We start from the raw sequence: 228,050 nt of genomic DNA on the forward strand, positions 1-228,050 counted from the left end.
GGTCGGAGTCCGGATCCCGGTCGGGGTCCGGATCCCGGTCGGGGTCCGGATCCCGGTCGGAGTCCGGATCCCGGTCGGAGTCCGGATCCCGGTCGGGGTCCGGATCCCGGTCGGGGTCCGGATCCCGGTCGGAGTCCGGATCCCGGTCGGAGTCCGGATCCCGGTCGGAGTCCGGATCCCGGTCGGAGTCCGGATCCCGGTCGGAGTCCCGGGGGTCCTGCGTCCCGGGCGTGGTCCGCTTTCCCGTTCCGGTTCACAGGTCCGGCGTCCCCTGTCCGCGGATCGGCGGATCGCGCCGGATCAACCGTCCCTGCGGGCCGTGCCGTTCCACCTGCGGAGACGGCGACTGCTCATGTTCTCTCTCCCGAGGCGAGCGCCAGGTAAACGGCGGCGAAATCTGTGATGGCGAGAAGTTCGGCGGCCGCTTCGAGTGCGCTGCCGCCCGAGGGTTCGAGCTCGCTCACCGGGGTGTCGTGGCCCAGGGCCAGTTCGCGGGCGGCCGGCGTCGGCGAGTGCCTGCCGAGTTCGGCACTCTCGCGGAGCAGCACCACGCGCGCGTGCAACGCCTGCGGCTCCTCGACCCGGTCGCGGAAGAAGTCGTCGGGGTCGGCCGCCGCGGCGAACGCACCGGCTAGCAGCGTGCCGTGGGCGCTCAGCGCGTCGGGCAACTCGGCGGCGAGGGCGGGGCGCCCGGCGACGACGGCCATGGCGTGGGCGAAGTGGCGGGCGGCGACACCCGCCACCGGACCCTCGCTCCACAGCAGCGGCAGCGCGTCGGCGAGCTCGGCGGCGAGGGTCTTCGCCGGGTTGGTGTACGTGGCGATGGCGGGGCCGCAGCGCTCCGCCGTCTTGTCCAGCCGGTCGGCCACGGACTGGATCGCGGGCTGGTTCGCCGGGAACAGGCCGATCTTGTCCATGAGGACGAGCAGCGGCGTGAGCAGGGCCCACAGCGTCCCGGGAGGTTCGGAACCCGGCGCGGGGCGCAGCCCGGGCTCCGGCAGCGGCTGGTCCTCGGGCACCTCCTCGTACGGTGCGGGGGCCAGCGGCACCACCAGACCGTGCCGGCCGCCCGCGTCCTCCATGAGCGGGGAACGGGGCGGGGTCACGGTCACCACGGCGCAGCCACGGCGGTAGGCCTGCTCGATGAGTGCGGTGAGGCCGGGCTCGGTGCCGTCGGTGGTGAGGACGAGAAGCAGGTCCAGGGGGCCGACCCAGCCGGGCAGCGTCCACAGCAGAGCGCCCGGGTCGGGGAGCGCGCCTACGGGGCGGATCACGCTGACCGGGGTGTTGCCCCCGGCGAGGCCGAACAGCAGGTCGGCGATGCACCCGGTGGTCGGGCCGGAACCGGCCACGAGCAGGGCGCGCGGCCGGCCGTCCGGCTTGAGATCGGCGAGCCCCGACTCGGCGGCGGCGCGGGCGGCCGTACGGACTCGGGCTCCGGATTCGGCCACGCCGCGCAGCAGACCCCGGGTGTCGGAACGGGCCAGCGCCTCGGGGGCGTCGAGCAACGACTCGTCGAGCATCTGGTGAGCCTCCGATCGCCGGTGTGGCGGTGGTTTCCGCGGGCCCGGCGGGTCCCGGCGGATCCCTGCAGGTCCGGTGGTCCTGCTCGGGCCGGTCCCCGCTCGGGCCCGTCCCCGCTGAGGCGGTTCCTCCTGGGACCGGCCGGTCGAGCCGTCCCGGGCGGACGGCCTGCCCAGGTGGATCCCGCGCGGGCGGTGCCTGCTCAGGCCGGGCGGCGGGCCTCGTCGACCAGCAGGACGGGGATCCCGTCACGGATGGGATACGCCAGGCCGCAGTCGGCTCCCGTGCACACCAGCTCGTCCGTGCCGGACTCCGCGTCGGAGGCGGCCTGGGCCTCACGGAGCGGGGCGTGGCACGCCGGGCAGGCGAGGATCTCCAGGAGACCGGCTTCGAGCGGCATGGTTGTCCCTTCGGATGGGCCCTCCCGCCCGGAGGTGAGCGAGGGGTTTCGGCCAGGCCAGCGTACCGCCGGGCCGCAGCGCGGGGGCAGATCGGTCCGGTGGTACGGGCCGGTCGCACGGCTTGGTCGTACGGGCTGGTGGTACGGGCCGGTCGCACGGCTTGGTCGTACGAGCTTTGGTCGTACGAGCTGATGCGCGCACGGCAACCGGGCACCGATGCGGGCGGGGGCCGCCGCCGAGGCGTCGTACGGACGCCGCGGCGACCGCACCGGCGCTCCCGGGCGCGGTGGCGCGCGTACACGCGGTACGCGCACCCCGGGGAGCGCCGCGTTCGGCTAGGGCTGATGCATCGGTGCGCACCCGCACGCGTCAGGCGCGGACGATCGCCAGGACCTCGTCGCGGACCTTCTCCGCCGTGGCCGCGTCCCGCGCCTCGACGTTGAGACGCAGCAGCGGCTCGGTGTTGGAGGGCCGGAGGTTGAACCACCAGTCGGTCGTGGAGACCGTCAGGCCGTCCAGCTCGTCGAGCTCCGCTCCCGGCCGCCCCTCGTACGCGGCCTTCACCGCGGCCGCGCGGCCCGCCTGGTCGTGGACCGTGCTGTTGATCTCGCCGGAGGAGGCGTAACGGTCGTACTGGTCGACCAGCGACGACAGCGGGCCGTCCTGGCCGCCGAGCGCGGCGAGCACGTGCAGGGCGGCCAGCATGCCGGTGTCGGCGTTCCAGAAGTCGCGGAAGTAGTAGTGCGCGGAGTGCTCGCCGCCGAAGATCGCACCGGTCCGGGCCATCTCGGCCTTGATGAACGAGTGCCCCACGCGGGTGCGCACCGGGGTGCCGCCCCGCTCCTTGACCACCTCGGGGACGGACCAGGAGGTGATGCAGTTGTGGATGACCGTGCCGCCGCCGTGCTTGGCCAGTTCGCGCGAGGCGACGAGCGCGGTGATCGCCGAGGGGCTGACCGGGCTGCCGGACTCGTCCACGACGAAGCAGCGGTCGGCGTCGCCGTCGAAGGCGAGCCCGATGTCGGCGCCGGTCTCGCGGACCTTGGCCTGGAGGTCGGTGATGTTCTTCGGATCGAGGGGATTGGCCTCGTGGTTGGGGAAGGTGCCGTCCAGCTCGAAGTACATCGGCACCAGGTCGATCGGCAGCCCTTCGAAGACGGTGGGCACGGTGTGGCCGCCCATCCCGTTGCCCGCGTCCACGACGACCTTCAGGTGCCGGATGGAGGTCAGGTCGACCAGCGAGCGGAGGTGGGCGGCGTAGTCGGTGAGGACGTCCCGCTGGGTGATCGCGCCGGGGGCGGCGGCCGGTTCGGGCGCTCCCGATGCGGCCCAGCCCTCGACGAGGGAACGGATGTCGGCGAGACCGGTGTCCTGGCCCACGGGGGCGGCCCCGGCGCGGCACATCTTGATGCCGTTGTACTGGGCGGGGTTGTGACTTGCCGTGAACATCGCGCCGGGCAGGCCGAGTTGGCCGCTGGCGAAGTACAACTGGTCGGTCGAGCACAGCCCGATCTCGGTCACGTCCACGCCGCGGGCGGCCGCACCTCGCGCGAACGCGTGCGAAAGGCCGGGCGAGGAGGGCCGCATGTCATGGCCGACGACGATCGCGTCGGCGTCGGTCACCTGCGCGAACGCGGCGCCGAACAGCTCGGCGAGCGACTCGTCCCACTGGTCCGGAACCACACCGCGTACGTCGTAAGCCTTTACGATCTGCGACAAGTCGGGCACGGTGCACGCCTCCTGGAGTTCGGTGGGTTCCCGATGTCTGTTTCCCCGGCAGCACAGTACCCGTCGGCGGTGACAGACCGTGGAGGACGGCGTCGCGGTTCGGAACCGTGATCACCGGCCCTGATCGCACCCGTCGCCGGAGCCGCCCGCCGCTCCCGCGACCCAACCGGGATCACAGCCCGTGATCACCAACCCGTGATCACCAGCCCGTGATCACAACGTGATCGCAAACCGCCGCCGCGGCCGTGACCGGAAGCGCCCGACGGCCGTTGACGCGCCAGGACAGCAGAGAAACAGCGGGAAGTGGCCGCGGACTCCGGCGCGTTGAGGCCTACGTGACCCGGTACGGTCGCGGTCGGAGCCTTCGAAACGGCGGCGCCCGATCAGGGCTCGGGCGAGCGCAGCACGCGCAGATGCCCGCGGCGGGCGACCTCCATCGGGTCGGCCTCGCGCGCGCGCCCTCCGCCGCCCGCGCCGGCGGCGCGCTCCTGCGGACGGGCCGCTTCTCGCACGGCGTTGGCGAGTGCTTCGAGGTCGTCGCCCGTCGGGTGGGCAGGTCCCGGATCGACGGCGAGGCGTACGACATCCCACCCACGGGGGGCGGTCAGGCGCTCCGAGTGCTCGGCGCACAGGTCGTAACAGTGCGGCTCCGCATACGTCGCGAGCGGTCCGAGGACCGCTGTCGAGTCCGCGTAGACGTACGTCAGCGTCGCGACGGCGGGGCGGCCGCACGCGGTGCGCGAACAGCGACGTACAGGGCTCACGACGTTGGACGGTACCGCACTCTTGAGCGGGCCGCGACGACTCTCCCGGAGCTCACACCGCCGTGTCGTTCCGCCCTCCGCAACCCGTCTGACCTGCGGACAACCAGGCTGACCTGGGCGGAGCCGAGGCCCCTCACCGGGTCCCGACGATGAATGCGGTCACCACTCGATCCGAAAGGTTCCATTCGTCGTGAGATGACCGGTCAAGAGTGCGCCCAGAACCGGGCGCAACTATGGCTGAAATGTTCATCTACCGACATGGCGCGCACTGCCCCGGCCTGCGTCTCCTCAAGGGGCCCGGACGGTTACCCTCGGAGGTGATGGACAACCGCCTGCCACCCCACCCGCCCGAGCCGCGGCCCCGACGACGTGACCGCCATGGACGCGGTATGCGGGGCCCGGTCGCCCCTCCCCAAGTACCGCTCGCGGTGAGCCGGGCCGAGGCGTTCATCGATCTCGTCCACGACTCGGTCGACCGGCTGGAACGGCGCTGGCCGCAACTCTCCGACGTGGACTTCATCGTCCGCGAGGTGCCCCCGCCCGCCGGTGCCGATCCCGACGGCGAGAGCTCCTGGGAGGCCGGGACGGTGCCGCTCGGGCGGCTGGTCACGGCCCAGGGCGGCCGCAACGCACGCATCGTGATCTACCGGCGCCCCGTCGAGATCCGTACCAAGAGCCGGGACGAGCGGGCCCTGCTCGTCCACGAGGTCGTGGTGGAACAGGTGGCCGAACTGCTGGGCCTGGCACCGGAGTCGGTCGACCCGCGGTACGGGCAGGACTGACACGCGGTACGGGCAGTCCTGACCGCACCGCCCCCTGCCGATGCTCACGGACCGGCCGCCGCCCGGCGGTCGTTCGGGTGCGCCCGGCGGTCGTTCAGGTGGGCCGGGCAGCCGTTCACGTGCGCAGCCGCCCGCCCGCTCCGGTTCCCCGGTGCTCGGCCGATCAGTCGTTCAGCAGCGACAGGTCTTCCGACGTGTGCGGAACGGCGACCGTCCCCCGGTCGTCCGGAAGCGTCTGGACCGTGAACATCGGCACGCCACGCCCCGGGAGTTCCAGCATCCGGGACGCGTGCACGGCACCGCCCGACGTCCGGACGACCGTCACCGCGTAACTGCCCTTGACGCCCGACGGGACCGGCGGCGCGACGGACATGCTGCTGCCGCCCTTGACCCGGTACGTCTTGCTCGCGGCAGTGCCGCCACGGCTCCCCGCCGAGGAGATGACCTTCACCGTCGCCGTCCCGCCCGGCGCCACCAGGGACAGGACCGAGCCCTTGGCGCGGTTGTCGGCCGCCGTGGCGCGCTTCTCGATCGCCGTGGTGGCGGGGATGAAGGCCGTCTCGCGCTTGTCGCCCTTGCCGCGTGTGACGCGCAGCGCCGCGACGAACGGGGCCGCGGAGCTTCCGTCGTTCGGGCTGAGCACAAGTGAGCCCGGCTCCCCCTTCGTGACGTCGCCCAGGTCCACGGACGCCGTCATGCCGCTCTTCACGGTGAGCGTCTCGTGGCCGGCCGGGGTGATCGGCCGGGACGGTGTGGCCAGGCGCACCTTCAGGTCCGCGTCCTCGTCACCCGTCGCCAGCGCCACCAGCTCCACGGACGTGGCGTCCGAGGGGATGCCGGGCAGCACGGCGGAGCCGGACGGATCGGCGGCGGCCGGGAGCCAGTCGCCCCCGAGCTTGTCGTCGGTGGACTGCACGGAGGCACCGACCCGGCCCGCCCGCGCGACCACGTGCAACGCGGCCCCGTCGGTCCGTTCGTCGGTGACGGTGGAGAGCAGGACCGGAACGCTGGACCTGGGCGGGATCCTGATGTCATCCCCCGCCGTGCTCTTCAACGCGCCCTTCTTGCCGTACATCTCGAGGTCCACGACGGCCGCCGTGTCGTCGGGGTTGGTCAGGTGGACGTAGTCCTGGCGCTCCCTGGCGGTGGAGACGCCCGGGAACCAGAAGTCGGAGTCCGGAGCAGTGCAGGCCGCGCCGGACACGGAACGGCCGCTGCCCGAACCGATCACCGTGGTCTGCTGCGTGCTCCAGCCGGGCGCGAGCGATCCGTCGGCCGTGCCGATCAGCGCGGGGGCCTCCGGGTCGGACGTGGTGGCCGTCACCGGCGCACCGGGCTTCTTCAGCGCCACGACCGGCTTCCGCTCACCGCCCTTGCCCTTGCCCTCGTCCTTGCGGTCCTTCGGGTCCTTCTCGTTCGGCTCGCCGTCCGTCGCCTTGTCCGCGGCCAGGAGATCCGCGGCGGCCCGGGCCGAACCGCCGTCCTCCCCCTTCGGCGTGTAGGAGGTGTACGTCGTCTCGGCGAGATCGGACGTTGACGGCGCGGGGCACAGCAGCGCCGACCGCTCGACAGGCAGCCGGGCGGCGCCGGAGCCGGAGCCGTCCGATGGGGCGTCGGGGGCGGTGAGCGCGGCGACACCGGTGACGGCGGCGAGGGCCGTGGCGGCGGAGATCAGGGACACGGTCGTGCGGTTCACTGCTGGTCGCTCCCGTCGCGGCGGGGGCCGGGCTCGGTGCCGTCCCCGTACGTCCTGTCGCCGTACGTCCTGTCGCCGTACGACGGATCGCCGTAGGCCGGATCGCGATAGGCCGGATCGCGGAACTCCGGGCCGCCGTAAGCCGGGTCGCCGTAAGCCGGGTCGCCGTAGCCGGGATCACCGACGCCCGGATCGGCCTGGTACCCATGGACCTGGTTTCCCTGGGCCGGGTCCCCCTGCTGGGGATAGGTGCCGTCCGCGTAGGGCTGCTGGGCGGAGTAGCCGTACGGGTCGGCGTACTGACCGGTGCCGTACTGGCCGTACTGCCCGGCCTGCGGGTCGTACGTCCCGCTCCCGTAGGCGTCGGCAGGGTAGGGCGCGCCCTGGTACTGGTCCTGGTAACCCGCGGGGTACGGCGACGGCGCCTGGCCCGCGTAGCTCTGCGCGTCCCAGTCCCCGTACGGCGGCTGCTGCGGCACGGCGCCATACGGGTCCTGCTGCGGCGCGCTCCCCACCGGCTCCTGAACGGGCTGCTGCGTCGGCTCCTGAACCGGCTTCTGCATCGGCGCCCGCCCGGGAGCGGGCGGCTCGTCCGGCGGAACGGGACCCGCAGGCCGCGGGGGCTCCTGCGGTCGCGCAGCGTCCGGTGACGGAGCGGCGCCGTCGTGGCTCTGCTGTCCGGCGGAGGCGTCCGGTACGGCCCGGGCCGCCGGGTCCGCTTCCGCCGCGGCCCGCAGCCGTCGCGCCCGGCGCCCCTCGCCCTCGGCGGCCTGGGCAGGCACGGCGGCGACCGCCGCCTCCTGGTCGGGCATGTCGTCGTCGACGTCACGCCGCCGGCCGGGCAGGGCGAGCACCAGCACGACGAGCGCGAGGAAGCCCTGCGTCCACACCCACACGGTGCGCGTGAACGGTGTCTCGTACGTCAGGTCCAACCGGCCGCCGGACGCGGGCAGTTCGAAGCCCTGGGCCCAGCCGTCGAGGGTCGCCCCCGTGAGCGGCTTGCCGTCGAGCGTGGCCTGCCAGCCCGGCGCGGCCCGGTCCGCGATCCGCAGGATCCGGCCCTCCGGGCCTTCGGGGATGTCGGTGTGGGCCTCGACGGGCAGCGCCGCGACCGACCGCGGTTCGGCCGTTGGGGTGCTGCCGCCCTCCCGGCCGCCCTTGCCCGGAACGATCGTGATGCGCGCCACCTGCTCGTCCACGCGCCACAGCGCGCTGCCGTCCTGCTGGCTGAGCCGGGTCAGCCCCGGCGTGGAGTCCAGCACCCGGCTCATCTCGCGGGGCGCGCCGTCCCGTACGAGGACGTAACGCACCGCGTAGCCGCCGAGCTGGCGGGTCTGGTCGGCGCCGGAACCGGCGACGAGGTTGGCGACGATGCCGTCGAGGCGGTCGTCACCGCCTCCCGCCTCGGACAGTTCGGCGTCACCGAGGCGGGCGCCGGAACCGCGCACCAGCGCGTACGAGACGTCGGCCGCCTGCTCGCCGCCGATGACAAGGGTGCGGGGCTGGTCGCGAGTCCCGCTCTCCTCCGCCACGAAGGCCGGCACCTGCACCGGCTCGCTCCGCTCGACCGGGCCGTCGGCCCCGCTGAACATCCAGCCGAACGCGGCCAGCAGCGGCGCCGCGGCGGCGGCCAGCGCGATCAGTGCGGCGACCGGCTGCCGCCAGCCGAAGTCCTGGGCGGCGACGCGCTCGCGCGCGCCCTCCGCGCCGACCGTGGCCGCCGTGATGAGCGCGATGCCGTAGACGAGCGTGGCAGGACCGGCCCAGCCGGAGCCGTTGGCGAGCGCCGCGAAGAGCAGACCGGTCAGCGCGACGGCCCAGGCGGTACGGATGGTCCGCTGCCGCTCTCCGCGCAGCAGGGCGGCGAGTCCCGCCAGCACGAGGCCGATGAGCAGCAGCCCGCCCGTGGCCTTCGGGCCTCCGGGGCTGACGGCCAGCAGGTCGAGGGCGGTGGCGGAACCCGCGCCGTAGTCCAGTCCGGCCTCGCGGAGGAACGCCGAGGGGCTGGTGAGCAGGGACAGCGACCAGGGGGCGAGAACGAGCAGCGGGGTCAGCACGGCGGCGGCGAACCGCAGCCCGTACACCGTCAGGTTCTCCTGCTGCCGGGCGCGCAGCACCAGCAGGGCGATGCCGAGGACGACGGCGATCGGCCACACGATCGGGGTGAAGGCGGTGGTCAGGGTGAGCAGCAGTGCGTAGGCCCAGGCCGCGCGCCAGCTCGGGCGCGCGCTCCCGCCGCCCTGGCGGGGCAGCCGCAGCCCGCTCGCGGCGACCGCCGCACGCGCCATGAGCGGCAGCACGACGGCGAGGACCGCGGTGCCCAGCCTGCCGCCCGCGAGCGCGCCGGTGGCGGCGGGGAGGAAGGCGTACGCGACGCTGCCCCAAGCGCGCAGCAGCCGGGAGTCGGTGAGCGGCCGGGACACGAAGTACGCGGTGAGCCCGGCCAGTGGCACCGAGCACACCAGCAGCAGCGTGATCGCGAGGCCGGTGCTGCCGAACAGGACGGTCGCGAACGAGGCGACGACGGCGAGATAGGGCGGTGCGGCCTGGGTGCCGCCGACGCCGACCGCATGCCACCCCGCCACGTACTTCGCCCAGAGTTCGGACGCGTCGGCGGGGGCGGGCAGGAGGGCGCCGCCGGACAGCGCGCCGGGGCCCAGCAGCCCGCGGCAGGCGATGAGGGAGACGAGGAGCAGGACGAGGAAGAGGACCGGGGCGGGTTTGCGGGCGATCCGCTTCAGCCGCGCGAACTGCTCGATCTCCAGGAAGTCGGCGTCGTCGCCGCCGGGCCCGGACTCCACGGCCCCGTGCCGCCCGCCGGAGGCCAGTTCGGGCTCGGACCGGCCGGCGAAGTTCCCCGCGACCGACTCCACGGTGGCCCGCAGGGTCGCTCCGGCGGGCGGGAACAGCGACCGCAGCTCGCCCGGTTCGACCGCGGCGCGGCCGCGCCGTCTGCGGGCTGCGAGCACTCGGCCCGGCCGCAGCAGGACGGAGAGGAGACCGGTGACCTCGTCCACGGCCTGTCCGGGCACCTTGCCGACCAGGTAGGCGAGGGTGCGGAGCAGGGTGCCGAGGACGAGCCGCAGCATCACGTACGGCAGGAGGGCGCCGCGGCTGTTGACGAGCATCGTGTAGACCGCGCCCGCCTTGTCGACGCGGTGCGGGCCGACGACGGAGCGGCCGGCGCAGTCGATGGGGCGGCGCTCGCGCGCGGACGCCTCCGCATGCCGCAGCACGGCGTCGGGCGCGACGAGGACGCGGTGCCCGGCGGCCTGGGCGCGCCAGCACAGGTCGACGTCGTCGCGCATGAGGGGGATCCGCCGGTCGAAGCCGCCGAGCTCCTCCCATACGTCGCGCCGGATGAGCATGCCGGCGGACGAGACGGAGAGCACGGGCCTGACCTGGTCGTGCTGGCCCTGGTCCTGCTCGCGCCGGTCCAGCCCGGTCCAGCGGCGGCCGCTGTTGGCGATGGAGACGCCGACCTCGAGGAGCTGCCTCTTGTCGTACCAGCCGCGGAGCTTGGGTCCGACGATGACGGCGGACGGACTCGCGTCGACGACGCGCAGCAGTTCGGCGAGCGCGTCGGGCTCGGGGGCGCAGTCGTCGTGCAGCAGCCAGAGCCACTGGACCGGCTCGCCGTGCGGCAGCTCCGGCATGTCGTACGTCTCGTCCCGCCAGGTGCGCGTGACGGGGTCCCAGCCGCTGGGCCGCCTCAGATAGGGCAGCTCGTCGGGCGTGAGGACCCCGGCGGTGCGGACCGCTTCCTCGACGGCCGTGCCGAAGCTGCTGCGGCGGGCGAGGTGGAGCACGCGGTCGGGGCCCAGGGACTCGGCGAGCAGGGTCGCCGACGCGTCGGCGCTGCCGGTGTCGGCCGCGATGACGTTCTGGACCGGGCGCTCCTGGCCGAGGAGTCCGGAGAGCGCTCGGGGCAGCCAGCGGGCGCCGTCGTGCGAGACGAGCACGGCGGTGACGACGTGCCGCGGGAACTCGGGAGCGGCGGCCGCGTGGTGGGCCGTCGGATGGCTGTGCACGGACATCGAGGTACGGGCCCCTCCGGCCGGGGTACGGGGTCGCCCCCGGATGACGGCTGTGCTGGCTGCGGTCGACGCGCTCCACCCGCTGGGGTGTTGGCGCGTCTCGGACGGGCCCCCACACTAACGGCTCGTCCGGACCGGCCGACCGCCCCTGTGGACAACCACCCTGTGGACAGCAGTCCGCCTCCCGTGCGGATCGCGCGGGAGGCGGACGGGGTGAATTGCCGTGAATGACGGGACTGCCGGGATGATCCCTCGACCGGGGCCGCCCTTCCCTCGACTTCTTCCCTCAACCGCCCTGCGCCGCACGACGGTTGAGAGGCCCACCGGAGCAGGCACCCGCGACGTGGCGGGAGATCGCCGCCGGGGATCCGCGTACAGCCCCGTGCGGCGCACGCGATCGGGCGGCGACGTGGACGCGGGGCGGCCCGTCGGCATACACGCCTCGGCGGCGGCGTACGCGGCTCGCCGGCCGCTCCGTCAGGCCGCGGGCCTCAGCCGGTTCAGACCGCGGCCTTCTTCAGGCGTCGCCGCTCACGCTCGGACAGGCCGCCCCAGATACCGAACCGCTCGTCGTTGGCGAGGGCGTACTCGAGGCACTCGGACCGGACCTCGCAGGCAAGGCAGACTTTCTTCGCCTCACGCGTAGATCCACCCTTTTCCGGGAAGAACGACTCGGGATCGGTCTGGGCGCACAGTGCGCGCTCCTGCCACCCGAGCTCCTCGTCCGCCTCCTCGACCAGCAGTTGCTGGAACAGCTCGGTCATGTGCGCCCCTCGTCAGTCTTTGCTTCCCCGTGATGCCGCCGTTACCGATGACGGCCGAACGACACGAGTGAAATTACAAGTGCGTGGATCCAGGCCAGTCAAGCCGAGATCTGCTATTGGGGCCCTTATTCACTCTGCGGAACCAAGGCCATGCGGAAAGTGTTCAAATCGGCATAAACCATGACACCACCGCGAGCCCGGCATCCGCGGTCCCGTCCTCTCACAAGAGGACGCAACCTTCTCGGATCGCGTTGCAATCCGATCACGGAAACGAAGCGGATCACGGTGAGGTCACGAGACGACAACGGCGTTTCCCCGTAAGGGTGCTGAGCGGAGGTCGTGCCGTTGATGCGCGACCTCTCCTGCCCAGACTGTGAACAAACCTTTCAGCAGGGAGCGCAACCGGATGAGGTGAAACATTGCCCCCTGATCGGGCATCAAGTTGACACCGGGCGGTCGAACCGCTCCACTAATGGACATGCCAGTGACGCACGCGCCCTTCCGGACGCGGTCTCGCACGTCGTGCGACGCCGCGGTCCGCTGCGCTGTGCGGACTCACTGTCGCTGTTGCAGCTGTTGATGCCCCCGCGCTCCAGCCATCTGTGCCCAAGACCTTCACTCAGGGAAACCTCCGCACAATGAACAGCGACGTCCAGATCGCCGGCGACCCGCTCGCCGTCCCTCATCTCCTGCAGCCCGCCCCGGCCCACCCGGCCACGGTCGCCGACTTCGCCGGGCTCGCCCGCCGAATCGCCGCCGACCGCGCGAGCTGGGCGCATCTCGTCGAGTACGACGCGACCACCCGCTGGTACCACCGGCTGCGCACCGGGCCCGGTTACGAGGTCTGGCTGCTGAGCTGGGTGCCCGGCCAGGGCAGCGGCATGCACGATCACGGCCGCTCCTCCGGTGTACTCACGGTCCTGGAAGGGGAGTTGACCGAGCGCACCGCGCGCGGTGACCGTGCGCTGGGCTCCGGCGCGCAGCGCGTCTTCGCGCCCGGATATGTGCACGAGGTGGTCAACGACGCGCTGACGCCCGCCGTCAGCCTGCACATCTACTTCCCCGGCCTGACCGAGATGACGATGCACACCGCCCAGTGCCGCACCGGCGACGCCCTGGAGGGCGTGCCCGCCTGACGCCTCCGCTGACCGCATCGCGCAGCGGCCGCCCGCGGCGCCGCGACCGCCCGGATACGACCGGCCCGTGGCTGACACACTGTCCCCATGCGCATTGTGGTTCTGGCCGGCGGCATCGGCGGCGCCCGTTTTCTCCGCGGTCTCAAGTCGGCCGCTCCCGAGGCGGACATCACGGTCATCGGCAACACCGGTGACGACATCCATCTGTTCGGCCTCAAGGTCTGCCCCGACCTCGACACGGTGATGTACACGCTCGGCGGCGGCATCCACGAGGAACAGGGCTGGGGCCGGTCCGACGAGACCTTCGCCGTCAAGGAGGAACTGGCCGCCTACGGCGTCGGTCCCGAGTGGTTCGGGCTCGGGGACCGCGACTTCGCCACCCACATCGTCCGGACCCAGATGATCGGCGCGGGCTACCCGCTCAGCGCGGTGACCGAGGCGTTGTGCACGCGCTGGGAGCCGGGCGTTCGGCTGCTGCCGATGACGGACGACCGCGTCGAGACGCACGTCCTCATCGACACCGCGGACCTCGGTGAGGGCGACGGCGGTGAGGGCCGCAAGGCCGTGCACTTCCAGGAGTACTGGGTGCGGCTGCGCGCCTCCGTCCCCGCGCACGCCGTCGTACCGGTCGGGGCCGACCAGGCCAAGCCGGCGCCCGGCGTGCTGGACGCCATCGCCGAGGCGGACGTCGTCCTCTTCCCGCCGTCCAACCCGGTCGTCAGCATCGGAACGATCCTGGCCGTACCGGGAATGCGCGAGGCCATCGCCGACGCCGGTGTGCCGGTCGTCGGCCTCTCCCCCATCGTCGGGGACGCGCCCGTGCGCGGCATGGCCGACAAGGTGCTGGCCGCGGTGGGCGTCGAGTCGACCGCCACCGCCGTCGCCCAGCACTACGGCTCCGGGCTGCTCGACGGCTGGCTCGTCGACACGGTCGACGCGGGGGCGGTGGACGAGGTCGAGGCGGCGGGCATCCGCTGCAAGGCCGTGCCGCTGATGATGACCGACCTCGACGCCACCTCCCGCATGGCCTCCGAGGCGCTCGCGCTGGCCGAGGAGGTACGGGCGTGAGCGGCGGCGCGGCGGAGGTGCCGTCGTACCAAGTGTGGGCGCTGCCCGGCTTCCCCGAGGTGGCGGCCGGCGACGACCTCGCCAAGCTCATCGCCGACGCGGCCACCGTCAAGGGCCTGCCCGGGCTCGCGCACGGCGACGTCCTGCTCGTGACCTCGAAGATCGTCAGCAAGGCGGAGGGGCGGATCGTCGAGGCGCGCGACCGCGAGGCCGCGATCGACGCGGAGTCCGTACGGGTCGTGGCGCGCCGCGGGCCGCTGCGGATCGTGGAGACACGGCACGGCTTCGTCATGGCGGCGGCCGGCGTCGACGCGTCCAACACCCCTGCCGGGACCGTGCTGTTGCTGCCGGAGGAGCCGGACGCCTCGGCCCGCCGCATCCGGGAGGGCGTACGGGACGCGCTCGGCGTCGATGTCGGCGTCGTGGTGACCGACACCTTCGGGCGGCCGTGGCGCGACGGGCTGACGGATGTCGCGATCGGCGCCTCCGGCGTGCGGGTCCTGGACGATCTGCGCGGCGGGACCGACGCCCACGGCAATCCGCTGAGCGCGACGGTCGTCGCGACGGCCGACGAACTGGCCGCGGCCGGGGACCTGGTGAAGGGCAAGGCCGACGGCATGCCGGTCGCCGTCCTGCGCGGGCTGCCGCACCTGGTGGAGGAGGAGCACGGCCAGGGCGCGCGGGCCGTCGTGCGCTCCCCCGCGGACGACATGTTCCGGCTGGGGACGTCGGAGGCCGTACGCGAGGCGGTGACGCTGCGCCGTACGGTCCGGGAGTTCACCTCCGAGCCGGTCGACGGGGCCGCCGTGCGCCGTGCCGTCACGGCCGCGGTGACGGCACCGGCACCGCACCACACGACGCCGTGGCGCTTCGTGCTGCTGGAGTCGGCGGAGGCGCGGGAGCGGCTGCTCGACGCGATGCGGGACGCGTGGATCGCGGACCTGCGCGGGGACGGGTTCTCCGAGGAGAGCATCGCCAAGCGGGTGCGCCGCGGCGACGTGCTGCGCAACGCCCCGTACCTGATCGTGCCGTGCCTCGTCATGGACGGCTCGCACCCCTACCCCGACGACCGCAGGAACGCCGCCGAGCGCGAGATGTTCGTGGTCGCGGCCGGGGCTGCCGTGCAGAACCTGCTGGTGGCCCTGGCGGGAGAGCGGCTGGGCTCGGCCTGGATCTCGTCGACGATGTTCTGCCGCGACGTCGTACGGGAGGTGCTCGGGCTGCCCGGGGACTGGGACCCGATGGGCGCGGTGGCGGTCGGCCACGCCGCGGCACCGCCGAAGGACCGGCCCGCTCGGGACGCGTCGTCGTTCCTGGACGTGCGGTAGCGGGCGGCGGCGGGCTCAGATCGTGCTGATGTCCTTGGGGGCGAAGCGCGGCGCCCGGCGTGGCGGGGTACGGCCCGACAGAAGGATCAGCCGGCACGCGCGGTGACGCTGGCCGTCGCCCTGCTCCCCGTAGGGGGCGAGGAGTTCGAGCATGCGGGCGTCGTCCGTGCCGCGCTCGCCGGTGAGCGCATAGCCGACGATCTTCGGCACGTGCAGGTCGCCGACGGTGATCGCGTCGGCGGCGCCGTTGCTGCGCTGCAGCGTCTCGGCCGCCGTCCAGGGGCCGATGCCGGGGATGAGCTGAAGCCGGTGGAGGGCAGCGGGCAGGTCCATGGACACCGCCTCCTCCAGGCGGCTGGCGACGCGGGCCGCACGGACGATCGTCGCCGAGCGCTTGCCGTCGACGCCCGCGCGGTGGAACTCCCAGGACGGGAGCATCGCCCAGCCCCGCGCGTCCGGCATCACGAACAGGCGGTCCAGGGGGCCAGGGGCGGGCTCCCCATGGCGCTGGAGCAGCAGCCGCCACGCCCGGTACGCCTCGTCGCTGGTGACCTTCTGCTCCAGGACCGCCGGGACGAGGGATTCCAGGACCAGGCCCGTACGCATCAGGCGCAGGCCCGGCCGGCGGCGGTGCATCTCGTGGACCAGACGGTGGCGCGGGACGAACGGCGACGGGTCGTCGTCGTCCCCGAGGAGCGCAGGAAGCCCGTCGAGCAGCCAGTCGGCGCCCGGCCCCCAGCCCTCCGCCTCGACCTCGCCGCCGCGGACGGCCAGGCGCAGCGTGCCCGGCCCCGCGGGCGTACGGACGGCCCGCCAGACCGAGCCGTCCGAGGTCACGCGGAAGGACGGGTCGCCGGGGCCGCGGCGCAGGGGACCGATGGTCAGCCCGAGGTCGAGCGGGCCCCGCGGGGTCCAGCGGCGGGTCGCGGCAGCGGCGGGCTGCCGGGGCGCCGGGACGCGCAGGGCGCCGCCGCGCACGGTGGTGCGGGTGAGCCGCTCGCCGTCGGGTTCCACGGGTCCTTCCTCGGGTCGCTCTACGAGGCGAGCCTAGGGCGTGTCTTCTACTCGTCGGAGGAGAAGCGGATGGCTCGCTCGGGGATCCGGGCGTCGCACCACACGCGGACGCCGTCCCGCAGCTCGTTCTCCGGGCCGACCACCGCGCCGTCGCCGATGACCGCGCCCTCAAGGACCGTACGGGCGCCGATGCGGGAGCGGGCGCCGACCAGCGAGTCGTGGATCTGCGCGCCCGGTTCGACGACCGCGCCCTCCAGCACCGTGGAGCCGTGGATCCGCGCACCCTCGCCGACGACGGCGTCCGTGCCGATCACCGTGCCGCCGGTCAGCTTCGCGTCGGCGGCCACGCGCGCGCCCTCCAGCACCAGCCGCTCGCCGCAGCGCCCGGGGACGGCCGGGGACGGTGCCCGGCCGAGGACGAGGTCGGCCGAGCCGCGGACGAACGCCTGCGGGGTGCCGAGGTCGAGCCAGTAGGTCGAGTCGACCATGCCCTGGAGATGGGCTCCGGCGGCGAGCAGCCCGGGGAAGGTCTCGCGTTCGACGGAGACGGGGCGGTCGGCCGGGATCGAGTCGATCACGGAGCGGTTGAAGACGTACGCGCCCGCGTTGATCTGGTCGGTGACGATCTCCTCGGGGGTCTGCGGCTTCTCCAGGAAGGCCGTGACCCTGCCGCTCGCGTCGGTGGGGACGAGGCCGAACCTGCGCGGGTCCTCGACCCGCGTCAGGTGCAGCGAGACGTCCGCGCCGCATGTGGTGTGCGTGTTCACCAGGGCGGGGATGTCGAGCCCGGTGAGGATGTCGCCGTTGAAGATGAGCACGGGCTCGTCGGGGCCCGACTGCAGGCGCGAGGCCACGTTGCGGATCGCGCCGCCGGTGCCGAGCGGCTCCACCTCGGTGACGTACTCGAGGTGGAGGCCGAGCGCGGAGCCGTCACCGAAGTGGGGCTCGAACACCTCGGCGAGATAGGACGTGGCGAGCACGATGTGCTCCACGCCGGCCGCCCGGGCACGCGCCAACTGGTGGGTGAGGAACGGCACGCCGGCAGCCGGGACCATGGGCTTGGGCGTGTGCACCGTCAGCGGGCGCAGCCTCGTGCCCTTGCCGCCCACCAGGAGGATCGCTTCTGTCACCGTGTCGTCTCTGCTTCCTGCCGGGCCGGTCGGGGTCGATGCGCCAGTGTATGCAGACGGTGAACCGCGGGCGTGGACGGACGCACGTGAGGTACGCCGGAACGGCGACGGCCCGCCGGGGCACCGGGGGTTCCGGTGGGGCCGGCGGGCCGGTTCCGCGTTCCGGGGCGGATCAGCGTCCCTGGAGCTTGGCGGAGGTGGACCGGGTGGTGCCGAGCTTGCCGTAGAGCTTGGCCCCGGGGCACTCGGTGACGAAGCCGTCGCGGTGCCCGGAGATGACGTTCATCGAGACCGCGGCGCCCTTCTTGTACTTGTTGCTGCCGCCCGAGACGAGCGTGACCTTGCCGCGCGGGTTCGCCCCGAACAGGCCGAGCTTCCAGGCGGTGAGCTTGGAGACACCGTTGAGCGCGGCGACGGGCGGGGTGGAACCGGAGTACGTCCCCAGGACGGCGATGCCCATGGTGTTGGTGTTGAAGCCGAGCGTGTGCGCGCCCATGACGGGTCTGGCGACACCGCCGGCGCGCCCCTCGTAGATGGTGCCGCACTTGTCGACGACGAAGTTGTAGCCGAAGTCGCGCCAGCCGCTGCTCTTGACGTGGAAGCGGTAGATGCTGCGCAGGATCGCCGGTACCTGCTTGCACGTGTAGTTGTTGCCGGTCGCGCTGTGGTGGACGAAGGCGGCCTTCACGGTCTTGGTGTAGAGGAACTCGCGCTCGCGGAGCTTCTCGTCGGCGCCCCAGCCCGCGCGGGTGACGATGCCCGGGCGTGGACCGATGTACGGGCGGGCCGCGGCGGAGCCGCTCGCTCCGGTGACCTCGGCCGCCTCCTTCTCCGTCTCGTCCTTGTCCAGCGGAGCGATGTGCGTGGCTCCCATGGGGGCGAACTCGGCATTGACCGCGGAGCTGGCGGACTCCTCGGGCGTCAGGGAGGTGTTGCGCCCCTTGGGTGCCTCCGCGCCGCTCGCCGGCTCCTCGTCCTCCGGGTCGTCACCGGGGTCGACCAGTTCGATGCGCAGCCCGCCGGGGAGGCCGGACCGGCCCGTCGTGCCCTCGCCCAGAGCCCGTACCTGCACGCCGACGGAGTCGCCGACCCACAGCGGGGCGCTGCTGCCCCGGGCGCGGCCGGACGCGCGGTCCGGCGAGCCGTGGTCGGGCATGTCGTCGTTGTGGGTCTGGATGTCCTGCCAGCCCGACCACTTGTGCGTGGCCGCGTCCTGGGTACGCACCTGGGCCCGGCCGTGGAAGACGGACGTGGCGTCGTCCCAGACGATGCCGACGAGCGAGAACGGCTTGACGTCCCGGGCCACCAGCCCCGCCGCGGCGGCACTTTCGGGTACCGAGGCGCGGGCGCGGTCGGAGCTTCCCAGCGGGGAGAGCGGCAGCGACTGGGTGCTGCCGGGCACCCGGGAGGGTTCGGCGGTGTGTTGGGGGTGTGCGGCGGTCGCTCCCGCCGGCAGGGCGAACGGAAGGGCGAGTGCGGCCGTGCAGGCCACGCCGATCGAGGAAGCAAGTAGTGCACGCATAGTTCAGATCGTGTCCATGAACCGACAAATCTGTCTATTCGTAACATGACGGTCAGTCGGCAGAACCAGGGTGCCCGAGGCGTACGGCCGCCCGGCCCAACCGAACCGGTACGCGTACGCTTGCGCGGGTGAACGCCACCGATCGCACCCCTGCCGACCTGCTGCGATCCGCGCTCGCCGCGGACCCGGCCCGCCCGCTGGTCACCTTCTACGACGACGCCACCGGCGAACGCGTCGAACTGTCCGTGGCCACCTTCGCCAATTGGGTGGCGAAGACGGCCAACCTCCTGCAGGACGATCTCGGTGCGGAACCGGGCGACCGGCTGGCGTTGCTGCTGCCCGCTCACTGGCAGGCGGCCGTCTGGGTGATCGCCTGCTCCTCCACCGGCGTCGTCGCGGACGTCGGCGGCGACCCGGCGTCCGCGGATCTGGTGGTCAGCGGACCGGACACGCTGGAGGCGGCCCGCGCCTGTGGTGGCGAGCGTGTGGCGCTCAGCCTGCGCCCGCTCGGCGTGCGCTTCCCCGAGGCGCCGCAGGGGTTCTCCGACTACGCCGTGGAGGTGCCGAGCCAGGGCGACCGCTTCGCCCCGTACGCGCCGGTGGATCCGGACGCGCCGGCGCTGGCGTTCGGAGGCCGCGGCGAACTGACCGGCGCCGAGGTGGTGGAGCGGGCGCGGGGAGACGCGGCGGCCCGCGGCCTCACTCCGGTGTCCCGGCTCCTGTCAGGCCTCCCGTACGACACCTGGGACGGGCTGTCGGCCGGGCTGCTGGCGCCGCTGGCGGCCGGGGGCTCGGTGGTGCTCTGCCGGCACCTCGACGCGCTGGCCGCGGACGCGCTGGAGCAGCGCCGGGAGAGCGAGCGGGTCACGGTCACCGCCGTCTGACGCCCGCGCCGCGAGCGGGCGCCTAGGGCGAACGGGTCACCCTGGCCGCCGCCTGACGGGTCTTCGCCCTGCCGGGGGCGATGATGGGCGGCGTACGTACAACCATTGGCGTACGTACAACCATGCGAGGCGCTCGGCGGTCTCCTCCTGTGACCCGGGGGCCCGTGCGGCATTCATGCCGCCCCAAACGCCATAGAGATGGACGCAGACGTGACCGAGAGCGCTGGCACGCCCGACGGCTCGGAGGGTGAGGGTTCCGGGGGGACCGGCGAGAGGCGCCGACGGCGTCGCCTGCTGCGCTGGGGGGCGCTGGGCGCCTCGGTGATCGTGCTGGCGGCGGCCGGTGCGGGCTGGATGCTCTACCGGAAGCTCGAGGGCAACATCACCACGGACACGGGGACGGCCGCCGAGCTGAAGCGGTACGAACGGGAGCGCCCGGCCCCGAAGGTGCTCGACGCCCAGAACATCCTGCTCATCGGGTCCGACAGCCGCTCGGACAGGAATCAGAAGTACGGCCGCGACAGCGGTACCCAGCGCTCGGACACCACGATCCTGCTGCACCTGGCCGCCGACCGGAAGAGCGCGACGGCCGTCAGCGTCCCGCGCGACCTGATGGTGGACGTGCCGCGCTGCCGCGAACCGGGCGGGAAGGACGGCGAGGGGCGCTTCGACCAGTTCAACTCCGCCTTCGAACGGGGAGGCGCGGCCTGCACGATCCGCACGGTGGAGAACCTCACCGGAATCCGCGTCGACCACCACATGATCGTGGACTTCACCGGCTTCAAGCGGATAGTGGACGCGGTCGACGGCGTCGAGGTCTGCCTGAAGGAGCCGATGGACGACCGGGAGGCGCATCTGAAGCTCCCGGCGGGCCGCCAGAAGCTCAACGGTGAGCAGTCGCTGGGGTACGTACGGGCGCGCTACAGCCTGGGCAACGGCAGCGACACCGAGCGGATGGACCGGCAGCAGCAGTTCCTCGGTGCCCTGGTGAAGAAGGTGCAGAGCAACGGCGTCCTGCTCAACCCCACCCGGCTCTACCCGGTGCTGGACGCGGCGACGTCCTCGCTGACCACCGACTCCGGTCTGGACTCGCTGCGCGAGCTGTACGAGCTGGTGCGCAGCCTGCGCCATGTCCCGACCGAGCAGGTGCAGTTCCTGACGCTGCCGCGGCGGCCGTACTCGCTCAACGCAAATCGGGACGAACTCGTACAGCCCGATGCGGCACAGCTCTTCAATCTGTTGCGGAACGACCTGGACGTGAAAGTGTCCTCCCGGCCGGAGGACGCGCCAGGCCAGGAGCCCGGCGCGTCCGCGGACGAGCCGAGCGGTGAACCCGCCGGGACCGAACCCACGTACAAGGGGACGACAGCCGCGAACGGCATGTGCGGATAAGGGAACCCAAGGCCTCATCAACGACTCGAAAAGATTGCACTGATTGCCCAGTTGTAGGGGAGTGGAATTTGTCACCGGCGTCGCTGAACGCTGAACTGGGCGGATAGTGTGAGCGATCCCGTGGACAGCGACGGAGGATTCAAACAGCCGTGGACGCGCAAGGACGTGGGCGGGCGGGCGACATCGATCCCGCGGACCAGTGGGTGTTGAACCCTGACACCGGCGACTACGAACTGCGACTGAGTCCTCCCGCAGAGCACTCGGCGCCTCCCACGCAGCGCAGAGCCTCGACCCGAGCGGGCTCCCGTTCCGGCGCGCCGGCCACCGAGCCCTCGCGCCGCCGCCGTGACGTTCCTCCGCAGCGCAAGCGGAACGAGCCGCCGCCGAGCCGCCGCAAGCCCAGGCCGAAGGCCGAGGGCAAGAAGAAGGCGCTGTACTGGACGGGTGGCGTGATGGCCTTCGTCCTGGTCGCCGGAGGCGGCGGGGCGCTGTACTTCTACCAGCGCCTCAACAACAACATCAGCAAGATCGACGTGGGCGACGCGGGCAGCGGCAGCGCCACGAGCGACGGCGCGGTGAACATCCTCGTCATCGGCACCGACGTGCGGACCGGCAAGGGCAACGAGGGCTACGGCGACTCCGGCAGCGTCGGCCACGCCGACACCTCGATCCTCTTCCATGTCTCGAAGGACCGCACCAACGCCACGGCGCTGAGCATCCCCCGCGACCTCATCACCGACGTGCCCGCCTGCCCGACCAAGCAGAAGGACGGCTCGACCAAGAACATCCCGGGCACGCCGCAGACGCGCTTCAACAACAGCCTCGGCCAGGAGGGCCGCGACCCGGGCTGCACGATGCGCACGGTCAAGAAGATGACAGGCGTGTCGGTCGACCACTTCATGATGGCCGACTTCAACGCGGTCAAGACCCTGTCGTCGGCGGTGGGCGGCGTGGACGTCTGCCTGGGCAAGGACATAAACGACCCGGACTCGCATCTGAAGCTGTCCAAGGGCCACCACACCGTCGAGGGCGAGCAGGCCCTGGCCTTCGTACGGACCCGCCACTCCGTGGGTCTGGGCGGTGACTTGAGCCGGATCGAGATCCAGCAGCAGTTCCTCAGCTCGATGATCCGCAAGATGAAGTCCAGTGACACCCTGACCGACCCCACGAAGCTGTTCGACCTGGCCGAGGCGGCCACCAAGGCCCTGACCGTCGACACCGGGATAGGCAGCATCGACAAGCTGCGGCAACTCGCCCAGGACGTGGGCCGGGTCAACCCCAAGAACATCTCCTTCGCGACCATCCCGGTGCTCGACAACCCGGCCGAGAAGGTCCCGAGCACCGTCGTGCTCAACGAGAAGCCTTCGGAAGAACTTTTCTCGATGATCCGGAACGATGTCTCGCTCACCGAGGTCAAGAAGAAGGAGAAGGCGAAGGAGGCCGCGAAGCTCAAGGGACCGAAGGCCGATCCCTCCGAGGTTCGCGTCGAGGTGCTGAACGGCGGGGGGCCGTTCGGTGCCGCGCAGGACACCGTCGACTGGCTGCAGAACAGCGAGAACGTCCTGAAGTCCAGCAACGGTGGCAACGCAACGGGACCGAAGCAGAAGAAGACCACGCTGAAGTACGCGCCGAACCAGGCGGACCAGGCACGGCAGCTCGCCGACATGATGGGCCTGCCCGCCTCCGCCCTGAAGCCCGGCACCGAGGACGCCGAGCCGAGGGCGGACATGACCCTGACGCTCGGCGCGGACTTCAAGGGCGCGGGCACACCGCTGACCGGTCCGGCGAAGACGCCGGAAGAGGTCAAGAAGGTGAACGCGGCCAAGCAGGTCTGCGCCAAGTAGCCAGGCCCGCCCGGGCCTGCACCACGACCATTGAACGGGGGATGCCATGCGACAGGACAGCGTTCGCGTTCCGGGACCGCGCAGTGGCCCCGGAGCCGACGAGCTGGGCTGGGACGACAGCCTCTATCAACGGGACGGCGGAGGACGCGATCCTTCGCCACCCGGCAGGGGCCACCGTCGCGGTGGCCCCAAGAGCGGCGGCCCGAAGAAGGGCAAGCGGCGCGTCCTGCGCTGGTTCGCGATCACGGCCTCGCTGCTGATACTCGCGACGGCCGGGGCCGGCTACCTCTACTACGAGCACCTCAACGGCAATCTCGGCAAGGACGACCTCAACCTCGGGGACAGCAAGCTCGACAAGAGCGCGCCGAACGCCGCGGGACAGACCCCGCTCAACATCCTGCTGCTCGGCTCCGACAGCCGCAGCTCCAAGGAGAACGTCCGGCTCGGCGGGGCACGCGCCGAGCGGGGCCGCAAGCCGCTGGCCGATGTGCAGATGCTGTTGCACGTCTCGGCCGACCGCAGCAACATGTCGGTGATCAGCGTGCCGCGTGACACGCGGGTGACCATCCCCAAGTGCACCGACACCGACGACGGCAAGGTCTACCCGAAGACCACCGCGACGATCAACGCCAGCCTCCAGAACGGCGGTCCCGGCTGCACGGTGGCCACGTGGGAGGAGCTGACGGGCGTCCCGGTCGACCACTTCATGATGATCGACTTCTCGGGTGTGGTGGACATGGCCGACGCCGTCGGCGGCGTCCCGGTCTGCGTCGACAACAACGTGTACGACTCCAAGTCCGGACTCCGCCTCAAGAAGGGCGAGTCGGTCGTCAAGGGCGAGCAGGCCCTGCAGTGGCTGCGCACCCGGCACGGCTTCGAGGACGGCAGCGACATCGGCCGGGCCAAGGCCCAGCACATGTACATGAACTCGATGGTCCGGCAGCTCAAGGCGGGCACCAAGCTCACCGACCCCGGCAAGCTCCAGGGCCTCGCCGAGGCGGCCACGAAGGCGCTCACCGTCGACCGCGGGCTCGGCACGGTCAAGAAGCTCTACGACCTCGGCAACGACCTCAAGCGCGTACCGACGGGACGCATCACCATGGCGACCATGCCGTGGGTGCCGGACCCGCAGAACGCCGCGCACATCGTGCCCAAGCCCGACGACGCCGACCAGATCTTCTCCATGCTGCGCGACGACACCGCGCTCGACGGCAAGGACAAGAAGAAGGGCTCGAAGAAGAGCCCCGCCCCCAGCGACCCGGCGGCGCCGAAGGCCGAGATCCCCGTGACCGTCCAGAACGGCACCGGTACGGCCACCCAGGCCGCCGTCACAGGCCGAGCCGCGCTCATCGCCGACCGGCTCTCGCAGCTCGGCTTCACCCAGGCCACGGCGGACTCGACGCCCAAGTCCCGTGCGGACACCACGGTTTCGTACCGCAGCAGCTCGCAGCGCGGTGACGCGCTCGCGGTGGCGAAGGCGCTCGGGCTGCCCGCGGGCGCGGTCCGGCACTCCTCGTCCGTGCCGCAGATCACCGTGGTGCTCGGGGCGGACTGGCGCAGCGGGACGGCCTACCCGAAGTCGAACGGGTCGGGCGGCCGCGACGACAACAAGGCCCCGGAGAGTGCGGACGCGCTCAACGGCGACGACAAGTCGGCGTGCATGAAGGTGAACCCGGCGAACATCACGTAAGCCGTAGCCCGTGGCCCGCTCCCGGCGGGTACGGGGACGTCCGGCGGTGCGCCTCCCGCGAGGGAGGGCACCGCCGGACGTGTTTCCGTACGGATTCCCGCAGGGCGTCAGGCGGAGGTGACGACCGCGGGGCGGCGGCTGGCGATGACCTTCCGCGCCAGCGCGCGCGGGCTGGTGAGGAAGCCCCAGCCCCAGGACATGTGCATCGTGGCCAGGGCGACCGGGATGCGCAGCCGCGCCGCCGGCGACAGGCCGCGGCCGGCCGGGACCGACCCCGCGGCGATCGCCGCGAGATAGCCCGCCGGAACGGCGAGGCCCCACGCCAGGGCCGGAACGCCCGCGGCCGGGCCCACCACGCCCGCGACGCACCCCGCGGCGATGGCGGCCAGCGCGGTCGGCGGGGCGAGGTAGCGGAGGTTGATGGAGCCCTCGTGGTAACGGGCCACCACATGGCGCCAACGGCCGTAGTCCTTGTACTGCTTGGCCAGCGCGCGCACGCTCGGCCGGGGGCGGTACGAGACCTTCAGCTCCGGCGAGAACCAGATCAGGCCGCCCGCCTCACGGATCCGGAAGTTCAGCTCCCAGTCCTGGGCGCGGATGAACTCCTCGTTGTAGCCGCCCTGCTGCTCCAGCGCCTCACGCCGGAAGACGCCCAGGTACACGGTCTCGGCCGGACCCGCCGCGCCGCCCGTGTGGAAGGCCGCGTTCCCCACGCCGACCTTGGAGGTCATGGCGGCGGCGACGGCGCGCTCCCAGTCGTTCTCGCCCTCGGCGTGCATGATCCCGCCGACGTTCTGCGCGCCGGTCTCTTCCAGCAGCCGCACGGCGGTGGCGATGTAGTCCGGCGAGAGCATCCCGTGACCGTCGACCCGCACCACCACCGGGTGCCGGGACGCCTTGATCGCCGCGTTCAGCGCGGCGGGCGTACGGCCCGTGGGGTTGGGCACCGTGTGCACCCGGGGGTCTTCGCGCACCAGCTCGGCGGCGATCTCGTCCGTGCGGTCCGTGGACGGGCCGAGGGCGATCACCACCTCCATCGCACCGGCGTACTCCTGCTCCAGGATGTGGCGCACCGAATTGCGCAGGTGTCGTTCCTCGTTGAGCACCGGCATGATCACGGAGACGGCCGGAGCCTGGGATTCAGGGGATGCGTTCATCGTGCCTCACGTTACCGCGAACGGAGGACACGCCCGTACGCGGCCGAGTGCAGCACGGGCCTCCGGCGGCGTGGGACCTCGGCCGTGCCCACCGCACGGGCCTACCGTGACGCCGGTCACCCCTGCTCCGCCGAGGAGTCCTTCTCTTGACCGCACCGGTTCGCGCGCCCCGGTCGCAGCCCCGCACCCGCACCCGCATCCCCCGCCTCCCCGGGCCCCGCCGTCCCCGCTGGGGGCTGCGGCTGGCCACCGGCCTCTCCGCGCTGCTGCTGGTCGCCGGCGGCTGCGGGCACGCGTTGGTCTCCCGGCTGGACACGGCCATCGGCCGGATCGATCCCTTCGAGGGGCTGAACAACCGGCCCCGCGGCAGCGACGGCCAGAACTTCCTGCTGGTGGGCACCGACGGGCGGGACAAACTGACACAGGAGCAGCGACAGCGGTACCACCTCGGCGGCGCGCCCTGCCACTGCACCGACACGATCATGCTCGTGCATCTCTCCGGCGACCGACGCCGGGTCAGCGTCATCAGCATCCCGCGCGACTCCTACGTCCAGCTCCCCTCGCACACCGACAAGGCGACCGGGGAGCGGGTGCCCGCCCGCCCCGGCAAGATCAACGCGGCGTACGCGCAGGGCGGTCCCCAACTCACCGTCCGCACCGTCGAGGACATGACCAAGCTGCACATCGACCACTACCTCGAGGTCGACTTCACCAGCTTCATGGAGACCGTCGACGTCCTCGGCGGGGTCGAGATCTGCTCGGCGCGCCCGATGCACGACCGCTACTCGGGGCTGGACCTGCCCGTCGGCACCAGCAGACTGAACGGCGGCGAGGCCCTGCAGTACGTACGCTCCCGGCACATCGACGGCGCCGCGGACCTCGGCCGGATGCAGCGGCAGCAGCGCTTCCTCGCCGCGCTGGTGGCGAAGGTGACGGACGGCGGTGTGCTGATGAACCCGGCGAAGTTCCAGGAGGTCGCCGCCACCCTGCTCGGATCGGTCCGCGCGGACCGCGGCTTCGGCACGGACGAGATGGTCGACATCGGCCGGGCGATGCGGCACTTCCGGCCGTCCTCCTCGGAGTTCGTCTCGGTCCCCGTCGCGGATCCGAGCCACCCGGTGCCGGGCCTCGGGTCGACCGTGAAGTGGGACACGGAGAGGGCCGGGAAGATCTTCCGCGCATTGCGCGCCGACCGGCCGCTCGCCGACCGCGCCGCGGGCCGGCCGTCCCCGGCGCTGGTCGACGTGGCGCCCGAGCAGGTCCAGGTCCGGGTCGACAACGGCACCGGGCGCGAGGGCCTGGGTCACCGGGTGACCCGCGCGCTGCGCGCCACCGGCTTCGTGACCTCCGGGACCCCCGGCGACGCGGGCGGATCCACGCGCCGCACCGTCGTCACGTACGACCCGGCGTGGGACCGCTCGGTGCGTACGGTCGCGGCCGCGCTGCCGGGCGCGCGGCTCAGGCCCCGGTACGGGAACGGGCCGGTGATGAAGGTCACGGTCGGCGAGGACTTCCGGCGGGTGCGGACGGTGCGCGCGGAGGATCCGTCACCGCGGACCACGGGTCCGCACGGGGCGGACGTGACGGCGGTCACGGGCGACCAGGTGCTCTGCGACTAGGCCGTGTCTTCTGGATCAGCTCGGGCCCGCGACGCCTGGCACGGCACCTCGCCGCGTTGTCGGAGCATCCGAGTAGGCCCACTACGAGGACGCTCCTCCGCCTTGCGATGCACCGCACCATACGCCGCGGGCTGATCCGAACTGATCCAGAAGACACGCCCTAGCGAACGTCAGTCGCCGATGCCCTCGGCGATGCGCTTCGCGCGCAGCTCCTTGATGGCGCGGCGGCGGGCCAGCCGGTGCGTACGCCGGATCTGCGCCTCCTGGTAGCGGCGCTTGTCCCGTTCGGTCTCGGGGATCACGGCGGGCACGGTCCGGGGCTTGCCGTCGGCGTCGACCGCCGCGAACACCAGATAGGCGCTGCCGACCTGGGTGGCGGGGCTGGACTCGTTCCAGCGCTCGGCCAGGACGCGGACACCGATCTCCATGGAGGACCGGCCGGTCCAGTTGCACTGCGCCTTCACGTGCACGAGGTCGCCGACGTGCACGGGCTCGAGGAAGACCATCTCGTCCATGGAGGCGGTGACCGCGGGCCCGCCCGAGTGCCGGCCGGCCACGGCCCCCGCCACGTCGTCCACGAGTTTCATGATCACGCCGCCGTGGACGGTGCCGAGGAGATTGGCGTCGCCCGCCGTCATGATGTGACTGAGCGTGGTCCGGGAAGCGGAGGTGGGCTTGCCCGGAATCGCGTCTTCCGGGGCCGCTGCCTGTTCAGTCATGTCCACCACCTTAAGCGGCGAAAAACCGTGACCCCGCCTCCGTACCTTTGCATCAGGTCTGCTACAGGGGCGGTGCGATTCGCCACTCACCCTGTATGACAGTCGGCCCGAGAAGGCACACTGCCGGGTATGAACGAGTGGCCTCAGGGTTGGACCGGCGACAGCAGGGACGGTTACGGGCGCGGCAGCGCCGGCCGCCCGGAGTCCGCGCGCACCATGCGCAACGTCCAGGGCGGCGGAGGTGACGGTGGATACGGTGGATACGGCGGATACGGCGGAGGCCAGTACCGGCCTGAGCCGCCGATGCCGCCCGGCATGTCGCCCCACCGTCCGGGCGTCCCGGGCCAGCGCGGGTACGACTACGACGACTACGACGACGGCTACAACACGGGCCAGGTCTACGGCGGTGGCCGCGGCGGACGCGGTGGCGACGACTACGGCCGCCCGGCCCCGAACTGGCGCCGCCGCCTCAAGATAGGCACCCTGACGCTGCTCGTCGTCTTCCTCGGCGTGTCCATCGCCACCTACTTCTGGGCCGACTCCAAGCTCCAGCGCGAGGTGGATCTCAGCAAGGTCATCGAACGGCCGGAGGGCGGCTCGGGCACCAACTACCTGATCGTGGGCTCCGACTCCCGTGAGGGCATGACGGCCGAGGAGAAGAAGAGGCTCCACACCGGCTCCGCCGACGGCAAGCGCACCGACTCGATGATGATCCTGCACGTCGGCGACAACGGCAGCACCATGATCTCGCTGCCGCGCGACTCGGACGTGGAGATCCCCTCCTTCCGCGGCTCGGACTCCGGCAACATCTTCCCGAACGAGGGCCGGCGCACCAAGCTCAACGCGGCCTACGCGGAGGACGGCCCGGAGCTGCTGGTCCGTACCGTCGAGGCCAACACCGGCCTGAAGATCGACCATTACGCGGAGATCGGCTTCGGCGGCTTCGCCAAGATCGTGGACTCGGTCGGCGGCGTCGAGATGGACATCCCGAAGTCCTTCAAGGACGAGAAGTCCGGCGCCGACTTCAAGTCCGGCACGCAGACCCTCAACGGCGAGCAGGCGCTGGCCTTCGTCCGGACCCGTTACGCACTGCCGGGCAGTGACCTGGACCGTACGAAGAACCAGCAGAAGTTCCTCTCGGCCCTGGCCAGCCAGACCGCCACGCCCTCGACCGTGCTCAACCCGTTCAAGCTCTACCCGACCATGGGCGCGGGCCTGGACACCCTGATCGTCGACAAGGACATGGGCCTGTTCGACCTGGCCGAGATGTTCTGGGCCATGAAGGGCGTCACGAGCGGCGAGGGCACGTCCATGAACATGCCGATCTCGGGCAACGCCCCGAACGGCAACCTCCAGTGGGACCGGGCGAAGGTCAAGCAGCTCGTGGAGCAGCTCAAGAACGACGAGAAGGTCACGGTCACCAGCAACCGGTAGACACCGGCCGCACGTTGATACGCGAAGGCCCCGGACCGCGCGGTCCGGGGCCTTCGCCGTGAGCGGCCTGTCGGGGGCGTCCTACTTCGGCAGGTTGCGCGCCATGACGATGCGCTGGACCTGGTTGGTGCCCTCGTAGATCTGCGTGATCTTCGCATCGCGCATCATGCGCTCCAGCGGGTAGTCACGGGTGTAGCCGTAGCCGCCGAGGAGCTGGACCGCGTCGACGGTGACCTCCATCGCGACGTCCGAGGCGAAGCACTTGGCGGCCGCGCCCTGGAAGGTGAGGTCGCTGTCGCCGCGCTCGGACTTGGCGGCGGCCGCGTACGTGAGCTGGCGGGCGGCCTCGATCTTCATCGCCATGTCGGCGAGCATGAACTGGATGCCCTGGAAGTCGGCGATCGCCTTGCCGAACTGCTTGCGCTCCTGGACGTAGACCTTGGCGTAGTCCAGCGCGCCCTGCGCGATGCCCAGCGCCTGCGCGGCGATGGTGATGCGCGTGTGGTCGAGGGTCTTCATCGCGGTGGCGAAGCCGGTGCCCTCGGCGCCGATCATGCGGTCGGCGGGGATGCGGACGTTGTCGAGGTAGACCTCGCGGGTCGGCGAGCCCTTGATGCCGAGCTTCTTCTCCGGGGCTCCGAAGGAGACGCCCTCGTCGCCCTTCTCGACGACGAACGCGGATATGCCCTTGGAGCGCTTCTCCGGGTCGGTCACGGCCATGACCGTGTAGAACTCGCTGACGCCGGCGTTGGTGATCCACCGCTTCACGCCGTTGAGGACGTAGAAGTCGCCGTCGCGCACGGCGCGGGTCTTCATGCCCGCGGCGTCCGAGCCCGCGTCCGGCTCGGAGAGGCAGTACGAGAACATCGCGTCGCCCTTGGCGAGCGGGCCCAGGTACTTCTTCTTCAGCTCCTCGGAACCGGAGAGGACGACCGGGAGGGAGCCCAGCTTGTTGACCGCGGGGATCAGGGAGGAGGAGGCACAGACACGGGCGACCTCCTCGATGACGATCACCGTGGCCAGCGCGTCCGCGCCCGCGCCGCCGTACGACTCGGGTACGTGCACCGCGTGCAGGTCGTTGGTGACCAGCGCGTCGAGCGCCTCCTGCGGGAAGCGGCCCTCCTCGTCCACCTCGGTGGCGAAGGGTGCGATCTTCGCCTCGGCGAGCGAGCGCACCGACTCTCGGAGCATGTCGTGCTCCTCGGACGGCCGGTAGAGGTCGAAATCGGTCGAGCCCGCCAAGGTGTCCTCACTCCCCAGAACTGCTAACTACCGTTAAGTAACCCGATTCTAGGGGCGGGCCCGCGCCGGGCCTACGTGGGCTTCACGTGAGCTTGGTGACAGCTCGCTCCCTCTTACCGGCCACGTGCCCGCCGCCGGGCCCGACTATGCTCGGGCGCGCAGTCCAGCCCGACGCCCCGTGGAGCACGCATGGCCCCGAAGATCACCGTGATCGGCACCGGATACCTCGGTGCGACGCACGCCGCCGCCATGGCGGAGCTGGGCTTCGACGTGCTCGGGGTGGACATCGTCCCGGAGAAGGTCGGCATGCTCTCGTCGGGCCGGGTCCCGATGTACGAGCCGGGGCTGGAGGATCTGCTCGCCAAGCACGTCCAGGGCCTGGAGGGCTCCACGGGACGACTGCGCTTCACCACCTCCTACGAGGAGGCCGGTGCCTTCGGCGACATCCACTTCGTCTGCGTGAACACCCCCCAGAAGCACGGCGAGTACGCCTGCGACATGTCCTACGTCGACGCCGCCTTCGCGTCGCTCGCCCCGCAGCTCACCCGCCCCGCACTCGTCGTCGGCAAGTCCACGGTGCCGGTCGGCAGCGCGGCCCGGCTGGCCCGGCGACTTGCCGAGCTGGCCCCGGTCGGTGAGGAGGCGGAGCTGGCCTGGAACCCGGAGTTCCTGCGCGAGGGCTTCGCCGTGCAGGACACCCTCCACCCCGACCGGATCGTGGCCGGTGTCACGAGCGAGCGCGCGGAGAAGCAGCTGCGCGAGGTCTACGCGAAGCCGATCACCGAAGGCTCGCCGTTCGTCGTCACCGACTTCCCGACCGCCGAGCTGGTGAAGACGTCCGCCAACTCCTTCCTCTCCACCAAGATCTCCTTCATCAACGCCATGGCCGAGGTCTGCGAGGCAGCCGACGGCGACGTGGTGAAGCTCGCCGAGGCCATCGGCTACGACGACCGGATCGGGAAGAAGTTCCTCCGCGCCGGCATCGGCTTCGGCGGCGGCTGCCTGCCCAAGGACATCCGCGCCTTCATGGCACGGGCGGGCGAGCTGGGCGCCGACCAGGCGCTGACCTTCCTGCGCGAGGTCGACTCGATCAACATGCGCAGCCGCGCCCGGATGGTCGAGCTGGCCCGTGAGGTACTGGGCGGCGGCAGCTTCCTGGGCAAGCGGGTGGCGGTGCTCGGCGCGACCTTCAAGCCGGACTCGGACGACGTACGGGACTCCCCCGCGCTGAACGTCGCAGGGCAGATCCACCTCCAGGGCGGGCAGGTCACGGTCTACGACCCCAAGGGCATGGACAACGCCCGCCGCCTCTTCCCCACCCTGGGCTACGCCCCGACCGCGCTGGACGCGGCCCGCGGAGCGGACGTGGTGCTGCACCTCACCGAGTGGCGCGAGTTCCGCGACCTGGACCCGGCGGCGCTGGGCGAGGTCGTCGCGGAGCGGCGGATGCTCGACGGGCGCAACGCGCTGGACCCGGACGTGTGGCGCGAGGCGGGCTGGACGTACCGCGCCCTGGGCCGCCCCCGGGCCTGAACCGCGGGCAGCTCCCTGCCCCGGCCGCTGTCCGCGATCAGCCGTCCAGGCGCCCGATGGTGACGGTCGAGGGTGCCCGGCGGTGCTGGGTGGACCGGGCGGTGAACTCCGCGTCCCGCATCATCCGGAGGGTGTTCTGCCAGGTCAGCTTGGCCAGGTCGGCTTCGCTCCAGCCGCGCTCCAGCAGCTCGGCGATCAGCCGGGGATAGCCGGAGGCGTCGTCGAGACCCGCCGGGTGCGCGCTGCCGCCGGTGTCGTACGAGCCGCCGAGGCCGACGTGGTCCGGGCCGGCGACGGCCTTGATGTGGTCGAGGTGGTCGGCCACGTCGGAGACGGTCGCGGTCCCCGCCCCTTCCCCGCACACGTACTCCGACTCGAAGGTGACCTTGCAGACGCCGCCGCGTGCGGCCATGCGTTCCAGCACGTCGTCCGGGACGTTGGCGGGGTGGTCGCACACGGCGAGGGCCGCGGAACGGGAGAAGACGACCGGGGCCTTGCTGACGGCGATGGCCCGCCGCATGGTGGCGGGCGCGCTGCCGGAGAGGTCGATGAGCATCCCGATCCGGTTCATCTCCCGGACGACCTCCTCACCGAAGAGGGTGAGGCCGCCGGCGCGGGGCTCGTCGGCCGCCGCGTCCGCCCACGGGGTGTTCCGGCCCTCGGCCAGAGCCATCCGGCGTACGCCCAGCTTGTACAGCGACCGCAGCGCGCCCAGTGAGCTGTCGATGCACTGGCCGCCGCCCGCGGCGAGCAGGGAGGCGATACGGCCGCGCTTGCGGGCCTCGATCATGTCGTCCGAGGTGAGGGCGAGCCGGAGGGCGTCGGGGTAGGCCCGGATCAGGGCGTGCACGAACTCGATCTGCTCCAGCGCAACGCTGACCGCGCGGTCGCCGACCACCACGTCGGGCACGCCGACCGACCAGAACTGCGCGGCCACGTGTCCGGCCCGGAGCCGCGGGATGTCGGTACTGACCCCGCCCTCGCCGGTGTCCAGGTCGAAGCGGGTGGGCGTCAGCTCGTGGCCGGACCGCAGCCGCAGCTCCCAGGCGAGCCCGTTGAAGCCGTCCGCCACCGGATGCCGGGCCAGGAACGCCCGCGCCCGCCCCGCCGTATCAGGCGCCCCCGGGTCGGGCCGGGGCTCCACCTCGGCACCGGCCGGGGCGGCCGGTGCGGCTGAGGGTGCGGGCGCGTCCAGGAGGGCAGGGGCGAGGTCGGCCATGGCGCGGACTCCGTGCTCGGCGGTCGAGGTACGTCGTCACCTTCGCACGGAGGTCCTGGCCTTTCGCGGTGGAAGAGGCGTACGGGTGGCGGCGCCGTGACGGCCCCGGCGCGGGCCTCACCCCGCGGGCTGACAACCCCTCAGGTATCGAGCTCCTCGATGGTCGCGTTGGAGGGGGTGCGGCGCGGGTCGTCCTGGATCCCGCGCGCCACCTCCTCGGCGGAGCGCAGCACCCGTACGGCGTTGTGCCAGGTCAGCTTGGCGATGTCGGCCGGGGACCAGCGGCGGCGGAGCAGCTCGGCGACCAGGTTCGGGTAGCCGGAGACGTCGTCCAGGCCCGAGGGCGTGAAGGCCGTGCCGTCGTAGTCGCCGCCGATGCCGACGTGGTCGACGCCCGCGACCTCGCGCATGTGGTCGAGATGGTCGGCCACGGTGGCCGCGGTCGCGACCGGACGGGGATGGGCCTCCTCGTACGCGCGCTGGACCTTGAGGCCGGCCTCCGTCGTGTCGAGCGGGTGCAGGCCGTTGGCCCGCATGTTCGCGTCAGCGCCCTGGGTCCACTCGATGGCGGCGGGGAGGATGAACTTCGGGACGAAGGTGACCATGGCGACACCGCCGTTGCCCGGCAGGCGCTCCAGCACGTCGTCGGGGATGTTGCGCGGGTGGTTGCAGACGGCGCGGGACGAGGAGTGCGAGAAGATCACCGGGGCCTCGGTGATCCGCAGCGCGTCGCGCATGGTGGCGGCCGAGACGTGCGAGAGGTCGACGAGCATCCCGGCCCGGTTCATCTCGGCGACGACCTCCTCGCCGAAGCGGGTGAGGCCGTGCGCCCGCGGCTCGTCGGTCGCCGAGTCCGCCCACGGGATGTTGTCGTTGTGCGTGAGCGTCATGTACCGCACACCGAGGGCGTGGAGCGCGCGGAGCGTGGCCAGCGAGCAGTTGATGCTGTGGCCGCCCTCGGCCCCCATGAGGGAGGCGATCCGGCCTTCACCGCGGGCGGTCTCCAGGTCGTCGGCGGTCAGCGCGCGGCGCAGGTCGGCCGGGTAGCGCTCGATGAGCTGCCCGACGACGTCGATCTGTTCGAGAGTCGCGCTGACGGCGGCGTCCCCGGTCAGGTCCGTGCGGACGTACACCGACCAGAACTGCGCGCCCACGCCGCCCGCTCGCAGCCGCGGGATGTCGGTGTGCAGATGGGCGCTCTGGTCGGTGGCGATGTCGCGCCGGCCGAGGTCGTACCGGACCTGCTCGCGCAGGGCCCAGGGCAGGTCGTTGTGGCCGTCGACGACGGGGTGGGCGGCCAGGAGTTCGCGGGCGAAAGCGGCGTGGTCGGTCATCGTCCCCGCCCTCACTGACCGAAGCCGAAGCCGGCGCTGCCCTCGACCTTGGCGCGCAGGCGCTTGCCCTTCTGTGTCGCCTGCTCGCCGAGCTCCTCCTGGAACTTCCGCATACGGCTCTGCAGTTCGGGATCGTGGGCGGCGAGCATGCGGACCGCGAGAAGGCCCGCGTTCCGGGCGCCGGCGACGGAGACGGTGGCCACAGGGACCCCGGCCGGCATCTGCACGATGGAGAGCAGGCTGTCCATGCCGTCGAGGTACTTCAGCGGCACCGGGACGCCGATCACCGGCAGCGGGGTCACCGAGGCCAGCATGCCGGGCAGGTGGGCGGCGCCGCCCGCGCCGGCGATGACGGCCTTCAGGCCGCGGTCGGCGGCCTGTTCGCCGTAGGCGAGCATCTCGCGCGGCATGCGGTGCGCGGAGACGACGTCGACCTCGAACGGCACCTCGAACTCGTCGAGGGCCTTGGCCGCGGCCTCCATCACCGGCCAGTCCGAGTCGGATCCCATCACGATCCCGATGACGGGGGATGCCCCCCCGCGGTCCAACTCCGTCATTCCAGCAGTGTCCCTCGCAGATAGTCGGCGGCGTGCCGGGCGCGTTCGCGCACGTCGTCCAGATCGTCGCCGTAAGAGTTGACGTGGCCGACCTTACGGCCGGGCTTCACGTCCTTGCCATACATATGGATCTTGAGCTGCGGATCCCGGGCCATGCAGTGGAGGTACGCGGAGTACATGTCGGGGAAGTCGCCGCCGAGGACGTTGGCCATGACCGTCCAGCGCGCGCGGGGGCGCGGGTCGCCGAGCGGGAGGTCGAGCACGGCCCGTACGTGGTTGGCGAACTGCGAGGTGACGGCGCCGTCCTGGGACCAGTGGCCGGAGTTGTGCGGGCGCATCGCCAGCTCGTTGACGGCGATCCCATGGCTGCCGTCCGGCTCCACGGTCTCGAACAGCTCGACCGCCAGGTGCCCGACGACGTCCAGCTCCTTCGCGATCGTCAGCGCCAGCTCCTGCGCCCTGAGCGACAGTTCCTCGGACAGGCCGGGGGCGGGGGCGATCACCGTGTCGCAGACGCCGCCGACCTGGATCGACTCCACGACCGGGTAGGCGACGGCCTGGCCGTGCGGGGACCGTACGACGTTGGCGGCCAGCTCGCGGACGAAGTCGACCTTCTCCTCGGCGAGGACGGGCACTCCGGCCTTGAACGGGTCGCCCGCCTCCTCGGCGCCGTTCACGACCCAGACGCCCTTGCCGTCGTAGCCGCCGCGGACGGTCTTGAGGACGACGGGGAAGCCGTCGCCCTCCTCCGCGAAGCGCACCACGTCGGCCGGGTCCGTCACGATCCGGTGGCGCGGGCACGGGATGCCGATCGCGTCCAGCCGGGACCGCATGACGCCCTTGTCCTGGGCGTGGATCAGGGCCTCGATGCCGGGGCGGATGACGACCCCGTCGGCTTCCAGGGCGCGCAGGTGCTCGGTAGGCACATGCTCGTGATCGAAGGTGATCACATCGCAGCCCTGTGCGAAAGCACGAAGGGTGTCGAGGTCGCGGTAATCACCGACGACGACGTCGCTGACGACCTGCGCCGCAGAGTCCTGCGGACTGTCGCTGAGGAGCTTGAACTTCAGGCCGAGGGGGATGCCCGCCTCGTGGGTCATGCGGGCGAGCTGACCGCCGCCGACCATGCCGACTACCGGGAACGTCACTCACCCAGGGTATCCGCACTCCCGGACTGCCCCGCACGCCGGTTTGGACGATCCTCCAGCCGGGTCCATGTGAAGAAGTCCATATGAGACTCCTGGCCCTTCGCGGGTGTCGGCCGGACGCGGGAGAGGCCCCTGGTTAGCATGAGGAAGCCGGACAGATGCCGAATCCACGCCAACAATGGAGCCATACGATCACTATGAGTGAACGGCGCACAGGTCGTTCGCGGTTGCAGCAGCTCAAGCAGCTCGCCCGCGAACTCGCCAAGTTCGGGACCGTCGGCGCCGTCGGCTTCCTGGTCAATTTCGTGGTGTTCAACCTCTGCATGCACGTCATCGGCCTGGCCGTGGTGCGCTCCGGCGTGATCGCCACCTTCATCGCGATCTGCACGAACTACGTCGGCAACCGCTACTGGACGTACCGCGACACCGACAAGAGCCGCCGCAGCCGCGAACTCACGCTCTTCTTCCTCTTCAGCGGCGTCGGCCTGGTGATCGAGAACGGCGTCCTGGCGATCTCGCACTACGGTCTCGGCTTCACCTCGACCGTCGCGGACAACGTCGCCAAGAACGTGATCGGCCTCGGCATCGCGACGGTCTTCCGCTTCTGGTCGTACCGCACCTGGGTCTTCCGGTCCATGCCCGAACGCGACGCCGTCAGCACCGCCGAATCGTTCCTCGAGCAGGACTCCCTCAACCGGACGAAGTGACCTCGTCCTGGTCCTGCGCGCCCGACTCACGACTCAGGAACAGCGCGAAGACGGGCGGGTGCTGCTGCAGCAGCTCCAGCCGCCCGCCGTCGGCCTCCGCCAGGTCCCGGGCGACCGCCAGGCCGAGCCCGGTCGAGTTCCGACCGCTGACCGTGCGTTCGAAGACCCGGGAGCCCAGGTCCGGCGGGACGCCGCGGCCCTCGTCGGTGACCTCGACGACGACCTGGTTGCCGGTGACGCGGGTGCGGAGGGCGACCGGACCGGCCCCGTGCATCAGTGAGTTCTCGATCAGCGTCGCCAGCACCTGGGCGACCGCCCCCGGGGTGCCGACCGCCCGCATGCCCTTCTTGCCGGAGCGGACGATGATCCGCCCGGCGTTGCGGTAGGCCGGGCGCCACTCCTCGATCTGCTGCTTGACGACCTCGTCGAGGTCGAAGCCGACAGCCGATCCGGTGCGCGGGTCACGGGAGTTGGTCAGCAGCCGCTGGACGACGTCGGTGAGCCGCTCGACCTGCCCGAGGGCGATCGTCGCCTCGTCCTTCACGGTCGCCGGGTCGTCGGTGGCGGTGATCTCCTCCAGGCGCATGGTGAGCGCGGTCAGGGGCGTACGGAGCTGGTGGGACGCGTCGGCCGCCAGCCGCCGCTCGGCCGTCAGCATCCGCCCGATGCGCTCGGCGCTGGAGTCGAGCACGTCCGCGACCCGGTCCAGCTCCGGGACCCCGTACCGCCGGTGGCGCGGCCGCGGGTCACCGGAGCCGAGCCGCTCGGCGGTCTCGGCGAGGTCGGTGAGCGGGGCGGTGAGGCGGCGCGCCTGGCGTACGGCGAGCAGGACGGCGGCGATCACGGCGAGGAGGGCGACCGCGAGGATGATCAGCAGCGTCCGGCCGATCTCGCCGCTGACCGTGGACGCGGGCTCCTGGACGATGACCGTCTCGCCCTCCTCGCCGCGCTCCCTCGCCTCGATGACGTCGCCCGAGGGCCGCTTCCCGACCTCGACGGGCTTCTTGCCGGGCATCTCGATGCGGGCGTATCGGTTGGGCGTGATCTGGTTGCCCAGGACCCGGGCGCTGACCCGCTCGCCGCCCAGCAGGCGGCTGTCGACGATGCTGACCAGCCGTACGGCCTCGGAATCGACGCTCTCCTGGGCGCTGTTCTCGATCGTCCGGGTCTCGACGATCACCAGGGAGATGCCGAAGACGGCGATCACGACGAGCACCACGGCGAGCGTGGAGTTGATCAGTCGGCGGCGCACGGGGCCCTCCGGGCCTGCTGGGAGCGCACTAGCTCTTCTCGAACCGGAAGCCGACGCCGCGCACCGTGGCGATGTAGCGCGGGTTCGCGGCGTCGTCCCCGAGCTTCTTGCGGAGCCAGGAGATGTGCATGTCCAGGGTCTTGGTGGAGGACCACCACGTGGTGTCCCAGACCTCGCGCATCAGCTGGTCGCGGGTGACGACCCGCCCCGCGTCCCGTACGAGGACCCGCAGCAGGTCGAACTCCTTGGCGGTGAGCTGCAGCTCCTCCTCGCCCATCCAGGCCCGGTGCGACTCGACGTCGATCCGCACGCCGTGGGTGGCGGGCGGCTGGGTCTGGGTGTCGGCCGCGCCGCGGCGCAGCAGCGCCCGGACCCGCGCGAGGAGCTCGGCCAGCCGGAAGGGCTTGGTCACGTAGTCGTCGGCGCCGGCGTCCAGGCCGACGACGGTGTCCACCTCATCGGCCCGCGCGGTGAGGACGAGGACGGGGAATCCGTGGCCCTCGTTGCGGAGCCTGCGGCAGACCTCGAGACCGTCCATGCCGGGCAGGCCGAGGTCGAGGACGAGGAGGTCCACTCCCCCCTGCAGACCGGCGTCGAGCGCGGTCGGACCGTCTTCGCGCACCTCGACCTCGTAGCCCTCGCGGCGCAGGGCCCGGGCCAGCGGTTCCGAGATGGACGCGTCATCCTCGGCGAGCAGTACTCGGGTCATGGACCGATGGTAGTCCGCAGGGCCGCCGAGCTGGGCCTGTACGGCGAGGCCCCGGGGCCGGGGAGGCGGGAGGGTGGACTACCGTCGAGTGGGGCGCGTGGGTTCCGCGTTCGGCTGTGACATTGCTCTCAAGCCCTTCCATATGCGCGTATGACGTGACGTAAGGTTTACGCGCGTCCATCAGCACTATCAGGGGACCTTGGGCCGAGTTCGCAAGCCGAAGGTCTCCTTCGTCTGTGTGCAGAACCGCCATTTCCCCCCACACCCGGGCGCTTCACCAGACCGGAGCGTCCCGAACCCACAAGGATCGACCATGGCGTCCAGCCTGACGAAGGGATCAGCGCAGCAGGGGACCCCTGCCGGCGGCAAGACCTTCTTCGGCCACCCACGCGGACTGGCCACGCTCTTCATGACCGAGATGTGGGAGCGTTTCAGCTTCTACGGGATGCGGGCCCTGCTCGTCGTCTATCTGATCGCCGGCGGCCCCGACGCCAAGCCCGGCAGCCAGGGCGGCGGTCTCGGGATGTCCGAGGCCAACGCGGTGGCCATCTACTCCGTCTACCTGGCGATGGTCTACCTGCTGGCCATGCCCGGCGGCTGGTTCGGCGACCGTGTCTGGGGCCCGAGAAGGACGGTCGCGATCGCGAGCGCCGTCATCATCTCCGGTCACGTCGCGCTCGCCCTGCCCGGCCAGGCGGCGTTCTTCGCGGGCCTGGCGCTCGTGGCGCTCGGCTCCGGCCTGCTGAAGGCGAACATCTCCACGATGGTCGGCCACCTCTACGACGGTCCCCAGGACCCGCGTCGTGACGGCGGCTTCACCGTCTTCTACATGGGCATCAACCTCGGCGCCTTCGCCGCCCCGCTGGTCATCGGCACCGTCGGCCAGAAGGTCGGCTGGCACTACGGCTTCGCGCTCGCCGCGGTCGGCATGGGACTGGGTCTGCTGCAGTTCCTCATCGGCTCGCGCCACCTCAGCGAGAAGAGCAGCGTCGTGAACGCCCCGCTCTCGCCCGAGGAGCGCAACTCCACGCTGCGCAAGGGCCTGCTGTGGCTGGGGATCGCCGCCGTCTTCTACGGCGTCGTCTACTTCTCCGGCCGCTTCACCCTCAACTGGGCGCTGGTGCCGATCACTCTGCTCGGACTGATCATTCCGACCGCCGTCCTGGTCCGCATCAAGCGGGACAAGGAGCTGACGGCCACCGAGCAGACCAAGATGAGCGGCTACATCTGGTTCTTCGTCGCCGCGGCCGTCTTCTGGATGATCTACGACCAGGGCGGTTCGACGCTGGCCGCGTTCGCCGAGACCAAGACCTCGGACTCGCTCTTCGGCCTCAACTTCCCCTCGTCGTGGTTCCAGTCGTTGAACCCGCTGTTCATCATGGCGCTGGCCCCGGTCTTCGCCTGGCTGTGGCTGTCGCTGGCGCGGCGTGACCGCGAGCCGAGCACCACGAAGAAGTTCGGCGGCGCACTGGTGCTGGTCGGTGCCTCGTTCTTCGTCTTCGTCCTGCCGATGCTGATGGCCGAGGACGGCGCCAAGGTCAGCCCGATGTGGCTGGTGTCGATCTACATGATCCAGACGATCGGCGAGCTGTGCCTCTCCCCGGTCGGCCTGTCGGTCACCACGAAGATGGCGCCCGCCAAGTACGCCAGCCAGATGATGGGTGTGTGGTTCCTCGCCGTCACCGCGGGCGACTGCATCACCGGCCTCCTCTCGCTGGGCGGCGTCGACCTCAGCGGCTCCAAGGTGGTCGGGGTGGAGGCGGCCCTGGCGGTCATCGCCGGAGTCGCGATCTTCCAGTACCGCAAGAAGGTCGAGGCACTGATGGGCGACGTCCACTGACGTCCGTACCGTCCGCACCGCCTCGCCCGCACGAGGCGTGAAGGGCCCCGGCGCCGTCGAGCGCCGGGGCCCTCCGCCGTCGGCGTCGCCTGTTCACGACCGAGTCGGCGGTGTCGTACGCGGTGCGATTCTCAGCGGGTGCCGCGCAGCCTGCTCCACGGGGTGAACGTGAAGACCGCGCCGCCGAGCAGGATCACCGTGCCGGCGACGAGACCGAGGGCGCGCAGACCGCCGTTGTCGTTCGCGCCCGTCTCGGCGAGGCCGCCGCCCGACGAGGAGCCGCCCGCCGAACCACCCGACGCGCCGCCCGTGCCGGAACCGCCCGTGGACGAGCCGCCGGAGGCGCCGCCCGGCTGTTCGGAGGTGTCGAGTTCGAGCGAGACGCCCGGGTCCTTGGCCGGGGTGCAGGTGGTGGTCGTCCCGAGGGCCTTCACGGTCAGGACGCCCGGGGTGAGCGTGGCCTTGCCCGTGGCACCGGGCTTGTACGTGCCCTTGAGGTCCGGGATCTCGATGGGGTCACCGGACTTGATGGGCTCCTTGTTGGCCGGGCCCTCGACGTGGACGGTCCCCTTGTCGGCGCCGCCCAGCTTCACCTCCATGGACGGCTTGACCGAGTCCGCGGGGATGTCGGCCGGGCTGTCCATGACGGACTTGCTGAACTTCACGTTGAGATCGAAGTCGCCGCCGTTCTTCTTGGCGTCGATCCGCACGGGCGAGGTCGCCTCCTTGTCACCGATGGGGGTCTTGCACTTGTACGGGACCTCGACCTCCTTGCCCGGGTAGTCCGTGCCGTCCGGGTCCCCGCCGCCGCCCGTCGTCCCGCCGGACGTCGTACCGCCGGAGTCCGAACCGCCGTCCGTACCGCCGGAGTCACCGCCTGTGGAGCCCCCGGTCGTACCGCCGGAGTCGCCGCCCGTGGTCCCGCCGGAGTCACCGCCGGTCGAGCCGCCCGATGTGGTGCCGCCCGTCGTACCGCCGCCGTCGGTCACCTTGATCGTGGCGCCCGGCTTCACCTCCTCCTTCGCGGAGCACTTGGTGTCCGTGGAGATGGGCTTGTTGACGTTGATGTTGTAGAAGCCCGGTGCCAGCGTCACCTCACCGGCCTTCTCCAGCTTCAGCGAGCCCTTCATGGCGGACAGCACCATGGGGCTGTTCTTGGGGATCGGCGGGTTCTCCCGCGGCCCCTCGACCGCCAGTTCACCGGTCTGCGCCCCGGCGATCTTGATCTTTCCGGTCGGCTGGACGGTGTTCTTGTCCAGATCGAGGATGTCGGGGTTCTTGGACGCGGCCTTCACGGTCGTCCACACGACCTCGACCGTGTCGCCCACCTTCGCCGTCTCCGGGGCCTTGATGTCCACCGTGGTGGTGCCCTGCACCGGTGGCAGGCCGGAGATCGGGGGCGGGAGACACTCCGTGGCGTAACTGACCTCTGCCGCCTGTGCCGGGCTCGCGGCGATCAGGAGCCCCGCACCGCCGAGCATCAGCGCGACTCCGGCCGCGCTCACCCTCCGTTGCGTCTTCACGAGCTTCCTTTCGACGAGGAACGGTCTTCTGACGGTGCGGAGACTTGCTCCTCCCTGGACGGGAGGGTGTCGGGCGTGAACCAGGGCAGGGCGGCGGCGCCGTCGCCCGCACCGCCCCCGCCGGAGGAGGCGTCGCCCGCCCCCGGGGCGCGGGGGGCGTCCGGAGCGCGGGGGGCGTCCGGGCTGCCTTCCCCGTCGGGCCGGCCGCGGCCCCGCCCCGTACGGCCATGGCTCCCCGTGAGGCGGCCACCGCGCGTACGGGCTCGGGCCCTCGGGCGGGCGCGGCCTCGCGAACGGGCGGGCAGATGCGGGCGGACGCGGTCGACGACGGCCATGCCGGTCCGGAAGACCGCGGCGGGGACGACGACGCAGAGCAGGAGCCAGAACAGCGTGACGCCCCAGGGGCGTTCGACGCCCCAGGGCTGCTCGGTGAGGACCTTGTTCCCGTACTTCAGCGAGACGAGATAGTCGCCGTGCGCCCCCGCGGACAGTTCCACGGGCAGCTCGATCCGGGCCCTCTTCCCCGGCTCGACGGCCCCCCGCCACTGCTGCTGCTCCCACTGCGGGGCGAACACCCCGTGCGCCGTGCCCACGCGGAACACGGGGTTACGGGCGGGTGCCGAGCCGAGGTTGCCGACGGTCAGGACGAGGCGGCGCTGCGGCGGAGCACCGAACCAGGTCAGCAGCCCGCTCGATCCCTCAAGCCGCGCCGAGAGCACGGCGAGCCGCCCGGTGCCCTCCTCCGCGGGGAGCGGGGCGACCGGGTGCCCGGCGACCTTCAGCTCCGCGTCGGCCGACGCGGCCTCGCCCGTGACGGTGGCGACGTGCACGACACAGGGGCAGGGTTTGGGAGGTTCGGCGACCGGGAGCGTACGGCTGAAGCTGCCGTCGCGGCGGGTGGTGACGGCGCGGCCGTCGGCATTGGCGCAGGCGTTGGTGCCGCCGATCATGTTCTGGCCGCAGATGAGGAGGGTCAGCAGGGTGCGGGGGCGCCAGCCCTTGCCGGTGACGGTGATCGTCCCGCCCGCGCCCGCCTCCGCCTTCGAGAGCCGGACGCTCGGTCCGTCGTCGGCACTGCTGCGGGCGGTGGCGGCGGCGCTCGTGGCGGGGAGGAGGACGAGCGCCGCCAGCACGGACAGCACCGACAGCAGTGCGGCCGCGCGCCGTACGGGCACCAGTGCACCGGGCCCGGCGTCCCGCGGCACCGCGCTGCCTCGCGATGTCCCTGCGGCTCGCTGTGCCGCTCGGGCGGCTTGCCGTGCCGCTCCGGCTCGCCTCATCGTGCCGCCCCCGATCCCGCGTCGGCCAACTCCCGTGCGCCCGGCGCCTCGTGCGGCCCCTCGCGCCCCTCTTCGCGCCGCGCGCCGCCGGAGGCGGGCCCGGCTCGTGAGCGGCGCCGGCGCCGCAGGTACCAGCCGCCCGCCCCCGCGGCGAGGAGGCCGAGCAGCGCCGCCGCGGACGCCGCCCAGGGGAACGGGCTGTACGAGGCCGTGGCCGTGGCGCGGGCTCCGCCCGCCGCGGTGGCCGTCAGCGTGACGTCCGCCGTGTCCAGCCGGGGCGCCCCGGGCCACTGCTCGGTCAGCCGGACCCGCGCCCCTGGCAGCAGTTCCACGGGGAGGTCGCGGGCGGCGCGGCGCAGCGTCCCGCCGCCGAACAGGCCGTCGGCGCGGACCGCGAGGCGTGGCGCGAGCGCGGTGTTGCCCCGGTTGACGAGCGCGTAGTGGATCTCGGCCCCGCCCCCGGTGCGTACGACGGACACGTCCTCGACCGACAGGGCGGCCAACGTGGGCCCGGTGACCCGGAGATGGAGCCGTACGCCCGCGTCCCGTCCGCCGCCGGTCGCGACGATCGCGGCGGGGTGGTCGCCCGGTACGGCGTCGGGCGGGACGGTCACGGTGAAGGGGATGTCGGCCCGGGTGCGGGGCGGCACCTTCACCTTCGCGGAGGCGAGGGTGACCCAGGAGCCGGACGCGGTGCTCCGGCCCGGGCCCCGGACGGCGAAGGCCCCCGCGTCGCCGGTGTAGCCGTCGGCGCCGCGCAGCCGGACGATCCGCGCGTGCGGACCGGAGTTGGTGACGGTGACCGTGTCCTCCAGCACGGTGCCGGGCCGTCCCTCCAGGTAGAAGTACGGCCGCCCTCCGGTGCTCGGTCTGCTGCCGCCCCCGGAGGCCGGCGCCGCCGACCAGTCCGGCTTCGCGGCCGCCGGTGCGGATACGGACGCGGGCGGGGGCGCCGCCGGTACGGACACGGGCGCGGGCTCCGCGGGGACGGCCGCCCCGGCCGGGACGGCGGCACAGAGCGCCGCCACGACCGCCGGCACCGACGCGAGCGCCGTCGCTGCCCTGGGGGCCCTGCGTGCCGTGTGTGCCCTGCCGGTCCGGGACTGCATCGGCGGCTCCTCGAGTGCTCGCTCGCGGTCAACGCTGCGGATGGGGACGGGAGTTCGGCGGTACCCGCGGCGGGACTCCGCGGTGTCCGCCGTGTGCGCTGGGCTCGCGGTGTTTCGGGGTGGTCCGCGCCGTGCGCGGCGTACGCCGGGTGTGCCCGGAGCCCTCGGACGCTCTCCGGTGCTGTCGGTGCTCTCCGGTGCTGTCGGTGCTCTCCGGTGCTGTGGGTGCTCTCCGGTGCTCTCCGTGTCGCCGGTTCCCCGCCCGGCCCGGTGCGGCGGCCCGGGCCCGGACCCGGTGGGCGGCGGCCCCGGCGACCAGGGGTGCGGGCCCCGGTCGCGCAGCACCGCGTCGGGGACCTAGGCCGCGGGCCGGCCGCCCCGGCGGGTCAGCCAGAGCACTCCGGCCACCCCGGCGAGGAGAACGGTTCCGCCGAGCGTGCCGAGCGCGACCGCCGCGTCGGCCGGACCGGTCTGCGGCAGTTCGTCGCCACCGGCGTCCTCGCCGCCCGACGGCGCCGATCCCCCGCCGCCCGAGCCCTTCACGTCGAGGGTCAGCGACGGCTTGGGGTCGTTCTTGGGGGTGCAGGTCGTGGTGGTGCCCAGCGCCTTGATCGTCAGGGTCGACGCGGTGAAGGTGACCTTGCCGCTCCCCTTGGGCGTGTAGGTACCGGACAAGTCGGTGATCTTGATGGGGGTGTTGGCGGGGATGGCCTCGCTGTTCGGCGGGCCCGTGACGCGCAGGGTGCCGTTCTCGGCGCCGCCCAGCTTGATCAGCGCGCTCGGGTTCATCGCCCCCTTGCCCAGCTCCACGGGGCTGGAGGAGACACCCTTCTCGAAGGTCATGGTGAGCTTGTAGGAGCTGCCGCTCTTGACGCTCTTGATGTCGATGGGCGAGACCGCGCCCTTGTCTCCGATCGGCGTCTTGCACCGGTAGTCGACGTCCACCACATCGGCGTGGGCCAGGGGGGCGGCCAGCAGCACGGCTCCGGCCGCAACGGCCGTGGCCACTGCGAGCGTTCCCCTGCGAGCGGCCGGCCGGCTCTTCGTTCGGGACACCTCGGGATCCCCTCTCGTCGGTTGTCGCCGCGCGCGATTTACTGACGACACATCAGATTCGCGCGCCGACAGTACGCCGGGGACCTTGGAGAGGGAAGACAAAGAACACGCCGGATCGGCGTGTTCGCAAAGGGAATTGCGGGGCGGGCGGGCGCTAGGCGGGAGCGGCGAGCTCGGCCCACACGGTCTTGCCGACCCCGTCGGTGTTCCGCACGACCCCCCAGTCCAGGCACAGCCGCTGGACGATGAACATGCCGTGGCCACCGGGACGGCCCGCACGGTGCGGCGTACGGGGGGCGGGCGAGCCGGAGCCGAGATCCACGACCTCAAGGCGCAGCACCTTGCCCGCGCAGCCGACGCGCAGCTCCTCGGGACCGTCGGCGTGCAGACACGCGTTGGTGACGAGTTCGGAGACGACGAGCAGTACGTCCTCGGCCGCGGCACGCTGGTCGCCGGTCGCCGCGGGCAGCCAGCCCCAGTCGTAGAGGGCCTGGCGGGTGAAGTCGCGGGCGCTGGGAACGATGCCGCTGGCGCCCTTCAGATCGAGTCTGCGCACCTGACCGGTCGCGGGCACGGCAGGGGAAGCACCGCCCGCCTCCGGGCCACGATCACCCGGCGAGTACGGCCGCGTGGTGCTCATCAGCGCTTCACCTCACCGATTCGCCGATACACAGGTAACGGTTACCTGACAGATTCATCAGATTCAGCAGTCTCCTGCCCGACCTGTCGGCGGGAACACCCACTTCTTCGATACGGAACGTGTGACGCATATAACGCACGCATCACACGACAGAGCGGGCGGGCAGGGAGAGGAGTCAGTCGGCCGGCGAGTCGGCCAGAGCCTCGTCGAGTGTGTCGTGAACGGTGAAGACCGCTTCCGCGCCCGTGATCTCGAACACTCTCGCCACGACCGGGAGCATGCCCACCAGATGAACACCGCCACCCGCGGCCTCGGCCTTGAGCCGGGCACCGAGCAGCACGTTGAGCCCGGTGGAGTCGCAGAACTCGAGCCGTGAGCAGTCCACCACGAGGCGGGGTCGTCCCTGGTCGACGCAGCCCTCCAAGGGCTCGCGCAGCAGCTCGGCCGTGTGGTGATCGAGCTCACCCGCCGGCGTCACGACAGCGCTGGACCCCTGGTGCCGAACCTCGACCTGGAGCCGGCCCCTGCTGGTACTGCCGACCATCCCGCGGTCCATGCGCACCCCTTCTGGTTGCTTGCGACGGCGCACCCCGAACCCTACGCCTTCGATACGCGGTCCGGTAGACGAACATCCCCTCGAAAGGGACATAGCGCACCATCCCGACCTTGCTTTCCCCTGGCCGGACCGGGTAGGGCTAGTACGGACACGTTCGAGAACTGCCGGCTTCGGAGGCGCCGCACACCGCAGGAAGAGACATCGGCACCCGGCAGCCATATGCCGAGAATGATGGAGGAGACCATGTCACCCCGGCTCGACGAGCCGCGCACCGCTGATGATCGCCATGTGCGGCGGTCCGCTACGTCGACAACCTCCCCCACCCTCCGGCGGGAGGAAACCCTGATCGGGCAAAGGAATTCCGAAATCCCCGCGGCCCGCGAGGCCGACGAGGACCAGGACCTCGACGCCCAGGGGCGCGACGACGAGCTCTTCGCGGACCTCCCTGAGATCCCTCCGTACGACGAGGTCGCCCCGCTCGACGCGCGGGCCCTGTCCAAGACCCTCTTCGCGCGGCTGGAGTCGCTCGAGGAAGGCACCCACGAGTTCGCGTACGTACGGAACACGCTGGTCGAGCTCAACCTCGCGCTGGTGAAGTTCGCCGCCTCCCGGTTCCGCTCCCGCAGCGAGCCGATGGAGGACATCGTCCAGGTCGGCACCATCGGTCTGATCAAGGCGATCGACCGCTTCGAACTGAGCCGCGGAGTCGAGTTCCCCACCTTCGCGATGCCGACGATCATCGGTGAGATCAAGCGGTTCTTCCGCGACACGAGCTGGTCCGTGCGGGTCCCGCGGCGCCTCCAGGAGCTGCGGCTCGACCTGGCCAAGGCCGGCGACGAGCTGGCGCAGAAGCTCGACCGCGCCCCGTCGGTGGCCGAACTCGCCGAACGCCTCGGCCTCACCGAGCAGGAGGTCGTCGAGGGCATGGCCGCGAGCAACGCGTACACCGCGAGCTCGCTGGACGCCCAGCCCGAGGAGGACGACACCGAGGGCGCGCTCGCGGACCGCCTCGGCTACGAGGACCACGACCTCGAGGGCATCGAGTACGTGGAGTCGCTGAAGCCGCTGATCGCTCAGTTGCCGCCACGGGACCGCACGATCCTCTCGCTGCGCTTCGTGGCCAACATGACGCAGTCGGAGATCGGCGAGGAGCTCGGCATCTCGCAGATGCACGTCTCCCGTCTGCTGACGCGGACCCTGACCCGGCTCCGCAAGGGTCTGATGATCGAGGAGTGACGCGTCCGGCGCTTCCGGCGGCGCTGACGCACAGAACGACGACGAACGCCCCCGGGACCGGTTCAGCCGGTCCCGGGGGCGTTCGGGCGCGGTACGGCGAGGCTGTAGGCGCCGGCCACCGCCAGGACGCACCCGGCCACCGCCAGCAGCAGCACGGGCGCCCGTACGGCCTCGTGGAGCAGCCACGCGCCGAGCACGCCGCCCGCGAGCATGGCGCCCACCGTCGCCACTCTGCGGACCGTGTGCGCGGCGCCCGTGGGGATCCTCGTGTCGAGTCCGAGGAGGGAGCCGCCGAGGAGCGCGGTCATGGACCGGGTGAGGACGGTCGTCGACATATCGGGGACCGGCGCGCGCAGCATCGTCACGTTCCGCATCCCCATCGCCACGGACACGAAGGCGATCACCGCGTAGTGCCGGCCGGTGAGGGGCGTACCGAGGGGTTCCAGCTCCCAGGCCACCAGACCCGCCACCGCGAGCAGCACGGCCTCTGCGACGAGGGAGAGCACGTACCAGCGCCTCCCGCGCACATCCATGACGGACTCCAGGCGGGCCGCGATCACCGCGCCCGCGGCGAAGCCGCAGAGCGAGGCGACCGGCGGCCCGACGGTCATGCCGGGGGTCCCGCCGAGAGCGAAGGCCAGGAAGAGCGTGTTGCCGGTCTGGACGGCCGTGAACGCCGGGCCGAGGGCGATGAAGCTGACGGCCTCGATCACGCCGGTGGTCAGCGTGAGCGCGATCATGGCCACGGTCCTGGCGGGCTCGCGCTGGAGCGGCACGGGCGCGGCCCCGATCAGACCAGGTCGGTGACGAGGTCGCCGCGGCGCCAGACGGCCGCCGCGAGGGGCACACCGGGGCGGTAGGCGAGATGGACGTGCGAGGGGGCGTCCAGCAGCACCAGGTCGGCGCGGGCCCCGGGCGCGATGCGGCCCACGTCGCTGCGGCGCAGGGCCGCCGCTCCGCCCGCGGTCGCCGACCACACCGCCTCGTCCGGCGTCATCCCCATCTCCCGTACGGCGACGGCGACGCAGAACGCCATGGAGCTGGTGAAGGACGAGCCGGGGTTGCAGTCGGGGGAGAGCGCGACGGTGGCGCCCGCGGACAACAGGCGGCGCGCGTCGGGGTATTGGGCGCGGGTGGAGAACTCGCAGCCGGGCAGCAGGGTCGCGACGGTGTCGCTGTTCGCGAGGGCGTCGACGTCGGCGTCGGTGAGGTGGGTGCAGTGGTCGGCGGAGGCCGCGCCGAGTTCGACGGCGAGCTGGACGCCCGGGCCGTACGAGAGCTGGTTGGCGTGCACGCGCGGGATCAGGCCGCGGGCGGCGCCCGCGGTGAGGACGGCGCGGGCCTGGTCGCCGTCGAACGCGCCCTTCTCGCAGAAGACGTCGACCCAGCGGGCGTGCGGGGCGCAGGCGTCGAGCATGGGGCCGGTGACGAGGTCGACGTAGCCGGCCGGGTCGTCGGCGAACTCGGGCGCGACGATGTGCGCGCCGAGATAGGTGACCTCGTCGGTGTGGGCGGCGGCGATGGCCAGGGTGCGGGCCTCGTCCTCGACCGTGAGCCCGTAGCCGGACTTGATCTCCATCGTGGTGGTGCCCTGGCGCAGCGCCTCGTGTACGTAGCGGCCCGCGTTTGCGTGCAGCACGTTGCCGGAGGCGGCGCGGGTGGCGGCGACGGTGGTGCGGATGCCGCCCGCGGTGTACTGGCGGCCCGACATCCGGGCGTTGAACTCCTCGGTGCGGTCGCCCGCGAAGACGAGGTGGGAGTGGGAGTCGACGAAGCCGGGGATCACCGCCCGGCCCGCGGCGTCGATCCGGTTGTCGGTGGCGGGTGCTTGGCTGGTCTCACCGACCCAGGCGATGCGGTCGTCCTCGATGACGACGGCGGCGTCCTGGATCAGGCCGAGGGGGCCGGCGCCGGGGGCGCCGACGGCGGAGGCGAGGGAGGGGTCGTTGGTGACCAGGTTGGCGATGTGGGTGATGGCGGTGGCGGTGGCCATGGTGGCGCTCTTCTCCAGCCGTTGGGTGGGCGTCGGGGCGGCGGCGTCGGCGGGGGCCGCGGCGCGTGCCGGATCGGCGGCGCGCGCCGGGTCCGCGGCGGGCACGAGGACCGCCGCGGGGGTGAGGGCCGCAGTGGTTCCGTCCGCGCGGGTCGCCGCGCGGGTCGTGGCGTCGGGGCGGTGCGGTGGACCCGTCAGACCCTCAGGGCGTCGATCGCCTCGGCGAGCGACGCCGGGACGTGGGGCACGAGTTGGTGGACCCCGTCGCGGACGATGTGGCGCCCTCCGACCACGGTGTGCCGGACGTCCGCGTTGGTCGCGGCGAATATGGCGGTCTCGGTGGCCAGCCGGGGCAGTGTCCCCGCGGTGCGGACGGAGTCCAGCGCGATTGTCGTGAAGTCGGCGAGCGCGCCGCTCTCGATGCGGCCCGCGTCGTGCCAGCCGAGGGCGGCGTGCCCGTCGGCGGTCGCCGCGCGCATGAGCTGCGAGGCCGTCCAGTGTCCGCGGGTGCGCGTGCGGAGCCGTTCGTCGAGCTCCAGCGCGCGGGCCTCCTCGAGCAGGTCGATGACGGCGTGGCTGTCACTGCCGAGGCTCAGCGTGCTGCCCCGGTCGTTGAGCTGCTTGGCCGGGCCGATGCCGTCCGCGAGGTCCCGTTCGGTCGTGGGGCACATGCACACGCCGGTGGACGAGCCGCCGAGGAGGGCGATGTCCCCCGCGATGAGGTGGGTGGCGTGGACGGCGGTGGTACGCGGACCGAGGACCCCGTGGTCGGCGAGCAGCCGGGTGGGCGTGCAGCCGTGGGCCCGCCGGCAGGCGTCGTTCTCGGCGGTCTGCTCGGAGAGGTGGATGTGGAGAGGGGTCTCGTTGTCGTCGGCCCAGGCGACCACGGTCCCCAACTCCGCGGCGGGGACGGCGCGTACGGAGTGGATGGCGGCGCCGAGCCGCGCATGCGTGCCCAGCGCGTCCCGGGGGAAGGCCGAGACGCGCTCCGCCCACGCCTCGGCGGTGCCGTCGCTGAAGCGCAGCTGGTGGCGGTCCGGCGGGGCTCCGCTGCGGCCCGTCCCGAAGCCGGAGGCCAGGTAGCAGGTGTCGAGGAGGGTGATGCGGATGCCGGCGGCCGCCGCGGCCGCGACGAGGGCCTCGCCCATGGCGTTGGGGGCGGCGTAGCGCTCGCCCTCCGGGGCGTGGTGGAGATAGTGGAACTCGCCGACGGCGGTGATCCCGGCCAGGGCCATCTCCGCGTACACGCCCTTGGCCAGGTCGAAGTACGTCTCAGGGGTGAGCTTGGCGGCGAACTGGTACATGATCTCGCGCCAGGTCCAGAAGGTGCCGGAGCCGACCTGGACCGTGCCGCGGAGGGCGCGGTGGAAGGCGTGCGAGTGGGCGTTGGCCAGGCCGGGGACGGTCAGGCCGGGCAGGGCGACCGAGCCGGGCGGTGCGGTGGAGGTGTCCGCGCGCACCGTCGTGATCCGCCCGTCGGATCCTGTCTCGATCAGCACCTGCTGCTCGACCGTGCCGTTCAGCCATGCGTGTTCGGCCCAGTAGGTCTGCGGTGTCAGCGACACGCGAGCCCCTCCAGTACGTCGGCGAGTGCGGTGACACCGGCGACGCAGTCGTCCTCGGCGGCGCTCTCGGCAGGCGAGTGCGAGACGCCGGTGGGATTCCGTACGAACAGCATGGCGGTGGGCACCGAGGCCGACAAAATACCGGCATCGTGGCCCGCACCGGTGGGCAGCACGGGGACGGGCGCGCCGTCCGTCCCCAGCAGAGCGGCGAGTTTGTCACGCAGCCCGTGCTCGAATTCCACCACGGGGGTGAAGGACTCCCTGGTGACGCTCACCTCGACGCCGTCGCGCGCGGCCTGTCCGGCCGCCGCGCGTTCGATCTCGCCGACGACGGTGGCGAGCGTGTGCTCGTCGGCCGCGCGGGAGTCGAGCCAGCCGCGGACGAGGGAGGCGATGGCGTTGACGCCGTTCGGCTCCACGCCGACCTTGCCGAAGGTGGCCAGCGCACCGGCGCGCGCCGCCTTCTCCCGGGCGGCGAGCACGGTGGCCGCGTAGGTGAGCATCGGGTCGCGACGGTCCTCGATCCGCGTGGTCCCGGCGTGGTTGGCCTCACCGCGGAAGTCGAACCGCCACCGCCCGTGCGGCCAGATGGCGGACGCGACACCGACGGCGTGACCCGTACGGTCCAGGGCGCGGCCCTGCTCGACGTGCAGTTCGACGAACGCGCCGATGCGGGCGAGGCGTTCGGGGTCGGGCCCGATCGCCTCCGGGTCGTACCCGGCGCGTTCCATCGCCTGCGCGAGGGTCACGCCGTCGGCGTCGCGCAGGGCGTGCGCCTGCTCGGCGGTGAGCTGCCCGGCGGCCAGGCGGGATCCGACGCAGGCGAGGCCGAAGCGGGCGCCCTCCTCGTCACCGAAGTTGACGATCGCCAGCGGGCGGTCCGGCGCGGCCCCCCGCGCCCGCAGCGTGTCGAGGGCGGCGAAGGAGGACACGACACCGAGCGGGCCGTCGAACGCGCCGCCGTCCGGTACGGAGTCGAGGTGCGATCCGGTGACGACGGCGTCCCCGGCCTCCGGGTCGCCGTACCAGGCCCACTGGTTGCCGTTGCGGTCCAGCTCGTAGGTCAGGCCGCGGGACTCGGCCTGCGCCTGGAACCAGGCGCGGCAGTCGGCGTCGGCGGCGGTCCAGGCGTAGCGGCGGTAGCCGCCGGTGTCCGCGTGGCGGCCGATCGGCAGCAGGTCGGCCCACATCGTGTGGAACGAGGGCGGCGCCGGTGCCTCCCGGCGCCCGCCTTCCGTGCCGGTCATTCGCCCTCCCGCATGGGGATACGGACGCCGCGGTCCCGCGCGACGGCGTCGGCCGGTTCGTAGCCCGCGTCGACATGGCGGATCACGCCCATGCCCGGGTCGTTGGTGAGCACGCGGCGGATCTTCTCGCCGCTGAGGGGCGTGCCGTCGGCGACCGTCACCTGGCCGGCGTGGATCGAGCGGCCCATGCCCACGCCACCGCCGTGGTGGAGGGAGACCCAGGACGCGCCGGAGGCGACGTTGACCATGGCGTTGAGGAGCGGCCAGTCGGCGATCGCGTCGGAGCCGTCGAGCATCGCCTCGGTCTCGCGGTACGGGGAGGCGACCGAGCCGCAGTCGAGGTGGTCGCGGCCGATGGCCAGCGGCGCGCTCAGTTCGCCCGAGGCCACCATGTCGTTGAAGCGCTCTCCCGCGCGGTCCCGCTCGCCGTAGCCGAGCCAGCAGATACGGGCGGGGAGGCCCTGGAAGTGCACGCGCTCGCCGGCCATCCGGATCCAGCGGGCCAGGGACTCGTTCTCCGGGAAGAGGTCGAGGATCGCCCTGTCGGTCGCGGCGATGTCCTTGGGGTCGCCGGAGAGCGCGGCCCAGCGGAAGGGGCCCTTGCCCTCGCAGAACAGCGGGCGGATGTAGGCGGGGACGAAACCGGGGAACGCGAACGCCCGATCGTACCCGGCGAGTTGGGCCTCGCCGCGGATCGAGTTGCCGTAGTCGAAGACCTCGGCACCGGCGTCCATGAAGCCGACCATCGCCTCGACGTGCTGGGCCATGGACTCGCGGGCGCGCTGGGTGAAGTCGGCGGGCTTCTCGGCCGCGTAGGAGGCCATGTCGTCGAAGTCCACGCCGATCGGCAGATACGCGAGCGGGTCGTGCGCGGAGGTCTGGTCGGTGACGATGTCGATGGGGGCGTTCATCGCGAGCAGCTGCGGGAGGAGTTCGGCCGCGTTGCCCAGCACACCGATCGACAGAGGCTTGCGCTGGTCGCGCGCCTCGACGGCCAGCCGCAGCGCGTGGTCGAGCGAGTCGGCCTTCACGTCCAGGAAGCGGTGCTCGATCCGGCGGTCGATGGCGCGCGGGTCGCAGTCGATGCACAGGACGACGCCGTCGTTCATCGTGACCGCGAGCGGCTGCGCGCCGCCCATGCCGCCGAGACCGGCGGTGAGGGTGATGGTCCCGGCGAGCGTGCCGCCGAACCGCTTCTCGGCGACGGCGGCGAAGGTCTCGTAGGTGCCCTGGAGGATGCCCTGGGTGCCGATGTAGATCCATGAACCGGCCGTCATCTGGCCGTACATGGTGAGGCCCAGGGCCTCCAGGCGCCGGAACTCCTCCCAGTTGGCCCAGTCGCCGACGAGGTTGGAGTTGGCGATGAGCACGCGCGGCGCCCACTCGTGGGTCTGCATGACGCCGACCGGCCGGCCGGACTGGACGAGCATCGTCTCGTCCTGCTTCAGCGTCTGCAGGGTGCGGACCATGGCGTCGAAGGAGCGCCAGTCGCGGGCCGCCTTGCCCGTGCCGCCGTAGACGACGAGCTGGTCCGGATGCTCGGCGACCTCGGGGTCGAGGTTGTTCTGCAGCATCCGCAGGGCGGCTTCCTGCTGCCATCCCCGAGCGCTCAGTTCCGTACCACGCGGTGCTCGCACGGGTCGCGGTCCTGACATGAGCCCAGCCTCCCAGCCGTCGATTGGATTGAGCTATTCACATACTCCCGAGATGAATAGACGTAGTCAACAGGGCGCAGGGGCAGGACGGCGGCCGCCGGCCGGGCCGCGGTCTCCCCCGGAGGCCGCGGGCCGGACGTCCGGGCTACAGCGTGAACCCGGCGGGGAACGGGTCCCGCGGGTCGAGCAGGTACTGGCCCATGCCCGTGATCCATGCCCGCCCCGTCACCGTGGGCACGACCGCGTCCCGCTCCCCCACCCGCGCGGTCCCGGTCAGGCGCCCGGTGAACCGCGTCCCGATGAGGGACTCGTTGACGAAGTCCCGGCCGACCTGCAGCTCGCCGCGCGCATGGAGCTGCGCCATACGGGCGCTGGTGCCCGTGCCGCAGGGGGAACGGTCGAACCACCCGGGGTGGATCACCATCGCGTTGCGCGCGTCCGAGGCGGGCCCGCCGTCCGGCGCCGGGGCGCCGGGGGCAGTGAACTGGACATGGCGGCAGCCGGTGATCCCCGGGTCCTCCGGGTGGACCGGCGGCCGCTGCCGATCGATCTCGTCCATGATCGCCAGACCGGCGGCCATGATCCGGTCCTTGTGGTCGCGGGAGAACGGGATGCCGAGCCGGTCGAGCGGCGTGATCGCGTAGAAGTTGCCCCCGTACGCCATGTCGTAGCGGATCTCCCCGAGGCCCGGCACCTGCACCACGGCGTCGAGTTCATGGGCGTACGACGCCACGTTCCGCAGCGTGACGGCCTCCGCGCGGCCGTCGCGTACGGCGACCCGCGCCTCGACCAGGCCGGCCGGGGTGTCCAGCCGTACGGCCGTCTCCGGCTCGGTCACCTCGACCATGCCGGTCTCGACGAGGACCGTGGCCACCCCGATCGTGCCGTGCCCGCACATCGGCAGACAGCCGGAGACCTCGATGAACAGCACGCCCCAGTCGGCGTCCGGCCGGGTCGGCGGCTGGAGGATGGCCCCGCTCATGGCGGCGTGGCCGCGCGGCTCGTTCACCAGCAGGCGACGGACGGGGTCGAGGTGCCGGGCGAAGTGGAGGCGCCGCTCGGCCATGGTCGCGCCGGGGACGGGGCCGATGCCCCCGGTGACGACGCGCGTGGGCATGCCCTCGGTGTGGGAGTCGACGGCGTGGAAGCAGCGGGCGGCTCTCATCGGGCGGCCTCGTGCGCCGTGTGGTGCGGGTCGGTGTGGTGCGGGGCGGCGTCGCGCCGGCCCGCCTCGGGCAGGGTGGACGGCCCGCCGGCCGCCTCCAGGGCCTGCGTGGCGCGCTTCATGTCCGCGTCCACCTCGGCCAGTTGACCGGGCGAGAGGGGACCGCGCGGCGGCCGGCACGGACCGCCGTAGCGGCCCACCAGGTCCATGGCGCGCTTGATCGCCTGTACGAACTCGGTGCGGGAGTCCCACCGGAAGGCGGCGACCAGCGGCTCGTACAGCTCCCGCGCCTCGGCCAGACGGCCCGCGCGGGCCAGGGCGAAGAGGCGGGCGGACTCGGCCGGGAAGACGTTCGGGAACCCGGCGAACCAGCCCGTGGCGCCCATGAGCAGGGCCTCCAGGACGAGGTCGTCCGCACCGGCGACCACCGCGAGGTCCGGCGCCTGCTCCCGGAGGTGGAGCACGCGCCGCACGTCGCCGGAGAACTCCTTGACCGCCACGACGTTGTCGATGGCCGCGATCTCGCGGACGATCTCCGGGGTCAGGTCGACCTTGGTGTCGAGCGGGTTGTTGTACGCCATGACCGGCAGGCCCGCCTTCGCGACCTCCTCGAAGTGGTGCACGATCTCGGCGGTGTTGGCGCGGTAGAGGGTGGGCGGCAGGCAGAGCACGCCGTCGGCGCCGTCCTCGGCGGCGATCTCGGCGTGACGGCGCGCCTGGTGCGCACCGGCGCCGTGCACCCCGACGACGACGAGACCGTCCGGGCCGACCGCGTCGACGGCCGTACGGGCCACGGCGCGGCGCTCGGCGTCGGTGAGCGAGGAGTACTCGCCGAGCGAGCCGTTGGGGCCTACGCCGTCGCAGCCGTTGTCGATCAGCCAGCGGCAGTGGTCGGCGTAGGCGTCGAGGTCGGGGCGGAGACCCGCGGGGGCGTCGGGGTCCTCGGCGTAGGGCAGGGCGGTGGCGACGATGACCCCGGTGAGGCGGGCGGCGTGGGACTTGGGACCGGGCTGGGCGGGGGGCTGGGGCATGGAGTCCTCCAAGGGGTCGGGCGTCTACGGCAGTTGACGGTTCTCGCGCTCACGGGGCTGTGCGGACGGGTGGGGGCCTACGGGTCTGCCGTCACGGGCGGCTCACGGGCTCTGCGCTCACTCCGGGCCCGGACGGTCACGGCACCCCGGCGGGACCACGTCGTCCACATCGCCCAGGTCATCCGGCTCGCCCTGCTCGGACAGGTCACCGAAGCCGCCCGCCTCGCCCAGGTCGCCCAGCCGCACCGGCTGGGCGATCGGTCTGCGGTGGGACTCCGGGACGCCCGCCAGCTCGGCCGCGGCACGCCCGCAGACGCGCCCCTGGCAGGCGCCCAGCCCCGCGCGGCTGGTGAGTTTGAGGGCCCGCATCCCGTCCGCGCCGCGGTCCTCGACCGCCGCCCGCAGCTCCCCGTAGGAGACCTCCTCGCAGCGGCAGACGAGCGTGTCGTCCGTCAGCCAGCTCCGCCAGCCCGGACGGACCGGGTGGGCCGCGGCGAGCGCGGCGGCGAAGCGGCGTCCCGAACTGACGCGGGCCGCGGCACGGCGCGCGGATCGTCCGGGCGAGGCGGCGGGCGCCCCGACGGCGAGGCCGTGAGCCGCGGCCGCGCCCGCCACCTCCCCCTCCGCGGCGGCGAGTTCGGCTCCGCCGATGCCGGTGATCTCGCCCGCCGCGTACACCCCCGGTACGGAGGTGGCCTGGTGCGCGTCGACCGCCACGAACCCGCCGTCCCCCACGACGCATCCGGCGGCCACGGCCAGTTCGAGCTGGGGTGTGAAGCCGTAGCCGACGCAGACCGTGTCCGCCGCGACCCGGCGGCTGCCGCGGACGGTCCAGTCCGGGCCGAGGCGGGCGAGGGTCACCGACTCGACGCGGTCCCGGCCGTGGGCGGCGACGACGGCGGTGCGCACGCGGTACGGGACGCGGTGGCGGGCCAGCCGGGCGGTGTGGGCGGCCAGTTCGGGCAGCTTGGAGCGGCCGTCGCGGAGCGCGGTGAGCGGGCTGCGCAGCCAGCCGGTGGGCGATCCCGCCTCGTACACCCCGGCGACATCCGCCCCGGCGGACAGCAGGGCGGAGGCCACGGGCAGCAGGAACGGGCCCGTGCCCGAGAGGAGGGTCCGGCCGCCCGGCGTGATCCCCTGCCCCTTGACGAGGGCCTGCGCCGCACCCGCCGTGACCACCCCGGGCAGATCCCAGCCGGGGAACGGGAGAGCACGGTTGTACGCGCCGGTGCACAGGATCAGCGCGGACGCCCGGAGCGTCCGTACGGGGCGGGCGGCGTCGGCGGGTCCCTGCTGGACGTGGACCAGCATGCCGTCCGGGCCGCCCGGTTCGAGCGCCCACACGGACGTGCGGGGCCGGTGGTCGATCCGGGGATGGGCGTCGAGGGCCTCCTCGCGGCGGGAGATCCGGCGCCGGCCGGTGAGGGCCTGACGGTCGTACTGGCCGCCGGCGCGGGGGGCGTTGTCCAGCAGGACGACGGGGGCCCCGGCGTCCGCGGCGGCGAGTGCGGCCGCCGTCCCCGCGGGCCCGGCGCCCACGACGATCACCGCCCCGCCACCCGTCACCGCCCCTCCCCAGGTCACCGCTCCTCCTCGTCGTCGGGCGTCGTGCCGGTGCGGATGGCGTCGCCCGGGGCGGCCTCGCGCAGGCACGCGCGCACATTCGCGAGGCCGTTGACGGTGACGAGGCAGTCGTGGCAGATCCCGATGCCGCAGAACACACCGCGCGGCCTGCCGCCGTGGCGGGTGCTGCGCCAGGAGCGGCGGCCCGCGGCGAGGAGGATCGCCGCGACGGTGCTGCCGGGCACGTAGGCGTGCGCCTCGCCGTCGACGGTCACGTCCGGCATGGGTCCTCCTCGGTCGACAGGCCCGGCCGGTCCACCCGGAACGGCTCGGGGGCCAGGTGCGGGGGCTGTCCCGCGTACAGCTCGGCCAGCAACTCGCCCGTGGCGGCGGCCAGTCCGATCCCCGCGCCCTCGTGTCCTCCCGCGTGCCACAGTCCGGGACGGCGCGGGTCCTCGCCGATGACGGGCAGATGGTCCGGGGTGTACGGGCGGAAGCCGCCGTACGCGCGCAGGGCGTGGACGTCCCGCAGGGCGGGGAAGAGGGCCGCGGCCTTGCGGGCGAGTTCGCGCAGCACTCGCAGGCGTACGCGCTCGTCGAAACCCACGCGCTCCCGGCTCGACCCGATGAGCACGGTCCCGGCCCGGGTCGCCTCGACGACCGTCGAGGTCTGCAGGTCGGCGTGGCCGCTGCCGACCGCGGCGGCGTAGTCGGCGTCGTAGACCTTGTGCCGCACGGTGCCGGGCGGCAGAGGCGCGGTGACCAGGACCAGGCCGCGGCGGGGCAGGACGGGCAGCGGCGCGCCCGCCGCCTCCGCGAACGAACCGGCCCACGGGCCGCAGGCGTTGACCACCGCGCCGCACGGGACGGGCCCCTCGTCGGTGAGCAGGGCGCGCACCCGCCCGTCCGCGCCGTGGTGGACCCCCGTCGCGCGGACGCCCGTACGGACCCGGCCTCCGCGGGCGCGGACGGCGGCGAGCAGGGCGGTGGCGGCGAGGACGGGCTGGAGCTGGGCGTCCTCCGGATAGAACGCGGCGGCGCGGGCCCTGCGCGTCACCCCCGGCTCGTAGGCCGGGACGTCGGCCGCGGAGAGGTCGCGCACCTCGACCCCGGCGGCGCGCTGGGCGGCGGCGAAGGCGCGCAGCCCGGGCACGTCGCGCTCGCCGAGGGCGACGACGAGGCCGCCCTTGGGTTCGTACTCGCAGGCGGCCTTCCGCGGCCCCAGCTCCTCGGCCAGCTCCGCGAGCAGGGCGGGCCAGCGGCGCAAGGATGCCTGGGCGAGGGCGAGTTCGGGGCCTGGGGCCTTGTCGGAGACGAGGAGGTTGCCCTCGCCGCACGCGGTGGTGCCGGAGGCCAGCGGCCCGCGGTCGAGGACCGTGACGCGCACGCCGCGCCGGGTGAGGGACTCGGCGCAGGCGGCACCGGTGATGCCGCTGCCGACGACGACCACGTCGGGGTGTTGCCGGAGGACGTGCATGCACGGCACCGCCGTTCCCTGGCTCGGGAATCGTTCTCTTCAGAGAACGGTGACGACGCTAATGAGGCGGGCCTGCGGGGTCAATACCCGCGCCGTCCGGGTACTCCAGCAACAGCACGGACGTCACCGGGACTTCGCCCGCGGTCTCGTAGATGTGGGGACGGGATCCGGGCAGGCAGACGTAGTCGCCGGGGCCCAGCTCGTACGGTTCGTCGGGCGGTCCGACCCGCAGCACACCCTTGGTGACCACGACATGTTCGAGCCCGGGGTGGCCGTCGGAGGTCTGCCGCTCGCCCGGCCGCACGCGCTGGTCGTAGACCTCCAGCACCCCGCCGCGGGGCTCGACGCGGCGCAGCAGGCGCAGATCCACGGCCTCGCTGCTGAGGACGTCGAGGCCGGCGCCGCGGACGAGCAGCACGTCCGGCTCGGTCCGCTCGACGAGCAGATCGGACACCGGGACCCGCAGAGCGTTCGACAGAGAGAACACCGTCTGGATGGTCGGGTTGCCGTGTCCGGCCTCGAGCTGCGAGAGGGCGCTCTTGGCGACGCCGGACCTGCGGGAGACCTCGGAGAGCGAGAGGCCGCGCTCGGTGCGCAGCGCGCGGAGGTTGGCCCCCAGCATGCGCCCCGCCTGTCCCTGTGCCCCGTTCACGGCTCCTCCTCGCTCGGCGGGCGCCACTGTAACCAGCCGCACGCCCGGAAACGATGGGCAGGTCCCGCCCTGGGGTGGTGGAGTGGGCCCATGAGCACCGAGGATTCCGCAGGAGCCCACGCGCACGACGAGCCGGGCGGCGCCCCGGAGGGCCGGGGCGGGGACGGGCCCGTCGCCCGCCGGGACCGTGCCGTGCGCGCGGCCGTCGAGCAGGGACTGATCACCGAGGCGTCACCGGTCGCCGGGCTGCTGGACGTGACCGGGATCCGCGCGTCCGCCGCCGCGCTGCGCGCCGCGTTCGACGAGGTCACCGCGCCCGGCACGGACGTCCTCCACGCGTTCGCCGTCAAGGCCGCGTCGCTGGTGCCGGTTCTGCGCCTGCTGGCCGACGAGGGGCTCGGCGCCGAGGTCGCGAGCCCCGGGGAGCTGGCGCTGGCTCGGGCGGCGGGCGTGCCCGCGTCCCGTACGGTGCTGGACTCGCCCGCCAAGACGGACGGTGAACTGCGCGAGGCCCTGGACCTCGGGATCGCCCTGAACGCCGACAACTGGGAGGAGCTGGCCCGTCTCGACGCGCTGGCCGCGCCGGGTCCGGACGGGCTGCCGCCACTGGGCCTGCGGATCAATCCGCAGATCGGGGGCGGCGCCATCGACGCGCTGTCCACCGCCACGGCCACCTCGAAGTTCGGGGTGCCGCTGCGCGACGACGGGCCGGACGGAGGGACGCCCGAGGAGGTGCGGGCCCGCGTCGTCCGCGCCTTCCTCGACCGGCCCTGGCTGACCCAGGTGCACGTCCACGCCGGCTCCCAGGGCATGGAGCCCGCGGCGATGGCCGCGGGCACGCGCGCCGCTTACGAACTCGCCGAGGAGATCAACGCGGAGGCCGGGCGGCGCCAGGTCACCACCCTCGACATCGGCGGCGGCCTGCCGGTCGACTTCGCCTCCGACACCCCACCGGACTTCGCCGGCCACGCCCGTCTGCTGGCCGCCACCGTGCCCGGGCTGCTCGACGGCCGGTACGGCCTGGTCACCGAGTTCGGCCGCTCGCTGCTCGCCAAGAACGGGCTGGTGCTGGCCCGTGTCGAGTACGCCAAGTCGGCGGGCGGGCGGCCGATCGCGGTCACCCACGCGGGTGCCCAGCTCGCCACCCGTACGGCCTTCGCCCCGCAGTCCTGGCCCCTGCGCGTACGGGCCTACGACGCCAAGGGGCTGCCCAAGGGCGGTCCTCCGGTGGCGCAGGACGTGGCGGGCCCCTGCTGCTTCGCCGGGGACCTGGTGGCGGAGAACCGGCCGCTGCCGCTGCTCGCCGCGGGCGATCTGGCCGCGCTGCTCGACACCGGCGCGTACTACTTCTCCAACCACTTCGCGTACAACAGCCTGCCGAGGCCCGCGGTGTACGGGTTCGCGGACGACCCGTCAGCGCCGGGGGGCGTGCGCTTCGCGCTCGCGCGCCCGCAGCAGACCGTGGAGGAGATCGTCGCCGAGAGCGGCGCGGCCCAGCGCGACGCGCTGACCGGCGGGCTTCTCCGCGACTGACGTCGAAGAACCGCGCGCGGCCGGCGCTCCGCGCCTCCCATACGAGGGGTGCGGGGCATCCTGACGTGATGTGAGGTGCGCCACGGGGTAGCCGCACTTCCATGACCGCCGACACCTCCTCCACCGAGAGCAGCGCGCCGGACGACGGCACCCCGCTCAAGCGCGCCATCGGCCCGAAGTTGCTGATCCTCTTCGTCATCGGCGACATCCTGGGCACGGGCATCTACGCGACCACCGGCTCGGTCGCCGGAAAGGTCGGCGGCGCCCTGTGGCTGCCGTTCGCGATCGGCTTCGTCGTCGCGCTGCTGACGGCCGCGTCGTACGTGGAGCTGGTCGGCAAGTACCCGAAGGCCGCGGGAGCCGCGCTCTACACCCAGAAGGCGTTCAAGGTTCCCTTCCTGACCTTCATCATCGCGTTCATGGTGATGTGCTCCGGGCTGTCGTCCGCGAGCGCCGCCGCCCGCGCCTTCAGCGGCGACTATCTCCAGGAGTTCGTGGACGTCTCGCCGACGCTCATCTCCATCCTCTTCGTGCTCGCCCTGGCGTCCCTGGCACTGCGCGGCGTATCGGAGTCGGTGAAGACGAACGTGGTGCTGACCCTCGTCGAGCTGACCGGGTTGGTGATCATCCTCGCGATCGGGGCGTGGGCCGTGATCACGGGCGAGGGGGAGCCGTCGCGGCTCGGCGACATCGAGACGTCCGGGACGGGCTACGCGCTGTTCACCGGGGTGCTCGGCGCGACGGCGCTGGCGTTCTTCGCGTTCGTCGGCTTCGAGGACTCGGTCAACATGGCCGAGGAGACACAGAACCCGGCGCGCACCTTCCCCCGCGCCATCTTCCTGGGCGTCGCGGTGACCGGCACGATCTACGTCCTGGTCGGCCTCGTCTCCTCACTGCTCGTCGACTACAAGGTGCTGGAAGGCTCTTCGGGCCCGCTGCTCGAAGTCGTCAAGGCGGGCGGGGTCGACTTCCCGCCGAAGCTGTTCGCCCTCATCGCGCTGTTCGCGGTCACCAACTCGGCGCTGATCAACATCATGATGGCCTCCCGCCTCTGCTACGGGATGGCGAACGAGCGCATCCTCCCGCGCGGCATGGCCCGCGTCCTCCCCAACCGCAGGACGCCCATCGCCGGGATCGTGTTCGTCACGGCCATCGCGATCGGGCTGGTGTCGACGGGCGAGATCGAAGGGCTCGGCGACACGACGTCGTTCCTGCTGCTGTGCGTCTTCGCCGTGGTCAACATCGCGGTGCTGGTCCTGCGCCGGGACCCGGTGCCGCACGCGCACTTCCGTACTCCCACGGCCCTGCCCGTCCTCGGCGCCGTGACCGCGATCGTCCTGGCCAGCCCGATGGCGGACCGGGCGGCGGACGTCTACATCCGGGCCGGTGTACTGCTGGCGATCGGCATCGCGCTGTGGGTGGTCAACAAGCTGGTGCTGCGGGCGCGGGGCGAGTGACGGCGGTCCCTGATCCCGTCCTCCTCCTCTCCCCGGCCGTCGAACGTTCCTGTCACTCCACGAACAGCCCGCGGGCCGTCGCCTGCGCGTCGAAGTCCTCCAGGCGGGCCTGGGCGTCGGGCAGCGCGTCGCACATCGATTCCAGCAGGGCCCGGCCCAGCATCATCGGCGCGCAGGCCGTGTCGAAGGCGAGCCCGGTGCCGACGGCCGCGGGCAGCAGCACATCGCTGAGCGCCGCGACCGGGGCGAACGCGCTGTCGGCGACGGTCACCACGCTCAGCCCCGCCTCGCGCGCATGGCCGAGCGCCTCGACGACCTCGCGCGGGTGGCGCGGCAGCGCGAAGCACAACAGGGCGGTCGCGCCCGCGCGCCGGGCGGCGTCGAGGCGGTCGGCGAGCATCGTGCCGCCCTCGTCCAGCAGCCGTACGTCCGGGTGGACCTTGGCCGCGAAGTACGCGAAGCCGCGGGCCTGGGCGGAGGCGGCGCGCAGTCCGAGCACGGGCATCGGGCGGGACGCGGCGAGCAGCCGGCCGGCCCGCTCGACCGGCCGGGGGTCGGCGAGCGCGGCGGCCAGGTGCCGCAGGTTCTCGATCTCGGCCTGCACCGCCTGCTGGTACTCGTTGTACGCGTCGGCGCCCTCCGCCCGCTCCTGGGGCGCCACCTCGCGCAGATGCTTGCGCAGCGCCGGATAGCCGTCGAACCCGAGGGCGACGGCGAAGCGGGTCACCGACGGCTGGCTGACTCCGGCCAGTTCGGCCAGTTCGACGCTGGAGAGGAAGGGCGCGTCCCCGGCCCGCCGCACCATGCAGTGCGCGATGCGCCGCTGCGTCGGCGTCAGCCGGTGGCCCTCGAAGAGCTTCTGCAGCCGGGCGGACGCACCGGCCGTACCGGCGTCCCCGCCGCCTCCGCTCTCGTCCCCGTTGCCCATCGCGTCGCCCTCCCGCCGGTCGCCGCCCTGCCGCGCTGCTCCGACAGCTATTCACTCACCACAAACTCTGCATGACCATATACAAGCCGGGCAAGGGCGTGCCGCTGCGCACCGGACACCGGTCGGGCACGGACCGGGACACCGCACCGGCCGGACCGGGACACCTCACGGGCCCGCTCAGGTGAGAGACCGCCGTCCCCTCCGCCGGCGCGGCAGGATGGAGGGGACGAAAGGGACGAACACCGCATCGGGGATGTGAGAGGGGACGTGCGATGCCCAGGGCTGTCCGGTTCGACGAGTACGGCGGGATCGACGTGCTGCGGGTCGATGAGGTGGAACGCCCCTCCCCCGGCCCCGGGCAGGTGCTCGTCGAGGTCAGGGCCGCGGGCATCAACCCCGGCGAGGCCTCCGTCCGCGAAGGCCGACTGCACGACTACTTCCCCGCGACCTTCCCCTCCGGCCAGGGCAGCGATCTCGCCGGGGTCGTCGCGGAGACGGGCCCGGGCGTCGGCGGGTTCGCGGCGGGCGACGAGGTGCTCGGCTTCACCGAGCAGCGGGCCAGCCACGCCGACTTCGTCCTCGTCGAGGCGGGCGATCTGGTCCTGCGGCCCCCGGGGGTCCCGTGGGAGGTGGCGGGCTCGCTGTTCGTCGTGGGCGCGACCGCGTACGCCGCCGTACGAGCCGTGGCGCCCGGGCCCGGCGACACAGTCGTCGTCTCGGGAGCCGCCGGCGGCGTCGGCTCGCTCGCGGTGCAGCTGGCCCGGCACACCGGCGCCACCGTCGTCGGCCTGGCGAGCGAGGCGAACCACGCCTGGCTCACCGACCACGGGGTGATCCCGGTGACGTACGGAGAGGGGGTCGCCGACCGTGTCCGCGCCGCGTCCGGCGGGACGGTGGACGCGTTCATCGACACCTTCGGCTCCGGCTACGTCGACCTGGCCGTCGACCTCGGCGTCGCCCCGGACCGCATCGACACCATCATCGACTTCGCCGCGGCCGGGAAGTACGGGACGAAGACGGACGGCAACGCGTCCGGCGCGGACTCCGACGTGCTCGCCGAACTCGCCGGGCTGATCGACCAGGGCACGCTGGAGGTGCCCATCGCCAGGACCTACCCCCTGGACCAGGTGCGAGAGGCGTTCCGGGAGCTGGAGCGGCGCCACACCCGCGGGAAGATCGTGCTGAGGCCCTGAAGGCCCCGGCCACGCCCCCACACGCCCCGCTCTCACGGTCCGCGCCCGCGCCTGACGTCCGCGTCAGAGCGGCGGCAGCAGCTTCTTCTGCGGCTTGCCCATCGCGTTGCGCGGCAGGGCGTCGAGGAAGACGACGCGGCGGGGCCGCTTGTGGACCGAGAGGTGGGCCGCCACATGGTCCGTCAGCGCCCGCTCGGTGATGCCGTCGGCCACGACGTAGGCGACGATCTGCTGGCCCAGGTCCTCGTGCGGGGCGCCCACGACCGCCGCCTCCCGGACCGCGGGATGGTCGAGCAGCGCGTTCTCGACCTCGCCCGCGCCGATGCGGTAGCCGCCGGACTTGATGAGGTCGGTGGAGGCACGTCCCACGATCCGGTGGAAGCCGTCGGGCTCGACGGCCGCGATGTCACCCGTACGGAACCAGCCGTCGTCGGTGAAGGAGTCCGCGGTCGCCTCGGGCCGGCCGAGGTAGCCGGTGAACAGCGTCTCCCCGGTGACCTGGAGTTCACCGATCTCCGCACCGTCCTCCGCCACCACACGGGTACGGACGCCTGGCACCGGCAGGCCCACGTGGCCCGGCCGGCGCTCACCGCCCGCCCGCGCGGAGACCGTGATGAGCGTCTCCGTCATGCCGTAGCGCTCCACGGGCCGGTGGCCGGTCAGCGCCTCCAGGTCGCGGAAGACGGGCGCGGGCAGCGGAGCGCTGCCCGAGACCAGGACGCGCGCGTCCGACAGCGCGCGGGCCGAGGCGGGGTCCTGGACGACACGCCCCCACACGGTCGGCACGCCGAAGTACAGGCTGCCGCCCGCCGCCGCGTACGCCTCGGGCGTCGGCCGTCCGGTGTGCACCAGGCGGCTGCCCACCCGCAGCGCGCCGAGCACGCCCAGCACCAGGCCGTGCACATGGAACAGCGGCAGGCCGTGGGCCAGGGTGTCCTCCGGCGTCCACTCCCACACCTCGGCGAGGGCGTCGAGATCGGCGGCCAGCGCACCCCGGGGCAGCAGCGCGCCCTTCGGGGCACCGGTCGTGCCGGAGGTGTAGAGGATCAGGGCGGTCGAGCCGGGTTCCGGCTCCGGCCCGGTCCACGCGGCGCGCTCGGCGACGTCGACGGGCAGGGGCCGGACGCCGGGCGGCAGGGGCGCGTTCTCCTCGGCGGCGTCCGCGCCGCGCAGCAGCAACTCGGCGCCGGAGTCCCGCAGGATGTGGTCCCGCTCCGCCGGTCCCGAGTCGGGCGGCACGGGCACCACCGGCACACCGGCCAGCAGCCCGCCGACGACCGCCGCGACCGTCTCCAGCGACGCGTCGGCCCGTACGGCGACCGCCGGCGCCCCGGCGATGCGGGCCGCGACCGCTCCGGCGGCACCCGCCAGGTCCTCGCGCGAACAGGGCCGTCCGGCCACGGTGATCGCGTCCGGACGGTCGGGACCACCGGATCCGGAGGCGGAACCGTGGGAGGTGTACGCCCCGGTCAGCGACGGCAGCAGGACCTCGGACACGCACGCTCCTTCTCTCCCGGGGACCGGCCCCCCATCATCCCGGGGCGCCGATTCCGGGGGCTACCCCTACAGACACCCACCCTTCGGTGACCGTAACGTGCCGGCCATGGAAGCCCGCGACAACGAGCTGAAGAAGGACCTCGACGCCACCGTGCACGCGCGCAAGGAGCTGGGCCCGGAGTACGAGGCGGAACTCATCGAGTCGTTCCTGGAGAAGGTCGAGCAGCGGCTCGACGGGACGCTCGACCAGCGCATGCGCCGCCGCCTCGCCGAGCACCAGATGGTCGTCGCGCGCGGCGCGGCGCCGGCCCCGGCGCGCGGGCCCGGCGGCGGCAGCACCTTCGGGGAACGGTTCGGCTTCGGCATCGTCTCGCTCGTCCTGGCCGTACCGCTGTCGGCGATCGGCGCGGTGAACGCGGGCCTGCCGGGGCTGCTCGTCACCTGGGCGGGCATCGTCGGGGTGAACGCGGTGCACGGGGCGGGCCGGCTGCCGTGGCAACAGCGCCGCGAGAAGCCGGACGGCGACTGGGACTGAGCGGGCCGCCCCGGCCCATCGGCCCTGGCCCTATCGGGCCCGGCGGCCCCGGACAGCCGAACGGCCCGTGGTCATGGATCACGGGCCGCTCGGCTGTGGGGGGTTGGCGGGGACCGCCGCACCCCGGCACGAGCCGGGGGCGGGACGACGGCGGTCCCCGCGGTGGACGCGGGCCGGGTCAGGGCCGGTTCCTCCACGTCCGCGGCGACCTGGAGGTCCGGGAGCCGCTCCGGAGGGTTCCATGGCGCCGTTCGGGGGCCGGCGCGGGGCACCGCGGTACGGGAGGGGATGCGGTGGGTTCGCACCCCGTCCGCCCCGTGGGGCTCCTGCCGACGTCCTCCAATGTGCCGGACCCGTGTTAAGCGCGTGCTGCGCGCACATGACGCACGCGTACCAGTTGCGTGGCCCGCACGGCGTGGCACGAACGCGGCGGCGCGGACCGGCACTTGGCTGTGCCGGTCCGCGCCGCCGCGACGGTTCGCCGTACCGCTACTTGGTGGCCTTCGCGAGGAACGCCAGCAGGTCCTGACGGCTGACCACGCCCTTCGGCTTGCCCTCGACGAGGACGATCGCCGCGTCGGCGCCCTCCAGCACCGCCATCAGGTCCTCGACCTGCTCGCCCGAGCCGACCTGGGGCAGCGGCGCGGACATGTGCTTCTCCAGCGGGTCGCCGAGTGACGCGCGTTGCGTGAACAGCGCGTCCAGCAGCTCGCGTTCGACGACCGAGCCGATGACCTCGGCGGCCATGACGTCCGGGTGGCCCGCGCCCGGCTTCACGATCGGCATCTGCGAGACGCCGTACTCCCGCAGCACCTCGATGGCCTCGCCCACCGTCTCGTCCGGGTGCATGTGGACGAGCGAGGGCAGCGCGCCCTCCTTGTACGCCAGCACGTCGGCGACGCGGGCGCTCGGCTCGCCCTCCTCCAGGAAGCCGTAGTCCGCCATCCACTCGTCGTTGAAGATCTTCGAGAGGTAGCCGCGGCCGCTGTCGGGCAGCAGGACGACGACCACGTCGTCCGGACCGAGATTCTCGGCCACCTTCAGGGCGCCCACGACCGCCATGCCGCAGGAGCCGCCGACGAGCAGGCCCTCCTCCTTGGCGAGCCGCCGCGTCATCTGGAAGGCGTCCTTGTCGGACACCGCAACGATCTCGTCGGTGACCTTCGGGTCGTACGCGGTCGGCCAGAAGTCCTCACCGACGCCCTCGATCAGATACGGGCGCCCGGAGCCGCCCGAGTAGACCGAGCCCTCGGGGTCGGCGCCCACGATCCGGACCCGGCCCTCGGAGATCTCCTTCAGATAGCGGCCGGTGCCGGTGATGGTGCCGCCCGTGCCGACGCCCGCCACGAAGTGCGTGATCTTCCCCTCGGTCTGCTCCCACAGCTCGGGGCCGGTCGTCTCGTAGTGCGACCGCGGGTTGTTGGGGTTGCTGTACTGGTCGGGCTTCCAGGCGTTCGGCGTCTCCCGGACGAGCCGGTCGGAGACGTTGTAGTACGAGTCCGGGTGCTCCGGGTCGACGGCGGTCGGGCAGACGACGACCTCGGCGCCGTACGCCCGCAGCACGTTGATCTTGTCCGTGGACACCTTGTCCGGGCACACGAAGATGCAGCGGTAGCCCTTCTGCTGGGCCACGATCGCCAGTCCCACACCGGTGTTGCCCGAGGTCGGCTCGACGATGGTGCCGCCCGGCTGCAGCGCCCCGGACTCCTCGGCGGCCTCGATCATGCGCACGGCGATGCGGTCCTTCACGGAGCCGCCGGGGTTGAAGTACTCGACCTTGGCCAGGACCGTTGCCTGGATCCCCTCGGTCACGCTGTTGAGCTTCACCAGCGGGGTGTTGCCGACGAGCTCAATCATCGAATCGTGATAATGCACGACGTTCTCCAGGTCAGGCGGGGTCACCGCGGGTCAAGTGGCAGCCGCACGCGTACGGCCCGTGCGGCCAGCCTATTCCGCCGGGGCGCACCGCAGCAGTGCCACCTGGATGTGGCCCGTACCCGCCGTACGGGGGCGTTGCACGGAGCGCCACAGCGGGCAACCAGCAAGTAGCGGGGCGTACTGCGGCTCTGCTGCGGCATACGTACGGGCAGGGCGTTCAGGCGCGGGACGCGGGAGGGAGGCGGTCGGCAGATGTCGATGTCGAGGGCGAGGGTGGCCCGGAGGATCGCGGCCGCGGCGGCGTACGGCGGTGGCGGGATCGGGCTGCTGGGCGGGGCGGCGATCGGGCTCGTGCTGACCGAGGTGCAGCTGGCGCGGCGCTCCGTGGGCGGCTCGGGCGACGTGCCGCCGACCGCGGACGGCCGGTACGGGGCGGTGTTCGCGCACCACGCGAACCAGCGGCCGCTGCGGCTGGCCCTCGCCGGTGACTCGACCGCGGCCGGCCAGGGGGTGCACCGCCCGCGCCAGACGCCGGGGGCGCTGCTCGCCTCGGGCCTCGCGGCGGTCGCCGAACGGCCCGTGGACCTGCGGACGGTGGCGCTGCCGGGCGCGCAGTCCGACGACCTGGAGCGTCAGGTCACGGTGCTGCTGGGGGACAGCAGTCTGATCCCCGACGTCTGCGTGATCATGATCGGCGCCAACGATGTCACGCACCGCATGCCACCGGCCCGTTCGGTGCGGCTGCTCGCGGACGCGGTACGGCGGCTGCGGGAGAAGAACTGCCAGGTGGTGGTCGGCACGTGCCCGGATCTCGGCACGATCGAGCCGGTCTACCAGCCTCTGCGCTGGCTGGCCCGGCGGATGAGCCGCCAGCTCGCGGCTGCGCAGACGATCGGCGTGGTCGAGCAGGGCGGCCGTACGGTCTCGCTGGGCGACCTGCTCGGCCCGGAGTTCGAGGCGAACCCGCGGGAGCTGTTCGGCCCGGACAACTACCACCCGTCGGCGGAGGGTTACGCGACGGCCGCGATGGCCGTGCTGCCGACGCTGTGCGCGGTGCTGGGCCTGTGGCCCGAGGCGGAGCGGCCGGAGGCGGCGCGCCGTGAGGGCATCCTGCCGGTGGCCGAGGCTGCGGCGCAGGCGGCGTCCGAGAGCGGCACCGAGGTGGCCGCGGCGGCACCGGTGGGGATCCGCGGCCCCTGGGTGCTGCTCAAGCACCGCCGCCGCCGGCGCCTCCCGGCAGCCGACGCCGCCACGAAGGCCGCGACGTCTCCGGACACCCCGGCCACGCTCCGCTCGCCGGAGGCGTAGGAGGGCTGGGCCGGGCGCGGCGGGACGGGCAAGCCCCGGAGCCGCCCGACCGGCGCGAGGACGCGGCGACGCGGCGACGCGGCGACGCGAGCAAGCCGGACGCGTAGGCGCGGGCGCACCGGGTCCGGCCGGCCCTGCGCCCCGCACACGTGCGGGCAGGGCCCGGTGGGTGAGGGGCGGAGGGCGCAACCCGAGCCCGGCGAGTCCGCGAGAGGGGCACACCGGGCGTGGCCCGCCTTGCGCCCTCCCGCCTTGCGTCCTCCCGCCCTGCGCCCTCCCGCAGCGCGCCGGGCCTTGCGCCCTCCGCGCAGGGCGCCGAGGCGCACCCGTGCGCTCGCGCGGTGCGCGTGCGGGCCACCGGGCCCCGCCCGGTTCCCCGTGCCCTGCCCGCCGCAGGCGACCCGGTGGCACACTGGGGTGAGCAAGCGCTTAGAAAAGAGGCCCGCGTCACAGCACACAGGCCGTGACCTCCGCCGTACGTGCAGGTAACTTCCCAGACAGTCCTGCCGAATCCCCGCCCTCAGGGAGCCGTGATGCCCGAAGCCGTGATCGTCTCTGCCGCCCGTTCACCGATCGGCCGGGCCTTCAAGGGCTCGCTGAAGGAGGTCCGTCCGGACGACCTGACCGCCGAGATCATCCAGGCCGCCCTCGCAAAGGTCCCCGAGCTGGACCCGCGCGACATCGACGACCTCATGCTCGGCTGCGGCCTCCCCGGTGGCGAGCAGGGCCACAACCTCGGCCGGATCGTCGCCGTGCAGATGGGCATGGACCATCTGCCGGGCTGCACCATCACCCGCTACTGCTCCTCGTCCCTGCAGACCTCCCGGATGGCGCTGCACGCCATCAAGGCGGGCGAGGGTGACGTGTTCATCTCCGCGGGCGTCGAGACGGTCTCGCGGAGCGTGAAGGGCAGCTCCGACGGTCTGCCCGACACCCACAACCCGCTGTTCGCCGACGCCGAGGCCCGTACGGCCGCCCGCGCCGAGCAGGAGGGGACCGACTGGCACGACCCGCGCGAGGACGGCGCCGTCCCGGACGCTTACATCGCCATGGGCCAGACCGCCGAGAACCTGGCCCGCCTCAAGGGCGTCACGCGCCAGGACATGGACGAGTTCGGCGTCCGGTCCCAGAACCTCGCCGAGGAAGCCATCAAGAAGGGCTTCTGGGAGCGGGAGATCACCCCGGTCACCACCCCCGACGGCACGGTCGTCTCCAAGGACGACGGCCCGCGCGCGGGCGTGACCCTGGAGGGTGTGCAGGGCCTGAAGCCCGTCTTCCGCCCCGACGGTCTCGTCACGGCGGGCAACTGCTGTCCGCTCAACGACGGCGCCGCCGCGCTGGTCATCATGTCCGACACCAAGGCGCGCGAGCTGGGCCTGACGCCACTGGCGCGGATCGTCTCCACCGGCGTCTCCGGACTGTCCCCCGAGATCATGGGCTACGGCCCGGTCGAGGCGTCCAAGCAGGCGCTGTCCCGAGCGGGCCTGACGATCGACGACATCGATCTGGCCGAGATCAACGAGGCGTTCGCAGCGCAGGTCATCCCCTCCTACCGCGACCTGGGCATCGACATCGACAAGCTCAACGTCAACGGCGGCGCGATCGCGGTCGGCCACCCCTTCGGCATGACCGGCGCCCGCATCACGGGCACGCTGATCAACTCCCTCCAGTTCCACGACAAGCAGTTCGGTCTGGAGACCATGTGCGTCGGCGGCGGCCAGGGCATGGCGATGGTCATCGAGCGCCTGAGCTGACCACCGGGCCGAACACCAGGTGGAGCGAGACGACCTGAGGGGCGCCGGGCCGGCCCCACGCGCCCCACACGTCACCACCACCACATCGTCGTGACCGAATCTCCCTCAGGATGTGATGTATGTCCTGGGGGAGATTCGTTTTTGCAGGTCAGAGCGGTCGGGTGGACACACGTACGAGCTGTGCTCCCGACCGATTCATGATGTTATGCACTGACAGCGGGCCACAGCCCGCGCGAACCTGAGGTAGGAATTCGGGGGACCTCATCCAGATCCGGGAGTACGCCAGTGAGCGCCATGTCCGTTGCCCTGCTGGTGGCGGCTGCCACGGCCACGGCCGTCGGCGCCGCCGCCCTGCACGCCACCCGGGGGCTGCGTCGGCAGCTCACGGAGCTGCGCGCCGAGCTCGCCGAACGGCCGGCGCAGGCCGGAACCGCCTCCGTACCGGCGCCTCGTGCGACCCCCGCGGAGGAGATACGCGCCGCGGTCGCCGATGCGCTCGCCGAGGAGCGGGAGAGGGAACTGGCGGAGGCCCGGGCGTTCTGGGCGGCCCAGGAGGCGCGTGACGCCGCGGACTCGCCCCCGATGCTCGGCAGCCCGGGCGCGCTGGGCGACGAGACGCCGGTCTATCTGCCGCGCCAGGCCGACTTCGCGGGCCTGGAGCCGTTCCTGGGGGCCGAACTCGCCGAGGTGGCCGAGGTCCTGGAGAGCATCGAGGCCGTGGACGCCTCGATCGAGGCGTACGAGCAGGGCGCCACGACGGCCGGCCCCGCCGCCGACAGCGGCCACGCCGAGACCGAGTCGCCCGAGCTGGCGGCCGCCCGCCGCCGCCACCCCTCGAACCCGGACAACCACCGCGAGCCGGGCTCGCCCGCGGCGACCTTCGCCGACCACGACCGCACGATGAACCGGCTTGAGCAACTCGCCACCGACGCGACTCCGCTGACCGACGTACGCCCCGGACCGCTGGGCACGCTGGATGTCTACGTCTTCGCGGACGGCACGACGATCTGCATGACCCCGGGCCACCGCGAGACCGCCGAGCGGCTCGCGCAGGCGCTGCGCGAGGGCAAGGCCCCCGTCCTGCTCGGCGGGTCGGGCATTTCGGGCGCCTATGCGCTGACGTTCGCGTACGGCGACGACGAAGAAGAAACCGTGTACATCCTCGCGGACCGCGTCATCGCCTCTCTCTGACACGGACCGGGCAGCCGCTTCCCTGCGCCCCTTGCCGGGGTCACCCGTCGCACAGAGGATCCCACCCGGCCCTGGCCGACCCTCCGGGCCCGGCCCTGAATCACGCGGCGGCCCCATCGCCACGGAGCGACCGGCGGACCCGCCGTCACGCCCGCTCCGGCCCCGGGATCTAGACGTGCCCTGTCGCCTTCTCCACGAGCGCGAGGGCCTCCGCGAGTTCCTCGGCCGAGGCCGTCCGCAGGGCTTCGGCGAGATCGTGGCCGGCCACGGCGACCTGGTCGGCCACCGCGAACATCCCCGCGTCCGGCATCGGCCAGGGGTCCTCACCGGGGAACTCCAGCCGGTGGGCCCGGGCCGCCAACTCCCGCGCCAGGGCAAGCCCTTCCGCCGCGGCGCCGCGTTGCAGCCTGCTCTGCGGCGCGGCCCGCAGCCGGTCGGCGAGATGATCCACGGCAGTCACGAGAGGCATCACATCGAGCACGGCGCGAGCCTATGCGCCTCCCCCTGCCTGTTGCCAACAGGCGAACACTCAGGCACGGTGTCGTGAAGGACCACACCTGGCCAGGCTCATGACCCGGCAATGGACGCGTCCGGAGGCGCCGATGTCCCAAGTCTTCTCCGAAGAGACCCACCGGAACCTGCTCTCCCGTATTCCTCAGTGCACCGGCCGTGAAGTCTCCGACTGGCTTCGCACCGTCGACGAAGGCCCCGCCCTCTTCCGTTTCGAAGAAAAGGTCAACTGGCTGCGTGGCGCGCACAACCTCGCCTACGGCCACGCCAAAGCGATCATCCACGAGTACGACCTGCGGCGCGCCGCGCGGAAGCTGCTCTAGCACCGGCCGCGGACCCCGCCACGAGCGAGAAAGACGAAAGGGCCCGGAGGCAACGCCTCCGGGCCCTTCGACGTGTCCGGCAGGCCCCCTTCAGGGCCCGCCGGACCGCGGTCAGTCGCCGCGCAGGATCGAGATCAGGCGCAGCAGCTCCAGGTAGATCCACACCAGGGTCATGGTGAGGCCGAAGGCGGCCAGCCAGGACTCCTCGCGGGGAGCGCCGTACGCGATGCCGTCCTCGACCTGCTTGAAGTCCAGGGCAAGGAAGCAGGCGCCGAGCAGGACGCCCACGACACCGAAGAGGATGCCGAGTCCGCCGCTGCGGAAGCCCAGCCCGTCACCGCCGCCGAAGGCCATGAAGAGCAGGTTCACCGACGTCAGCAGAAGGAAGCCGATCGCGGCGCCCACCACGTAGCGGACGAAGCGGCGGTTGACCCGGATCAGCCGGGTCTTGTACGCGATCAGCACACCGACGAACACAGCCATCGTGCCGAGCACGGCCTGCATCGGGGCGCCTTCGAACCGCTCGTTGATGGCACCGCTCAGCGCGCCCAGGAACAGGCCCTCGAAGGCGGCGTACGCCAGGATCAGCGGCGGCGAGGCCTTGCGCTTGAACGCCTGCACCAGGCCCAGGACCATCGCGACGAGACCGCAGCCGATGGCGAGCCCGAGCGGCAGCTCCATGATCCATGCGGCGGCCGCGCCGACCACGACCGTGCCGAGCGTGATGCCCGTCCGCATGACGACGTCGTCCATCGTCATCCGGCCGGTCTGCGGCGGTGCTACCGGAGGCGCACCCTGCACGCTGCCGTCCGGCTGGGCATAGGGGTTGCCGGCCTGCGGGGCGTACGGATTGCCCGAAGTGTAAGGATTTCCGGTGGCGTACGGGTTGCCCTGCTGAGCTGCGGCGGGGCCCCCGGCCTGCTGCGCCGCGTTGAAGCTCGCGAAACCGTTGTCGCGGCTGAATCCCCGTCGCGAGAAGACCGGGTTGCTGCTCCTCATCTCACTCCTCCATGGCCGCCGGGCGCGACCTTGCCACAAGAGTAATGGGTGGGCAAAGAATGCACCCTAGTACCCGAGGAGGATCTTTGAGCAGGGAACCCTGAAACCGGGCCGCCACCCGGCGTGCGGCCGGGGGATTTGCGGGTGCCCGGAGCCGGACTTGAACCGGCACGGCCCTATAGGGCCAGTGAGGTTTAAGCTCACCGTGTCTGCATTCCACCATCCGGGCAGGGTCCCGGACTCTGACGGTCCCCCCAGGGCGCACGCAGAGCCTATCCGGCTTCATCCCCCGAACTCCGGCCGGGCAGTGCGAGGTTGTCTGATTTTATTGGCAGCTGAGGGAGCGTCAGACCCCGGTACCTGCGGTAGGCACATGCCCGGGCGGGGTACACGGCTCCACCCCCATGCCTCGGGATTGACGAAAAGTCGTCGCCCTTCTCAGGGGGACTCTCGGGGGAGACGGTCATCCCCAAGGAGGACACCGGGGCCTCCGGGTACCTCCCTGGGCTGCCCCCGGAACCAGAACGTGGACTGATCCTGACGGGCTTTCCGGCCGGGACGATGGAATCCGCCCATCAGCTCCCAGGCTCGACAGGAGACCGTTCCCGTGACCACCACCCCGTACGGCGTCCAGACCGCCGCCCGCACCACCGCCGTGGCCGCCCGCGCCACGGATCTGTCGAAGGTGTACGGCCAGGGCGAGACCCAGGTGGTCGCCCTGGACCACGTGTCCGTCGAGTTCCGGCAGGCCGAGTTCACCGCGATCATGGGGCCCTCGGGCTCCGGCAAGTCCACGCTCATGCACTGCGTCGCGGGCCTGGACACGGTCTCGTCCGGCTCGGCGCGCATCGGTGAGGTGGAGCTGACGTCCCTGAAGGACAAGCAGCTCACCCGTCTGCGCCGGGACAAGGTCGGCTTCATCTTCCAGGCGTTCAACCTGCTGCCCACGCTCAACGCGCTGGAGAACATCACGCTGCCCATGGACATCGCCGGCTGCAAGCCCGACCGGCAGTGGCTGGACCAGGTCATCGAGACCGTCGGTCTGTCCGGGCGCCTCAAGCACCGCCCGACGGAGCTGTCGGGCGGTCAGCAGCAGCGCGTCGCCGTGGCGCGCGCCCTGGCGAGCAAGCCCGAGATCATCTTCGCGGACGAGCCGACCGGCAACCTCGACTCGCGCTCCGGCGCCGAGGTCCTGGGCTTCCTCCGCAACTCCGTACGGGCGCTGGGCCAGACCATCGTGATGGTCACGCACGACCCGGTCGCCGCCGCGTACGCCGACCGTGTCATCTTCCTGGCCGACGGCCGGATCGTCGACGAACTGCACGAGCCGACGGCCGACTCCGTCCTGGACCGCATGCTGCGCATCTCCGGCGGGACCGCCGGCGCCCCCGCGTCCAAGCCCCGGAGCCACTGACCGCGCACGACCGCCCGCCACCGGCCCGACCCCAGGACTTGAGAACCATGTTCCGTACCGCCGTGCGCAACGTGCTCGCGCACAAAGCCAGGCTGATGATGACCGTGCTCGCCGTCATGCTCGGCGTCGCGTTCGTCTCCGGCACCCTCATCTTCACCGACTCCGTCGGCACCGCCTTCAAGAACCGCTCCGCGAAGAGCTTCGAGAACGTCGCGGTCGCCGTGCGCTCCGACGGTCCGCCCGCAGGCTCCGGCTCCGAAGTCGGAGGCGACGAGGGCAAGAAGGACCCCGTCCTCACCCAGCGGCTGCTGAAGAGGATCGGGAACCTGCCGGGCGCGCTGTCCGCCACCGGCTCCGTCACCGGATTCACCGCCCTCGCCGACAAGGACGGCAAGCTCGTCGGCGAAGGCTGGGGCAGCAACGGCGCCAACTACTTCCCCGGCCCCGACGGTGAGGACGACCGCTACACCTTCACCGACGGCCGTGCCCCTAAGGCGCGGGACGAGATCGCCATCGACAGCCGCACCGCGGACCGCACCGGATTCAGGACCGGTGACACCGCCCGCGTGTCCACCGACGGCCCGGTGATGAAGCAGCGGATCACCGGTGTCTTCGACACCGACGACGGCAGCGTGGGCGCGGGCGGCAGCCTCGTCCTCTTCGACAACACCACGGCCATGAAGGTCCTCGACACCGGCGGGGAGTACGACGAGATCACCGTCCGCGCCGAGCAGGGCGCCTCCGACGCCGCGCTCAAGCGTGCCGTCGAGAAGGTCGTGCCGGGGGACACCGAGGTCACCACCGGCAAGGTCCTGGCGGACGAGCAGGCCGAGTTCATCGCCGAGGACACCAAGCAGATGAGCCAGGTGCTCCTCTACTTCGCCGGCATCGCGCTGTTCGTCGGGATCTTCCTCATCGCCAACACCTTCACCATGCTGGTCGCCCAGCGCACCAAGGAGCTGGCACTGCTGCGCGCCATCGGCGCGACGCGCCGTCAGGTGACCCGCTCGGTCCTCCTGGAGGCACTCCTCATCGGCCTGGTCGCCTCCGTGAGCGGCTTCCTGCTCGGCAGCGGCGTCGCCGTCGGCATGCGCGCCGGTGTGAACGCCATGGGCGCCGCGCTGCCCGACGGCCCGCTCGTCATCGCCCCGACCACCGCCCTGTACGCGCTGCTGGTCGGCGTCGTGATCACCATGCTGGCCGCCTGGCTGCCCGGCCGCCGGGCCGCGAAGATCCCGCCGGTCGCGGCGATGAACAGCGTGCACGCCGCGCCCACCACCCGCGGTCTCGTCGTGCGCAACTCCATCGGCTCCGCCATCACCGCGCTCGGCACGGCCATGCTGTTCATGGGCACGCAGGGCTCCTCCACCGGTGTCCTCTTCGGCGGCGCCGGCCTCGTGCTCGTCGGCGTCATCGTGCTCACCCCGCTGCTGTCCCGGCCGGTCATCGCGGCTGCGGCCCCGCTGCTCGCCCGCTTCGGGGTCTCCGGCACCCTCGCCCGGCGGAACGCGGTGCGCAACCCGCGCCGTACGGCCGCCACCGCCTCGGCCCTGATGATCGGTCTGACCCTCATCACCGGCATGACCGTCATCGCCACCTCCATGCAGACGGCGATCGACAAGATGGCCGTGGACTCCCTGAAGTCCGACTACTCGGTCACCATGGCCAACTTCAACGGGCTGAACCCCGACGTCCGTTCGAAGCTGGACAAGCTCCCGGAGGTCGAGGCGAGCAGCCCGCTGCGGACCGCGTACGGAGAGGCGGGCGACACGTTCACGCGGATGACCGGCCTCGACCCGCGCTCCGCGCCCGAGCTGCTCAACCTCGACTTCACCAGCGGCTCGTTCACCGGACTGGGCGCGAAGAAGGCGTTGATCGACCAGGACCTGGCCGACGACCTGCACGTCAAGGTGGGCGACACCGTCCGGTACACGTTCGACGACGACAAGACCGTGGCGGTCCGGGTGGGCGGGATCTACGAGGGCAACGAGATGTTCCAGGGGCTGTACGTCCCGACCTCCGTGGTGAACCCGCACCTGGACAAGGTCGCCGACGACCAGGTGCTGGTGAAGATGAAGGACGGCGCCTCGGACGCCGCCGAGGCCACCATCGTCGACGCGCTCGGCAAGAACCCGGCCATCTCCGTCAAGGACAAGCAGGCCATCAGCGACGACTTCGCGCAGGCGATCAACCTGCTGCTCAAGATGCTCTACGGGCTGCTGGCCATGGCGATCCTCATCGCCGTGCTCGGCGTGGTCAACACGCTGGCCATGTCGGTCTTCGAGCGGAAGCACGAGATCGGGATGTTGCGGGCGATCGGTCTGGACCGCTCGCGGGTCAAGCGGATGGTCCGTCTGGAAGCCGTGGTGATCTCGCTGTTCGGCGCGATCCTCGGCATCGGCCTCGGCCTCTTCATCGCCTGGGCCGCCGGCACCTCCATCGCCGGCACGGTGACCACCTACACCATGCAGATCCCGTTCCTCGAGATCGGCGTCTTCCTGGGCATGGCCGCGCTCGTCGGCGTCCTGGCCGCGCTGTGGCCGGCGCGCCGGGCGGCGAAGCTCAACGCCCTGGAGGCCATCAAGGCGGAGTAGCCGCACCCCGCACACACTGCCGGCCCGGACGGATCCTGTCCGGGCCGGCGGCGTTCGCCGTACGACGTCAGGCGCGCCAGTCCCGCGTCCTGAGGGGAAGGCCGGACGCGCCGGAGCCGGGCGTACGGACCGCGAGAACCTGGTTGACGCCGATCCGGTTGCGCTCGAACGACACCGCCGAGGCAGCCATGTAGAGCTTCCACACGCGGGCCCGCCCGGGGGAGGTGAGACGTACGGCCTCGGCCCAGTGCGCCTCCAGGTTCTCCACCCAGCGGCGCAGCGTCAGCGCGTAGTGCTCGCGCAGCGCTTCCACGTCGCGCACCTCGAGCCCGGCCTCCTCCATGAGCGAGACGGTCCGGCCGACGGGCGCCAGCTCCCCGTCCGGGAAGACGTACCGGTCGATGAACGGGTCGACGCGGTAGAACTCCTCGTTCACCACCGGGGGGCGCCCGATCTGGTGGTTGAGCAGCCGGCCGCCCGGCCTCAGCAGGGAGTGAAGGGTCCGCGCGTACTCCAGGTAGCGGGTGGAGCCGACGTGCTCGGCCATGCCGATGGAGGAGATCGCGTCGTAGGGACCGTCGTCCACCCTGCGGTAGTCCTGGACGCGGATCTCGACCCGGTCGGTCAGGCCCTCGTCGGCGACGCGCTTGCGGGCGTACGCCGCCTGCTCCGCGGAGAGGGTGATGCCCGTGGCCCGGACGCCGTACTCGCGCGCCGCGTGCAGCACCATCGAGCCCCAGCCGCAGCCGACGTCGAGCAGCCGGTCCTCCGGGCCGAGGCCGAGCTTGCGGCAGACCAGGTCGAGCTTGGCGCGCTGGGCCTCCTCCAGGGTCGAGCCCTCCTCCCAGTAGGCGCAGGAGTAGACCATGGACGGGCCGAGCACCCGCTCGTAGAAGTCGTTGCCGACGTCGTAGTGGTGGCTGATGGCGGCCTTGTCGCGGCGCAGGCTGTGCAGCACGCCGCTGCGGCGGCGCACCTCCTCGCGCGGCGGGACGGGCGGCAGGCCGGGCCCGGCGAGCGCGATCAGGTCCTGGGCGGCTGCGCGCAGGGCGGGGTCGCGGAGGGCGGTGACGGCGGCGAGGGCACGGCCCTTGCCCGCGGCGGGACTTCGCTCCCAGAGCAGCCCGGCGAGCAGGTCCAGCGTCTCGTACACGTCGCCGTCGATGGCGAGTTCACCGGCGACCCAGGCCCGTACGAGCCCCAGTTCGCCCGGCTGCCACAGCAGCCGGCGCAGGGCACGGCGGTGGCGTACGACAAGGGTGGGGGCGCCGGGCGGGCCCGCCTCGGTGCCGTCCCAGGTGCGGATACGGACGGGGAGCGGGGCTCCCAGGAGTTCCTCGGCAAGAGCGGTGAGCCGCGGCGCGGCATCGGCCATGTCGTACACCTCCATGCGGCGGGACCGGCGGGAGTACACCTTCACCTACGTCAACCGAACGGACACCCTTCGCAGTCCTGTTGTCACGTAAGCGAACAGTAAAAACCCGCCGATATCCATATGCCGCCGGGTATCGGGCGCCGCGCCCGAACGCCGAAAACACCCGAAAGGGCGCCCGCACCACGGATGGCGGGCGCCCTGTCAGGCGTGGAGGGGGACGGCGGCCGGTGCGGCCGCCGTCGTGGATCAGCCGGCCTTGGCCTTCTCCGGACCGGCACCGGCCTGCTCGGCCTCGACGGCCGGCACCGCGGCGGCGACGGGACGGGCGGCCTCGTAGAACTCGTCGCGCGGGTTCTCCATGGCACCGAGCGAGACGACCTCGCGCTTGAGGAACATGGCCAGCGCCCAGTCGGCGAAGACCCGGATCTTCCGGTTCCAGGTCGGCACGGCCAGGCCGTGGTAGCCACGGTGCATGTACCAGGCCAGGCGGCCGCGGAGCTTGATCTTCACCTTGCCGATGACGATCATCGCGACGCCCTTGTGGAGCCCGAGCCCGGCGACCGCACCCTTGTTGGCGTGCTTGTAGTCCTGCTGCGGGAAGCCCCGCATGCCGGAGATCACGTTGTCGCCGAGGACCTTGGCCTGGCGCAGCGCGTGCTGGGCGTTCGGGGGGCACCACTTGCCCTCGCCGGCGGCGAGGTCGGGCACCTGGGCGTTGTCGCCCGCGGCCCAGATGTAGTCCGTGCCCTTCACCTGCAGGGAGGGCGCGGTGTCCACGTGGCCGCGCGGGCCCAGCGGCAGACCGAAGCGGGAGAGCGCCGGGTTGGGCTTGACGCCCGCGGTCCACACGATGGTGTTGGAGTCGACCTCGAGCCCGTTGGCCAGCACCACATGGCCGTCGATGCAGGAGTTCATGGAGGTGTTGAGGTAGACCTCGACACCCCGCTTCTGGAGGTGCTCCAGACCCCAGCGGCCGAGCTCGGGCCCGACCTCGGGGAGGATCTTGTCGGCGGCGTCGACGAGGACGAAGCGCATGTCCTCGCGCGTGACGTTCGTGTAGTACTTCGCCGCGTCGCGCGCCATGTCCTCGACCTCGCCGATGGTCTCCGCGCCGGCGAAGCCGCCGCCCACGAAGACGAACGTCAGGGCCTTGCGGCGGACGTTCTCATCGGTCGTCGAGTCGGCCTTGTCGAGCTGCTCGAGGACGTGGTTGCGGAGGCCGATGGCCTCCTCCACACCCTTCATGCCAATGCCCTGCTCGGCGAGGCCGGGGATCGGGAAGGTGCGGGAGACCGCGCCGAGCGCGACGACCAGGTAGTCGAACGGCAGCTCGTAGGCCTCGCCGACGATCGGCGCGATCGCGGCGACCTTGCGGTCCTGGTCGATGGTGGTGACGCGGCCGGTGAGGACCTCCGCCCCCGGGAGCACGCGCCTCAGGGGGACGACGACGTGACGGGGGGAGATGCTGCCGGCGGCAGCTTCGGGGAGGAAGGGCTGGTACGTCATGTACGAGCGCGGGTCGACGACCGTGACGGTCGCCTCGCCGTACCGCATCTTCTTCATGATGCGGCGCGCTGCGTACAGGCCTACGTACCCACCGCCTACAACGAGGATCCTGGGACGCTCCGTGGTGCTCATGTTTCGAGTATCCAGCACCCCCATGGGGGGTGCTCGTGAGCCCCTTCACAAGCACCCTCGCACCTTCTGCTACACTGCCCCGCCGCAGTGACCGAGGTCATGACGCCGGCACGGAACTCCTTGCGGGACAAGGCCGTTGAGGCCGCCCCTGAGCTGGACTTGTGCACAGCCGTACGACTCCGGCAGGGCCCCGGCCACCGGGCCGCAACGCCACGGACACAGCATGCCTGAGCGGAACCACGCTCGAGTGGGCCCCTTATCCGGCTCTTACGCGGCCCGCCGGGATCCTACGCGGCACTTTTTCATGTGAAGAGTTTCACGAACTTTCTTGGGCGGAGGTCCGCGCCTGGGCTCCACGGGCCTGTTTCCGGGTCGGAACGCCCTCGATCCGCCCCCTCTGCGGCGCCCTTCCCGACGCCCCGCGGGGGGCCGCAGGCGGCCGCTGAGCATCATGGGATGTCCACCTCTATCGTGAAAAGCACTGAACAGCACGGAATCCCCCACGTTCAGAGGCGGTCGACATGGACGACAACGACGCCGAGAACACCGAGGAAGAGGACGAGTTCGCCCCGGACGCGTACGACGACGAGGGCGGCGAGCCCTCCTACGGCGAGGACGCGGGCGGGCCCTCCACCGCGGTGTCCTCCGAGCCGGACGTCCTCCTCGACGTGCCGGAGGTCAAGGTCGACGAGATCTCCCTGGACGTCGAGGACCTGCGCGCCCGGGTGTCCCTGCGGGCGGACGTGCTCGATCTGCTCAAGCTCAGGGTGGGTGCGGACGTGACGCTGGGCGGCGTCCACCTGGACATCAAGGGCGTGGAGGCCCAGGCACTGCTGAAGGTTCGGCTCCAGCACGTCGCGGCGATCATCGGCCGGGTGCTGGCGACGGTCGACCGCAATCCGCAGATCCTGGAGCAGCTCGTCTCGAGTCTCGGTACCGGGGTGGAGCAGCTGGGAAGCGGGGCGGGCCAGGCCGCCGGCGAGCTGGGACGCGGCGCGGGAAAGGCCGTCGAGGACGTCGGCGACCACGCGGGAGAGGCGGTCGAAGAGCTCGGGAAGGGCGCGGCCGGAGCCGTCGAAGGCGTCGGGGAGAGCGCGGGCGAAGCCGTCGAGGACGTCGGGGAGACCGCAGAGGACGCCGGGAAGCGGGCCGGCAGGACGGCCGAGGACGCGGGGAAGCGCGCGGCCCGGACCGCCGAGGACACCGGGAAACGCGCCGGCAGGTCGGCGGAGAAGGCGACCGGCGAGGCGTCGGAAGGGGTACGGAGGACCACCCGCGGCAGCGCCGAACGCGGCAGCGGTAAGACCCGCCGCCCGGTCCGCAGGCGGGAGGGGGAACGCAGGTCCGGCGGCCGGCCGCCCTGAAGCGCGGAGTCCGCGGGACCCGCCACTGGTCCCCCGGACCTGGAGATCGACGCGGTCGCGACGGCGGACCGGCTGCGTTTCCGGGCCGTACCGCGCACGGACGTCCGGTTCACCGGCGAGAACGGCCGGGAGGGCGTGTCCCGCACCCGCCGCACCAACCTCCCCGCGCGCGTGAGCACCACGGAGGTCTACGAGAAGGTGCGCGTCGCGTACGTCCTGGCCCACCGGCTCGGCGCCACGGACGACGACGCGGCGGACGCGTGACACCGGATGCCCGACGGCCGTACGCGCGACGCCCCGGTGTCCGTCGGGACGGGCTGCGGGCGATCCGTCAGGCCGACTCCAGGCGATGCCGTCGAGGATGGCTCACGAACGCGACTCTCACACCTGGCGTTGCGTACACGGGAATGCGTACACTGAGTTCATGACCGAAAACACCGCGACCGTCAGGGAAGCACGCGCGCATCTCGCGGAACACATCAACCAGGCCGAGGCAGGCACTCCCACCGTTATCACGCGCAACGGTGCCCCGGTTGCCGCAGTCGTGCCGATCACTGACTTCGAAGCACTGGAAGAGGCGGCCGACGTGATGCTGGCCCGCGAGGCGGAAGCAGCTCTGGCCGACGGCGAGCCCACCGTTTCGATGGCCGAGCTGCTGGCGGATCTGTTCAGCGAGCGCGGTGAAGGCGCCGCGTGAAGTACGCGTTCCGGTTCACAGCGGCAGCACAGCGGCAGCTCCAGGCCATCAGCCGACTCGATGCCATGCGCATCCTGACCGCATTGACCGCGCTCGGCGACGATCCGTACCGCGAGGACGCCGACGTCAAGAAGCTCACCAGTTCCGCGGGGCTCTACCGGCTCCGAGTCGGCAACTACAGAGTCGCGTACCAGATCAACGACAGTGAACTCATCATCCTTGTCGTCAAGGTGGGCAGCCGGCGGGACGTCTGCCGCAATCCGTAGTGACCCCGCCCCCTGCTGCGCGTCGAGTGCCGTATGGAACGCGATGCTGTGCAGGATCGCCTCTTATCGCGACTCGGGTACCAAAGACCAGGCGATCCCGTCCAGAATGTCGTGTTCGCTGACCACGACCTCCCGCGCCCCGGTCCGCTCCATGATCGCGAGGAGCGCCAGGGCTCCGGAGGCGATCACGTCCACCCGCCCCGGATGCATCACGGGGATCGCCGCCCGCTCCTCGTGCGTCGACGACAGCAGGGTGGCGGTGATCTCCCGGACCCGGTCGACGGGGATGCGCGCGTGGTGGATCGCGTCCGAGTCGTACGCCGGCAGGCCGAGGGCGATGCCCGCGACCGTGGTGACGGATCCCGCGAGCCCCACGAGCGTCCGGGCCTCGGTCAGCGGCACGGTCTGCTCGACGAGGTCCAGCGCCGCCTCGACGTCGGTCCTGACGGCGTCGATCCGGCCGGGCTCCGGAGGGTCGGTGACGTGACCGTCCCGGACGAGGTGACGCTCCGTCATCCGGACGCAGCCGATGTCGACGGAGCGTGCCGCCCGCACGGAAACGTCGCCGACGACGAACTCCGTCGAGCCGCCGCCGATGTCGACGACGAGATACGGCTTCTCGACGTGGTCCAGGCCCGCCAGCTCCTTGGTGGCGCCGGTGAAGGAGAACTCCGCCTCCTGGTCCCCGGTGATCACCTCGGGCTCCACACCCAGGATGTCCACCACACCGCGCACGAACTCCTCGCGGTTCTCGGCGTCGCGCGAGGCCGAGGTGGCGACGAACCGCGTGCGCCGGGCGCCGAGTTCGCGGATCACCCCGGCGTACTGACGGCAGGCGGCGAAGGTGCGCTCGAGGGCCTCGGGCGCCAGCCGGCCCGTACGGTCCACGCCCTGGCCGAGGCGGACGATCGTCATCCGGCGGTCGAGCTGCTTCAGCTCACCCGTGGCCGGGTCGGCGTCGGCGACCAGCAGGCGGATGGAGTTCGTGCCGCAGTCGACGGCGGCGACCCGGGTCATGCGCCGTCCCCCTGCCGCTCCGTCGCCTGCCCCGCCTCGCCCAGCACGCCGTCGTCCTGCACGCCGTCGTCCCGCGCGTCATCGCCCTGGGCGCCCGAAGGGCAGGAGACGCAGGGCCCCTTGCGCCACCACTCCGGCAGCATCGCGATCGCCTCGTCGCCGAGCGGGTTCACGCCCGGGCCCGCGGCCAGCGAGTGACCGACGAGGACGTGCAGGCACTTCACCCGGTCCGGCATGCCGCCCGCGCTGGGGAAGCCCTGCAGCACCTCGACGGCGTCACGCCGCCGGATGTAGTCCTCGTGCGCGGCGCGGTAGGCGGCGGCCAGCTCCTGGTCCTCCTGGAGCCGGGCGCTCATGTCCTTCATCACGCCGTCCGCCTCCAGCGTGCCGATGGCGGAGGCGGCGCGCGGGCAGGTCAGGTAGTAGAGCGTCGGGAAGGGCGTGCCGTCCTCCAGGCGCGGCGCGGTCTCCACCACGTCGGGCAGTCCGCACGGGCAGCGGTGCGCGACGGCACGCAGCCCGCGCGGCACACGGCCCAGCTGCTCGCCGATCGCCGTGATGTCGGCGTCGGTCGGCGGGGTGGGATCGGTCTGGGGAGGGGGCGTGTCCATGCCTGCGCAGATCTCTTCGGTTCTCGTCGGTCGGATCGGGAAATCGGGTGCGGTCGAGGGGACTTCGGGGGCCGGTCAGCCGCGGGCGTCGACGCGGTCGACGCCTTCCCAGAGGTTGGTGTACCAGGCGCGGTCGGCCATCCCCTCGCCCTGCGGCGGCCTGCTGTCGTACGAGCCGCCGCCGACCACGGTGTAGCCGGTCTCGCCCGGCCGGAGGAAGTGCAGATGCTCGCGGGCCTGCCGCTCCACGTACGCCGGGTCCTGCCAGCGGGCCTTCTCGTCGCGCAGCTTCTCCACGGCCCGGCGCGCCTGCTCGGCCTGGCGCTGCTGCTCGGCGATCTCCGAACGCTGGGAGACCCACTGCCGCATCGGGTACGCCAGGGCGACGACGAGCGAGCAGACGACCAGCGCGAGCAGCGCGGCACGGCCGGTGAGCCGGCTGCGCCGGGGCGCCTTGCGGGCCTGGGCCCGGTAGACCCGGGCGGCGGCCTGCTCGCCGAGCGCCTTGAGTCTGGTCGCGGTGGAGAACCGCTCCCGGTCCGCGCCCACATCGCCTCCCTGCAGTCGGATACGGACGTCCCCGGCCACGGTACGGGACCGCGGCCGGGGACGTACGAAGGCCGGAGCGAACGCCCGTGGGCTTCCTGCGGCCCCGCGGCGCTCCCCTGGGTCAGCCCTTGAAGCGCGGGAAGGCGCTGCGGCCGGCGTACACCGCGGCGTCGTCGAGGATCTCCTCGATGCGCAGGAGCTGGTTGTACTTGGCGACGCGCTCGGAGCGGGCCGGGGCGCCGGTCTTGATCTGGCCGCAGTTGGTGGCGACGGCCAGGTCGGCGATGGTGACGTCCTCGGTCTCGCCGGAGCGGTGGGACATCATGCACTTGAAGCCGTTGCGCTGGGCCAGCTCGACGGCGTCGAGGGTCTCGGTCAGGGAACCGATCTGGTTGACCTTGACCAGCAGCGCGTTGGCGGTGTTGTTCTCGATGCCGCGGGCCAGACGCTCCGGGTTGGTGACGAACAGGTCGTCGCCGACGAGCTGGACCTTGTCACCGAGCCGCTCGGTGATGGTCTTCCAGCCGTCCCAGTCCTCCTCGTTCAGCGGGTCCTCGATGGAGACCAGCGGGTACGCGTCGACCAGCTCGGCGTAGTACGAGGTCATCTCGGCCGCCGTGCGGGTCTTGCCCTCGAAGGCGTAGACGCCGTCCTTGTAGAACTCGGTGGCGGCGACGTCCAGGGCGAGCGCGATGTCCTGGCCGGGCTGGTAGCCGGCCTTCTTGATGGCCTCGACGATCAGGTCGAGGGCCTCGCGGTTGGAGTCGAGGTTCGGCGCGAAGCCGCCCTCGTCGCCGAGGCCGGTGGACAGGCCCCGCTCCTTCAGGACGGACTTCAGGGTGTGGTAGACCTCGGCGCCCCAGCGCAGCGCCTCGGAGAAGGACTCGGCGCCGATCGGCGCGATCATGAACTCCTGGATGTCCACGTTGGAGTCGGCGTGCGAGCCGCCGTTGAGGATGTTCATCATCGGGACCGGCAGCAGGTGCGCGTTCGGTCCGCCGAGGTAGCGGAAGAGCGGCAGGTCGGAGGCCTCGGAGGCGGCGTGCGCGACGGCGAGGGAGACACCGAGGATCGCGTTGGCGCCGAGCGAGGACTTGTCCGGGGTGGCGTCCAGGTCGAACATCGCCTGGTCGATCAGGCGCTGCTCGGTGGCGTCGTAGCCGACCAGCTCCGGGCCGATCTGCTCGATCACGGCGAGCACGGCCTTCTCCACGCCCTTGCCGCCGTAGCGGCTCTTGTCGCCGTCGCGGAGCTCGAGGGCCTCGAACGCTCCGGTGGAGGCACCGGAGGGAACGGCGGCACGGCCGGTGCTGCCGTCGTCGAGGCCGACCTCGACCTCGACCGTGGGGTTGCCTCGCGAGTCGAGGATCTCGCGGGCTACGACGACGTCGATGGACGGCACGAGCATCTCCTTCTGGGATCTGACGCTGGGACGCAGGGACTGCGTGAATCCCTGTCTGCGGCATGAGCCTAACCGGCCCCGGATCCTCGGCCGTCCTCTGCCCGCCCCCCGAGACGAAAAGGCCCCCAAAGGCCCGTAAAGGGGATCTTTGGGGGCTCATGATCCGCGCGGCCGGCGGGCGGGCCCGGCACCCGAGCCGGGGCGGGCCGGCACGGCGGACGGGGCGGGCCCGGCCCGTGGCGCCGGGCCCGCGACCGGGTCAGCTCAGGTGGAGACGCTGGCCGGGGTAGATCAGGTCGGCGCGGTCGACGATCTTCTTGTTCCGCTCGTAGAGCTTCTTCCAGCCCCCCTCGACGCGCTCGGCGTCGGCGATGCTGCCGAGGGTGTCACCGGGCTTGACCTCGTACTCGCCGTCGCCCTTCTTCACCGGGCCGCTCTTGGGCGCGGCCCGCCCCGACGTACCCGGGCCGTCGCCGCGGTCGCTGCGGTCGGCGCGGGCCTCGGCGCCCCCGGCCGAGGAGCGGGCGGTGTCCACGTCCGCGTCCGGGCCGCCGGCGGTCAGGCCGCCCGCGCCGGCGCAGGACCAGGCACCCGGCCCCTGTATGTCGAGCAGCTTCTCGGCGGTGGCGATCTGCTGCTCCTTGCTGGCCAGATCGGCGCGGGGCGCGTACTGGGTGCCGCCCGCCGCGGCCCAGCTCGACTTCGAGAACTGCAGCCCGCCGTAGTAGCCGTTGCCGGTGTTGATGTGCCAGTCGCCGCCGGACTCGCACTGGGCGACCTTCTCCCAGGTTCCGACGGAGGCGGCGTTCGCCGATGTGGCGCCCATGAGCGGTACGGCGACCGCGGTGCCGGCGACACCGGCGAGCGCTGCGATGCGGGCCATGGCCGATGGGCGGCGGTGCGCGCCCCGGGTACCCTTGTTGCCGGAAAGCAGCATGGAACATCTCCTCACCGACGCCTGCGAGGTGAGCTGTCGGGTTCGGGCTGTGAGCGGCCCGGCCCGGTGCTCGCGCACCGGTCTTCACCCCTAGCCGTCCGTTCCGCTGCCGCGGTCCGTCCGGCACTTACCTTGGGTCCCCCGCTCCTGCCTACGGCGCTGACGCGTCGACTGTCCTCCGGCCACCGGCAGGATTCGGCGTGATGGCCGTCGGCGCCCACCGTGTGGCGAGCGGCTTCGACGGTAAGCACACAAGTCCCACCGGTTCAAAAACCGACATCCAGCACCAGGAGCCCCTGAATTTCCCGCTGTTGTCTTTATCTGTGCAGGTCGGGGCAGGTACGGGCGGATCGGGCAGGCGGAAGGTGCCCGTTGGGCCGATGAGATGCTTCTCTCAGTCGCTCCGGAGCGATGAACCCGGCCGCGAACTAGCGCCGGGACGCACCGAGATCGAGCTTCTGACCAGGGAGAATCAGGTCGGGGTCGCCGCCGACGACCGACTCGTTGGCCTCGTAGAGCGCGGGCCAACCACCCGCGAGCGAGTGCTCTTCGGCGATTGCCGACAGACTGTCACCCGGTCGGACGGTGTAGTCCCCGTCCTTCCCTGCGCGGCCGGAGTCGCCGCCGCGGGAAGCGTGACGGCCGTTCTCGCGCCCGTCGCCCCCGCCCTTGCTCTCGCCCGCCTTGCGGTCCGAACCGGCCGCGCCGTCCCCGGCGTCCTCGTCCGCGGGCGCACCGCGGTGCTTGCCGGAGCCGGCCTCCTCGGACGGAGCGGGCGATTCCGAGCCGCCGCGCTCCTGGTCGTGGTCGCCGGACGGTGCGCCGGACTCCTCGCGGTCCTCCTGGCCGCCGTCGCGCGGGTCGGATGCGGACGAACCGGAGTCGCCGTAGTCCTCGCCGGGCGCGGGGGACTCGCCGGGGAGGAGCGTCTCGGCCGGACGTGACAGGTCGATGCCCGGGTCCACGTCCGGGGCCTCGCCGTCGTCGGTGAGGCCGGAGTCCAGCGCGCAGTTCGGCCACGCCTGGGGCCCCTTGGCGGCGAGGATCTTCTCGGCGACGGATATCTGCTGGGAGCGGCTGGCGAGATCGGCGCGGGGCGCGTAGTCGCGGCCGCCGTACTCCTCCCAGGTGTCCTGGGTGAGCTGGAGTCCTCCGAAGTAGCCGTTGCCGGTGTCCGCGCTCCACAGGCCGCCGCTCTCGCACTGGGCGACCCGGTCCCAGGTCTCGGTGTCGGCTGCCTGCGCGCCACCGGCCGCGAGCAGCGGCAGCGCGATCGCCGAACCCGCCACGCCGGCCGTGACGAAGATGGCCGGTGCTTGACGAGGGCGGCGGTGCCGACCGGTCCCGGAACGCATGCGGGGCGCCTTTCGAGAGACGGCTGAAGCGAGGGTGTGCGCGCACGAAAGTAGCTCCGTCGCACCGCAGTCACAAGACGATGTAGTGGAGATCACGCGAAGATCACATAGTTGAAACCTGCTCAATTTTAGAGGGGGTGAACTCGACCGGAAGCGTGCGCAATCCACGCATGATGAGCCCTCCACGCCACCGCAAATCGTCAGGTTCCGCCGCGAGTCGTACGTCGGGAAGACGCCGGAAAAGTGCGGCGAGTGCGGTCTGCGCCTCCAGCCGGGCCAGCGGTGCGCCCAGGCAGTAGTGGATCCCGTGGCCGTACCCGAGGTGCTGGTTGTCGCGGCGCGCGAGGTCGAGCGTGCCCGGGTCGTCGAAGCGTGCGGGGTCGCGGTCGGCGGCGGCGAGGACGACGAGAACGGGATCGCCGGTGGCGACGGACTGCCCGCCGATGGTGACCGGTTCGGTGGCAAACCGCCAGGTGGCGAGCTCCACCGGCCCGTCGTAGCGCAGCAGTTCCTCGACGCCGTTCGCCAGCAGCGCCTCGTCGCCCTCCGCGAGGGCCCGGTGGAGGCGTTCGCGCTGACCGGGATTGCGCAGCAGCGCGTACGTGCCGTTCCCGATCAGGTTGACGGTCGTCTCGAACCCGGCGAAGAGCAGGATGAAGGCCATCGCCGCGGCCTCTCCCTCGGTGAGGTGCTCGCCGTGGTCACTGGCCCGGATCAGGCCCGAGATGAGGTCGTCGCCCGGGTCGGCGCGCTTACGGTGGATCAACTCGGCCAGATAGCGGCGCATTTTCTTCACCGACCGGGCCACCCCGCCGCGCGGTCCGCCGCCGTGCCGGATCATCATCCCGGCCCAGTCGCGGAAGTCGTCCTGGTCCTCCGCCGGCACGCCCAGCATGTCGCAGATCGCGTAGATCGGGAGCGGGAAGGCGAATTCATGGATGAGGTCGGCTTCGCCCCGTTCCGCGAAGCCGTCGATGAGCCGGTCGGTCAGCTCGCTCACGCGCGGGGCGAACGCGGCGACCCGGCGCGGGGTGAACGCCTTGGAGACGAGGCGGCGCAGGCGGGTGTGGTCGGGCGGATCGATGTTGAGCAGATGCGTCATCAACTCGGCGCTCCGCTCGCCCGGAATGCCCACCTTCCCCTTGGCGTGCGCCGATCGGCCCGCCGTGCCGTCGGCGCCACCGGCGGAGACACGCTCCTGGTGCCGGGCGGGGTTCTTCGACAGCCGCGGATCGGCGAGCGCCTGCTTGGCGTCCGCGTACCGGGTGACGAGCCACGCGTCCACTCCGCTGGGCAGCCTGGTCCAGTGCACCGGGGAGTGTTCGCGCAGCCAGGCGTACGCGGGGTACGGGTCGGCTGCGAACTCCCAGGTGAAGAGCGTGGGCGGGGTCGGGGCGGGGTTCTCCTCGTGCACGTGTCGACCGTATCCCGGGCCTCGTGCGGGCCTTCCGCGGAGCCTTCTGTCCCCATTCGGCGTAATGCGGCGTGACTTGCCGCGCTCCCCATCGGTTGTCGCGGATGCCAAAGCCGCCAAGGGGGCGGAATGGTTCCCTTCTGCAGAGGAGAGAATGCAATGTCACGGATGATCAGGACGCTTGCCGTCACGGCCGCCGCGGGCGCCGTGGTGGCCGGTGCCGCCGGCACCGCCGCTGCCGACGCCGACGCCAAGGGTGCGGCCGTCCGCTCCCCGGGTGTCATCTCCGGCAACGTGGTCCAGATCCCGGTCCACATCCCGGTCAACCTGTGCGGGAACACCGTCGACGGTGGTGGCCTGCTGAACGCCGCGGTCGGCAACACCTGCATCAACGACTCGGGCGACGAGCACAAGGTCGTCAAGAAGCACAAGAAGCACGCGAAGAAGAAGCACCACTGATCCACACTCCGCGCAGGTGGTGAGCCAAGGCTCGGCCCTCCCTCCCCGCCCACCACCCCTGCACCGGAAATCCGTTGGCCTCCCGCGACGACGCGGGGGGCCTTCGGTCCGTCCGGGGACGGAAACCCCGGCGGTCACGCGGTGACGGCGCGCTCCGCTTCGGTCCGCTCCAGCCAGCCGGACGTGATGAGGTACTGGCCGAGGAGGTAGCCGGCCATGATGAGGACCTCGTGCGCCTGGCGCGAGGGCAGTTCGTAGCCCGCTGCCTGAAGACCGATCAGCAGGTCCGAGGCGAGGAACGAACCGGCGCCCGCGGCGACCTTGCCGCCGACGCCGAGGGCGGTGGCCCCCATGATCGTCAGCGCGAGGCTGTACCCGGCGACGGGCAGGCGGAGCTGCTCATCCAGGCGCGGGGCCAGCAGCGCGTTGATCGCGGCCCAGCCGCCCAGGCAGGCAAGGGCCGGCCACGGCTTCCTGACGATGCCGCGGAGCGCGCCGAGCCGGGTGTAGCCGGCGGTGTAGCTGACCTGCGTGCCCAGGAAGGCCGCCATACCGACGAGGAAGGCGGACTCGTGGTGGTCGAAGAGGAGCGCGGTGTCGCCCGCGGCGGCGAAGGCGAGTCCGGCGACGAGCGCCTTGGGCACGGGCTCCGAGGCATCCTCGCGGCGGCGCAGTACGTGCCCCGCGAGCGCGGGCATCAGCAACGGCTTCCCGGCCCTGCCCGGTCCGCGCGGGTTGCGGGCCACGGCGGCCACGTCGGCGGCGGCCAGGGCCCCGAAGGCGGCGAGTGGGCCGCGCCCGTGCCCGTCCGGCCGTGCCAGCCGTGACACGGCCGCGCCCGCCGCCTCGAGCATGCGCTTCCTGCGGTATCCGCTGCGCTGTCCGGTGATCACCATGCCCGGCAGTCTTCCGAGGCCGGTGACACCCCGTCAACGCCCCCGGCCTGTGACCTCCCGCTCCCCCGCCCTCGCCCGACGGCCGGCGGACCTCGGAGGCAGGTGGCTTTCGGCGGCGTCAGCCCGTGCCGTGCCCGCTGCCTCCGCGGTCCCACTTGCGGCTCTCGGGCTCGCCTTCGTCGGCGGCCGACTCCGAGGGGGTGTTGTCGAACTCGTACGGCATGTGGCGCACCCCGTTGTGCGGGACGTCGTGCGGCCTGCGGCGCTCGTGGAAGTCCGTCCGCGGGCGGACTTCGTCCTGGTGGCCCGGCCCGTGGTTCGGGGGCGCGTTGCCGGACTCGTGCTCCTCGTGCGTACCCCACGCGCCGCCTCGCGGCTGCGGGTCCTTGGGCGGCTCCGGCTCGCGGGAGCGCACCCGCAGGCCGAGGATCACCGCTCCGACGAGCAGGAGCACAACGAAGATCCCGACGACCAGAGGCCCGATCCCGACCAGGTAGTCACGCCGGGCGGCGAATTCCATGGTCAGCTCGAACATGGCCGACGAGTACCCGGGTCGGGGGAAGTCAGTCGGCCCCTTCGGCCGTACGGATGGCGTCGCGGTAGGCGCGGGCCGCGGCCCGCAGGGCGGACTCGGGGTCGGTGCCGTCGGCCTCGGCCCGCACGGCAAGGGCCAGGAGCCGTTCGCCGAGGTCGCCGTCGCCCGGGGACGCGGGCAGGCCGACCTCCAGGCCCGCCGTCCGCACCCGGGCGGCGAGCTTGGCGGCCAGCGCCAGCGCGGGCTGGCCCAGCGGAATGCCGTCGGTGACGGACTCGCGGCGCTTCTCGACGGCCTTCGTGCGCAGCCAGTGCGCCTTCACGTCCTCCGGGGTCTCGGCGGTCTCGCTGCCGAAGACGTGCGGGTGGCGGTGGATGAGCTTCTCGACGATCGTGCCCGCCACGTCGTCGATCGAGAACGGCTCGTCCGGGTCCTCCTCGGCGATGCGGGCGTGGAAGACGACCTGCAGCAGCACGTCCCCCAGCTCCTCCCGCAGCTCCTGCCGGTCCCCGGCCTCGATGGCCTCGACCAGCTCGTACGCCTCCTCGATCCCGTACTTGGCCAGGCCCTCGTGGGTCTGGGTGCTGCTCCACGGGCATGCGGCGCGGATGGTGTCCATGACCTGGACGAGGTCCAGCAGGCGCGCGCCGGGCAGGTCGTACGAGGCCGGCAGCAGCTCCAGGTCCGGCATCCGCTCCCGTCCGGAACCGGCCATCCTGGCCAGACCGTCCGTGAGCTCCCGGTCGCCCTCGCCGGAAGGGATGACGACCACCGTGCGGCCGCCCCGGCAGTCCTCGACGAGGCCGCGCGCGGAGGGGGTCACGTGCTCGATGTCCAGACCCGCCTCGTGCAGATACGGGAGCTGAGGGTGGTCCGGGTCCGGGCACACGATGCGGTCGGCACCGCGCAACGCCTGCCAGGCGGGCCAGGACAGCAGGCCCGGGGCGACCCGGTGGCTGGTGGTGAGCAGGACGATGCGGCCGGCGGACTCCGCGGGTTCGCCGTCGCCGTTCACGGGTGGGGTGACGTTCACGCGTCGAACGTAACTCACGCCGCTCAGGCGCCCTGGAGCGACCTGATGTCGTCGATGTGGTCCTCGACCCAGCTCCGTACATGGCCCAGCGGCACGGCGACGCTGCGCCCCAGATCGGTCAGGCCGTACTCGACGTGCAGGGGTACGGCGGGGAAGACCGTGCGGTCGACGAAGCCGTGGTCCTCCAGGCGGCGCAGGGTGCGGGTGAGCACCTTGGGGCTGATGCCCTGCAGCTGCCGCTGGAGCACCCCGAACCGCTGCGGTCCGTCCTCCATCGCGCCGATGGCCAGCGCCGCCCACTTGTTGGAAAGCAGGTCGAGCACGAACCGGCAAGGGCATGCGTCGGCGTAGACGTCGTGGACGTCGTGGCGGCCCGTGGTGCAGTCGGTGGTCATGGCGGCTCCGCGCCTCCGTTCGGGATTTCCTGTCCTGAAACCTACGTAGTACTTCCCAAAGGATAGTAGCCGCCCTTGCGGGTAACTAGGCCCCTGCGGATACGTTCCTCGCCGTACCGGCCGGACACCCCGTCCACGGCCGTCGACCACCCCCCTTGATCAGGAGATGCGTGATGAGCAACGCCCAGACGTCCCCGGCCATGCGCGCGGTCGTCCAGGACACCCTCGGCGGCCCGGAGGTCCTGCGCGTGACCGAGGTGCCGCGGCCGGAGCCGCTGCCGACCGAGGTGCTGGTGCGCGTCCACGCGGCCGGGGTCAACCCCGTCGACTGGAAGACGCGGCAGGGCGGCGGGATGGCCGGGGTGCTGGGCGAGCCCCCGTACATCCTGGGCTGGGACGTCTCCGGCGTCGTGGAGCGCGTCGGCTTCGGCGTGCACACCCTGAAGGAGGGCGACGAGGTCTACGGCATGCCGTGGTTCCCGCGCCAGGCCGGCGGATACGCCGAGTATGTGACCGCGCCCTCACGGCAGTTCGCCCGCAAGCCCGCCTCGCTCGGCCACCCCGAGGCCGCCGCCGTGCCGCTCGCCGCACTCACCGCCTGGCAGGCGCTCGTCGACACCGCGAGGCTGGAGAAGGGGCAGCGCGTGCTGATCCACGCGGCCGCGGGCGGCGTCGGCCACTTCGCCGTCCAGTTCGCCAAGCACCTCGGCGCCCACGTCATCGGGACGGCGCGCGAGGCCAAGCACGACTGGCTGCGCACGCTCGGCGCCGACGAACTGGTCGACTACACCGCCGTCCGCTTCGAGGACGAGGTGCGCGACGCCGACGTCGTCCTCGACCTGATCGGCGACGACACGGACCGTACGAGCACCCGCTCGCTGCAGACGCTGCGGCCGGGCGGCCTCCTCGTGGCCGTCCCCTCCGGCGTCTCGCCGGAGCTGGCCGAGGCGGCCCAGGCGCGCGGCGTACGGGCGAGCGCCTACCTCGTGGAGCCCGACGGCCCGGCGCTGGAGCGGATCGGCGAGCTGATCGACGCCGGTGCGGTGAGCGTGGAGGTCGAGGACGTGCTGCCGCTGGAGCGGGCCGCCGAGGCCCACCGGCGCGGTGAGGAAGGCCGTACGCGCGGCAAGCTCGTGCTCGACGTCACCTCCTGATCGACACGCCACGGGCCGGGCCGCGCCCCTCGAGTACGAGGACACGGCCCGGCCCGTGGTGACGACGCCGGATTCCTGGCGGCCTTACGCCGCTACGCCGGGCTCTTCTCCTTCGGAGCGGCCCGCAGCCACGGCGTCTTCACCTCGCCGAGCTGCACCTTCTTGTTGTTCCACGCGCCGAACCGCGGATTCACCTCGACCCCCAGCTCCCCGGAGGCCGTGCTCAGCGCGGTCACCAGCTTCTGGACGCCCTGCGGGCTGTTGCGGTCGGCACCGAGCGCCAGCGCGAGCTTGTCCATGGTCACCTGGTTGTGGATCGCCTCGTCGACCTGGCCCGGCGCGATGGCGTACTGCGAGAGCCACTGCGCGTTGAGCCGGTCCTCGCTGCCCGCCTGCTTCACCATGGCGCTCCGCGCCTTCTGCACGTCACCGCGGCTGACCGTCACGCCCGCGTCCTCAGCGGCCCGGTTCAGCACCCGGTTGAAGATCATGCTGCCGAGGGTGGCGCGGGTGAGCTGGCCGCTGTTCTGGATCAGCTGGGCCGGCTGGGCGGAGCCGCGCTGCGCCTCCCGGACGTCCTCCACCTGTGCCTGGAGCTGGGAGACGGTGATCCGGTCGCCGTCGACCACGGCCGCCGAGCCCGGATGGGGGGCACTCCCGCACGCGGCGAGCAGGGGCGACGCGGAGAGCAGCGCGACGGCGGAGACGGAGAGCGCGGTCCTGCGGCGGATCAGGCGGATCAAGTGAGCCTCCCGGCATGGAACGTGCGAGCGTACGACGGCTGTGGCGGTGACCTGGCGGTGATCGACGTGCTGATCGATCGTAGGGAGTCCGCGGGGCGCGGGCCACTGATTCGGACAACGATTCGTACCCGACTTCGGATACGCGGTCATCTCGCGGTAAAGCGGGCGGGCGCCTCCGTCGGGTTGCCGCCGGTGGGCAGACGCTGTTCGGGGCAGCCCGCCAGGACGCGCCGCATCGCGTTCCGTTCCGCGCGGGTCACCCACAGCCCGTACTTCTTCTTCACCGCGATCTGCCCGGAGACATAGGTGCAGCGGAAGCTCTTGTCCGGCGGCAGCCAGGTCGCCGTGTCGCCGTCGCCCTTGCTGCGGTTGGTGCCCGCGTCGACGGCGAGGAGGTTGAGCGGGTCGTTGGCGAACGCGATGCGCTTGCGCGGCTCCCACCGGGCGGCGCCCTTCTGCCAGGCGTCGGACAGCGCGACGAGATGATCGACGTCCACCTCGCTGCCGCCGCCCCGCCGGAACTCCACGCGCCGCCCGGTGTACGGGTCCTCGGCCAGCGTCCCCGACGTCACCGCGCACGTCGCGGCGCGGCGCTTCACATCGGTCAGGTCGCGCCCGAGGATGTCGTCGCGCGTCGGGCACTTGTTGCTGTCGGTGTCGGCCCAGGGCGAGCCGAACCGCTCCCGCCCGTAACCGGTCCTCGGCGCACGGCCCTTGACCGTCAGGGCGTCGACGGCGGACAGCGCGGGCCCGCCCTTCCCGGCCGGTTCCTTCCCGCCGCCGCCCGCCTCCTTCCCGTCCTCGGGCATGCATCCGCCGGCGGCCAGGAGGGCGGCGGTGAGTGCGGCGGCCAGGGCGGCACGAGGGGCGAAGGTCCGTATCACGGTGGTGGGTCCCGTCGGGAGTGGGGAGCGGCCGGGCGGGCCGGTGCGTACTGACGGATACCCACGGCCCGGCACCGCATCCCGGAACCGGGCCCGGCTCCTCCGTTCGGCCTCCCCGCCGTCCCGCTCCGGCTCAGCCGCCGAGCACCGTGGTGAGGAACTCCCCCGTCCACGCGAGCAGTTCGCGGCCCACCAGCGGCTTCCCGCCGATACGGGCCGTCGCCGGGCGCGGCACCAGCACCTGCTTCGTCGCCGGCTTGACGATCGCGCGCGGGTGGAGACGCCCCAGACGCAGCTCCTGCGACTCGCGCAACTCCACCGGCGAGAAGCGGATGTTGGAGCCCTGCAGGGTGATGTCGGAGACGCCGCAGGCGCGGGCGAGCATCCGCAGCCCCGCGACCAGCAGCAGATTCTCCACGGGCTCGGGCAGCTTGCCGTACCGGTCGACCAGCTCCTCCCGCACCGCGGTGATGTCCTCCTCGGAACTCGCCGAGGCGATGGCCCGGTACGCTTGGAGACGCAGCCGCTCGCCCGGCGCGTAGTCGTGCGGGACATGCGCGTCGACGGGCAGCTCGATCTTGACCTCGAGCGGGGGCTCCTCCTCGACACCGCCCTCCAGCGAGGCGCGGTAGTCAGCGACGGCCTCGCCCACCATCCGTACGTACAGGTCGAATCCGACGCCCGCGATGTGGCCGGACTGCTCGCCGCCGAGCAGATTGCCCGCGCCGCGGATCTCCAGGTCCTTCATCGCCACATACATGCCCGCGCCCATCTCCGTGTGCTGCGCGATGGTCGCCAGGCGCTCATGGGCGGTCTCGGTCAGCGGCTTCTCCGGCGGGTACAGGAAGTACGCGTAGCCGCGCTCGCGGCCCCGGCCGACGCGGCCGCGGAGCTGATGGAGCTGGGAGAGGCCGAAGTTGTCGCCGCGCTCCACGATCAGGGTGTTGGCGTTGGAGATGTCGATGCCGGACTCGACGATCGTCGTGGAGACCAGCACGTCGAACTTCTTCTCCCAGAAGTCGACCACGACCTGCTCGAGCGCCGTCTCCGACATCTGCCCGTGGGCCGTGGCGATCCGGGCCTCCGGCACGATCTCGCGCAGCCGCGCCGCGGCACGGTCGATGGACTCCACACGGTTGTGGATGTAGAAGACCTGGCCCTCGCGCAGCAGTTCACGGCGGAGGGCCGCGCCGATCTGCTTCTCCTCGTACGGCCCGACGAAGGTGAGCACCGGGTGGCGCTCCTCGGGCGGGGTGGTGATCGTGGACATCTCCCGGATGCCGGTGACCGCCATCTCCAGCGTGCGCGGGATCGGGGTCGCGGACATCGTCAGCACGTCCACATTGGCGCGGAGCTTCTTCAGCTGCTCCTTGTGCTCGACGCCGAACCGCTGCTCCTCGTCCACGATGACCAGGCCCAGGTCCTTGAACTTCGTCTCGGAGGAGAAGAGGCGGTGCGTGCCGATGACGACGTCGACCGCACCTTCGCGCAGCCCGTCGAGGACGCCCTTGGCCTCGGCGTCGGTCTGGAACCGCGACAACGCCTTGACCACGACCGGGAATTGGGAGTAGCGCTCGGAGAAGGTCGCGAAGTGCTGCTGCACCAGCAGCGTGGTCGGGACGAGGACGGCGACCTGCTTGCCGTCCTGGACCGCCTTGAAGGCCGCCCGTACCGCGATCTCGGTCTTGCCGTAGCCGACGTCGCCGCAGATCAGCCGGTCCATCGGGACCGACTTCTCCATGTCCTCCTTGACCTCGGCGATCGTGGTGAGCTGGTCGGGCGTCTCGGCGTACGGGAACGCGTCCTCCAGCTCCCGCTGCCAGGGGCTGTCCGCGCCGAAGGTGTGGCCGGGGGCGGCCATGCGCGCCGAGTACAGCTTGATCAGATCGGCGGCGATCTCCTTGACCGCCTTCTTGGCGCGCGCCTTGGTCTTGGTCCAGTCGGCGCCGCCGAGGCGGTGGAGCGTCGGGGCCTCGCCGCCGGAGTACTTGGTGATCTGCTCGAGCTGGTCGGTGGGGATGTAGAGCCGGTCGCCGGGCTGGCCGCGCTTGGCCGGGGCGTACTCCACGACCAGGTACTCACGGGTGGCGCCCTGGACGGTGCGCTGCACCATCTCGATGTACCGGCCCACACCGTGCTGTTCGTGCACGATGTAGTCGCCGGACTGCAGGGTCAGCGGGTCGATGGTCTTGCGGCGGCGGGCCGGCATGCGGGCCGCGTCGCGCCCGGCGGCCTTCTGGCCGGACAGATCGGTCTCGGTGAGGACGGCGAGCTTGAGGCCGTGGTCGACGAAGCCGTAGTCGATCGAGCCGCAGGCCACATGGACGACGCCCGGGGTGATGGCGTCGAGATCGGCCTCCAGGCGGGCAGCGATGTCCTCGCCGCCGAGCACCTCGACCGTACGGGCCGCGGGACCGTGGCCCTCGGTGACGTAGACCGTGCGCCAGCCGTCGGCCAGCCAGCCCTTGGTGTCGGCGAGCGCGCGGGCGGTGTCGCCGCGGTAGCTCTCGGGGGCGCGCATACCGAGCCGGAGGGCGTCCCCGTCGGCCGCGTCGTCCTCCCCGGCGGGGAGGTCGGAGACGAACGGGCTGACCGACCACCACGGCATGCCCAGCTCACGCGCCCGGTCCCGTACGTCCGCGATACCCCACAGGGACGCGGCGCCGACGTCGATGGGCGCCTTGCCCCCGCCCGCCGACGCCGCCCAGGAGGCCTGCAGGAACTCCTGAGAGGTCGCGACGAGGTCGGCGGCCCGGGTGCGTACGCGCTCGGGGTCGCAGACCACGGCCATGCTCCCCTGGGGGAGGACGTCGAGCAGCAGCTCCATGGAGTCGACGAGGACGGGCGCGAGGGACTCCATGCCCTCGACGGCGATACCTTCGGCGATCTTGCCCAGCAGCTCGCCGAGTTCGGGGTGCTGCTCGGCCAGCGCCGCGGCCCGCTGCCGTACGTCCTCGGTGAGCAGCAGCTCACGGCAGGGCGCGGCCCACAGGCCGTGCTCGGCGACTTCGAGGGAGCGCTGGTCGGCGACCTTGAAGTACCGGATCTCCTCGATGTCGTCGCCCCAGAACTCGATACGGAGCGGGTGCTCCTCGGTGGGCGGGAACACATCGAGGATGCCGCCGCGGACGGCGAACTCGCCGCGCTTCTCGACCAGTTCGACGCGGGAGTAGGCGGCGGCCGCCAGGGCGTCCACGACCTCTTCCAGGTCGGCGGTTCCGCCGGAGCGAAGGCTCACGGGCTCCAGGTCGCCCAGCCCCTTGACCTGCGGCTGGAGCACGGAGCGGATGGGGGCGACGACCACGCTGACGGGGCCCGCGGACGGGTCGTCGGCGGAGGGGTGCGCGAGGCGGCGCAGCACGGCGAGGCGGCGGCCGACGGTGTCGGAGCGCGGGGAGAGCCGCTCGTGGGGCAGCGTCTCCCAGGACGGGTACTCGGCGACGCTGTCCGGGGGCAGGAGCGAGCGCAGCGCGGCGGCGAGGTCCTCGGCCTCGCGGCCGGTGGCGGTCACGGCGAGGACGGGACGGCCGGCGCCGGTGACCCCCTTGCCCTGAGGCTGGGCGCTCTGGCCGGGGGCGCCCAGGGGCTGGCCGGGAGCGCCCTGGGCGCGGGCGAGGGCGGCGATGGCGAAGGGGCGGGCGGCAGGCGGTCCGACGAGGTCGACGTGAGGCCGGTTGCCGTCGGCGGCGGCCTTCACCGCTTCGGAGAGCGCGGGATCGTTGACGACGACGTCGAGCAGACCGTGCAGGCTCATGAAGGCTTTTTCCGTCCCGGGTGATCACTTGAGGACAACGTGAACCGCCCGACACGTCGAACGGGCCGGGGTGGTCCAGCGTACGTCGCCCCGCCGACAACCGGCGCGGAGTCCCGGAGGCGGGGGCGGGGAGGGCGGCGGAAGGCCGGAATCAAGCGGTGGGGGCTCGGCGGGGGCGGGCGGCGGCCGAGAGTGGACTACGGCCGTTGCCTGATCTGTCCCGACCGCCCGGCGATCAGTCCCACCACCCGACGGCGCGAGGCAGCCCGTCCGAGCGTCGCGCTTCGTCCGGCGGCGGAGGGTTCCCCGCTCGGGCGCGCGACCTAGCGTGGAAGCATGCAGGGAGACCCGGTGACGCTCTTCCTCTGCGGCGACGTGATGCTCGGCCGCGGCGTCGACGCGATCCTCCCCTGCCCCGGCGACCCCGGGCTGCACGAGACGTACATCCGGGACGCCCGCGCCTACGTGGCGCTGGCGGAGGCGGCCGGCGGCCCGGTTCCGCATCCGGCGGACTTCTCCTGGCCCTGGGGCGAGGCCCTGCGGGTCCTCGACGAGACGAGCCCGGACGTACGGGTGGTGAACCTGGAGACCAGCATCACGCAGAGTGACGACTTCGCTCCCGGAAAGGAGGTTCACTACCGCCTGAATCCGGCCAACCTCCCCTGCCTGACCGCGGGCCGCCCCGATGTGTGCGTGCTGGCGAACAACCACGTCCTGGACTTCGGCGAGACCGGACTCGAGGAGACGCTCGACGCCCTGGCAGGTGCGGGACTACGGGCCGTGGGGGCGGGACGGAACGCGGACGAGGCGCACCGGCCGGCGGTCGTCGACGTCGGCGGGCGCGGGCGCGTCCTGGTGTTCTCGTACGGGATGCCGTCGAGCGGGGTGCCGCGCCACTGGGCGGCGACGGCGGAGCACGCGGGGGTCGGCTTCCTCCCCGCGCCGTCACCCGCGTACGCCACCGAGGTCACCGACCGCGTACGTCAGGTCAAGCGGCCGGGGGACGTCGCCGTCGCCTCGGTCCACTGGGGGCCCAACTGGGGCTACGGCGTCTCGCGCGACGAGGTCCGCTTCGCGCACGCGCTGATCGACGGCGGCGTCGACGTCGTCCACGGCCACTCGTCGCACCACCCCCGCCCGGTGGAGATCTACCGGGACAGGCTCGTCCTCTACGGCTGCGGCGACTTCATCGACGACTACGAGGGGATCACGGGGTACGAGGAGTTCCGGGACGACCTGCGGCTGATCTGGCTGGTCGAGGTGGACCCCGACAGCGGCCGGCTGACCGGCGCCCGGATCGTCCCCCTCCAGACGCACCGGATGCGCCTGCGCGCGGCCGCGCGCGAGGACTGCGCATGGCTGCGCGACCTTCTGGACCGGATCAGCCACGGCGCGGGGGTCCATGTGTACCTCGCCCCGGGCGGCGGCGAACTGACGCTGGAGCGGGCGTGATGGCCGCGGGACGGGAAGGATCGTCGCCCGCCGCGTCGCCGGAGGACCTGATCCGCGCCGCGCTGGCGGCCGGAGTCCGCGACGAGCGTGTGCTGGACGCGCTGCGGACGACACCGCGTACACGTTTCGTGCCCGCCGCCCAGGCCGGCGCGGCCTACGTCGACACCCCGCTCCCCATCGGGCGCGGCCAGGTCACGACGCAGCCCTCGCTGTCGGCGCTGATGATCGAGGGCCTCGAACTCACCGGCGCCGAGCACGTCCTGGAGATCGGCACGGGCCACGGCTTCCAGACGGCCCTGCTCGCCCGCGTGGCCGGGGATGTCGTGAGCATCGACCGATGGCCGGAGCTGGTGGAGGAGGCACGCCGCAACCTGCTCGCCGAGGGCGTCGGCACGGTGGAACTCCTCGTCGGCGACGGCACGCTGGGCGTACCGGAGCACGCCCCGTACGACGCGGTCCTGATCTCGGCCGCCTTCCTCAAGGTCCCCCCACCGCTGACGGCCCAACTCCGCCCGGGCGGCCACCTGGTGGCACCGATCGGCCCGGGCGGCAGGGAGGAGGTCACGTGCTTCCTACGCACGCCCTCGGGCCTGACGCACCAGAGGCTCCTGACGAGCGCGAGCTTCGTCCGCCTGTACGGGCGTCACGGGTATCCGCCGTGACGGGTGAAACGCGGCCGGATCGCCAACGGCTGTCAGGGCATGCACTCCTCGGCAGGTGCCTTCACTTCTACCTCGGACACCTTCCAGATCCCTTCGGAGCTCTTCTTCATCGCCATGTTGTAGAGGACGAAGTTCTCCGCATCGTCGGGATCCGACGTGTGCACCTTGTCCGTCTTCAGATCCTTGCTGAACAGCTTCCGCTGGTCTCGGCAGGTGACAAGCGCGGCGGAATCCTTGCCGAAAACAGCGACCTTCCCCTTGAAGTACCGGTCGGTGCCTGTCGGAACGAATCCGCCCTCGATGTTCCCCTTGATCTGCGCGACGGCGTACGAGAGCCCTTGACGGCTCGAATAGAACGAGTAGGCACGGTCCTTGAGATCGTGACGCGCACTGGCGCGCTTCAGTCCGCGGAAGAACTGTTCCCCATCCGCGTAGACCGCGTCCGAGGATGCCTTTCCTGTCTTGCTCCACGCAAAGGTCATGTCCAGATCTGCGGGCAGTCCCGTGTCGGGACGCCCCCGGACCTCGTCGGCGGTCGCACTCGGCGTACCGGAGGCTCCAGACGTGTTGGCATCGGCGGCGCTGTCGCCGTCCTTCGCGTTGCTCGCACTGCCACCGCAGGCGGTCAACAGCGTGGCGGCGAGCACCCCTGCCGCCGCGTGCAGGCTTCGGGCGGTCACAGATGTCCCTTCGATACGCGACACACGAAGATCAAACGCTAGTGCACGCCGCTGAACGTCCCGCCGACGGATCGGCGCTACTCGCAAGCTACGGGGTTGTTGGACAACGCCCGGCTCAACTGGTCTACCGAACGTCGATGCTGGACCGATTGCCGCGCCTTCAGCGAGGCGGCTCCCAGGACGCCGTGTTGGTTACGTGCCGGTCAGCGGATTCTCGAAGCTGACCAACTCGGCGATCTGCCGCAGAATGCTCCGGTACTGCTCACGATGCCTTACGGCGCTGGTGCTCAGGGTCAGGACGGCGAGGCGCTTGCCGTCCGGGTGCGGGAGATGGGCAAAGACCTGCAGCAGTGGCTCTTGCGGGAACCCGCTGCCAGCCGCTGCGGTCCGTACCGTCTCACTGATGGAGGCGGGCCCGCAGGGCAGGTCGAAGTACTCGACATGTGTGTGGTTCTCGACCGTGGCGGCCCGTGCCGCAGTGATGTGGCGCGGCGCCCAGGAGGTGTCGCGCCAGGAGAGCGTGAACAACGAGAAGAGGGGCCTGCCACCCTCATCATCGGTGTCATCGACGTCGTTGCGGTGCAGTCCGAGTGAGCAGTGGACAGTGCCGACTTCGGCCAACGCGAGCATGAGCTGCCGAGCAGCGGCGAGTTGGGCCGTGAATTGCTGGCGGACCAACTCGTCCGGAGCCGAGCTGAGGACTGGCTCCACAGCTTGACGCAGTTCCTCAGCGGCCGGGGAACCCGGGGCTGCGAGGATGCCTTCCAGCGGTATCTCAGTGAAGCCCGCAGGGACAGCAAACCAGATACTGGCGTGAGGGTCGTTGGCCGAGTCCTGAATAACGAAGCTTGGCGCGGTCATGAATCCCTTCAGCCCAAGCCTGGCTCTGGGGCACCGGGCTGGGGGATCCTCGCCCCGGAGCGACGAGCGCGTTCAAGGTCATCGGGGCTCGCATCCCAGTTTTCACGATTCCCAGCGGCACCACCGAGAAATCCTCGCTGGTAGAGAACGTGCATGCGCTTCGGAACGTCCGCGTCCCGGCCAGAAGCTGCAACGACGCCGAAGAATCGGGGGTCTCCAGCGAACCAAAGGGGCTCAATCTGCGCTTTGAGTTCAGGCTTGGTGCGCGGGCCACCAATTCGCTTGAGCCACCAATACGAGCGGATATGGTTGATGAAGACGAGCGGGATCTTCTCTTCCGGGTTCGCGGGATTACGGAACTCGAACCACATACCCTTGTCGCTCTGCGCTGATGGATGATCTTTCAGACCGCGTGGTACATCACGGAGAACCTGCCACGAGTAGTTGCACAGGATGCGCTGCATACGCGCACCCCAGACAAAATAGGCACACTGCACGAACGTCCGATAGGCCGCGTAGAGCACGATCGGACCGAACAGGATGACGGTCCACGTCGGAGTAGCCAGAGCCAGAAGGAACGCACCCATAGCTGTCCCCACCCAGCAAATGAGACCGAACAGATTCATGGCCATGTGCCTGAACCAGGCATATCGGGTCGGGGAATGGTCCCACGCCGTGGCAAACTCGCCGGGTTTCATTGGTGTCGCTCCCTTGTGGTCACGATGATTCAGAAGATGTGACGGGCGAGTTCGACGAGGCCCCCACTGTCCAGGCCGAATCGCGCACCGTCGACGCCTGTGGCACCGTCCTTGGCCCCGTCGCTGTCAACTGCGTCCACAACGCCCGCAACCAGACCATAGCCCGCTGTGCCCACCCCCAATGAGGCGGATGAAACCTCCAAGACACTTCCCGCTTTCTCGGCGTTGCGCGCTCCGCTCACAACGAAGCCAACAAGGGGGTTCTCAAGGCTGCTGATGGCGCGGGCCTGACTCATGGTCTCTGTGCCGATCGTAGTCAGCCTCTGCCCCAGCGAAAGAGCCTCTGCTCCGGATCCGACACCACGCAACGCCACTTGGCCGCCCTTGGTGACAGCGCCGATGCCGGGCAACGCTCCGAGAACGTCACCTCCGACACTCACGGCGTTACCCCAGAAATCAGAATCGAACTCGCCCTTGGTAAACCCGTCCCAGAATGAAGCCCGCACCTCCGGTTTTGTGATTCGGATCATGAAGGACGTTGCACTCAGAGCAGCTGCAGCCAGGAGCAGCACTGCGGCAGCAGTCCCACCAGTCAGCACGAAGAGCGCCACAAGTCCGAGGACCCCAGCAGTGAAACTCAGGATGTCCGGCAGGTTTTCCGTGATCCAATCCCACGCTTCACTGAAAGCGCCTGGCTCGTGCGGCGCGAGCTTCTCCGTCGCCGCGCGGATGCGGTCCGCTCGTTCGCCGGCCTTGTCCTCGTGCTCCTGGGCAAGCTTGCGCGCCTTTGCCAGGATCCGGTCGAGGTCCCCCTGGGCATCGTCCACATGCCCGTTGGCGCGCTTCAGTGCTTTCTGCGCGTCGTCCTGGCGGGCGCCCTTCTTGTCGAGGTCCGGGTCGTCGCCCGCGCGGCCGGCGCGCCCCTTTGCCGCGTCCAGGGCGGCTCGCGCTTCCTTCGCGTCCTCGTTGAGACGTTTGGCGCGACGCTGGAACTCTTCCAACTCGTCGTGCCAGCAGTTGAGTTGTTTTGCTGCCTTCCGAATGGAATGTGCGGCATTCTTCAGGTTGATGGGAAGAGGACCGCCATCGATCTGCTCCCGGAAGGCGACCGCGGCATCGCCTTCCCAGTAGCTCCCGTCCATGAGCTGGCTGACCATTTCATGCGTCTCACTGAGCACCTTGGCGCAGCCTTCAAGCTTCTTGCGCAGCGCGCGGACCGTGTCGCAGTCGCCCGGTACGGGGTTGAACCCCAGGTCCGGGTAGTGGGGATTGGGTATGCGCGGAGAGGTCTGGAGCCCTTGGGGTTTGTAAGCCTTCTCCAGTGGGTTCTCACCCACTGGCGCCTTCGGCTGGGGCGACTCGATGCCGGAGGTGTAGCTCACTTCTTGCCCCTGCCGTCGCCGCTCTTGTCCTTCTTCAGCGCCTCTTCCAACGCTTTGTCGACTTCGCGGTAGCTGTCCTTGCTTTCCTTCACGATCTTTGTGAGGTCTTCCGTCTGTTCACCGATCTGCTCAGCGCCATACTTCCAGTCGTTCTGGAACTCCTCGCACGCCGAGTCGAGGTCATCGGTGCCGAGGCCGGTCACCGTGGCATCGTTCAGCGCCTTGCGCAGGCCCTTCAGCGAATCGGTCGACTTCTTCAACATCTTCATGAAGTGCGCGAGTTCGTCGCCGTCGACGGCCAATCGATCCGCCACTGCTCTCCCACCATCGTCATCGTTGCTCAACGCATGTTCGAGGCCGGCGCTGGTCGGCACCTCGCTCCGAGACGGGGTCTCCCGGCTGCCACGACGACGAAACGCTACTGGACTCACCTGACAGTCCGGCGATCATGTCAACACAATCCGTAGCCAATTGGGAGAGTTTCGCCTTCACTGCTGGTCAACCCATCGGCTGGGGCGGCGCCGTTGCCGTACGGGCTTGTGGCGGACGTGGCAACGAGCCCGGTCCCGCTCCCGCGAGCGGAGATCTTGAAGGCCGGGCGGAAACGGCTTCGAGCGTCCGACCGGCACGGCAGGAGCCCCCGGTCCCGCTCCGTTCGAGCGGTCCCGGGGGCTCCTCATAGCGCGCGCCGACGCGTCGGCGCGCCCGTCACTCCGTCGCGATCGCGGTCAGCACGTTCATCCGTCCCGCCCGGAACGCCGGGATCAGGGCGGCGATCAGGCCCACGAACGCCGAGGCGATGAAGACCGTGACGATCGTCGGCCACGGGATGTCCAGGACCTCCAGGCCCTGGAGGGCCAGGAGCTTCTGGGCGCTGGCGCCCCAGCCCATGCCCAGGCCGAGGCCCAGGAGCGCGCCGAAGAGGGCGATGACCACGGACTCCAGGCGGATCATGCGCCGGAGCTGGCGGCGGGAGAGGCCGATGGCGCGCATCAGGCCGATCTCACGGGTGCGTTCGACGACCGAGAGCGCGAGGGTGTTCACCACGCCGAGGACCGCCACGATGATCGCCAGGGCCAGCAGGCCGTAGACGATGTTGAGCAGTTGGCCGACCTGTTCCTTCAACTGCTTCTTGTAGTCGGTCTGGTCGCGGACCGTGTACTGCGGGTACTCCTTCATGGAGTCCTTGAGCGCGGTGTACGCGGCCTTCTCCTTGCCGGCCTCCGCCTTCGCGAACATGATCGTGTTCAGCGGCATCCGGTCCTCGGGCAGATACCGGGCTGCCGTGGCGATGCTGGTGTAGTTGACGCCCTTGTCGACCGAGGAGTCGTCGGAGGTGATCGCCGCGACCTTCAGCCGGGCCGTCTCACCGCCCTGGAACGCCACCTTCAGCCGGTCGCCGACCTTGATGTCGTGCTTCTTGGCGTACGTGTCGCCGACCGACATGGCGTTCCTGCCGTAGGCCGCGGGCAGTTCGCCCGAGACCGTCTCCCGCCGCAGGTCCTGCGCGTACGTCGGGTCGGCCGCGACCACGCCCGCGTCACCGGACTCGCCGTCCGGGGTGGTGATCCGCGTCTCGAGCTGCTTGTACTCGGTGACGTGGTCGACCCCGGTGGCGGTCCGCAGGGCCTTGGCCGCCTGCGGCTGGATCGGCTGGCCGGTGTCGGACTGGACGATGAAGTCCGCGCCGACCGACTTGTCGAGCTGGTCGGTGGCGGAGGCCACCATCGAGGAGCCGACCACGGAGAGACCCGCGACCAGCGCGAGGCCGATCATCAGCGCCGCGCCGGTGGCCCCCGTGCGCCGTGGGTTGCGCAGGGCGTTGCGCTCCGCCATCCGCCCCACGGGGCCGAACATCCGCAGCACGACCGCGCTGATGACACGGACCACGAAGCCCGCGAGCACCGGGCCGATGACGACGAAGCCGATGAGCGTGAGGACGACACCGAGGCCGAGGAGCAGCGAGCCCTCGGCCGCCTTGTCGGCCTGGGCCGCGGCCCAGAGGCCGGCGCCGCCCGCGGCGGTGAGCACCGTGCCCAGGACGGCGCGGACCCAGCCCGTCTTCCGGTCCGCCGGAGTCCCGACGTCGCGCAGCGCGGCCATCGGGGAGACCTTGCCGGCGCGCCGCGCGGGCAGGTAGGCCGCGAGGACGGTGACGACGACGCCGAGGCTGACGCCCACCACGGGGGTGGTCCACTTGACCGTCAGATCCGCCGTGGACAGGTGCATCCCCAGGAAGCCCATGAGCTTCATGAGGCCGACCGCGAGTCCCACGCCCGCGCCGACGCCGGCGATGGAGCCGACGAAGCCGAGCAGCAGCGCCTCGATCAGCACCGAGCGGTTGACCTGCCGCCGACCCGCCCCGATGGCGCGCATCAGGCCGATCTCGCGGGTGCGCTGGGCGACCAGCATCGAGAACGTGTTGATGATGAGGAAGATGCCGACGAGGAAGGCGACTCCGGCGAAGCCGAGCATCGCGTACTTCATCACGTCGAGGAAGCTGCCGATGCCCTCGCGGCTGGAGTCCGCGGCCTCCTTCGCCGTCTGCACCTTGTACCCGGCGCCGAGTTCGGCCGCGACGTTCTTCTTGAGCTGTCCGTCGCTGACGCCGGGGGCGGCGGTGACGGAGACGGAGGTGTAGACGTCCTTGCCGCCGAGCAGCTTGCGCTGCGCGGTCTTCGTGTCGAAGTAGACCACCGCGGCACCGGGGTTGGTGACCTTGAACGCCGCGATGCCGACGATCTTCGCCCGGAAGTCGCCGGTGACGGCGATGGTGCGCAGTTCGTCGCCGAGCTTCAGATGGTGCTTCTCGGCGGTGTCCGCGTCGACCATGACCTGGGTGGGACCGCGCGGGCGGTGGCCCTCCGAGATCTCCATGGCGCGCAGTTCGTTGCCGGTCCAGTTGGCCGCGATGGTCGGGGCGCCGGTGCTGGAGCCCATGTTCTTGTTGTCGGAGTTGACGACCGTCACGCTCATGCTGGTGACGGCGCCCTCGACGGTCTTCACGCCCTTCGCCTTCTTGACCTCGTCCAGCGTCCGGGCGGGCAACGACTCGGGGCGGCCGGTGCTCGGCGCCTCACCGCCGTCCTTCTGGCCCTTGGGGCCGACGGTGACGTCGGCTGAGGTGGTGGCGAAGAGCTTGTCGAAGGTGGTGTTCATGGTGTCGGAGAAGACCAGCGTGCCGCTCACGAAGGCCACCGACAGCAGGACGGCGATGGCGGAGAGCGCCATCCGCCCCTTGTGCGCAAGGAAGTTGCGCAGCGACGTTCTGACGACCGTCACGACACCCTCCCGCGGGCGTCGAAGTTCTTCATCCGGTCCAGGACCTGCTCGGCGGTCGGGTTGTACATCTCGTCCACGATCCGCCCGTCGGCCAGGTACACGACCCGGTCCGCGTACGCGGCGGCGACCGGGTCGTGGGTGACGGTGACGATGGTCTGGCCCAGTTCGTCGACCGAGCGCCGCAGGAAGCCGAGGACCTCCGCGCCCGCGCGCGAGTCCAGGTTCCCGGTCGGCTCGTCGCCGAAGATGATCTCGGGGCGGGAGGCGAGGGCGCGGGCCACGGCGACGCGCTGCTGCTGGCCGCCGGACAGCTCGGTCGGCCGGTGCTTGAGGCGGTCCGCCAGGCCCACCGTCGACACGACGCGGTCCAGCCACTCGCGGTCGGGCTTGCGGCCCGCGATGTCCATGGGCAGCGTGATGTTCTCCAGCGCGTTCAGCGTCGGCAGCAGGTTGAACGCCTGGAAGATGAAGCCGATACGGTCCCGGCGCAGCCGCGTGAGCTTCTTGTCCTTGAGCTTCGTGATCTCGGTGTCGTCGACGAAGATCTGGCCCGAGGTCACGGTGTCGAGGCCGGCCAGGCAGTGCATGAGCGTGGACTTGCCGGAGCCCGACGGGCCCATGATCGCGGTGAACTGCCCGCGGGCGATGTCCACATCGACATGGTCCAGGGCGACGACGCGCGTCTCGCCCGCCCCGTAGGCCTTCAGGACCTGACGCGCTCGTGCGGCAACGGCCGTACGCCCTCCACTGCCCCCGGTCTTGGGAATGGTCACAGCCGAAGTCACGGTGTCTCTCCTCAGTGTCTGCGGGAGGGGTATCGGATCCCCATCCGGTGCGGGCCCGAGTCTGCTGGCGGGCGGCGGTGCCGCGCACGGGTGCGCAGCGCCGTCCCGGGAGGGGGTTTTCCCTACCCCTTCGCCGCGGGACTCCGGGAACTGGCCCCACTCCCCGGAGTCCCGCGGCCCCCTTTCGGGGCCTACGAGAAGGCTAGGGGCGGCACGTTGATCCCCTCCTCCTCCAGCAGGACGAACCCCGGCTGCCCGCAAGGACGAGCTTCCCCTAGGGGTCGTCCGTCCCTCGGCCGAGCCGGGCGTACGCATCGAGCCTGCACCCTCACGTAACCGGAGGGTCAAGCCCGGATCCGCCCCTATGCGGGTCCGGGGCAGCGGCCGGGCCGCATAGGGGGTCCGGGGCTCGGGCGGAGGGTTCTCTCCCGTGGGGGTCGGGCCGTAGCCCCTGTTTCCGTTGCCGGGCGCCGCATGGAAGGGTGCGTCTTACACGGACCTGAGGACGTACGCTCGACCGGCTCCGTACGCGGACCGGCGGTCTGCGCGGACGGGCGGCGTACGCGGAACCGGCGGCCCACGCGGAACCGGTGGCTACGCGGACCTTCAGGACGCCGTACGTCGTACACGGACCTGACGTCCTGCACACGGACCTTGAGGAGGGGCACGGTGAGCGGCACCGCGAGACGCACGGACCACGGCGCGGCATCAGGGGCGGCCCCCGCCCCCGTCCCCACCGACCGCCGGGGTCCCGTCGCCGCGGCCCTCATGCTCGGTATGGCGCTGGCCGCGCTGGACAGCACGATCGTGTCGACCGCCGTCCCGCAGATCGTCGGCGACCTCGGCGGCTTCTCCGTCTTCTCCTGGCTCTTCTCCGGCTATCTGCTCGCGGTGACCGTCAGCCTCCCCGTCTACGGCAAGCTGTCCGACACCTTCGGCCGCAAGCCCGTCCTCGTCTGCGGCATCGTCCTCTTCCTCCTCGGCTCCCTGCTGTGCGCGGGGGCCTGGAGCATGGGGGGCCTCATCGCCTTCCGTGTCGTCCAAGGGCTGGGCGGAGGCGCGATCCAGGGGACCGTCCAGACGATCGCCGCCGACCTGTACCCGCTGAAGGACCGGCCGAAGATCCAGGCCAAGCTGTCCACGGTGTGGGCCGTGTCGGCCGTCGCCGGACCGGCCGTCGGCGGGCTGCTCGTCGCGTACGCCCACTGGCGCTGGATCTTCCTCATCAACCTGCCGGTCGGCGCCGTCGCCCTGTGGCTGATCCGGCGTCACCTCCGCGAGACCGTACCGGCGCGTCCCCCGCTGCCTTCGGACGAGCGAGCGGGAGGGCGGCCCCGCCGCGTGCCCCGCGTCGACTGGGCCGGGGCGCTGGCCGTGTTCGCCTGCGGCGGACTGCTGCTGACCGCGCTGGTTCAGGGCGGCGTGGCCTGGCCCTGGCTGTCGGCGCCCTCGCTCGGGCTGTTCGGGGCAGGGGCGTTGTGCGCCGTGGCGACCGTCGTCATCGAGCGCCGGACGGCCGAGCCGATCATTCCGAGCTGGGTGTGGAAACGCCGGACGATCGCGGCCGTCAACCTCGCTCTCGGCGCGCTCGGCCTGCTCATGGTCGCCCCGACCGTCTTCCTGCCGACCTACGCCCAGTCCGTCCTCGGACTCGGCCCCATCGCCGCCGGGTTCGTACTCTCCGTCATGACCCTGAGCTGGCCGGTGTCGGCCGCGCTGAGCAGCCACGTCTACAACCGCGTCGGGTTCCGGCAGAGCGCGCTGATCGGCATCGGCCTCGCCGCGCTGATCCTGGCGGCCTTCCCCCTGCTCCCGTACCCCGGCGAGCCGTGGATGCCCGCGCTGATCATGCTGCTGCTCGGGGGCGCGCTCGGCATCTTCCAGCTCCCGCTGATCATCGGCGTCCAGTCCTCGGTGGGGTGGGCCGAGCGCGGTACGGCCACGGCGTCCGTGCTGTTCAACCGGCAGATCGGGCAGAGCGTGGGCGCGGCCCTGTTCGGGGCGGTCGCCAACGCGACCCTCGCCGGGCGCCTGGCGGAGGCGCCCGCCGCGATCCGGCGGGACCTGCCGGACAGCCTCGACTCGGTCTCGCACGCCCTCGAGCACCCCGGGACGCTCTCGGACACCGCGGCGGACTATCTGCGGCGGGCGGTCGACGCGGCCGTCGACCACGTGTACGTGGGGGCGGCGGCCGCCGCGGCACTCGCCTTCCTGGTGCTCCTGCTGCTGGCCCCGCGCCGCTTCCCCGTCCTGCCCGACAGCGAGTCCGGACCGGACGGCGCGGACACCGCCCCGGAGCGCGCGGAGGCGGGCGGGGGCGCGTAGACGCGGACGGGCGCGGCCCGCGCCGCGCCCGCCACCGGGCCGCATCGCCGTGACGTGCCCGTCAACACCGGCCGCGCAAGCCGGTGCCGGCACGAGGGGAAGCGGGCTACGGGCAGCAGGGGGGGGCGCCTCCCGACAGCGGGGCCGCCGCCTCAGTCCTCCGTGCTCGCCGACTGCCCCGGCACCGATCCGGTCTCCGCCACCTCTCCCCCACTCGCCTTGCCGCCCTTGGTGTTCCCCTCCGGAACGCGGGCCGACAGCGCCGCCAGGCTCCCCCGGACGTGCTCCAGATGCCGGCGCACCTCGTCGCGCCGCTCCTCGTGCTGCCGCAGCACGTCCTCGGTCTCCTCCACGACCCGCTCCTCCCAGGAGCGCGCCCGCGCCAGCAGGTCCGCGGCCTGGGCCTCCGCCGCCTCCTGCCCGTACCGCGCCGCCTGGTCGACCTCCGCGAACCGCCGCTGCGCCGCCGCCAGCCCGGCCTCCGCCCGCTCCACCAGCTCCTCGACACGGGCGTCGAACCCGGCCTCCTGCTCGGCCAGTTCGCGCCCCGCCTCGTCCCAGCGGGCCGCCTGTTCCTTCTCCTGGTCGGCGAGGAGATCACCGCACCGCGCCTGCATCTCCTTCAGGGCCGCGACCGCGTCCGTGCGCAGTTCCTTGGCATCGCGCCGCGCCGTCGACCGCATCTCGTCGGCGACCTGCTGGGCCACGACCCGGCACCGCTCAGCCCACGCGTCCGCGTCCCCCCGTACCGCCGTCGCCGCACCGCGCGCGTCGTCCCGTACGACCCGGGCGAGCGCGTCCGCCTCCTCGCGCACCTCGTGCGCCGCCGCTTCGGCCGCGTCCCGCAGGTCCACCGCCTCGGAGTCGGCCAGGGACAGCAACTCCTGGGCCCGCGTGCCCAGCCCCTCGTACGTCTGCGGCGGCATCGACGCCGCCGTCTCCCGCAGGTGACGGGCCTCTTCCTCCATCTCCTTGACGAGGACGGTGAGGCGCGCCGCGCGCTCCCAGGTCTCGTCGCGGGACGCCGACAGCCCGCCCACGATGCGGTCGACCTGCTCGGGCCGGTAGCCCCGCTCGCGGCCCCGAACCGTCGTGAAGCCCTGCGATGACACGGACGCACTCATCCTCAAGCCCCTTTTATCCGTCATGGTGGTCATGGCGTGTTCTGCGGCGCACATCTTTCTGGATCAGAGCGAATACCGCATAACGCGACACTCCGCACGCGACCGCGCCAAGAGGCGGGGAAACCCGGCGGAAAATGCGCGTGCGCCGCCCGTACGCTGGTCGGTATGACCACAACGGGGGCAGTCAAGGAGGCCGGGGCGCGTGGTGCGCCGACCGGCCCGTGGTGGTGGGCGAGACGGCGCAGCATGGTGTTCGACGTCGTCCTCGCCGTCGCCTCCGCCATCGAGTGCGCGGTCGAGGGCGTCCCCTTCGCGCGCGAGGCGGACGTGCCGGTGGGCGCCGGGGTGGCGCTCGGCCTGGTGGCCGGATCGGCCCTCGTCCTGCGGCGGCGCTGGCCGATAGCGGTCGTCCTGGTCTCGATCGCGGTGACCCCGGCCGAAATGGGCTTCCTGCTCGGCGTGGTGGGCCTCTACACCCTCGCCGCTTCCGACGTACCGCGCCGCATCACCGTCATCCTGGCCGGCATGTCCATGGCCGGGACCCTGCTGATCACCTTCATCAGCTTCCACCAGGACATGCGGAGCGACGGCTACAGCCCGCCGTTCTGGGTCACCACCCTCGTCTCCTCCCTCATGGCCATCGGCCTGGCCGCGCCGTCCCTGCTGCTCGGCCTGTACGTGGGCGCGCGCCGCCGCCTCGTGGAGAGCCTGCGCGAACGGGCCGACGGTCTCGAACGCGAACTCTCCCTCCTCGCCGAGCGCGCCGAGGAGCGCGCGGAGTGGGCCCGCAACGAGGAGCGCACGCGGATCGCGCGGGAGATGCACGACGTGGTCGCCCACCGCGTATCGCTCATGGTCGTCCACGCCGCCGCCCTGCAGGCCGTGGCCCAGAAAGACCCGGAGCGCGCCGTGCGCAACGCCGCTCTCGTCGGGGACATGGGGCGGCAGGCGCTCAACGAGCTGCGCGAGATGCTCGGCGTCCTGCGCACCGAGGACCGGCTCGCCGTACCGGCACGGCTCGCGGAGTTCGCCACCGGGCACGGGGGCACCGAGGTGGACGGAGACGGGACCGCGGGCACGGACGGTTTCACGATGACGGCCGTGCCCGTGCCCGCGGCCGCGCCGGAGACGGACGGGCCCTCGCTGGGCGAGCTGGAAGCCCTCATCGGGCAGTCACGGGCGGCGGGCATGACGGTCGAGCTGTCGGTCGAGGGCGACCGGCGCACCTACACCCCCCAGGTCGAGCAGACCGCCTACCGCGTCGTCCAGGAAGCGCTCACCAACGTCCACAAGCACGCCGCGGGCGCCAAGGCACAGGTCCGGCTCGCCCACCGGGAGGCCGAGGTGGCGGTCCTGGTGGAGAACGGGCCCCCGGCCGAGGGCGTGGCCGGCGCCCGCCTTCCCAGCGGCGGCAACGGGCTGGTCGGCATGCGGGAGCGGGTCACGGCTCTCGGCGGCGGCTTCGTGTCCGGGCCGACGGACGCGGGTGGCTTCCGCGTCTCGGCGGTGCTCCCGGACCGAGCGCCGGACGCGCTGCGGCCGGTCTGACGCCGGCGGGTCCCACCACGGCCTGTACGAGGCGGCCGGTCCGGCCACAGCTCGTACGACCACGGCCGGTCCGCAGGGGCCGCACGGACGCGGTCGGTCCGGTCAGGGCCCGTACGAACGCGGTCGGGCCGGTCAGGGCCCGATACGAACGCGGCCGGGCCGGTCAGCCGCCCGTCGAGAGGCGGGCCGGGCGGGTGCCCGTGATCAGGGTGGCGAGCGCCGTGTCGATGTCCTGCCCCAGGAACCAGTCCCCGGTGTGGTCGAGGCTGTAGACCCGGCCCTCGGCATCGATCGCCAGCACCGCTCCCGCACCCCCGGTCTCCGCACCCAGCGGACACACCTCGGCCTCCAGCGCCCGCCCCAGATCGGCGAGCGTGCGGGCCATGTGCAGCCCCCGCATCGGGTCCACCACCAGCGGCGTGGGCGCGATGTGCCGGCCCGGCCCCGCCCCCGAGACGTACAGTCCGCCGAACTCCGCCCACGCCTCGACGGCCGCGGGGAAGACGGTGTGCTCGTGCCCCGCGGGCGAGACGTGGGCGCGGAGCGCGTCCGCCCAGATCTCGGCCTGCCGGATGTCCCAGCGGCCCGGCTGCCATCCCGCCTCGCGCAACGCCGCGTCGACGGCGACGGAGAAGCGCGTGGCGGCGGTCCGGTCGAATGCGCGCACATCAGCCCCCGGCCGTGGCCGGATCGACCGCGCGCACACCGAAGTGGGCCAGCAGCGGCGAGCACGAGCGGCAGGGCGGGGCGTACGCACCGTGCTGCGGATCGCCGTCCTCACGGATGTGCCGCGCGGTGAGCTTCGCCTGCTTCAGCGCCTTGCGCGCCTCGCTCTGCGTGAGCGGCTTCCGCGAGGCGCGCTTGCTGCGCGCCCCCTCCGCCTCCGAGAGGAAACGCGAGAGGAGGACGGCCTCGGGGCAGCGGCCCGTGTGGCGTTCCCGCCGGTCGGTGCCGAGCATGTCGAGGAAGTCCTGCACGAGCGGATGCAGGGCAGGCGGCTGGTCGCCCTTGCTGGCCGTCGCCGTGAGCGTCGCTCCGCGCACGGACAGCGCGGCCGCCACGGCCGGCAGGATTCCGTCACGGCGGTGACGGAGCACGGGCGGGCCACCGGCGCCATCCGTGACGCTCCAGCTCAGCCGGGGATCCCCCGGCCGTTGCGCAGCTGCGCCGGACGCGTCAGCGGCGTCGATCTCTGGTGCGGCGTTCATGGTGGCGCTCTTCCCTCCCGTGCAATCCCCCGAGTTGCGGGGACAGCCTGCCAAATCTGCTGGCAGATGGGGAAGTCGCGGACGCGCTCCAGCGCGCCGTTCTCCTACCGGGGGGTTGCGGGCGGGACCCCGAGGCGGGAAGGTGCCGGACATGCGTACCCGGCCGCCCCACCGTGCCCGTGACCGCCGTGAACCCGCCCGCGGACGGCGCGTTCTCGCCTGTCTCCTCGCCGTACCGGTCTTCGCGCTGTCAGCGGTGGCGTGCACCGGCGACAGCGGGAACAGCGCGTCGGACGACCGGTCGGCGGCCGGGAAGGGCAAGGACGGCGCCGGCTCCGGCGATTCCCAGAACAGCAATACGGAAGAGGACAAGGGCGTACGGGCCCTGACGAAAGCGGAATTGACATCCGCACTCCTGACCAAGGGCGACATCTCCGGCTACGAGGTGGAGCGCACCAAGTCCGGCGGCATCACCGCCGAGGACCCCGCCGAGGTCGACCGCAAGGAGTGCCGCGCCATCGCGGACGCCATCGCGTCGAAGCCCGCGCACCGGCGGACCGCGAGCGTCAACGCCACGCTCGCCAAAGCGACGTTCGGCGGGAGCGGGACCTTCCAGGCGCTGCAGCTCTCCTCCTGGGCGGACGGCGAGGCGCGCGCGTGGCTCGGTGAACTGGAGAAGGCGACCGGCGCCTGCGACTCCTTCAAGGGCACCCGGAACGGCGGCGGCACGACCCGGTTCACGGTCGGCGACGCCGAAGGGGCCGACGCCGGGGACGAGTCCGTCACCTTCTCCCTGCGCGAGGACGGCGGCGGAGAGGGGAAGAACGGCGGGGAGGTCGTCGTCACCGTCGTCCGCAGCGGAGCGAACACCGCCACCTATCTGTCCATCCCCATGGCCGGGAAGGCCGCCCCCGTCGAGGAGAGCGTCGCCGCCGAGCAGCACGAGAAGCTCACGGCGGCGGCTGACGGCTGACGGCTGACGGCTGACGGCTGGCAACTAACGACTGACAACTAACGACTGACAACTAACGGCTGCCGCAACTGACGGCTTTCGCGCCGCGTGCCAGGGCAGGGCCATCCCCTGCCCGGCGTCCCACCGGGAAGAGACCCCTTGCGCCGCCATTGCATAGGCTGTGCGCCAATAGCCGGACGCAGCAGGGGGCAACAGCCATGACGACAGGTCGGCTCGGGCACGCCGCGCCACCGAACTCGGCCTACGCCGGGCAGGTCGTGAACTTCCCGGACCCGGTCCGGGCCGCCCGCCACCCCAGAGGCGTACGGGTGGACGACCACGGACTGCCGGACTTCTCCGCGTATGCCCGCGCGGCGGCCGAAATCGCCGATCCCCCCGAGGGGTTCGGCGTCGACGAACTACGCCTGACCGACTACGTGTCCGCCAACGCCGCCCTGCACGCCGCCGGACACGAGCTGTGGGCCAGCCTGCCCCCGGTGGCCACCCCGCACGGCTGGACATGGCACCACGTCCCCGGCACCCGCCGCGTCGAACTCGTCCCCGTCGAGGTCAAGGCGCTCCTGCGGCACCACGGCGGCCTGGCGACCGCCGCCGTCGACCAGAACAAGCGCGGCACCCGCCCCCTCCAGGAGACCCGACCCGTCCACTTCGGCCTGCCCAGCAGGGACCTCGCGGTCACCGAGGACCAGGTCCTCGGCGTCGAGGAGGACCTCGGCTACCGCCTCCCCGGCGCGTACCGCGCGTTCCTCAAGGCGGCGGGCGGCTGCGCCCCGGTCGGCGTCGCCCTCGACGCCGAACTCGGACTCCTGGTCGACCAGCCGTTCTTCACGGTGCGCGACGAGGCCGCCGTCAACGACCTCGTCTACATCAACAAGTGCCTCCGCGACCACTTCACCAAGGACTTCCTGGGCATCGCCTTCGTCCAGGGCGGCGTCCTCGCGGTGAAGGTACGGGGGCAGGCGCTCGGATCGGTGTGGTTCTGCGCGTACGACGACGCACGCGACCGCGACGGCACCACGGTCCAGGAGCGCGCCGGGCAGTTGCTGCTGCCGTGCGGCGACGACTTCGACGACTTCCTGCAGCGCCTGGCGGGCAACCCGCCGGAGCTGGAGACCGTGGCGAACCTGATGGTGGACGGCGGCTTCGCGTACGCCGTCCCGATGGAGGGGTGAGGCGCGATGGTGACCTTCGCGCAGGCACAGGAGCGCGCGGAGCGCTGGGTCAACGGCGAGGTACCGCCGTACCAGCACCGCGACGTACAGGTCCGCGAGTTCGACCTCGGCTTCGTCGTGTGGGCCGAGGACCACGCGGACCGGCCCACGACGGACGGCGGCCGGGCCAGGCTGGTCATCGCCCGCGACAGCGGTGAGGCGACGCTGTGGCCCGGACTCCCGGTGGGCGAGATCATCCGCCGGTACGAGGAGGAGTACGGCGCACCGGCCGACGGCGCAGGGGCGGCGGCCGACGTGCCGCCCCAGCGGATCGACCTGGAGGCCACGTCGTTCCTGCTGACGCCACCGGAGTGGCTGCAGGAGGCGGCGGACCAGATCGGCATCCCGGACCGGCGGTCGTCGGGGACGACGACGGGGACGGGTTCGGCCCGCACGGGTCCGGGCGCAACGGGTGGCGCGGACGCCACGCGCCGTCCGGAGCCTGCCGGTACGGGCGGTACGGGGCCTGCCAGTTCAGGCGGTCCGGGCGGTACGGGTGCGGCCGGTTCCGAAGGTTCCGCGGCCCCGGCTGCCGGTGCTGCGGCCCCGGCCGGTCCGACCGGTTCGGCGCCCGGTTCGGGTTCCGGCGCACCCGCGGCCGGGGCATCCTGGCCGGGACCGGGCGCGCAGAGCGACGGTCCGGCACCGTCGTCGTACGAGCCCACGGCCGGAACTCCCGCCTCCGCACCCGGTCCCGGTCCCGGTCCCGGCACACCCTCCGGCGGCACGGCCTGGGCGGACGCCAACACCGCCGGTGACGACGACGACCGCTCCGTCGACCTCCCCGCGACCGTGTTCGCACCGCCGCTGGTCGTCGACGACGAGGACACCCCGCAGCCCGGCGTACCCGCTGACGCCAAGACCGAGCTGATGTCGGGCGGCAGCCAGTTGCCGCGTACGACCGTGGCGCCCGCCGTCGACGACCCGGGGCAGGCCGGGCCGGGCCACGCCGGACCGGGTGCCCCGGCGGCCGGTGCGCCCGGAGCGCCGCCGCAGCCGCCCCTCCCGCCGAACGGACCGAACGGACCGCAGGGCCCGTACGGGTCGCAGGGCCCCAACGCACCTGGCGCACCCGGCATGCCGCCGTCACCGGGACCGGGCGCGAGCGACATCGCGGACGCCGCGACCGCCAAGGCCCCCCGCAACCCGGACCGCGCGGGCGCCGGCACTCCCCCGCCCCCCGGCGCACCCGGCACCCCCGGCGCGGGCGCACCCCCGGCCTCCGGCCCCGGCGCACCCGGCGCCCCGGCGGGCGGCTACATCCCGACCCAGCTCGTCTCGGCCCTTCCGCCGGAAGCCGCCCCGGACGGCCCCGGCACTCCGGGCGCACCCGGCGCCCCCCGCAACCCGGGCGACGCCGGACCGGGCGGGCCCGGCGGACCCGGCGGTGTCCATGCCGCGGCGACGATGCTCGCCGACTCCTCCGGCTCCGGCTTCCCCGGCACACCCGGACCTCCCGGCGCACCCGGCACACCTCCGCCCCCCGGCCCGCCCGGAACCCCCGGCGCGCCCCCGCCACCCGGCCCGCCCGGAACCCCGGGCGCCAGCGGCCCCGGCGGTGTCCACGCCGCCGCCACGATGCTCGCCGACTCCTCCGGCTCCGGCTTCCCCGGCACACCCGGCCCCGGCGGCCCTGCCGGACCCCAGCCTCCCGGCGCACCCGGCGCCCCGGGCAAGCCCGGCATGCCTCCGGCCGGACCCGGCGGCGTCCACGCGGCCGCCACGATGCTGGCCGGCGGCCCGGGCGCACCGCCCCCGCCCGGCCCCGGAGCCCCCGGCCCCGGCATGCCGCCCCCCGGCGCGCAGCCCCCGGGAACCCCCGGCATGCCCCCGGGCGCACAACAGCCCGGCGCACCGGCCGCCTACGGCTACCCCCAGCCGCCCGCCGGGCCGCCCATGGTCGGCCCCGGCTACATGGCCGTACTGCGCTACCGCGCCCAGGACGGCTCCGAGCAGCAGCTCATCCGCCGCTCCGCACCGGGCACCCCCCACCCGGAGTGGCAGATCCTCCACGAGCTGAGCGCCCTGGGCGTACCGCCGCAGCAGGTCCTGGAACTGCACACCGAGCTGGAGTCCTGCGACCTGCCGGGCGGCTACTGCGCCCGCATGATCCGCGAGACCTGGCCGCAGGTCCGCATCAGCAACACGGCGCCGTACGGTCGCGATCACGCCACCCGCCAGCAGGGCGTACGGCATCTGATCGAGCACCAGGGCGAGCTGCACCAGGTCGCGGACGGTCCGGCACGTCCGGCGCCGAACCGCGTGCCGCTGCCGCACCCGCAGCAGGTGCAGCCCGCGCCGCCCGTTCCCCCGCAGGGACTGGCGCACGAGCTGGCGCAGGCCTTCCCCCCTCAGGCCCTGTTCCGCTTCGACCAGCGGGCGGTGTCCCGCCAGGGCGTGCCGGAGGTGGTCGCCCAGACACTGGTGTGGGCGGGCCTGCCGGTGGAGATCGGCCCGTTCTTCTGGGCGCAGGCCCAACCGGGCCGCCCCGTTCCCACGCTGGCTGAACTGGCCGCGGAGCGCGGGGTGCAGCCCGCACCGGACGCGGGCTCGTACCTCGTGATGGGCAACGACTTCGGACGCCAGCTCTGCGTCCAGTACGGCACGGCGAACATCGTCGCGGTACCCGTCGAGGCAGGCCCTGGCGGCCAGGCTGTGACACCGCAGTTCGTCAACTCCGGCCTGCCGGAGTTCGTGCGCTGCCTGGCACTCCTGGGCCGCATGTGGCGCCTGCGCTACGGGCTGACCCCGGAGCAGGCGGGCCGCTGGACCGTCGACTTCCAGGCTCAGCTCGCCTCTCTCGACCCGGCCGCCCTGTCCACCCCGGAGACCTGGTGGGCGGTGCTCCTCGAGCAGATGTGGGACGGCCTGCTCTAGCCGTCGCCCGCCGCGCTGTGCCCGGCCTCGAACAAGAGGCCGGGCACAGCGCCGCCCGCAGGCGCATGCACCTTCCCCACTCGAACTGATGAACCACCCAAGTTTTCGGGACATTCGGGCGTCCGCCCCCAAAGCATGGACGCATGGTTCAAGCGAAACCCGAGATGCGGCAACGCGCCCGCGAACTGCGCGGCGAGGGCAAGACGTACGACGAGATCGTGGCCGAGCTGGGGGTGTCCAAGAGCTCGGTCTCGCTGTGGGTGAGGGACCTCCCGAAGCCGGACTGTCCGGCGCGGCGCACGGAGCACGCCCGCGCCGTTGCGGAGGCGCGCTGGACCCGGCACCGGCGCGAGCGGAACGTGGAGCGCCAGCAGACGAAGCTCGGGGCGGCCCGCGACATCGGCCGCCTGACAGACCGGGAGCTCTTCCTCGTAGGCGTGGGGCTGTACTGGTCGGAGGGGGCCAAGTGCAAGCCTCACCAACCGAGCGAGCGCGTCATCTTCGTGAACAGCGACGCCGACATGATCAGGCTCTATCTCGCCTGGCTCCGGCTCTTGGGCATCGCCTCCGAACGCCTGCGGTTCAGCTTGATGATCCACGAATCCGCCGACACCGAAGCAGCCCTGAATCACTGGGCCGACGCCACCGGCGCGCCCGTGAGTAAATTCCTCAAAACGACACTGAAGAAGCACAATCCGAAGACCACGCGGAAGAACGTGGGCGAGGGCTATCACGGCTGCCTCAGAGTGCGCGTCCTGGACAGTGCCGACCTGTACCGTCGCATCGAGGGCTGGTGGTACGGCATAGTGGTGGGGGCCAACTCGACGATCTAGGCGGTTGTCCGTTTTGGCCTAACTTGCTATCCGCTGTGGTGTAATTGGCAACACTGTGGGTTTTGGTCCCATCATTCCAGGTTCGAGTCCTGGCAGCGGAGCCTAAGGTTCGAATATCCGGGTCCTGACCGTGCGGTCAGGACCCGCCTCGTTTCCGGTGCAAAACACCCCGGTATCCTGCGAGTGTCCACCACCCGAAGCCGAAGGGCACACCCGTGAGCGCCAACCGCCCGGCAGCCGTCGTCGTCCTCGCAGCGGGTGAAGGCACCCGTATGAAGTCGGCGACCCCCAAGGTCCTGCACAGCATCTGCGGCCGGTCCCTCGTCGGCCATGTCGTCTCCGCCGCGCGCGAGCTCGGCCCCGAGGAACTCGTCGTGGTGGTCGGGCACGCCCGCGAGCAGGTCACCGCCCATCTCTCCGCGATCGACCCGGACGTGCGCACCGCCGTGCAGCACGAGCAGAACGGCACCGGTCACGCCGTGCGCATGGCGCTGGAGGAGCTGGCGAAGTCCGATGACGCGGGGCCCCTCGACGGGACCGTGGTCGTCGTCTGCGGCGACACCCCGCTGCTCACCGGCGAGACGCTGCGCCGGCTGTCCGCGGTCCACAGTGCCGACGGCAACGCCGTCACCGTGCTGACCGCCGTCGTCCCGGACTCCACCGGCTACGGCCGCATCGTGCGCGATCCGGACGGCGGCGCCGTCACCGCGATCGTCGAGCACAAGGACGCCACCGAGGCGCAGCGGGCGATCGCCGAGATCAATTCGGGGGTGTTCGCGTTCGACGGGCGGCTGCTCGCGGATGCGCTGGGCAAGGTGCGGACGGACAACAGTCAGGGTGAGGAGTACCTGACCGATGTGCTCGGCATTCTGCGGGAGTCGGGGCACCGGGTGGGCGCGGCGGTGGCGGCCGATCACCGGGAGATCCTGGGTATCAACAACCGTGTGCAGCTCGCGGAGGCGCGGCGGCTGCTGAACGCGCGTCTGCTGGACGCGGCGATGCTGGGCGGCGTGACCGTGGTGGATCCGGCGACGACGTGGGTGGATGTGTCGGTGACGTTCGAGCAGGACACGCTGGTGCATCCGGGGACGCAGTTGCACGGTGCGACGCATCTGGCGTCGGGCGCCGAGGTGGGTCCGAACTGCACGCTGACGGACACGGTGGTCGGTGAGGGCGCGCGGGTGAGTTTCACGGTGGCGGAGGGCGCGGAGGTGGGCGCGGGGGCGAGCGCGGGGCCGTACGCGTATCTGCGGCCGGGCACGAAGCTGGGCCGGCGTTCCAAGGCCGGTACGTATGTGGAGATGAAGAACGCGGACATCGGTGAGGGCACGAAGGTGCCGCATCTGTCGTATGTGGGTGATGCGACGATCGGTGATCACACCAACATCGGTGCGGCGAGTGTGTTCGTGAACTACGACGGTGTGGCGAAGCACCACTCGACGATCGGTTCCCACTGCCGGACCGGTTCGGACAACATGTTCGTGGCGCCGGTGACGGTCGGGGACGGCGCGTACACGGCGGCCGGTTCGGTCATCACCAGGGATGTGCCCCCGGGTTCGCTGGCGGTCGCGCGTGGCCAGCAGCGGAACATCGAGGGCTGGGTCGCGCGCAAGCGGCCCGGGAGTGCGGCCGCCCAGGCGGCGGAGGCTGCTCGTGAGGCGTCGGCGCGGGAGACGCCGGACGGCGAGTGATGCGGCGGTGAGGCAGCCGGTGACGAGGCGAGCCGCGAGGCGAGTCATGAGGAGGGCGTCGGCCGTAGGCGGGCGTATCCGTACGGGGCGTACCGTGAAAGAGTCGGGTGCGTCCTACAATCCCCCACCCAATTCAGCGTGCAAGGAGACTGTGCTGTGACCGGGATCAAGACGACCGGCGAGAAGAAGCTGATGCTCTTCTCCGGCCGCGCCCACCCCGAGCTGGCCGAGGAGGTCGCGCATCAGCTCGGTGTCGGCCTGGTCCCGACGAAGGTGTTCGACTTCGCGAACGGCGAGATCTATGTCCGTTTCCAGGAGTCGGCGCGTGGCGCGGACTGTTTCCTGATGCAGAGCCACACGGCTCCCATCAATAAATGGATCATGGAACAGCTCATCATGATCGATGCTCTGAAGCGGGCTTCCGCGCGGAGCATCACGGTGATCCTGCCGTTCTTCGGGTATGCCCGGCAGGACAAGAAGCACCGTGGCCGTGAGCCGATTTCGGCGCGGCTGATCGCGGATCTGTTGAAGTCGGCGGGCGCGGACCGGATTCTTACGGTCGATCTGCACACGGACCAGATCCAGGGCTTCTTCGACGGTCCGGTGGACCATCTCTTCGCGCTGCCGCTGCTGGCGGATTATGTCGGTTCGCGCGTCGACAGGGACAAGCTGACGGTCGTCTCTCCGGACGCGGGCCGCGTGCGGGTGGCGGACCGCTGGTGCGACCGGCTGGCGGCGCCGCTGGCGATCGTGCACAAGCGGCGGGACAAGGACGTCGCGAATCAGGTGACGGTGCACGAGGTGGTCGGTGACGTGGAGGGCCGGGTGTGTGTCCTGGTCGACGACATGATCGACACGGGTGGCACGATCTGCGCCGCCGCGGACGCGTTGTTCGCCAACGGTGCCGAGGACGTGATCGTGGCGGCGACGCACGGTGTGCTGTCGGGTCCGGCCGGGGACCGGTTGAAGAACTCGAAGGTGAGCGAGTTCATCTTCACGAACACGTTGCCGACGCCGGGTGAGCAGGAGCTCGACAAGATCTCGGTGCTGTCGATGGCGCCGACGATCGCGCGTGCGGTGCGTGAGGTCTTCGAGGACGGTTCGGTGACGAGCCTTTTCGACGAGCAGGCGTGAGCATCGCGTAACGGTCAGTAGGTGATTGTCCGCGTCCGCGCCGGATGTTGGTGATCGATTTCTGAGGCGGCCTCCCCGCCGGGTAGACTCCTTGAGTTGCTCGGCGAGGGAGGCCGTACGCATGACGTGCGGCGCTCCGTAATCGGCGCGCTCTTCGTAGCAGGTCTGTCGTGGGCCGGGTGACGGCCGTCGTATATCTGCTTTCTACGAGGAGTGCAGCATGGCTGAGGTCAAGATCCCCAGTGAGGCCCGCAAGGAGTTCGGCAAGGGCGCTGCCCGCCGTATCCGCCGTGAGAACAAGGTTCCCGCTGTCGTCTACGGTCACGGCGACGACCCGATCCACGTGACGCTGCCGGGTCACGACCTGTTTCTCGCGCTGAAGACCCCGAACGTGCTCATCGGCCTGGACCTGGACGGCCGCAAGGAGCTCGTGATCCCGAAGGCCGTGCAGCGCGACCCGCTGAAGGGTTTCGTCGAGCACGTCGACCTGCTGCTGGTGAAGCGCGGCGAGAAGGTCAACGTCGAGGTCCCGATCCACACGGAGGGTGACCTGGCGCCGGGCGGCAACCTGCTCGAGCACGTGCTGAACGCGCTGCCGGTGGAGGCCGAGGCCACCCACATCCCCGAGGGCGTCTCCGTGTCCATCGAGGGCCTGGAGGCCGGTGCCTCCATCCTCGCGAAGGACATCTCCCTGCCGAAGGGCACCTCGCTTGCCGTCGAGGAGGACGCGGTCGTCCTCCAGGTCGTGGCGGCGCAGGCCGAGGAGCCGACCGAGGAAGAGGAGGCCGAGGAGGCCGAGGCTCCGGCTGCCGCCGAGGCTCCCTCCGAGGACTGATCCGGGCGAGGCTTCCGGGGTGTTCCGGGGGCCGCTGTCCGAAGAAGAGATGGCCGTCCGACCGCTGCTCCGCGCCGTGCGTGCGGGGCGGCGGTCCGGGCGTTGTGGCCGGTCCGTCGAGGAGAGACGCAGATGAGCGATGTGGACAGCCCGTGGCTGATCGTGGGTCTGGGCAACCCGGGTCCGGAGTATGCGGCGAACCGTCACAACGTCGGTTTCATGGTGGCGGATCTGATCGCGGACCGCATGGGGGGCCGGTTCAAGAGCCATAAGTCGCGTGCGCAGGTGGTCGAGGGGCGGCTGGGTGCGCCCGGTCCGTCGAGCCGCCGTGTGGTGATCGCGAAGCCCATGTCGTACATGAATCTGTCGGGCGGTCCGGTCAATGCGCTGCGCGACTTCTACAAGATCCCGCTGGGCAACATCGTTGCGATTCATGACGAGTTGGATATCGATTACGGGGTGCTGCGCCTGAAGAAGGGTGGCGGCGACAACGGGCACAACGGGCTGAAGTCGATGACGAAGGCGATGGGTCCCGACTATCACCGGGTGCGCTTCGGTATCGGCCGTCCGCCGGGCCGTATGGATGTGGCGGCATTCGTTCTGAAGGATTTCTCCTCGGTCGAGCGCAAGGAGCTGGACTACTTCGTGGACCGGGCCGCGGACGCGGTGGAGACGTTGATCGTGGACGGTCTCGAACGAGCGCAGGGCACGTATAACTCCTAACGGGACAGCCCATCCCAAGGCGTATGCGGAAGGTTGACCCGGGCCTTCCGGATGGCCAAGGATCGCGGCCATGGCGAGAACCATGCGCATTCGACGGAGTCCTGTCCGCCGTGCCGGTGAGAGCGCCTATGGCTTGCTCCTGGTGGGCAGGAATGTGCTGTTGATCGGCGTGGTGCTGCTGCTGATGACGGCCGGTGTGTGGTCGTCGTGGAACACGGCGCAGCACGTGATGCTGACGAAGGGCCGCGAGCGGGGCACGGTGACGATAGCCCGGTGCGACGCGGAGACGTGCACGGGATCGTTCGCTCCGGCGGGCGGCGGGGGTACCGAGCGGCCGAAGGTGTCCATCGACAAGTCCGTGACGCACAAGACGGGTGAGCGTCTGCTGGTCGCGGTGAAGCCGGGCACGGACGAGGTCGTGCGGACGGGCTGGGCGGGGATCCTGTACGCCTGGGTGCCGTTCGCGGGTGCGTTGCTGCTGTCGGCGCTGGTCCTCGCGGGTGGTCTGCGGATGCGGCGTACGGCGTGGGTGGTGGGTCTGCTGGGTGTGGTTCAACTGGGCGTGACGTTTGTGCTGTTGTGACCGTGGCGATGGTTGTCGGGTGGTCCACGCCCGTCGTGGCCGGCCGGTTGGCTGAGTCGCGGTGGCCGGATCGTGACCAGGACCTACGGGACAGCTGGGACACCAGGGCACGGACGGGACGTCGCGCTTCTTGACCAGCGGTGAGTGGTGGCTGGATGCTGAGCCGCCGCCCCCAACTCCTTCCGGCAAGAAGTTGGTATGCCCATGCGCACCTCCTCCTCCGCGTGTGCCGCGACGGTGGCCCTGGCGGCTTCCCTGCTGCTCGGCGCCTCACCCGCGTACGCGACACCCCCCGGTGACAACGGGACCGTGAAGATTCACGATGCGGGCACCGGCGAGGAACTCCGCCGCAATGAACCGCACGTCTGCACCTTCTACCTCGACGCGTTCGGCTTCGACGGCGGTCAGAAGGTGGACTGGAAGATCGTCGGGATGCCGCCGACCGGCACCAAGGGCACGGAGGCCAGGTCGGGTTCGCTGACCCTGGACGGCGAGGGGCACGGCCGCAGTTCCGACCTGACGCTGCCGGACGGACACTACAAGCTGGTCTGGACGTTCGACGGCGAGCACGGGCGTGCCAAGCACAAGGTGTTCTGGACGGATTGCGGGGACGAGAGCCCCGCGCCGGGTGGCGGGCCGGGCGGACAGCCGTCCGGGAAGCCGGACGACAAGCCGTCGCCGCGGCCGTCGTCCGAGCCGTCGGCGTCCGCGCCGGCCGCTCCGGCTCCTTCCCCGTCGCCGAACGGCGGCGGGGACGACCTGGCCGAGACGGGCGCTTCGGTCACCGGCATGTCGGTGGCGGCGGTGCTGCTCCTCGGCACCGGCGGTGTGCTGGCGCTGCGCCGCAGGGCCCGCAGCCGCGGCTGACCGCAACCCCTGCGACGGCCGCCCCGCGCCGTGCCGGCGCGGGGCGGCCGTCCTGCGGTTCCTGGGCTTCAGCCGGTGTTGCGCAGGCCCGCGGCGACGCCGTTGACCGTGAGCAGCAGGGCCCGTGAGAGCAGCTGGTCGGGCGCCTCGCCCCGGGCCGCGGCCTTCCTCTGCCGGTCGAGCAGCGCGACCTGGAGGTAGGAGATGGGGTCGAGGTAGGCGTCGCGGACGCGGAAGGTCTGCTGGAGCACCGGGTTCTGGTCGAGGAGTTCGCGCTCCCCGGTGATCCGCAGCACTTCCTGGACGGTGAGTTCGTGCTCCGCCTCGATGGTGGCGAAGACGTGCTTGAGGTCGTCGGGCACGAGGGTGTCGACGTAGTGGCGGGCGATCCGCAGGTCCGTCTTGGTCAGCGTCATCTCGACGTTGGACAGGAAGTTGCGGAAGAAGTGCCACTGCTGGTGCATCTCGTCGATGACGGAGCCGCGTCCGGCCTCGCGTGCGGCCTTGAGGCCCGAGCCGACGCCGAACCAGCCGGGCACGATCTGCCGCGACTGGGTCCAGCCGAAGACCCACGGGATGGCGCGCAGTCCGTCGAGACCGGCGCCGGAGTCGGGCCGTCGCGAGGGCCGGGAGCCGAGGTGGAGTTCGGCGAGCTGGTCCACGGGCGTGGAGGCGAAGAAGTACGCGGGCAGGTCGGGGTCCTCGACGAGCCGGCGGTACGCGGTGTGGGCGGCGTCGGAGACGGTGTCCATGGCCGCGTCCCAGCGGGCCAGCGCCTCGTCGGTCTGCCGCGGCGCCACGTGCAGCGCGGACGCCTGGAGGGTGGCGGCGACGGTGAGTTCGAGGTTCTCCCGGGCGAGGGACGGTACGAGGTACTTGTCGGAGATGACCTCGCCCTGCTCGGTGACCTTGATCTCGCCTTCGAGGGTGCCGTACGGCTGGGCGAGGATCGCGTCGTGCGTGGGGCCGCCTCCGCGGCCGACGGTGCCGCCGCGGCCGTGGAAGAGCCGCAGCCGTACGCCGTAGCGGTGGGCGACGTCGCGCAGCCGGCGCTGGGCACGGTGGATCTCCCACTGGGAGGTGGTGATGCCGCCGAACTTGGAGGAGTCGGAGTAGCCGAGCATGACCTCCTGGACGTCGCCGCGGAGGGCGACCAGACGCCGGTAGGAGGGGTCGGCCAGCATCTCGTCGAGGATCACGTCGGCGGCGCGCAGCTCGTCGGTGGTCTCCAGCAGCGGGACGATGCCGATCTTGGCCCAGCCCGCGTGGAGGTCGATGAGTCCGGCCTCGCGGGCGAGGACTGCGGCGGCGAAGACGTCGTCGGCGCCCTGGCACATGGAGATGATGTAGGACTCGATGACCTCGGGCCCGAAGCGCCGCATGGCCCTGCCGATGGTGGCGAAGACGCCGAGGGTCTTCTCGCCGGCGGCGTCGAGGGGCGCGGGCGTGGGGGCCAGCGGGCGGCGGGAGCGCAGTTCCTTGGCGAGGAGCTTGGTGCGGTAGTCCCGCGGCATGTCCGCGTACCGCCAGGACTCCTCCCCGAGGCGGTCGAAGAGCTGGCCGAGCGCGTGGTGGTGGGCGTCGGCGTGCTCGCGGACGTCCAGGGTCGCGAGCTGGAGGCCGAACGCTGCCAGGGTGCGGATGGTGCGGTCGAGGCGGCCGTCGGCGAAGAGGCCGCCGCGGTGGGCGCGCAGCGAATCCTGGATGAGGGTCAGGTCGGCGAGCAGCTCGGCGGTGCCGAGGTAGTCGCGGCCGGGCTGGTGGGCGGTGCCCTTGGCGAGCCGTTCACGGGTGTTGACGAGCTTCTGCCGGATGCACGTCGCCTTGAGGCGGTACGGCTCCTCGGCGTTGAGGCGCTTGTAGCGCGGGCTGATCTCGGGCAGTTGTTCCAGGTCGGTCCGGAGCGAGGTGAGCAGTTCCTCGGTGGCACCGGCGTAGCGGATGGAGTTGGAGAGCAGTCCGCGGAGGCCGTCGATCATCTCGAGGGCGTCGGTGATGCCGTGCTCGTGCTGGAGGATCAGTACGTCCCAGGTGACCTGGGGGGTGACGTTGGGGTTGCCGTCGCGGTCGCCGCCGATCCAGGTGCCGAACGTGAGGGGGCGGGTGCCGGGCGGCAGCTCGATGCCGACGCGTTCGAGCTCGGCGGCGAGGTCTTCCAGGACGTCTCCGACGGCGCCGAGGTGCAGCTCGTCGAGGTAGTAGATGGCGTTGCGGGCCTCGTCGGCGGGCTCGGGCCGGGCGACGCGCAGCTCGTCGGTCTGCCAGATGAGGTCGATGTTCTCGGCGAGGCGCAGGTCGGCCCGGCGGCGGTCGCCGTCGTCGACGGCGGTGTCGAGGAGGGCCGCGATGCGGCGCAGCTTGTTGAGGACGCTGCGGCGGGCCGCTTCGGTGGGGTGGGCGGTGAAGACGGGGCGGACGCCGAGCTGCTCCACGGTGCGGCGCAGGTGCTCGGGGTCGGCGTCCTTGAGCCGGTCTGCGGTCCGGGAGAGGAGCCCGCCCTCGGCGGCCCGGCGCTCGCGCAGCTCCTTGCCGCGGTGGACCTGCTCGGTGATGTTCGCGAGATGGAAGTACGTGGAGAAGGCGCGGACGAGCTTGCCGGCCGTGTCCAGGTCGGTGTCCCGGAGAAGGGTGGCGGCGGCGTCACCGTCCGTACGGGTGAGAGCCCGGACACGTTCGACGAGCTCGAGGAGCTCGGGTCCTTCCTGGCGTACGAGCGTCTCGCCCAGCAGGTCGCCAAGGCGTCGGATGTCGGCCCGCAGACTTGCGTTGTCCGAGGTCTCGGGGGTGATGTCGGCACTGCTCACGGGTGCGGCTCCTTGCAGGGGATTGCACGATGGGCGGGGTGCGGACCGCGCTGTCCGACGCCACCAGGATAGGTCGCGGTCACCACGCCGTTATCCACAGCCTCTTGCCCGGGCTCCGAGCCCTGCCATACTTACGATGCCGTAGGTTACGGAACCGTAGCCAAGTCCAGTCCGATGAGGGACGCCGTATGACCACAAGCCCCGATGTGATCGAAGACGCCCCCAAGGCGAACGACACCCCGGTTACCGCCGCCACCCTGGGCGGGGACAAGAAGCGGTCGATCGAGCAGATCGCCCTGCTGCTGTTCATCACCGTCCCGTTCGTGGCACTGATCGCGGCGGTGCCGCTGGCCTGGGGCTGGGGGGTGAGCTGGCTGGACCTCGGCCTGATGGTGTTCATGTACTACCTGGGCTGCCACGGCATCACGATCGGCTTCCACCGCTATTTCACCCATGGCTCCTTCAAGGCGAAGCGGCCCCTGCGGATCGCGCTGGCCATCGCCGGTTCGCTGGCCGTGGAGGGCCCGCTGGTGCGCTGGGTGGCCGACCACCGCAAGCACCACAAGTTCTCGGACGCCGAGGGCGACCCGCACTCGCCGTGGCGTTTCGGTGAGACGGTGCCGGCGCTGATGAAGGGCCTGTGGTGGGCGCACATCGGCTGGATGTTCGACGAGGAGCAGACCCCGCAGCACAAGTACGCGCCGGACCTGATCAAGGACGACGCCGTGCGGAACGTCTCACGCCAGTTCGTGCTCTGGACGACGCTCTCGCTGCTCTTCCCTGCGCTGGTCGGCGGTCTGGTGACCTGGTCGTGGCAGGGCGCGGTGACGGCGTTCTTCTGGGGTTCGCTGGTCCGGGTGGCGCTGCTCCATCACGTCACGTGGTCGATCAACTCCATCTGCCACGCGGTCGGCAAGCGTCCGTTCAAGTCGCGTGACCGCTCGGGCAATGTGTGGTGGCTGGCCGTGCTCTCCTGCGGCGAGTCCTGGCACAACCTGCACCACGCCGACCCGACCTGCGCGCGGCACGGTGTGATGCGCGGGCAGATCGACTCCAGCGCCCGGATCATCCGCTGGTTCGAGCGGCTGGGATGGGCGTACGACGTGCGCTGGCCGGACCAGGCGCGGATCGACGCCAAGCGCGCCCCGCGAATCTCGGATGAGAGCGATGCCGCGAAGGCGGCATGATTGACGGGTGGCGATCGACAACAGCAGCGAGAAGACGCGGTCCTCTTCGTCCGGCACCCGGCGGCAGCGCCGGGTGCGGATGAGCGGTAAGGAACGCCGGGAGCAGCTGCTGGACATCGGCAGGACCCTGTTCGCCGCGAAGGGCTTCGAAGGCACGTCGGTGGAGGAGATCGCGGCCAAGGCCGGGGTCTCGAAGCCGGTGGTGTACGAGCACTTCGGCGGCAAGGAGGGGCTGTACGCGGTGGTCGTCGACCGCGAGATGCGCCGGCTGCTGGAGATAGTGCAGGGGGCGCTCACGGCGGGGCATCCGCGGGAGCTGCTGGAACAGGCGGCGTTCGCGCTGCTGGACTACATCGAGTCGTACACGGACGGGTTCCGCATCCTGGTGCGGGACTCCCCCGTCGCGCAGTCGACGGGCACCTTCGCGTCGCTGATCAGTGACATCGCCACGCAGGTCGAGGACATTCTGGGTCTGGAGTTCAAAGCCCGGGGCTTTGATCCCAAGCTGGCGCCGCTGTACGCGCAGGCGCTGGTGGGGATGGTGGCGCTGACCGGCCAGTGGTGGCTGGACGTACGGAAGCCGAAGAAGGCGGAAGTCGCGGCGCATCTGGTGAATCTGGCCTGGCACGGCCTGGACGGCCTGGAGCCCAAGCCCCGGCTGATAGGTCACCGCCGGAACTAGGACCCCAGGCCGGGCCCGCCTATGCGGCGGGACCCCCGCGGACCGGTTCCGGCTCCGCCGCCGGTCCGGTGACCGGCTCCGGGACGGGGACCGGCTCCAGGAACTCCAGGCGGTTGCCGACCGGGTCCTCGGAGAAGAAGCGACGGTGCCCGGGCAGGTTCGTATCCCAGGTGACCACGGCTCCCGCGGCCGTGATGCGGGCGGCGAGGGTGTCGATCCCGCTGACCCGGATCCCCGGACGGGCCTTCCTCGCCGGGCGGAAGTCCCCCTCGATGCCGATGTGGAGCTGAACGGCTCCGCGGGCGAACCAGCAGCCGCCGCGCGCGGCGAGCACCGGCGGTTTCTCGAGTTCGCTCATGCCGAGCGCGCCGGTGTAGTAGGGCCTTAAGCGCTCCTCGCTCCCCGCCGGGGCGGCCAACTGCACATGATCGATGGCGCTCAGCATCAGTGCTCCCCCACCGGCCCGGGGCCGTCCCCGTACTTCCGCGCGACGGCGAAGATCCTCCGGAACGGGAAGACCGTGCCGTGCGGGCCAGGCGGGTACGCCTTGCGCAGCAGGTCGCGGTACTGGCCGAGGAACTCCTCGACGGCCGGCTCGTCCCCGGCGAGAGCGGTGAGGACGGGCCGCAGCGCGGTCCCCTTGACCCAGTCGAGGACGGGGTCCTCGCCCTGCAGAAGCTGGATGTAGGTGGTCTCCCAGGCGTCGGCCTCGCAGCCGAGGTCGGTGAGCCGGGTCAGGTACTCCCACGGTTCCAGAATGTGGACGAACCGCCGCCCCTGGCTGCCCAGCCGCTCGCGCCACTGCGGGGTGTCGCACAACTCGCCGAGCAGGGCGTGACTGGGGGAGACGAAGTTGCCGGGGACCTGGAAGGCGAAGATGCCGCCGGGCGCGAGGGCGTCGATCCAGGCCGCGAAGGACTCCGCGTGGCGGGGCACCCACTGGAGCGCGGCGTTGGAGACGATCAGGTCGTAGGTCGCGTCGGGGGTCCATCCGGCGGCGTCGGCGTAGCGGAAGTCGAGGCTGCCGCCGCCCGGGGTCGGCCCTGCGACCGCCTCGGCCTCGGCGAGCATCTCGGGCGAGTTGTCGAACCCGGTGATCCGGGCGTCGGGCCAGCGGTCGGCGAGCAGGGCGGTGACGTTGCCGGGGCCGCAGCCGAGGTCGGCGATCCGGAGCGGGCGCCCTCGGCCCTCCGGTGCGGCGCCCGGGGCGGCGCCGGTGGCGCCGGTGGCGCCGGACGGAGCGTCCCCGGCGGGGAGCTCGGGTATCCGGGCGAGGAGGTCAAGGAAGGGGCGGGTGCGATGTCCGGAATGGCGCAGATACTGCTGCGGGTCCCATGTGGGAGCGGGCATGGATGGTTCCCCTTGCTGGTACAGCGGGAAGCGGAATTGCTTCCTCGAGCCGACGATCCCCCCTACGTTGACGGGAATGTCTCTTGACGTCAAGAGACTTCACGTCGACAGACCTACTACACTGATCGCCATGGAGGACGAGGTCGATCGGCTGGTCGCTGCGTGGCGCCGGGAGCGCCCTGACCTCGACGTGGAGCCCCTTGAGGTGCTCAGTCGCGTCAGCCGGCTCGCGCGGCATCTGGACCGGGCACGGCGGCTCGCTTTCACCGAGCACGGGCTGGAGTCCTGGGAGTTCGACGTCCTGACGTCACTGCGGAGGGCCGGGGACCCGTACCAGCTCTCGCCGGGGCAGTTGCTGACCCAGACCCTGGTCACCTCCGGGACGATGACCAACCGCATCGACCGGCTCGCCAAGAAGGGCCTCGTCGAGCGGCTGCCCGATCCCAGTGACCGCCGCGGTGTCCTCGTCCGGCTCACCACCGAGGGCCGCGACCGGGCGGACCAGGCCCTGGCCGGCCTGCTCGAGCAGGAGCGGGCCATCCTGGCCGAGCTGTCGCGCGGCCAGCGTGCCGAACTCGCCGGATTGCTACGCCAGCTGACCGCCCCTTTCGACAACGTCCCCGGCTAGGTCCGCGGGGCCCACACCCGCTCGGCGTGCCAGCGCGACCGCGGCGAGCGTGGAGTGCACGCCGAGCTTCCCCAGCACGTTCTGCATATGGGTACGGACGGTGTGCGGGGAGAGGTAGAGCCGCTCGGCGACGGCCTTGCGGCCCAGGCCGGCCACCATGCAGCACAGGACCTCGCGTTCGCGCGGGGTCAGCGACTCCACGAGCTGCTCGCTCTCGGTGCGGTGCTTGCGGGCCGCCGTCAACTCCCGCAGGACGCCGGTCAGCAGGGCCGGCGGCAGATGCGTCTCGTCGCGCAGCACCCCGCGCAGCACCACCAGGAGCCGGGACAGCGAGCAGTCCTTGGCGACCCAGCCGGAGGCCCCCGCCTGGAGGGCGGCGGCCGCGCGGCGCGGGTCGTCGCGCTCGGCGAGCACGACGGTGCGCACACCGGGCTGGACCGAACGGGCCCTGGTCACCAGGGAGATGCCGTCTCCGGCGCCGTTCACCGCGGGCTGCCCGGGCCCCGCGGCGGCCGCGGCGGCTGCCGCGGTGCCGGAACCGGTGACCACGGCGTCGTGTCCTCCCAGGTCGGCGTCGGCCAGCAGGACGTCGAAGCGGCGGCCCTCGGTCGCCGCGCGCTCCAGGGAGCGCATCGCCGCGGGCGCGCTCCCTGCGGCCGCCACGTCGACATCCGGCTCGGCCGCGAGCGCGGCTGCCAGCGATTCAGCGAAGATGCGGTGGTCATCCACCACCAGGACCCGGATACGTGTCACGAAACGACCCCCCAAGTGTCGGGGAATGGGCAGTTGGGGTACGGCGCCTGAACAGAAAAGGACACACGCGTGCACGGCCGCCGCCGTGCCATGTCGCATTCCGCTCGGGGCGCCGTACCCGACTGTCTCGCCCCCTGAATCGGCACCGGCCCCCACCGGTGCTGTGCATCAGCGTACGGCTGCACCCGTGCGGGGGAAGCGGATTGGGAAAAGTGTTTGCCCAGGTCGTCCAGGCCGTACCACATGCGTCATTAGGGGACACAAGTCGACAAAGAACGCCAGTAGTTGACCACTTGACGGCCCCTCCGGCCCCACCGGACGCGCGGATTCAGGCCAGTCTGCGGGCCCCCGCGGAGGGCACCGCGGTGAAGAGTCGCGGCGCCCGGTGGCCCGCCGAGGCGAAGGCGTCCGTCACTGCCCGGGCGACCGCGTCCGCCGCGGCCTCCTCGACCAGCACGATCGCCGAGCCGCCGAAACCGCCGCCCGTCATCCGGGCCCCGAGCGCACCGGACGCGTTCGCCGACGCGACCACCAGGTCGAGTTCGGCGCAGGAGACCTCGAAGTCGTCACGCAGAGAGGTGTGTCCGGCGGTCAGCACCGGGCCGATGGCAGGGGTCTCCCCGCGGTCCAGGAGTCCGAGCACCTGCTCCACGCGGGCGTTCTCGGTCACCACGTGCCGGACGCGGCGGCGTACGACCGGGTCGCCGAGGGCGGCGAGTGCCTCGTCCAGTCCCTCCGGCGTGATGTCGCGCAGGGCGGGCACGCCAAGCGCACGCGCGCCTTCCTCGCACGCCGCGCGCCGGCGTGCGTAGGCGCCTTCGCCGAGTTCGTGCTGGACGCGGGTGTCCACGACCAGAAGGCGCAGCCCCTCGGCCGCGAGGTCGAACGGGACTTGGCGCTGGGCGAGATCGCGGGTGTCCAGGTGCAGCGCGTGGCCCTCGGTGCAGCAGGCCGACGCGGTCTGGTCCATGATCCCGCAGGGCACGCCGACGTACACGTTCTCCGCGCGCCGGCCCAGCCGGGCGAGCTGCCACCGCGGTACGCCGAGACCGAACAGGTCGTTGCAGGCCAGTGCGGTGACGATCTCCAGGGCCGCCGAGGACGACAGGCCGGCGCCGGCCGGGACGGTGGACGCGATGTGGACGTCGGCTCCCGTCACCGCGTGCCCCGCGTCGAGCAACGCCCGCACCACACCGGCCGGATACGCGGCCCAGCCCCCGGCCCCGCCGCCGGTTCCGCCCGGCTCCAGCGCCTCCGGGCGCAGTTCGACGACACCGCCCGGCACGTCCGCCGAGTGCAGCCGCAGGAGGCCGTCGGTGCGGCGGGCCACGGCGGCGAGCGCGGTGTGCGGCAGGGCCAGCGGCATCACGAACCCGTCGTTGTAGTCGGTGTGTTCGCCGATCAGGTTGACCCGGCCCGGCGCCGCCCACACGCCGTCGGGCCGCGAGCCGTACAGCGCCCGGAACGCCGCCGCGACACCGTCGGCCCCGTCAGCGAACGCCACGGCTCCGTCCGCCGGCCCGACGATCCGGTCCGGCACGTCCCCGTCCGCCTGCCCGGCGCCCCGGTCCGTCACGCCCGCGCGTCCCGTTCCTGCGCGAAGGCCCACGCGTCGGCGACGATCCCGGCGAGGTCGGCGCGGCTCGGCCGCCAGCCCAGACGCGTACGGGCCCGCTCGGCGGAGGCGACGAGCACGGCCGGGTCGCCGCCGCGGCGCGGTGCCGTGACCTCGGGGACCGGGTGGCCGGTGACCGTGCGGACGGTCTCGACGACCTCGCGGACGGAGAAGCCGTTGCCGTTGCCGAGGTTGCAGATCAGGTGCTCGCCGGATTCCGCGGCGGCCAGGGCGAGGAGGTGTGCTTCGGCGAGGTCGGCCACATGGATGTAGTCGCGGATGCAGGTGCCGTCGGGGGTCGGGTAGTCGTCCCCGAAGACGGAGATCGCCTCGCGCCGGCCCTGGGCGACCTGCAGGACGAGCGGGATGAGGTGGGACTCGGGGTCGTGCCGCTCGCCGTACGTGGTGCCGTCGCCCGACGCGTACGCCCCGGCGACGTTGAAGTACCGCAAGGACACGGCGGCCAGGCCGTGGGCCGCGCACTCGCCGCCGATCATGTGGTCGACGGCGAGCTTGGAGGCGCCGTACGGGTTGGTGGGCGCGGTGACGGCGTCCTCGGTGATCGGGACCTCGTCCGGCTCGCCGTAGGTGGCGGCGGTGGAGGAGAAGACCAGGGTGCGCACCTCGGCCGCGCGCATGGCGGCCAGCAGCTCGGTGGTGCCGCCGACGTTGTTCCGCCAGTACTTCTCGGGGTTCACGACGGACTCGCCGACCTGCGAGAAAGCGGCGAAGTGCAGCACGCCGTCGTAGGAGCGGTCCAGCCACTTGGCCGCGTCCTGGATGCGCCCCTCGATGAACTCGGCCCCCGCCGGAACCCCTTCGCGGTGGCCCGTGGAGAGGTCGTCGAGCACGGTCACCGCGTGCCCGGCCTCGAGCAGATGCGCGGCGACGACACTGCCGACATAGCCCGCACCGCCGGTGACCAGGTACTTCTTCTGCTGGTTGCTCACTCGCTCGCTACCTCTCGCAGTCGCTCGGCCGCGGCCTCCGGCGGCACATCGTTGATGAACACATTCATGCCGGATTCGGAACCCGCAAGAAACTTCAGCTTGCCGGAAGTGCGGCGAATGGTGAAAAGCTCGAGGTGCAGCGCGAAGTCGCCGCGGTTCGCGGCGCTCAGCGGCGCCTGGTGCCAGCCCGAGATGTACGGCGTGGGCGACTGCGCCGCGCCGTCCCTCCCCTCATCCGTTCCGTCGAAGATCCGGTCGAAGCGCCTCAACAGTTCCAGATAGAGCTGTGGGAACTCTGTGCGCGCCGCGTCGTCGAGCGCGACCAGGTCCGGGACGCGGCGGTTCGGGTAGAGGTGCACCTCGTACGGCCACCGGGCGGCGTACGGGACGAACGCCGTCCAGTGCTCACCGGCCAGCACCACGCGCCGCCCGTCGGCGCGCTCCTCGGCGAGGACGTCGTCGAAGAGGTTGCGCCCGCCGGTGTGCGCCGCGTGCTCGGCGGTCGTGCGCAGCATGCTCGCGGTGCGCGGCGTGACGAAGGGATAGGCGTAGATCTGGCCGTGCGGGTGGCCGAGCGTGACGCCGATCTCCTCGCCCCGGTTCTCGAAGCAGAACACCTGCTCCACGCCCGGGTGCTGGGCCAGTTCGGCGGTGCGGTCGGTCAGCGCGTCGAGGACGAGCCCGGCCTGTTCCCCGGTCAGATCGGCGAACGAGGCGTCGTGGTCGGAGGTGAAGCAGACCACCTCGCAGCGGCCGGCGTCGCCGGTCAGCGAGGGGAAGCGGTTCTCGAAGACCACCACGTCGTAGTCGTCGGCGGGGATCTCGGTGCGCCGGCCGCCGCGGGAGGGGCAGAGCGGGCAGGCGTCGGGCGGCGGGTGGTAGGTGCGGTCCTGGCGGTGCGAGGCGACGATCACCGATTCGCCCAGGAGGCGGTCGGCGCGGATCTCGGATGCGGTGCGCACAGGGGGGAGCGGGCGCTCGTCCCGCGCGTCCCGCGCGGCGTCGTCGGAGAGGTCGTAGTAGAGCAGTTCGCGCCCGTCCGCGAGACGGGTCGATGTCTTCTTCACCTTGGCGCTCCTCGCCACTACCATCATCCCGCAAACAGAAACGAACACAACAAACCACAACTCAACAGGGCCGTCAACAACGCGTCGCCTCCTGGACAACTGCCCCCAAAAGGACCACGTTCGGGGGCGTTATGTCGGTGCTGCGGCCAATCTGCGGAATGCGCCCCGGACCCGGAGAGAGTGATCCATGCACCATCTGGCAGCAGAACGACTCCGACTCCCCACCAACGCACTCGACTACGCCATCCTGATCCTCTATTTCGCCGTCGTGCTCGGCGTCGGCCTCGCGGCCCGGCGCAGTGTGAAGACCAGTCTCGACTTCTTCCTCTCCGGACGGTCGCTCCCCGCCTGGATCACCGGGCTGGCCTTCATCGCGGCCAACCTGGGCGCCCTGGAGATCCTGGGCATGGCCGCGAACGGCGCCCAGTACGGCGTCTACACCGTGCACTGGTACTGGGTGGGCGCCATCCCCGCCATGGTCTTCCTCGGCCTGGTGATGATGCCCTTCTACTACGGCTCCAAGGTCCGGTCCGTCCCCGAGTTCCTGCTCCACCGCTACGGGCCGCCCTCGCACCTGCTCAGCTCGATCATCTTCTCCGTGGCGTCCGTCCTCATCGCGGGCGTCAACCTCTACGCGATGGCGATCGTCATCGAGGCGCTGCTCGGCTGGCCGCAGTGGGTGGCCATCGTCGTCTCCGGGCTCTTCGTCCTCGTCTACATCACCCTGGGCGGTCTCTCCTCGGCGATCTACAACGAGGTGCTGCAGTTCTTCGTCATCCTCGCCGCGCTGATCCCGCTCACCGTCGTCGGACTGGCGCGCGTCGGCGGTTTCGGCGGGCTCAAGGACTCGCTGACCTCGTCGATGGGCGACGACTTCGTCTCCGCCTGGGGCGGTACGGGCATCGGCTCGGACAACCCGCTCGGCGCCAACTGGCTGACCATCGTGCTGGGCCTCGGCTTCTGCCTGAGCTTCGGCTACTGGACGACCAACTTCGCCGAGGTGCAGCGCGCGCTGTCCGCCAAGAACCTCTCGGCCGCCCAGCGCACCCCGCTCATCGCTGCCTTCCCCAAGATCTTCATCCCGCTCATCGTGGTCGTCCCCGGTCTGGTCGCGCTGGTGATGGAGCCGTCCATCGGGAAGGAGGGCAGCGGCCTGGAGTACAACGACGCGGTGCCGGTGCTCATGCGCGACCTGCTGCCGAACGGCGTGCTGGGCGTCGCCATCACCGGCCTGCTGGCGGCGTTCATGGCGGGCATGGCGGCGAACGTCTCGGCCTTCAACGCCGTGTTCACCAACGACATCTGGTCCCGGTACATCAGAACGGGCCGCGAGGACACGCACTATCTGCTGGTGGGCCGCATCGTGACGGCGATCGGCGTGCTCGGCGGCATGGGGACCGCCTTCATCGCCTCGACGTTCAGCAACATCATGAACTACCTGCAGACGCTGTTCTCCTTCTTCAACGTCCCGCTGTTCTGCGTCTTCATCATCGGCATGTTCTGGAAGCGGGCCACCTCCGCCGCCGGTTTCTGGGGCCTCCTCACCGGCACGGTCGCCGCGATGATCAATTACTTCTGGTTCTACAAGGAGGGCGTCATCTCCATCCCCAGCGACCAGGGCGCCAACTTCGTCTCGGCGATCGTGGCGTTCGTGGTGGGCGGCGTGGTGATGGTCGCCGTATCGCTGTTCACCAAGCCGAAGCCCGTGGAGTCGCTGGCGGGCCTGGTGTACGGCACCACCTCGCCCGGGATGGCCGAGCCGCCCGCCCGCGGCGACGAGGCGTGGTACCGCAGGCCGGCGCTGCTCGGCTGGGGCGCGATCATCCTGGCTGCCCTGTGCTACATCCCGTTCTCCCTCTGAACTCCCGCCCACGAACCGACCGGAGAGCAGCATGACCGACGAGTACAGCTACCAACGAGAGGTCGAGGAGCTCGAGGAGAGGTCGGCGACGGCGGCCCGGCTCTTCGACGTCCGGCGCATCATCGGCGGACTGTTCGTGATCTACGGGATCGTCATCACCATCGCCGGGATCACCGCTTCCGACGCGGACATCGACAAGGCACAGGGCATCAACATCAACCTCTGGACCGGGCTGGCCATGCTCGCACTCGGGCTGGTCTTCCTGGTGTGGCTGAGGCTCCGGCCCGTCACACCGGCGCACCCGGCAGCAAGCCCCGACCTGCCCGAGCCGGGCGGCCCCGACGCGGGCGGCCCAGGGGCAGCCGGTCCAGGAGAAGGCGGCTCAGGAGAAGGCGGCTCAGGGACCGGAGGGCGGCAGCCGCAGGGCTGACGCACCCCGGCTCGCGGATGACCGTACGGGCACGGGGCGCCGTACGCGTACGGGAGCCCGCACGGTCATCCGCGCCGTACGAACAGGCAGCGCCGTACGGTCACCCGTGGGCGTCCCCGTGTCCCGTGCGGGCCCCCGGCACCCCGGGGACAGCGGCCGGGCTCGCGGTGTGGGCCCGGTCCAGCAGACCGGTGCGGGCCGCCAGCGCCGCCGCCTCCAGCCGCGATCCGACGCCCAGCTTCATCAGCACGCGCTGCACATGCGTCCGCGCCGTGCTCGGCGCGATCCCCATCCCGGCCGCGATGAGACGGGTGTCCTCGCCCTCCGCGACCCGTACGAGCACCTCGGCCTCACGCGGCGTCAGCATCTGCAGCAGCCGGGCTGCCTCGTCGTCCGGCTGGGCCGCGGGGTTGAGCAGTTCGGCGAACGCGCCCTGCAGCAGCTGGGGGGCGACGGCGGCGTCCCCGGCCCTGGCCTTCATCATGGCCCGTTCGACGCCCTCGATCCGCTCGTCGTGGCGTACATAGCCCGACGCCCCGGCGGCGAAGGCGGCGGCGATCCCGCGCGGGCTGGGCACCGGCCCGAGCACCACCACGGCGACCTGCGGCCGCTCGCGCTTGATGCGCACGACAGGGTCGAACGCCCCGGGCTGTGCCGGGGACGCCGTGCCGAGCAGGCACACCTCGGGCGCCCGGCTGACGACGAGTTCGGCCGCTCCGGAGCACGGCGCCGTCGCGGCGAGAACGCGGTGCCCGCGCAGTTTGAGCGCGGACGCCAGCGCCTCGGCAAGAAGACGGTGGTCGTCGACGACCATGAGCCGTACGCCCATCGGCTTCCCCAATCCCCCGACGCCCCGGGCCTCGTGTTCACCGGAAGCTACACGCTCGCTCCGCGTCGTGTGCCCGATACCGGCGAGGAGCCTCGACGTAGGCGGAAATTCCCCGCTATGCGCGCCCAGTTCATGCACCAGGCCCGGCACGCGGGGTGCGTGCCGGGCCTGGTGCGGTACCGGTGCGGTTGCGGCGGAGCAGTCGGGCCCGGCCCCCGCACCGCGCGCGGGCGGGCGCGGCCGGGCGCCGGTGCCTGCTACTCGGCGCCGAAGACGATCGCCAGGTACTCCTTCTCGCCCGCCAGCGGCGCGCGGTCGGTGACGTAGTGCTGGCCCATGTAGAGCTTGTTGTTCCGGTACACCACGTCCATGTTGAACTCGGGCCGGAACGTGCTCTCGGTGCGTGCCGTGGAGTTGTCGTTCTTCATCAGCACGCTCTGCTCGAGCGACTTGGCGTCGATGCTGACGATCTGGCCGCCCTTGTCGTAGGTCGGGTACTTGTACGCGATGATCTTGCTGCCGTCCGTGCGCAGCGGCACCATCACGCGCTCCTCCCCCGCGTCGGCCTTGCCCTTGGACTTGCCGCCGTCGAGGCTGAACGCGACGATCTCGTTGGTCCGCCCGTACTCCGCCTGGCCCTGGTGCTCCTTGGTGGGCAGGTAGAGCGTGTCCTGGGTGACGGCGAGCAGCTTGCAGTCCTCGACGTCGGTCGAGCCGCACTCGGGGGTGTACTGGCCCTGCTGCGTGGCGATCTTTCCGCGCAGCTTGCCCGCCTTCTTGCTGTCGTCGACGGCGAGGAAGTCCGAGACACCGCTTCCGGTGTCGTCGCTGGCGTCGACGGCGACGACGAGCGGGTCGGTCGAGGCGATGTGCACGTACTCGATGCCGCCGGGGACCTTGAAGACGGACTTCGGAGCGCCGCTGGCCGGGTTGAGCGTCTGGACCTCGAGCGTCGGCTTGGAGTAGTCGCCGCAGCGGCGCACGGCAACGAGCTTGTCGCCGCCGGCGTAACCGTCGTCCTGGCACTCGTCGTTGGCCGTGGGCTTCCAGAGCTGCTTGCCGCCTTCGAGCTTCCAGGCGGCGCCGCCTCCGGTGCCGCCCGCCGCGACGGTGCCGCCGCCGACGGTCACCTCGTCGAAGCGGACGCGCTCGTCACCGTCGGAGACGTTCTTCTGCCAGAGCTTCTTGCCCGAGTTGATGTCGATGGCCGCGACCTCGGTGCAGCCCTGGTGCGGCTTGTCCTTGGTGGCCTTGGCGCCCTGGAAGAGCACGGCGGTCCTGCCGTCCTCCGTCGTCTGGCGCGAGGCCCAGCAGATCGAGCCGTCGAGCGGGATCGTCCACTTCTTCTTGCCGCCGCCGGCGTCGTAGCCGACGATCTTGTCCACGTCGCCCTTGGCGAAGACGGAGTCGGTCACCCACAGGCCCTCGGCCGTCACCTGGTCGCTGACCTTGGGCCGCGGGATCGTGGTGATCATCTCGGCGTCGATGGCCTCGCCCGTGCCGCCGCCGCCCGAGCCGCCGCTGTCACCGCCGGAGCCGCTGCCGCCCGAGGAGTTCTTGGCCTCGTCCTTCGTGTCGCCGTCGTCGCCGCTCGTGACGAACCAGACGCCGCCCACGATCAGCAGCAGGGCCGCGACGGCCGCGCCCACGATGAGCACCACGCGCTGCTTGGACCGGCCGCCTCCGGGCGGGGTGGCGCCCGGGTACGGGGCCTGCGGCGGATACATGCCGTACTGCTGCTGGCCGTACGGGCCCTGGCCGTACGGCGGCTGGCCCGGGGGCTGCCCGTACTGCGGCTGCGGGCCGGGCTGTTGCTGACCCGGGTACCCGTACGCGGGCGGAGGGGTCTGCGGCGGCTGGCCCGGGGCGGGCGGGGTCTGCGGCGGCTGGCCGGGGGGCGGCGGCGCCTGCGGCGGCTGGCCGGCAGGCGGAGGTGTCTGCGGATAGCCGTACGCGGGCCGGCCCTGCGGCGGCTGCTGCGGATATCCGTAGGCAGGGTCCTGAGGCGCACCGAACCCGCCCTGCGGCGGCTGGTTCGGCGGCTGGGGCGGCTGTGACATCAGCGGTCCTCTTCGCGCGGGGTGCATGGCCCGACCGGCCTCCCCCGCGCTCCCGGGGGCGTCGAGTCCCGCCGGGATGGAGCGAACCGGGCATGCTCTCCCGCAATGCAACGGCACTCGAGCGGGAGTTCTTTGTATCACCCGGCACTGACGACCGGAGGGCCCAGGAGCGGCCCCGGCGGACAGTCGAGACCGGTCCGTGACGCCTCCGTTGCACAGCCCGGGGCACGCTCCTCGCGCGGCTCGTGCCCCGATGCCCCAACGGCCCCCCGCGCACCGGGAGTTGACGCGGACGGGCTCCGGGCGGGCTCAGACCTCGTCGGCGAGCTCCAGCCAGCGCATCTCCAGCTCCTCCCGCTCCGCCGCCAGCTCGCGCAGCTCCGCGTCCAGCTTCGCCACCCGCTCGAAGTCGGTCGCGTTCTCGGCGATCCGGTCGTGCAGGCCCGCCTCCTGGCCGCCGATGCGGTCCAGCCGGCGCTCGATGCGCTGGAGCTCCTTCTGCGCGGCGCGCTGGTCGGCTGCCGACTTCTGCGGCTTCTGCTGCTGCTCGGGTGCCGCCTCCGCGAGGACCCGGGCCGCGGACTCCTCCTCCATGCGGTGGCGGCGCTCCAGGTACTCGTCCACACCGCGCGGCAGCATCCGCAGCCGGTGGTCACCGAGCAGCGCGAACACCCGGTCGGTGGTGCGCTCGATGAAGTACCGGTCGTGACTGATGACGACGAGCGAGCCCGGCCAGCCGTCGAGGACGTCCTCGAGCTGGGTGAGGGTCTCGATGTCGAGGTCGTTCGTCGGCTCGTCGAGGAAGAGGACGTTGGGCTCGTCCATCAGCAGGCGCAGGATCTGCAGCCGCCGCCGCTCACCGCCGGAGAGGTCGCCGACCGGCGTCCACTGCTTCTCCTTGCCGAAGCCGAACTTCTCGCAGAGCTGGGAGGCGGACATCTCCCGGCCCTTGCCGAGGTCGACGCGCTGCCGCACGTCCTCGACGGCCTCCAGCACCCGCCGCTCCGGCGGCAGTTCGGCCACCTCCTGCGACAGATAGGCCAGCCGTACGGTCCTGCCCACGACGACCCGGCCCGCCTCCGGCTGGGTCTCGCCCTCCGTGCGCGCCGCTTCCGTCATGGCCCGCAGCAGCGAGGTCTTGCCCGCCCCGTTGACGCCGACGAGGCCGATGCGGTCGCCCGGCCCCAGCTGCCATGTCAGGTGCCGCAGCAGGACCTTGGGCCCGGCCTGGACGGTCACGTCCTCCAGGTCGAAGACCGTCTTGCCGAGGCGTGTGCCCGCGAAGCGCATCAGCTCCGCGCTGTCCCGCGGCGGCGGGACGTCCGCGATCAGCTCGTTGGCCGCCTCGATACGGAACCGCGGCTTGCTCGTACGGGCCGGGGCGCCGCGCCGCAGCCAGGCCAGCTCCTTGCGCACCAGGTTCTGCCGCTTGGCCTCCTCGGTGGCGGCGATGCGCTCCCGCTCGGCCCGCGCGAAGACGTAGTCGGAGTAGCCGCCCTCGTACTCGTGGATCGCGCCGCGCTGCACGTCCCACATGCGGGTGCAGACCTGGTCGAGGAACCAGCGGTCGTGGGTGACGACGACCAGAGCCGAGCGCCGCGCCCGCAGGTGGGCGGCGAGCCAGGCGATCCCCTCGACGTCGAGGTGGTTGGTGGGCTCGTCGAGCACGATGAGGTCCTGCTCGGCGATCAGCAGCTGCGCCAGCGCGATACGGCGGCGCTCGCCACCGGACAGCGGGCCGATGACCGTGTCCAGGCCGTCGGCGAAACCGGGCAGGTCGAGGCCGCCGAAGAGCCCGGTGAGGATGTCGCGGATCCGTGCGTTCCCCGCCCACTCGTGGTCGGCCATGTCGCCGATCACCTCGTGGCGGATGGTGGCGGCGGGGTCGAGCGAGTCGTGCTGGGTGAGCACGCCCAGCCGCAGCCCTCCGGAGTGCGTGACCCGGCCGGTGTCGGGGGTCTCCAGCTTGGCGAGGATGCGGATGAGGGTCGTCTTGCCGTCGCCGTTGCGACCGACGACGCCGATCCGGTCGCCCTCGCTGACGCCGAGCGAGACGCCGTCGAGGAGGGCCCGCGTGCCGTACACCTTGCCGACGGCCTCGACATTGACCAGATTGACGGCCATTTCACTCCTGCTCCTGCGCCTGTGCCGGCGCTGCGGTGATCGACCCTCCAGGGTAGTCGCCGCGGGAGGCGCCCCGGTCCGCGCCCGCCGGGCCGGGCGGTCACGGGCCGGTGCGGCGGTGTGCGTGTGCCGGTGGGGGGAGCCGGCGCAGGTGGGGCGGAGCCGTGTGCCGGTGGGGCGAGGGCCGGTGGCGGTGGGCGGAGCCGTGTGCCGTTGGGGCGGAGCCGTGTGCCGGTGGGGCGGGGGCCGGTGGCGGTGTCAGGCGCCCGGTGTCCGGCGGCCCGCGGTCTCCACGAGCACCCAGCCGAGTACGGCCATGGCGACCGCGGCGGGAGCCGTGATGTGGACCGCGATCAGCAGCGCCGTCCGTCCGTCGAGCAGCCCCCCGAAGCCGACCATCGACAGGCCCAGGACACCGAAGAGGCACAGCGTGACGCCCACCGCGGCAGCCGGGCCCGTCGCGCGGCGGGCCGCCGTACCGGCGCCCGGGGCGGGTACGGTCCGCGGCCGCGCGGCTGCAGGGCGTTCGAAGCGGCGGAACGCGGCGACCAGCAGCGCCGTGAGGGCTGCCGCGGCGGCGATACGGACCGGGGCGAGCGCCCACCAGACGGGCGTCGCGGGCCCCGGGAGGGACAGATCGAGCGCGAGCAGCAGCCCGTAGACCCCGAGCATCGCGGTGAGGTGCCAGAGGAACGCGGTCATCGCCACACCGTTCGCGACGACCACGCCCCGCCAGACGCGGGGGCGGGCGAGCAGGCGTGCGGCCGGGGCGCGCAGCATCTCGACCGCTCCGGTCAGCCACAAGCCGTGGCAGAGCAGGGCGAGCGTGGGCGGCGCCATGTTGCTGACCTTCTCCCCCGGCATCCCCACCATGCTGAGCGGATAGGGGCCGAACGCCACCAGCGCCGACGCCCCCGCGAGACCGACCGAAGCCAGGGTCGCGGGTACGCGCAGCCCCGCCGCGGAGAGCCGCCCGTCGGCGCGGAGGAAGCCGAGCTGGTGAACGGCGAGCCAGACGAACGCGAAGTTGAGGAACTCCACGTACGGCACACCGAAGGCGAACCGCAGCCCGTCCACGGCCGCGGCCGCCCCCGCGAGCGCCCCGAACGCGCCCCAGCCCCACCGCTCGTGCAGGCGCAGCAGCGGCGGGGTGAACGCCACCATGGCGAGATAGATCCCGATGAACCACAGCGGCTGGGCGACGAGCCGCGCGGCGACATCGGTCAGCGGGCCGTCCCCGCCGAGGAGTTGTACGGCGAGGGCACCCGCCGCCCACACGGCGATGAAGACCATGGTGGGGCGCAGCAGCCGCTGCAGCCGGGCGCGGAGGAAGGCGGGGTAGAGCCCGGCCCCTCCCCCGTCGGCGGCGCGCCTGCGCAGGGAGCGGTAGGACAGCGCGTGCGAGAAGCCGCCGACGAAGAAGAACACCGGCATGACCTGGAGCAGCCAGGTGACCGGCTGGAGCGACGGTTCGACGGCGAGCAGGTTGCCCACCTGCGCACGGCCGTCCCCATCCGTGGTGACGGCGGCCATCAGCCAGTGCCCGAGCACGACGGTGCCGAGGGAGGCCGCCCGCAGGAGGTCGATGTACCGGTCGCGGTGCGCGGGAGTCGCGGCGGCGAGGTCGGTGGCGCTGGTCTTCATGCGGCCAACGTGCCCGGGGCGGGCACCGCGCCGTCACGGCGGCGGTACTCAATTCCCGGCGGGCGGGTGTAGGTACGCGTACCTAGGCCGTACGCATCCGGCCCGCCCGTGAGCGGACAGCCCCGAGGACGGCGCGCCTTGAACGGGTTACGTCCGGAAAGTAGTTGAAGCTACGTGCCCGCGCTCCGGCACGCGTGCCGTCCCCGCGCTCGGCCCGTCCTCGGCAGGACGAAGCCAGATCCGTCACACGACCATGGCCGCCTGGGCAGGGCTCGGGGCCGGGATCGCGGTGCGGCAGGTGCCCGAGGCACGGTGGGCATCGGCGAGGGCCGCGGCCGCCGATGCGTCCCCGGGCCAGGAAGGCGCACGTCGGGCAGTGTTCAGCTCAGAGACTTCTCGATGGCCTCGAAGATGTCCGAGTCGGTTTCCTTCTGCCAGTCCGGGAGTTCAGGCCAGTCGGCCACGTAGCCGGGCTTGGGGTCTTCGAAGTGCTTGTACATCTGCGCTGTCCAGCAGGTCGCGACGAAACGGCCCTTTTGCTCGCGCGTCAGCCGCGTGGCGTGGCTGTTGCTCACTTCGAGGAACTGGCGAATTTGTTCGTGGACGGCGCCCGCTGCCTGACGTTCCCACTCTGGCGTGTCTTCCCAGGGCGTCACATAGCTGGGCTTGGGCTCGCCCGGGAAGTGTTTCTTCACTCCGGCGATCCAGGTTTCCCGGAACACCTGTGCGCCCTCGGCCTGCTCCATGCCTACCCCTCTCGTCGCGCCGTGCTCAATGCGCCGATCTCGGCTCCCAGCTCTGCCACACGGCCGTCGCGGACCAAGGGGCCGAAGTCGGCTCGTAGGTTCCGGAGTCTACGGGCGACGTAGCCAGAGGATGACTCTCTGGCGAGTTGCAGAGCCTCCCTGCCGAAGGTGAGGACTTGTTCAGGGTCCTGCCGCTTTGCGCCGATCGCTGCGAGGTCCGTCAGGACAGCCCCCCGGCGTCGATACGACTGCCCCTCAGCAAGAGCACGATGTTCCAGGGCGCTCGTGAGCGTTTTCTCAGCGAGGTCGAGGCGCCCGAGCTGCACGTAGCGGGCTCCTCGCTCCTCGGCCAGCCGCGATCCGTCGAAGCGCAGCCATCCTCCGTTGCTCCCCGGTCCGGTGAGGTCCTGCACTTTGTCAGCTTCGTCCAAGGCGCGTTCGCACGCACTCAGATCGCCGAGGCCGGCGTGTGCTTCTGCCTGTACCGAGGCTACCCAGTGACGGGTGGACAGTGTGCTGTCTCCGTGCTTGGCGAGTCTCGCCGCGGCAGACAGGATGCTTACGGCCTCGTTGTGCCGTCGCTCGTGCACTTCGACATATGCGTGTCGGACGAGCGCACAGGCCCACAGATCGAATGACTTTGCTTCCCTGCTCGCTGATGCGGCGAGCGTGTAGGAGGCAGCGGCATCGGTGTAGTGGTTGCCGTCGAAGGCGAGTTCCCAGGGCCCGAGCACGATCGGTTTGGTCTCACGGTGACGCCGAAGGGGCAGCGGGCGTGGCTGGACGATCCAGAGGAGTCCTGGGCCCTCTGAAAGCCGTCTCACTCAACCCATGGCGACCGTTGTTGGGTCAGGGTTGCGCTGCACAACGGCATACCTAAGCCGGGCCACCCCTTCACCTGGACGGCTCGCAGGGTGGTCCGGCCGAGCGTCCATGATCGGACCTCGGTGCCGACGGTACCGGGGCTGTTCTCGTGTTCGTCCGAGTCGGCCTGCCGGTAAGGCAGTTCAGGCCATTGCAAGGTGAAAGGTTGGACGGTGCGCGGCGGAACCATGGTGCCGGTCCGGTGCCGCGGCCCGGGCACCCTCACGGCGGGGTGGGCAGCCCGGGCCGAGGGTCGCCCGGGGACGCAGGCCCTGAACTGGGCCCGCCTGTACGGGTGTTGACGCCGCGCCCTCCACCGAGGCTCCGTCGGCGGACACCCCGCACGTCCTCATCAGGACAGGCCGGGTCCGTCACACGATCGTCGCCCCGGGGGCCGGGCTCGGGGCCGGGATCGCGGTGCGGCAGGTGCCGGAGGCGAGGAGCGCTTCGGCGAGGGCCGCGGCCGCCGCGCCGTCCTGGGCGAGGAACGCGCAGGTCGGGCCCGAGCCGGAGACGATCGACGCCAGCGCGCCCGCCTTCGCGCCCGCCTCCAGCGTCCCGGTGAGCGAAGGCCGCAGCGAAACCGCCGCCGCCTGGAGGTCGTTGCTCGTTCCTCCCGCGGCCGTCACGGCGGACGCCAGCGCCACGACGTCCCCTTCGGCGAGCGCGTCGAGCAGCGCAGGGGACGGCTCCGGGTCCGGTACGTGCTCGGTGCTCGCGCCGCCCGAGGCGCCCGCCCCGGCCCGCTCCGCGTACGCCGCCTCCCGCAGCCGGTCGCACTCCCGGTAGACCGCGGGGGTGGACAGTCCGCCGTCCGCCACGGCGAAGACCCAGTGGAACGTCCCGCCGGCCTCCAGCGGTGTGAGGACCTCTCCCCGCCCCCGTCCCAGCGCCGCCCCGCCGACCAGGCTGAACGGCACGTCGCTGCCCAACTCGGCACAGAGGGCGAGCAGTTCCTCGCGCGAGGCGCCCGTCCCCCACAGCGCGTCGCACGCCACGAGCGCGCCCGCGCCGTCCGCGCTGCCGCCCGCCATGCCGCCGGCGACGGGGATCCGCTTGGCGATGTGGAGGTGCACGTCGGGGGCGATGCCGTAGCGGGCGCCGAGGAGTTCCGCGGCGCGCGCGGCCAGGTTCGTACGGTCCGCCGGGACCTGGTCCGCGTCCGGGCCCTCGACCGTGATCCGCAGGGTGTCGGACGGGGTCGCGGTGACGCGGTCGTGGAGACCGACGGCGAGGAAGACGTTGGCCAGGTCGTGGAAGCCGTCGGGCCGAACCCCGCCCACCGCGAGCTGCACATTGACCTTGGCGGGGACGCTGACGGTGACGGACCGCGTCACAGCGCGGCTCCCTTCTTCTCCGCGATGCGGGCGAACTCCTCGACGGTGAGCGACTCCCCGCGCGCCTGCGGCGAGATCCCGGCAGCCACCAGCGCGGCCTCGGCCCTCGCCGCCGAGCCCGCCCAGCCGGCGAGCGCCGCGCGCAGGGTCTTGCGCCGCTGGGCGAACGCGGCGTCGACGACGGCGAACACCTCGTTGCGCGTGACGCCGGTCTTCAGCGGTTCCGCCCGCCGGACGAGGGAGACGAGTCCGGAGTCGACGTTGGGCGCGGGCCAGAAGACGTTGCGCCCGATGGACCCGGCGCGCTTCACCTCCGCGTACCAGGCGGCCTTGACCGACGGCACGCCGTACACCTTCGAACCGGGCGGCGCCGCGAGCCGGTCGGCCACCTCCGCCTGGACCATGACGAGGGTCCGCTCGATGGTCGGGAAGGTCGCCAGCATGTGCAGCAGGACGGGAACGGCCACGTTGTAGGGCAGGTTGGCCACCAGGGCGGTCGGCGCCGGCCCGGGCAGCTCGGTGACGTGCAGCGCGTCGGAGTGCACCAGGGCGAAGCGGTCGGCGCGGTCCGGCAGCCGGGCCGCGACGGTGGCGGGCAGCGCGGCGGCGAGCACGTCGTCGATCTCGACGGCCGTCACCCGGTCCGCGGCCTCCAGCAGGGCCAGGGTCAGCGAGCCCAGTCCTGGGCCGATCTCGACGACCACGTCGACCGGCCGTACGTCCGCGGTGCGCACGATCCGGCGGACCGTGTTGGCGTCGATGACGAAGTTCTGGCCGCGCTGCTTGGTCGGGCGTACGCCGAGGGCGGCGGCCAGTTCGCGGATGTCGGTGGGGCCCAGCAGGGGGCCGTGCTCGTCGTGGAGGGGGCTGGTGCTCACTGGTGAAGCTTACGGCCGCAGTGCGGCCACGGACTCGCCCCCCTTTGGACGTACAGCTTCTTGGCCCGGTAGGTCTGCTCGGCGGCCGGTGCGTCCTGCGGCCGGCCGCGGCCGCCGAGCCCCTGCCAGGTGGGGGTGTCGAACTGGTAGAGCCCGCCGTACGTGCCGGAGGCGTCCACCGCGCTGGGCCGTCCGCCCGACTCGCACCGCGCCATGGCCGACCAGTTCAGGCCGTCCGCGCCGCGGACCGAGCGCGGCAGCGGCTTGGTGCCGACGTGGACGACCTGGGTGCGGGGCCGCCGCACCACCTCGGAGCGCAGCTTGCGCGGCTTCTGCCGGACGCCGTTGACGGTGCGCAGCGCGTAGGTGACGCGCCGGGCTCCCGGCCGCCCCTGCTGGACGACGACCTCGGTGCCCTGGGTGAGGGAGGAGTCGAGGTAACTGACCGTACGGAAGCGGACCGGCTCCTCGCGCACCTCCTTCGTCCCGGTGATCCGCAGGACCGAGATCGTCTGGCCGTCGTACGGGAAGCTGTCCTGCGCGACGGACGTGGTGTCCTGGCCCCGCAGCACGATGCCCGCCTGCTCGACGGCCTCCCGGACGGTGGCCGCGTTCGTCCGGAGTGCGTGCGCTCGGCCGTCGGCGAGGACGGTCACCGTCCGCTCGGTCCAGACCTTGAGGTCGAGCCCGCGGCGGGAGATGGAGGAGCTGCGGGAGGCGGAGAGGTCGGCGCCCTCGGCGCGCACGCCGATCTGGTGCAGCGCGCTCTCGACGGTGCCCTCGGTCGTCCAGACGCGGCGGTCGGTGCCGTCGAGGGTGAGGGTGACGGGGCGTCCGTAGCGGACGACGACCTCGTCGCCTGTGGTGAGCGCCTCCTCGGGGGCGGGCGAGACCAGATCGTGCGGGCCGACCTCCACGCCCTCGTCCTCCAGCAGTTCCTGGACGTCGTCGGCGAAGGTGTGGAGGGTGCGGTCGGTGCCGTCCACGGTCAGGCGGACCGACTTGTCGTGCGCGACGAAGGCCGTGGTGCCGCCCGCGAGGAAGGCCACGACGAGGGCCTGCGGGACGAGCCGGCGCAGGGCGTCGGGCCGTTCGGCGGCCCGGCGGTGCTGGGCGGCGCGACGGGCGGCGGCCCGGCCCCCGGCAGGAGGCACGGGAGCAGTGGGCGGAGACGCGGGCGGAACGGGAGCGGCGGGCGGGTGCGGGGGCGCCGGGGACGGGGGCGGGGCTGAGGGAGCACGGCGGGCGGCGGGCGGTACGGGGGGCGCCGGGGCGACCGGGTACTGGCGCGGGACCCGGCCGGGTTCGTAGCCGCGGTTGAACCGCGGTGGCTCCCCGGGCTCGTACGGGCGGTTGGTCCGCGGCAACTCCCCCGGCTCGTACGCCCGGTTGGGGCGCGATGTGTCCCCCGGCTCGTACGGGCGGTTGGTGCGCGACGTGTCCCCCGGCTCGTACGGGCGGTTGCCCTGCCGCGTCTCCTCGGCACGGCTCCGCCGGGCGCCGCGGACGGCGCGGTGGCTGCCCTGAGATCTGCTCACGACGCTCCCTCCCCCAGCTGCCGCTGGGTCGGGGCACCCGCAGCTGTGGCTGAGGGAGTGCACCCGGTTCCGGTGATCGGGCCCGGGACTGTATCGAAGGGATCGTCACTCTCCCAAACCGTGTGACTGCGCACGGTGACCCAACGGGTGCGGGTGACTCCGGGTTTCGCCTCCGGGGGCCGGGGCGGTCAGTAGCCGAACGCGCGTGCCGTATTCGCCGCGACCGCCTCGGCGAGGGTGTCCTCGCCGACACCCTTCACCTCGGCCATCGCCCGCAGCGTGTACGGGATCAGATACGGGGCGTTGGGCCGTCCGCGGTAGGGCGCGGGCGTGAGGAAGGGCGCGTCCGTCTCGACCAGGACGAGGTCGAGCGGGGCGACGGCGAGCGCGTCGCGCAGAGGCTGCGCGTTCTTGAAGGTGACGTTTCCGGCGAAGGACATCAGATAGCCGCGCTCGGCACAGATCTTGGCCATCTCCGCGTCGCCGGAGTAGCAGTGGAAGACCACGGTGCCGGGAGCGCCTTCCTCCTCCAGGACGCGGAGCACATCGGCGTGCGCCTCGCGGTCGTGGATGACGAGCGCCTTTCCGTGGCGCTTGGCGATCTCGATGTGGCGGCGGAAGGACAGCTCCTGGGCGGCCATGCCGTCGGGCCCGGTGCGAAACCGGTCCAGCCCGGTCTCGCCGACGCCCCGCACCTGGGGCAGCGCGGCCAGGGCGTCGATCTCGGCGAGCGCCGCGTCGAGGGCCTTCTGCCCTCCGGGCTCCCGCGGACCCTGGCGGGGCCCGCCTCCTCCAGGGTCGCCGAGGACGATGCGGGGCGCCTCGTTCGGGTGCAGCGCCACGGTGGCGTGGACGGCCTCGTGGGCGGCGGCCGTCTCCGCGGCCCACCGGGACCCGGCCACGTCGCAGCCGACCTGGATCAGGGTCGTGACGCCGACGGACGCAGCCTTGGCGACGGCCTCGTCGACCGTGCCGTCCTGCATGTCGAGGTGGGTGTGGGAGTCGGCCACCGGAACCCGCAACGGTTCGGGCAGCGGCGGCGCCGACGCGGCCTTGCCGTCCTTGGCGGCCTTGCCGTCCTTGGCAGCTCGGCCCTTCGCGGTGGCCTTGCTCTCCGCGGCGGTCCTGCCGTCCCTGGAGACCTTGCCCCCGTCGGCGCCCCCGCCCGGGGTTCCGCCCGTGCCACTGCCGCTCTTCGGTGCCGTTGCCGCCATGGCGGCGATCCTATGCGGGACGCACCGGCACCCCGGAGCCGCCCGCCGGGCTCACGGTCGTGAGCCCGGCGTGCTCGCGCACTGCGGGCGTACGGCTCACGACGCCTTGCGGTGGAAGCGGTGGAAGAGGTCGGAGAGATGGCGGCGGTGGACCGTCTCGGGCTCGCCACCGCCGCCGCTCGCAACGGCCCCCTCCCGGCCGGCGGGCTCGCCGGTACGGGTCGTGCCGGGCGGCTCCATCTGCGCGCGAGCCGCCGCGGCCGAGCCGAGCAGCGGCCCGGCGATGCCCTGTTCCGCCAGCCCCGCGGCTGCCAGCGGGATCTGCCCGGACCGCATGATGCGCACCACGTGGCCGTCGCAGTTCTGGCAGGTGGGGCGGGTCAGCGGGGACGGCACACGGCGTCCGTTCGCGTGGTAGGTCACCTGGACCCGCCCCTGGGCGTCCACGTGGTGGTGGATCTCGTAGTCCTGCTCCCAGCCGTGGCCGCACCGCATACAGGCGAAGGAGTACGCCTCGCGGGTGGGCGGCTCGGCGGATGTGCTGCGGGCCGTCGGGAAGACACCGTTCGAGGTGTCCGCGATCTCACTCATGCCAGCTCCTCTTGTCCCTCGGACAAGCCCTCCGGGACCGGAACGTCCCAGCTCCAGTGGACGCCCATTTCGGCGGGAACGCAGCAGCCCCTGCCACCTGTTGGCGCAGATTTGGGGAGTTGGTTGTGGAAAAACCCTTCTGCAGGGGCCTGAGCTTTGCCTTTTCAGATTATCCCTTTACCTTGCGGCAGGCCCCTGTCATGTGCGCCGCACTTCGGCGGGGCCGACCGTCTGCTGCTCCCGCTGCCGCGGATACGCTCCTACCCGCCCGTAAGGCCCGGCCCGGCGCCCCTCCTCAGGCCTTCTTCGCCGCCACCACCGCGTCGAACACCTGCCGCTTCGGCAGTCCGGCCGCAGCGGCCACCGCCGCGATCGCCTCCTTGCGGTGCTCACCGGCTTCCTCCCGTACGGCCACGCGCCGGGCCAGTTCCGCGGGGTCCAGTTCCTCGGGCTCCGGGGCGGGCGCGCCCTCCACCACGACCGTGATCTCACCGCGTACGCCCTCGGCCGCCCACGCGGCCAGATCCTTCAGCGGTCCGCGCCTGACCTCCTCGTACGTCTTGGTCAGCTCGCGGCACACGGCGGCTCGGCGCCCGGCCCCGAACACCTCCGCCATCGCGGCCAGGGTGTCGTCGAGCCGGTGCGGTGCCTCGAAGTAGACGAGCGTGCGGCGCTCGCCCGCGACCTCGCGGAGGCGGCCGAGCCGTTCGCCCGCCTTGCGCGGCAGGAAGCCCTCGAAGCAGAAGCGGTCGACCGGCAGCCCGGACAGCGCGAGCGCGGTGAGCACCGCGGAGGGCCCCGGTACGGCCGTGACGTGGATGTCCCGTTCGACGGCCGCGGCGACGAGCCGGTAGCCGGGGTCGGACACCGAGGGCATCCCCGCGTCCGTGACCAGCAGCACCCGGGCCCCGCCCTCCAGCGCCTCGACCAGTTCCGGCGTCCGGGCGGACTCGTTGCCCTCGAAATAGGACACGACCCGGCCCGCGGGCTGCACCCCGAGCGCCTGGGTGAGGCGGCGCAGCCGCCTGGTGTCCTCGGCGGCCACCACATCGGCGGTCTCCAGCTCGGCGGCGAGCCGGGGCGGGGCGTCCGCGACGTCGCCGATAGGGGTCCCTGCGAGTACGAGCGTTCCAGTCACGCCTGCCATCCTCCCAGCCCCGCCGCGGGGCCGGGCCGCCCGGCGCCCTTCGGTCACCGCGCTCGGCCGCCCGCGCCCGGCGAGGGTCACCCTCCGGGGGGTGCGCGCACCCGCCCCGGGGCGGGAGGCACACGCGCACAGCAGGGTTCCCTACGATGGCGCGGTGACCAGTGACACCGCGACAGGAGCACGCCCCGTGGCCGGCGAACAGCACCGCGGCGAGGCGGCGGAACGTACCGCCGCACCGACCGCATGGCAGCTGCGGCTCCGCCGCTTCGGGCACGTGGACCGGCCGCGGACGCCGCTGCGGGAGCGGCTCGTCCCCCCGTATCCGGCCCCCGCCACCCGCTCCTGGGCCATGCTCGGCCTGAGCCCGCGCGCCGCGCACCGGCTGGCCCGCTGGTCCGCCTGGGGCGGTCCGCTCCTCGTCGCCCTCGTCGCGGGACTGCTCCGGTTCTGGCGGCTCGGCAACCCCAGGGCGGTGATATTCGACGAGACGTACTACGCGAAGGACGCCTGGTCCCTGCTCCAGTACGGGTACGAGGGGAACTGGCCGAAGAACGCCAACGACCTGATCCTGGGCCACCCCCCGAAGATCCCGCTCAGTCCCGAGCACAGCTACGTCGTCCACCCGCCCGTCGGGAAGTGGACGATCGCGCTCGGCGAGCAGCTCTTCGGGCTGACCCCCTTCGGGTGGCGCTTCATGACGGCGGTGCTCGGCACGCTGTCCGTGCTGATGCTGTGCCGGATCGGCCGACGGCTGTTCCGTTCGACCGCGCTGGGCTGCCTGGCCGGTGGCCTGCTGGCGGTGGACGGCCTGCACTTCGTGATGAGCCGCACGGCGCTGCTCGACCTGGTGCTGATGTTCTGGGTGCTGGCGGCCTTCGGGTGCCTGCTCGTCGACCGGGACAGAACGCGGGCGAAACTCGCGGCCGCCCTGCCGGAGGACGAGACCGGCACCGACGTACGCCCCGACCCCGCCGTCGGGGACCGGCTGCGGCTGGGGCTGCGGCCGTGGCGGCTGGCCGCGGGCCTGTGCCTGGGCCTGGCCATCGCCACGAAGTGGAACGGGCTCTACATCCTTGCCGCGTTCGGCCTCCTCACCGTCCTGTGGGACGTGGCCGCTCGCCGTATGGCCGGAGCCCGGCACCCGTACCGCGCGATGCTGACGCGGGACGCGCTGCCCGCGTTCGTGTCGGTGCTGCCGGTCGCCGTCGCGACGTACGTCGCCTCCTGGACCGGCTGGTTCGCCACCCAGGGCGGCTACTTCCGCGACTGGGCGTCGAAGCCGCCGAACCAGGGCGGCCTCTGGAGCTGGCTGCCCGACGGGCTGCGCAGCCTCTGGCACTACCAGGCAGAGGTCTACGACTTCCACGTCAAGCTGACCTCGCCGCACACCTACCAGTCCAACCCCTGGAGCTGGCTGGTCCTCGGCCGCCCCGTCTCGTACTTCTACGAGTCGCCCCGCCCGGGCCAGGACGGCTGCCCGGTGGACGCGGCCGACAAGTGCGCCCGCGAGGTCCTGGCGATCGGCACCCCGCTGCTGTGGTGGGCGGCCTGCTTCGCGGTGCTGTACGTGCTCTACCGCTGGGCCTTCCGCCGGGACTGGCGCGCGGGTGCGATCCTCTGCGGCATCGCGGCGGGCTGGCTCCCCTGGTTCATGTACCAGGAGCGGACGATCTTCCTCTTCTACGCCGTGGTGTTCGTGCCGTTCCTCTGCCTGGCCGTGACGATGATGCTGGGTGCGATGCTGGGCCCACGGGGATCGAGCGAACGCCGCCGTGCCATGGGCGCGGTCGGAGCCGGTGTCCTGGTCCTGCTCATCGTGTGGAACTTCATCTACTTCTGGCCGATCTACACAGGCCAGGCCATTCCCATCGAGTCGTGGCGGGATCGCATGTGGCTCGACACCTGGGTCTAGCAGCAAAGACGGCGGGCACGGCACCTGTTGGTGTTGTGCCCGCCGTGGCCGTTGTCGGTCGTTGGCGGTTGTCGTGGGCCGCCTCCGGACGGCCCACAGACGGCCCGGCCCCGGGCGCGACTGATGACGAGTCAGCCCTCGGGCTGTCAGTCCCCGCTCCTACAATCCGGCGCATGGCTAAGGGCGCGATCTCTCGGGATGACATCCTCAAGACCCTTGAGGAGTATGAGCACTTGGGACGTGAAGCGTTCCTCAACATGTACGGCTACGGCGAAGCGAACACGTACCTGCTCGTGCACGACGGCAAGGAGTACGACTCCAAGGCCATCGCCGGAGTCGCGCACAAGCACCAGCACGGCGCACCGCTTACGAACAAGCAGCTCAGCGGTGGAGTCGGGCATGCGGTCGACTGGCTTAGGCGGGAAGGCTTCACCGTCAGGCCGTCGCGTAGCCCGAAGTGGACACGCGACGAGTTGATCCTCGCCTGCGATGTGGTCGCCAAGAACGACTGGAACTGGCTGGATGCAGAGGATCCCCGTATCGGGGAACTGTCTCATCTCCTGCAGCTCCTGGGCGCCTATCCGGAAGAAGCTCGCTCGACCACGTACCGAAACCGCAATGGAGCGGCTCGGAAGTCCGCGGACATCGCCACAAGCCACCCGGGCTACCAGGGGAAGCCAACGAAGGGCGGCCAGTTGGACCAGGAGGTCCTACAGGACTTCCTGGATCGGCCGGCAGAGATGGCTCAGGCCGCAGCACTCCTGCGCGAGGGCTTGAAGCACGGAACCCTTCAGCCTGCCCTCCCCCAGGACAGCGACGACGGCGAGGACGACGTCAGCGCGCCCGAAGGCCGTGTGCTCTACCGACGCCACAGGACGCGAGAGCGCAACAGGGGGCTGCGCAAGAAGAAGATCGCAGCGGTGCTGAAGAGCGGTGGGACCCTCGCCTGTGAGGCGTGCGGGTTCGACTTCGAGGCCGTCTACGGGGAGCGCGGCAAGGGCTACATCGAGTGCCACCACGTCGTGCCCCTCCATGAAGCAGGTGAGGGCAACACCAAGCTCTCCGATCTTGCCCTCATCTGCTCGAACTGCCACCGCATGATCCACCGCAGCGCACCGTGGCCCACGCCACAGGAACTCGGAACGATCATTCACACTGACAGCCATCCCGCCCCGATCACGTAAGACGGGGAGACGTGCCTCCGGCAGCCCAGGGCCTGACCTGCGACGATCGCCCTCACCCTGGGGTGATGCCGCCTAGCCCACGCCTGACGCTGAGCAGGCCGCTCAATGACCGACGACATTGCCCAAGCGTTGCGATTGTGCAATCGCCTCACCCCAACAGCCCCCAGCGAACGCACACCCTCAGATCCCGTCTACCTGAGGACGAGACCGCTCCTCAGGGGCAAGGGCATCGACCTGGACTCACCTCTACAGGGGCGATGACACACCAAGAATGCTTGTTTGGTCTTGGCTCAGGGCAAACTTTGACGCAGGATGGCTTCTAACACCCCCCACGCTCCCATCAGGAGGTCCAGATGCTACTGCGCTTCGCGGTGGCCAACTTCGCCTCGATTCGTGACGAGCAGGAGCTAAGCGCCATCGCGATCGATCGCCATGACGATCTGGCCGTCGCCCCGATCCCCCGGTCGAAGCATGCCGTTCTGCCCGCAATCGGGGTATTCGGCCCGAATGCTTCCGGGAAAAGCAATGTAATCGCAGCCCTCGGGTTCGTGAAAAGAGCCGTGTGCGACTCGCACCAGCGATGGCGCCCAACGGATGAGATTCCGCGCCGCCCATTCCTGCTTGACGCCCAGAAGTCTAAACTCCCTAGCAAATTTACCGTGGAATTCGTCAATGAAGGCACCCGACACGAGTACGGGTTCCACTGCGATTCGGAAAAATTCACCAGAGAGTGGCTCTATTCTTACCCGGAGGGGAAGCCGCGGCGAATCTTTGAAAGAAATGCCGGGCACGATATTGACTTCGGCCCCACCTTGCACGGCCAGCGGAAACAAATCGCGAAGATGGTGAGACCGAACAGTCTCTACCTATCCGCTGCGGCAGCAAATAACCATGAACAGCTGGAGGCGATCTACGATTGGTTTGCGTTTAATCTTCAGATCGCCACAGAAGGGAACTTCGACGGTCGACTGCGAGAGACTCGCCACTTTCTCGAAGAACATCAATCTTCAGCGCTGCTTCATCTCCTCAAGTATGCAGATCTGGGGGTTGACGGCGTTAAGTTTGCAGACGCACAACTGGCACCCGAGCATGCAATGAAACTCGCTGACTTCATTAGCGCTGTGGAAAACACTGAGGTTTCCCCGAACCAGGTTTCCATGGCAATGGAGGTAGAGGTTTCGCACGCCGCGAGGGGCAAGAAATTCACCCTGCCGCTGGAGCACGAGTCAAGTGGGACCAAGACGTGGCTTGGGATCGCCGGACCCATCATTCGAGCTCTGACCTCAGGCAGCGTGCTGGTTATTGACGAACTCGACGCAAAGCTTCATCATCATGTCGCAGGACAGTTCGTTCGCCTCTTCCAGGACAAACGTACGAATCCGCACGGAGCCCAACTGATCTTTAACACACACGACGCTGCGCTACTCGGCCCCGACGCTGTTGCTCGCCTGCGACGCGATCAAGTTTGGCTGACCGAGAAGACCGATGGAGCAACGCAGCTATACCCTCTATCCGACTTCAAGGTACGGTCGATCGAGAATATCGAGAAGCGGTACCTCGGGGGGCGGTATGGGGCATTGCCGTTCTTCGATGAGTCACTTCTTAGTGAAATCATTTCCGAGGTTAGAGCCAAGGGTGGACATTGAGAGCAAGAAAGACTCTGAGTCGCGGTAGTGCAAAGCCTGCGAGGAACGCGAACAAGAAGTTCCTCGTATATTTCGAGGGAGAAGAGACAGAGCGCCTCTACGTAAACGGTCTGCGCAAGTTAGCACTGAGCTTCGGAATTGTCATTGAGCCCGGACCAAGTTACGGAGAGCCGCTAGGCCTGGTGAAGAGCGCCAGGAAGCGTGCCAGGGAAATCAGCAAGGCTGATCCATACGATGCCGTTTGGTGTATTTTTGACGTAGAGGCGCCAACTCCACACGGGGGCTTGGACGCCGCGCTAAGGCTCGCAAAGCAATCGAATATTCTATGCGCCATGTCCAATCCCTGTTTTGAACTGTGGCTCGTGCTGCACGTCTCCGAATTTGCTGGCTACAGAACAACGGCTGAAATGTGCAGAATAGCCAAGAGTCGGATTTCGAGCTACGACTCCAAGAGTTTTGATTTTGAAGAAGTTAGTTCGCGCATCGGCGCCGCGGTGGAACGTGCACGCAATCTAGACGAACAATATCCGGATTACGTGCACCGCAAAGAAAAGAACCCATCAAGTTCCATGTGGAAGCTAATTGAGTTTCTTTGCGAGAATGGGCTTGCCCTCAGCGAGTGACTCCAGCAAGCGGAAGACTACCACCTTATGACTACCGCCTCCAGAGCGCGGCGTACGATTACGCAGGGCTAGTGTGCCCCCACGCACCCTCGGTGCTTGGGTTGCCATTGATGTCATGTTGTGGCATCTCCAGGTGAACCACCTTGGGGCCTTGATTAGTCATGGTATCCGAAGACCGTTGGTAGAGCGCACCTGAACGACGGTGCGGCAAATCCACTCTCCTCACGAAGTCAAAGTCGAGCCGCTCGTAGTATCGGCCAAGCTCTTCGTTTGTTTTCCATGCATCCACCCGGAGCCAGGACTTTCCCGCAGCCCGGGCTCTTTTGGAAGCCCAGTCCAGCAAAGCACTTCCAACGTGGAAGCCCTGCGCACTGGGAAGCACAATGATTCTGTGCCCATAGAGCGCATCACGCGGAGAATCTGCGTCACTCCAGAACTCAGGGTCCGCAAAATCATCGAGAGTTATTGTTCCGAGGTACGCCTTGCGCCTATGAGCGATGTAGGCTGTCCCCCTTCTTACATCACGCGAGATCTTCTCCAGGTCCGGCGGATATTGCCATTGGTCGGATCCCTGCGATCTGAGCCAGCTTGATGCTTCTCTCCACATCGACGCGATGGTTCCGACCTCGCCCGGGAAAGCTGGGCGAACCGTGATGCTCTCATCCATGCTGCGGCCCTCCCAGGTCATAGCGGAGCACGTTGCGATCCGTCGGCATGGCTGTGACGGTGACGCGTACTGGCCGCTCATCCGCGTAGCCGGTCCTGGTTCGAACTAGAAGCGGCACGCCTGGCTCGACGTTCAACTCACTGGTCTGAGCCGGATTTGGCATCACCGCTGTGACGTCGTCTAGGTAGCGCGTCTGCGCATGTCCCATCGAGGCCAAGTACGCGATTACGCCTTGGGGGATGTCCGCAGGCTCAGCAATCGGCGTGCCTCGGACCAGATCGTAGGGGTAGTAGGAGTCCTCGGTAGACCAAGCCTGGTCGTCAACGAATCGGAGCCTCCGGCGCACGAGAACATTGGAGTTGGGCCCAAGCCCCAGTCGCTCGGCGATGTCGGGTTGGGCGCGCTCGATACTCACCGAGATCTTCTGGCTTGGCGTCCGTCCCTGCTCCTCGATGTCCTGCACCCATGCATCTACGCCTGCCGAGACACGGCGATCGTGGTCCTCGGAGCGGGACGCGTTGTAGACCAAGACGTCCTGCCGGCGCACTGTGTACCCGCGCCCCTGACTCGCCACGATCAACCCCTCCGCCACTAGGCGCTGAAGGCCGAGGCGCACTGTGTTGCGAGACGCCGAGTGTTCCTCGCATAGCGCCCGCTCGCTGGGCAGCTTGGTGCCGGGCGGGAACTCGCCGCTGGTGATCTTCGCTCGCAGAGTGGCTGCCAACTGCACATACAGGGGACTCGAGGCAGTAGTCATGCCCTTCATCTTGCCCTACTGAGGCAACTGGTACCAACAAGCTGAACCAAAACGCTTGACTCCGCTCCGTGTGCGGGTGCAGCATGTTCAGCAACTGGTTGGTACCAGTGAGACCAGCGGTGCCAGTCTGTTCGAACTGGGCTTTGTGTGGCGTTCCCGCTGCTCAGAGCCCCGCTCGGCCCGGGATTGCTCGTCGGAAGGCGGCTTCGGTCGCGCGCCGCGGGCCCTGTGCTGATCGGTGCTTGAGAACTCAACAGTGTGCTTTGAGGGGAACCGCCCCACCTCTGCGAGCAAGCGGGCGGCGCGACACGGGTTTTGCCCCCGTGCGCGGTACAGCGCAAATCCCAACCCCGCAGCACTTCGTGCCTGCGGCCGGTTGCCTCCGCTGCTCGTCTCGTACGAGCGGCGCTGAGGGGAGCCGGATGTTCCGACTTCAACGGCACGCGCCCCCGGAGCGGCTACTCCGGGGGCGCCACTCGGGCCGTTCCTGTCTGAGAGGAACCAGACCCAATGAGTCCCATCGTCACTGTTCAGGAAGCTGTTACCGCGTTCGAGCCGTGGATGGAGCCCACGGATGCGGAGCTGGATGCGATCGAGCAGGAGCTGCCGCTGATCCTGGCGGACGTCGAACTGGTCGACGCGCAGATCATCGCCCTTGACCGCACCCCGAACGAGCTGGACGCCCGGCGCATCCGCCGGGCCCGCAACCGGGTGCTGACCGCCCGTCGGGAGCTGGCCAACCGCACCGCCGGAACCAGCCTCCCCGGGGGTGCCGCATGAGCGCCACCGACCACAATCTCACCGCCGCGCACGCTGAGGTGAAGGCGGAGATCGCCCGGACCGACGCCAAGACGGCCCTGTTACTGGCATTCGTCGGCGCCCTCCTGGCCGGGGCCTGGACGGTCGCCCGGGACCTGCCGATGAACCTGCCCGCCTACCTCTGCGGCGGACTCGGCCTGGCAGGACTGGTTGCGGCAGCCGGTCTGCTGCTGCGTTCGGTTCGGCCGAACCTGGGCGGCCGTCACGGCTTTCCGCTGTGGGCCACCCTCGCCGCGGAGGAGATCAAGGATGCCGTCACCCGTGATCTGGCCGCCGACATCGCCGGGCTCTCCCGGATCGCGGTCGCGAAGTTCACGTGCCTGCGCCGCGCGGTCGACCTGACCTTGGCCGGTGGCGCGCTGCTCATCCTCGCCGTCCTGCTCACGGTGGGGGGTGCGGCATGAAGGCCAAGACCGTTCTTCCCGCCGTCGCGATGACGGCCGTCTCCATGGTCCTCACGCTTGCCGTGGTGCTGATGTGGCTGGGCGGCGCGGTGCCGTGGCCCGTCGCCCTCGTTGTCGGTCTCGGCATCGACGGGGGATGGCTGGCCACCCTGGCCTACGAGCGTCGGCTTGCCGCGCAGGGCGACCACAGCCGCGTAGTGACGGCCGTTGGCTGGTGCTTCGGCCTGGTCGCCACGGGTGTCCTGATCGCACACGCCCTCACGGCTGAAGGGTCGGCCGCCGCGTGGCTGGCCGTGGCATGGCTGCCCGTCGCAGCGAAAGCGCTGTGGGTGGTGCACGGTCTGTGGGAACGGACCGCTCTCACCACGGCCGCCCTCGATGACATCCGCGGTATCCAGCAGGAGGCCCGGGATGCGGCTGCCGTGGCGCGGGCCCGGCTGCGGGCCGAGGCCAGCACGGAGGAGACGCGGCTGACGGCCGTGACGCAGGCTGGCGCCCGCGTCGCACGCGTCCAGGCCAAGACCGCCAAGACCCTCTCCGCCGCGTGGTCGACGCTGGAGGATGCGCGGGACGGCGAGGAGACCGGGAGGGCGCTGACCAGCGTGACGACCCCCGTCACACCCGGCGTCACCCCTCGCTGGGAACTCCCCATCTGGGGCCCGGTGGAGCCGGTCACGGACCTCGCGTTGGAGACCGCCCCCGGGCTCAGTGACGAGATCTTGGACGCGCTGGTGGACCGGATCCGGCACAGCGAGAACCCCGCCCTGTCCTACCGGGAGATGGCCACCCGCTTCCGCGCCGCCGGGCACTCCGCCTCCGAAGTCCGCCTGCGGGCCGCCTGGAAGCGCGTCGCGTGATGGGCGCGCTGCCGGTGTTCCGGTGGCGTCTGGCACCGGACGGCTACGCCACCCGCCGCCAACTCCGCGCCCGCGGACTGCGGCCGGGCGGGCAGCAGGTGGCGGCTCAGCTCGAACGTCCCCGCCGTCGGCGGGGGCCGCTGGTCGCCTACCTCTACCGCATCGACGCCGCCAAGCCCGTCCGCCCGATGACGCCTGCCCGGCGGGCGGCGCTGGCGAAAGCCAACGCCGCCCGCCGCACGTGTCCCGAGTGCCGACGCGATACCGGATACGTCATCCCCACCTCGCTCGGCACCTGCGTGCCGTGCGCCTACCCCGACCCGCACGGGTCCGAGAGGACGACCTGAATGGGTAACTCCGATGTTCGCCGTCTGGACCGGGAAATTCAGCAGACGGTCAAGAAGCTCGAAGCCGTGCGGCGGCGGGAGTTGTGGCCGCTGAACGGCAGCGAGCGCCGTGCCATGGCCCGCGCTCTCGCCAGCGGCTCCTACCGCGCCGCCAAGGGCCGTAATACCGGTCGCGCCGACGACCAGATCGACACCACCACCTCCGCCGCTGAGACCCGGCTGAACGCGGAGCTGACCGCCCTGCACAGCGAGCGGCAGCGCCTGCTGACCGAGGCCGCCCGCGACAAGGCCAAGAAGAAGTCCTCCGGCTGGTGGTGACCAGCCACAGCCGCAACACCCGGGGTGGCCGCCTCTTTCCACGGACACGGCCACCCCGGCTCCATCAACTCCCGCCCCACGAAGGGGTAGTCAGGAGCACTTCCAGCATGTCTGAGAACGTCGTCCACCTCCGCAAGGCCACCGACCCTCCGACCCCCGACACTGCCCCCACTGTGCTCACGGTCGTGCCCGACGCGCCGCCCACACGGCCCGTGCCGCTGTGGGTCCGCTCCGGACGCGCCGTGAAGAGCGCCGTTACGCACGAGTCGACCAGGGCGACGGCGCGGGCAGCGGCCCGGCACAGCATGTACACCCTCAACGGCGGCCGGATCGTGGCACGCCGGACCTGGGACGGTCGCACCGGCTCCCGGTACGAACGGATGATCCGGGCGGCGGAGGCCGCGGGGAACCTGGAGGCGGCCGAAGAGTGGGAGGAGCGGTTGCAGCGCTTCCGCGCCGCCCGCCACCACCGCCGCATGGACCTCCTCCACTCGCCCATAGAGGCCGCCAAGGGCGTAGCCGTCGGCGCTGGCATGAGCGTCGGCGTCCTGGTCGCCCTCGGCGTCGTCATGGCCCTCAACACCGGCCACCTCGGCGACGTCATCACCCCGCTCACGGCGACCATCGACTTCATCGCCCTCCTGATCCGGATCGTGCAGATCGTCTGGGGCCCCGCCCTCACCATCGGCCCGTTCCTCGCGCTGCTCGCCCTGTGGTCGGTCGGCCGCAAGCAGCAGGCCGCCCCGAACTGGGCACTCCCGGCGAACGTTCGCAACGGCGAGGGCGAGCCGATCACCCCGTCCATCGTGGTCAAGGCCCTCCGAGACCTCGGCGTCCCGGCGCTGCGCAACGCCATCAAGGAGATGGGTGATGCCGGCGCCTCGATGCTGGGCCCGATTCGGATCGCCGGATGCGGCGTCGAAGTCGACGTCACCTTGCCTTCCGGGGTCTCCACCAACGAGGTGCAGAACCGGCGGCGCAAGCTCGCGGAGAACCTGACCCGACACGAACACGAGGTGTTCATCACCATCCCCCAGGCCGCGCGAACGGTGCGGCTATGGGTGGCCGACTCCGGTGCGCTGGACGAGCCGATCGGGCCGTCCCCGCTGGTCACGGACGAGACGATGACCGCCGACTACGCCAAGGGCCGCGCCCCTTGGGGGCAGGACCTGCGCGGGGACGCCGCGAGCGTGAGCCTGTACCAGCGCCACCTCCTGATCACGGGCCTGTCGAACCAGGGCAAGACCGTCGCCCTGCGCTCCCTGGCCCTGTGGCTCTCGCTGGACAAGTCGGTTCAGTTCCTCATGGGTGACCTCAAGGGCGTGGGCGACTGGGCCATGTTCGACGGGCTCGCCACCACCCTGATCCAGGGCCCGACGGATGAGCACGTGATCCAGGTGACCGAGATGGTCGAAGGCGCCGTCGATGAGATGAACCGCCGTATCCAGGCGCCGCCCGGCACCGTGTTCCCGCCGCTGATCGTGTGCGTGGACGAAGCGCAGGTCGCGTTCATGTGCCCCGCCATCGACGACCAGAAGCGGCCCTACGGCGGCTCCAAGGCCAACTCGCGGTACTTCATGGCCGTCCGCAAGATTCACAACCAGGGCCGGGCCGTGAACGTGCTGATGTGGCAGGGCACCCAGGACCCGACGAATGAGAACCTTCCCAAGCTCGTCCGCGAGGGCGCCCACACCCGCGCCTCCCTCGCCCTGGGCACCGAATCCCAGGCCCGCATGGCCCTGGGAGACAAGGCCGTCGACGGCGGGGCCGCTCCGAACCTGCTGCGTCCTGGCCTGGACCGGGGAACCCTGGTCGTCGCCTCAGACGGCATCACCATCCCCGCCGGACAGTCGTCCATCACGGTACGCACGCACTACATCAACGACGACGACGCCGAAGCCATCACCGACCGGGCCAAGGCCCTGCGCGACGGCGTAACCACCCTGCACGCCATCGAGCAGCGCGAGGAACACGACCCGCTCGCCGACATCGCCACCGTCATCGGCGACGCGCCCCGAGTGCGGACCAAGGACGTGCTCGCGCGGCTCGCCACGCTGAACACCGGCGCCTACGGCAGCTGGTCGTTCATCGACCTCAAGCGCGTCCTGGACGACGCCGGGGCCGAGCCGTACAAGTCCGACGGCGTGATGGTCGTCGCCCGCGACCGGGTCGCCCGCGCCCTCGCCAACCGCGACACCGAGGGTTCCGCTTCCGCCGACGGATGACAGGGAGCGCACCGCCGACGGGTCAGGGAGGCAGGGAGAACTCCCTGACAGCCTCCCTGACCCGCATCCCTGGCCCTGACCTGCGCGAATGATCGTTCAGGGAGGCAGGGAGGCATGCAGGTCAGACCCCTCAGACACCCCTCCACAGCGCCCCCGGCAGGGGGTGTCTGTGCCTCCCTGGCCATACGCCGGAAGGGATTCCGCATGTTCCCCGACCACACCCACCGCCCGCCCGTTCAGCGGGCCATAGAGGTGCATCAGCCGACCCCGCTCGCGCCCGCCGTCACCGTCCCGGCGCCGGTCGTGCACGTCCAGCCGGGCACGGTTCCCGCGGTGGCGAGCATCGTCCTGCCCGACGGCCGCGTCGTCACCGGCTACACCATCGAACCCACCCGCCCGGAACCGGTCGCGGCCAAGCCCGCCGTCTCCGGCACCGCGGTGAACCTCGCCCTCGGGGGCGTCGGGTTCCTCGCCGTGTGCAGCGGCCTGCTGATGCTCACCACGTTCATCACCGCCCTGACCGCGCTCGTCCACCAACTGATCGTCCTGGCCGCCGTCATCTTCGGCGGCTGGCTCGGCGTGCAGGTCTTCAAGCCCCACGGCTCCAAGAGCGGGACCACAGTCAACATCCGCAAAGCGATCTTCAAGCGCAACCACTTCCACGGCTAGCAACGCCAAGGGCGGCCCCCTCACGCCAATGACCGGGCCGCCCTGACCACCAGCACCCATCCAAGGAACTGGAGACATCCAGCATGACTCATGACCTCCGCTTAGCGCTGCTGCGCGCAGCGCTGGACGCCGCAGAACGCGGCTGGCACGTCTTCCCCCTCCGTCCCGGCGCCAAGCGGCCCGCTCTCCACGGACGGGCCACCTGCACCCGCACCGGCCCCTGCGCGGGCGGGCACCTGAAGTGGGAGCAGCGAGCCACGACCAACGCGGACCGCATCCGGGCCGCGTGGTCGCGGGCCCCGTTCAACGTCGGCATCGCGACCGGCCCGTCCGGGCTTCTGGTCATCGACCTGGACGTCCCCAAGGGCAAAGGCAGTTCGGACGCGCCTTGCGGCGCGGCGACCTTTGGGGCGCTCTGCGAGCGCGCCGGACACGCCGTCCCCGACACCTACCGGACCCGGACCGCGAGCGGCGGCGAGCACCTGTACTTCACCGCCCCACCCAGTCCCCGGCTCACCAACACCGCAGGCACCATCGGGGAGTTGGTCGACACCCGCGCCTGGGGCGGCTACGTCGTCGCCGCCGGATCCCGCACCACCACAGGGGACTACGAAGCCCTGTGCGGCCCTGAGACGACCTCCGTGCCCTCGTGGCTGCACAGCATCCTGCAACCGGCCCACAAGACGTCTCAGGCGCCCTCAATGGCCGTAGCCGGTCAATCCAGCCGATACGCGGATGTAGCACTCGCCAGCGAGACGCGGAACGTCGCATCGGCTCAACTCGGCTCACGAGAGGCCGCGTTGTTCCGGGCAGCGCGAGCCATGGGGCGGTTCGTCGCGTGGGGCGACCTCCCCCGGCACGTGGTCGAGCAGGCTCTTCAGGAGGCGGGAGAGACGGCCGGACTCACCGTCTCCGAGTGCCGCTCCACCCTCCGCAGCGCACTGAACTGGTCCATCACCCACAACCAGAACAGGCGGGATGCGGCATGAACACCCCCACCCGCCCCCGCCTGAAGAGCATCACCTCACCCCCGCCTGGGCCGCACGCCGCTCCACAGGCAGCGGACACGACGGTCGTAGGCGAGCCGAAAGACGCCGCCCGTAAGGGCGTCCAAACAAGCCCTAACCCGCGGACCGGCGGCGCCGGAAACCCCACACCGGACCGCCCCGGCATCCGCATCTACGCCACGCCGGTCTACCGCCATCCCCACGACGGGGCCCGCTGGTCCAAGCGCTACGGCGACACCCCCTCCGCCGCCTACGCCTGCCCCTGCGGACATGCCGGCACTGCCATCGGAGCCGACCGCGTGGCCGCCCTGCTCGCCGACTACGAACGCCACCGCGACACCTGCCCGCTGCGGAACCACCAGGAAGGAAGGGCCGCCGCATGACCCCCACCATCGACGGGGCCGCGCTGCTGGACGAGGTGGAAGCCTTTCACCGCCGCTTCAACGTCTTCCCCACCGAGGCCGCCTACGTGGCCGTCGCCCTGTGGGACGCGCACGCGCACCTGCTCGACTGCTTCGACTCCACGCCCCGCCTGGCCGTCCTGTCCCCGGAACCGGGGTCCGGGAAGTCACGGGCGCTGGAGATCGTGGAAACCCTCGTGCCGCACCCGATGACGGCCGTCAACGCCTCCGCTGCGGCCCTGTTCCGGGCCGTATCCGGAGCTGACGGACGCCCGACCATCCTGTTCGACGAGATCGACACCGTCTTCGGCCCCAAGGCCGGAGACAACGAGGAATTGCGCGGCTTCCTCAACGCAGGACACCGCCGCTCCGGGGTCACCTACCGGTGCATCGGTGACGGCGGTAACCAGACCGTGCAAGCCTTCCCCTCGTACTGCGCCGTCGCAGTCGCCGGACTCGGCTCCCTGCCGGACACAATCCTCACCCGCTCCGTCGTCATCCGCATGCGGCGCAGGGCCCGCAACGAACGCGTAGAAGCCTTCCGCGCCCGCATCCACGAGACCGAAGGCCACAAGCTGCGCGATCAACTCGCCCAATGGGCCGAAGGAGCCCGCGGGTTCGTCATGGGTGCATGGCCGGAGATGCCCGACGGCGTCACCGACCGGCCCGCCGACGTGTGGGAGCCCCTGATCGCCATCGCGGACGCCGTCGGCGGCCGCTGGCCACAGCGTGCCCGGGAAGCCTGCGTAACGCTGGTCAAAGCGGCGCAGTGCACCGACAAACACAGCCTCGGTATCCGGCTCTTGAGCGACCTACGCGACCACGTGCTCATCGGCATCGACCGACTGCCCACCATCGCCATCCTCGACCGGCTCAACGCACTCGATGACGCCCCATGGGCCGACCTCAACGGCAAGCCCCTCGACAACCGGCGACTGTCCCGCATGCTCGGCGAGTACATGACGAGCGACAACGAACCCATCCGCTCCCGCAACATCCGCACAGCAGGCGGAGTCCTCAAGGGATTTCACGCCCAAGATCTGGAAGACGCGTGGGCCCGCTACTGCCCCCCTCCCCAGGAAGCCGCTACAGCCGCTACACCGCTACAGCCCAGCTCAGACCAGCTGAATCTGTAGCGGCACCAGAGCGTGTAGCGGCTACGCCAGCTACGCCGTAGCTCGTGCGTAGCCGCTACACGCGACCTCTCCGCTACAAAAACCCACCCGCTGACCTGCGATGTAGCGGCGTAGCGGATGTAGCGGACCTGAGAGAGGCCCGGCCTTCCACCGCATTCATGAAGGGGATCGCATGGCAACGCCGTCTGCCAGCAGCACTCTCCGGTCCGGGCTCCCGGATCAATACCTCACGCCAGAGGACCTTGTGAGCCTGTTCCGCCTGGAAAGCGTCGAGACCGTCTACGCCTGGCGCAAGAAGCGAACAGGTCCCCCTGGGTTCCGCATCGGCAAACACCTGCGATTCGACCCTGCCGCCGTCCATCGCTGGATCAAAGACCTCATGGCGGCAGAAGACATCGCCTAGCCCAGCAATCAACTCGCCTCAGTCAAACGGGAGGGCCGCTTCGCGGCCCTCCCGTTCGCATGCGCATCGAAAGGTCCAACTCATATGGCAGGCCACATTCAAGACCGCTGGTACAAGTCGGAGAAGACTGCTGATGGCAGCCTCCGTAGGGTGAAATCCGATCGTCATGGATCGGGCATGCGGTACCGCGCCAGGTACATCGGCCCCGACGGCACCGAGAAGAGCAAGTCGTTCCGTGACAAGGAGAAGCGACTCGCGGACCAATGGCTCGCTCAGATCGAAGCGGACATGTCGCGCGGTCACTACGTCGACCCCCGTGCCGGAAAGACGACTTTCCGGCAATACGCGGAGCGCTGGGTCAAGACGCACACCGGCGAGATCAATAGCCGTGAGGCTGCGGAACGTCGGCTGCGGCTCCATGCCTACCCCCACATCGGCTCCCGCCCGCTCGGCTCGTTCAAGCCTGAGCACATCCGCGTCTGGATCGCCGACCTGGAAGCAACCGTGCCCGCTGAATCCCACCGCCGCATCATCGTCGGCACCGTCTCCGCAGCGCTGAGCGCTGCTGTCGATGACGGGCTCTTGAGCAAGAACCCGTGCCGCGCGCGTACGGTCCAGCTCCCGAAGCCAGGAAAGCCGCGCGTCACACCGTGGACGGCCGAGCAGGTCTTCGGCGTACGCGCAGCCCTCCCGCAGCGCTTCCGCGCGGCCGTGGACACGGCTGCGGGCTGTGGCCTACGCCAGGGCGAGGTCTTCGGTCTGGCCGTGGAGGAGATCGACTACGAGGGTGGTTGGCTGGCCGTGGGCCACCAGCTCAAGCGCATCCGAGGCAAGTACGTCTTCGCCCTGCCGAAGGGTGGCAAGGTCCGGGACGTGCCGCTCCCGAAGGCAGTGGCCACAGCGCTTCGAGAGCACTCGAAGGCGTTCGAGCCCGTCACAGTGACCCTTCCATGGCGTACGCCCGAAGGCCCTCTCGTGACGAAGCAGCTCGTCTTCAGCGGAGGCGTGGGGAAGCACGTCCGGGTGAGTCACTTCAACGATCACCACTGGAAGCCTGCTCTGGCCACCGCGGGCATCATTCCCGATGTCGAACCGGGCGAGCGATACGCGTCGGCCCGCGAGCACGGCATGCACGCTCTCAGGCACTTCTATGCATCGGTGCTGCTGGACGCGGGCGAGAGCATCCGGGCCCTGAGCTCGTACCTCGGTCACAGCGATCCCGGGTTCACGCTCCGGACCTACACGCACCTGATGCCGAGCAGCGAAGGACGTACGCGGACGGCCGTCGACGGCCTCTACCTGCGGTCCGCTCCTCAAGATCACGGCCCAGAGACGGCCCAAGCGGCCTGATCCGGCCCCGACCGGGGGCAGATACCCTGGTCGGGGCCCTTCGGGGTTCAACACACAGACTTCATCTACTTCTGGCCGATCTACACGGGCCAGGCCATTCCCATCGAGTCGTGGCGGGACCGTATGTGGCTCGACACCTGGGTGTGATGTCGGCTTGATGACGTAGAGTTCGCCGCGCCGGGACCCCTTAATCATCTGATTAAGACACCCGGCGTTCGAGGGGTCAACGGAACTGTGGGGGTTCTGTCATGCGCAGTGGCGCGAAGGCCGCCGTCATCGGCGGTGTGTTCGCCGCAATGGTGGGGGCCGCGGGATTCGGGGCGTACGCCCTGATCGGGGGCGACGACGATTCCTCGGGGGGCCTGGATCTCGGCGCCGTCGGGGACAAGCCGTCCATCGAGACGGGCCCGCCGAGCGCGGCCGAGGTCCGCACCACGGCACGGGAGTTCCTCGGCGCATGGGAGAGCGGCAACGCCTCCGACGCGGCCTCGCTGACCGACAGCCGTGGTGACGCGAAGGCCGCGCTGACCGGCTACCGCAAGGACGCCCGTATCGAGCGCGTCACGCTGGAGCCGCGCGCGGCCACCGGCAGGACCGTGCCCTTCGACGTCAGCGCGGTGATCTCGTACCGCGGGCAGCGCGCCACCTGGACCTACGACTCCGCCCTCACCGTGACCCGCCAGAAGACCACCGGCCGGGCCGTCGTCGACTGGAAGCCCTCCGTCGTCCACCCCGGACTGCGCGAGGGCGACAGCCTGAAGACAGGCGAGGCAGACGCGCCGCCCATCAAGGCGGTCGATCGCGACGGCGCCGAGCTGAAGGAGAAGGAGCACCCGGGGCTGCACGGCGTGCTCGCGGCCCTGCGGGAGCGCTACGGCGACAAGGCGGGCGGCAAGGCGGGCGTCGAGTTGTGGATCGCGCGCGCGAAGGACGCGAAGGACAAGGGCGAAGGCGGTGCCGGGGAGGCAGGGAAGCGTCCCGACGAGACACTGAAGGTGCTCTCCAAGGGCACCCCCGGCACGCTCCGCACGACCCTCGACTCGGGCCTGCAGGCCTCGGCGGAGAAGGCCGTCGCCGGGCACGGCAAGGCGGCGATGGTCGCCCTCAAGGCGAGCACGGGCGAGATCCTGGCCGTGGCCAACTCCCCGGCGTCGGGCTTCAACACGGCGCTCCAGGGCTCGTACGCCCCGGGCTCGACCATGAAGGTCATCACCTCCTCGCTGCTGCTGGAGAAGGGGCTCGCGGGCTACGACAAGCCGCACCCGTGCCCCAAGTACTCGACGTACGGCGGCTGGAAGTTCCAGAACGACGACAAGTTCGAGATCAAGCACGGGACGTTCGCGCAGAGCTTCGCCCGCTCCTGCAACACCGCCTTCATCTCGCAGGCCAAGAAGCTCGACGACGGCGACCTCACCCGGCAGGCGCGTGAGGTCTTCGGCATCGGTCTCAACTGGCAGACCGGCGTGCCGACGTTCGACGGGTCGGTGCCGGTGCAGAGCCAGGCACAGATGGCCGCCTCCCTCATCGGGCAGGGCGGCGTCCGGATGAACCCGCTGAACATGGCGTCGGTCGCCGCCACCGTGCGCACCGGCTCCTTCCACCAGCCCTTCCTCGTCGCGCCCTCGGTGGACGACCGGCAGGTCGCCAAGGCCTCCCGCGCGCTCTCACCGGCCGCCGCGGACCAGCTGCGCAGCCTGATGCGCCTCACCGCGACGGCGGGCACGGCCGCGGAGGCCATGGCCGGCGTGGGCGGGGACATCGGCGCGAAGACGGGCTCGGCCGAGGTGGACGGCCAGAAGGAGGCGAACGGCTGGTTCACGGCGTACCGCGGGGACCTGGCCGCCTCGGCGGTCGTGCCCGGCGGCGGGCACGGCGGTGAATCGGCGGGGCCGCTGGTGGCCCAGCTCCTGCGGCAGGGCGGCTGATCCGTCGCGGGCGACGGGTGCTGGACGAGACGGCGGGCGCCGGGGTCGAACCTCGGCGCCCGCCGCCGTCCGCACCGCGGTCCGCACGAGGGGCCGCGGGTCACGGTCCGCACGCCGCCGACCGGGCCGCCCGCACGATCCGCGCGCCGCCGCGTCCCTGCCGCGCGGTGGGAATCACACTCGCGTGGCCCCTGCGCGCACCGCTAGCGTCGGCCCCATGGCCACACCCCCTGACCCACCGCACGGCGAGGCCCATCCCCAGTTCGCCGCGGCGCTGCGCGAGCTGGCACTCGACGTCGAGGTGCGGCGTTTCCCCGACGCGACGCGTACGGCCGTGGACGCGGCGGCGGCCGTCGGCTGCGAGCTGAGCCAGATCGTCAAGTCGCTGATCTTCGAGGCCGACGGGCAGCCGGTCCTGGTGCTGATGGACGGCGCGTCCCGCGTGGACACCGAACGCGTACGGGCCGTGCTCGGCGCCTCGGAGGTCCGCCGCGCGAACGCCGCTCTCGTACGGGAGACGACGGGCTACGCGATCGGCGGCGTACCGCCCTTCGGGCACCGCACCCGGACGCATGTGCTCGTGGACCGCGGCCTGCTCGCGCACCCGGTGGTCTGGGCGGCCGCCGGCACCCCGCACACCGTCTTCGCGATCGGCCCCGAGGCCCTGGTCCGGCATGCGGGCGGGACCTTGGCGGACGTCCGCGAGCGGTCCGCGTGACACCTGTCGTCGCGGCGGCCGTCCTGCTGGCGGCGGTCACCCACGCGAGCTGGAACGCGGTGGCCCACCACATCAAGGACCAGCTGGTCGCCTTCACGCTGATCGGCACGGCGGCGGGCGTGTGCGGCCTGACCGTCGCGCTGTTCGTCCCCTTCCCCCGGGCCGCGGCGTGGCCGTGGCTGGTGGCCTCCGTCGTGGTGCACATCGCCTACCAGGCGCTGCTCATGCGGTCGTTCGCGCTGGGCGACTTCGGCCAGATGTATCCGATCGCGCGGGGCACGGCACCGCTGGTCGTCACCGTCCTGGCCGCCGTCCTCATCGGCGAGGTGCCGGACGGATGGGCGTCGGCGGGTGTGGCCGTCGCCTCGGCGGGACTGGTCGGCGTGGCGCTGTGGGGCATCCGCGGGAGCGGTGCGCGCCCGCACTGGCCGGCGCTGTCGGCGGCCCTCGCGACGGGGCTGGCCATCGCCTCGTACACGGTGCTCGACGGCATCGGCGTCCGCTCCTCCGGCACGGCCCTCGGGTACGCCGTGTGGCTCGTGGCCCTCCAGGGGCTGGTGATCCCGGCGTACGCGCTGGCCACCCGCGGCACCCAACTCCTCCCGCAGCTCCGCCCGGTGGCCGCCCGCGGCCTGCTCGGCGGTGTGCTGTCCCTGACCGCGTACAGCCTGGTCCTGTGGGCCCAGACGCGCGCCGCGCTCGCGCCCATCGCCGCGTTGCGCGAGTCCTCCATCATCGTGGGCGCGGCGATCGGTGCGCTCTTCTTCAAGGAGCGCTTCGGCGGGCCGAGGATCGCGGCGGCGGGGCTGATGGTGGTCGGCATCGGCCTGATGCTGCACGCCGGTTGACCCGCGCGGCCCTCTTCGGAGGGACGCGGACGTCAACCCCGCGGATCCGCCGTCCGGGGGGTCTGGGACGCGTCACCATGTCCGCCCGGGCAAGGCGGGCGTTGGACCAGCAGCGTCAGAGCCGCGACCGCGGCCACCGTCCCGGGAGGAACACAGTGCAGGCACATCGGGTGATGACCGCCACGTCCGTCGTGGCTCTGGCCCTGGCCGGACCGACGGTCCTGGGAGCGTCGGCCGCCGCAGCGGACACCCCGGGGGCCACGACCACCGGCGGCTCGGCCCCGGTGGGCAACGCCGTGCAGCAGAACACGTCCCAGAACTCCCGCCAGAACAACCACTGCTCCGACCCCAACGCGCTCTTCGACACGCCCCTGACGGCCACGGGGTCTCGGGTCGAGGGACGCTGCACGACCGGCGACGGCTCCTTCAACCACGGCGCATTCGTCAAGAGCGGCGGCGCCGACGCGGAAGGCGGGTCCAGCGGCAACGTCCTGGTCCAGCAGAACACCGCGCAGCAGGGCCGGCAGAACACCAACTGCGCGGACTCCAACCTGGTTCCGTTCCGGCTGACCGGCAGCCGGTCCGAGAGCCGCTGCGCGGACCGGGACGACTCGTTCAACCGGAACACGCGGTACGAGGGCGGCGGCGCCGACGCGAACGGCGGCTCGTCCGCGGCGGGCAACGCCTTCCAGCAGAACACCGCTCAGGAAGGCCGCCAGAACGCCAACTGCGCCGACCCCAACGAGACGAGCTTCGCCGTGACCCAGGGGCGGCTGGACAGCTTCTGCGGCAACAAGGACGACTCGTTCAACGAGGCGTCCGCCGTCAAGGGCGGCGGTGCACGGACCGACGGCGGCAGCGCCGCGACGAGCCTGGTCCAGCAGAACACCGCGCAGGAAGGGCGGCAGAACGCCAACTGCACCAACGCGAACGCCTCGACGGTCCTCGTCACCGGGGGCCGCCTGGACGGGAGTTGCCGGCACGTGGACGGCTCGCTCAACCGCAAGACCTTCGTCAAGGGGAAGGGCGCGAAGGCCGACGGCGGTTCGTCGCTCGCCTCCGCGACCGAGCAGAACGTCGCGCAGGAAGGCCGGCAGAACAGCAACTGCGCCAACCCCAACGACACCACCCTCACCGTGACCGGCGGTCGCGGCGAGGCTCACTGCACGGCGCTGGACCGCTCCGGGAGCGTGGGCACGGCGGAGTTCAGCGGCGGCGCGGAGGCGGAAGGCAGCTCTTCGGCGGTCGACGTGTACCAGCAGAACGTGGCGCAGGAGGGCCGGCAGAACCTCAACTGCGCCAATTCCAACGGCGCCACGGTCACGCTCTCCGGTGCCCGCAACGCCACGCGCTGCGTGGCCGTCGACGACTCGAAGAAGCTCGGCTGGTACCCCAGGTGAGAGAAGGGGTCACGCGCGCGTGGCCCCGTCTCCCGTTGCCGTCGGGGCTGTTCGCCGGGGCCGCCCGTCCGGACTGTCCCTTCGGGGACGGTTCGTTGGCATCAAGAACGTTACTTTCCCGGTGAATCGGGAGTTATGGATCGTGGCGATCGTGCCGTAGTGGGGACACGGAGCCGGGTTCGAAGCGATGACAGGAGACACCACGATGGGGCAGGGACGGCACGCGTCACCGAAGGCGACCATGCTGCAGATCCGCCGGGTGGCCGCGGCTGTGCTCACCACCGGGGCCCTGGTCTCGGTCGGCAGCGGCCAGGCCTTCGCCGACGTCATGGACGGCAGCCCGTTCAGCGGGCAGGAGAATCTTGACCAGGACGGCGAGCAGAACCTGGACTGCGGCAACTCGGCCCGGCTCGTGCGTGTCAACATCGCCGAGACCAAGAACCGCGAGAAGAAGTGCATCGACACCGACGGCCGTACGCGTCACCACACCGGCCACTTCGGCGGCGCGAAGGCCGTCGGCGGCACCACGATCGGTCCCCAGGTCAACACGGCGCAGTCCGGCAAGCAGAACCTCAACTGCGGCAACTCCGCGGACCTCGTCACGATCAACATCCTGGGCACCATCAACCAGGAGACGACCTGTGTGGCGGTCGACCCCGGGAAGAAGCGCGGACAGCGCGGCCACATCGGCCACGGGGGTCACGGTGACCACGCCGCAGGGGCCAGGGCACTGGGCGGGACCTCGATCGGGCAGCAGGTGAACACCGCGCAGACCGGCAAGCAGAACCTCCGCTGCGGCAACGCCTCCGACACGCTCACGGTCAACATCCTGGGCACCATCCGCAAGCACACCACGTGCATCGCGGCCGACCAGTCCCAGAAGAAGGGCTCCGCGAGCAGCTACCGCGGACCGGCCTCGGCCGACGCGGGCCAGGTCGTCGGCCCGGAGACCAACACCGGTCAGAACGGCCGCCAGAACCAGACCTGCGGCCACCCCGGCACCGGCATCGACCTGCCGCTCGGCCAGATCAAGCGCAAGACCCAGTGCGCTACGCAGGACCGCTCCTTCACCCAGGGGCGCTGAGCCCCGGGGCGACCCACCACAGCCCGACCCTGCCGCGCCGGTGACCTCCTCGGTCACCGGCGCGGCCGCGTTCCCGGGCAACGGCGCGGGGCGGCCGGCCCGCGAGCCGCGGGCCGCTCCCCCGCGCGCCGCTCACGAGGCAGAACCGGCGCCACGACCCTACGGTGGTCACAGAAGCGCCTTTGCGCGCGGCGGAAGCCTCGGAGGAGGCCGTGATGGAAGATCACTTCGTCTGGATGACCACGCGCCGCATCAAGCCGGGGATGCTGGAGGACTTCGAGCGGGCCTGGCGCCCCGCCCCCTATCCCGAGGGACTGCGGCACGCGTACGCCTACTGGTCCGAGGACGGGCTGGAGATCATCGGGGTCTCGTTCTGGGACTCGCGGGAGTCGTGCGACGCATGGCGCACCTCCGCAGGGGAGGCGCAGCGGCGCGAGGCGATGGCTCCGTACGTGACGGAGGAGCGGGAGGCGTTCTACCGCGGCCGCGAACTCGCCATCCCCGTGCGCTGATACGGGCCCGGGCCGGCCGCGCGGGCGCGCGGCGGTCCGCGTGCGCCTGTACGTCCCCGTGTCCTGGGGACCGGGTGGGGATTCGCTTCACCGCGCTGGTCAGGAGCCGATGTCGGTGGCCGGGTCTAGTCTGCGGATGCGGTGGTGCCGCGGCTCGTGACGTCGAGGCGGCGGCTCAGGGCTGGGCGGGACGCGCGGACGGGAGACAGCATGGCGACGACGCTCCAGATCACGATCGACTGCGCCGATCCGGCGCGGCTGGTGCGCTTCTGGGCCGAGGCCCTGGGCTATGAGGCGGAGTCTCCGCCGGGCGGGTTCGCGAGCTGGCGGGAGTACTGGCTCGACAGGGGCATTCCGGCGGAGGAGTTGGGGGACGAGAGCGACGACGGGCCCGATTCCGTCGTCGACCCGGGCGGGGTGGGGCCGCGCCTGTGGTTCCAGCAGGTGCCGGAGTCCAAGGTCGTCAAGAACCGCCTCCATCTGGATCTCAAGGTGAGCGGCGGCCGTACGGTCCCCCTGGAGACGCGGCGGCAGCGCGTCGACGCCGAGGTGGACCGGCTGGTGGCGGCGGGGGCGACCCGCGTGAAGGTGCTCGCCGTCGACGGCGCGGACTACTACGCGGTGCTGATGCGGGACCCGGAGGAGAACGAGTTCTGTGTCGCCTAGCGCGGCGCGCTTTCGCGCCGTCGCCCCGTTCGTCCTCCCGTAGCGGCCCTGGCGTCCTCCCGTAGCACCGTCCCGGTGCGCCGGTCAGTCGCCGCGCAGGGCCCTGCGGAGGCCGAGGTTGGCGATGAGCAGACCGCCGTCGACAGGGAGCGTCGTACCCGTGATCCAGGCGGCGTCGCGCGAGGCGAGGAAGGCGACGGCGGCCGCGATGTCGTCGGGGCGGCCGACCCGGCCGAGGGGGTAGTGGGCGGCCGCGCGGTCCAGCGCCTCCGGCCGGTCGTCCCAGCCGGGTGTGCGGACCGTGCCGGGGACGACGAGGTTGACGCGTACGCCGCGCGGTGCGGCGTGGACGGCGAGCGTCCGCGTGAGGGAGGCGAGTCCCGCCTTGGCCGCGCTGTAGGCGTGGTTGCCGAAGTCCCGTTCGCCGTTGACCGATCCGATGCTCACGATCGCGCCCCGGCCGTCCGGCGCCGCGGCCAGGTGGGGCAGGGCCGCGCGGGCGCAGCGGAAGGCGCCGCTCAGGGTGGCGTCGAGGTCCCGGTTCCAGGTCTCGTCGGGCTCGTCCTCGAAGGCGGGAGCGTCGGGGGTGCAGGAGAAGGCGTTGTTGACGAGGACGTCGAGCGAGCCGAAGCGCGCCACGGCATGCGCGACGGCGGCCTCGACCGCGCCCCGGTCCGTGACGTCGCAGGCGAGCGCCTCCGCCCTGCCTCCGGCGTCCCGGACCCCGGCCGCCGAGCGCTCGGCGCGCTCGGCGTCGAGGTCGGTGACGAGGACCCGCGCCCCTTCGGAGGCCAGCCGGCGGGCGGTCGCCTCGCCGATGCCCCGGCCCGCGCCGGTGACCAGAACGCCGTACCCCTCGAATCGCCGCATGCCACGGCCCCTTTCCGCTGCCGTACGTCGTCCCGACCGGGCGACCGCGGGGCTCGCCTGCCCCGCGGGGCGGAGGGGGCGGTGCGGGGCACGGCCGGGTAGGGCAGCGTACGGTCCGTGCGCCGCGGGGCGAAGACCCCGCGCCCAGGCCGCCCGTGGGAACCCGCCTCACCCGCAAGCACACGCACCGCGCACGGCGCCCAGGTCGCGCCCGGTGCGGTAGCGGAGGTCAACTCCCCTGAGCCGGAAGGCAGTCGTGGACCGCGCGGACCAGGGCCTGGGCCCGCGGGTCCGCAGTGACGTTTTTCTGCATGCCGTTCGTGACGTAGGCGAACGCCGTGCCCGACTCCGGATCGGCGAAGGCGAGGGAGCCGCCGCGTCCCGGGTGCCCGAACGAACCCGGGGACAGCAGCGGGCAGGCCGGGCCGTGCAGCATGTAGCCCAGTCCGAAACGGGTGTTGACGACCAGGACACGGTCCGGCCCCGCGGACTCCTCGGTCCGCGCGAGGGTGAGGGTCGCCGGCGCGAACAGGCGCCGGCCGGTGCCGGGATCCGGGCCGATCAGCGCGGCGTAGAACCGGGCGAGCGAACGGGCCGTCGCCACACCGTTGGACGCGGGCAGCTCCGCGGCGCGGTAGGCCGGGTCGTTCTCGTCCGGGAGCGGGTCGATGGCGCCGAAGGCGCGGCGCGTGAGGGAGGACGGGTCCCGGTAGGCGTCGGTGACCGTGCGCTTGGGCCGGACCCGTAGACCGCGGGAGGCGGGGCGCGGTGGCGCCTCGACGTCGGCGAGGCGGCCGGTCCGTGCCTGCTCGCGCTCGGGCAGGCCGATCCAGAGGTCGAGGCCGAGCGGCACGGCGATCTCCTCGGCCGCCCAGCGGCCGATGCTGCGCCCGGTGACGCGGCGGACGAGTTCGCCGAGCAGCCAGCTGTAGGTCTGGGCGTGGTAGCCGTGCGCGGTGCCCGGCTCCCACTCGGGTGCCTGCGCCGCCACGGCCTCCGGTCCCGCGACGCCGTCGGCGGCACGGGCCGGCGTGAGCGGGGTGTCGAGCACGGGCACCCCCGCGCGGTGGGAGAGCAGATGCCGTACGAGGACCCGGTCCTTGCCCGCGGCCTTGAACTCCGGCCAGTACGTGCGGACCGGGGCGTCCAGGTCGAGCCGGCCGCGCTGGTGCAGCATCAGCGGCACGGCGGCGGCGACGCCCTTGGTCGCGGAGCGGACGACCTGGGCGGTGTGCTCGCCCCAGGGTTCCGCGGCGTCGGCCGCACCCGCGCCCCCGAAGGCGTCGGCATGGGCCGAACCCGCCCACAGGTCGACGACCTTGTGCCCCCGCGCGTACACGGCGACGGCCGCGCCGCGGTCCCCCCGCTGCTCGAAGTTACGGACGAACGCGTCCCGGACCGGCTCGAAGCCGTCGGCCACCCTGCCCTGGACGTCCACCACGGGTCCGTTCCCCCTGACCTTTCCTTGCACCGACAACCCCCCATAGTGCCTGGAGGCCGCCGCGGCGGCTCACCCGGGGCGGGACCGGCTCCCGGTGCGGACACGGAGGGGTGCCACCAGGGGCCCCGGGACGGACGGGCGCCTGTAAGGTCCGTGATCAGCGCCGCCACGGCCCCGCGCCGGAGTCCGGTGCGCAGGATCCACCCCCCACGGCCAGGAGGTCACGCATGGTGCACAGACAGGCCCTCACGACGGGGATGACGGGGATGACAGCGCTGGCGGTCGCCTGCGCCGTCGCGTTCGCCGCGGCCCCCGCCGCCACCGCCGGGAGCAGCCCCGGTGAGTCCCGGGCCGACTGCCCGCGCCTGAGCACGAAGCTGAAGTGGTACGGCGACAACCGCGAACGGCTCCAGCGCATGATCGACGAGCAGGGCACCTGTTCCGGGAAGTCCGCGCGGTCCGGCCCATCCGGCCAGGGGCGTGAACAGGGCGACGGACAGCGGCCGGTGGCGGCGTTCGACTGGGACAACACCGTCGTCAAGAACGACGTCTCCGACGCGACGCTCGCCTGGATGCTGCGGCACGACAAAGTCCTCCAGCCGCGGAGCTGGAAGTCCACCGACAAGTGGCTGACCGACGACACGCACCGCGCCCTGACCCGCGCCTGCGGCACGTCGGTCCCCGCCGGCCGCCCGCTGCCGACCTCCACGGACACCGGTTGCACCGACGAGATCCTCGACGTCTACCTCGACGAGGAGACCTCGGACGGCAAGGCGGCGTTCGCCGGTGAGTGGAACCACCGGCGTACCGTGCCCGGTTACGTCTGGCTCACCCAGCTCTTCGCCGGGCACAGCCCCGCCGCCCTGACGGGCTTCGCGCGCGAGGCGCGCAAGGAGGCCCTCGCCGCGCCGGTCGGCTCGGAGCAGAAGGTCGGCACCCACACCATGGCCGGGTACGTCCGCTACTACGAGCAGCAGCGCGACCTCATCTCCACGCTGCGGAAGGCCGGGTTCGACGTCTGGATCGTCTCGGCGTCCGCGGAGCCGATCGTCCGGGCCTGGACCCCGGGAGCCGGGATCCCCGGGAACCGGGTCATCGGGGTGCGCAACGTCGTCGAGGACGGCCGCCTCACCACCGGCGTGCAGGGCTGCGGCGACGTGAAGGACGACACCGGCGGCGACGTGCTGACCTACATGGACGGCAAGCGCTGCTGGCTCAACAAGGTCGTCTACGGCATCGAGGGCGCGGAGGCCTTCCGCCTCCAGGACCCGGCGCACCGGATCGCGTTCGGCGCGGGCGACGCGGAGACCGACGTGACGTTCGTCGACGACGCCACCGCCGGGCATCTGGCCGTCAACCGGAACAAGACCGAGCTGATGTGCCGGGCGTACGACAACGCGGACCGGCGCTGGCTGGTCAACCCGATGTTCATCGAGCCCGATCCGAAGCAGAAGACGCCGTACCCGTGCGCGACGGAGGGCTACATGAACACCGACGGCGTGGCGGGCCCGATGCGCCGCGCGGACGGGTCGGTCGTCCCCGACCAGAAGGACCGGGTCTTCTGACCTGCCGACGGCACCCCGACCGCACCCGACGGCACGAGGGCACAAGGGCACAAGGGCACACAGCGGCACATGAACGCGGCGCGGCGGCGTGACCCCCGGACCGGACTGCTCCGGCCCCGGGTTCACGCCGTCGGCACCGTCACCGACCGCGGGTCGAAGCCGAACGGCAGCTCCAGGCGGTGGGTGCGCATCAACTCCTCGTCGCACAGCAGGTCCTGGGTGCGTCCGTCCGCGGCGATGACGCCGCCGCTCAGCACCACCGACCGCGGGCACAGCTCCAGCGCGTAGGGCAGGTCGTGGGTCACCATCAGCACGGTGACGTCCAACGAGCGGAGGATGTCGGCCAGTTCACGCCGTGAGGCCGGATCGAGGTTGGACGACGGCTCGTCGAGGACGAGGATCTCCGGCTCCATGGCGAGGACGGTCGCGACCGCCACGCGCCGCCTCTGCCCGAAGGAGAGGTGGTGCGGCGGCCGCTCGGCGAACTCCTCCATGCCGACGCGCTCCAGTGCGGTGTGCACGCGGGCCTGGAGCTCCGGTCCGCGCAGCCCCGCCGCGGCCGGCCCGAAGGCGACGTCCTCACGGACGGTCGGCATGAACAACTGGTCGTCGGGGTCCTGGAAGACGATGCCGACCCGGCGGCGGATCTCGGCCAGGTTCCGCCGGTCCACCGGCAGGCCGGCGACGCGCACCGTGCCCGCCCCGCCCGCCAGGATGCCGTTGAGGTGCAGGACGAGCGTGGTCTTGCCGGCACCGTTGGGGCCGAGCAGGGCGACCCGCTCACCGCGCGCGACGGTCAGGTCGACGCCGAAGAGCGCCTGATGGCCGTCGGGATAGGCATACGCGAGCCCGGAGACCTCCAGCGAAGGGGCGCCGGCCGCGTCGGAGAAGTGAACGGTCACAGGGTCCATCCCATCAGGCAGACGGCGAGCGCCGCGACGGGCAGGGCGGCGGCGTACGACCACTGGGCGCGGGTGGCGGTCACCTCGTCGATCACCGGCATCGCGCCCGCGTAGCCCCGGCTGACCATCGCCAGGTGCACGCGCTCCCCGCGCTCGTAGCTGCGGATGAACAGCGCTCCGGCCGACTTGGCCAGCACGCCCCAGTCCCGCACCCCGCGCGCCTGGAAGCCGCGCGAGGCTCGTGCGATGCGCATCCGGCGCATCTCGTCCGTGATCACATCGCCGTAGCGGATCATGAAGGACGCGATCTGGACGAGCAGCGGCGGCATCCTCAACCGCTGCAGTCCGAGCAGCAGTTCACGTAGTTCGGTGGTGGCGGCCAGGAGCACGGAGGCGGCGACGCCGAGCGTGCCCTTGGCGAGGACGTTCCAGGCGCCCCAGAGCCCGGACGCGCTGAGCTGGACGCCCGCGACCTCCACGTACGGGCCGCCGGCCACGAACGGCATCAGCACGGCGAACGCCACGAACGGCACCTCGACGAGCATCCGCCGCAGCACGAATCCCGGCGGGACGCGGGCGGCCGTGGCCACGGCGGCGAGCAGCAGCGCGTAGACGCCGAAGGCCCACATCGCCTCGCGCGGCGTGGACACGACCACCAGGACGAAGCACAGGGCGGCCGCGAGCTTGCAGTGCGGGGGGAGCCGGTGCACGGGCGAGTGGCCGTGCCGGTAGAGCTTGTGCGCGTGCCCGGCTCCCATCGCTCAGCGCTCCCCGGACGCGGGGGACGGTGAGGACGCCGCGGTGGACGCGGAGGCGGTCGGCTCCTCGGACACGGTCGACTCCCCGCGCGCGGTCGTCTCCCCGGACGCGGTCGTCCGCGCGGCCGGGCGGCGGCGGATCGCCCAGAACACACCCGTGCCGACGGCCAGGGTCGCGCCCACGCCGATCACGCCCGCGAGGCCGCCGGACAGACGGGCGTTGGCGAGATCCCCGGTCTGGTAGTCGGCGAGGGGGGAGTCCTTGGCCGCGTGGTCCTCGGCCTTCTTGTCGATGCCGTGGTCGGCGGCGACCTTCTCCAGGCCGTCGGGGTTCGCGGAGGCGTAGTAGCTGACGATTCCCGCGAGGAACAGCGCCGCGAGGACGCCGGCGATCCAGACGCGCCGGACACCGCGCGGGGTGCGGCGGACGGGCTCGGGGGTGGTGCCGGTGGTGTCGGTGCTGGCGGCCATCAGACGTTCCGCTCCTTGGTCCGCTGGGTGTCCGGGCGGTCGGCGCCCGGCTTCGGGTCGGCGGCGTGCTCGACCACGTGTCCGGCCGCGACGGGCTCGGCCGCCACGGGGCCGGGCGCGGCCGGTGCCGCCGCGGAGGTGGTGCGCAGGGTGAGGGGCCGGGCGAGACCACGCGCGCCGTACACCAGATCCGGCCGTACGGCGATCACGGCGCCCACCGTGAGCGCCGTGATCGCGCCTTCGCCGATACCGATCAGCGTGTGGACGCCGACCATGGCCGTGAAGACCGTTCCGATGGCCACGTCGGTGGTGCCGCCGATGGCGTAGAGGCCCGTGAAGGCGACCGCGGCCGCCGGTACGGAGACCAGCGCGGCGACGAAGGCCGCTCCGGTGACCGAGCCGCGGCTCGGCGGCAGGACCTTCACCAGCCCGCGGAAGATCCCGTACGCGACGACGACGGTCACCACGCCCATCACGGTGATGTTGACGCCGAGGGCGGTGAGCCCGCCGTCCGCGAACAGCACCCCCTGCATCAGCAGGACGACGGAGACGCAGAGGACGCCGGTGTACGGGCCGACGAGTATCGCCGCGAGGGCGCCTCCCAGGAGGTGTCCGCTGGTGGCGACGCCGACGGGGAAGTTGAGCATCTGCACGGCGAAGATGAAGGCGGCGACGAGACCGGCGAGCGGCGCGGTGCGCTCGCCCCCGAGCCCGTCGGCCGTGCCCAGCTCGCGCCGGGCGCCGCGGAGGCTCACGGCGACCGCGGCCGCGGCCACGACCCCCGTGGCCACCGACACCGGGGCGTTGATGAATCCGTCAGGGACATGCATGGCGGTTCTCCGCTCCTGGGATCCGTGTGGGTTCTGCTTGCGTCTGCGCTGCGCGTGCGGGAGGTCCGGAAAGGCAACGTTTCGGTCGACCGTTTCCGGTCAACCGCTCGATGATAGTCGGCACCTGCGAACCCTTTGCAAGAGCGAGTGCACCGCGAAAGCAAGCGCGCTCCGCTCCGCGCGCCCCCGGCCGTCAGGCCCCATGGGTGGCGGCGCGGCCCGGACGGCCGAATCCTGAAGTCATGACCAGGGCAGCCGAGCCGCCCGCGGAACCGCTCCCCGCCGAGCCGCTCCACCCCGCGCCACCGGTGCTGAGCAGGCGCCGGACCAACGCGGTGTTCGTGACGATCGTGCTCGGGCTGATGCTCGCCGCCCTCGACCAGCTGATCATCTCCACGGCGCTGCCGACGATCGTGGCGGAGCTGGGCGGCGCCGGGCACATGGCCTGGGTCGTCACCGCGTACCTGCTCACCGAGACGGTGGCGACGGTGCTCGTCGGCCGGTTCGGCGACGTCTTCGGCCGGAAGGTGGTCTTCCAGGTCAGCGCGGTCGTCTTCGTCCTCGGCTCGATCGCGGCGGGCGTGGCCGGCAGCATGCCCGTCCTGATCACCGGCCGCGCCATCCAGGGCGCCGGAGCGGGCGGCCTCCTGGTGACGGCCATGGCGCTGATCGCCGATGTGATCCCGCTGCGGCAGCGCGGCCGGTACCAGGGCGCGCTGGGCGCGGTCTTCGGCATCACCACGGTGGTCGGCCCGACGCTCGGCGGATTCCTCACCGACCAGGCCACCTGGCGCTGGTGCTTCTACGTGAACATCCCCATCGCCGTCGTCATGCTCGTCATGGCGGCGCGGACGATCCCCGCGGTCCGGGCGGCGGTGCGTCCGGTGATCGACTACAAGGGCATCGTCCTGGTCGCCCTCGGGGCATCGGCCCTGGTCCTGGCCCTGGAGTGGGGCGGTCGGGTCTACGCCTGGAACTCGGCGATCGTCATCGGGCTGCTCGCCGCCTCGGTCGCGCTCCTGACCGGGTTCGTGTTCGCCGAACTCCGGGCCCGGGAGCCGGTGATCCCGATGGATCTCTTCCGGAACCCGGTGTTCACGGTCTGCTCGATCCTCAGCTTCATCGTCGGCTTCTCACTGCTCGGCGCCCTGACGTATCTGCCGACCTATCTGCAGTACGTCGACGGCATCACCGCGACCGCGTCCGGAGTGCTCACCCTGCCCCTGGTGGTCGGGCTGCTGGGGACGGCCGTCCTCTCGGGCGAGGTGGTCAGCCGCACCGGCCGGTACCGCGTCTTCCCCGTCCTCGGCACCGGTCTGATGACGCTCGGCCTGCTGCTGATGTCCACGATGGGCGCGAGTACGGGGGTGTGGCTGGAGACCCTGTACATGTTCGTGCTGGGGCTCGGGATCGGGCTGACCATGCAGGTGCTGACGATCGTGGTGCAGAACACGGTGCCGTACCACGAGTTGGGCGCCGCGACGTCCGGCGTCACGTTCTTCCGTACGCTCGGCGCCGCCTTCGGCACGGCCGTCTTCGGGAGCCTCTACGCCGGCAGGCTGGAGCCGAACCTGGCACGGGCGCACGCCGAGGCGCCGGGGGTGCCGGACGCGGTGGTGCAGAGCCCGGAGGGGCTGCACGGGCTGGATCCGGACGTGGCGGCCCCGTTCATCGGCGCGTACGCCGAGACCGTGGCCAACGTCTTCCTGTGGGTCGTGCCCGTCGCGCTCGCCGGGTTCCTGGTGTCGTGGTTCCTGAAGGAGGTGCCGCTGCGGGACAGCGCCCGGGCCGGGGCTCTGGACATCGGCGAGGGGTTCGCGGCGCCCGACGCCCCGGACACGGACCTGCAGCTGGCCCGTGCCGTCGCGGGGGTGATGCGCAGGACCGAGAAGCCGCTGACCGCGGAGCTCCTCGCCGACTGCGGCAGCACGCTGTCTGCGGGCGAGGCATGGGCGCTCGGCCAGGTCCACTGGCGGACACGGGCGGGGAGGCGTACGGATCCGGAGGCGGTGGCGGCCGCCCACCGGATGCCGGCGGAGGTGCTGGAGCCGGTCTTCCGGCAGGTGGTGGGCGCCGGGTACGCGGCGTGGGGCGCGGAGGGACGGCTCCGCCTCACCGCCGCCGGGCGCTCCGAGATCGACCGCCTCACACATGCCTGGCGGCATTGGCTCGACACCCGGCTGGAGGACTGGGACGTCCGCGACCCGGACGACCGGGCACGGCTCGACCGGGCGCTGGACCACCTGGCGGAGGAGCTGCTGGAAGAGGAGGAGGCGCGGTACGCGCGGACCCCGGTGTGACACCCGCGCCGGACAGGGCCCGCCCCGCGCAGGATCCTCAACGGGCCGTGCCCGCCCACCCCTTGAGGGGCGGACGGGCACGGGGCACCGCCGGAGCCGATCAGACCCGGCTGAGCTCGGAGTCCTGGGCGTCGCCGGCCGCGGCCTCGCCTTCCGCCGACCCCGCGGCGGCCGGCTTCTGCAGCCGCTCCCCCTCGACGTCGACGTTCGGCAGCACCTTGTCCATCCAGCGCGGCAGCCACCACGCGGACTTGCCGAGCAGGCCGAGGACCGCGGGAACGATCGCCATGCGCACCACGAACGCGTCGAAGAGGACGGCGACGGCCAGACCGAAGCCGATCATCTTGACCATCGACTCGGAGGAGCCGATGAATCCGGCGAACACGCTGATCATGATGACGGCGGCCGCGGTGACGACCCGGGCGCCGTGCCGGAAGCCCGTGACGACGGCCTGGCCCGGCCGCTCACCGTGGACGTACGCCTCGCGCATCCGGGTCACCAGGAAGACCTCGTAGTCCATCGCCAGGCCGAAGACGACGCCCACCATGAAGATCGGCACCATGCTCATCACGGGCCCGGTCTGCTCGACGGCGAAGACATCGGCAAGCCAGCCCCACTGGAAGACCGCGACCACCGCGCCGAGTGCGGCGACGACGGACAGCAGGAAGCCGAGCGCCGCCTTGAGCGGGACCAGGATCGACCGGAAGACGACCATCAGCAGCAGGAAGGCCAGTCCGACGACGAGCGCGAGGTAGGGCACGAGCGCGTCGTTGAGCTTCTTCGAGACGTCGATGTTCATCGCGGTCGTGCCGGTCACGAGGGTGTCCGCGCCGGTGTCCGCCTTGAGGCCGTCGGACGCGTCCCGGATGTCCGCGACGAGGTTCTCGGTGTCGACGCTGCTCGGCTTGGACTCCGGGATCACCGTCAGCATGGCGGTGTCGCCGGACTTGTTGAAGGTGGGCTTGGTGACGCCCGCGACCCCGTCGACGCCCGAGACGGTCTTCACCACGCGCTGCGTGGCCGCCTTCGGGTCGTCGCTGTCCTGGGCGTCCACGGCCAGCATGAGCGGTCCGTTGACACCGGGGCCGAAGGACGTGGCCAGGGTGTCGTACGCCTTGCGCTGGGTCGTGCTCGTCGGCTTCGCGCCGTCGTCGGGCAGTCCGAGCTCCAGCGAACTGACGGGCAGGGCGATCGCGCCGAGTCCGATGACACCGGCCAGCAGCACCATCACGGGGCGGCGCAGGACGAAACGGGCCCAGCGGGTGCCCATGTTGGGCTTCTCCTCGGCGGCCCCGGCCGCCCCGTCTCCGTCCTCGCCCGCCGCGGCCAGCTTCTTGCGGGCCGTGCGGCCGAGGACGCGGCCGCGTGCGTAGCCGAGCAGCGCCGGGATCATCGTGAGCGCGATGACAACGGCGATGGCGACGGTGCCGGCGGCGGCCATGCCCATCTTGGTCAGCATCGGGATGTTGACGACGGCGAGGCCCACGAGGGCGATGACGACGGTGAGTCCGGCGAAGACGACCGCCGAGCCCGCCGTGCCCACGGCGCGTCCCGCTGCCTCCTCGGGCTTGTTGCCCTCGACGAGTTCGGCGCGGTACCGGGAGACGATGAAGAGCGCGTAGTCGATGCCGACGGCGAGACCGATCATCGTCGCCAGCGTGGCCGTGGTGCTGGACAGGTCGAGTGCGCTGCTGAGCGCGGTGATCGAGGAGACCCCGATGCCCACCCCGATGAGAGCGGTGAGCAGCGGCATCCCGGCGGCGACGAGCGAGCCGAAGGTGATGACGAGGACGACCGCGGAGACCCCGATGCCGATGATCTCGCTCGCGCCGGTCTCGGGTATGGACTCCAGGGCGTCACCGCCGATCTCGACGGTCAGGCCCTCGTCGCGTCCGTGGTCCGCGGCGTCCTTCAGCGCGTCGCGCGTGGACTCCTTCAGCTCGAACGCCGAGACGTCGTACGAGACCTGGGTGAAGGCGGTCGTACGGTCCTTGCTGACGGACTTGGACTTGTACGGGTCGGTGACGTGTCCGACCTGCTGACCTTCGCCGAGTTCCCCCACGACCTTCAGCACGGCCTTGCGGTTGGCCGGGTCGGTCAGCGTCTCGCCCTTGGGAGCCTCGAAGACCACGCGGCCGGTCGCCCCGTCGAAGTTGCTGCCGGGGAAGCGCTCGTCGAGCAGGTCGAACGCCTTCTGGGCCTCGGTGCCGGGAATCGAGAAGGAGTTGGAGGTCGCGGCGGGCGCACTGGCGGCGCCGACGCCGACGGCCGCGAGCAGCGCGACCCATATGAGGACGACGAAGTGGCGCCGGCGGAAGGCGAACCGGCCCAGTTTGTACAGGAATGTGGCCATGACGAGATGCGCTCCCGTGGGGTCAAGGGGTCGATGAGGGTGTGCGGTACCGGACCGGCGACGAGAGCGGCGCGCCGGTACGGGACCTGTATGCGGTTGTGCGGGGAGATCTAAGGGGTCAGACGCCGAGGACGGGAAAGATCACGGCGTGGACGAAGCGGGTGAGGTACTCCTTGTCGGCCGGCCGGTCCTCGATCAGCTGACGGGTGAGGAACGCGCCGATCATCACCTGCGGGACCCATTCCAGAGCGGGCAGGTCGGCGGGGATCTCACCACGGGCGACCGCCCGGTTCAGCATCACGTTGATGCCGTCGATCTCCGGCTCGATCTTGAACCGGCGCAGCGCCTCGTGCAGATCCTCGTTCTGGTAGACGGCGTGGGTGAGCCCGCGCAGGAGCGCGGTGTCCATCTCCAGCCGGTCGTCGTCGGAGGAGTCCAGCAGCTCCTGGATGTCGCCGCGCAGGCTGCCGGTGTCGACCTCGGCGGGCGAGACGGGCTGGATCTGCCCCAGCGCGCGGGCGACCAGTTCGGGCTTGCTGTTCCACTGGCGGTAGAGGGTCGCCTTGCTCGAGCGCGTCCTCGCCGCGACGGCGTCCATGGTCAGGGCGTCGTAGCCGACCTCGCGCAGGAGGGCCAGCACCGCCTCGTACAGCTCGGCCTCCCGTTCGGGGGTGAGCCGGGTGCGGCGCGTCTGGGGGCGTGGCTCCGTCTGCATGGCGGGCACCTCCTTCGTCGCTCTCGGCGCGAGCGCTATCGACACGAAACCGTTTCGTACACCTCGAGAGTAGACGGGCGTCCGATCGAAACGCAAACGTTTCGCTGTGTGGTGTGCGCCACGAGTTGCCCCTCCCCGGACCGGGCGCGGACATTGGAGGAGTGAGCGACCGCGCGTATCTCCGGTACCCGCACGTCCACCAGGACCTGGTCTGCTTCGCCGCCGAGGACGACCTTTGGGTGTCCCCCGTCCCCGCGCCGGGTGAACAGGCGGAACGGGCCTGGCGGGTGACCGTAGACCGCACCCGCATCGGCCACCCCCGCTTCTCCCCCGACGGCAGCCGCATCGCGTTCACGACCTGGCGCAGCCTCGACCCCGAGATCCACCTGGCCCCGACGGACGGCGGGCCGGCGCGGCGCCTCACCTACTGGGGCAGCACCGACACCCGCGTCTGCGGCTGGAGCCCGGACGACCACATCCTCGCGGTCGCCTCGCACGGCCAGCCCTTCTCGTACTTCTCCTGGGGCTACAAGGTGCCCACCGACGGGAGCCCCGGCGGCCGGCTGCCCTGGGGCCCGATCTCCGACATCGCGATCGCCGACGTCGGCGGAGAGCATCTGACCCTGCTGCTCACCGGCAAACCACCGCACGAGCCCGCCTCCTGGAAGCGCTACCGGGGCGGAGCGACGGGCCGGCTGTATCTGCAGTGCGAGCGCCTGCTGCCGGGCATCGGCGGGCATCTGGACTGCCCGATGTTCGTCGGCGACCGCATCGCGTTCCTCTCCGACCACGAGGGGATCGGCAATCTCTACTCCTGTGCGCACGACGGCTCCGATCTGCGCCGCCACACCGACCACGAGGAGTTCTACGCACGCCATGCCTCGACCGACGGGTCGCGCGTGGTCTACCAGTGCGCGGGCGACCTGTGGCTCGCCGAGGACCTCTCGCCCGGCGGCGCGCCACGGAGGCTCGGCCTGCGGCTCGGCGGCCCGCGCGCCGGACGGCGCACCTACCAGATCCCGGCCGCCTCGCACGTCACCTCCCTCGCCGTCGACCCCACGGGGAGGGCGAGCGCGGTCTGCGTCCGCGGCAGCCTGTACTGGCTCACCCACCGCGACGGCCCCGCCCGGACGATCACCGACACCCCGGGCGTACGGATCCGGCGCCCGCGCATGCTCGGGCCCTCAGGGCGGATCGCCTACGTCACGGACGCCGAGGGCGAGGACGCGATCGAGCTCGCGGACCTCCCGCGGGCGGGAAGCGCGCGCGAACCGCGCCGGATCGCCGCGGGCGAGCTGGGCCGGGTGCACGAACTCGCCGCGTCACCGGACGGCGAGCGGCTCGCGGTCGCGGCGCACGACGGACGGCTGCTGATCGTCGACACGAGCGAGGACGGCGAGGACGGGCCCACGGAGGCAGCGGCGCCGGGTGCGGTCACGGAGGTGGTGCGCTCCGCCAACGGCCCCGTGCGCGACCTCGCCTTCTCCCCCGACTCGGAGTGGATCACCTGGTCCCACCCCGGCATCGGCCGCACCCTCCGGCAGATCAAGCTGGCCCGCCTCGACGGGCCCGGCATCGTGGACGTGACCGACGGCCGGTTCGAGGACGAGCAGCCGGTGTTCACCCGCGACGGCCGCTATCTCGCCTTCCTCTCCTGGCGCGGCTTCGACCCCGTCTACGACGTGCACACCGGCGACCTGTCGTTCCCGCTGGGCTGCCGCCCGTATCTCGTACCGCTGTCCTCCGCGACGCCCTCGCCCTTCGCGCTCTCCCCCGAAGGCCGGCCGGCCGCGGGGGGACTCGACCCGGACGTCTCGGACGGCGGCGACGGGACGGTGACGATCGAGGCCGAGGGGCTGGCGAGCCGCGTGACCCCGTTCCCGGTCCCGGCGTCCAAGTACTCCTCGCTCCAGCCGGTCGCCGGCGGCGGTCTGGTCTGGATGCGCTGGCCGATCTCCGGCGCGCTGGGCGAGACCTTCGCCAACCCCGCCGACACCACGGGCAAGCCCACCCTGGAGCACTTCGACCTCGCCCGCGCCCGGCGCACCGAACTCGTCACCCACCTCGACTGGTTCGCCCTCAGCGGCGACGGCACCCGGCTCGTGCTGGGCGACGACGACGACCTGCGCGCGGTCCCCGCGATCGAGCCGGGCGACCTCGACTCCACCGTCCACCTCGACCTGCGCCGCATCCAGCACCAGGTGGACCCGGCGGCGGAGTGGCGGCAGGCGTACGCGGAGACCGGGCGGATCGTGCGCGCGTACTTCTGGGACCCGGGGATGTGCGGGGTGGACTGGGACGGGGTGCTGGACCAGTACCGGCCGCTGGTCGAACGGGTCGCGTCCCCGGACGAGTTCGCCGACCTGCTGCGCGAGGTGATGGGCGAACTGGGCACCTCCCACGCGTACGTCGGCCCTGCCCGACGCAGCGAGGGGCCGCCGCACTACCAGCGGCCCATCGGCCTGCTCGGCGCCGACCTCGGCCGGACGGCCGACGGCGGATGGGCCGTGACGCGCATCCTGCCCGGCGAGTCCTCCGATTCCCGCGCGCGCTCGCCTCTCGCGGGCTCCGGTATCCGCGAAGGCTCGGTCCTCACGCATGTGGACGGGCGGCCGGTGGACCGGGTGGCCGGGCCGTACCCGCTGCTCACGGCGGCCGGCGGGACGACCGTCGAGCTGACGTTCCTGCCTCCGGGGGGCGAGGGCCCGCCCCGGCGCATCGCCGTCCAACCGCTCATCGACGAGCGGACGTTGCGCTACCAGCACTGGGTGAACAAGCGCCGCGAGGTCGTCCGCGAGACCAGCGGCGGCCGGTGCGGCTATCTGCACATCCCCGACATGGGCGGCTCGGGCTGGGCGCAGTTCAACCGCGATCTGCGCAAGCAGATGGCGTACGACGCGCTGATCGTGGACGTCCGCGGCAACGCGGGCGGCAACATCAGCGAGCTGGTCATCGAGAAGCTGACCCGCCGCGTGCTGGGCTGGGACCTGACGCGCAACGCCCGGCCGGTCTCGTACACCTCCCACGCGCCGCGCGGCCCGATCGTCGCGCTCGCGGACGAAATGACCTCCTCCGACGGCGACATGATCACCGCGGCCATCGAACTGCTGGGCCTGGGGCCGGTGGTGGGCCTGCGCACCTGGGGCGGGGTGGTCGGCATGACCGGGCGGCACCGGCTCGGCGACGGCACGGTCATCACGGTCCCCATGAACGCCGCGTGGTTCGAGGAGTACGCGTGGGGGGTCGAGAACCACGGCGTGGAACCGGACATCGAGGTGGACCGTACCCCGCTCGACTGGGCCGAGGGACGCCACCGGCAGCTCGACGACGCCGTGCAGCTCGCGCTGGAACTGCTGGAACGGCACCCCGCGAAGAGCCCGCCGGACTACTCCGGCGTACCGGACCTGCACCGCCCCGAACTGCCGCCGCGGAACGGCAACTGAACCGCGTACGGACGCAGGCGCGAGCGTACGACGCACCCGCCCGCCGTACGGGCCCGGGGCCGGCCGTACGGGCCCGGGGCCCGCCGTACGGACTCGGGCCGGGCGGTACGGACTCGGGGCCCGGACAGGAGAACGGGGCGCACCCGCCGGGGATGCGCCCCGCCCACGAAGGCCGAGGGAGCCGTGCGAACGTGCGCACCGGACCCGTTCCCGCGTCAGCGGTGGGACTCGCCCTGCATGTCGTCGAACGAGCCCTGGCGGCCCTGCTCGCGACCCTCGGAGGAGTGCTCGCGCTCCTTGTCCTGCGGACGCTGCTGGCCACCACGCTGCGGCTGCTGACCACCACGCTGCGGCTGCTGCTGACCACCGCGCTGGGGCTGCTGGCCACCCCGCTGCGGCTGCGAGCCGCGCTGCGGGTTCTGGCGCTCGCGCTCGGACTTCTCGCCCTGGCTGCCGCCGCCCTGCTTGTTCTGCTTCGCGCGCTCCATGCGCTGCGCCTTGTCGTGGAACTGGTCCTTGATGGCCATCGATGTCACTCCTCGCTGGGTGAGGGGGCTTGAGCCCTGGACAAGCGTGACATGGGTGGACACTCTTCGCATTTCTGAACCCAAAACTCGTCACGGAGAGCGACAAGGCGCAGCTCGGCGCTGGTCTACGCAGCGCTACCCGGCGTGCTCGGCGCGTGTCTTCTCGTCCGCCGCGCCACCCGCGCCCACCAGTCCTCCGCGCAGCCCCTGGCTCTCGGCCAGCCGCGGCTCGATCCGGCGCATCTCACGCTGCCCGACGGTCCCGACGATGCCCGGCAGATACCCGCGGACCGCCTGCATCCCGCGCAGCCACCACTGCCCGTAGACATGCGCGGAGCGGCGCTCGATGCCGTCCACGATCCGGTCGACGGCCGGGCCCAGCGGGTAGGTGCGGTTGGCGGGCCAGGGCAGCCGCTGCCGCATCTCGCGCATCACGTCGTCCTCGTCGGCCCCGCGGACCATGTCGGTGTCGGTCCAGCTCAGGTACGCCACACCGACCTTGACGCCCTTGTGCCCCAACTCGCCCCGCAGGCAGTGCGCGTACGCCTCGACGCCCGCCTTGGACGCGCAGTAGGCCGACATCATCGGCGCCGGGGTGATCGCGGCGAGCGAGGCGATCTGCAGCAGATAGCCGCGGCTGTCCAGCAGCGCGGGCACGAAGGCGCGGGCGGTGGCGGCGCTGCCGAGGAGATTGACCTCGACGACCCGGTTCCACGACCGCGCGTCGGAGTCGGGGAACGGACCGCCGGTCGCCACACCGGCGTTGGCGACGACGATGTCGGTCCGTCCGAAGCGCTCGCGGACCTCCGCCGCGACCCGCTCCATCGCCTCGCTGTCCGTGACGTCGGCATGCCAGTACATGGACTCGGTCGTCAACCGGTCCGACACCCGCCTCAGCTCGTCCGGCTCCAGGCCGACCAACGCGATCTTCACACCGCGCGCGGCGAGTTTGCGGGCCAGCAGCTCGCCCACGCCGCGCGCCGCGCCGGTCACGACCGCGACCCGGCCCTCCAGAGGTGTGCGGGCACTCATGACGTCTCCTCCTTGACCGTGGCCGTGGTGCGGCCGTCGTGTTCGTCCTGTTCGAGGGCGGGTGGTCCACCGGCGGCCAGATGATCGCGGACGAGTTCGCGGATCAGGCCGACGACGGTGTCCGGCTGCTCGACCGGGGTCATGTGGCCGAGCCCGGCCAGTTCGGTGAATCCCACGCAGTGGGGCAGGGCGGCGACGATCCGGCGGGCGTGCCCGATCGGAGTGAGCCGGTCGGCCGTCCCCGCGACGACCGCGGTCGGCACGTCCAGCCGCTCCGGATTCGCCTCGAGGTCCAGTTCGCCGAGGACATGGGCCCAGGCGGCGCGGACGCGCGGCGGACAGGCGTGCACGATACGGGCGCATGCCTCCGTCATCTCCGGGGTCGCCGCCGCGCCCATCGTCACGTACTTGAGGAGCCGCCGGGCCGGCGGCGTGACGGGGCCGAGCGGCAGGGCCGTGCCGAGCAGCGTGCGGTGGACCCGGGTGCGGATCCGCTCGTTGCGCAGCGGTACCACCCGCGCCTCGCTCAGCAGCCGCGAACTGCCCGTGCTGCACAGCAGGACGGCGGCGGCGTGGGCGCGGAACGCGGTCCTCCCGGCGGCGGCCAGAAACGTCATCGCGCCCATGGAGTGCCCGGCGAGCACGGCACGTTCACCCGGATCGAGGGACGCCCCGAGCACCGCTTCGAGGTCGTCGGCGAGGACGGAGGTGCTGTAGGCGGCGGGTGAGGCCGCGGGGCTGCGGCCGTGGCCGCGCTGGTCGTAGGCGATCACCCGGAATCCGGTGGCCAGTTGGCGGGCGACCGGGGCCCAGAAGGCGGTCGAGCAGGTCCAGCCGTGCGCGAGGACGACCGCGGGCGCGCCCTCGGGCCCGTACGTCTCGACATGCAGCCGGGCGCCGTCCGCCGAGACCGCGGTCAGCTCACGGACCGCGACGGGCGGGTCGTACGGGCCCGGGGCGCGGTGCAGCAGACGGCTCATCGGGGGTCCTCCCCTGCGGCGACCAGCGATCCGTCCCCGGCCGCCTCGCACCCCTCGGCGACCGCGCCGTCCTCCGCCGGTACGGGGTCCCCGCCCGGGCGCAGCACGGCGTACTCGGCGAGGTCGACCTGCCGGGTGACCCGGCGGAACTCGCCCGTCGTGCCCGGCCAGACGGTGGTGTTGCGGCCGTTCGCGTCGAGGTACCAGCTGTCGCAGCCTCCGGTGTTCCACACCGTCCGCCGCATGCGCTCCTGGATGTGCCGGTTCCAGGCGTGGACGGACGAGGGGCGGGCGTCGAGCGCCACCTTGCCTCCCAGGATGCCCAGTTGCCTGAGGTAGTCGGTCATGTAGGTCAGCTGGGCCTCGATCATGAGGATCATCGAGCTGTTCCCGAGGCCGGTGTTGGGACCGATGATGGTCATGAAGTTGGGGAAGCCGGCCGCGCTCGCCCCGCGCAGCGCCTCCATCCCGCCCTTCCACGCCTCGGCCAGCGTCCTGCCCCCGACGCCGGTGACGCGGTCGGCGATCGGCATGTCCGTGACGCGGAAGCCGGTGCCGAAGACGATCGCGTCCGCCTCGGTCCCGGTGCCGTCGGCGGCGATCAGTGTCGAGCCGCGGACCTCCTCGAGGCCGGAGGCGACCAGCCCCACATTCGGCTGCGCGAGGGCCGGGTAGTAGTCGTTGGACAGCAGGATGCGCTTGCAGCCGATGCGGTAGTCGGGAGTGAGCTGGGCACGTGTCACCGGGTCCTTGACGGCCTTGCGCATATGGGACTTGGCCATGGCCTGGATGAACCCGAGCTGCCCCGGGCGCTTGGTGAAGGCGCTGACCTGGAGTTCGCGGAGGCCCCAGAGCATTCCGCGGCGCAGGGCCCGGGTGGCCGGCAGGACGGTGTGCAGGTGGCGTTCGAACGCGCTGATCTTCCGGTCCATGCGCGGCAGGACCCAGGGCGGGGTGCGCTGGAACAGCGTGAGGTGGTCCACGACCGGCTGGATCGACGGCACGATCTGGATCGCCGAGGCGCCCGTCCCCACCATGGCGACGCGCTTGCCGCGCAGGTCGTAGTCGTGGTCCCAGCGGGCCGAGTGGAAGACCTTGCCGGGGAAGGTGTCCAGGCCCGGGATGTCGGGGACCTTCGGGTCGGAGAGCGGGCCGGTCGCGGAGACGACGACGTCCGCGGTGAGCGGCCCGGAGGCGGTCTCGAGGTGCCAGTGCAGCGCGCCCTCGTCCCATCGCAGGCTCGTCACCTCGGAGTTGAAGCGGATGTGCGGGCGCAGCCCGAAAGTGTCGGTGACCCGCTCCAGGTACGCGCGGATGTGCGGCTGGCCGGAGAAGTTCCGCGGCCACTCGGGGTTGGGCGCGAACGAGAACGAGTACAGGTGGGAGGGCACGTCGCACGCACAGCCGGGATAGGTGTTGTCCCGCCAGGTGCCGCCCACCGCGTCGGCCCGTTCCAGGACGGTGAAGTCGGTGATGCCCGCTCGGCGCAGATACACGGCGGCGCCCAGCCCGCCGAAGCCGGACCCGATCACCGCCACGCGCACGTGGTCGCGTTCCTGCGCTCGTCCGCTGCCCTGGTCATGGTTCCGCCCGGCCATGCCACTGCCTCCCGCCCCTGTGCGACAGTGCCAGCAATCGCTGGCAACGTTCCGGAGACTAAAGCAGGACGATACTGATGGGTAGAGGTCGCGCACCGGAAGTTACCGCGGGTTGCACCTGGGGTGCGTGCGCGCTCGTACGCCGACATAGGCTGCTGCCGTGGCGAAGGACGAGGAAGCCCGAGCAGCCCGAGCGGCTGGAGCAGCGGTGACAGCGGAAGCGGCCGGTGCCGCGGGCCGTGACGCGGCCGGGGCGCCGGACGGTGACGCGGCACCGGGCCCGCACGCGGCACCGGACACGGGGCGGGCCGCGCCGGACGCGCACGTCCAGGAGTTCCGCGCCGAGGAACTGGCCGAGAAGGCCGGGATCACCGTCCGCACCCTGCGCTTCTACCGCGAGCGCAAGCTGCTCCCCGAGCCGCGCCGCGAGGGCCGAATCGCCTGGTACAACGACCATCACCTGGCCCGCCTGCGGACGATCGCCGCACTCCTCGACCGCGGCCACACCCTCGGCGGCATCGCCGAACTCATCGCCGCCTTCGAGGCCGGGCGGGACGTGGGCGAACTGCTGGGTCTGGAAGGCGAAGCCGGCACGCGCTGGTCCGAGGAGACCCCGGTCCGCCTCACCCCCGAGGAACTGGCCGACTACTTCGCGGGCGACGTCACCGCGGAGAATCTGGCGACCTCCCTCGCGCTGGGCTACGTGGCGGTGGACGGCGAGGAGGTCGTCCACGTCAGCCGCCGCCTCCTGGACGCCTCCAGCGAACTGGTCGCCCAGGGCGTCCCGCTGGCCGCCGTCCTCGCCGCGGCCCGCGAGGTCCGGGCGCACGCCGACGAACTCGCCGAACTGTTCACCGGCCTCATCCGCACCCACGTCCTGCCCGCGTCACCGGACGTCGCGGCGGTCGTCGAACGCCTCCGGCCCATCGCGAAGGGCGTCATCGACGCGGAGCTGTCCATGGCGATGGACCGCCGCATACGCGCCGATCTGCTCGGCGAACCCGGCAGCCGGGAGAAGGAGCCCCCGGAGAGGGCGACCGGCCAGTAACTTAGGTCCCGTACGGACCGGGGACACCGGCATACGGACCCCGGCCGGCGGCATACGACCGGCGCACGCCGTCACCGGCGAGGAGCACCGGCAAGGCGTAGGACGGGAGACGAGGGTGATCGTGGACAGCTTCGACGGACTCACCGAGGCCGACGCACGCGCGTTCACCTCGCGCTGGCTGCCCGCCTGGACGGGCAACGACCCCGAGCGGCTCACCGCCTTCTACGCGGACGACGCCGTGTACTGCGACCCCGCCGTTCCGCGGGGCGTGCACGGCCGGGACGAGATCCTCGCCTACTTCCGCCGGCTCCTGGCCCGCTACCCGGACTGGGTCTGGACGAACACCGACGTCCGCCCCCTGCGCGGCGGCTTCCTCAACTACTGGCACGCGGAGATCCCGGCGGGCGGCACCGTCGTGGCGTGCGACGGGGTCTGCACGGTGACACTCAGGGACGGTCTGATCACGAGGAACGAGGTGTTCTTCGACCGCTCCCCGCTGCTGGCCGCGATGTCGCCCTGACGGATCCGCGGCCGGGATGCCCGGGGCCCGGGCGGGACCGGGGCTGTACCGGGGCGGGCCTGGGCGGAACGGTCTCCGCAGGCGTACCCCGCTGTCGTACCCGAGGAGCACACTGGGGGCATGTGCCGCAGCATCAAGACTCTCCGCCCGCCCCAGATGGACGACGTCGGCGACGACGACATCAGGGCCGCAGCCCTGCAGTACGTCCGCAAGGTCTCCGGCTTCCACCACCCGGCCGCGCACAACCGTGAGGTCTTCGACCAGGCGGTCGCCTCCGTGGCCGACGCGACCCGCCAGTTGCTCGACGACCTGGTCGTCCGCGGCTCCGCCTCCCGGGAGAGCGCGAAGACCTGAACGGTCGGGCCTCCTGGACCGGGGCCAAGCGTGGGACCACCCGTGCGGCCGCCCGGGGAACACCCGCCGGACCGCGGGCCGCCCGCGGTCAGTCGCGCGAACGCAGGCGCGGCAGGTCGAGCGTCGCCGCGGTCGCGGAGGAGCCGTCCGCGATGGCGTCCGCCGCCCCACGGGCCCAGTCCGCGAGGGCGCCGACCTCGATCCCGTACGGGCGGTCCGAACCGTACGGCGTGATGGCGTCGGCGGCCCGGCGCAGCAAGGACTCCGCGCCGCGGGCGTTGCCGCGCGCCGCGTGGGTCACGCCGACGGCGAGCTGCGCCAGGCCCTTCCACAGCGCCCGGTCGCCGGGCTCCGAGGCCGACTTCCAGGCGTCCTCGAAGACCTCGTGCGCATGGAACGGCATGCCGTCGTCCAGCAGTTCCTGCGCCTCGGCGAGCGTCTCGCCCGGAGTGCGGACCACGCCCTCCGGCTGACGCTCGACGCCGTCCGCGCCGTAGGGCAGCGGCCGTCCGAGGCCGTCACGCGGCCTGGCGTTGCGGGCGCGCCCGCCCTCGTCGCGGTCGCGGTCCTGGCCCCCGGATCTGGTCTCGCTCACGGCTCCATGGTGCCTGCTCGCCGGCGCCGCGAGCCCACCCGCCCCCCGGTGACCGGTACCGGGGGCCGTCGGCGGGACCCGACGCGTCAGTGGCCCGTCCCGTACGTCACCGTGACCGGCGCGTGGTCGGACCAGCGCTGGTCGTAGCTCGGCGCCCGCTCCACCACGGCCTTCACCGCGCGCTCCGCGAGACCCCGGGTCGCCACGTGGTAGTCGATACGCCAGCCGCTGTCGTTGTCGAAGGCCTTCCCGCGGTACGACCACCAGGTGTACGGGCCCACCGCGTCCGGCTGGAGCCACCGCACCACGTCCTCGCACTCCGCCTCCTCGAACACCCGGCTCAGCCATGCCCGTTCCTCCGGCAGGAAGCCGGAGTTCTTCACGTTGCCCTTCCAGTTCTTGAGGTCGGCCTCGCGGTGGGCGATGTTCCAGTCGCCGCACACCAGCACCTCACGGCCCTCCGCCGCGGCCCGTTCGCGCAACTCCTTGAGATACGGCAGGAATTCAGCCATGAAGCGTTCCTTCTCGTCCTGCCGTTCGGTGCCGACCTCTCCCGAGGGGAGGTAGAGGCTCGCCACCGTGACCCCTGGCAGGTCGATCTCCGCGTAGCGTCCGCTGCCGTCGAACTCCGAGGAGCCGAAGCCGATCCGCTTCCCCTCCGGCTCGCGGCGCGCGTAGAGCGACACCCCCGCGCGGCCCTTGGCGGCGGCGGGGGCGTGCAGCGTGTGCCAGCCCTCCGGTTCCCGTACGGCCTCCGGGAGCTGGCCCGGTTCGGCGCGGACCTCCTGCAGGCAGACCACATCGGCCGAGGAGTCCGCCAGCCACTCAACGAAGCCCTTCTTGGCGGCGGCGCGGAGCCCGTTCACGTTCACGCTTGTCACACAGAGCACCACGGCACCCTACGGGAGCGCGCGTCCCGCGACGGCCGGGGCCCGACCGCGGCCCGCCGACCGGCCTGACCTCCTTACGATGGCAGTCATGCAGATCCGCACCGTGCGCTTCGACCACCCCGACGCCCTGAAGCTGAACGACCAGGTGCAGCAGGAGTACGCCGTGCGGTACGGCGACGGCGACATGACGCCCCTCGACCCGGCCCAGTTCGACCCGCCCCTGGGCCTCTATCTCGTGGCGTACGAGGGCACGGAGGCCGTCGCGTCCGGCGGCTGGCGCGCCCAGGACGCGAACGCCGAGGGCTACGCGGACGGCGACGCCGAGATCAAGCGCATGTACGTCGTGCCGGGCGCGCGGGGCCGGGGCCTGGCCCGCCGGATCCTGGCCGCCCTGGAGGAGAGCGCACGGGCGGCGGGGCGTGTGCGCATGGTCCTGGAGACCGGCACCAAGCAGCCGGAGGCCATCGCGCTCTACACGTCGTCCGGCTACACCCCGGCGGTGAAGTTCGGCTGCTACCGCGAGTACCAGGAGAGCCGCTGCTACGCCAAGCCGCTCACCACCCCCTGACCGCCGGCGCCCGCACCGAAGCCACGTCGCACGGCGGCTGAGGGGCCGGGGCCGGGCGGGAACCGGGGCGGGCGAGGGCCGAGGGCCAGGGGCCGCCCGTCAGCTCCGGTACGTCTCCAGAAGCTGGAGCCAGATCTCGCTCATCGTCGGGTACGCCGGGACCGCGTGCAGCAGCCGCTCGACCGGGACCTCGCCCGCCACGGCCACCGTCGCCGACTGGAGCAGCTCCGCCACCCCGTGCCCGACGAACGTCACCCCGATCAGATGCCCCCGGTCGACGTCGACGATCATGCGGGCCCTGCCGCGGTAGCCGTCCGCGAACAGCGACGCTCCGGCCACCTGGCCCAGGTCGAAGTCGACGACCCGCGTCCTGTGGTCCTGACGCTCGGCCTCGGCCGCCGTCAGGCCCACCGCGGCCACCTCCGGCAGGCTGAACACCACCTGCGGCACGGCAGCCGTGTCCGCCGTCGCCACGTGGGCGCCCCACGGCCGGGTGTCCAGCTCCTCCTTGTCCAGCGCGCGGACGGAGATCGCACCGCCCGCCATACGGGCCTGGTACTTGCCCTGGTGCGTCAGGAGGGCGCGGTGGTTGGCGTCGCCGACCGCGTAGAGCCAGCCGTCGTCCATGGCCTTCACGCGGCAGGTGTCGTCGACCTCCAGCCAGCTCCCCGGCTCCAGGCCGATCGTCTCCAGGCCGATGTCACCGGTGCGCGGTGCGCGGCCCGTCGCGAAGAGGATCTCGTCGGCGACGACCTCGCCGCCGTCGTCCAGGCCCACCGTGACGGGGCCGCCCGGCGCCTCACGCCGCACGGACGCCGCCGACACCCCGATCCGCACGTCCGCGCCCGCCTCGCGCAGCGCCTCGGTCACGTACTCCCCCGCGAACGGCTCCATCCGCGGCAGCAGCCCCTCCCCGCGTACGAGCAGGGTCACCTGCGAGCCCAGCGCCTGGTACAAGGTGGCCATCTCCACGCCGACGACACCGCCGCCGACGACCGCCAGCCGCGGCGGGACCTCGTGCGCGCTGGTGGCGTCGCGGCTGATCCACGGATCGGCCTCGGCGACGCCCGGCAGGTTCGGCACCACGGCCCGGCTCCCGGTGCAGACGGCGACGGCATGGCGCGCGGTCAGCGTCCGGGGGGACCCGTCGGAGGTGTCGACGGTGATCCGGCGCGGCCCGGTGAAGCGCCCGTGGCCGCGGACGAGGTCGACGCCGACCGAGTCCAGCCAGTCGACCTGGGAGTCGTCCTTCCAGTGGTGCGTGAAGCCGTCACGGCGGGCGAATACTGCGGCCGCGTCGAGGCCGCCGTCCACGGCCTGGCTCGCCCCGGCGACCGCCCGGGCCTCGGTGAGCGCGGCGGCCGGGCGGAGCAGCGCCTTGCTCGGCATACAGGCCCAGTAGGAGCACTCGCCGCCGATCAGCTCGCTCTCCACGATCACGGTGCGCAGACCGGCCTCCGCCGTACGCCCCGCGAGTGTCTCGCCGACCGGCCCCGCACCGAGCACGATCACGTCGTATTCGTCCGCCTGCATGGGTCCGCCTCTCGGCTCGGGAACGATGACCACGGTCGCTCCTGCCATCCTTCCGCCGCTCGGGTAACTCGGCCACATGAATCTCTGGAATACGGACAGGCTCCCTCCTGTTGCCCCGAGCGGACAGCCCGCCGACGACATTCGGAAGCAGGTAGAGAGCACATGAGTACGGTCGAGCTGACCAAGGAAAACTTCGACGAGGTCGTATCCGAGAACGACTTCCTCCTCATCGACTTCTGGGCTTCCTGGTGCGGCCCCTGCCGTCAGTTCGCGCCCGTCTACGAGGAGGCCGCCGGGCGTCACTCCGACCTCGTCTTCGGCAAGGTCGACACCGAGGCGCAGCCGGAGCTCGCCGCCGCGTTCGACATCCGGTCGATCCCGACCCTGATGATCGTCCGGGAGAACGTGGCGGTCTTCGCCCAGCCCGGCGCGCTGCCTGAGGCGGCCCTCGAAGACGTCATCGGCCAGGCGCGCGCCCTGGACATGGAGCAGGTCCACAAGTCCGTCGCCGAGCAGCAGGCCGCGCAGGCCCAGGGACAGGGGCAGGGGCAGGACGCCGCCGCTCCGGCTCCGGGCAGTGAGGCTCCGGGCGCGGGCGCTCCGGATCCCTCCGCCTGAGGACGCGCCGCCGAGGACTTCCCGCGTCCCTCGGGACGGCCGCATCCGGGACCGGGAGCCCGGTCCTGGGCTCCTGGCCGGAGACCGGCTTCCGGGATGACCGGGGAGGCGGCATCGGCAGAGCAGGGTGAGGGGACCGGCAGGTCCCGTCCCGTTCTGGCGGCCGGTGATCGCCGGTCGTGGGCCTTGGTCGTTCCTGGGTCGTCAGGTCAGGCCGTCCAGGCCGTCCTGACGTCCGGCTCCCCGCGGTCCGCCGGGGACCGGTGGTGGGGCCGGGCCGGCCCCTAAGAGCCTCCTCGGAGGACGTCCACGGGGCTCGGGGTCCCGCTGGATGCCAGGCCTGCCGGTTCCGGCGGCCGGTCCGGGGCCTGCCCCGTCTCCGCATACGGGAGGCCGGGGGCTGCGAGACCCGGCCCTACGGTCTGCGGCTCCTGCCCGGCTCATGTCCGGGCACTGACGGCCGGAGGCGGAACGAGCGAAGCGGCGGGGGGAACACTGCGCCACGGGGGAAGACACTGCGCTCCGCCCGCCGCCGAGGGGGCGCGCCAGGCCGTGGGCGCGCCCCCCGTCATGCACTCTGCCCCTGCGGACTCGAGAGACGCTGGTCAGCCGCTGGAACGCTGACGGTGCGTCCGCTCTCCCCCTCCACCCTCCTTCGAGGTGGCCTTCCTAGCCTCGTCGCCGGGCCCGCGTGGACAGAGTCCGGGCCAAGGGCGGTAGCCGCCCGGAGCGCGGCGATGGGGAGGCAGACGTGTGGCAGGCACCGGAACCGCTGCGGCGGGCGGGGAGACAGCTGGCGGCGGGACTGGTCGCCCTGGGTCAGTGCCTGGGGGCCCACGTCCCCGCCGAGTGCTACGACATCGCGCCCACACCGGAATCGGCCGGTGACACCCCGGGCGGGAGGACGGCCCGAACGTCGCGAGTGACAGGGACGGCGCGGTCGGATCGGACGGCGCCCGCTGACGGTCGTACGCCGCCGCCCGGCCACCCCGAGCGCCTGGTCCCCGTCTCGGAGCTCTCGGGTCCAAAGTGGGCGGCGTGGCGCCGCCTGGAGGAGCTGTGGGAGCGCGACGCGTCCGGCGCCGAGAACTCCGCGGACGCCGCCGGCTCCGCCGGCCCCCTGGACCCCGGCCTCTGAACTCCGGCTCCCTGGACTCCGGTTCGGCTGAACTCCGGTACCGCTGAACCCCGGTACCGCTGCACTCAGGCTCCGCTGGGCTCCGGGTGGGCTGGACTCCGGTTCGGCTGAACTCCGGTACCGCTGAACCCCGGTACCGCTGAACCCCGGTACCGCTGCACTCAGGCTCCGCTGGACTCCGGGTGGGCTGGACTCCGGGCGTTGCCGCGCCTCCGGCTCTATGCTGCCGCGATCACGACGGCCGAGGCCACGTCCGCGTCGTGGGTGAGCGACAGATGCCATGACGTGATGCCGTGCCGGGCGGCCGCGGCGGCGACGGTGCCGCGGACATGAAGGAGCGGGCGGCCGCCCGGCCCCGTCCGGACCTCCGAATCGTGCCACCGGAGCCCTCCGGGCGCGCCGAGCGCCTTGGCGAGGGCTTCCTTGGCCGCGAAGCGCGCGGCCAGGGACGCCGTGCCGCGTGGAGCGCCCGAGGGCAGAGCGCGTTCCTCGTCGGTGAACAGCCGGTCGGCGAGGCCCGGATTGCGCTCCAGCGCCTGGCCGAACCGGGTTATCGCCGCCACGTCGATCCCCACCCCCACGATCCGGGGCGGAGCCGAGGGCGGCGGAGGAGTGGTGAGCGGATACGGCAGGAGCCAGGTCAGCCACCTGCCGATGCCCGTCAGAAAACCGCCGCGCCGAGCCGCCGCGCCCATGTCGTCGCTTCCCATGCGGGTGAGGCTGTCACCCCCGGCTCGACGGCTGCTCGAAGAGCCCCCGAGCCGGGCCAGGCTCCTGAGCCGGCGCGGGTACGGGCCCGAAACACCGCGTGCGGTACGAGCCCAAACCCGTGCACCGTACGTCGCGACGCCCGCCCGCGGCACAGCCCAACGCTCGTCCGCGGTACGCCCGAAGCAGCGCGCTGGTCCCGCCCGACGCCCTCGTTCGCCGTACGGACCCAAATGCCGTGCACCGTACGGCCCGAGGCCGTCCGCGGTGCGCCCGAGATGCCTCCGCCGTGCGGGACCGAAGCTCCATGCACCGTACGGCCCCAGGCGCCGAGGGCGTCCGCCGTGCCGACCCGAAGTCCCTTGCGCCATACGGCCCGACGCCTCATGCGCGGTACGAGCCATGGGCAGCGCCCCGCCCCCTCCTCCCGCTCAACGGCTCCGCTGAGTTCCCTCCTCACCCCTCTCCTCCAGCCGCTTTCCCTCAACCGTCCCGCGATTCGCCCGGTCTCTCGGCGTCCGTGGCCGTCCGGGGAGCGCCGTCGGCGCTCCTCATACTCCCCGGTCCACCGCCCGAGTCCACCGCCTTCCCCGGGGCGTGGCCGGAGTCCGCCGCCGCACCGGGTGCACCGGGGCCACCCGGGCCACCCGGCCCTCCGGGGCCGCCCGGCCCGCGGGCCTCGAGCTTCACGTCCTTCAGCATCAGGGCGAGCACCAGCCCGACCACCAGGACGGGCACGGCCGAGAGGAACACGGTGGACAGCGCCCCGCTGTAGACGTCTGCCACCGCCGACGCGGTCTGCGGATCGAGGGCGTCGATCTGCCGCGGTTCGAGCGTGCCGCCCACGACCCGGTCCGCCACGTCCGACGGGAGCTGCCGTACGGACTCCGTGGCCAGGCGGGCGTTGAGGAGCGAGCCGAACACCGTGGCGCCGAAGGCGACTCCGATGTTGCGGGCGAGCCCGACCGTGGACGTGCTGACCCCGATGTGCTGCCGGGGCGCGGTGCTCTGCGCCACGAGCGTGGTCACCTGCGAGGAGAGTCCGACGCCGATGCCCATGACGGCGAGCAGGGCGCTGACGGTCGCGGCGCCCGTGTCCGCCGAGGTCAGCGACATGAACCCGGCGGCCACCGCGGCGAGAGCGGTGCTCGCCACCGGGAACCACTTGTACCGACCGGTCTTGCCGATCACCTGGCCCGCCACCACCGTCGCCACCGCCATGCCGATCATCGCGGGCAGGAACAGCAGCCCCGTGCGCGTGGCGCTGACGCCCTCGACCGTCTGGAAGAGCAGCGGAACGAAGTTGACGCAACCGAAGAAGGCGAAGCTGACGGCGAAAGCCACGACCACGCAGATGGTGAACGTCCGGTTCCTGAACAGCCCGAGCGGGACGACCGGTTCGGCCGTGCGCCGCTCGTGACGCACCCAGACCGCCCCCAGCAGCACCGCGCCCGCGCCGAGCGCGACGACGGCGACGTGGCCCCAGCCGTAGCGTCCGGCCAGGTCGGTGACCAGGACCAGGCAGACGATGACGGCGGTGAGGAGGGCCGTGCCGCCGTAGTCGACGCGCGGCCTGGCCGCGCCGCGGGCGGCGCGGGGCAGCAGGGCCCAGATGCCCGCCATGGCGAGCAGGCCGAGCGGCAGGTTGATGTAGAAGATCCAGCGCCAGCCGAGCTGGTCGGTCAGGAAGCCGCCGGCCAGCGGACCCGCCAGGTTGGCGATGACCATGACACCGGCGAACCACCCTTGGTACTTGGCGCGTTGACGCGGCGGCATCAGATCGCCGAGCACCGAGAACGCGCTGACCTGGAGGCCGCCTCCGCCCAGGCCCTGGAGCGCACGGAACGCGATGAGCTGACCCATCGAACCGGCCGCTCCGCACGCCGCGGATCCCACCAGGAAGATCACGATGGCGGTCACATAGACAGCACGGCGACCAAAGAGGTCACCGAGTTTGCCGTATACGGGCATGGCCACGCTGAACGTCAGCATGTACGCCGTGAACGTCCAGCTGTAGAGGTGCAGCGCGCCCAGATCCGCGGTCAGGCTGGGGCCCGCGGTGGCGACGATCGACTGGTCGAGCATCGACATCGCGCTGGTCAGCAGCAGGGCGGCGAGAAGCAGCGGGAAGCGGGGCGGCAGCGGGCGCGGCGGCGGGGCGGCGGCCTCCGGTCCTTGCGGACGGCCGGGTCCGGCGTCGGTCATCGGGTCCTCCTCGGGCCACAACTTCTAGGCACTTTGCAAGTGTATGCCACGCGCATATAAATGTCTTGTGTAGCCTAGCGTCCGGGGGTGGAGATGCGACCGGGGGATTTCTCAGACCTGACCTGCTCGCTGCCCGCCGTCGAGCACCGCTCTAGCAGAAGTCAAGTAATCGACCTCACGCTCACGAAGTGCATCAGGCCGTATCAATGATGCAGACCAACGGGAGGGCCAGTGCTGCAGATCGGGTTACTTGGAACCCTGCAAGTCGTCCATGACGGCGTGCACGTCACGCCATCCGCACCAAAGGTCCGACAAGTTCTCGCGTTGCTGGCCCTGCGGGCCAACACCACGGTCCCGCTGCACCAACTCGTGGAAGAACTCTGGGAGGAGCGCCCGCCGTCCAGCGCGGCGACCACCCTTCAGACGTACATCTACCAGTTGCGCAAGCTGCCCGGGCTCTGCGATCCGCAGCACCCGGGCCCCGCCGTGGGCACCAGAGCCCTGCTGACCACACCGGGCGGCTACCGCCTCTCGGTGCCCACGGACTGCCTGGATTCCCAGGAGTTCGGAGACCTGGCCGCACGCGGAAGAGAGTCGCTGGAGAGAGGTTCGGTAGCGGAAGCCGCCGACCTGCTGCAGCGGGCCCTCACTGTCTGGCGAGGGCCCGCTCTCAGTGATCTGGCCCCCGGCCCGATCGTCGGGATCGACGCCCTGCGACTGGAGGAACAGCGCTACGAGGTGCTGGAGGAGCGGATCGACGCCGACCTGCTCCTTGGGCGGCACCACCGCCTCATCAGCGAGTTGACGGCGCTCGCCGCCGACAACCCCACCCGTGAGGGGCTGCACGCCAAGCTCATGCTCTCGCTCTACCGGGCGGGCCGGCGGCCGGAGGCCCTGGAGGTCTTCCAGCGCATCCGCCGCGTGCTCACCCGGGAGCTGGGGCTCGAGCCCTGCTCCGAACTCCAGCGGCTGCATCAGCAGGTGCTGGCGGGGGACCGCGGTCTCGACCTTCCCGGCGGCCGGACAGCAGTCCACGGGGCACCCGCCGGCGGACCACCGGTGACCCTGCCCGCCGACGCTCCCCTGGTGGGACGGGAGGCCGATCTGCTGCACGTGGGGCGGATGTTGTCGGAGCCGGGGGGCACGGACGGGCCGCGGTGCGTCGCCGTATCGGGGCCGCCCGGGGCGGGCACCACGTCCTTCACCGTCCATGTCGCGCACCGCCTGGGCGACGCCTTCCCCGACGGGCGGCTCTACGTCTCGTTCGGCAACCCGGCCGACCCGCTCTCCATCGACGAGGTGCTGGCGAGCCTCCTCGAGGCCGTCGGCCACCGGCGGGCCGATCTGCCGCCCCACCGGGCCGACCGCGCCCGGATGTTCCACGCGTGGACGGCGGGCCGCCGGGTGCTGCTCGTCGTCGACGACGTGGCGGCCACCGACCAGGTGACCGATCTGCTGCCCGCCGACTCCGGTTCGGCCGTGCTCGTGGCCGGCTACCGCCGTCTGTACGGCAGCCAGTTCAAGGCGCGGGTGGATCTGCCACCTCTGGGATCCGAGCGGTCGCTCGAACTGTTCCTGGGCGCGCTCGGCCGGGGCCGGACCCTGGGCGATGCTCCCGGTCTCCACACGATGCTCGATCTGTGCGGGGACCTGCCGGGCCCGACGCTGGAGGCCGTGGGCCTGCTGGCGCTACGGCCGCACTGGTCGATCCGTCAGCTCATCGACTGGCTGAGCCGCGACAGGCCCGCTGTCGTGGCGCATCAGCGACCGCATCCGTTCCACCACGTGGTGCGGCGCTGCGGACGGCTCGAGCCCCGGCTCCGGGACGCCCTGGCCAAGCTGGCCTGGGAGTCCACGGGCGATCTGACGGTGGAACAGGCGGCCGTGATCCTGGCGAAGGACGCGGATGAGACGGAGGAACTCCTCGAGGAACTGGTCGAGTTCTTCCTCCTCGGCGTCGACATGGCGACCGACCCGACCACGGAGCGGTTCTTCCAGTACCGGCTCGCACCACTGGTGCGGACGGCACTGCGCGCGGTGCAGCCGGCACGCACCTGCGTCTGACAGCACGTGATTCAGGGGGCGCCCCGCGGGGCGCCCCCTGAGTCGTGCTGCCGCGGAGCACTGCGCGGTCACAGCTCCAGGTCGTCCCCGAGGTCCAGGAGCCAGGAGTTGACCTGCAGCACCATCTCGATGTTCATGCGGTGCAGCCAGTCCTGCACATCGGCCCCGCCGTCCTGGGAGACCACGGCCCGGGCCGCGTCCAGGTCGATCATGGCCAGCACCGGTGACGCCGGATCGGCCAGCACCTCCGCGAGCTCCTGGTGCAGGGCCTTGGTGTACGTCGCGTCCTGGCTCACCGGGAAGGGCGCCTTGGGCCGGTCCAGGACCTTCTCGGGCAGCAGATCACGCGCGGCGGCCCGCAGCAGGCTCTTCTCCCGGCCGTCGTAGGTCTTCATCTCCCAAGGAATGTCGTACGCGTACTGGACGAGCCGGTGGTCGCAGAACGGTACGCGCACCTCGAGGCCGGAGATCATGCTCAGGCGGTCGTTACGCTCCAGCAGCCGCGGCAGCCAGTGGGTCAGATGGAGGTGGCAGATCTCCCGGGCGCGGCGCTCCTCGTCGGCCTCCCCCGGGAGCCGGGGTATCCGCGCCATCGCCTGCGCATAGCGCTCCGCGTAGTACGCGCCCATGTCCAGGCGGGATTTGAAGGCCGGCGAGAGCAGCCCCTGCCCCAGGCCCTCGCGGGTCCCGGGGTGCCACTGCTCGAAGGCGACCCAGGGGAACTGCTGCTCGTACGCCAGGTCGGGGATGTGCACCCAGCTGTAGCCGCCGAAGATCTCGTCGGCGCTCTCCCCGGTCAGCGCGACCTTGGAGTACCGGTGGACGCCCGCGAACGCCTGGTAGGTCGAGGTGTCCATGTCCCCGAAGGGAGCAGGGACGTCCTGCGCGCGCAGGACGGTACGGCGCGCGACCGGATCGATCAGGTCGGCGGTGGTGAGTTCGATCTCCAGATGCTCGGCACCGATGTGCTCGGCGACGGCACGGGCGTACGGGGAGTCGGGGGCGCTGCGTACCAGGTCGGGCTGGAAGTTGTCGCTGTAGCCGCTGTAGGTGACGGTCGTGGTCCGGACGGGGCCCGCGCCCTCGGCCGCGAGCGCGCGGGCCGCCAGCGCGGCGACGGTGCTGGAGTCCAGACCGCCGGAGAGCATCACGCTCAGCGGCACGTCGGAGACGAGTTCGCGGGCGACGCTGCTCTCCAGCAGCTCGCGCACGGTGCCGATGGTGCGCTCCAGGTCGTGCTCGTGCGGCCGTGCCTCCAACTCCCAGTACCGGCGCAGCGATATCTCGCCACCGGGCCCGTAGAGCAGGGTGTGACCGGGCGGCAGGTCGCGGATGTCGCGGTAGACGCTCTCGCCCGGGGCACGGGCCATGGAGAACAGCACACGGAGGCCGTCGAGGTCGACGACCGGGCGCACCTGCGGGTGGGCGAGCAGGGCCTTGGGCTCCGAACCGAAGACCAGCCCGTCACGGGTCTGCGCGTAGTAGAGGGGCTTGATGCCGAAGCGGTCCCGCGCCAGGAAGAGGGTGCGCTCACGGGCGTCCCAGACGGCGAAGGCGAACATGCCCTCCAGCCGCTCGACGCAGCGCTCGCCCCACTCCAGATACGCCCGCAGCACCACTTCGGTGTCGCTGCGGGTGCGGAAGCGGTGGCCCCGGGAGGTCAACTCCGTCCGCAGCTCACGGAAGTTGTAGATCTCGCCGCAGTAGGTGAGCGTCGCGGCCGGCTCCTCGCTCTCGTCCGCGGCCATGGGCTGGCGGCCACCGGCCAGGTCGATGACCGCCATCCTCGTGTGGACCAGCGTCACGTGCCGTTCGGACCGGACTCCCTGGTCGTCAGGCCCCCGGCAGGCCATCGTGCGCGCCATGGACTCGGCGACTCCGGGTTCCTCCCGGGGCCGGCCGTCCTGGCGGACGGCCCAGCCTGCGATGCCGCACATACGGGATCTCCTTCCGTGGCCTCTCGGTTGCCCTCGGTGTCCAAGATTTCCCGGAGCACTCGAAGCGGCGTGGAGAGGCGCTGGACCGGCCCGGTACGGATCACGCCCGGCGTGCGTCCTTGCGGTACGCCGGGATCAGGACCACGCCGACCGCCAGGTGCAGGCAGACCAGCGTGACGCGGTTGCCCGCCGACAGGCCCGCGGCGAACAGCGGGCCGAGGAGGGAGAGGGCGACCACCGCCAGGGCGATGGCGGTCCACACCGTTCTGGCACGGCCGGTCAGACGCTCCAGGAGGGCCAGCAGGCCCCATCCCGCGAGCGAGATCACGGCCACCGAGATGATCACGGCGGGGAGGACCAGCTCACTGGTCGTCGTGGAACCGGGGCCGTCCGGGATTCTCAGGTCGATCCCGACGACGCGGTCGGCCAGGATCCAGATCAGCGCGTCGAGCACCACGGCTCCCACCAGGGCGAGCGCGCGGGTGCGCACCGGGCTGCCGGTGCGGGCGGCGGCGGGGGTTGCGGACATGTCGGCCTCCTTCGGTGGCGAGCGCCCGGGCGAGCGCCGGACCCTCGATATTGTGCACTACGCACATGCATGACCTTCGCACATAATGGTCTCACACCCAGGAATGCCCGGTCCAGTCGTATGCCAGTAGCCTCGAAGCGTGAAAGGTGCAGAAGAAATCGATACGCAAGCACGCACAAGAGACGTAGATGCGCCGGTCGACGAGACCGTGCTGACCGCCGTCGAGGCGGCGATGATCCGGATCCGCCGCCGCCAGTCGCGCCGCAGCCTCGCGCGGCCCGTGATGAAAGGGCTCGCCGATCCGGTGGACCTCAACACGCTCGCGGTCGTCGACGCCGTCGACGAGGGATCGAGCGAGAGCGGCCGCGACGTCACGGTGGGATTCGTCGCCGACCGGCTCGCCATCGACCCCTCCCGGGCCAGCCGGATCGTCGCCGACGCCGTCAGGTCCGGCTTCGTGCGCCGCGTGGCCTCGCAGGAGGACGGGCGGCGGAGCTGCCTGGAACTCACCTCGACGGGAGAGGAGGCCGTGACCGCCGCCCACCGCACCCGGCAGGACTTCTACTCCACGGTGCTCGAGGACTGGGAGCCGGGCGAGCAGCAGGAGTTCGCCCGCCTGCTCACCAAGTTCGTCCGCTCCCTGGACGACGCGGCCCGCGGCTGACACCCCCGCGGAACCGCGCCTCCGGCGGCGGCGCCACCGGCCTCCGGTATCCGCCCGCCCGAGGTCGCCCGGGCGCCGTCCACCGGAGGTCGCCCACCTCCCGTCCACCGGCCTTCGAGTGACCTTCGAGCCCTCCCGGCGAGGCTGATCGCGCCAGAACCCCGCAAACCGACGGCGCGTCAGAGTCCCGCTGCCGCGGGGCGTCCGCGCCTTGGCCTGAAGGAGGCGCGACGGTGAGTACGACAGACCAGACGGAGAGGCGACCCGTACCGGAAGCCGAGCGCGGCCGCTCCGGACCGGCGGACGCGCCCGGTCCGGCCTCCGCCTCGGCTCCGCCCGCCGGGCCGCCGCCCGGCATCCGCTGGGCGTACGTCATGGTGATCGTGGCGACGCTCGCCGCGATCGCGAGCAACGTCTTCGAGATCGCCCACCAGCTCGAGACGGGCGTCGCCGGCGCCGCGACGACCGGCGACCTCGTCCTGACCATCGCGTTCTGCGCGCTGTTCGGGTTCTTCGCCGAGATGCTCAGGGCCGGCCGCCAGTGGGGCCGGGTCCTGCTGACCGTGTTCACGTCGCTGGGCATCCTGTTCACCGGTCTCGGCCTGGCCGGGATCGGCGGACGGCCGCTGGTGGGGGCGCTGCAGGGCACCCTGGCCGTCATCAGCCTCGTGACGTCGGTGGTCGGACTGGTCCTGCTGTTCCTCCCGTCCGTCAACCGCTGGATGGCGGCGGTGCGCGGCCAGAGCCGTACGATCCCGCAGCGGCTGCGCAAGGCCGTCCTCACCGCCCATGTGGCCATATCGGTCGGCTGGTTGGGGCTCGTGACCGGGATGTTCGCGATGTCCGTGGCGGGCGCCACCACGAGCAGCGCCGAGCAGCAGGCCGCGATGTACCGCACCATGTCGATGCTCGACGAGATCTTCCTCGGGATGACCAGCATGTTCGCCCTCATCACCGGCATCGTGGTCGGCGCGGGAACCAAGTGGGGTCTGCTGCGGCGCAGATGGGTGGCCGTGAAGTTCTTCATGACCATGGGCGTGATGCTGCTCGGCTTCGCCGTCATCCACCAGCTCATCCTCGAGGCCAACGCACTGGTCGACGCCGGCGCCGCGGTGCGCGGAGGCGAACTGGACACGGTCGGCTGGTCGATGGCCGGTTCGGCCGCGCTGGCCCTGCTGTCCCTGGTGTTCATGACGGCCGTGTCCACGTACAAGCCGTGGGGTCCGACCCGCTGGGGCAAGAAGGGCCCGGCACACGCGGGCTCCTCCCGTACTCGTTCCTCCGGGACGGACTCAGGCACGACGAAGAACGCGGCCCGGGCACCCCGGGCGTCGAGCTGATCCGTCCGCCACGCGCGTGCCCCTGACCGGCACGCCCTCGTGACATGGGCCGCGATGTTCACCGGGCCGCGCGCCACGACGCATCCTGCACCACGCCCGCCTCACAGCACGTCACGCACAGCCTCACAGCACGCACGCCGTACCGCGCACCGCCCGTTGATCCGCCCCACCGCCGTCCGGGCCCTCCCGTACGCCAGGAAAGGACAAGCATGACTGCGATCCGGGACACAGAAGTCCTGCGCCACAGCCGCCTCTTGGGGGTCGGCACCTACCGGCCCGAACGGTCCGTCCCCAACACAGAGATCGCCGAGCGCACCGGTCTCGACCCCGACTGGATCGAGCGCCGCTCGGGCATACGCTCGCGCCGCTACGCCTCCCCCACCGAGACCCTTCCCTCGATGGCGACGACCGCGGCCGAGAAGGCACTCGCCGCGGCGGGCATCTCCGCCGACCAGCTCGGCACGGTCATCGTCGCCACCATCACCTCCATGGAGCAGATGCCGGCCGTCGCGGTCGAGGTCGCGCACCGGCTCGGTGCACGACAGGCCGCCGCCTTCGACGTCTCCGCCGCCTGCGCGGGCTTCTGCCATGCCGTGGCGCTCGCGAGCGACCAGGTGCGGATGGGCCGTTCCGACTACGTCCTGGTCATCGGCGCGGAGCGGATGACGGACATCCTCGACCACGAGGACCGCGACACCGCCTTCCTCTTCGCCGACGGCGCCGGCGCCGTGGTCGTCGGGCCGTCCCAGGAACCCGGGATCGGCCCCGTCGTGTGGCGCGCCGACGGTTCGCGCAACGCCGCCCTGAAGATGACCGCCCCGTGGCACGACGGCACCGGCGTCCGGCCCGACGCACGGCCGGCCATCACCATGTCCGGCTGGAAGGTCTACCGGTGGGCGACCAACGAACTGGTGCCCGCCACCCGGCAGATGCTCGACCTGGCGGGCGTCACGGTCGACGACCTCGACGCCTTCATCCCCCACCAGGCCAACATGCTCATCACCGACTTCGTGGTCGAGCAGCTCGGCCTGACGGAGCGCACCGCCGTCGCCCGCGACATCGTCACCAGCGGCAACAGCTCGGCAGCCTCGATCCCGCTGGCCATGGAGGAGTTGCTGGCCGGCGGGAAGGCGCCCAGCGGCGGTCTCGCCCTGCTGGTCGGCTTCGGGGCCGGGCTGGTCTACGCGGGCCAGGTCGTACGGCTCCCCTGACCCCGAGCGCCCCTCGGACCGGAGCGGGCACCCGGCTGCCGAACGCACGGCCCGGGTGCCCGCTTCTTCATGCCCGTACCGGGGCCGCTCAGGCCCTCGCCCCGCTCTCCCCGCGGCGGTGCAGGGCCTCCGTCCGCCGGGCCCGGTAGGGACGTACGCGGAGACGCACGGACGGCCGTGCCGCGGAGAGCGGATGCTCCCCGCGGCACGGCCGTCCTTTCGTCGTGCTCGCCGCTGTCAGTACTCCGCGGCCACCTCGAACAGGGCGAAGGGGCTGGGCCGTTCACCGTCCTGGTACTGGCGGAGCGGTGAGGTCGTCCCCCGGTGCGCCGAGCCGGACTCCCACGTCTGGAAGGCCGCGAAGCTCTCCCATTCGCTGAGCACCGCGAAGGCTCCCGGGTCGGTGACCTCGCGCAGCAGCTCGTTGCCCAGCAGGCCCGGCGTGCCCGCCAGGTCCTTGCTGATCCGGTGGTACGCCTCCTCCACCGCCGGCACGTCCGCCTCGGCGGCACGGAGGTACAGCATCACCCGGACCCGCCCCGGCGCCCGGCTCATCAGGCCACCTCGACCAGATGCATCATCGCCAGCGATCCGCCCGTGCGGTACGGGTGGAGCTTCTCGCGGTGCGCGATGTGCTCCGGGCTGCTCTCGAAGGCGAGGAAGGAGTCCTTGTCCGTCCAGTCGCTGGCCACGTAGTAGACGGACTCCTCCCGGGCGCTGCGCGCCAGGGTGTGGCCGAGGTTCGCCGGCTGCGCGGTGACCTCCTTGCTGCCTTCCGCCCAGACCTTCTCGAAGTCGGCCTCCAGGCCCGGCTTGACCTGCACGGTCAGCAGGACGCGAAAGGCTCCGACGCGCTCCGCCGCCATCTCAGACACCTCCGTCGACGTGCAGGGTCTCGCCGTTGACGTACGTGGACAGGTCACTGGCGAGGAAGAGGACGGCGCCGGCGATCTCGTCCGGCTGCCCGAACCGGCCCAGCGCCATCATGCGCAGATACCGCTCGTTGTACGCGGCGCGCTGCTCGTCGGTCAGCTCGTCCGGCTCGGACGTGTCGATGACGCCCGGCGCCACCACGTTGAACCGGATGCCCTTGCCGCCGAGTTCCTTGCACAGCGAGCGGGTGAGCCCGACGAGGCCCGCCTTGGACGCGGTGTAGTGGCCGCGCAGCGGGATCCCGGCCATGGCGCCGCGCGACCCGATGTTGATCACCGAGGAGCCTTCGCGCAGCATCGGCAGCGCCTTGCTGATCACCATGAAGGGGCCGGTGAGGTTGGTGGTGACGACCCGCTCCCACTCCTCGAACGGAAGCTGGGCGAACGGGATCTGGCTGATGACGCCCGCGTTGTTGACCAGGATGTCGAGCGTCTCGAAGCGGCTGCGGCACTCCGCCAGCACCGCCTCCACGCCCTCCGCCGTCCCGACGTCGGCGCGGACGAGAGCGTGGTCCCCGCCCAGCTCCTTCAGCTCTCGGGCCAGGCTGTCGGCGGCCTCACCCTCGGTGCGGTAGCAGGTCACCACCGTGGCACCGGCCTTGGCCAGGGCCAGTACGGTGGCCCGGCCGATGCCCCGGGTGCCGCCGGTGACGAGCGCGTTCTTGCCCACCAGTCGAAGTTCCATGGCTTCCTCCGTCGTATCGGGTCGCGTTCACTCGTGTCGTCGCGGTCGCGGTCGGGGTCGTCCGAGCGCGGCCGTGCGGCACCGTGGTGAAGTCCGCGTGGATGAGGGGATGAGGTCGGTTCACCGGCCGGCCGGGACGGGGCGGCACTCCAGGACCGCCCAGCGCCCGGGAACCGGATCGTTCACCAGCTCGAAGCCCGCGGTCGCCAGCAGCGCCCGCCACTGGTCCTCGCTGCGCTCGCGCCCGCCGAAGCGGACGAGCATGTCCAGGTCGAGCAGCTTGCCGCGGTCCCACTGGTTGGCGGGCCCGACGAGGAACTCGCAGATCAGCAGCCGTCCTTCGGGGCTGTTCTCCAGCGCCTCGTGGATGCGGCCGAGGATCGCCGCCGCGCGCTCGTCGTCCCAGTCGTGCAGAACGGCCTTGAGCACATAGGCGTCGTGGCCCTTCGGCAGCTCCTGGAAGAAGTCGCCGGGGACCACCCTGACGCGGTCCGCGACCCCCGCGTCACCGAACAGCTTGGGCGCCTCCTCCACCACGGCGGGGCGGTCCACGAGCGTGCCCCGTGTCTCCGGGTGGCGTGCGAGCACCTCGGAGAGGAAGAAGCCGCGCCCGCCGCCCACGTCGGCGATGCGGGCGAACCGGCCGAAGTCGTAGCCGTCGAGCAGCATCCGGGCCGTGGCCCGGCTCATGCCCGTCATCGCCCGGTCGAACAGGGCCCCCGCCTCCGGGTCCTCCTCCAGGTGCTCGAAGAACCCGTGCCCGTAGGCCTCTTCGAAGGCGGGCCGGCCCGTACGCACGGTGTGCATCAGGGAGCCGTAGGAGCGCCACAGCATCTCGGTGCCGTTGTAGAGCACCATGTCCCGCTGGCTGCCGGGCACGTCGGAGCGCAGGGCCTGGCTGAGGTCGGTGAGCGCGTACCGCCCGTCCTCCTGTTCCTCGAAGACCCCGAACGCGGCGGACACCCGCAGCACGCGCCCGAGGGAGTCCGCGTGGGTGCCGGTGCGCGCGGCCAGTTCGGGCACCTGGAGCGGGCCGGCGGCCAGCTCGTCGGCGATGCCCAGCTCGGCGAGCACATGCAGCACCCGGGATATCCGTTTGCCGTCCGTCAGCAGCAACAGCTGTACGTGGGGCGGCAGCGCGGCGGTCATCGCCGGGCCGACCACACCGGTCATGGTGTCCACACGATCTCCTAGGCCGGGAGCGGGTGTCGGTTGGTGAGAGAGGGGCCGTGAGGGGTGATGGGGCGTCATATGAGCAGCGCCGCTGCGCTGACGTTGGCGACCAGCGCCGCGACGGCCAGCGCACCCCGCACGCGGTTCCAGCGGATCCAGCGCTCGCGCGGGTCGAGCCGCTCGAAGTCGGCGGGCAGGGCCTGCGGATCGAGCGTCGCCAGCCAGCGGTTGATCGGCACGTTCTTGGTGAGCGAGACGGTCATGGCGCAGGCCAGCAGCAGGGCGGCGAGCGCGGCCAGCAGCCGTACGGCCGGGCCGTCCGCCGCTATCGTCAGGGCGACGTCGCAGAGCAGGCAGCTCAGCAGCGAGATGGGCATGAACGGGTCGAAGCGCGTGACCAGGCCCTTGTGCACCGGGACGTACATCCCGGTGGGCAGCGTGGTGAACAGCGGGGCGGCGAGCACGGAGATCGCCAGTCCGCCGGCCGCGAGCCCGCCGGCGAGCAGTGCCAACGGCATCAGTACCTGCACCAGCTCGGCCACGATTCGCCCTCCCGCCCCGGCCGCCACCCGGTGCGGCGGACCACTCCCTCGACTCTCGGAGTCGCTGGTCGAAACGGGCTCGAAGACGGCTCGATGATCAACGGCGGGGCGCCGCGGCCCTGTTGGGGGCCTGCGGCGGGCCCGCTCACCGCACGGCCGCGGGCGGTGCCGTCGAGCGCCGCTCCACAGCGAGTCGAGCAGGTGACGGCACGGTGGCGGACACACCCACCATCGACCGGGAGTCGTGATGCTTGAGGAAGTGCTGAGCGGGATCGTGCTGACCGGGACGGGGACCGTCACAGGCATCTTCGTCGCGGTCGCGGTCAGCGTGGGTCCCGCCATGTCGGCCATGGGGCGCGCCGAGTATCTGCGGGCCCACGCCCTGCTGGGCAAGGGCTACCACCCGCTGATGCCGATCCTGGTCAACGTCGTGACGCTCAGCGGATTCGCGCTCGCGTTTCTCGCCGAACCGCCGGGCAGCGTCCTGTTCCCGCTCGCCTCGGTGCTGCTCATCGGGGTGCAGGCGGTCTCGCACCTCGGCAACGTCCCGATCAACCGCTCGCTGAGCGGTCTGGCCGCCGACGGCCCCTGGGTGGACCCGCGGCCGCTGTGGCGCGCCTGGCACCGCACGCGGACGGCCCTGGCCGCGCTCGCCCTGGCCGCCGACACCGTCGCCGTGCTCGCCGCCCGCTGACCTTCGCCGCCCGCTGAAGAGGAGAAACCGCCATGCCACTGGACGCCGTCACCTATCGCGTCACGCCCGGACACGAGGAGGAACTCACCGAGGTCTTCTCACCGCACAACTTCACCCGGGTCGACTCCCCCGTGATCAAGGACGGTTCGGGCGAGACCGTGGGGATGCTGCTCGGCACGGGGCTGTTCGTCCAGGGGGACACCCTGGTCCGGGTGATCCACCACGACGGCGCCGGCGCCGCGCAGATAGCACGGCACATGTCGGTCCAGAAGGGAGTGCACGACGCGGAGCGGGCGATCCTGCCGTATCTCTCCGAGCCCCGTGACACCGAGACGCCCGAGGGGTTCCGGGAGCACTTCCACCGCAGCCTCATGACGGTGCTGGAGCAGCACAGCCCCGACGAGCGGCCCGCGGCCGGCACGGTGGCCCTGCGCTACCCGCTGCGCAAGGGCGCCGGGGAGGAGCTGGCGGCGGCCCGGGCCACGGCGAACCGGCAGGCCTCCCTGCGGCTGTCCGAGGAGCACCCGTCCATCGTCCGTACGGCGCTGTTCCTGCACGAGGACACCCTGGTGCGGGTCGTGCAGTACGACGGCCACCCGTACGACGTCGTCGGCTATCTCACGGACCGCTGCTTCGGGCAGGACGCGGAGGCGTGGCTGACGCCGTATCTGGACGGCACGGAGCGGCCCTCGCACCCGGACGCCTACCTGGCGCTCGTCCACGAGCAGGCGATGCTCTCCATCGCCCACATGTCCGTCCTGGGCGTCGACTGACCTCTCCCCCGCGCGCGTTCGTCGGGCGGGCGCCCCCGCCCGACGAACGCGCGCGGAACGCAGGAAGCGCCCGGAACGCGCGAAGCCGCCGGGAACGCGAGAGCCGCCGCCGCGCCTCACGGCACGGCGGCGGCTTCGGCGTACGCCCCGTCAGGTCTCGGGGTGATCGAACCACTCACCCAGCTTGGTGCCCATGAGCGGGCTGCCGCGCAGCTTCAGTTTGCCCGTCAGGAACGCCTTCGCGCCGGGCAGCTTCCCGACCCCCATCGCCAGCATGTCGGGGAGCTTGATCCCGATGGTGATGTCGGGGCTCTCGTGCCGGCCCTTGTCGGTGCTGCAGGTGCCCTCCTCGACCTGCACATAGTGGAGCTTCTGGCCCTCGGCGGAGGTGATGTCGAACTGGAAGACCCCCTTCTGCCCCTTGGCCTTCTCCGGGTTGAACTCCGACACCAGCAGCTCGAAGATCAGCGTCAGGGCCGCGTCCACCCCGCCCTCGCGGCCGGCGACCGCGACTTCGAGTTCCTTCGACGGTGTCGACTCGACCAGTTCGATCAGCTCGGTCACCTGTTCCTGCTGCACGCTCATGCGTGTCCCCTCCCGGTTCCTCAGGCTTCGGCCGTGGCGGCCGGTGTCAGTGCGTGGACGACCTCGAGCAACTGCATCTCCCCGCCGGCGCGGATCGCCCAGAGCTTGCGGAGATAGGCCTGCTGCTCGGGACTCTGCTCGAAGGCCCGGAAGGACGGCTCGTCCGTCCAGTCCGTCAGCACGGTGTAGCTGCCGCGCTCGCCTGCCGTGCGCAGCAGTTGCTGCCCGTGGTTGTCGGAGAAGCCGCGGACGGTCTCGGCGTGGCCGCGCCACAGCTCCTCGAACTCCGCCTCGTGCCCCTCGGTGATACGGATCCGCAGCAGCACCCGCAGTCCGGCCGTCACGGCCGGACCGCCGGCCGGTCCGCCGCAGCCTTCTCCACCAGCCCCTTGATCCGGGCCATCTCCCGGCGGGTGTTGGTGTTGAGGCGGTCGGTCATCTCCTTGTCGCCGAACGGCAGTCCGGAGCGGACCGCGAACTCCTGCCGCCAGCGCATCTCCACGCCGGCGTCGGTCTGGACGTAGGTCCACAGGAGGTTCATGAACTCGAACGGGCCGGTCTCGATACGCCGCGCCCGTACGGTCCTGGTGGCCGGGTCGGGCGTGCGCTCGGAGACCCAGTCCCAGACGGCGCCGTTCTCGTCGGGGTGCAGGGTGAGACGGAAGGTGAGGGTCGCGCCCTTGCGGTCGAGGATCTCCGCCTTGGCGTACTCGGAGAACAGCTCGGGCCAGGACTCGACGTCGTTGGTCATGTCCCAGACCAGGTCCATGGGCGCGTCGATGACGATCGCGTTGTCGGTGGAGCTCGCCATGTCAGACCGCCGCCAGGCTGGCGTTGACGTAGTCGATGACGGCCTTGGGGGAGTCCATCTCCTCGATGGCCTCGTCCGGTATCTGCAGGTCGTACTCGCGCTGTATCTGGCTCGCGATCTCCAGGACGGCGAGGGAGTCGTAGCCGATCTCGGTGAAAGTGGTGGCGAGGTCGGCCTCGGTGAGCTCCCTCCCGTCGAGCTCACCGGTGCAACGGCTCATGATCGCCTTGAGGTCGTCGAAGCTGATGGTGCTCATCTGTTCCTCCTGGGGACGGGAAAAGCGGTGCCGGCGGGGTGGTGCGAGCGATGCCGGCGGTCAGACGGACGTGAGGACCACGGCGGCGTTGAAGCCTCCGTAGCCGCGCGCGAGGACCAGAGCGGTCCGCAGACGGGCCTCGCGCGGACGGTCGGTGACCAGGTCGAGGCGGTGGACGGGGTCGGGGCGCGCGTTGACCGAGGGCGGGATCACCTGGTCGCGCAGGGCGAGCACGGCGGCGGCGACGTCGAGCGGCGCGCCACCCGCGTAGAGCCGTCCCGTCATCGTCTTGGGCACGGAGACCGGGACGCCGTCCGGCCCGAACAGCGCCGTGATGGCCTCGGCCTCCTGCCGGTCCAGCTCCGGCACCCCGTGGCCGTCGGCGAAGACGACGTCGACGGCGTCGGGCCTCACCCCGGCGTCGGCGAGGGCCAGTTCGGCCGCGCGCCGCAGGCCGGGCGGCCGCCCTGAGTCGGGATGCGGGTCGAACGTGGCCGCGTAGCCCGCGATCTCGCCGTAGATCCGCTCGGCCCCGCGGGCGCGCGCGTCGTCGTGGCTCTCCACGACGAGGATCGCGCCGCCTTCCCCCGGCACGTAGCCGCTCGCCTCCGGGTCGAAGGGTACGAACGCGCGGTCGGGCCGCAGCTCCTCGCTGAGCCGGCCGCCCGCGAGCTGGCAGACCAGCCCGTACGGGGACAGGGAGGCGTCGGTGCCGCCGGAGACGACCAGTCGCGTGCCCTTGGCGAGGACCCTCCTGGCCTGCGCCAGAACGTCCAGGCCGCCGGCCTGCTCGGAGCACAGCACGCCGCAGGGGCCGCGCATGCCGTGCCGGATGGACAGCTGCCCGGTGGTGGCCGCGTAGAACCAGGCGATGGACATGTAGGCGCCCACGGCCTGCGGGCCTTCGGTGTAGAGCTTCTGCAGCTCGCGCTGGCCGAACTCCACACCGCCGGAGGAGTTGGCGGTGATGACCGCCATCTCCAGGTCGCTCATCCGGTCCGGCTCCACGACGGCATCGGCCAGGGCCTCGTTCGTGGCGCCGAACGCGTACTGCGTCATGGCGTCGGTCTCGCTGACCAGCCGCTGGGGTGCGTGGTCGGCGGGGTCGAAGCCGGTGGCCTCGCCGGCGACCTGCACGGGATACCGGGACGGGTCGAACCGGCTGATCCGGCCGAGCCCCGACTTCCCGTCCAGCGTCGCCTGCCACCACGCCTCGCGGTCCAGGCCGTTGGGCGCCACGACGCCCACGCCGGTGATGACGGACGCGGTCATCGGATCCTCCTCGGTGATGTGAGCACCACCGCGCTCTGGAAGCCGCCGAAGCCGCTGCCCACGCTGAGGACGACGTCCAGTTCGGCCTCGCGCGCCGTGCCCGGCACGTAGTCGAGGTCGCACTCGGGGTCGCGCTCCTCGTAGTTGGCGGTGGGCGGGATCGTGCCGCGGTCCATGGCCAGCGCGCTGGCGGCG

202 protein-coding genes, 2 tRNA genes, 2 pseudogenes and 1 riboswitch (1 of these 207 cut by a window edge) are annotated in these 228,050 nt (G+C 71.7%); of the genes and pseudogenes, 88 read left to right on the top strand and 118 right to left on the bottom strand.

Annotated elements, in window-relative coordinates; genetic code table 11:
* Positions 1-350: 350 nt before the first annotated feature.
* From ABZ822_RS00040 to ABZ822_RS00055, 4 genes are all read right to left on the bottom strand, one after another.
* Entirely contained in the window at positions 351-1,523 is a 1,173-nt protein-coding gene (locus ABZ822_RS00040) for an SIS domain-containing protein (protein WP_360845025.1), read from the bottom strand.
* A 203-nt stretch (positions 1,524-1,726) separates the two neighbouring features.
* Positions 1,727-1,924, bottom strand: coding sequence for a Trm112 family protein (locus ABZ822_RS00045; RefSeq protein WP_360845027.1), 198 nt, complete (start codon positions 1,922-1,924; stop codon positions 1,727-1,729).
* 370 nt (positions 1,925-2,294) lie between these two features.
* Positions 2,295-3,653 (bottom strand): phosphomannomutase/phosphoglucomutase, encoded by a 1,359-nt coding sequence (locus ABZ822_RS00050; RefSeq protein ID WP_360845029.1) that lies wholly within the window; start codon positions 3,651-3,653, stop codon positions 2,295-2,297.
* 383 nt (positions 3,654-4,036) lie between these two features.
* Positions 4,037-4,417 (bottom strand): DUF3499 domain-containing protein, encoded by a 381-nt coding sequence (locus ABZ822_RS00055; protein ID WP_360845032.1) that lies wholly within the window; start codon positions 4,415-4,417, stop codon positions 4,037-4,039.
* 320 nt (positions 4,418-4,737) lie between these two features.
* Between ABZ822_RS00055 and ABZ822_RS00060 the strand changes: the two genes are divergently transcribed.
* On the top strand, positions 4,738-5,199 hold the full coding sequence (locus ABZ822_RS00060) for a metallopeptidase family protein (protein ID WP_360845034.1): 462 nt from the start codon (positions 4,738-4,740) through the stop codon (positions 5,197-5,199).
* Between the two features lie 163 nt (positions 5,200-5,362).
* Here ABZ822_RS00060 and ABZ822_RS00065 read toward each other — a convergent pair whose 3' ends face one another.
* The 3 genes from ABZ822_RS00065 to ABZ822_RS00075 form a co-directional block, all read right to left on the bottom strand.
* On the bottom strand, positions 5,363-6,895 hold the full coding sequence (locus ABZ822_RS00065; RefSeq protein ID WP_360845036.1) for a DUF5719 family protein: 1,533 nt from the start codon (positions 6,893-6,895) through the stop codon (positions 5,363-5,365).
* Positions 6,892-10,932 (bottom strand): glycosyltransferase, encoded by a 4,041-nt coding sequence (locus tag ABZ822_RS00070; protein WP_360845039.1) that lies wholly within the window; start codon positions 10,930-10,932, stop codon positions 6,892-6,894. The genes ABZ822_RS00065 and ABZ822_RS00070 overlap by 4 nt, the downstream gene beginning before the upstream one ends.
* A 500-nt stretch (positions 10,933-11,432) precedes the next feature.
* Positions 11,433-11,696 (bottom strand): WhiB family transcriptional regulator, encoded by a 264-nt coding sequence (locus ABZ822_RS00075; protein ID WP_004952403.1) that lies wholly within the window; start codon positions 11,694-11,696, stop codon positions 11,433-11,435.
* Between the two features lie 638 nt (positions 11,697-12,334).
* Between ABZ822_RS00075 and ABZ822_RS00080 the strand changes: the two genes are divergently transcribed.
* From ABZ822_RS00080 to ABZ822_RS00090, 3 genes are all read left to right on the top strand, one after another.
* Entirely contained in the window at positions 12,335-12,832 is a 498-nt protein-coding gene (locus ABZ822_RS00080) for a cysteine dioxygenase family protein (protein ID WP_360845042.1), read from the top strand.
* Positions 12,833-12,919: 87 nt separating this feature from the next.
* Entirely contained in the window at positions 12,920-13,900 is a 981-nt protein-coding gene (gene cofD, locus ABZ822_RS00085; RefSeq protein WP_360845044.1) for a 2-phospho-L-lactate transferase, read from the top strand.
* On the top strand, positions 13,897-15,228 hold the full coding sequence (locus ABZ822_RS00090; protein WP_360845047.1) for a coenzyme F420-0:L-glutamate ligase: 1,332 nt from the start codon (positions 13,897-13,899) through the stop codon (positions 15,226-15,228). Before cofD ends, ABZ822_RS00090 begins: the two co-directional genes overlap by 4 nt.
* Positions 15,229-15,243: 15 nt before the next feature.
* Here ABZ822_RS00090 and ABZ822_RS00095 read toward each other — a convergent pair whose 3' ends face one another.
* From ABZ822_RS00095 to ABZ822_RS00105, 3 genes are all read right to left on the bottom strand, one after another.
* Complete coding sequence (locus ABZ822_RS00095) at positions 15,244-16,206, bottom strand: DNA-3-methyladenine glycosylase 2 family protein (protein WP_360846867.1); 963 nt, start codon at positions 16,204-16,206, stop codon at positions 15,244-15,246.
* An 83-nt stretch (positions 16,207-16,289) separates the two neighbouring features.
* Positions 16,290-17,372 (bottom strand): NDP-sugar synthase, encoded by a 1,083-nt coding sequence (locus ABZ822_RS00100; protein WP_360845049.1) that lies wholly within the window; start codon positions 17,370-17,372, stop codon positions 16,290-16,292.
* 172 nt (positions 17,373-17,544) lie between these two features.
* Positions 17,545-18,894, bottom strand: coding sequence for a peptidoglycan recognition protein (locus ABZ822_RS00105; RefSeq protein WP_360845051.1), 1,350 nt, complete (start codon positions 18,892-18,894; stop codon positions 17,545-17,547).
* A 128-nt stretch (positions 18,895-19,022) separates the two neighbouring features.
* On the opposite strand from ABZ822_RS00105, the gene ABZ822_RS00110 reads away from it, so the two are divergent.
* From ABZ822_RS00110 to ABZ822_RS00125, 4 genes are all read left to right on the top strand, one after another.
* Positions 19,023-19,778 (top strand): TIGR03089 family protein, encoded by a 756-nt coding sequence (locus ABZ822_RS00110; RefSeq protein ID WP_360845053.1) that lies wholly within the window; start codon positions 19,023-19,025, stop codon positions 19,776-19,778.
* A 198-nt stretch (positions 19,779-19,976) separates the two neighbouring features.
* Positions 19,977-21,170 (top strand): LCP family protein, encoded by a 1,194-nt coding sequence (locus ABZ822_RS00115; RefSeq protein ID WP_360845055.1) that lies wholly within the window; start codon positions 19,977-19,979, stop codon positions 21,168-21,170.
* Positions 21,171-21,319: 149 nt separating this feature from the next.
* A complete protein-coding gene (locus ABZ822_RS00120; protein WP_360845057.1) occupies positions 21,320-23,014 on the top strand; it encodes an LCP family protein in 1,695 nt (564 codons plus the stop codon).
* Positions 23,015-23,060: 46 nt separating this feature from the next.
* On the top strand, positions 23,061-24,704 hold the full coding sequence (locus ABZ822_RS00125; RefSeq protein ID WP_360845059.1) for an LCP family protein: 1,644 nt from the start codon (positions 23,061-23,063) through the stop codon (positions 24,702-24,704).
* 107 nt (positions 24,705-24,811) lie between these two features.
* On the opposite strand, the gene ABZ822_RS00130 is transcribed toward ABZ822_RS00125, so the two are convergent.
* Positions 24,812-25,861, bottom strand: coding sequence for a glycosyltransferase family 2 protein (locus ABZ822_RS00130; protein WP_360845061.1), 1,050 nt, complete (start codon positions 25,859-25,861; stop codon positions 24,812-24,814).
* Between the two features lie 197 nt (positions 25,862-26,058).
* Here ABZ822_RS00130 and ABZ822_RS00135 point away from each other — a divergent pair, with 197 nt between their 5' ends.
* A complete protein-coding gene (locus ABZ822_RS00135) occupies positions 26,059-27,480 on the top strand; it encodes an LCP family protein (protein ID WP_360846869.1) in 1,422 nt (473 codons plus the stop codon).
* Positions 27,481-27,650: 170 nt separating this feature from the next.
* Here ABZ822_RS00135 and ABZ822_RS00140 read toward each other — a convergent pair whose 3' ends face one another.
* Positions 27,651-28,199: an acyl-CoA thioesterase gene (locus tag ABZ822_RS00140; RefSeq protein ID WP_360845063.1), complete on the bottom strand. Its 549-nt coding sequence runs from the start codon at positions 28,197-28,199 to the stop codon at positions 27,651-27,653.
* A 129-nt stretch (positions 28,200-28,328) separates the two neighbouring features.
* Between ABZ822_RS00140 and ABZ822_RS00145 the strand changes: the two genes are divergently transcribed.
* Entirely contained in the window at positions 28,329-29,633 is a 1,305-nt protein-coding gene (locus tag ABZ822_RS00145) for an LCP family protein (RefSeq protein WP_360845066.1), read from the top strand.
* Positions 29,634-29,714: 81 nt separating this feature from the next.
* Here ABZ822_RS00145 and ABZ822_RS00150 read toward each other — a convergent pair whose 3' ends face one another.
* Positions 29,715-30,875 (bottom strand): acyl-CoA dehydrogenase, encoded by a 1,161-nt coding sequence (locus tag ABZ822_RS00150; protein ID WP_360845068.1) that lies wholly within the window; start codon positions 30,873-30,875, stop codon positions 29,715-29,717.
* 189 nt (positions 30,876-31,064) lie between these two features.
* Here ABZ822_RS00150 and ABZ822_RS00155 point away from each other — a divergent pair, with 189 nt between their 5' ends.
* Positions 31,065-32,408 carry a UDP-glucose/GDP-mannose dehydrogenase family protein gene (locus tag ABZ822_RS00155; RefSeq protein WP_360845070.1) on the top strand — a complete coding sequence of 448 codons (1,344 nt, stop codon included), beginning with the start codon at positions 31,065-31,067 and terminating at the stop codon, positions 32,406-32,408.
* A gap of 37 nt (positions 32,409-32,445) precedes the next feature.
* Here the strand turns inward: ABZ822_RS00155 and ABZ822_RS00160 are convergent, their stop codons facing one another.
* The 4 genes from ABZ822_RS00160 to ABZ822_RS00175 form a co-directional block, all read right to left on the bottom strand.
* The gene (locus ABZ822_RS00160) at positions 32,446-33,627 is read right to left on the bottom strand and encodes a dipeptidase (protein WP_360845072.1); all 1,182 of its coding nucleotides are present in this window, start codon (positions 33,625-33,627) and stop codon (positions 32,446-32,448) included.
* 140 nt (positions 33,628-33,767) lie between these two features.
* Complete coding sequence (locus ABZ822_RS00165) at positions 33,768-34,961, bottom strand: dipeptidase (RefSeq protein ID WP_360845075.1); 1,194 nt, start codon at positions 34,959-34,961, stop codon at positions 33,768-33,770.
* Positions 34,962-34,972: 11 nt separating this feature from the next.
* Complete coding sequence (purE, locus tag ABZ822_RS00170) at positions 34,973-35,518, bottom strand: 5-(carboxyamino)imidazole ribonucleotide mutase (RefSeq protein WP_360845077.1); 546 nt, start codon at positions 35,516-35,518, stop codon at positions 34,973-34,975.
* Complete coding sequence (locus ABZ822_RS00175; RefSeq protein ID WP_360845079.1) at positions 35,515-36,666, bottom strand: 5-(carboxyamino)imidazole ribonucleotide synthase; 1,152 nt, start codon at positions 36,664-36,666, stop codon at positions 35,515-35,517. The genes purE and ABZ822_RS00175 overlap by 4 nt, the downstream gene beginning before the upstream one ends.
* A gap of 197 nt (positions 36,667-36,863) precedes the next feature.
* Between ABZ822_RS00175 and ABZ822_RS00180 the strand changes: the two genes are divergently transcribed.
* Positions 36,864-37,373 carry a GtrA family protein gene (locus ABZ822_RS00180; protein ID WP_360845081.1) on the top strand — a complete coding sequence of 170 codons (510 nt, stop codon included), beginning with the start codon at positions 36,864-36,866 and terminating at the stop codon, positions 37,371-37,373.
* On the opposite strand, the gene ABZ822_RS00185 is transcribed toward ABZ822_RS00180, so the two are convergent.
* Both ABZ822_RS00185 and ABZ822_RS00190 read right to left on the bottom strand, forming a co-directional pair.
* On the bottom strand, positions 37,357-38,625 hold the full coding sequence (locus tag ABZ822_RS00185; RefSeq protein WP_360845083.1) for an ATP-binding protein: 1,269 nt from the start codon (positions 38,623-38,625) through the stop codon (positions 37,357-37,359). The genes ABZ822_RS00180 and ABZ822_RS00185 overlap by 17 nt on opposite strands.
* A gap of 28 nt (positions 38,626-38,653) precedes the next feature.
* The gene (locus tag ABZ822_RS00190; protein ID WP_360845086.1) at positions 38,654-39,334 is read right to left on the bottom strand and encodes a response regulator transcription factor; all 681 of its coding nucleotides are present in this window, start codon (positions 39,332-39,334) and stop codon (positions 38,654-38,656) included.
* Positions 39,335-39,647: 313 nt separating this feature from the next.
* On the opposite strand from ABZ822_RS00190, the gene ABZ822_RS00195 reads away from it, so the two are divergent.
* Positions 39,648-41,174, top strand: coding sequence for an oligopeptide:H+ symporter (locus ABZ822_RS00195; protein ID WP_360845087.1), 1,527 nt, complete (start codon positions 39,648-39,650; stop codon positions 41,172-41,174).
* A 131-nt stretch (positions 41,175-41,305) separates the two neighbouring features.
* On the opposite strand, the gene ABZ822_RS00200 is transcribed toward ABZ822_RS00195, so the two are convergent.
* The 6 genes from ABZ822_RS00200 to ABZ822_RS00225 all read right to left on the bottom strand — a co-directional run bounded on the left by ABZ822_RS00200 (position 41,306) and on the right by ABZ822_RS00225 (position 47,338).
* Positions 41,306-42,655, bottom strand: a complete 1,350-nt coding sequence (locus ABZ822_RS00200; RefSeq protein ID WP_360846871.1) for a hypothetical protein — start codon at positions 42,653-42,655, stop codon at positions 41,306-41,308.
* Between the two features lie 38 nt (positions 42,656-42,693).
* Positions 42,694-43,830, bottom strand: a complete 1,137-nt coding sequence (locus ABZ822_RS00205; RefSeq protein ID WP_360846873.1) for a hypothetical protein — start codon at positions 43,828-43,830, stop codon at positions 42,694-42,696.
* A 143-nt stretch (positions 43,831-43,973) separates the two neighbouring features.
* A complete protein-coding gene (locus ABZ822_RS00210; RefSeq protein WP_360845089.1) occupies positions 43,974-45,086 on the bottom strand; it encodes an LPXTG cell wall anchor domain-containing protein in 1,113 nt (370 codons plus the stop codon).
* 357 nt (positions 45,087-45,443) lie between these two features.
* The gene (locus tag ABZ822_RS00215) at positions 45,444-46,094 is read right to left on the bottom strand and encodes an LPXTG cell wall anchor domain-containing protein (protein WP_360845091.1); all 651 of its coding nucleotides are present in this window, start codon (positions 46,092-46,094) and stop codon (positions 45,444-45,446) included.
* A gap of 202 nt (positions 46,095-46,296) precedes the next feature.
* On the bottom strand, positions 46,297-46,782 hold the full coding sequence (locus ABZ822_RS00220; RefSeq protein ID WP_360845094.1) for an ATP-binding protein: 486 nt from the start codon (positions 46,780-46,782) through the stop codon (positions 46,297-46,299).
* A 175-nt stretch (positions 46,783-46,957) separates the two neighbouring features.
* Positions 46,958-47,338 (bottom strand): STAS domain-containing protein, encoded by a 381-nt coding sequence (locus ABZ822_RS00225; RefSeq protein WP_360845096.1) that lies wholly within the window; start codon positions 47,336-47,338, stop codon positions 46,958-46,960.
* Positions 47,339-47,581: 243 nt separating this feature from the next.
* Between ABZ822_RS00225 and ABZ822_RS00230 the strand changes: the two genes are divergently transcribed.
* Positions 47,582-48,574 carry an RNA polymerase sigma factor SigF gene (locus tag ABZ822_RS00230; RefSeq protein ID WP_360845099.1) on the top strand — a complete coding sequence of 331 codons (993 nt, stop codon included), beginning with the start codon at positions 47,582-47,584 and terminating at the stop codon, positions 48,572-48,574.
* Between the two features lie 62 nt (positions 48,575-48,636).
* On the opposite strand, the gene ABZ822_RS00235 is transcribed toward ABZ822_RS00230, so the two are convergent.
* From ABZ822_RS00235 to ABZ822_RS00285, 11 genes are all read right to left on the bottom strand, one after another.
* Entirely contained in the window at positions 48,637-49,314 is a 678-nt protein-coding gene (locus ABZ822_RS00235) for a YoaK family protein (RefSeq protein WP_360845101.1), read from the bottom strand.
* Between the two features lie 50 nt (positions 49,315-49,364).
* Entirely contained in the window at positions 49,365-50,567 is a 1,203-nt protein-coding gene (gene hutI / locus ABZ822_RS00240) for an imidazolonepropionase (RefSeq protein WP_360846875.1), read from the bottom strand.
* Between the two features lie 194 nt (positions 50,568-50,761).
* On the bottom strand, positions 50,762-52,132 hold the full coding sequence (locus ABZ822_RS00245) for a formimidoylglutamate deiminase (protein ID WP_360845103.1): 1,371 nt from the start codon (positions 52,130-52,132) through the stop codon (positions 50,762-50,764).
* A complete protein-coding gene (locus ABZ822_RS00250; protein ID WP_360845106.1) occupies positions 52,123-53,379 on the bottom strand; it encodes an allantoate amidohydrolase in 1,257 nt (418 codons plus the stop codon). Before ABZ822_RS00250 ends, ABZ822_RS00245 begins: the two co-directional genes overlap by 10 nt.
* Positions 53,376-55,034 (bottom strand): urocanate hydratase, encoded by a 1,659-nt coding sequence (hutU, locus tag ABZ822_RS00255; protein WP_360845107.1) that lies wholly within the window; start codon positions 55,032-55,034, stop codon positions 53,376-53,378. The genes ABZ822_RS00250 and hutU overlap by 4 nt, the downstream gene beginning before the upstream one ends.
* A gap of 145 nt (positions 55,035-55,179) precedes the next feature.
* On the bottom strand, positions 55,180-56,199 hold the full coding sequence (locus tag ABZ822_RS00260) for a proline racemase family protein (protein ID WP_360845109.1): 1,020 nt from the start codon (positions 56,197-56,199) through the stop codon (positions 55,180-55,182).
* Positions 56,196-57,230 (bottom strand): dihydrodipicolinate synthase family protein, encoded by a 1,035-nt coding sequence (locus ABZ822_RS00265; protein WP_360845111.1) that lies wholly within the window; start codon positions 57,228-57,230, stop codon positions 56,196-56,198. The genes ABZ822_RS00260 and ABZ822_RS00265 overlap by 4 nt, the downstream gene beginning before the upstream one ends.
* Positions 57,231-57,347: 117 nt before the next feature.
* The gene (locus ABZ822_RS00270; RefSeq protein WP_360845114.1) at positions 57,348-58,814 is read right to left on the bottom strand and encodes an NAD(P)/FAD-dependent oxidoreductase; all 1,467 of its coding nucleotides are present in this window, start codon (positions 58,812-58,814) and stop codon (positions 57,348-57,350) included.
* Entirely contained in the window at positions 58,811-59,077 is a 267-nt protein-coding gene (locus tag ABZ822_RS00275) for a (2Fe-2S)-binding protein (protein WP_360845115.1), read from the bottom strand. Before ABZ822_RS00275 ends, ABZ822_RS00270 begins: the two co-directional genes overlap by 4 nt.
* The gene (locus ABZ822_RS00280; RefSeq protein WP_360845117.1) at positions 59,065-60,270 is read right to left on the bottom strand and encodes an FAD-dependent oxidoreductase; all 1,206 of its coding nucleotides are present in this window, start codon (positions 60,268-60,270) and stop codon (positions 59,065-59,067) included. Before ABZ822_RS00280 ends, ABZ822_RS00275 begins: the two co-directional genes overlap by 13 nt.
* Before the next feature lie 58 nt (positions 60,271-60,328).
* Entirely contained in the window at positions 60,329-60,922 is a 594-nt protein-coding gene (locus ABZ822_RS00285) for an XRE family transcriptional regulator (RefSeq protein WP_360845120.1), read from the bottom strand.
* Positions 60,923-61,012: 90 nt separating this feature from the next.
* Here ABZ822_RS00285 and ABZ822_RS00290 point away from each other — a divergent pair, with 90 nt between their 5' ends.
* Together ABZ822_RS00290 and ABZ822_RS00295 are read left to right on the top strand one after the other, a co-directional pair.
* Positions 61,013-62,455, top strand: a complete 1,443-nt coding sequence (locus ABZ822_RS00290) for a diaminopimelate decarboxylase (protein ID WP_360845122.1) — start codon at positions 61,013-61,015, stop codon at positions 62,453-62,455.
* Between the two features lie 101 nt (positions 62,456-62,556).
* Positions 62,557-63,912, top strand: coding sequence for an APC family permease (locus ABZ822_RS00295; protein WP_360845124.1), 1,356 nt, complete (start codon positions 62,557-62,559; stop codon positions 63,910-63,912).
* A gap of 52 nt (positions 63,913-63,964) precedes the next feature.
* On the opposite strand, the gene ABZ822_RS00300 is transcribed toward ABZ822_RS00295, so the two are convergent.
* Positions 63,965-64,840 (bottom strand): MurR/RpiR family transcriptional regulator, encoded by an 876-nt coding sequence (locus ABZ822_RS00300; RefSeq protein WP_360845126.1) that lies wholly within the window; start codon positions 64,838-64,840, stop codon positions 63,965-63,967.
* A 272-nt stretch (positions 64,841-65,112) separates the two neighbouring features.
* Here ABZ822_RS00300 and ABZ822_RS00305 point away from each other — a divergent pair, with 272 nt between their 5' ends.
* The gene (locus tag ABZ822_RS00305; RefSeq protein WP_360845129.1) at positions 65,113-66,033 is read left to right on the top strand and encodes an NADP-dependent oxidoreductase; all 921 of its coding nucleotides are present in this window, start codon (positions 65,113-65,115) and stop codon (positions 66,031-66,033) included.
* A 63-nt stretch (positions 66,034-66,096) separates the two neighbouring features.
* Here ABZ822_RS00305 and ABZ822_RS00310 read toward each other — a convergent pair whose 3' ends face one another.
* On the bottom strand, positions 66,097-67,506 hold the full coding sequence (locus tag ABZ822_RS00310; RefSeq protein ID WP_360846877.1) for an acyl-CoA synthetase: 1,410 nt from the start codon (positions 67,504-67,506) through the stop codon (positions 66,097-66,099).
* A 130-nt stretch (positions 67,507-67,636) separates the two neighbouring features.
* Between ABZ822_RS00310 and ABZ822_RS00315 the strand changes: the two genes are divergently transcribed.
* Positions 67,637-68,065, top strand: coding sequence for a hypothetical protein (locus ABZ822_RS00315; protein WP_360845131.1), 429 nt, complete (start codon positions 67,637-67,639; stop codon positions 68,063-68,065).
* Positions 68,066-68,554: 489 nt separating this feature from the next.
* Here ABZ822_RS00315 and ABZ822_RS00320 read toward each other — a convergent pair whose 3' ends face one another.
* Entirely contained in the window at positions 68,555-69,940 is a 1,386-nt protein-coding gene (locus tag ABZ822_RS00320; protein ID WP_360845133.1) for a cystathionine beta-synthase, read from the bottom strand.
* A gap of 255 nt (positions 69,941-70,195) precedes the next feature.
* On the opposite strand from ABZ822_RS00320, the gene ABZ822_RS00325 reads away from it, so the two are divergent.
* The 3 genes from ABZ822_RS00325 (at position 70,196) to ABZ822_RS00335 (ending at position 74,196) form a co-directional block, all read left to right on the top strand.
* Positions 70,196-71,251, top strand: a complete 1,056-nt coding sequence (locus ABZ822_RS00325; RefSeq protein WP_360845136.1) for an SGNH/GDSL hydrolase family protein — start codon at positions 70,196-70,198, stop codon at positions 71,249-71,251.
* Between the two features lie 533 nt (positions 71,252-71,784).
* Entirely contained in the window at positions 71,785-73,005 is a 1,221-nt protein-coding gene (locus tag ABZ822_RS00330; RefSeq protein ID WP_360845138.1) for an acetyl-CoA C-acetyltransferase, read from the top strand.
* Between the two features lie 285 nt (positions 73,006-73,290).
* Positions 73,291-74,196, top strand: a complete 906-nt coding sequence (locus ABZ822_RS00335) for a hypothetical protein (protein WP_360845141.1) — start codon at positions 73,291-73,293, stop codon at positions 74,194-74,196.
* Between the two features lie 169 nt (positions 74,197-74,365).
* On the opposite strand, the gene ABZ822_RS00340 is transcribed toward ABZ822_RS00335, so the two are convergent.
* On the bottom strand, positions 74,366-74,677 hold the full coding sequence (locus ABZ822_RS00340) for a hypothetical protein (RefSeq protein WP_360845143.1): 312 nt from the start codon (positions 74,675-74,677) through the stop codon (positions 74,366-74,368).
* Positions 74,678-74,798: 121 nt separating this feature from the next.
* On the opposite strand from ABZ822_RS00340, the gene ABZ822_RS00345 reads away from it, so the two are divergent.
* A complete protein-coding gene (locus tag ABZ822_RS00345) occupies positions 74,799-75,029 on the top strand; it encodes a DUF4287 domain-containing protein (protein ID WP_360845145.1) in 231 nt (76 codons plus the stop codon).
* A 111-nt stretch (positions 75,030-75,140) separates the two neighbouring features.
* Here ABZ822_RS00345 and ABZ822_RS00350 read toward each other — a convergent pair whose 3' ends face one another.
* Positions 75,141-76,028, bottom strand: coding sequence for a Bax inhibitor-1/YccA family protein (locus ABZ822_RS00350; RefSeq protein ID WP_360845147.1), 888 nt, complete (start codon positions 76,026-76,028; stop codon positions 75,141-75,143).
* 145 nt (positions 76,029-76,173) lie between these two features.
* A tRNA-Leu gene (locus ABZ822_RS00355) sits at positions 76,174-76,257 on the bottom strand.
* 378 nt (positions 76,258-76,635) lie between these two features.
* On the opposite strand from ABZ822_RS00355, the gene ABZ822_RS00360 reads away from it, so the two are divergent.
* Both ABZ822_RS00360 and ABZ822_RS00365 read left to right on the top strand, forming a co-directional pair.
* On the top strand, positions 76,636-77,442 hold the full coding sequence (locus ABZ822_RS00360) for an ABC transporter ATP-binding protein (RefSeq protein ID WP_360845150.1): 807 nt from the start codon (positions 76,636-76,638) through the stop codon (positions 77,440-77,442).
* Positions 77,443-77,489: 47 nt separating this feature from the next.
* Entirely contained in the window at positions 77,490-80,036 is a 2,547-nt protein-coding gene (locus ABZ822_RS00365) for an FtsX-like permease family protein (RefSeq protein WP_360845152.1), read from the top strand.
* Between the two features lie 67 nt (positions 80,037-80,103).
* Here ABZ822_RS00365 and ABZ822_RS00370 read toward each other — a convergent pair whose 3' ends face one another.
* Positions 80,104-81,411: a cyclopropane-fatty-acyl-phospholipid synthase family protein gene (locus tag ABZ822_RS00370; RefSeq protein WP_360845155.1), complete on the bottom strand. Its 1,308-nt coding sequence runs from the start codon at positions 81,409-81,411 to the stop codon at positions 80,104-80,106.
* Positions 81,412-81,657: 246 nt separating this feature from the next.
* Positions 81,658-83,049: an NAD(P)/FAD-dependent oxidoreductase gene (locus tag ABZ822_RS00375; RefSeq protein WP_360845157.1), complete on the bottom strand. Its 1,392-nt coding sequence runs from the start codon at positions 83,047-83,049 to the stop codon at positions 81,658-81,660.
* A gap of 521 nt (positions 83,050-83,570) precedes the next feature.
* Here ABZ822_RS00375 and ABZ822_RS00380 point away from each other — a divergent pair.
* The 4 genes from ABZ822_RS00380 to ABZ822_RS00395 all read left to right on the top strand — a co-directional run bounded on the left by ABZ822_RS00380 (position 83,571) and on the right by ABZ822_RS00395 (position 85,376).
* On the top strand, positions 83,571-84,413 hold the full coding sequence (locus ABZ822_RS00380; protein WP_360845160.1) for a hypothetical protein: 843 nt from the start codon (positions 83,571-83,573) through the stop codon (positions 84,411-84,413).
* A gap of 135 nt (positions 84,414-84,548) precedes the next feature.
* Complete coding sequence (locus ABZ822_RS00385; protein WP_360845161.1) at positions 84,549-84,677, top strand: hypothetical protein; 129 nt, start codon at positions 84,549-84,551, stop codon at positions 84,675-84,677.
* A gap of 160 nt (positions 84,678-84,837) precedes the next feature.
* Complete coding sequence (locus ABZ822_RS00390) at positions 84,838-85,110, top strand: type II toxin-antitoxin system Phd/YefM family antitoxin (protein WP_360845163.1); 273 nt, start codon at positions 84,838-84,840, stop codon at positions 85,108-85,110.
* Positions 85,107-85,376 carry a type II toxin-antitoxin system RelE/ParE family toxin gene (locus tag ABZ822_RS00395; protein WP_360845164.1) on the top strand — a complete coding sequence of 90 codons (270 nt, stop codon included), beginning with the start codon at positions 85,107-85,109 and terminating at the stop codon, positions 85,374-85,376. Before ABZ822_RS00390 ends, ABZ822_RS00395 begins: the two co-directional genes overlap by 4 nt.
* Before the next feature lie 63 nt (positions 85,377-85,439).
* Here ABZ822_RS00395 and ABZ822_RS00400 read toward each other — a convergent pair whose 3' ends face one another.
* The 7 genes from ABZ822_RS00400 to ABZ822_RS00430 all read right to left on the bottom strand — a co-directional run bounded on the left by ABZ822_RS00400 (position 85,440) and on the right by ABZ822_RS00430 (position 92,661).
* Complete coding sequence (locus ABZ822_RS00400; protein ID WP_360845167.1) at positions 85,440-86,393, bottom strand: Ppx/GppA phosphatase family protein; 954 nt, start codon at positions 86,391-86,393, stop codon at positions 85,440-85,442.
* On the bottom strand, positions 86,390-87,004 hold the full coding sequence (locus tag ABZ822_RS00405) for a DUF501 domain-containing protein (protein WP_360845170.1): 615 nt from the start codon (positions 87,002-87,004) through the stop codon (positions 86,390-86,392). The genes ABZ822_RS00400 and ABZ822_RS00405 overlap by 4 nt, the downstream gene beginning before the upstream one ends.
* Positions 87,005-87,079: 75 nt before the next feature.
* A complete protein-coding gene (locus tag ABZ822_RS00410; RefSeq protein ID WP_360845173.1) occupies positions 87,080-87,553 on the bottom strand; it encodes a septum formation initiator family protein in 474 nt (157 codons plus the stop codon).
* Positions 87,554-87,674: 121 nt separating this feature from the next.
* The gene (gene eno, locus ABZ822_RS00415; RefSeq protein WP_360845175.1) at positions 87,675-88,955 is read right to left on the bottom strand and encodes a phosphopyruvate hydratase; all 1,281 of its coding nucleotides are present in this window, start codon (positions 88,953-88,955) and stop codon (positions 87,675-87,677) included.
* Between the two features lie 259 nt (positions 88,956-89,214).
* Positions 89,215-89,892: a transglycosylase family protein gene (locus ABZ822_RS00420; protein WP_360845178.1), complete on the bottom strand. Its 678-nt coding sequence runs from the start codon at positions 89,890-89,892 to the stop codon at positions 89,215-89,217.
* A 3-nt stretch (positions 89,893-89,895) separates the two neighbouring features.
* Positions 89,896-90,061, bottom strand: a riboswitch (cyclic di-AMP (ydaO/yuaA leader).
* Between the two features lie 259 nt (positions 90,062-90,320).
* Entirely contained in the window at positions 90,321-91,247 is a 927-nt protein-coding gene (locus ABZ822_RS00425) for a transglycosylase family protein (RefSeq protein ID WP_360845180.1), read from the bottom strand.
* Between the two features lie 103 nt (positions 91,248-91,350).
* Positions 91,351-92,661, bottom strand: a complete 1,311-nt coding sequence (locus ABZ822_RS00430) for a cytochrome P450 (RefSeq protein ID WP_360845183.1) — start codon at positions 92,659-92,661, stop codon at positions 91,351-91,353.
* A gap of 159 nt (positions 92,662-92,820) precedes the next feature.
* On the opposite strand from ABZ822_RS00430, the gene ABZ822_RS00435 reads away from it, so the two are divergent.
* Positions 92,821-93,120: a chaplin gene (locus tag ABZ822_RS00435; RefSeq protein WP_360845186.1), complete on the top strand. Its 300-nt coding sequence runs from the start codon at positions 92,821-92,823 to the stop codon at positions 93,118-93,120.
* A 134-nt stretch (positions 93,121-93,254) separates the two neighbouring features.
* Here ABZ822_RS00435 and ABZ822_RS00440 read toward each other — a convergent pair whose 3' ends face one another.
* The 4 genes from ABZ822_RS00440 to ABZ822_RS00455 all read right to left on the bottom strand — a co-directional run bounded on the left by ABZ822_RS00440 (position 93,255) and on the right by ABZ822_RS00455 (position 95,979).
* The gene (locus ABZ822_RS00440) at positions 93,255-94,016 is read right to left on the bottom strand and encodes a lysoplasmalogenase (RefSeq protein WP_360845188.1); all 762 of its coding nucleotides are present in this window, start codon (positions 94,014-94,016) and stop codon (positions 93,255-93,257) included.
* A 118-nt stretch (positions 94,017-94,134) separates the two neighbouring features.
* Positions 94,135-94,551 (bottom strand): DUF6479 family protein, encoded by a 417-nt coding sequence (locus ABZ822_RS00445; protein ID WP_360845191.1) that lies wholly within the window; start codon positions 94,549-94,551, stop codon positions 94,135-94,137.
* Positions 94,552-94,579: 28 nt separating this feature from the next.
* Positions 94,580-95,584, bottom strand: coding sequence for a nucleoside triphosphate pyrophosphohydrolase (locus ABZ822_RS00450; RefSeq protein WP_360845193.1), 1,005 nt, complete (start codon positions 95,582-95,584; stop codon positions 94,580-94,582).
* Positions 95,585-95,607: 23 nt separating this feature from the next.
* Positions 95,608-95,979, bottom strand: a complete 372-nt coding sequence (locus ABZ822_RS00455) for a helix-turn-helix domain-containing protein (RefSeq protein ID WP_360845196.1) — start codon at positions 95,977-95,979, stop codon at positions 95,608-95,610.
* 173 nt (positions 95,980-96,152) lie between these two features.
* Between ABZ822_RS00455 and ABZ822_RS00460 the strand changes: the two genes are divergently transcribed.
* Positions 96,153-97,133 carry an NADP-dependent oxidoreductase gene (locus tag ABZ822_RS00460; protein WP_360845199.1) on the top strand — a complete coding sequence of 327 codons (981 nt, stop codon included), beginning with the start codon at positions 96,153-96,155 and terminating at the stop codon, positions 97,131-97,133.
* 92 nt (positions 97,134-97,225) lie between these two features.
* Here the strand turns inward: ABZ822_RS00460 and ABZ822_RS00465 are convergent, their stop codons facing one another.
* The 3 genes from ABZ822_RS00465 to mfd all read right to left on the bottom strand — a co-directional run bounded on the left by ABZ822_RS00465 (position 97,226) and on the right by mfd (position 102,514).
* Complete coding sequence (locus tag ABZ822_RS00465; RefSeq protein WP_360846879.1) at positions 97,226-97,867, bottom strand: SurA N-terminal domain-containing protein; 642 nt, start codon at positions 97,865-97,867, stop codon at positions 97,226-97,228.
* A 155-nt stretch (positions 97,868-98,022) separates the two neighbouring features.
* Positions 98,023-98,685, bottom strand: a complete 663-nt coding sequence (locus tag ABZ822_RS00470; RefSeq protein ID WP_360846881.1) for an HNH endonuclease family protein — start codon at positions 98,683-98,685, stop codon at positions 98,023-98,025.
* Between the two features lie 208 nt (positions 98,686-98,893).
* On the bottom strand, positions 98,894-102,514 hold the full coding sequence (gene mfd, locus ABZ822_RS00475; RefSeq protein ID WP_360845202.1) for a transcription-repair coupling factor: 3,621 nt from the start codon (positions 102,512-102,514) through the stop codon (positions 98,894-98,896).
* A 336-nt stretch (positions 102,515-102,850) separates the two neighbouring features.
* Between mfd and ABZ822_RS00480 the strand changes: the two genes are divergently transcribed.
* On the top strand, positions 102,851-103,966 hold the full coding sequence (locus tag ABZ822_RS00480) for a CapA family protein (protein WP_360845205.1): 1,116 nt from the start codon (positions 102,851-102,853) through the stop codon (positions 103,964-103,966).
* Positions 103,966-104,628: a protein-L-isoaspartate(D-aspartate) O-methyltransferase gene (locus ABZ822_RS00485; RefSeq protein ID WP_360845208.1), complete on the top strand. Its 663-nt coding sequence runs from the start codon at positions 103,966-103,968 to the stop codon at positions 104,626-104,628. Before ABZ822_RS00480 ends, ABZ822_RS00485 begins: the two co-directional genes overlap by 1 nt.
* A gap of 32 nt (positions 104,629-104,660) precedes the next feature.
* On the opposite strand, the gene ABZ822_RS00490 is transcribed toward ABZ822_RS00485, so the two are convergent.
* The 7 genes from ABZ822_RS00490 to ABZ822_RS00520 all read right to left on the bottom strand — a co-directional run bounded on the left by ABZ822_RS00490 (position 104,661) and on the right by ABZ822_RS00520 (position 112,316).
* Positions 104,661-105,332, bottom strand: a complete 672-nt coding sequence (locus ABZ822_RS00490) for a hypothetical protein (RefSeq protein WP_360845210.1) — start codon at positions 105,330-105,332, stop codon at positions 104,661-104,663.
* 168 nt (positions 105,333-105,500) lie between these two features.
* Positions 105,501-106,019, bottom strand: a complete 519-nt coding sequence (locus tag ABZ822_RS00495) for a hypothetical protein (protein ID WP_360845213.1) — start codon at positions 106,017-106,019, stop codon at positions 105,501-105,503.
* Between the two features lie 158 nt (positions 106,020-106,177).
* Positions 106,178-106,867, bottom strand: a complete 690-nt coding sequence (locus tag ABZ822_RS00500; protein WP_360845215.1) for a hypothetical protein — start codon at positions 106,865-106,867, stop codon at positions 106,178-106,180.
* Positions 106,868-106,896: 29 nt separating this feature from the next.
* The gene (locus ABZ822_RS00505; protein WP_360845217.1) at positions 106,897-108,249 is read right to left on the bottom strand and encodes a putative T7SS-secreted protein; all 1,353 of its coding nucleotides are present in this window, start codon (positions 108,247-108,249) and stop codon (positions 106,897-106,899) included.
* A complete protein-coding gene (locus tag ABZ822_RS00510) occupies positions 108,246-108,623 on the bottom strand; it encodes a hypothetical protein (protein WP_360845219.1) in 378 nt (125 codons plus the stop codon). The genes ABZ822_RS00505 and ABZ822_RS00510 overlap by 4 nt, the downstream gene beginning before the upstream one ends.
* Positions 108,624-108,957: 334 nt before the next feature.
* Positions 108,958-111,531: an FtsX-like permease family protein gene (locus ABZ822_RS00515; RefSeq protein WP_360845222.1), complete on the bottom strand. Its 2,574-nt coding sequence runs from the start codon at positions 111,529-111,531 to the stop codon at positions 108,958-108,960.
* Positions 111,528-112,316, bottom strand: a complete 789-nt coding sequence (locus ABZ822_RS00520; RefSeq protein WP_360845225.1) for an ABC transporter ATP-binding protein — start codon at positions 112,314-112,316, stop codon at positions 111,528-111,530. Before ABZ822_RS00520 ends, ABZ822_RS00515 begins: the two co-directional genes overlap by 4 nt.
* 768 nt (positions 112,317-113,084) lie before the next feature.
* On the opposite strand from ABZ822_RS00520, the gene ABZ822_RS00525 reads away from it, so the two are divergent.
* Complete coding sequence (locus tag ABZ822_RS00525) at positions 113,085-114,641, top strand: MDR family MFS transporter (protein ID WP_360846883.1); 1,557 nt, start codon at positions 113,085-113,087, stop codon at positions 114,639-114,641.
* 152 nt (positions 114,642-114,793) lie between these two features.
* Here the strand turns inward: ABZ822_RS00525 and ABZ822_RS00530 are convergent, their stop codons facing one another.
* Entirely contained in the window at positions 114,794-115,765 is a 972-nt protein-coding gene (locus ABZ822_RS00530; RefSeq protein ID WP_360845228.1) for a cellulose-binding protein, read from the bottom strand.
* A gap of 165 nt (positions 115,766-115,930) precedes the next feature.
* Between ABZ822_RS00530 and ABZ822_RS00535 the strand changes: the two genes are divergently transcribed.
* Positions 115,931-117,313 carry a histidine kinase gene (locus tag ABZ822_RS00535; RefSeq protein WP_360845231.1) on the top strand — a complete coding sequence of 461 codons (1,383 nt, stop codon included), beginning with the start codon at positions 115,931-115,933 and terminating at the stop codon, positions 117,311-117,313.
* 163 nt (positions 117,314-117,476) lie between these two features.
* On the opposite strand, the gene ABZ822_RS00540 is transcribed toward ABZ822_RS00535, so the two are convergent.
* Positions 117,477-117,980, bottom strand: a complete 504-nt coding sequence (locus ABZ822_RS00540) for an SUKH-3 domain-containing protein (protein ID WP_360845234.1) — start codon at positions 117,978-117,980, stop codon at positions 117,477-117,479.
* Position 117,981: 1 nt separating this feature from the next.
* Positions 117,982-118,521 carry a YwqJ-related putative deaminase gene (locus ABZ822_RS00545; protein WP_360845237.1) on the bottom strand — a complete coding sequence of 180 codons (540 nt, stop codon included), beginning with the start codon at positions 118,519-118,521 and terminating at the stop codon, positions 117,982-117,984.
* 151 nt (positions 118,522-118,672) lie between these two features.
* Here ABZ822_RS00545 and ABZ822_RS00550 point away from each other — a divergent pair, with 151 nt between their 5' ends.
* The 11 genes from ABZ822_RS00550 (at position 118,673) to ABZ822_RS00600 (ending at position 130,248) form a co-directional block, all read left to right on the top strand.
* Positions 118,673-119,494 (top strand): hypothetical protein, encoded by an 822-nt coding sequence (locus ABZ822_RS00550; RefSeq protein ID WP_360845240.1) that lies wholly within the window; start codon positions 118,673-118,675, stop codon positions 119,492-119,494.
* A 197-nt stretch (positions 119,495-119,691) separates the two neighbouring features.
* The gene (locus tag ABZ822_RS00555; RefSeq protein WP_360845243.1) at positions 119,692-120,666 is read left to right on the top strand and encodes an SMI1/KNR4 family protein; all 975 of its coding nucleotides are present in this window, start codon (positions 119,692-119,694) and stop codon (positions 120,664-120,666) included.
* A gap of 6 nt (positions 120,667-120,672) precedes the next feature.
* Positions 120,673-123,582, top strand: coding sequence for an SUKH-4 family immunity protein (locus tag ABZ822_RS00560; protein ID WP_360845246.1), 2,910 nt, complete (start codon positions 120,673-120,675; stop codon positions 123,580-123,582).
* A gap of 143 nt (positions 123,583-123,725) precedes the next feature.
* Positions 123,726-124,415: a hypothetical protein gene (locus tag ABZ822_RS00565; protein WP_360845249.1), complete on the top strand. Its 690-nt coding sequence runs from the start codon at positions 123,726-123,728 to the stop codon at positions 124,413-124,415.
* A 29-nt stretch (positions 124,416-124,444) separates the two neighbouring features.
* Positions 124,445-124,516: transfer RNA gene (locus tag ABZ822_RS00570), tRNA-Gln, on the top strand.
* 114 nt (positions 124,517-124,630) lie between these two features.
* Positions 124,631-126,106, top strand: coding sequence for a bifunctional UDP-N-acetylglucosamine diphosphorylase/glucosamine-1-phosphate N-acetyltransferase GlmU (gene glmU, locus ABZ822_RS00575; protein ID WP_360845252.1), 1,476 nt, complete (start codon positions 124,631-124,633; stop codon positions 126,104-126,106).
* Positions 126,107-126,262: 156 nt separating this feature from the next.
* Complete coding sequence (locus ABZ822_RS00580; RefSeq protein WP_360845255.1) at positions 126,263-127,240, top strand: ribose-phosphate diphosphokinase; 978 nt, start codon at positions 126,263-126,265, stop codon at positions 127,238-127,240.
* A gap of 220 nt (positions 127,241-127,460) precedes the next feature.
* Positions 127,461-128,075, top strand: a complete 615-nt coding sequence (locus tag ABZ822_RS00585; RefSeq protein WP_360845258.1) for a 50S ribosomal protein L25/general stress protein Ctc — start codon at positions 127,461-127,463, stop codon at positions 128,073-128,075.
* A 132-nt stretch (positions 128,076-128,207) separates the two neighbouring features.
* Positions 128,208-128,798: an aminoacyl-tRNA hydrolase gene (gene pth, locus ABZ822_RS00590; protein WP_360845261.1), complete on the top strand. Its 591-nt coding sequence runs from the start codon at positions 128,208-128,210 to the stop codon at positions 128,796-128,798.
* Between the two features lie 70 nt (positions 128,799-128,868).
* Complete coding sequence (locus ABZ822_RS00595) at positions 128,869-129,381, top strand: hypothetical protein (protein ID WP_360845264.1); 513 nt, start codon at positions 128,869-128,871, stop codon at positions 129,379-129,381.
* A 204-nt stretch (positions 129,382-129,585) separates the two neighbouring features.
* On the top strand, positions 129,586-130,248 hold the full coding sequence (locus tag ABZ822_RS00600; protein ID WP_360846885.1) for an LPXTG cell wall anchor domain-containing protein: 663 nt from the start codon (positions 129,586-129,588) through the stop codon (positions 130,246-130,248).
* A gap of 68 nt (positions 130,249-130,316) precedes the next feature.
* Here the strand turns inward: ABZ822_RS00600 and ppc are convergent, their stop codons facing one another.
* A complete protein-coding gene (ppc, locus tag ABZ822_RS00605) occupies positions 130,317-133,052 on the bottom strand; it encodes a phosphoenolpyruvate carboxylase (RefSeq protein WP_360845266.1) in 2,736 nt (911 codons plus the stop codon).
* A 188-nt stretch (positions 133,053-133,240) separates the two neighbouring features.
* On the opposite strand from ppc, the gene ABZ822_RS00610 reads away from it, so the two are divergent.
* Complete coding sequence (locus tag ABZ822_RS00610) at positions 133,241-134,239, top strand: fatty acid desaturase (RefSeq protein ID WP_360845268.1); 999 nt, start codon at positions 133,241-133,243, stop codon at positions 134,237-134,239.
* 7 nt (positions 134,240-134,246) lie between these two features.
* A complete protein-coding gene (locus ABZ822_RS00615) occupies positions 134,247-134,921 on the top strand; it encodes a TetR/AcrR family transcriptional regulator (RefSeq protein WP_360845270.1) in 675 nt (224 codons plus the stop codon).
* 19 nt (positions 134,922-134,940) lie between these two features.
* Here ABZ822_RS00615 and ABZ822_RS00620 read toward each other — a convergent pair whose 3' ends face one another.
* Both ABZ822_RS00620 and ABZ822_RS00625 read right to left on the bottom strand, forming a co-directional pair.
* On the bottom strand, positions 134,941-135,366 hold the full coding sequence (locus ABZ822_RS00620) for a glyoxalase (protein WP_360845272.1): 426 nt from the start codon (positions 135,364-135,366) through the stop codon (positions 134,941-134,943).
* Positions 135,366-136,271 carry a methyltransferase domain-containing protein gene (locus ABZ822_RS00625; protein ID WP_360845274.1) on the bottom strand — a complete coding sequence of 302 codons (906 nt, stop codon included), beginning with the start codon at positions 136,269-136,271 and terminating at the stop codon, positions 135,366-135,368. The genes ABZ822_RS00620 and ABZ822_RS00625 overlap by 1 nt, the downstream gene beginning before the upstream one ends.
* Positions 136,272-136,401: 130 nt before the next feature.
* Between ABZ822_RS00625 and ABZ822_RS00630 the strand changes: the two genes are divergently transcribed.
* The gene (locus ABZ822_RS00630; protein ID WP_360845276.1) at positions 136,402-136,899 is read left to right on the top strand and encodes a MarR family transcriptional regulator; all 498 of its coding nucleotides are present in this window, start codon (positions 136,402-136,404) and stop codon (positions 136,897-136,899) included.
* Here the strand turns inward: ABZ822_RS00630 and ABZ822_RS00635 are convergent.
* The 4 genes from ABZ822_RS00635 to galT form a co-directional block, all read right to left on the bottom strand.
* Complete coding sequence (locus ABZ822_RS00635) at positions 136,858-137,652, bottom strand: response regulator transcription factor (RefSeq protein WP_360845278.1); 795 nt, start codon at positions 137,650-137,652, stop codon at positions 136,858-136,860. The genes ABZ822_RS00630 and ABZ822_RS00635 overlap by 42 nt on opposite strands.
* A 328-nt stretch (positions 137,653-137,980) precedes the next feature.
* Positions 137,981-139,156 (bottom strand): galactokinase, encoded by a 1,176-nt coding sequence (gene galK / locus ABZ822_RS00640; RefSeq protein ID WP_360846887.1) that lies wholly within the window; start codon positions 139,154-139,156, stop codon positions 137,981-137,983.
* Between the two features lie 68 nt (positions 139,157-139,224).
* Positions 139,225-140,217, bottom strand: a complete 993-nt coding sequence (gene galE / locus ABZ822_RS00645) for a UDP-glucose 4-epimerase GalE (protein WP_360845280.1) — start codon at positions 140,215-140,217, stop codon at positions 139,225-139,227.
* Entirely contained in the window at positions 140,214-141,284 is a 1,071-nt protein-coding gene (gene galT / locus ABZ822_RS00650; protein ID WP_360845282.1) for a galactose-1-phosphate uridylyltransferase, read from the bottom strand. The genes galE and galT overlap by 4 nt, the downstream gene beginning before the upstream one ends.
* A gap of 187 nt (positions 141,285-141,471) precedes the next feature.
* Here galT and ABZ822_RS00655 point away from each other — a divergent pair, with 187 nt between their 5' ends.
* The gene (locus ABZ822_RS00655; protein ID WP_360845284.1) at positions 141,472-143,145 is read left to right on the top strand and encodes a sodium:solute symporter family protein; all 1,674 of its coding nucleotides are present in this window, start codon (positions 141,472-141,474) and stop codon (positions 143,143-143,145) included.
* Between the two features lie 31 nt (positions 143,146-143,176).
* Complete coding sequence (locus ABZ822_RS00660; protein ID WP_360845286.1) at positions 143,177-143,575, top strand: hypothetical protein; 399 nt, start codon at positions 143,177-143,179, stop codon at positions 143,573-143,575.
* Positions 143,576-143,675: 100 nt separating this feature from the next.
* On the opposite strand, the gene ABZ822_RS00665 is transcribed toward ABZ822_RS00660, so the two are convergent.
* From ABZ822_RS00665 to rsmI, 12 genes and pseudogenes are all read right to left on the bottom strand, one after another.
* Positions 143,676-144,404, bottom strand: a complete 729-nt coding sequence (locus tag ABZ822_RS00665) for a LuxR C-terminal-related transcriptional regulator (RefSeq protein ID WP_360845288.1) — start codon at positions 144,402-144,404, stop codon at positions 143,676-143,678.
* Positions 144,405-144,661: 257 nt separating this feature from the next.
* Positions 144,662-146,464 (bottom strand): PQQ-binding-like beta-propeller repeat protein, encoded by a 1,803-nt coding sequence (locus ABZ822_RS00670; protein ID WP_360845290.1) that lies wholly within the window; start codon positions 146,462-146,464, stop codon positions 144,662-144,664.
* Positions 146,465-146,773: 309 nt separating this feature from the next.
* Positions 146,774-148,588 (bottom strand): ABC-F family ATP-binding cassette domain-containing protein, encoded by a 1,815-nt coding sequence (locus ABZ822_RS00675; protein WP_360845292.1) that lies wholly within the window; start codon positions 148,586-148,588, stop codon positions 146,774-146,776.
* Positions 148,589-148,846: 258 nt separating this feature from the next.
* Complete coding sequence (locus ABZ822_RS00680; RefSeq protein ID WP_360845294.1) at positions 148,847-150,232, bottom strand: acyltransferase; 1,386 nt, start codon at positions 150,230-150,232, stop codon at positions 148,847-148,849.
* Positions 150,233-150,612: 380 nt separating this feature from the next.
* Positions 150,613-150,978, bottom strand: a complete 366-nt coding sequence (locus tag ABZ822_RS00685) for a hypothetical protein (RefSeq protein WP_360845296.1) — start codon at positions 150,976-150,978, stop codon at positions 150,613-150,615.
* A gap of 2 nt (positions 150,979-150,980) precedes the next feature.
* Positions 150,981-151,697, bottom strand: a pseudogene (locus tag ABZ822_RS00690) (transcriptional regulator); the annotation flags it as partial.
* Positions 151,698-152,213: 516 nt separating this feature from the next.
* Positions 152,214-153,179 (bottom strand): 4-(cytidine 5'-diphospho)-2-C-methyl-D-erythritol kinase, encoded by a 966-nt coding sequence (locus ABZ822_RS00695; RefSeq protein ID WP_360845298.1) that lies wholly within the window; start codon positions 153,177-153,179, stop codon positions 152,214-152,216.
* Positions 153,176-154,057: a 16S rRNA (adenine(1518)-N(6)/adenine(1519)-N(6))-dimethyltransferase RsmA gene (gene rsmA / locus ABZ822_RS00700; protein ID WP_360845300.1), complete on the bottom strand. Its 882-nt coding sequence runs from the start codon at positions 154,055-154,057 to the stop codon at positions 153,176-153,178. The genes ABZ822_RS00695 and rsmA overlap by 4 nt, the downstream gene beginning before the upstream one ends.
* Positions 154,054-155,595: a ubiquitin-like domain-containing protein gene (locus tag ABZ822_RS00705; RefSeq protein ID WP_360845302.1), complete on the bottom strand. Its 1,542-nt coding sequence runs from the start codon at positions 155,593-155,595 to the stop codon at positions 154,054-154,056. Before ABZ822_RS00705 ends, rsmA begins: the two co-directional genes overlap by 4 nt.
* A 188-nt stretch (positions 155,596-155,783) precedes the next feature.
* Positions 155,784-156,809, bottom strand: a complete 1,026-nt coding sequence (locus ABZ822_RS00710; RefSeq protein ID WP_360845304.1) for a TatD family hydrolase — start codon at positions 156,807-156,809, stop codon at positions 155,784-155,786.
* 96 nt (positions 156,810-156,905) lie between these two features.
* Entirely contained in the window at positions 156,906-157,400 is a 495-nt protein-coding gene (locus tag ABZ822_RS00715; RefSeq protein WP_360845306.1) for a hypothetical protein, read from the bottom strand.
* Between the two features lie 295 nt (positions 157,401-157,695).
* Positions 157,696-158,547: a 16S rRNA (cytidine(1402)-2'-O)-methyltransferase gene (gene rsmI, locus ABZ822_RS00720; protein ID WP_360845308.1), complete on the bottom strand. Its 852-nt coding sequence runs from the start codon at positions 158,545-158,547 to the stop codon at positions 157,696-157,698.
* A gap of 187 nt (positions 158,548-158,734) precedes the next feature.
* Here rsmI and ABZ822_RS00725 point away from each other — a divergent pair, with 187 nt between their 5' ends.
* The 4 genes from ABZ822_RS00725 to ABZ822_RS00740 all read left to right on the top strand — a co-directional run bounded on the left by ABZ822_RS00725 (position 158,735) and on the right by ABZ822_RS00740 (position 163,912).
* Positions 158,735-160,459, top strand: coding sequence for a phospholipid carrier-dependent glycosyltransferase (locus tag ABZ822_RS00725; RefSeq protein ID WP_360846889.1), 1,725 nt, complete (start codon positions 158,735-158,737; stop codon positions 160,457-160,459).
* A gap of 173 nt (positions 160,460-160,632) precedes the next feature.
* Positions 160,633-161,643, top strand: a complete 1,011-nt coding sequence (locus ABZ822_RS00730; protein ID WP_360845310.1) for an HNH endonuclease — start codon at positions 160,633-160,635, stop codon at positions 161,641-161,643.
* A gap of 353 nt (positions 161,644-161,996) precedes the next feature.
* The gene (locus ABZ822_RS00735; protein WP_360845313.1) at positions 161,997-163,289 is read left to right on the top strand and encodes an ATP-binding protein; all 1,293 of its coding nucleotides are present in this window, start codon (positions 161,997-161,999) and stop codon (positions 163,287-163,289) included.
* Complete coding sequence (locus ABZ822_RS00740) at positions 163,286-163,912, top strand: RloB family protein (RefSeq protein ID WP_360845315.1); 627 nt, start codon at positions 163,286-163,288, stop codon at positions 163,910-163,912. Before ABZ822_RS00735 ends, ABZ822_RS00740 begins: the two co-directional genes overlap by 4 nt.
* A 58-nt stretch (positions 163,913-163,970) precedes the next feature.
* Here ABZ822_RS00740 and ABZ822_RS00745 read toward each other — a convergent pair whose 3' ends face one another.
* The gene (locus ABZ822_RS00745; RefSeq protein ID WP_360845317.1) at positions 163,971-164,660 is read right to left on the bottom strand and encodes a GNAT family N-acetyltransferase; all 690 of its coding nucleotides are present in this window, start codon (positions 164,658-164,660) and stop codon (positions 163,971-163,973) included.
* A complete protein-coding gene (locus ABZ822_RS00750) occupies positions 164,572-165,336 on the bottom strand; it encodes a GntR family transcriptional regulator (protein WP_360845319.1) in 765 nt (254 codons plus the stop codon). The genes ABZ822_RS00745 and ABZ822_RS00750 overlap by 89 nt, the downstream gene beginning before the upstream one ends.
* Before the next feature lie 510 nt (positions 165,337-165,846).
* Here ABZ822_RS00750 and ABZ822_RS00755 point away from each other — a divergent pair.
* The 19 genes from ABZ822_RS00755 to ABZ822_RS00845 all read left to right on the top strand — a co-directional run bounded on the left by ABZ822_RS00755 (position 165,847) and on the right by ABZ822_RS00845 (position 182,425).
* Positions 165,847-166,116: a DUF6284 family protein gene (locus tag ABZ822_RS00755; protein ID WP_360845321.1), complete on the top strand. Its 270-nt coding sequence runs from the start codon at positions 165,847-165,849 to the stop codon at positions 166,114-166,116.
* On the top strand, positions 166,113-166,559 hold the full coding sequence (locus ABZ822_RS00760) for a Pycsar system effector family protein (protein WP_360845323.1): 447 nt from the start codon (positions 166,113-166,115) through the stop codon (positions 166,557-166,559). Before ABZ822_RS00755 ends, ABZ822_RS00760 begins: the two co-directional genes overlap by 4 nt.
* On the top strand, positions 166,556-167,416 hold the full coding sequence (locus tag ABZ822_RS00765; RefSeq protein ID WP_360845325.1) for a protein spdB: 861 nt from the start codon (positions 166,556-166,558) through the stop codon (positions 167,414-167,416). The genes ABZ822_RS00760 and ABZ822_RS00765 overlap by 4 nt, the downstream gene beginning before the upstream one ends.
* Entirely contained in the window at positions 167,416-167,763 is a 348-nt protein-coding gene (locus ABZ822_RS00770) for an RRQRL motif-containing zinc-binding protein (RefSeq protein WP_360846891.1), read from the top strand. Before ABZ822_RS00765 ends, ABZ822_RS00770 begins: the two co-directional genes overlap by 1 nt.
* Positions 167,764-168,081 carry a hypothetical protein gene (locus tag ABZ822_RS00775; protein ID WP_360845327.1) on the top strand — a complete coding sequence of 106 codons (318 nt, stop codon included), beginning with the start codon at positions 167,764-167,766 and terminating at the stop codon, positions 168,079-168,081.
* A gap of 107 nt (positions 168,082-168,188) precedes the next feature.
* On the top strand, positions 168,189-170,306 hold the full coding sequence (locus ABZ822_RS00780; protein ID WP_360845329.1) for an FtsK/SpoIIIE domain-containing protein: 2,118 nt from the start codon (positions 168,189-168,191) through the stop codon (positions 170,304-170,306).
* A 204-nt stretch (positions 170,307-170,510) separates the two neighbouring features.
* A complete protein-coding gene (locus ABZ822_RS00785; RefSeq protein ID WP_360845331.1) occupies positions 170,511-170,975 on the top strand; it encodes a hypothetical protein in 465 nt (154 codons plus the stop codon).
* 83 nt (positions 170,976-171,058) lie between these two features.
* Positions 171,059-171,964 (top strand): bifunctional DNA primase/polymerase, encoded by a 906-nt coding sequence (locus ABZ822_RS00790; RefSeq protein ID WP_360845333.1) that lies wholly within the window; start codon positions 171,059-171,061, stop codon positions 171,962-171,964.
* Positions 171,961-172,365: a hypothetical protein gene (locus ABZ822_RS00795; RefSeq protein ID WP_360845335.1), complete on the top strand. Its 405-nt coding sequence runs from the start codon at positions 171,961-171,963 to the stop codon at positions 172,363-172,365. Before ABZ822_RS00790 ends, ABZ822_RS00795 begins: the two co-directional genes overlap by 4 nt.
* Positions 172,362-173,519: a DUF3631 domain-containing protein gene (locus ABZ822_RS00800; RefSeq protein ID WP_360845337.1), complete on the top strand. Its 1,158-nt coding sequence runs from the start codon at positions 172,362-172,364 to the stop codon at positions 173,517-173,519. The genes ABZ822_RS00795 and ABZ822_RS00800 overlap by 4 nt, the downstream gene beginning before the upstream one ends.
* A gap of 172 nt (positions 173,520-173,691) precedes the next feature.
* Entirely contained in the window at positions 173,692-173,922 is a 231-nt protein-coding gene (locus ABZ822_RS00805; protein ID WP_360845339.1) for a helix-turn-helix domain-containing protein, read from the top strand.
* A gap of 84 nt (positions 173,923-174,006) precedes the next feature.
* Positions 174,007-175,272 carry a site-specific integrase gene (locus ABZ822_RS00810; RefSeq protein ID WP_360845341.1) on the top strand — a complete coding sequence of 422 codons (1,266 nt, stop codon included), beginning with the start codon at positions 174,007-174,009 and terminating at the stop codon, positions 175,270-175,272.
* A gap of 248 nt (positions 175,273-175,520) precedes the next feature.
* Positions 175,521-177,197, top strand: a complete 1,677-nt coding sequence (locus ABZ822_RS00815; RefSeq protein WP_360845343.1) for a penicillin-binding transpeptidase domain-containing protein — start codon at positions 175,521-175,523, stop codon at positions 177,195-177,197.
* A 217-nt stretch (positions 177,198-177,414) separates the two neighbouring features.
* Entirely contained in the window at positions 177,415-177,915 is a 501-nt protein-coding gene (locus tag ABZ822_RS00820; protein ID WP_360845345.1) for a YbaK/EbsC family protein, read from the top strand.
* Positions 177,912-178,763 carry a DMT family transporter gene (locus ABZ822_RS00825; RefSeq protein ID WP_360845347.1) on the top strand — a complete coding sequence of 284 codons (852 nt, stop codon included), beginning with the start codon at positions 177,912-177,914 and terminating at the stop codon, positions 178,761-178,763. The genes ABZ822_RS00820 and ABZ822_RS00825 overlap by 4 nt, the downstream gene beginning before the upstream one ends.
* Before the next feature lie 173 nt (positions 178,764-178,936).
* Positions 178,937-180,163 (top strand): hypothetical protein, encoded by a 1,227-nt coding sequence (locus ABZ822_RS00830; protein WP_360845349.1) that lies wholly within the window; start codon positions 178,937-178,939, stop codon positions 180,161-180,163.
* Between the two features lie 187 nt (positions 180,164-180,350).
* Positions 180,351-181,247 (top strand): hypothetical protein, encoded by an 897-nt coding sequence (locus ABZ822_RS00835; protein WP_360845351.1) that lies wholly within the window; start codon positions 180,351-180,353, stop codon positions 181,245-181,247.
* Positions 181,248-181,462: 215 nt separating this feature from the next.
* The gene (locus ABZ822_RS00840) at positions 181,463-181,759 is read left to right on the top strand and encodes a hypothetical protein (protein ID WP_360845353.1); all 297 of its coding nucleotides are present in this window, start codon (positions 181,463-181,465) and stop codon (positions 181,757-181,759) included.
* A 210-nt stretch (positions 181,760-181,969) separates the two neighbouring features.
* Positions 181,970-182,425 carry a VOC family protein gene (locus ABZ822_RS00845; RefSeq protein ID WP_360845355.1) on the top strand — a complete coding sequence of 152 codons (456 nt, stop codon included), beginning with the start codon at positions 181,970-181,972 and terminating at the stop codon, positions 182,423-182,425.
* 84 nt (positions 182,426-182,509) lie between these two features.
* On the opposite strand, the gene ABZ822_RS00850 is transcribed toward ABZ822_RS00845, so the two are convergent.
* A complete protein-coding gene (locus tag ABZ822_RS00850) occupies positions 182,510-183,295 on the bottom strand; it encodes an SDR family NAD(P)-dependent oxidoreductase (RefSeq protein WP_360845357.1) in 786 nt (261 codons plus the stop codon).
* Between the two features lie 229 nt (positions 183,296-183,524).
* Positions 183,525-184,736: a serine hydrolase domain-containing protein gene (locus ABZ822_RS00855; RefSeq protein WP_360845359.1), complete on the bottom strand. Its 1,212-nt coding sequence runs from the start codon at positions 184,734-184,736 to the stop codon at positions 183,525-183,527.
* 227 nt (positions 184,737-184,963) lie between these two features.
* Between ABZ822_RS00855 and ABZ822_RS00860 the strand changes: the two genes are divergently transcribed.
* A complete protein-coding gene (locus ABZ822_RS00860) occupies positions 184,964-186,301 on the top strand; it encodes a haloacid dehalogenase-like hydrolase (RefSeq protein WP_360845361.1) in 1,338 nt (445 codons plus the stop codon).
* Between the two features lie 122 nt (positions 186,302-186,423).
* Here ABZ822_RS00860 and ABZ822_RS00865 read toward each other — a convergent pair whose 3' ends face one another.
* The 3 genes and pseudogenes from ABZ822_RS00865 to ABZ822_RS00875 all read right to left on the bottom strand — a co-directional run bounded on the left by ABZ822_RS00865 (position 186,424) and on the right by ABZ822_RS00875 (position 189,262).
* The gene (locus ABZ822_RS00865) at positions 186,424-187,212 is read right to left on the bottom strand and encodes an ABC transporter ATP-binding protein (RefSeq protein WP_360845363.1); all 789 of its coding nucleotides are present in this window, start codon (positions 187,210-187,212) and stop codon (positions 186,424-186,426) included.
* The gene (cbiQ, locus tag ABZ822_RS00870) at positions 187,200-187,961 is read right to left on the bottom strand and encodes a cobalt ECF transporter T component CbiQ (RefSeq protein WP_360845365.1); all 762 of its coding nucleotides are present in this window, start codon (positions 187,959-187,961) and stop codon (positions 187,200-187,202) included. Before cbiQ ends, ABZ822_RS00865 begins: the two co-directional genes overlap by 13 nt.
* Before the next feature lie 3 nt (positions 187,962-187,964).
* A pseudogene (locus tag ABZ822_RS00875) lies at positions 187,965-189,262 on the bottom strand (energy-coupling factor ABC transporter permease).
* A gap of 242 nt (positions 189,263-189,504) precedes the next feature.
* Between ABZ822_RS00875 and ABZ822_RS00880 the strand changes: the two are divergent.
* Positions 189,505-191,562 (top strand): MDR family MFS transporter, encoded by a 2,058-nt coding sequence (locus ABZ822_RS00880; RefSeq protein ID WP_360845368.1) that lies wholly within the window; start codon positions 189,505-189,507, stop codon positions 191,560-191,562.
* Positions 191,563-191,662: 100 nt separating this feature from the next.
* On the opposite strand, the gene ABZ822_RS00885 is transcribed toward ABZ822_RS00880, so the two are convergent.
* Positions 191,663-193,915, bottom strand: coding sequence for an MMPL family transporter (locus ABZ822_RS00885; RefSeq protein ID WP_360845370.1), 2,253 nt, complete (start codon positions 193,913-193,915; stop codon positions 191,663-191,665).
* A gap of 118 nt (positions 193,916-194,033) precedes the next feature.
* Positions 194,034-194,630 carry a TetR/AcrR family transcriptional regulator gene (locus ABZ822_RS00890; protein WP_360845372.1) on the bottom strand — a complete coding sequence of 199 codons (597 nt, stop codon included), beginning with the start codon at positions 194,628-194,630 and terminating at the stop codon, positions 194,034-194,036.
* 161 nt (positions 194,631-194,791) lie between these two features.
* Between ABZ822_RS00890 and ABZ822_RS00895 the strand changes: the two genes are divergently transcribed.
* Complete coding sequence (locus ABZ822_RS00895) at positions 194,792-198,073, top strand: S41 family peptidase (RefSeq protein WP_360845374.1); 3,282 nt, start codon at positions 194,792-194,794, stop codon at positions 198,071-198,073.
* 215 nt (positions 198,074-198,288) lie between these two features.
* Here the strand turns inward: ABZ822_RS00895 and ABZ822_RS00900 are convergent, their stop codons facing one another.
* The 4 genes from ABZ822_RS00900 to ABZ822_RS00915 form a co-directional block, all read right to left on the bottom strand.
* Positions 198,289-198,600 carry a hypothetical protein gene (locus tag ABZ822_RS00900; RefSeq protein WP_360845376.1) on the bottom strand — a complete coding sequence of 104 codons (312 nt, stop codon included), beginning with the start codon at positions 198,598-198,600 and terminating at the stop codon, positions 198,289-198,291.
* Positions 198,601-198,735: 135 nt separating this feature from the next.
* Positions 198,736-199,632 carry an SDR family oxidoreductase gene (locus tag ABZ822_RS00905; RefSeq protein ID WP_360845378.1) on the bottom strand — a complete coding sequence of 299 codons (897 nt, stop codon included), beginning with the start codon at positions 199,630-199,632 and terminating at the stop codon, positions 198,736-198,738.
* Positions 199,629-200,612: an alpha/beta hydrolase gene (locus tag ABZ822_RS00910; RefSeq protein ID WP_360845380.1), complete on the bottom strand. Its 984-nt coding sequence runs from the start codon at positions 200,610-200,612 to the stop codon at positions 199,629-199,631. Before ABZ822_RS00910 ends, ABZ822_RS00905 begins: the two co-directional genes overlap by 4 nt.
* The gene (locus tag ABZ822_RS00915) at positions 200,609-202,210 is read right to left on the bottom strand and encodes an NAD(P)/FAD-dependent oxidoreductase (RefSeq protein WP_360845382.1); all 1,602 of its coding nucleotides are present in this window, start codon (positions 202,208-202,210) and stop codon (positions 200,609-200,611) included. Before ABZ822_RS00915 ends, ABZ822_RS00910 begins: the two co-directional genes overlap by 4 nt.
* A 349-nt stretch (positions 202,211-202,559) precedes the next feature.
* On the opposite strand from ABZ822_RS00915, the gene ABZ822_RS00920 reads away from it, so the two are divergent.
* The 3 genes from ABZ822_RS00920 to ABZ822_RS00930 all read left to right on the top strand — a co-directional run bounded on the left by ABZ822_RS00920 (position 202,560) and on the right by ABZ822_RS00930 (position 204,132).
* Positions 202,560-203,258 carry a MerR family transcriptional regulator gene (locus ABZ822_RS00920; protein WP_360846893.1) on the top strand — a complete coding sequence of 233 codons (699 nt, stop codon included), beginning with the start codon at positions 202,560-202,562 and terminating at the stop codon, positions 203,256-203,258.
* 115 nt (positions 203,259-203,373) lie between these two features.
* A complete protein-coding gene (locus ABZ822_RS00925; RefSeq protein ID WP_360845384.1) occupies positions 203,374-203,778 on the top strand; it encodes a nuclear transport factor 2 family protein in 405 nt (134 codons plus the stop codon).
* 120 nt (positions 203,779-203,898) lie between these two features.
* Positions 203,899-204,132: a DUF2277 domain-containing protein gene (locus ABZ822_RS00930; protein WP_360845386.1), complete on the top strand. Its 234-nt coding sequence runs from the start codon at positions 203,899-203,901 to the stop codon at positions 204,130-204,132.
* 88 nt (positions 204,133-204,220) lie between these two features.
* Here ABZ822_RS00930 and ABZ822_RS00935 read toward each other — a convergent pair whose 3' ends face one another.
* Positions 204,221-204,727, bottom strand: a complete 507-nt coding sequence (locus ABZ822_RS00935) for a DUF309 domain-containing protein (protein ID WP_360845388.1) — start codon at positions 204,725-204,727, stop codon at positions 204,221-204,223.
* Between the two features lie 86 nt (positions 204,728-204,813).
* A complete protein-coding gene (locus ABZ822_RS00940; protein WP_360845390.1) occupies positions 204,814-205,608 on the bottom strand; it encodes an exodeoxyribonuclease III in 795 nt (264 codons plus the stop codon).
* Positions 205,609-205,705: 97 nt separating this feature from the next.
* On the opposite strand from ABZ822_RS00940, the gene ABZ822_RS00945 reads away from it, so the two are divergent.
* Positions 205,706-206,185 (top strand): GNAT family N-acetyltransferase, encoded by a 480-nt coding sequence (locus tag ABZ822_RS00945; RefSeq protein WP_360845392.1) that lies wholly within the window; start codon positions 205,706-205,708, stop codon positions 206,183-206,185.
* Positions 206,186-206,284: 99 nt separating this feature from the next.
* Here the strand turns inward: ABZ822_RS00945 and ABZ822_RS00950 are convergent, their stop codons facing one another.
* Entirely contained in the window at positions 206,285-207,718 is a 1,434-nt protein-coding gene (locus ABZ822_RS00950; RefSeq protein ID WP_360845394.1) for an NAD(P)/FAD-dependent oxidoreductase, read from the bottom strand.
* A 162-nt stretch (positions 207,719-207,880) separates the two neighbouring features.
* On the opposite strand from ABZ822_RS00950, the gene trxA reads away from it, so the two are divergent.
* Both trxA and ABZ822_RS00960 read left to right on the top strand, forming a co-directional pair.
* A complete protein-coding gene (trxA, locus tag ABZ822_RS00955) occupies positions 207,881-208,336 on the top strand; it encodes a thioredoxin (RefSeq protein ID WP_360845396.1) in 456 nt (151 codons plus the stop codon).
* A 751-nt stretch (positions 208,337-209,087) separates the two neighbouring features.
* Complete coding sequence (locus ABZ822_RS00960) at positions 209,088-209,474, top strand: hypothetical protein (protein WP_360845398.1); 387 nt, start codon at positions 209,088-209,090, stop codon at positions 209,472-209,474.
* 218 nt (positions 209,475-209,692) lie between these two features.
* Here the strand turns inward: ABZ822_RS00960 and ABZ822_RS00965 are convergent, their stop codons facing one another.
* The gene (locus ABZ822_RS00965) at positions 209,693-210,058 is read right to left on the bottom strand and encodes a holo-ACP synthase (protein ID WP_360846895.1); all 366 of its coding nucleotides are present in this window, start codon (positions 210,056-210,058) and stop codon (positions 209,693-209,695) included.
* Between the two features lie 607 nt (positions 210,059-210,665).
* Entirely contained in the window at positions 210,666-212,387 is a 1,722-nt protein-coding gene (locus tag ABZ822_RS00970) for an MDR family MFS transporter (RefSeq protein WP_360845400.1), read from the bottom strand.
* Positions 212,388-212,666: 279 nt separating this feature from the next.
* Here ABZ822_RS00970 and ABZ822_RS00975 point away from each other — a divergent pair, with 279 nt between their 5' ends.
* Entirely contained in the window at positions 212,667-214,451 is a 1,785-nt protein-coding gene (locus ABZ822_RS00975) for a BTAD domain-containing putative transcriptional regulator (RefSeq protein WP_360845402.1), read from the top strand.
* A 68-nt stretch (positions 214,452-214,519) separates the two neighbouring features.
* On the opposite strand, the gene asnB is transcribed toward ABZ822_RS00975, so the two are convergent.
* Together asnB and ABZ822_RS00985 are read right to left on the bottom strand one after the other, a co-directional pair.
* Positions 214,520-216,388, bottom strand: coding sequence for an asparagine synthase (glutamine-hydrolyzing) (gene asnB / locus ABZ822_RS00980; RefSeq protein WP_360845404.1), 1,869 nt, complete (start codon positions 216,386-216,388; stop codon positions 214,520-214,522).
* Positions 216,389-216,488: 100 nt separating this feature from the next.
* A complete protein-coding gene (locus tag ABZ822_RS00985) occupies positions 216,489-216,917 on the bottom strand; it encodes a DUF6069 family protein (RefSeq protein WP_360845406.1) in 429 nt (142 codons plus the stop codon).
* A 157-nt stretch (positions 216,918-217,074) separates the two neighbouring features.
* On the opposite strand from ABZ822_RS00985, the gene ABZ822_RS00990 reads away from it, so the two are divergent.
* From ABZ822_RS00990 to ABZ822_RS01000, 3 genes are all read left to right on the top strand, one after another.
* Positions 217,075-217,581: a MarR family winged helix-turn-helix transcriptional regulator gene (locus ABZ822_RS00990; RefSeq protein ID WP_360846897.1), complete on the top strand. Its 507-nt coding sequence runs from the start codon at positions 217,075-217,077 to the stop codon at positions 217,579-217,581.
* Positions 217,582-217,814: 233 nt separating this feature from the next.
* Complete coding sequence (locus ABZ822_RS00995; RefSeq protein WP_360845408.1) at positions 217,815-218,921, top strand: hypothetical protein; 1,107 nt, start codon at positions 217,815-217,817, stop codon at positions 218,919-218,921.
* A 209-nt stretch (positions 218,922-219,130) separates the two neighbouring features.
* A complete protein-coding gene (locus tag ABZ822_RS01000; RefSeq protein WP_360845410.1) occupies positions 219,131-220,132 on the top strand; it encodes a beta-ketoacyl-ACP synthase 3 in 1,002 nt (333 codons plus the stop codon).
* Between the two features lie 237 nt (positions 220,133-220,369).
* On the opposite strand, the gene ABZ822_RS01005 is transcribed toward ABZ822_RS01000, so the two are convergent.
* The 5 genes from ABZ822_RS01005 to ABZ822_RS01025 all read right to left on the bottom strand — a co-directional run bounded on the left by ABZ822_RS01005 (position 220,370) and on the right by ABZ822_RS01025 (position 223,464).
* Positions 220,370-220,687 (bottom strand): antibiotic biosynthesis monooxygenase, encoded by a 318-nt coding sequence (locus ABZ822_RS01005; RefSeq protein WP_360845412.1) that lies wholly within the window; start codon positions 220,685-220,687, stop codon positions 220,370-220,372.
* Complete coding sequence (locus ABZ822_RS01010) at positions 220,687-220,998, bottom strand: antibiotic biosynthesis monooxygenase family protein (RefSeq protein ID WP_360845414.1); 312 nt, start codon at positions 220,996-220,998, stop codon at positions 220,687-220,689. The genes ABZ822_RS01005 and ABZ822_RS01010 overlap by 1 nt, the downstream gene beginning before the upstream one ends.
* 1 nt (position 220,999) lies before the next feature.
* Positions 221,000-221,749: an SDR family NAD(P)-dependent oxidoreductase gene (locus tag ABZ822_RS01015; RefSeq protein ID WP_360845416.1), complete on the bottom strand. Its 750-nt coding sequence runs from the start codon at positions 221,747-221,749 to the stop codon at positions 221,000-221,002.
* A gap of 120 nt (positions 221,750-221,869) precedes the next feature.
* Entirely contained in the window at positions 221,870-222,922 is a 1,053-nt protein-coding gene (locus ABZ822_RS01020; protein ID WP_360846899.1) for a methyltransferase, read from the bottom strand.
* A 74-nt stretch (positions 222,923-222,996) separates the two neighbouring features.
* Positions 222,997-223,464 carry a DUF1772 domain-containing protein gene (locus ABZ822_RS01025; RefSeq protein ID WP_360845418.1) on the bottom strand — a complete coding sequence of 156 codons (468 nt, stop codon included), beginning with the start codon at positions 223,462-223,464 and terminating at the stop codon, positions 222,997-222,999.
* 247 nt (positions 223,465-223,711) lie between these two features.
* On the opposite strand from ABZ822_RS01025, the gene ABZ822_RS01030 reads away from it, so the two are divergent.
* Together ABZ822_RS01030 and ABZ822_RS01035 are read left to right on the top strand one after the other, a co-directional pair.
* A complete protein-coding gene (locus tag ABZ822_RS01030; RefSeq protein ID WP_360845420.1) occupies positions 223,712-224,158 on the top strand; it encodes a DUF1772 domain-containing protein in 447 nt (148 codons plus the stop codon).
* A 32-nt stretch (positions 224,159-224,190) separates the two neighbouring features.
* The gene (locus ABZ822_RS01035) at positions 224,191-224,931 is read left to right on the top strand and encodes a SchA/CurD-like domain-containing protein (RefSeq protein WP_360845422.1); all 741 of its coding nucleotides are present in this window, start codon (positions 224,191-224,193) and stop codon (positions 224,929-224,931) included.
* A gap of 150 nt (positions 224,932-225,081) precedes the next feature.
* On the opposite strand, the gene ABZ822_RS01040 is transcribed toward ABZ822_RS01035, so the two are convergent.
* The 6 genes in view from ABZ822_RS01040 to ABZ822_RS01065 are tightly spaced (at most 60 nt apart) and all read right to left on the bottom strand, a layout consistent with a single transcriptional unit that may run on beyond the window.
* Positions 225,082-225,516 carry an SCP2 sterol-binding domain-containing protein gene (locus ABZ822_RS01040; RefSeq protein ID WP_360845424.1) on the bottom strand — a complete coding sequence of 145 codons (435 nt, stop codon included), beginning with the start codon at positions 225,514-225,516 and terminating at the stop codon, positions 225,082-225,084.
* A 20-nt stretch (positions 225,517-225,536) separates the two neighbouring features.
* Positions 225,537-225,860 carry an antibiotic biosynthesis monooxygenase family protein gene (locus tag ABZ822_RS01045; protein WP_360845426.1) on the bottom strand — a complete coding sequence of 108 codons (324 nt, stop codon included), beginning with the start codon at positions 225,858-225,860 and terminating at the stop codon, positions 225,537-225,539.
* On the bottom strand, positions 225,857-226,327 hold the full coding sequence (locus tag ABZ822_RS01050; RefSeq protein WP_360845429.1) for an SRPBCC family protein: 471 nt from the start codon (positions 226,325-226,327) through the stop codon (positions 225,857-225,859). The genes ABZ822_RS01045 and ABZ822_RS01050 overlap by 4 nt, the downstream gene beginning before the upstream one ends.
* 1 nt (position 226,328) lies before the next feature.
* Positions 226,329-226,583 (bottom strand): acyl carrier protein, encoded by a 255-nt coding sequence (locus ABZ822_RS01055; protein WP_360845430.1) that lies wholly within the window; start codon positions 226,581-226,583, stop codon positions 226,329-226,331.
* Between the two features lie 60 nt (positions 226,584-226,643).
* Entirely contained in the window at positions 226,644-227,855 is a 1,212-nt protein-coding gene (locus ABZ822_RS01060) for a ketosynthase chain-length factor (RefSeq protein WP_360845432.1), read from the bottom strand.
* Positions 227,852-228,050 carry the final stretch of a beta-ketoacyl-[acyl-carrier-protein] synthase family protein gene (locus ABZ822_RS01065; RefSeq protein WP_360845434.1) on the bottom strand. The gene runs 1,067 nt beyond the window's last position, so only the last 199 of its 1,266 coding nucleotides appear in the window; its start codon lies beyond the right edge, outside the window; its stop codon occupies positions 227,852-227,854. The genes ABZ822_RS01060 and ABZ822_RS01065 overlap by 4 nt, the downstream gene beginning before the upstream one ends.

It is taken from the genome of Streptomyces sp. NPDC047108, assembly GCF_040643575.1.
Classification (GTDB): Bacteria; Actinomycetota; Actinomycetes; order Streptomycetales; family Streptomycetaceae; genus Streptomyces.

Excerpts from the sequence above, each read along its gene's own strand:
- ABZ822_RS00040 (WP_360845025.1), bottom strand. The coding sequence starts at position 1,523 with ATGCTCGACGAGTCGTTGCTCGACGCCCCCGAGGCGCTGGCCCGTTCC.
- ABZ822_RS00045 (WP_360845027.1), bottom strand. The coding sequence starts at position 1,924 with ATGCCGCTCGAAGCCGGTCTCCTGGAGATCCTCGCCTGCCCGGCGTGC.
- ABZ822_RS00060 (WP_360845034.1), top strand. The coding sequence starts at position 4,738 with ATGGACAACCGCCTGCCACCCCACCCGCCCGAGCCGCGGCCCCGACGA.
- ABZ822_RS00070 (WP_360845039.1), bottom strand. The coding sequence starts at position 10,932 with ATGTCCGTGCACAGCCATCCGACGGCCCACCACGCGGCCGCCGCTCCC.
- ABZ822_RS00075 (WP_004952403.1), bottom strand. The coding sequence starts at position 11,696 with ATGACCGAGCTGTTCCAGCAACTGCTGGTCGAGGAGGCGGACGAGGAG.
- ABZ822_RS00080 (WP_360845042.1), top strand. The coding sequence starts at position 12,335 with ATGAACAGCGACGTCCAGATCGCCGGCGACCCGCTCGCCGTCCCTCAT.
- cofD (WP_360845044.1), top strand. The coding sequence starts at position 12,920 with ATGCGCATTGTGGTTCTGGCCGGCGGCATCGGCGGCGCCCGTTTTCTC.
- ABZ822_RS00105 (WP_360845051.1), bottom strand. The coding sequence starts at position 18,894 with ATGCGTGCACTACTTGCTTCCTCGATCGGCGTGGCCTGCACGGCCGCA.
- ABZ822_RS00115 (WP_360845055.1), top strand. The coding sequence starts at position 19,977 with ATGGACGCAGACGTGACCGAGAGCGCTGGCACGCCCGACGGCTCGGAG.
- ABZ822_RS00125 (WP_360845059.1), top strand. The coding sequence starts at position 23,061 with ATGCGACAGGACAGCGTTCGCGTTCCGGGACCGCGCAGTGGCCCCGGA.
- ABZ822_RS00130 (WP_360845061.1), bottom strand. The coding sequence starts at position 25,861 with ATGAACGCATCCCCTGAATCCCAGGCTCCGGCCGTCTCCGTGATCATG.
- ABZ822_RS00140 (WP_360845063.1), bottom strand. The coding sequence starts at position 28,199 with ATGACTGAACAGGCAGCGGCCCCGGAAGACGCGATTCCGGGCAAGCCC.
- ABZ822_RS00145 (WP_360845066.1), top strand. The coding sequence starts at position 28,329 with ATGAACGAGTGGCCTCAGGGTTGGACCGGCGACAGCAGGGACGGTTAC.
- ABZ822_RS00155 (WP_360845070.1), top strand. The coding sequence starts at position 31,065 with ATGGCCCCGAAGATCACCGTGATCGGCACCGGATACCTCGGTGCGACG.
- ABZ822_RS00160 (WP_360845072.1), bottom strand. The coding sequence starts at position 33,627 with ATGGCCGACCTCGCCCCTGCCCTCCTGGACGCGCCCGCACCCTCAGCC.
- ABZ822_RS00165 (WP_360845075.1), bottom strand. The coding sequence starts at position 34,961 with ATGACCGACCACGCCGCTTTCGCCCGCGAACTCCTGGCCGCCCACCCC.
- purE (WP_360845077.1), bottom strand. The coding sequence starts at position 35,518 with ATGACGGAGTTGGACCGCGGGGGGGCATCCCCCGTCATCGGGATCGTG.
- ABZ822_RS00180 (WP_360845081.1), top strand. The coding sequence starts at position 36,864 with ATGAGTGAACGGCGCACAGGTCGTTCGCGGTTGCAGCAGCTCAAGCAG.
- ABZ822_RS00190 (WP_360845086.1), bottom strand. The coding sequence starts at position 39,334 with ATGACCCGAGTACTGCTCGCCGAGGATGACGCGTCCATCTCGGAACCG.
- ABZ822_RS00195 (WP_360845087.1), top strand. The coding sequence starts at position 39,648 with ATGGCGTCCAGCCTGACGAAGGGATCAGCGCAGCAGGGGACCCCTGCC.
- ABZ822_RS00200 (WP_360846871.1), bottom strand. The coding sequence starts at position 42,655 with ATGCTCGGCGGTGCGGGGCTCCTGATCGCCGCGAGCCCGGCACAGGCG.
- ABZ822_RS00210 (WP_360845089.1), bottom strand. The coding sequence starts at position 45,086 with ATGCAGTCCCGGACCGGCAGGGCACACACGGCACGCAGGGCCCCCAGG.
- ABZ822_RS00220 (WP_360845094.1), bottom strand. The coding sequence starts at position 46,782 with ATGAGCACCACGCGGCCGTACTCGCCGGGTGATCGTGGCCCGGAGGCG.
- ABZ822_RS00225 (WP_360845096.1), bottom strand. The coding sequence starts at position 47,338 with ATGGACCGCGGGATGGTCGGCAGTACCAGCAGGGGCCGGCTCCAGGTC.
- ABZ822_RS00230 (WP_360845099.1), top strand. The coding sequence starts at position 47,582 with ATGTCACCCCGGCTCGACGAGCCGCGCACCGCTGATGATCGCCATGTG.
- ABZ822_RS00235 (WP_360845101.1), bottom strand. The coding sequence starts at position 49,314 with ATGATCGCGCTCACGCTGACCACCGGCGTGATCGAGGCCGTCAGCTTC.
- hutI (WP_360846875.1), bottom strand. The coding sequence starts at position 50,567 with ATGGCCACCGCCACCGCCATCACCCACATCGCCAACCTGGTCACCAAC.
- ABZ822_RS00250 (WP_360845106.1), bottom strand. The coding sequence starts at position 53,379 with ATGACCGGCACGGAAGGCGGGCGCCGGGAGGCACCGGCGCCGCCCTCG.
- hutU (WP_360845107.1), bottom strand. The coding sequence starts at position 55,034 with ATGTCAGGACCGCGACCCGTGCGAGCACCGCGTGGTACGGAACTGAGC.
- ABZ822_RS00260 (WP_360845109.1), bottom strand. The coding sequence starts at position 56,199 with ATGAGAGCCGCCCGCTGCTTCCACGCCGTCGACTCCCACACCGAGGGC.
- ABZ822_RS00265 (WP_360845111.1), bottom strand. The coding sequence starts at position 57,230 with ATGCCCCAGCCCCCCGCCCAGCCCGGTCCCAAGTCCCACGCCGCCCGC.
- ABZ822_RS00275 (WP_360845115.1), bottom strand. The coding sequence starts at position 59,077 with ATGCCGGACGTGACCGTCGACGGCGAGGCGCACGCCTACGTGCCCGGC.
- ABZ822_RS00280 (WP_360845117.1), bottom strand. The coding sequence starts at position 60,270 with ATGCACGTCCTCCGGCAACACCCCGACGTGGTCGTCGTCGGCAGCGGC.
- ABZ822_RS00290 (WP_360845122.1), top strand. The coding sequence starts at position 61,013 with ATGAGCACCGAGGATTCCGCAGGAGCCCACGCGCACGACGAGCCGGGC.
- ABZ822_RS00295 (WP_360845124.1), top strand. The coding sequence starts at position 62,557 with ATGACCGCCGACACCTCCTCCACCGAGAGCAGCGCGCCGGACGACGGC.
- ABZ822_RS00300 (WP_360845126.1), bottom strand. The coding sequence starts at position 64,840 with ATGGGCAACGGGGACGAGAGCGGAGGCGGCGGGGACGCCGGTACGGCC.
- ABZ822_RS00305 (WP_360845129.1), top strand. The coding sequence starts at position 65,113 with ATGCCCAGGGCTGTCCGGTTCGACGAGTACGGCGGGATCGACGTGCTG.
- ABZ822_RS00315 (WP_360845131.1), top strand. The coding sequence starts at position 67,637 with ATGGAAGCCCGCGACAACGAGCTGAAGAAGGACCTCGACGCCACCGTG.
- ABZ822_RS00325 (WP_360845136.1), top strand. The coding sequence starts at position 70,196 with ATGTCGATGTCGAGGGCGAGGGTGGCCCGGAGGATCGCGGCCGCGGCG.
- ABZ822_RS00330 (WP_360845138.1), top strand. The coding sequence starts at position 71,785 with ATGCCCGAAGCCGTGATCGTCTCTGCCGCCCGTTCACCGATCGGCCGG.
- ABZ822_RS00345 (WP_360845145.1), top strand. The coding sequence starts at position 74,799 with ATGTCCCAAGTCTTCTCCGAAGAGACCCACCGGAACCTGCTCTCCCGT.
- ABZ822_RS00350 (WP_360845147.1), bottom strand. The coding sequence starts at position 76,028 with ATGAGGAGCAGCAACCCGGTCTTCTCGCGACGGGGATTCAGCCGCGAC.
- ABZ822_RS00365 (WP_360845152.1), top strand. The coding sequence starts at position 77,490 with ATGTTCCGTACCGCCGTGCGCAACGTGCTCGCGCACAAAGCCAGGCTG.
- ABZ822_RS00370 (WP_360845155.1), bottom strand. The coding sequence starts at position 81,411 with ATGGCCGATGCCGCGCCGCGGCTCACCGCTCTTGCCGAGGAACTCCTG.
- ABZ822_RS00375 (WP_360845157.1), bottom strand. The coding sequence starts at position 83,049 with ATGAGCACCACGGAGCGTCCCAGGATCCTCGTTGTAGGCGGTGGGTAC.
- ABZ822_RS00380 (WP_360845160.1), top strand. The coding sequence starts at position 83,571 with ATGGACGACAACGACGCCGAGAACACCGAGGAAGAGGACGAGTTCGCC.
- ABZ822_RS00390 (WP_360845163.1), top strand. The coding sequence starts at position 84,838 with ATGACCGAAAACACCGCGACCGTCAGGGAAGCACGCGCGCATCTCGCG.
- ABZ822_RS00400 (WP_360845167.1), bottom strand. The coding sequence starts at position 86,393 with ATGACCCGGGTCGCCGCCGTCGACTGCGGCACGAACTCCATCCGCCTG.
- ABZ822_RS00405 (WP_360845170.1), bottom strand. The coding sequence starts at position 87,004 with ATGGACACGCCCCCTCCCCAGACCGATCCCACCCCGCCGACCGACGCC.
- ABZ822_RS00420 (WP_360845178.1), bottom strand. The coding sequence starts at position 89,892 with ATGCTGCTTTCCGGCAACAAGGGTACCCGGGGCGCGCACCGCCGCCCA.
- ABZ822_RS00425 (WP_360845180.1), bottom strand. The coding sequence starts at position 91,247 with ATGCGTTCCGGGACCGGTCGGCACCGCCGCCCTCGTCAAGCACCGGCC.
- ABZ822_RS00435 (WP_360845186.1), top strand. The coding sequence starts at position 92,821 with ATGTCACGGATGATCAGGACGCTTGCCGTCACGGCCGCCGCGGGCGCC.
- ABZ822_RS00440 (WP_360845188.1), bottom strand. The coding sequence starts at position 94,016 with ATGGTGATCACCGGACAGCGCAGCGGATACCGCAGGAAGCGCATGCTC.
- ABZ822_RS00445 (WP_360845191.1), bottom strand. The coding sequence starts at position 94,551 with ATGTTCGAGCTGACCATGGAATTCGCCGCCCGGCGTGACTACCTGGTC.
- ABZ822_RS00455 (WP_360845196.1), bottom strand. The coding sequence starts at position 95,979 with ATGACCACCGACTGCACCACGGGCCGCCACGACGTCCACGACGTCTAC.
- ABZ822_RS00460 (WP_360845199.1), top strand. The coding sequence starts at position 96,153 with ATGAGCAACGCCCAGACGTCCCCGGCCATGCGCGCGGTCGTCCAGGAC.
- ABZ822_RS00470 (WP_360846881.1), bottom strand. The coding sequence starts at position 98,685 with ATGCCCGAGGACGGGAAGGAGGCGGGCGGCGGCGGGAAGGAACCGGCC.
- mfd (WP_360845202.1), bottom strand. The coding sequence starts at position 102,514 with ATGAGCCTGCACGGTCTGCTCGACGTCGTCGTCAACGATCCCGCGCTC.
- ABZ822_RS00480 (WP_360845205.1), top strand. The coding sequence starts at position 102,851 with ATGCAGGGAGACCCGGTGACGCTCTTCCTCTGCGGCGACGTGATGCTC.
- ABZ822_RS00485 (WP_360845208.1), top strand. The coding sequence starts at position 103,966 with ATGGCCGCGGGACGGGAAGGATCGTCGCCCGCCGCGTCGCCGGAGGAC.
- ABZ822_RS00500 (WP_360845215.1), bottom strand. The coding sequence starts at position 106,867 with ATGAAACCCGGCGAGTTTGCCACGGCGTGGGACCATTCCCCGACCCGA.
- ABZ822_RS00525 (WP_360846883.1), top strand. The coding sequence starts at position 113,085 with ATGCTCGGTATGGCGCTGGCCGCGCTGGACAGCACGATCGTGTCGACC.
- ABZ822_RS00530 (WP_360845228.1), bottom strand. The coding sequence starts at position 115,765 with ATGAGTGCGTCCGTGTCATCGCAGGGCTTCACGACGGTTCGGGGCCGC.
- ABZ822_RS00535 (WP_360845231.1), top strand. The coding sequence starts at position 115,931 with ATGACCACAACGGGGGCAGTCAAGGAGGCCGGGGCGCGTGGTGCGCCG.
- ABZ822_RS00545 (WP_360845237.1), bottom strand. The coding sequence starts at position 118,521 with ATGAACGCCGCACCAGAGATCGACGCCGCTGACGCGTCCGGCGCAGCT.
- ABZ822_RS00550 (WP_360845240.1), top strand. The coding sequence starts at position 118,673 with ATGCGTACCCGGCCGCCCCACCGTGCCCGTGACCGCCGTGAACCCGCC.
- ABZ822_RS00555 (WP_360845243.1), top strand. The coding sequence starts at position 119,692 with ATGACGACAGGTCGGCTCGGGCACGCCGCGCCACCGAACTCGGCCTAC.
- ABZ822_RS00560 (WP_360845246.1), top strand. The coding sequence starts at position 120,673 with ATGGTGACCTTCGCGCAGGCACAGGAGCGCGCGGAGCGCTGGGTCAAC.
- ABZ822_RS00565 (WP_360845249.1), top strand. The coding sequence starts at position 123,726 with ATGGTTCAAGCGAAACCCGAGATGCGGCAACGCGCCCGCGAACTGCGC.
- ABZ822_RS00585 (WP_360845258.1), top strand. The coding sequence starts at position 127,461 with ATGGCTGAGGTCAAGATCCCCAGTGAGGCCCGCAAGGAGTTCGGCAAG.
- pth (WP_360845261.1), top strand. The coding sequence starts at position 128,208 with ATGAGCGATGTGGACAGCCCGTGGCTGATCGTGGGTCTGGGCAACCCG.
- ABZ822_RS00595 (WP_360845264.1), top strand. The coding sequence starts at position 128,869 with ATGGCGAGAACCATGCGCATTCGACGGAGTCCTGTCCGCCGTGCCGGT.
- ABZ822_RS00600 (WP_360846885.1), top strand. The coding sequence starts at position 129,586 with ATGCGCACCTCCTCCTCCGCGTGTGCCGCGACGGTGGCCCTGGCGGCT.
- ABZ822_RS00610 (WP_360845268.1), top strand. The coding sequence starts at position 133,241 with ATGACCACAAGCCCCGATGTGATCGAAGACGCCCCCAAGGCGAACGAC.
- ABZ822_RS00620 (WP_360845272.1), bottom strand. The coding sequence starts at position 135,366 with ATGCTGAGCGCCATCGATCATGTGCAGTTGGCCGCCCCGGCGGGGAGC.
- ABZ822_RS00625 (WP_360845274.1), bottom strand. The coding sequence starts at position 136,271 with ATGCCCGCTCCCACATGGGACCCGCAGCAGTATCTGCGCCATTCCGGA.
- ABZ822_RS00630 (WP_360845276.1), top strand. The coding sequence starts at position 136,402 with ATGGAGGACGAGGTCGATCGGCTGGTCGCTGCGTGGCGCCGGGAGCGC.
- ABZ822_RS00655 (WP_360845284.1), top strand. The coding sequence starts at position 141,472 with ATGCACCATCTGGCAGCAGAACGACTCCGACTCCCCACCAACGCACTC.
- ABZ822_RS00660 (WP_360845286.1), top strand. The coding sequence starts at position 143,177 with ATGACCGACGAGTACAGCTACCAACGAGAGGTCGAGGAGCTCGAGGAG.
- ABZ822_RS00665 (WP_360845288.1), bottom strand. The coding sequence starts at position 144,404 with ATGGGCGTACGGCTCATGGTCGTCGACGACCACCGTCTTCTTGCCGAG.
- ABZ822_RS00670 (WP_360845290.1), bottom strand. The coding sequence starts at position 146,464 with ATGTCACAGCCGCCCCAGCCGCCGAACCAGCCGCCGCAGGGCGGGTTC.
- ABZ822_RS00675 (WP_360845292.1), bottom strand. The coding sequence starts at position 148,588 with ATGGCCGTCAATCTGGTCAATGTCGAGGCCGTCGGCAAGGTGTACGGC.
- ABZ822_RS00680 (WP_360845294.1), bottom strand. The coding sequence starts at position 150,232 with ATGAAGACCAGCGCCACCGACCTCGCCGCCGCGACTCCCGCGCACCGC.
- ABZ822_RS00685 (WP_360845296.1), bottom strand. The coding sequence starts at position 150,978 with ATGGAGCAGGCCGAGGGCGCACAGGTGTTCCGGGAAACCTGGATCGCC.
- ABZ822_RS00710 (WP_360845304.1), bottom strand. The coding sequence starts at position 156,809 with ATGGCGGCAACGGCACCGAAGAGCGGCAGTGGCACGGGCGGAACCCCG.
- ABZ822_RS00715 (WP_360845306.1), bottom strand. The coding sequence starts at position 157,400 with ATGAGTGAGATCGCGGACACCTCGAACGGTGTCTTCCCGACGGCCCGC.
- rsmI (WP_360845308.1), bottom strand. The coding sequence starts at position 158,547 with ATGGCAGGCGTGACTGGAACGCTCGTACTCGCAGGGACCCCTATCGGC.
- ABZ822_RS00730 (WP_360845310.1), top strand. The coding sequence starts at position 160,633 with ATGGCTAAGGGCGCGATCTCTCGGGATGACATCCTCAAGACCCTTGAG.
- ABZ822_RS00735 (WP_360845313.1), top strand. The coding sequence starts at position 161,997 with ATGCTACTGCGCTTCGCGGTGGCCAACTTCGCCTCGATTCGTGACGAG.
- ABZ822_RS00745 (WP_360845317.1), bottom strand. The coding sequence starts at position 164,660 with ATGAGCGGCCAGTACGCGTCACCGTCACAGCCATGCCGACGGATCGCA.
- ABZ822_RS00750 (WP_360845319.1), bottom strand. The coding sequence starts at position 165,336 with ATGACTACTGCCTCGAGTCCCCTGTATGTGCAGTTGGCAGCCACTCTG.
- ABZ822_RS00755 (WP_360845321.1), top strand. The coding sequence starts at position 165,847 with ATGAGTCCCATCGTCACTGTTCAGGAAGCTGTTACCGCGTTCGAGCCG.
- ABZ822_RS00760 (WP_360845323.1), top strand. The coding sequence starts at position 166,113 with ATGAGCGCCACCGACCACAATCTCACCGCCGCGCACGCTGAGGTGAAG.
- ABZ822_RS00765 (WP_360845325.1), top strand. The coding sequence starts at position 166,556 with ATGAAGGCCAAGACCGTTCTTCCCGCCGTCGCGATGACGGCCGTCTCC.
- ABZ822_RS00770 (WP_360846891.1), top strand. The coding sequence starts at position 167,416 with ATGGGCGCGCTGCCGGTGTTCCGGTGGCGTCTGGCACCGGACGGCTAC.
- ABZ822_RS00775 (WP_360845327.1), top strand. The coding sequence starts at position 167,764 with ATGGGTAACTCCGATGTTCGCCGTCTGGACCGGGAAATTCAGCAGACG.
- ABZ822_RS00780 (WP_360845329.1), top strand. The coding sequence starts at position 168,189 with ATGTCTGAGAACGTCGTCCACCTCCGCAAGGCCACCGACCCTCCGACC.
- ABZ822_RS00785 (WP_360845331.1), top strand. The coding sequence starts at position 170,511 with ATGTTCCCCGACCACACCCACCGCCCGCCCGTTCAGCGGGCCATAGAG.
- ABZ822_RS00790 (WP_360845333.1), top strand. The coding sequence starts at position 171,059 with ATGACTCATGACCTCCGCTTAGCGCTGCTGCGCGCAGCGCTGGACGCC.
- ABZ822_RS00795 (WP_360845335.1), top strand. The coding sequence starts at position 171,961 with ATGAACACCCCCACCCGCCCCCGCCTGAAGAGCATCACCTCACCCCCG.
- ABZ822_RS00800 (WP_360845337.1), top strand. The coding sequence starts at position 172,362 with ATGACCCCCACCATCGACGGGGCCGCGCTGCTGGACGAGGTGGAAGCC.
- ABZ822_RS00805 (WP_360845339.1), top strand. The coding sequence starts at position 173,692 with ATGGCAACGCCGTCTGCCAGCAGCACTCTCCGGTCCGGGCTCCCGGAT.
- ABZ822_RS00810 (WP_360845341.1), top strand. The coding sequence starts at position 174,007 with ATGGCAGGCCACATTCAAGACCGCTGGTACAAGTCGGAGAAGACTGCT.
- ABZ822_RS00815 (WP_360845343.1), top strand. The coding sequence starts at position 175,521 with ATGCGCAGTGGCGCGAAGGCCGCCGTCATCGGCGGTGTGTTCGCCGCA.
- ABZ822_RS00820 (WP_360845345.1), top strand. The coding sequence starts at position 177,415 with ATGGCCACACCCCCTGACCCACCGCACGGCGAGGCCCATCCCCAGTTC.
- ABZ822_RS00830 (WP_360845349.1), top strand. The coding sequence starts at position 178,937 with ATGACCGCCACGTCCGTCGTGGCTCTGGCCCTGGCCGGACCGACGGTC.
- ABZ822_RS00835 (WP_360845351.1), top strand. The coding sequence starts at position 180,351 with ATGACAGGAGACACCACGATGGGGCAGGGACGGCACGCGTCACCGAAG.
- ABZ822_RS00840 (WP_360845353.1), top strand. The coding sequence starts at position 181,463 with ATGGAAGATCACTTCGTCTGGATGACCACGCGCCGCATCAAGCCGGGG.
- ABZ822_RS00845 (WP_360845355.1), top strand. The coding sequence starts at position 181,970 with ATGGCGACGACGCTCCAGATCACGATCGACTGCGCCGATCCGGCGCGG.
- ABZ822_RS00850 (WP_360845357.1), bottom strand. The coding sequence starts at position 183,295 with ATGCGGCGATTCGAGGGGTACGGCGTTCTGGTCACCGGCGCGGGCCGG.
- ABZ822_RS00860 (WP_360845361.1), top strand. The coding sequence starts at position 184,964 with ATGGTGCACAGACAGGCCCTCACGACGGGGATGACGGGGATGACAGCG.
- ABZ822_RS00865 (WP_360845363.1), bottom strand. The coding sequence starts at position 187,212 with ATGGACCCTGTGACCGTTCACTTCTCCGACGCGGCCGGCGCCCCTTCG.
- cbiQ (WP_360845365.1), bottom strand. The coding sequence starts at position 187,961 with ATGGGAGCCGGGCACGCGCACAAGCTCTACCGGCACGGCCACTCGCCC.
- ABZ822_RS00880 (WP_360845368.1), top strand. The coding sequence starts at position 189,505 with ATGACCAGGGCAGCCGAGCCGCCCGCGGAACCGCTCCCCGCCGAGCCG.
- ABZ822_RS00885 (WP_360845370.1), bottom strand. The coding sequence starts at position 193,915 with ATGGCCACATTCCTGTACAAACTGGGCCGGTTCGCCTTCCGCCGGCGC.
- ABZ822_RS00890 (WP_360845372.1), bottom strand. The coding sequence starts at position 194,630 with ATGCAGACGGAGCCACGCCCCCAGACGCGCCGCACCCGGCTCACCCCC.
- ABZ822_RS00900 (WP_360845376.1), bottom strand. The coding sequence starts at position 198,600 with ATGGCCATCAAGGACCAGTTCCACGACAAGGCGCAGCGCATGGAGCGC.
- ABZ822_RS00905 (WP_360845378.1), bottom strand. The coding sequence starts at position 199,632 with ATGAGTGCCCGCACACCTCTGGAGGGCCGGGTCGCGGTCGTGACCGGC.
- ABZ822_RS00910 (WP_360845380.1), bottom strand. The coding sequence starts at position 200,612 with ATGAGCCGTCTGCTGCACCGCGCCCCGGGCCCGTACGACCCGCCCGTC.
- ABZ822_RS00915 (WP_360845382.1), bottom strand. The coding sequence starts at position 202,210 with ATGGCCGGGCGGAACCATGACCAGGGCAGCGGACGAGCGCAGGAACGC.
- ABZ822_RS00930 (WP_360845386.1), top strand. The coding sequence starts at position 203,899 with ATGTGCCGCAGCATCAAGACTCTCCGCCCGCCCCAGATGGACGACGTC.
- ABZ822_RS00945 (WP_360845392.1), top strand. The coding sequence starts at position 205,706 with ATGCAGATCCGCACCGTGCGCTTCGACCACCCCGACGCCCTGAAGCTG.
- ABZ822_RS00950 (WP_360845394.1), bottom strand. The coding sequence starts at position 207,718 with ATGCAGGCGGACGAATACGACGTGATCGTGCTCGGTGCGGGGCCGGTC.
- trxA (WP_360845396.1), top strand. The coding sequence starts at position 207,881 with ATGAGTACGGTCGAGCTGACCAAGGAAAACTTCGACGAGGTCGTATCC.
- ABZ822_RS00970 (WP_360845400.1), bottom strand. The coding sequence starts at position 212,387 with ATGACCGACGCCGGACCCGGCCGTCCGCAAGGACCGGAGGCCGCCGCC.
- asnB (WP_360845404.1), bottom strand. The coding sequence starts at position 216,388 with ATGTGCGGCATCGCAGGCTGGGCCGTCCGCCAGGACGGCCGGCCCCGG.
- ABZ822_RS00985 (WP_360845406.1), bottom strand. The coding sequence starts at position 216,917 with ATGTCCGCAACCCCCGCCGCCGCCCGCACCGGCAGCCCGGTGCGCACC.
- ABZ822_RS01000 (WP_360845410.1), top strand. The coding sequence starts at position 219,131 with ATGACTGCGATCCGGGACACAGAAGTCCTGCGCCACAGCCGCCTCTTG.
- ABZ822_RS01005 (WP_360845412.1), bottom strand. The coding sequence starts at position 220,687 with ATGAGCCGGGCGCCGGGGCGGGTCCGGGTGATGCTGTACCTCCGTGCC.
- ABZ822_RS01010 (WP_360845414.1), bottom strand. The coding sequence starts at position 220,998 with ATGGCGGCGGAGCGCGTCGGAGCCTTTCGCGTCCTGCTGACCGTGCAG.
- ABZ822_RS01015 (WP_360845416.1), bottom strand. The coding sequence starts at position 221,749 with ATGGAACTTCGACTGGTGGGCAAGAACGCGCTCGTCACCGGCGGCACC.
- ABZ822_RS01020 (WP_360846899.1), bottom strand. The coding sequence starts at position 222,922 with ATGACCGGTGTGGTCGGCCCGGCGATGACCGCCGCGCTGCCGCCCCAC.
- ABZ822_RS01030 (WP_360845420.1), top strand. The coding sequence starts at position 223,712 with ATGCTTGAGGAAGTGCTGAGCGGGATCGTGCTGACCGGGACGGGGACC.
- ABZ822_RS01035 (WP_360845422.1), top strand. The coding sequence starts at position 224,191 with ATGCCACTGGACGCCGTCACCTATCGCGTCACGCCCGGACACGAGGAG.
- ABZ822_RS01040 (WP_360845424.1), bottom strand. The coding sequence starts at position 225,516 with ATGAGCGTGCAGCAGGAACAGGTGACCGAGCTGATCGAACTGGTCGAG.
- ABZ822_RS01050 (WP_360845429.1), bottom strand. The coding sequence starts at position 226,327 with ATGGCGAGCTCCACCGACAACGCGATCGTCATCGACGCGCCCATGGAC.
- ABZ822_RS01055 (WP_360845430.1), bottom strand. The coding sequence starts at position 226,583 with ATGAGCACCATCAGCTTCGACGACCTCAAGGCGATCATGAGCCGTTGC.
- ABZ822_RS01060 (WP_360845432.1), bottom strand. The coding sequence starts at position 227,855 with ATGACCGCGTCCGTCATCACCGGCGTGGGCGTCGTGGCGCCCAACGGC.